Source organism: Pseudomonas sp. GW821-FHT01D09 (genome assembly GCF_059422465.1).
This window is the reverse complement of record NZ_JBWKWY010000003.1, coordinates 1-230,686: the sequence shown is the minus strand read 5'-3', so window position 1 is coordinate 230,686 and position 230,686 is coordinate 1. Positions and strand designations below refer to the sequence as shown.

201 protein-coding genes, 2 tRNA genes and 4 pseudogenes are annotated in these 230,686 nt (G+C 61.6%); 111 read left to right on the top strand and 96 right to left on the bottom strand.

The features are described from left to right. The first annotated feature begins 54 nt into the window (after positions 1–54). Positions 55–489 carry a thioredoxin TrxC gene (trxC, locus tag AC07W7_RS05470; protein ID WP_236309003.1) on the top strand — a complete coding sequence of 145 codons (435 nt, stop codon included), beginning with the start codon at positions 55–57 and terminating at the stop codon, positions 487–489. A 54-nt stretch (positions 490–543) separates the two neighbouring features. Here trxC and AC07W7_RS05465 read toward each other — a convergent pair whose 3' ends face one another. Beyond that, positions 544–1,314: a ParA family protein gene (locus AC07W7_RS05465; RefSeq protein WP_495038882.1), complete on the bottom strand. Its 771-nt coding sequence runs from the start codon at positions 1,312–1,314 to the stop codon at positions 544–546. Positions 1,315–1,663: 349 nt separating this feature from the next. On the opposite strand from AC07W7_RS05465, the gene AC07W7_RS05460 reads away from it, so the two are divergent. From AC07W7_RS05460 to AC07W7_RS05365, 20 genes are read left to right on the top strand one after another with little or no spacing between them, the layout of a single operon-like run. After that, complete coding sequence (locus tag AC07W7_RS05460; RefSeq protein WP_495038881.1) at positions 1,664–2,383, top strand: beta-ketoacyl synthase chain length factor; 720 nt, start codon at positions 1,664–1,666, stop codon at positions 2,381–2,383. After that, positions 2,359–3,171 carry a lysophospholipid acyltransferase family protein gene (locus AC07W7_RS05455; protein WP_076961750.1) on the top strand — a complete coding sequence of 271 codons (813 nt, stop codon included), beginning with the start codon at positions 2,359–2,361 and terminating at the stop codon, positions 3,169–3,171. The genes AC07W7_RS05460 and AC07W7_RS05455 overlap by 25 nt, the downstream gene beginning before the upstream one ends. Then, a complete protein-coding gene (locus AC07W7_RS05450; protein ID WP_029296129.1) occupies positions 3,149–3,418 on the top strand; it encodes a phosphopantetheine-binding protein in 270 nt (89 codons plus the stop codon). Before AC07W7_RS05455 ends, AC07W7_RS05450 begins: the two co-directional genes overlap by 23 nt. Before the next feature lie 9 nt (positions 3,419–3,427). Continuing rightward, a complete protein-coding gene (locus AC07W7_RS05445; RefSeq protein ID WP_076961749.1) occupies positions 3,428–3,682 on the top strand; it encodes an acyl carrier protein in 255 nt (84 codons plus the stop codon). Then, positions 3,679–4,224 carry a COG4648 family protein gene (locus AC07W7_RS05440; RefSeq protein ID WP_076961748.1) on the top strand — a complete coding sequence of 182 codons (546 nt, stop codon included), beginning with the start codon at positions 3,679–3,681 and terminating at the stop codon, positions 4,222–4,224. Before AC07W7_RS05445 ends, AC07W7_RS05440 begins: the two co-directional genes overlap by 4 nt. Further along, positions 4,221–5,891 carry an ApeI family dehydratase gene (locus tag AC07W7_RS05435; RefSeq protein ID WP_495038880.1) on the top strand — a complete coding sequence of 557 codons (1,671 nt, stop codon included), beginning with the start codon at positions 4,221–4,223 and terminating at the stop codon, positions 5,889–5,891. The genes AC07W7_RS05440 and AC07W7_RS05435 overlap by 4 nt, the downstream gene beginning before the upstream one ends. Before the next feature lie 52 nt (positions 5,892–5,943). Beyond that, on the top strand, positions 5,944–6,678 hold the full coding sequence (locus AC07W7_RS05430; RefSeq protein ID WP_495038907.1) for a glycosyltransferase family 2 protein: 735 nt from the start codon (positions 5,944–5,946) through the stop codon (positions 6,676–6,678). Then, on the top strand, positions 6,675–7,613 hold the full coding sequence (locus AC07W7_RS05425; RefSeq protein WP_099169205.1) for a lysophospholipid acyltransferase family protein: 939 nt from the start codon (positions 6,675–6,677) through the stop codon (positions 7,611–7,613). The genes AC07W7_RS05430 and AC07W7_RS05425 overlap by 4 nt, the downstream gene beginning before the upstream one ends. Beyond that, the gene (locus AC07W7_RS05420; RefSeq protein ID WP_076961744.1) at positions 7,594–9,138 is read left to right on the top strand and encodes an HAL/PAL/TAL family ammonia-lyase; all 1,545 of its coding nucleotides are present in this window, start codon (positions 7,594–7,596) and stop codon (positions 9,136–9,138) included. The genes AC07W7_RS05425 and AC07W7_RS05420 overlap by 20 nt, the downstream gene beginning before the upstream one ends. Continuing rightward, positions 9,131–9,559: an acyl-CoA thioesterase gene (locus tag AC07W7_RS05415; protein WP_099169206.1), complete on the top strand. Its 429-nt coding sequence runs from the start codon at positions 9,131–9,133 to the stop codon at positions 9,557–9,559. The genes AC07W7_RS05420 and AC07W7_RS05415 overlap by 8 nt, the downstream gene beginning before the upstream one ends. A gap of 11 nt (positions 9,560–9,570) precedes the next feature. Beyond that, complete coding sequence (locus AC07W7_RS05410; protein WP_413469155.1) at positions 9,571–10,221, top strand: outer membrane lipoprotein carrier protein LolA; 651 nt, start codon at positions 9,571–9,573, stop codon at positions 10,219–10,221. Next, positions 10,211–12,523 carry an MMPL family transporter gene (locus AC07W7_RS05405; protein WP_495038879.1) on the top strand — a complete coding sequence of 771 codons (2,313 nt, stop codon included), beginning with the start codon at positions 10,211–10,213 and terminating at the stop codon, positions 12,521–12,523. Before AC07W7_RS05410 ends, AC07W7_RS05405 begins: the two co-directional genes overlap by 11 nt. A 57-nt stretch (positions 12,524–12,580) precedes the next feature. Next, a complete protein-coding gene (locus AC07W7_RS05400) occupies positions 12,581–13,828 on the top strand; it encodes an NAD(P)/FAD-dependent oxidoreductase (RefSeq protein WP_495038878.1) in 1,248 nt (415 codons plus the stop codon). An 11-nt stretch (positions 13,829–13,839) separates the two neighbouring features. After that, the gene (locus tag AC07W7_RS05395; protein ID WP_495038906.1) at positions 13,840–14,574 is read left to right on the top strand and encodes a class I SAM-dependent methyltransferase; all 735 of its coding nucleotides are present in this window, start codon (positions 13,840–13,842) and stop codon (positions 14,572–14,574) included. Further along, positions 14,571–15,053, top strand: coding sequence for a DUF3261 domain-containing protein (locus tag AC07W7_RS05390; RefSeq protein ID WP_495038877.1), 483 nt, complete (start codon positions 14,571–14,573; stop codon positions 15,051–15,053). Before AC07W7_RS05395 ends, AC07W7_RS05390 begins: the two co-directional genes overlap by 4 nt. Then, positions 15,050–16,216 (top strand): beta-ketoacyl-[acyl-carrier-protein] synthase family protein, encoded by a 1,167-nt coding sequence (locus AC07W7_RS05385; RefSeq protein WP_495038876.1) that lies wholly within the window; start codon positions 15,050–15,052, stop codon positions 16,214–16,216. The genes AC07W7_RS05390 and AC07W7_RS05385 overlap by 4 nt, the downstream gene beginning before the upstream one ends. Beyond that, on the top strand, positions 16,213–16,677 hold the full coding sequence (locus tag AC07W7_RS05380) for a hotdog family protein (RefSeq protein ID WP_495038875.1): 465 nt from the start codon (positions 16,213–16,215) through the stop codon (positions 16,675–16,677). Before AC07W7_RS05385 ends, AC07W7_RS05380 begins: the two co-directional genes overlap by 4 nt. Beyond that, a complete protein-coding gene (gene fabG, locus AC07W7_RS05375; RefSeq protein ID WP_495038874.1) occupies positions 16,670–17,398 on the top strand; it encodes a 3-oxoacyl-ACP reductase FabG in 729 nt (242 codons plus the stop codon). The genes AC07W7_RS05380 and fabG overlap by 8 nt, the downstream gene beginning before the upstream one ends. Continuing rightward, positions 17,398–18,624 (top strand): beta-ketoacyl-ACP synthase, encoded by a 1,227-nt coding sequence (locus AC07W7_RS05370; protein WP_495038873.1) that lies wholly within the window; start codon positions 17,398–17,400, stop codon positions 18,622–18,624. Before fabG ends, AC07W7_RS05370 begins: the two co-directional genes overlap by 1 nt. Positions 18,625–18,651: 27 nt before the next feature. Beyond that, positions 18,652–19,101 carry a hypothetical protein gene (locus AC07W7_RS05365; RefSeq protein ID WP_076961733.1) on the top strand — a complete coding sequence of 150 codons (450 nt, stop codon included), beginning with the start codon at positions 18,652–18,654 and terminating at the stop codon, positions 19,099–19,101. 332 nt (positions 19,102–19,433) lie between these two features. Here the strand turns inward: AC07W7_RS05365 and AC07W7_RS05360 are convergent, their stop codons facing one another. Next, entirely contained in the window at positions 19,434–19,643 is a 210-nt protein-coding gene (locus tag AC07W7_RS05360; RefSeq protein WP_495038872.1) for a type II toxin-antitoxin system PemK/MazF family toxin, read from the bottom strand. A gap of 87 nt (positions 19,644–19,730) precedes the next feature. Next, positions 19,731–20,624: a LysR family transcriptional regulator gene (locus AC07W7_RS05355; protein ID WP_099169211.1), complete on the bottom strand. Its 894-nt coding sequence runs from the start codon at positions 20,622–20,624 to the stop codon at positions 19,731–19,733. Positions 20,625–20,796: 172 nt separating this feature from the next. On the opposite strand from AC07W7_RS05355, the gene AC07W7_RS05350 reads away from it, so the two are divergent. After that, the gene (locus tag AC07W7_RS05350) at positions 20,797–22,023 is read left to right on the top strand and encodes an MFS transporter (protein ID WP_495038905.1); all 1,227 of its coding nucleotides are present in this window, start codon (positions 20,797–20,799) and stop codon (positions 22,021–22,023) included. Between the two features lie 21 nt (positions 22,024–22,044). Here the strand turns inward: AC07W7_RS05350 and AC07W7_RS05345 are convergent, their stop codons facing one another. The 13 genes and pseudogenes from AC07W7_RS05345 to pilM form a co-directional block, all read right to left on the bottom strand. Beyond that, on the bottom strand, positions 22,045–23,316 hold the full coding sequence (locus tag AC07W7_RS05345; RefSeq protein WP_197881218.1) for a type II toxin-antitoxin system HipA family toxin: 1,272 nt from the start codon (positions 23,314–23,316) through the stop codon (positions 22,045–22,047). Beyond that, a complete protein-coding gene (locus AC07W7_RS05340; protein WP_076961789.1) occupies positions 23,309–23,560 on the bottom strand; it encodes a helix-turn-helix transcriptional regulator in 252 nt (83 codons plus the stop codon). Before AC07W7_RS05340 ends, AC07W7_RS05345 begins: the two co-directional genes overlap by 8 nt. Before the next feature lie 147 nt (positions 23,561–23,707). Further along, positions 23,708–24,775 carry a uroporphyrinogen decarboxylase gene (gene hemE / locus AC07W7_RS05335; protein WP_169900847.1) on the bottom strand — a complete coding sequence of 356 codons (1,068 nt, stop codon included), beginning with the start codon at positions 24,773–24,775 and terminating at the stop codon, positions 23,708–23,710. A 135-nt stretch (positions 24,776–24,910) separates the two neighbouring features. After that, entirely contained in the window at positions 24,911–26,329 is a 1,419-nt protein-coding gene (locus AC07W7_RS05330) for an FAD-dependent oxidoreductase (RefSeq protein WP_495038871.1), read from the bottom strand. Between the two features lie 32 nt (positions 26,330–26,361). Next, the gene (gene gltB / locus AC07W7_RS05325; protein WP_495038870.1) at positions 26,362–30,807 is read right to left on the bottom strand and encodes a glutamate synthase large subunit; all 4,446 of its coding nucleotides are present in this window, start codon (positions 30,805–30,807) and stop codon (positions 26,362–26,364) included. Positions 30,808–31,157: 350 nt separating this feature from the next. Further along, complete coding sequence (locus tag AC07W7_RS05320) at positions 31,158–32,732, bottom strand: SPOR domain-containing protein (RefSeq protein WP_076961725.1); 1,575 nt, start codon at positions 32,730–32,732, stop codon at positions 31,158–31,160. A gap of 10 nt (positions 32,733–32,742) precedes the next feature. Then, a complete protein-coding gene (gene aroB / locus AC07W7_RS05315; protein WP_076961724.1) occupies positions 32,743–33,843 on the bottom strand; it encodes a 3-dehydroquinate synthase in 1,101 nt (366 codons plus the stop codon). A 147-nt stretch (positions 33,844–33,990) separates the two neighbouring features. After that, entirely contained in the window at positions 33,991–34,509 is a 519-nt protein-coding gene (gene aroK, locus AC07W7_RS05310) for a shikimate kinase AroK (protein WP_076961723.1), read from the bottom strand. Between the two features lie 4 nt (positions 34,510–34,513). After that, positions 34,514–35,845: a type IV pilus secretin PilQ gene (locus AC07W7_RS05305; RefSeq protein ID WP_495038904.1), complete on the bottom strand. Its 1,332-nt coding sequence runs from the start codon at positions 35,843–35,845 to the stop codon at positions 34,514–34,516. Positions 35,846–35,914: 69 nt separating this feature from the next. Continuing rightward, positions 35,915–36,298, bottom strand: a pseudogene (locus AC07W7_RS05300) (pilus assembly protein PilP); the annotation flags it as partial. 128 nt (positions 36,299–36,426) lie between these two features. Continuing rightward, the gene (locus AC07W7_RS05295) at positions 36,427–37,047 is read right to left on the bottom strand and encodes a type IV pilus inner membrane component PilO (protein WP_495038869.1); all 621 of its coding nucleotides are present in this window, start codon (positions 37,045–37,047) and stop codon (positions 36,427–36,429) included. Next, complete coding sequence (locus tag AC07W7_RS05290; RefSeq protein ID WP_169897693.1) at positions 37,044–37,595, bottom strand: PilN domain-containing protein; 552 nt, start codon at positions 37,593–37,595, stop codon at positions 37,044–37,046. Before AC07W7_RS05290 ends, AC07W7_RS05295 begins: the two co-directional genes overlap by 4 nt. Next, on the bottom strand, positions 37,595–38,248 hold the full coding sequence (pilM, locus tag AC07W7_RS05285; RefSeq protein WP_495038868.1) for a type IV pilus biogenesis protein PilM: 654 nt from the start codon (positions 38,246–38,248) through the stop codon (positions 37,595–37,597). Before pilM ends, AC07W7_RS05290 begins: the two co-directional genes overlap by 1 nt. Positions 38,249–38,457: 209 nt before the next feature. Between pilM and AC07W7_RS05280 the strand changes: the two genes are divergently transcribed. Further along, a complete protein-coding gene (locus AC07W7_RS05280; protein WP_373562140.1) occupies positions 38,458–40,899 on the top strand; it encodes a penicillin-binding protein 1A in 2,442 nt (813 codons plus the stop codon). 198 nt (positions 40,900–41,097) lie between these two features. On the opposite strand, the gene AC07W7_RS05275 is transcribed toward AC07W7_RS05280, so the two are convergent. From AC07W7_RS05275 to rpmE, 3 genes are all read right to left on the bottom strand, one after another. Beyond that, entirely contained in the window at positions 41,098–42,366 is a 1,269-nt protein-coding gene (locus tag AC07W7_RS05275; protein ID WP_076961717.1) for a malic enzyme-like NAD(P)-binding protein, read from the bottom strand. Between the two features lie 183 nt (positions 42,367–42,549). Then, entirely contained in the window at positions 42,550–43,356 is an 807-nt protein-coding gene (locus AC07W7_RS05270; protein ID WP_169863907.1) for a thermonuclease family protein, read from the bottom strand. A 14-nt stretch (positions 43,357–43,370) separates the two neighbouring features. Continuing rightward, positions 43,371–43,601 carry a 50S ribosomal protein L31 gene (rpmE, locus tag AC07W7_RS05265; RefSeq protein ID WP_029296053.1) on the bottom strand — a complete coding sequence of 77 codons (231 nt, stop codon included), beginning with the start codon at positions 43,599–43,601 and terminating at the stop codon, positions 43,371–43,373. 202 nt (positions 43,602–43,803) lie between these two features. On the opposite strand from rpmE, the gene AC07W7_RS05260 reads away from it, so the two are divergent. The 10 genes from AC07W7_RS05260 to AC07W7_RS05215 all read left to right on the top strand — a co-directional run bounded on the left by AC07W7_RS05260 (position 43,804) and on the right by AC07W7_RS05215 (position 56,728). Next, the gene (locus AC07W7_RS05260; RefSeq protein WP_076961715.1) at positions 43,804–46,023 is read left to right on the top strand and encodes a primosomal protein N'; all 2,220 of its coding nucleotides are present in this window, start codon (positions 43,804–43,806) and stop codon (positions 46,021–46,023) included. A 204-nt stretch (positions 46,024–46,227) separates the two neighbouring features. Then, positions 46,228–47,964, top strand: a complete 1,737-nt coding sequence (argS, locus tag AC07W7_RS05255) for an arginine--tRNA ligase (RefSeq protein WP_099169355.1) — start codon at positions 46,228–46,230, stop codon at positions 47,962–47,964. A 1-nt stretch (position 47,965) separates the two neighbouring features. Beyond that, complete coding sequence (locus tag AC07W7_RS05250) at positions 47,966–48,667, top strand: SPOR domain-containing protein (protein ID WP_076961714.1); 702 nt, start codon at positions 47,966–47,968, stop codon at positions 48,665–48,667. 255 nt (positions 48,668–48,922) lie between these two features. Next, the gene (gene hslV, locus AC07W7_RS05245) at positions 48,923–49,453 is read left to right on the top strand and encodes an ATP-dependent protease subunit HslV (RefSeq protein WP_017738857.1); all 531 of its coding nucleotides are present in this window, start codon (positions 48,923–48,925) and stop codon (positions 49,451–49,453) included. A 38-nt stretch (positions 49,454–49,491) separates the two neighbouring features. After that, entirely contained in the window at positions 49,492–50,829 is a 1,338-nt protein-coding gene (hslU, locus tag AC07W7_RS05240; RefSeq protein WP_169897691.1) for an ATP-dependent protease ATPase subunit HslU, read from the top strand. 191 nt (positions 50,830–51,020) lie between these two features. Then, a complete protein-coding gene (locus AC07W7_RS05235) occupies positions 51,021–51,398 on the top strand; it encodes a gamma-butyrobetaine hydroxylase family protein (protein WP_076961712.1) in 378 nt (125 codons plus the stop codon). A 250-nt stretch (positions 51,399–51,648) separates the two neighbouring features. Continuing rightward, the gene (gene phaC, locus AC07W7_RS05230; protein WP_495038867.1) at positions 51,649–53,328 is read left to right on the top strand and encodes a class II poly(R)-hydroxyalkanoic acid synthase; all 1,680 of its coding nucleotides are present in this window, start codon (positions 51,649–51,651) and stop codon (positions 53,326–53,328) included. 108 nt (positions 53,329–53,436) lie between these two features. Then, positions 53,437–54,285 (top strand): poly(3-hydroxyalkanoate) depolymerase, encoded by an 849-nt coding sequence (gene phaZ / locus AC07W7_RS05225; protein ID WP_076961710.1) that lies wholly within the window; start codon positions 53,437–53,439, stop codon positions 54,283–54,285. Between the two features lie 112 nt (positions 54,286–54,397). Continuing rightward, on the top strand, positions 54,398–56,080 hold the full coding sequence (gene phaC, locus AC07W7_RS05220) for a class II poly(R)-hydroxyalkanoic acid synthase (protein ID WP_076961709.1): 1,683 nt from the start codon (positions 54,398–54,400) through the stop codon (positions 56,078–56,080). A gap of 27 nt (positions 56,081–56,107) precedes the next feature. Then, positions 56,108–56,728, top strand: coding sequence for a TetR/AcrR family transcriptional regulator (locus AC07W7_RS05215; RefSeq protein ID WP_099169221.1), 621 nt, complete (start codon positions 56,108–56,110; stop codon positions 56,726–56,728). A gap of 169 nt (positions 56,729–56,897) precedes the next feature. On the opposite strand, the gene AC07W7_RS05210 is transcribed toward AC07W7_RS05215, so the two are convergent. The 3 genes from AC07W7_RS05210 to AC07W7_RS05200 all read right to left on the bottom strand — a co-directional run bounded on the left by AC07W7_RS05210 (position 56,898) and on the right by AC07W7_RS05200 (position 58,684). Then, a complete protein-coding gene (locus AC07W7_RS05210) occupies positions 56,898–57,836 on the bottom strand; it encodes a phasin family protein (protein WP_495038866.1) in 939 nt (312 codons plus the stop codon). An 11-nt stretch (positions 57,837–57,847) separates the two neighbouring features. Further along, complete coding sequence (locus AC07W7_RS05205) at positions 57,848–58,270, bottom strand: phasin family protein (RefSeq protein WP_076961706.1); 423 nt, start codon at positions 58,268–58,270, stop codon at positions 57,848–57,850. A gap of 138 nt (positions 58,271–58,408) precedes the next feature. After that, positions 58,409–58,684: a polyhydroxyalkanoic acid system family protein gene (locus AC07W7_RS05200; RefSeq protein WP_038445377.1), complete on the bottom strand. Its 276-nt coding sequence runs from the start codon at positions 58,682–58,684 to the stop codon at positions 58,409–58,411. 155 nt (positions 58,685–58,839) lie between these two features. Here AC07W7_RS05200 and ubiE point away from each other — a divergent pair, with 155 nt between their 5' ends. The 12 genes and pseudogenes from ubiE to AC07W7_RS05140 all read left to right on the top strand — a co-directional run bounded on the left by ubiE (position 58,840) and on the right by AC07W7_RS05140 (position 68,967). Further along, positions 58,840–59,610: a bifunctional demethylmenaquinone methyltransferase/2-methoxy-6-polyprenyl-1,4-benzoquinol methylase UbiE gene (gene ubiE, locus AC07W7_RS05195; RefSeq protein WP_076961787.1), complete on the top strand. Its 771-nt coding sequence runs from the start codon at positions 58,840–58,842 to the stop codon at positions 59,608–59,610. Further along, positions 59,610–60,233 (top strand): ubiquinone biosynthesis accessory factor UbiJ, encoded by a 624-nt coding sequence (locus tag AC07W7_RS05190; protein ID WP_076961705.1) that lies wholly within the window; start codon positions 59,610–59,612, stop codon positions 60,231–60,233. The genes ubiE and AC07W7_RS05190 overlap by 1 nt, the downstream gene beginning before the upstream one ends. Then, on the top strand, positions 60,230–61,834 hold the full coding sequence (gene ubiB, locus AC07W7_RS05185; RefSeq protein ID WP_076961704.1) for a ubiquinone biosynthesis regulatory protein kinase UbiB: 1,605 nt from the start codon (positions 60,230–60,232) through the stop codon (positions 61,832–61,834). Before AC07W7_RS05190 ends, ubiB begins: the two co-directional genes overlap by 4 nt. 64 nt (positions 61,835–61,898) lie before the next feature. Beyond that, a complete protein-coding gene (gene hisI / locus AC07W7_RS05180; protein ID WP_099169223.1) occupies positions 61,899–62,291 on the top strand; it encodes a phosphoribosyl-AMP cyclohydrolase in 393 nt (130 codons plus the stop codon). A gap of 2 nt (positions 62,292–62,293) precedes the next feature. Next, complete coding sequence (locus tag AC07W7_RS05175) at positions 62,294–62,626, top strand: phosphoribosyl-ATP diphosphatase (RefSeq protein WP_003187881.1); 333 nt, start codon at positions 62,294–62,296, stop codon at positions 62,624–62,626. A gap of 28 nt (positions 62,627–62,654) precedes the next feature. Next, positions 62,655–62,933, top strand: coding sequence for a twin-arginine translocase TatA/TatE family subunit (locus tag AC07W7_RS05170; RefSeq protein WP_099169224.1), 279 nt, complete (start codon positions 62,655–62,657; stop codon positions 62,931–62,933). 10 nt (positions 62,934–62,943) lie between these two features. Continuing rightward, positions 62,944–63,351 carry a Sec-independent protein translocase protein TatB gene (gene tatB, locus AC07W7_RS05165; protein ID WP_495038865.1) on the top strand — a complete coding sequence of 136 codons (408 nt, stop codon included), beginning with the start codon at positions 62,944–62,946 and terminating at the stop codon, positions 63,349–63,351. Further along, complete coding sequence (gene tatC / locus AC07W7_RS05160; RefSeq protein WP_032862241.1) at positions 63,348–64,139, top strand: twin-arginine translocase subunit TatC; 792 nt, start codon at positions 63,348–63,350, stop codon at positions 64,137–64,139. Before tatB ends, tatC begins: the two co-directional genes overlap by 4 nt. Further along, positions 64,136–64,843 carry a 16S rRNA (uracil(1498)-N(3))-methyltransferase gene (locus AC07W7_RS05155; RefSeq protein WP_076961700.1) on the top strand — a complete coding sequence of 236 codons (708 nt, stop codon included), beginning with the start codon at positions 64,136–64,138 and terminating at the stop codon, positions 64,841–64,843. Before tatC ends, AC07W7_RS05155 begins: the two co-directional genes overlap by 4 nt. Before the next feature lie 112 nt (positions 64,844–64,955). After that, positions 64,956–65,969: pseudogene (locus AC07W7_RS05150) on the top strand (methyl-accepting chemotaxis protein); the annotation flags it as partial. 30 nt (positions 65,970–65,999) lie between these two features. Next, the gene (locus tag AC07W7_RS05145; RefSeq protein ID WP_415756548.1) at positions 66,000–66,872 is read left to right on the top strand and encodes a methyl-accepting chemotaxis protein; all 873 of its coding nucleotides are present in this window, start codon (positions 66,000–66,002) and stop codon (positions 66,870–66,872) included. 187 nt (positions 66,873–67,059) lie between these two features. Then, positions 67,060–68,967, top strand: coding sequence for a methyl-accepting chemotaxis protein (locus AC07W7_RS05140; RefSeq protein WP_495038864.1), 1,908 nt, complete (start codon positions 67,060–67,062; stop codon positions 68,965–68,967). A gap of 15 nt (positions 68,968–68,982) precedes the next feature. On the opposite strand, the gene AC07W7_RS05135 is transcribed toward AC07W7_RS05140, so the two are convergent. From AC07W7_RS05135 to hutC, 20 genes and pseudogenes are all read right to left on the bottom strand, one after another. Further along, complete coding sequence (locus AC07W7_RS05135) at positions 68,983–69,717, bottom strand: amino acid ABC transporter ATP-binding protein (RefSeq protein WP_038445359.1); 735 nt, start codon at positions 69,715–69,717, stop codon at positions 68,983–68,985. Beyond that, positions 69,710–70,669: an amino acid ABC transporter permease gene (locus AC07W7_RS05130; protein WP_076961697.1), complete on the bottom strand. Its 960-nt coding sequence runs from the start codon at positions 70,667–70,669 to the stop codon at positions 69,710–69,712. Before AC07W7_RS05130 ends, AC07W7_RS05135 begins: the two co-directional genes overlap by 8 nt. A gap of 123 nt (positions 70,670–70,792) precedes the next feature. Then, on the bottom strand, positions 70,793–71,590 hold the full coding sequence (locus AC07W7_RS05125; protein WP_169863918.1) for a transporter substrate-binding domain-containing protein: 798 nt from the start codon (positions 71,588–71,590) through the stop codon (positions 70,793–70,795). A gap of 222 nt (positions 71,591–71,812) precedes the next feature. Further along, a complete protein-coding gene (locus AC07W7_RS05120; protein ID WP_099169227.1) occupies positions 71,813–72,613 on the bottom strand; it encodes a transporter substrate-binding domain-containing protein in 801 nt (266 codons plus the stop codon). Positions 72,614–72,840: 227 nt separating this feature from the next. After that, a pseudogene (gene mdoH / locus AC07W7_RS05115) lies at positions 72,841–75,413 on the bottom strand (glucans biosynthesis glucosyltransferase MdoH); the annotation flags it as partial. Further along, positions 75,406–77,085: a glucan biosynthesis protein G gene (locus tag AC07W7_RS05110; protein ID WP_169864002.1), complete on the bottom strand. Its 1,680-nt coding sequence runs from the start codon at positions 77,083–77,085 to the stop codon at positions 75,406–75,408. The pseudogene mdoH and the gene AC07W7_RS05110, both read right to left, overlap by 8 nt. 324 nt (positions 77,086–77,409) lie before the next feature. Continuing rightward, the gene (gene dtd, locus AC07W7_RS05105) at positions 77,410–77,847 is read right to left on the bottom strand and encodes a D-aminoacyl-tRNA deacylase (protein WP_076961692.1); all 438 of its coding nucleotides are present in this window, start codon (positions 77,845–77,847) and stop codon (positions 77,410–77,412) included. After that, positions 77,844–78,815, bottom strand: a complete 972-nt coding sequence (gene pip, locus AC07W7_RS05100) for a prolyl aminopeptidase (protein WP_076961691.1) — start codon at positions 78,813–78,815, stop codon at positions 77,844–77,846. The genes dtd and pip overlap by 4 nt, the downstream gene beginning before the upstream one ends. 255 nt (positions 78,816–79,070) lie before the next feature. Beyond that, complete coding sequence (gene hutG, locus AC07W7_RS05095) at positions 79,071–79,871, bottom strand: N-formylglutamate deformylase (RefSeq protein ID WP_169863920.1); 801 nt, start codon at positions 79,869–79,871, stop codon at positions 79,071–79,073. 11 nt (positions 79,872–79,882) lie between these two features. Continuing rightward, entirely contained in the window at positions 79,883–81,088 is a 1,206-nt protein-coding gene (gene hutI, locus AC07W7_RS05090) for an imidazolonepropionase (RefSeq protein WP_169863922.1), read from the bottom strand. A gap of 15 nt (positions 81,089–81,103) precedes the next feature. Continuing rightward, the gene (locus AC07W7_RS05085) at positions 81,104–82,513 is read right to left on the bottom strand and encodes an amino acid permease (RefSeq protein WP_076961688.1); all 1,410 of its coding nucleotides are present in this window, start codon (positions 82,511–82,513) and stop codon (positions 81,104–81,106) included. Between the two features lie 110 nt (positions 82,514–82,623). Beyond that, positions 82,624–84,162 (bottom strand): histidine ammonia-lyase, encoded by a 1,539-nt coding sequence (gene hutH, locus AC07W7_RS05080; protein WP_090412821.1) that lies wholly within the window; start codon positions 84,160–84,162, stop codon positions 82,624–82,626. Between the two features lie 19 nt (positions 84,163–84,181). After that, on the bottom strand, positions 84,182–85,705 hold the full coding sequence (locus tag AC07W7_RS05075) for an HAL/PAL/TAL family ammonia-lyase (RefSeq protein WP_495038863.1): 1,524 nt from the start codon (positions 85,703–85,705) through the stop codon (positions 84,182–84,184). Positions 85,706–85,776: 71 nt separating this feature from the next. Further along, positions 85,777–86,601, bottom strand: a complete 825-nt coding sequence (locus tag AC07W7_RS05070) for a quaternary amine ABC transporter ATP-binding protein (RefSeq protein WP_076961687.1) — start codon at positions 86,599–86,601, stop codon at positions 85,777–85,779. Then, positions 86,598–87,449: an ABC transporter permease gene (locus tag AC07W7_RS05065; protein ID WP_076961686.1), complete on the bottom strand. Its 852-nt coding sequence runs from the start codon at positions 87,447–87,449 to the stop codon at positions 86,598–86,600. The genes AC07W7_RS05070 and AC07W7_RS05065 overlap by 4 nt, the downstream gene beginning before the upstream one ends. 72 nt (positions 87,450–87,521) lie before the next feature. Beyond that, positions 87,522–88,490 (bottom strand): ABC transporter substrate-binding protein, encoded by a 969-nt coding sequence (locus AC07W7_RS05060; protein WP_495038862.1) that lies wholly within the window; start codon positions 88,488–88,490, stop codon positions 87,522–87,524. A 68-nt stretch (positions 88,491–88,558) separates the two neighbouring features. Next, entirely contained in the window at positions 88,559–90,022 is a 1,464-nt protein-coding gene (locus tag AC07W7_RS05055; protein ID WP_099169233.1) for a purine-cytosine permease family protein, read from the bottom strand. Between the two features lie 175 nt (positions 90,023–90,197). Then, a complete protein-coding gene (gene hutU, locus AC07W7_RS05050; RefSeq protein ID WP_495038861.1) occupies positions 90,198–91,883 on the bottom strand; it encodes a urocanate hydratase in 1,686 nt (561 codons plus the stop codon). A 391-nt stretch (positions 91,884–92,274) separates the two neighbouring features. Beyond that, the gene (locus AC07W7_RS05045; protein WP_076961682.1) at positions 92,275–92,835 is read right to left on the bottom strand and encodes a HutD/Ves family protein; all 561 of its coding nucleotides are present in this window, start codon (positions 92,833–92,835) and stop codon (positions 92,275–92,277) included. Next, the gene (gene hutC / locus AC07W7_RS05040; RefSeq protein ID WP_154220425.1) at positions 92,832–93,611 is read right to left on the bottom strand and encodes a histidine utilization transcriptional repressor HutC; all 780 of its coding nucleotides are present in this window, start codon (positions 93,609–93,611) and stop codon (positions 92,832–92,834) included. The genes AC07W7_RS05045 and hutC overlap by 4 nt, the downstream gene beginning before the upstream one ends. 78 nt (positions 93,612–93,689) lie before the next feature. Here hutC and AC07W7_RS05035 point away from each other — a divergent pair, with 78 nt between their 5' ends. Beyond that, on the top strand, positions 93,690–95,054 hold the full coding sequence (locus AC07W7_RS05035; protein WP_495038860.1) for a formimidoylglutamate deiminase: 1,365 nt from the start codon (positions 93,690–93,692) through the stop codon (positions 95,052–95,054). A 118-nt stretch (positions 95,055–95,172) separates the two neighbouring features. Here AC07W7_RS05035 and AC07W7_RS05030 read toward each other — a convergent pair whose 3' ends face one another. From AC07W7_RS05030 to AC07W7_RS05005, 6 genes are all read right to left on the bottom strand, one after another. Further along, the gene (locus AC07W7_RS05030; RefSeq protein WP_076961679.1) at positions 95,173–95,742 is read right to left on the bottom strand and encodes a lipocalin family protein; all 570 of its coding nucleotides are present in this window, start codon (positions 95,740–95,742) and stop codon (positions 95,173–95,175) included. A gap of 30 nt (positions 95,743–95,772) precedes the next feature. Continuing rightward, positions 95,773–96,027 (bottom strand): lipoprotein, encoded by a 255-nt coding sequence (locus tag AC07W7_RS05025; RefSeq protein WP_038445326.1) that lies wholly within the window; start codon positions 96,025–96,027, stop codon positions 95,773–95,775. 254 nt (positions 96,028–96,281) lie between these two features. Next, positions 96,282–97,295: a class 1 fructose-bisphosphatase gene (locus tag AC07W7_RS05020; protein ID WP_032862268.1), complete on the bottom strand. Its 1,014-nt coding sequence runs from the start codon at positions 97,293–97,295 to the stop codon at positions 96,282–96,284. 113 nt (positions 97,296–97,408) lie between these two features. Next, entirely contained in the window at positions 97,409–98,749 is a 1,341-nt protein-coding gene (locus AC07W7_RS05015) for a DUF3999 domain-containing protein (RefSeq protein ID WP_495038859.1), read from the bottom strand. Continuing rightward, complete coding sequence (locus tag AC07W7_RS05010) at positions 98,746–101,802, bottom strand: DUF2339 domain-containing protein (RefSeq protein WP_495038858.1); 3,057 nt, start codon at positions 101,800–101,802, stop codon at positions 98,746–98,748. The genes AC07W7_RS05015 and AC07W7_RS05010 overlap by 4 nt, the downstream gene beginning before the upstream one ends. A 185-nt stretch (positions 101,803–101,987) precedes the next feature. Beyond that, entirely contained in the window at positions 101,988–104,438 is a 2,451-nt protein-coding gene (locus AC07W7_RS05005) for a glycogen/starch/alpha-glucan phosphorylase (RefSeq protein WP_076961676.1), read from the bottom strand. 240 nt (positions 104,439–104,678) lie between these two features. Between AC07W7_RS05005 and AC07W7_RS05000 the strand changes: the two genes are divergently transcribed. Then, the gene (locus AC07W7_RS05000; protein ID WP_032862271.1) at positions 104,679–105,113 is read left to right on the top strand and encodes a YkgJ family cysteine cluster protein; all 435 of its coding nucleotides are present in this window, start codon (positions 104,679–104,681) and stop codon (positions 105,111–105,113) included. A 173-nt stretch (positions 105,114–105,286) separates the two neighbouring features. On the opposite strand, the gene typA is transcribed toward AC07W7_RS05000, so the two are convergent. Continuing rightward, positions 105,287–107,107: a translational GTPase TypA gene (gene typA, locus AC07W7_RS04995; RefSeq protein WP_076961675.1), complete on the bottom strand. Its 1,821-nt coding sequence runs from the start codon at positions 107,105–107,107 to the stop codon at positions 105,287–105,289. Between the two features lie 139 nt (positions 107,108–107,246). Beyond that, positions 107,247–108,701 carry a tRNA uracil 4-sulfurtransferase ThiI gene (gene thiI, locus AC07W7_RS04990; RefSeq protein WP_099169240.1) on the bottom strand — a complete coding sequence of 485 codons (1,455 nt, stop codon included), beginning with the start codon at positions 108,699–108,701 and terminating at the stop codon, positions 107,247–107,249. Between the two features lie 333 nt (positions 108,702–109,034). On the opposite strand from thiI, the gene glnA reads away from it, so the two are divergent. Further along, entirely contained in the window at positions 109,035–110,441 is a 1,407-nt protein-coding gene (glnA, locus tag AC07W7_RS04985) for a glutamate--ammonia ligase (protein ID WP_029295916.1), read from the top strand. Positions 110,442–110,585: 144 nt separating this feature from the next. Here the strand turns inward: glnA and AC07W7_RS04980 are convergent, their stop codons facing one another. The 12 genes from AC07W7_RS04980 to AC07W7_RS04925 form a co-directional block, all read right to left on the bottom strand. Then, positions 110,586–111,659: a class I SAM-dependent methyltransferase gene (locus AC07W7_RS04980; protein WP_495038857.1), complete on the bottom strand. Its 1,074-nt coding sequence runs from the start codon at positions 111,657–111,659 to the stop codon at positions 110,586–110,588. A 46-nt stretch (positions 111,660–111,705) separates the two neighbouring features. Continuing rightward, positions 111,706–113,157 carry a class-II fumarase/aspartase family protein gene (locus tag AC07W7_RS04975; RefSeq protein ID WP_076961672.1) on the bottom strand — a complete coding sequence of 484 codons (1,452 nt, stop codon included), beginning with the start codon at positions 113,155–113,157 and terminating at the stop codon, positions 111,706–111,708. Continuing rightward, a complete protein-coding gene (gene purB, locus AC07W7_RS04970) occupies positions 113,157–114,590 on the bottom strand; it encodes an adenylosuccinate lyase (protein ID WP_099169241.1) in 1,434 nt (477 codons plus the stop codon). The genes AC07W7_RS04975 and purB overlap by 1 nt, the downstream gene beginning before the upstream one ends. A 30-nt stretch (positions 114,591–114,620) precedes the next feature. After that, a complete protein-coding gene (locus AC07W7_RS04965) occupies positions 114,621–115,598 on the bottom strand; it encodes an HOASN domain-containing protein (RefSeq protein WP_076961670.1) in 978 nt (325 codons plus the stop codon). Positions 115,599–115,639: 41 nt separating this feature from the next. Then, positions 115,640–116,608: an HOASN domain-containing protein gene (locus AC07W7_RS04960; protein WP_076961783.1), complete on the bottom strand. Its 969-nt coding sequence runs from the start codon at positions 116,606–116,608 to the stop codon at positions 115,640–115,642. A gap of 512 nt (positions 116,609–117,120) precedes the next feature. Next, positions 117,121–117,315 (bottom strand): heavy-metal-associated domain-containing protein, encoded by a 195-nt coding sequence (locus AC07W7_RS04955; protein WP_169897673.1) that lies wholly within the window; start codon positions 117,313–117,315, stop codon positions 117,121–117,123. Positions 117,316–117,404: 89 nt separating this feature from the next. Then, on the bottom strand, positions 117,405–117,653 hold the full coding sequence (locus AC07W7_RS04950) for a hypothetical protein (protein ID WP_076961668.1): 249 nt from the start codon (positions 117,651–117,653) through the stop codon (positions 117,405–117,407). Position 117,654: 1 nt separating this feature from the next. Beyond that, positions 117,655–118,674 (bottom strand): 2Fe-2S iron-sulfur cluster-binding protein, encoded by a 1,020-nt coding sequence (locus tag AC07W7_RS04945; RefSeq protein ID WP_495038856.1) that lies wholly within the window; start codon positions 118,672–118,674, stop codon positions 117,655–117,657. A 63-nt stretch (positions 118,675–118,737) separates the two neighbouring features. Next, positions 118,738–121,293, bottom strand: coding sequence for a heavy metal translocating P-type ATPase (locus AC07W7_RS04940; protein ID WP_495038855.1), 2,556 nt, complete (start codon positions 121,291–121,293; stop codon positions 118,738–118,740). A gap of 59 nt (positions 121,294–121,352) precedes the next feature. Then, on the bottom strand, positions 121,353–122,846 hold the full coding sequence (locus tag AC07W7_RS04935; protein ID WP_099169245.1) for an efflux transporter outer membrane subunit: 1,494 nt from the start codon (positions 122,844–122,846) through the stop codon (positions 121,353–121,355). Then, a complete protein-coding gene (locus tag AC07W7_RS04930) occupies positions 122,843–126,019 on the bottom strand; it encodes an efflux RND transporter permease subunit (RefSeq protein WP_076961664.1) in 3,177 nt (1,058 codons plus the stop codon). The genes AC07W7_RS04935 and AC07W7_RS04930 overlap by 4 nt, the downstream gene beginning before the upstream one ends. Further along, positions 126,016–127,182: an efflux RND transporter periplasmic adaptor subunit gene (locus AC07W7_RS04925; RefSeq protein ID WP_076961663.1), complete on the bottom strand. Its 1,167-nt coding sequence runs from the start codon at positions 127,180–127,182 to the stop codon at positions 126,016–126,018. Before AC07W7_RS04925 ends, AC07W7_RS04930 begins: the two co-directional genes overlap by 4 nt. A gap of 422 nt (positions 127,183–127,604) precedes the next feature. Between AC07W7_RS04925 and glnL the strand changes: the two genes are divergently transcribed. Both glnL and ntrC read left to right on the top strand, forming a co-directional pair. After that, the gene (gene glnL / locus AC07W7_RS04920) at positions 127,605–128,690 is read left to right on the top strand and encodes a nitrogen regulation protein NR(II) (RefSeq protein WP_076961662.1); all 1,086 of its coding nucleotides are present in this window, start codon (positions 127,605–127,607) and stop codon (positions 128,688–128,690) included. Continuing rightward, positions 128,687–130,123: a nitrogen regulation protein NR(I) gene (gene ntrC, locus AC07W7_RS04915; RefSeq protein ID WP_076961661.1), complete on the top strand. Its 1,437-nt coding sequence runs from the start codon at positions 128,687–128,689 to the stop codon at positions 130,121–130,123. The genes glnL and ntrC overlap by 4 nt, the downstream gene beginning before the upstream one ends. Positions 130,124–130,551: 428 nt before the next feature. Here the strand turns inward: ntrC and AC07W7_RS04910 are convergent, their stop codons facing one another. After that, positions 130,552–130,992 carry a hypothetical protein gene (locus AC07W7_RS04910; protein ID WP_495038854.1) on the bottom strand — a complete coding sequence of 147 codons (441 nt, stop codon included), beginning with the start codon at positions 130,990–130,992 and terminating at the stop codon, positions 130,552–130,554. On the opposite strand from AC07W7_RS04910, the gene AC07W7_RS04905 reads away from it, so the two are divergent. Continuing rightward, entirely contained in the window at positions 130,991–131,446 is a 456-nt protein-coding gene (locus AC07W7_RS04905; protein ID WP_057437141.1) for a tRNA (cytidine(34)-2'-O)-methyltransferase, read from the top strand. The two genes, AC07W7_RS04910 and AC07W7_RS04905, sit on opposite strands and share 2 nt — an antisense overlap. Before the next feature lie 152 nt (positions 131,447–131,598). Here the strand turns inward: AC07W7_RS04905 and secB are convergent, their stop codons facing one another. The 3 genes from secB to AC07W7_RS04890 are packed head-to-tail and all read right to left on the bottom strand — an operon-like array spanning position 131,599 to position 132,798. Further along, positions 131,599–132,084, bottom strand: coding sequence for a protein-export chaperone SecB (secB, locus tag AC07W7_RS04900; RefSeq protein ID WP_029295909.1), 486 nt, complete (start codon positions 132,082–132,084; stop codon positions 131,599–131,601). A 44-nt stretch (positions 132,085–132,128) separates the two neighbouring features. Next, the gene (gene grxC, locus AC07W7_RS04895) at positions 132,129–132,383 is read right to left on the bottom strand and encodes a glutaredoxin 3 (protein ID WP_076961659.1); all 255 of its coding nucleotides are present in this window, start codon (positions 132,381–132,383) and stop codon (positions 132,129–132,131) included. 1 nt (position 132,384) lies between these two features. Further along, positions 132,385–132,798: a rhodanese-like domain-containing protein gene (locus tag AC07W7_RS04890; protein ID WP_076961658.1), complete on the bottom strand. Its 414-nt coding sequence runs from the start codon at positions 132,796–132,798 to the stop codon at positions 132,385–132,387. A 151-nt stretch (positions 132,799–132,949) separates the two neighbouring features. Here AC07W7_RS04890 and gpmI point away from each other — a divergent pair, with 151 nt between their 5' ends. Further along, positions 132,950–134,476 carry a 2,3-bisphosphoglycerate-independent phosphoglycerate mutase gene (gpmI, locus tag AC07W7_RS04885; protein WP_495038853.1) on the top strand — a complete coding sequence of 509 codons (1,527 nt, stop codon included), beginning with the start codon at positions 132,950–132,952 and terminating at the stop codon, positions 134,474–134,476. Between the two features lie 178 nt (positions 134,477–134,654). Here the strand turns inward: gpmI and AC07W7_RS04880 are convergent, their stop codons facing one another. Next, the gene (locus tag AC07W7_RS04880) at positions 134,655–135,206 is read right to left on the bottom strand and encodes a PBECR2 nuclease fold domain-containing protein (protein ID WP_099169248.1); all 552 of its coding nucleotides are present in this window, start codon (positions 135,204–135,206) and stop codon (positions 134,655–134,657) included. A gap of 294 nt (positions 135,207–135,500) precedes the next feature. Here AC07W7_RS04880 and AC07W7_RS04875 point away from each other — a divergent pair, with 294 nt between their 5' ends. The 3 genes from AC07W7_RS04875 to AC07W7_RS04865 are packed head-to-tail and all read left to right on the top strand — an operon-like array spanning position 135,501 to position 138,899. After that, positions 135,501–136,787 (top strand): murein hydrolase activator EnvC family protein, encoded by a 1,287-nt coding sequence (locus AC07W7_RS04875; protein ID WP_076961656.1) that lies wholly within the window; start codon positions 135,501–135,503, stop codon positions 136,785–136,787. 29 nt (positions 136,788–136,816) lie between these two features. Continuing rightward, positions 136,817–138,124 carry a S41 family peptidase gene (locus AC07W7_RS04870; RefSeq protein ID WP_099169249.1) on the top strand — a complete coding sequence of 436 codons (1,308 nt, stop codon included), beginning with the start codon at positions 136,817–136,819 and terminating at the stop codon, positions 138,122–138,124. Between the two features lies 1 nt (position 138,125). After that, positions 138,126–138,899, top strand: a complete 774-nt coding sequence (locus tag AC07W7_RS04865) for a divergent polysaccharide deacetylase family protein (protein WP_169863942.1) — start codon at positions 138,126–138,128, stop codon at positions 138,897–138,899. A 3-nt stretch (positions 138,900–138,902) separates the two neighbouring features. Here the strand turns inward: AC07W7_RS04865 and AC07W7_RS04860 are convergent, their stop codons facing one another. From AC07W7_RS04860 to AC07W7_RS04830, 7 genes are all read right to left on the bottom strand, one after another. Further along, positions 138,903–139,658, bottom strand: coding sequence for a substrate-binding periplasmic protein (locus AC07W7_RS04860; RefSeq protein WP_495038852.1), 756 nt, complete (start codon positions 139,656–139,658; stop codon positions 138,903–138,905). 66 nt (positions 139,659–139,724) lie between these two features. Then, positions 139,725–140,495, bottom strand: coding sequence for an imidazole glycerol phosphate synthase subunit HisF (gene hisF, locus AC07W7_RS04855; protein ID WP_003171107.1), 771 nt, complete (start codon positions 140,493–140,495; stop codon positions 139,725–139,727). A 9-nt stretch (positions 140,496–140,504) separates the two neighbouring features. Further along, the gene (gene hisA, locus AC07W7_RS04850; protein WP_076961652.1) at positions 140,505–141,242 is read right to left on the bottom strand and encodes a 1-(5-phosphoribosyl)-5-[(5-phosphoribosylamino)methylideneamino]imidazole-4-carboxamide isomerase; all 738 of its coding nucleotides are present in this window, start codon (positions 141,240–141,242) and stop codon (positions 140,505–140,507) included. Positions 141,243–141,281: 39 nt separating this feature from the next. Continuing rightward, on the bottom strand, positions 141,282–141,539 hold the full coding sequence (locus tag AC07W7_RS04845) for a DUF2164 domain-containing protein (protein ID WP_076961651.1): 258 nt from the start codon (positions 141,537–141,539) through the stop codon (positions 141,282–141,284). Next, the gene (gene hisH, locus AC07W7_RS04840) at positions 141,539–142,177 is read right to left on the bottom strand and encodes an imidazole glycerol phosphate synthase subunit HisH (RefSeq protein ID WP_076961650.1); all 639 of its coding nucleotides are present in this window, start codon (positions 142,175–142,177) and stop codon (positions 141,539–141,541) included. The genes AC07W7_RS04845 and hisH overlap by 1 nt, the downstream gene beginning before the upstream one ends. Next, positions 142,177–142,770 carry an imidazoleglycerol-phosphate dehydratase HisB gene (hisB, locus tag AC07W7_RS04835; RefSeq protein WP_003218037.1) on the bottom strand — a complete coding sequence of 198 codons (594 nt, stop codon included), beginning with the start codon at positions 142,768–142,770 and terminating at the stop codon, positions 142,177–142,179. The genes hisH and hisB overlap by 1 nt, the downstream gene beginning before the upstream one ends. Before the next feature lie 283 nt (positions 142,771–143,053). Then, positions 143,054–144,715, bottom strand: a complete 1,662-nt coding sequence (locus AC07W7_RS04830) for an OFA family MFS transporter (RefSeq protein WP_495038851.1) — start codon at positions 144,713–144,715, stop codon at positions 143,054–143,056. 297 nt (positions 144,716–145,012) lie between these two features. Here AC07W7_RS04830 and AC07W7_RS04825 point away from each other — a divergent pair, with 297 nt between their 5' ends. The 6 genes from AC07W7_RS04825 (at position 145,013) to AC07W7_RS04800 (ending at position 151,894) form a co-directional block, all read left to right on the top strand. Beyond that, a complete protein-coding gene (locus AC07W7_RS04825) occupies positions 145,013–147,232 on the top strand; it encodes an AsmA family protein (RefSeq protein WP_495038850.1) in 2,220 nt (739 codons plus the stop codon). Continuing rightward, positions 147,229–148,296, top strand: a complete 1,068-nt coding sequence (gene mutY / locus AC07W7_RS04820; RefSeq protein WP_076961647.1) for an A/G-specific adenine glycosylase — start codon at positions 147,229–147,231, stop codon at positions 148,294–148,296. The genes AC07W7_RS04825 and mutY overlap by 4 nt, the downstream gene beginning before the upstream one ends. Continuing rightward, positions 148,293–148,565 carry an oxidative damage protection protein gene (locus AC07W7_RS04815; RefSeq protein WP_038445278.1) on the top strand — a complete coding sequence of 91 codons (273 nt, stop codon included), beginning with the start codon at positions 148,293–148,295 and terminating at the stop codon, positions 148,563–148,565. Before mutY ends, AC07W7_RS04815 begins: the two co-directional genes overlap by 4 nt. 103 nt (positions 148,566–148,668) lie before the next feature. Further along, positions 148,669–148,744 (top strand) — tRNA-Phe (locus AC07W7_RS04810). Between the two features lie 144 nt (positions 148,745–148,888). Beyond that, entirely contained in the window at positions 148,889–149,557 is a 669-nt protein-coding gene (locus tag AC07W7_RS04805) for a hypothetical protein (RefSeq protein WP_495038849.1), read from the top strand. A gap of 261 nt (positions 149,558–149,818) precedes the next feature. Further along, complete coding sequence (locus AC07W7_RS04800; RefSeq protein WP_076961782.1) at positions 149,819–151,894, top strand: TonB-dependent siderophore receptor; 2,076 nt, start codon at positions 149,819–149,821, stop codon at positions 151,892–151,894. A gap of 17 nt (positions 151,895–151,911) precedes the next feature. Here the strand turns inward: AC07W7_RS04800 and AC07W7_RS04795 are convergent, their stop codons facing one another. After that, the gene (locus tag AC07W7_RS04795) at positions 151,912–153,552 is read right to left on the bottom strand and encodes an ArnT family glycosyltransferase (protein WP_495038848.1); all 1,641 of its coding nucleotides are present in this window, start codon (positions 153,550–153,552) and stop codon (positions 151,912–151,914) included. Between the two features lie 322 nt (positions 153,553–153,874). Here AC07W7_RS04795 and AC07W7_RS04790 point away from each other — a divergent pair, with 322 nt between their 5' ends. Then, positions 153,875–154,783 (top strand): alpha/beta hydrolase family protein, encoded by a 909-nt coding sequence (locus tag AC07W7_RS04790; RefSeq protein WP_495038847.1) that lies wholly within the window; start codon positions 153,875–153,877, stop codon positions 154,781–154,783. Between the two features lie 70 nt (positions 154,784–154,853). Beyond that, positions 154,854–155,267 (top strand): hypothetical protein, encoded by a 414-nt coding sequence (locus AC07W7_RS04785; RefSeq protein WP_495038846.1) that lies wholly within the window; start codon positions 154,854–154,856, stop codon positions 155,265–155,267. 223 nt (positions 155,268–155,490) lie between these two features. On the opposite strand, the gene gabP is transcribed toward AC07W7_RS04785, so the two are convergent. Continuing rightward, on the bottom strand, positions 155,491–156,882 hold the full coding sequence (gene gabP, locus AC07W7_RS04780; RefSeq protein WP_099169259.1) for a GABA permease: 1,392 nt from the start codon (positions 156,880–156,882) through the stop codon (positions 155,491–155,493). 553 nt (positions 156,883–157,435) lie between these two features. Here gabP and AC07W7_RS04775 point away from each other — a divergent pair. From AC07W7_RS04775 to AC07W7_RS04755, 5 genes are all read left to right on the top strand, one after another. Then, complete coding sequence (locus tag AC07W7_RS04775; RefSeq protein WP_029295861.1) at positions 157,436–158,209, top strand: ABC transporter ATP-binding protein; 774 nt, start codon at positions 157,436–157,438, stop codon at positions 158,207–158,209. A 13-nt stretch (positions 158,210–158,222) separates the two neighbouring features. Next, positions 158,223–158,972 (top strand): ABC transporter substrate-binding protein, encoded by a 750-nt coding sequence (locus tag AC07W7_RS04770; RefSeq protein ID WP_197882914.1) that lies wholly within the window; start codon positions 158,223–158,225, stop codon positions 158,970–158,972. A gap of 75 nt (positions 158,973–159,047) precedes the next feature. Further along, positions 159,048–159,743 carry an ABC transporter permease gene (locus tag AC07W7_RS04765; RefSeq protein WP_076961640.1) on the top strand — a complete coding sequence of 232 codons (696 nt, stop codon included), beginning with the start codon at positions 159,048–159,050 and terminating at the stop codon, positions 159,741–159,743. A gap of 38 nt (positions 159,744–159,781) precedes the next feature. Continuing rightward, on the top strand, positions 159,782–160,471 hold the full coding sequence (locus tag AC07W7_RS04760; protein ID WP_076961781.1) for an ABC transporter permease: 690 nt from the start codon (positions 159,782–159,784) through the stop codon (positions 160,469–160,471). Continuing rightward, entirely contained in the window at positions 160,452–161,666 is a 1,215-nt protein-coding gene (locus AC07W7_RS04755; protein ID WP_169863974.1) for a methyltransferase, read from the top strand. Before AC07W7_RS04760 ends, AC07W7_RS04755 begins: the two co-directional genes overlap by 20 nt. 242 nt (positions 161,667–161,908) lie before the next feature. Here AC07W7_RS04755 and bcsQ read toward each other — a convergent pair whose 3' ends face one another. Then, positions 161,909–162,748 carry a cellulose biosynthesis protein BcsQ gene (bcsQ, locus tag AC07W7_RS04750; protein ID WP_495038845.1) on the bottom strand — a complete coding sequence of 280 codons (840 nt, stop codon included), beginning with the start codon at positions 162,746–162,748 and terminating at the stop codon, positions 161,909–161,911. A 502-nt stretch (positions 162,749–163,250) separates the two neighbouring features. On the opposite strand from bcsQ, the gene AC07W7_RS04745 reads away from it, so the two are divergent. From AC07W7_RS04745 to AC07W7_RS04725, 5 genes are all read left to right on the top strand, one after another. Further along, positions 163,251–163,326 (top strand) — tRNA-Thr (locus tag AC07W7_RS04745). A 164-nt stretch (positions 163,327–163,490) separates the two neighbouring features. Beyond that, positions 163,491–165,338 (top strand): NACHT domain-containing protein, encoded by a 1,848-nt coding sequence (locus tag AC07W7_RS04740; protein WP_495038844.1) that lies wholly within the window; start codon positions 163,491–163,493, stop codon positions 165,336–165,338. Positions 165,339–165,942: 604 nt separating this feature from the next. Continuing rightward, positions 165,943–166,182, top strand: coding sequence for a hypothetical protein (locus AC07W7_RS04735; protein WP_232243891.1), 240 nt, complete (start codon positions 165,943–165,945; stop codon positions 166,180–166,182). A gap of 492 nt (positions 166,183–166,674) precedes the next feature. After that, positions 166,675–166,965, top strand: coding sequence for a DUF3077 domain-containing protein (locus tag AC07W7_RS04730; protein WP_495038843.1), 291 nt, complete (start codon positions 166,675–166,677; stop codon positions 166,963–166,965). A gap of 190 nt (positions 166,966–167,155) precedes the next feature. Next, positions 167,156–167,323 carry a YhfG family protein gene (locus tag AC07W7_RS04725; RefSeq protein WP_495038842.1) on the top strand — a complete coding sequence of 56 codons (168 nt, stop codon included), beginning with the start codon at positions 167,156–167,158 and terminating at the stop codon, positions 167,321–167,323. 72 nt (positions 167,324–167,395) lie between these two features. Here AC07W7_RS04725 and AC07W7_RS04720 read toward each other — a convergent pair. Further along, positions 167,396–167,482, bottom strand: a pseudogene (locus tag AC07W7_RS04720) (AraC family transcriptional regulator); the annotation flags it as partial. A gap of 199 nt (positions 167,483–167,681) precedes the next feature. On the opposite strand from AC07W7_RS04720, the gene AC07W7_RS04715 reads away from it, so the two are divergent. From AC07W7_RS04715 to AC07W7_RS04705, 3 genes are read left to right on the top strand one after another with little or no spacing between them, the layout of a single operon-like run. Continuing rightward, positions 167,682–169,025 carry a CHASE2 domain-containing protein gene (locus tag AC07W7_RS04715; RefSeq protein ID WP_495038841.1) on the top strand — a complete coding sequence of 448 codons (1,344 nt, stop codon included), beginning with the start codon at positions 167,682–167,684 and terminating at the stop codon, positions 169,023–169,025. A 38-nt stretch (positions 169,026–169,063) separates the two neighbouring features. Further along, positions 169,064–169,429: a hypothetical protein gene (locus AC07W7_RS04710; protein ID WP_495038840.1), complete on the top strand. Its 366-nt coding sequence runs from the start codon at positions 169,064–169,066 to the stop codon at positions 169,427–169,429. 12 nt (positions 169,430–169,441) lie between these two features. Next, complete coding sequence (locus tag AC07W7_RS04705; RefSeq protein WP_169901066.1) at positions 169,442–171,007, top strand: M48 family metalloprotease; 1,566 nt, start codon at positions 169,442–169,444, stop codon at positions 171,005–171,007. Between the two features lie 79 nt (positions 171,008–171,086). On the opposite strand, the gene AC07W7_RS04700 is transcribed toward AC07W7_RS04705, so the two are convergent. Further along, complete coding sequence (locus tag AC07W7_RS04700; protein WP_169863984.1) at positions 171,087–172,382, bottom strand: OprD family porin; 1,296 nt, start codon at positions 172,380–172,382, stop codon at positions 171,087–171,089. 458 nt (positions 172,383–172,840) lie between these two features. Between AC07W7_RS04700 and AC07W7_RS04695 the strand changes: the two genes are divergently transcribed. After that, entirely contained in the window at positions 172,841–174,913 is a 2,073-nt protein-coding gene (locus tag AC07W7_RS04695) for a TonB-dependent receptor (RefSeq protein ID WP_495038839.1), read from the top strand. 122 nt (positions 174,914–175,035) lie between these two features. Here AC07W7_RS04695 and AC07W7_RS04690 read toward each other — a convergent pair whose 3' ends face one another. The 4 genes from AC07W7_RS04690 to AC07W7_RS04675 all read right to left on the bottom strand — a co-directional run bounded on the left by AC07W7_RS04690 (position 175,036) and on the right by AC07W7_RS04675 (position 180,567). Continuing rightward, entirely contained in the window at positions 175,036–175,248 is a 213-nt protein-coding gene (locus AC07W7_RS04690; RefSeq protein WP_099169312.1) for a hypothetical protein, read from the bottom strand. Between the two features lie 243 nt (positions 175,249–175,491). Next, the gene (gene aguA, locus AC07W7_RS04685; RefSeq protein ID WP_495038838.1) at positions 175,492–176,598 is read right to left on the bottom strand and encodes an agmatine deiminase; all 1,107 of its coding nucleotides are present in this window, start codon (positions 176,596–176,598) and stop codon (positions 175,492–175,494) included. Positions 176,599–176,603: 5 nt separating this feature from the next. Then, entirely contained in the window at positions 176,604–177,482 is an 879-nt protein-coding gene (aguB, locus tag AC07W7_RS04680; RefSeq protein ID WP_057437091.1) for an N-carbamoylputrescine amidase, read from the bottom strand. A gap of 175 nt (positions 177,483–177,657) precedes the next feature. Further along, the gene (locus AC07W7_RS04675; RefSeq protein ID WP_495038837.1) at positions 177,658–180,567 is read right to left on the bottom strand and encodes an aminotransferase; all 2,910 of its coding nucleotides are present in this window, start codon (positions 180,565–180,567) and stop codon (positions 177,658–177,660) included. A 177-nt stretch (positions 180,568–180,744) separates the two neighbouring features. On the opposite strand from AC07W7_RS04675, the gene rfbB reads away from it, so the two are divergent. Genes rfbB through AC07W7_RS04640 form a run of 7 tightly spaced genes read left to right on the top strand, consistent with a single transcriptional unit; the run spans position 180,745 to position 187,824 of the window. Further along, positions 180,745–181,827: a dTDP-glucose 4,6-dehydratase gene (gene rfbB / locus AC07W7_RS04670; RefSeq protein WP_076965067.1), complete on the top strand. Its 1,083-nt coding sequence runs from the start codon at positions 180,745–180,747 to the stop codon at positions 181,825–181,827. Continuing rightward, positions 181,824–182,699 (top strand): glucose-1-phosphate thymidylyltransferase RfbA, encoded by an 876-nt coding sequence (gene rfbA, locus AC07W7_RS04665; protein WP_169865826.1) that lies wholly within the window; start codon positions 181,824–181,826, stop codon positions 182,697–182,699. Before rfbB ends, rfbA begins: the two co-directional genes overlap by 4 nt. Further along, positions 182,696–183,241, top strand: coding sequence for a dTDP-4-dehydrorhamnose 3,5-epimerase (rfbC, locus tag AC07W7_RS04660; protein ID WP_076965065.1), 546 nt, complete (start codon positions 182,696–182,698; stop codon positions 183,239–183,241). Before rfbA ends, rfbC begins: the two co-directional genes overlap by 4 nt. Then, complete coding sequence (gene rfbD, locus AC07W7_RS04655; RefSeq protein ID WP_495038836.1) at positions 183,238–184,119, top strand: dTDP-4-dehydrorhamnose reductase; 882 nt, start codon at positions 183,238–183,240, stop codon at positions 184,117–184,119. The genes rfbC and rfbD overlap by 4 nt, the downstream gene beginning before the upstream one ends. A gap of 35 nt (positions 184,120–184,154) precedes the next feature. Further along, complete coding sequence (locus AC07W7_RS04650; RefSeq protein ID WP_099169359.1) at positions 184,155–185,963, top strand: sensor histidine kinase; 1,809 nt, start codon at positions 184,155–184,157, stop codon at positions 185,961–185,963. Further along, on the top strand, positions 185,960–187,342 hold the full coding sequence (locus AC07W7_RS04645) for a sigma-54-dependent transcriptional regulator (RefSeq protein WP_076965062.1): 1,383 nt from the start codon (positions 185,960–185,962) through the stop codon (positions 187,340–187,342). Before AC07W7_RS04650 ends, AC07W7_RS04645 begins: the two co-directional genes overlap by 4 nt. 26 nt (positions 187,343–187,368) lie before the next feature. Next, on the top strand, positions 187,369–187,824 hold the full coding sequence (locus tag AC07W7_RS04640) for a thioesterase domain-containing protein (protein WP_076965061.1): 456 nt from the start codon (positions 187,369–187,371) through the stop codon (positions 187,822–187,824). A gap of 131 nt (positions 187,825–187,955) precedes the next feature. Here AC07W7_RS04640 and cysQ read toward each other — a convergent pair whose 3' ends face one another. After that, positions 187,956–188,792, bottom strand: coding sequence for a 3'(2'),5'-bisphosphate nucleotidase CysQ (cysQ, locus tag AC07W7_RS04635; RefSeq protein WP_076965060.1), 837 nt, complete (start codon positions 188,790–188,792; stop codon positions 187,956–187,958). Beyond that, positions 188,789–189,355: an ADP compounds hydrolase NudE gene (nudE, locus tag AC07W7_RS04630; RefSeq protein WP_076965059.1), complete on the bottom strand. Its 567-nt coding sequence runs from the start codon at positions 189,353–189,355 to the stop codon at positions 188,789–188,791. Before nudE ends, cysQ begins: the two co-directional genes overlap by 4 nt. Before the next feature lie 91 nt (positions 189,356–189,446). On the opposite strand from nudE, the gene yrfG reads away from it, so the two are divergent. Next, the gene (gene yrfG, locus AC07W7_RS04625) at positions 189,447–190,109 is read left to right on the top strand and encodes a GMP/IMP nucleotidase (RefSeq protein WP_495038835.1); all 663 of its coding nucleotides are present in this window, start codon (positions 189,447–189,449) and stop codon (positions 190,107–190,109) included. 121 nt (positions 190,110–190,230) lie between these two features. Here the strand turns inward: yrfG and lysM are convergent, their stop codons facing one another. Further along, a complete protein-coding gene (lysM, locus tag AC07W7_RS04620) occupies positions 190,231–190,671 on the bottom strand; it encodes a peptidoglycan-binding protein LysM (RefSeq protein ID WP_076965057.1) in 441 nt (146 codons plus the stop codon). A gap of 134 nt (positions 190,672–190,805) precedes the next feature. On the opposite strand from lysM, the gene AC07W7_RS04615 reads away from it, so the two are divergent. From AC07W7_RS04615 to AC07W7_RS04600, 4 genes are all read left to right on the top strand, one after another. Beyond that, positions 190,806–191,675: a LysR family transcriptional regulator gene (locus tag AC07W7_RS04615; protein WP_076965056.1), complete on the top strand. Its 870-nt coding sequence runs from the start codon at positions 190,806–190,808 to the stop codon at positions 191,673–191,675. A 115-nt stretch (positions 191,676–191,790) separates the two neighbouring features. Beyond that, positions 191,791–192,630, top strand: a complete 840-nt coding sequence (gene fdhD, locus AC07W7_RS04610) for a formate dehydrogenase accessory sulfurtransferase FdhD (RefSeq protein WP_169865829.1) — start codon at positions 191,791–191,793, stop codon at positions 192,628–192,630. Beyond that, positions 192,627–194,975, top strand: a complete 2,349-nt coding sequence (locus tag AC07W7_RS04605; protein WP_076965054.1) for an FdhF/YdeP family oxidoreductase — start codon at positions 192,627–192,629, stop codon at positions 194,973–194,975. Before fdhD ends, AC07W7_RS04605 begins: the two co-directional genes overlap by 4 nt. Before the next feature lie 274 nt (positions 194,976–195,249). Beyond that, entirely contained in the window at positions 195,250–195,735 is a 486-nt protein-coding gene (locus AC07W7_RS04600; protein ID WP_076965053.1) for a glycine zipper domain-containing protein, read from the top strand. Between the two features lie 145 nt (positions 195,736–195,880). Here AC07W7_RS04600 and AC07W7_RS04595 read toward each other — a convergent pair whose 3' ends face one another. The 3 genes from AC07W7_RS04595 to AC07W7_RS04585 form a co-directional block, all read right to left on the bottom strand. Then, positions 195,881–196,312: an acyl-CoA thioesterase gene (locus AC07W7_RS04595; protein ID WP_099169319.1), complete on the bottom strand. Its 432-nt coding sequence runs from the start codon at positions 196,310–196,312 to the stop codon at positions 195,881–195,883. Between the two features lie 23 nt (positions 196,313–196,335). Beyond that, positions 196,336–198,273 carry a RecQ family ATP-dependent DNA helicase gene (locus tag AC07W7_RS04590; protein ID WP_495038834.1) on the bottom strand — a complete coding sequence of 646 codons (1,938 nt, stop codon included), beginning with the start codon at positions 198,271–198,273 and terminating at the stop codon, positions 196,336–196,338. A 262-nt stretch (positions 198,274–198,535) separates the two neighbouring features. Continuing rightward, a complete protein-coding gene (locus AC07W7_RS04585) occupies positions 198,536–199,711 on the bottom strand; it encodes a tetratricopeptide repeat protein (protein ID WP_076965050.1) in 1,176 nt (391 codons plus the stop codon). A gap of 291 nt (positions 199,712–200,002) precedes the next feature. On the opposite strand from AC07W7_RS04585, the gene AC07W7_RS04580 reads away from it, so the two are divergent. Both AC07W7_RS04580 and AC07W7_RS04575 read left to right on the top strand, forming a co-directional pair. Continuing rightward, entirely contained in the window at positions 200,003–200,485 is a 483-nt protein-coding gene (locus AC07W7_RS04580) for a hypothetical protein (protein WP_076965049.1), read from the top strand. Positions 200,486–200,759: 274 nt separating this feature from the next. Then, entirely contained in the window at positions 200,760–201,116 is a 357-nt protein-coding gene (locus tag AC07W7_RS04575) for a DUF1493 family protein (protein ID WP_076965048.1), read from the top strand. A 153-nt stretch (positions 201,117–201,269) separates the two neighbouring features. On the opposite strand, the gene AC07W7_RS04570 is transcribed toward AC07W7_RS04575, so the two are convergent. Then, positions 201,270–202,811, bottom strand: a complete 1,542-nt coding sequence (locus AC07W7_RS04570) for a phosphoenolpyruvate carboxykinase (RefSeq protein WP_076962078.1) — start codon at positions 202,809–202,811, stop codon at positions 201,270–201,272. 179 nt (positions 202,812–202,990) lie between these two features. Continuing rightward, positions 202,991–203,893 carry an Hsp33 family molecular chaperone HslO gene (gene hslO, locus AC07W7_RS04565; protein ID WP_057437064.1) on the bottom strand — a complete coding sequence of 301 codons (903 nt, stop codon included), beginning with the start codon at positions 203,891–203,893 and terminating at the stop codon, positions 202,991–202,993. Positions 203,894–204,018: 125 nt separating this feature from the next. Between hslO and AC07W7_RS04560 the strand changes: the two genes are divergently transcribed. After that, positions 204,019–204,819: a phosphatase PAP2 family protein gene (locus tag AC07W7_RS04560; RefSeq protein ID WP_169898827.1), complete on the top strand. Its 801-nt coding sequence runs from the start codon at positions 204,019–204,021 to the stop codon at positions 204,817–204,819. Positions 204,820–204,859: 40 nt separating this feature from the next. On the opposite strand, the gene AC07W7_RS04555 is transcribed toward AC07W7_RS04560, so the two are convergent. Then, positions 204,860–205,267 carry an RNA-binding S4 domain-containing protein gene (locus AC07W7_RS04555; protein ID WP_099169324.1) on the bottom strand — a complete coding sequence of 136 codons (408 nt, stop codon included), beginning with the start codon at positions 205,265–205,267 and terminating at the stop codon, positions 204,860–204,862. Positions 205,268–205,549: 282 nt separating this feature from the next. On the opposite strand from AC07W7_RS04555, the gene rimB reads away from it, so the two are divergent. Further along, on the top strand, positions 205,550–206,032 hold the full coding sequence (gene rimB / locus AC07W7_RS04550; RefSeq protein ID WP_029299782.1) for a retropepsin-like aspartic endopeptidase RimB: 483 nt from the start codon (positions 205,550–205,552) through the stop codon (positions 206,030–206,032). Then, on the top strand, positions 206,029–206,934 hold the full coding sequence (gene rimK, locus AC07W7_RS04545; RefSeq protein WP_010567113.1) for a 30S ribosomal protein S6--L-glutamate ligase: 906 nt from the start codon (positions 206,029–206,031) through the stop codon (positions 206,932–206,934). Before rimB ends, rimK begins: the two co-directional genes overlap by 4 nt. 129 nt (positions 206,935–207,063) lie before the next feature. On the opposite strand, the gene AC07W7_RS04540 is transcribed toward rimK, so the two are convergent. Further along, a complete protein-coding gene (locus tag AC07W7_RS04540) occupies positions 207,064–208,377 on the bottom strand; it encodes an ATP-binding protein (protein ID WP_076962076.1) in 1,314 nt (437 codons plus the stop codon). Positions 208,378–208,493: 116 nt separating this feature from the next. Continuing rightward, positions 208,494–209,234 (bottom strand): osmolarity response regulator transcription factor OmpR, encoded by a 741-nt coding sequence (gene ompR / locus AC07W7_RS04535; protein WP_032856582.1) that lies wholly within the window; start codon positions 209,232–209,234, stop codon positions 208,494–208,496. A gap of 335 nt (positions 209,235–209,569) precedes the next feature. Between ompR and AC07W7_RS04530 the strand changes: the two genes are divergently transcribed. From AC07W7_RS04530 to AC07W7_RS04490, 9 genes are all read left to right on the top strand, one after another. Then, positions 209,570–211,906 carry a Tex family protein gene (locus AC07W7_RS04530; RefSeq protein ID WP_076962075.1) on the top strand — a complete coding sequence of 779 codons (2,337 nt, stop codon included), beginning with the start codon at positions 209,570–209,572 and terminating at the stop codon, positions 211,904–211,906. Continuing rightward, positions 211,906–212,289 carry a PaaI family thioesterase gene (locus AC07W7_RS04525; RefSeq protein ID WP_169865839.1) on the top strand — a complete coding sequence of 128 codons (384 nt, stop codon included), beginning with the start codon at positions 211,906–211,908 and terminating at the stop codon, positions 212,287–212,289. Before AC07W7_RS04530 ends, AC07W7_RS04525 begins: the two co-directional genes overlap by 1 nt. Before the next feature lie 215 nt (positions 212,290–212,504). Continuing rightward, positions 212,505–214,088 carry a glutamate--cysteine ligase gene (gshA, locus tag AC07W7_RS04520; RefSeq protein ID WP_076962073.1) on the top strand — a complete coding sequence of 528 codons (1,584 nt, stop codon included), beginning with the start codon at positions 212,505–212,507 and terminating at the stop codon, positions 214,086–214,088. 229 nt (positions 214,089–214,317) lie between these two features. After that, a complete protein-coding gene (gene tauA / locus AC07W7_RS04515; RefSeq protein WP_076962072.1) occupies positions 214,318–215,295 on the top strand; it encodes a taurine ABC transporter substrate-binding protein in 978 nt (325 codons plus the stop codon). A gap of 16 nt (positions 215,296–215,311) precedes the next feature. Beyond that, positions 215,312–216,091: a taurine ABC transporter ATP-binding subunit gene (gene tauB / locus AC07W7_RS04510; RefSeq protein WP_495038833.1), complete on the top strand. Its 780-nt coding sequence runs from the start codon at positions 215,312–215,314 to the stop codon at positions 216,089–216,091. After that, the gene (tauC, locus tag AC07W7_RS04505) at positions 216,088–216,915 is read left to right on the top strand and encodes a taurine ABC transporter permease TauC (protein WP_495038832.1); all 828 of its coding nucleotides are present in this window, start codon (positions 216,088–216,090) and stop codon (positions 216,913–216,915) included. Before tauB ends, tauC begins: the two co-directional genes overlap by 4 nt. A gap of 12 nt (positions 216,916–216,927) precedes the next feature. Further along, the gene (tauD, locus tag AC07W7_RS04500; RefSeq protein ID WP_169901053.1) at positions 216,928–217,764 is read left to right on the top strand and encodes a taurine dioxygenase; all 837 of its coding nucleotides are present in this window, start codon (positions 216,928–216,930) and stop codon (positions 217,762–217,764) included. An 85-nt stretch (positions 217,765–217,849) separates the two neighbouring features. Then, complete coding sequence (locus AC07W7_RS04495; protein ID WP_076962068.1) at positions 217,850–218,095, top strand: FitA-like ribbon-helix-helix domain-containing protein; 246 nt, start codon at positions 217,850–217,852, stop codon at positions 218,093–218,095. Continuing rightward, positions 218,092–218,514, top strand: coding sequence for a type II toxin-antitoxin system VapC family toxin (locus AC07W7_RS04490; RefSeq protein ID WP_076962067.1), 423 nt, complete (start codon positions 218,092–218,094; stop codon positions 218,512–218,514). Before AC07W7_RS04495 ends, AC07W7_RS04490 begins: the two co-directional genes overlap by 4 nt. Before the next feature lie 13 nt (positions 218,515–218,527). Here the strand turns inward: AC07W7_RS04490 and betT are convergent, their stop codons facing one another. Both betT and epsC read right to left on the bottom strand, forming a co-directional pair. After that, positions 218,528–220,489, bottom strand: a complete 1,962-nt coding sequence (gene betT, locus AC07W7_RS04485; protein ID WP_169898714.1) for a choline transporter BetT — start codon at positions 220,487–220,489, stop codon at positions 218,528–218,530. A gap of 407 nt (positions 220,490–220,896) precedes the next feature. Continuing rightward, positions 220,897–221,823 (bottom strand): serine O-acetyltransferase EpsC, encoded by a 927-nt coding sequence (gene epsC / locus AC07W7_RS04480; RefSeq protein WP_076962065.1) that lies wholly within the window; start codon positions 221,821–221,823, stop codon positions 220,897–220,899. A 167-nt stretch (positions 221,824–221,990) separates the two neighbouring features. On the opposite strand from epsC, the gene AC07W7_RS04475 reads away from it, so the two are divergent. From AC07W7_RS04475 to AC07W7_RS04440, 8 genes are all read left to right on the top strand, one after another. After that, a complete protein-coding gene (locus tag AC07W7_RS04475) occupies positions 221,991–222,983 on the top strand; it encodes a D-cysteine desulfhydrase (protein WP_495038831.1) in 993 nt (330 codons plus the stop codon). Positions 222,984–223,260: 277 nt separating this feature from the next. Next, the gene (gene tcyJ / locus AC07W7_RS04470) at positions 223,261–224,055 is read left to right on the top strand and encodes a cystine ABC transporter substrate-binding protein (RefSeq protein WP_099169331.1); all 795 of its coding nucleotides are present in this window, start codon (positions 223,261–223,263) and stop codon (positions 224,053–224,055) included. Continuing rightward, on the top strand, positions 224,055–224,720 hold the full coding sequence (tcyL, locus tag AC07W7_RS04465; protein WP_029299561.1) for a cystine ABC transporter permease: 666 nt from the start codon (positions 224,055–224,057) through the stop codon (positions 224,718–224,720). The genes tcyJ and tcyL overlap by 1 nt, the downstream gene beginning before the upstream one ends. Positions 224,721–224,723: 3 nt before the next feature. Then, on the top strand, positions 224,724–225,470 hold the full coding sequence (gene tcyN / locus AC07W7_RS04460; protein ID WP_076962062.1) for an L-cystine ABC transporter ATP-binding protein TcyN: 747 nt from the start codon (positions 224,724–224,726) through the stop codon (positions 225,468–225,470). Between the two features lie 367 nt (positions 225,471–225,837). After that, positions 225,838–226,614, top strand: coding sequence for a hypothetical protein (locus AC07W7_RS04455; RefSeq protein WP_076962061.1), 777 nt, complete (start codon positions 225,838–225,840; stop codon positions 226,612–226,614). Positions 226,615–226,798: 184 nt separating this feature from the next. Continuing rightward, positions 226,799–228,040 carry an SfnB family sulfur acquisition oxidoreductase gene (locus tag AC07W7_RS04450; protein ID WP_495038830.1) on the top strand — a complete coding sequence of 414 codons (1,242 nt, stop codon included), beginning with the start codon at positions 226,799–226,801 and terminating at the stop codon, positions 228,038–228,040. Between the two features lie 23 nt (positions 228,041–228,063). After that, positions 228,064–229,257, top strand: coding sequence for an SfnB family sulfur acquisition oxidoreductase (locus AC07W7_RS04445; RefSeq protein WP_495038829.1), 1,194 nt, complete (start codon positions 228,064–228,066; stop codon positions 229,255–229,257). Further along, the gene (locus AC07W7_RS04440) at positions 229,257–230,609 is read left to right on the top strand and encodes an LLM class flavin-dependent oxidoreductase (protein ID WP_495038828.1); all 1,353 of its coding nucleotides are present in this window, start codon (positions 229,257–229,259) and stop codon (positions 230,607–230,609) included. The genes AC07W7_RS04445 and AC07W7_RS04440 overlap by 1 nt, the downstream gene beginning before the upstream one ends. Positions 230,610–230,686 lie beyond the last annotated feature (77 nt).

Below are 230,686 nucleotides of genomic sequence, written 5' to 3'. Positions count from 1 at the left end.
ATCTCGGCCTTGGCTCCAAATAGTGTTCATTGGCAACGTCAACGGAACCCCATCATGTCCGATTCTCTTGTAATCCCCTGCCCCCACTGCAACGGCCTCAACCGCATCCCCCACGAACGCCTGGGCGATACCCCAAAGTGCGGGCGCTGCAAGCAGCCGGTGTTGCTGGACAAACCGTTTGAATTGAAACAGGGCGACTATTCCAGCCAGATCAAGGGCGATTTGCCGCTACTGGTGGACGTCTGGGCCGAATGGTGCGGGCCGTGCAAGTCGTTTGCGCCGGTGTTTGAACAGGCGGCCGGGCAGTTGGCGGGCAAGTGCCGGCTGGCCAAGCTCGATAGCGAGGCCAACCAGCAGCTTTCGGCGCAATTGGGCATTCGTTCGATTCCCAGCCTGATCCTGTTCAAGAACGGCCGCGAAGTGGCGCGCCAGAGTGGGGCCTTTCCATTGCCGCAATTGATGAGCTGGTTGCGCAGCCAAGGGGTGTAAGCCTGCGGGAGCAGGCAAGCCAGCTCCCACATCGAGCATGTTCATCCTTGATGATCAGCTGTTTTCCAGCAGGTTATGCAGCGCCACAAACTGTTGGGTCAGTTTGTGGCGCGGGTCCAGGTGGATCAGCGGTTTGCTTTCCTGGTGGGACTCGCGCATGCGCACCGAGCTGGCCAGGTACACCGGCAGCACCGGCAGGCCTTCGGCGATCAACTCGTCGAGCATCTGCTGCGGCAGGCTCGCCCGGGCCTGGAACTGGTTGACCACAATGCCTTCCACTTCAAGGCCTTCGTTGTGGTCGTCCTTGAGCTCTTCGATTTCCGCCAGCAGCCCATACAGCGCCTGACGCGAGAAGCTGTCGCAATCGAACGGTATCAATACACGATCAGCCGCGATCAGCGCCGAAACCGCATAAAAATTCAAGGCCGGCGGGGTATCCAGGTATATCCGGTCGTAATCCTCGGCCAATTCATCGAGCAGCTTTCGCAGCTTGTTGATCTTGTGCTTGGCCTCAAGCTTGGGCTGCAGGTCCGCCAGTTCTGCAGTGGCGGTGATGACGTGCAGGTTGTCGAACGGGGTTTCGTAGATATCCACCTGGTTTTTCTTCGAGAACGGCCCGGAAGACAGGGTCTGCTTGAAGAAATCGGCAATCCCCATGGGGATATCGTCGCCCGTCAGCCCCGTGAGGTACTGGGTCGAGTTGGCCTGTGCATCGAGGTCCACCAACAGGGTTCGATAGCCTTCGCTGGCGCTGACCGCCGCCAGGTTGCAGGCGATGCTGGACTTGCCAACCCCACCTTTTTGATTGAACACCACACGCCGCATGGAAAAACCTCCGTGTATCAATGAATGCCCGAGTGTAGAGGGCAAAAGCGCCCGCTCGCTACCTTGATCATTCCTGTACTACAGCATTGAAGGCTTTATCTCGCATCGCAGCCTGTCGCTTCCTCCGACAAAACAGGAAATCCCCGACACCTGGCACACCCCCCCCATGGCGGACAATCAGCGATTCTTTTTCGGCGATTTTGTAATATTCCGTGAACAATTCTTTACCAAAGTTTGCTAGAACCCCACCGCACCGGGATAATGCGCGCCACTCGGCCATCGCGCCATGTCCCGGTTCTACGGGCCAATTGCAGCACAAGGAAGCCCGCAGGGGCGGGAATTCTTCTCAGTGATCAACTTCAACATCGCCCAATGGCGCGCCTGGGCCCCGGGGCTCGACAGCGTGGATGCCTGGCGCGCCTGGTGCCATGCCCCGGCGTTGCTGGCCCAAAGCGATGCTGCGCCCGATGTGTCGTTTCTGCCGGCCATGCAGCGTCGGCGCCTGGGCCGCCTGGCCCGGATGGCCTTCAGTGTCGGCTGGCCATTGGCCGAAGGCCTGCGGGACCTGCCGCTGGTATTTGTCTCCCGTCACGGCGAAACCCCGCGCACCCTGGAGATTCTCAGCGACCTGGCCACTGACCAGCCCCTGTCGCCCACCCAGTTCAGCCTGTCGGTACATAACGCGGTGATTGGCCTATGGTCGATCCTGCGCAATGAAACCAGTGAAATGACCGCCCTGGCAGCAGCGGGCGACGGCCTGGAGCACGGCATGCTCGAAGCCGCGGCCCTGCTCAACGAGGGCGCGCCAGCGGTGCTGCTGGTAATCACCGAAGAACAGCCCCCCGGCGCCTACGCGCACTGGATCGACGACGTGCCGTTCCCCTATGCCCTGGGCCTGCTGCTGACCCCTGGCGACGAATGGCAACTGGCGCTGCACACCGCGACTGTCCAACCCACCGAGACCCAGTGGCCCCACGCCCTGAACCTGCTGCGCACCCTGCTCACCGAGCAGGAGGCCTGCCAACATGCCTGGAAGAACCGAGTATGGAACTGGCAACGCAAACCCTGACCGAAAAGCCCCGGGACGCCTACTACTGGCGCCTGTTCGCCACGGCGGCCAGCTTTGTGCTGTTTGGCCTCGGCGGCCTGTGCCTGCGCCTGCTGGTATTTCCGCTGCTCAGTTGCCTGCCGGGGGACGCCCGGCAGCACCAGCGGCGGGCGCGCCTGACCATCGGCCGGTTGTTCTGGTTCTTTATCAACATGATGTACCGCGCCGGCATTCTCACCTATAGCGTCGAGGGCGCCGAAAAACTCGGGCGCCCCGGGCAGATGATCATCGCCAACCACCCGTCGCTGATCGACGTGGTGGTGCTGATCGGCCTAGTACGCCAGGCCAATTGCGTGGTCAAGCAAAGCCTGTGGCAGAACCCCTTCACCCGCGGCCCGGTGAACGATGCCGGCTACCTCAGCAATGACGGCAGCATCGACCTGCTCGATGCTGCTGCGGGCGCCCTGCGTGATGGCCAGACCCTGATTATTTTTCCCGAAGGCACCCGCACCGTGCCGGGCGCAGCGCCGGCCTTTCATCGCGGGGCCGCCGCCATTGCCCTGCGGGGTGCGACAATCATCACCCCCGTCGTGCTCAGGGTCAGCCCGACCACGCTGACCAAGGCCGAACCCTGGTATCGCATCCCCCACCGCCGTTTTCACTTCAGTTTGCAGGTGGGTGCCGATATAGACCCACAGGTGTTTGCCTCGCAAGGGCCGGCACCCCAGGCTTCACGCAAGCTCAACGATTATCTGCATCACTATTTCATTAAGGAGCTCGCCGAAGATGAGCAACCCCAACAGCCTTGAGCACGAGATAAAAACCCTGATCATCGAGGCCCTGGGCCTGGAAGACATCGACGCCAGCGACATCGGCAGCGAGCAAACCCTGTTCGGCGAAGGCCTGGGCCTGGATTCGGTAGACGCCCTGGAATTGGGCCTGGCGATCCAGAAAAAGTACGGCATCAAGATCGATGCCGACGCCAAGGACACCCGCAATCACTTTATCAACGTGGCCAGCCTCGCGGCGTTCGTCACGGCCAGACAGGCAGCTTGAGACCCGACCATGCAAACTCGTGACGATATCTTCAACACCCTGCGCGACGCCCTGGTGGAGTTGTTTGAACTGGAGCCGGCGCAGGTCACCCTCGACGCCAACCTGTACCAGGACCTGGAAATCGACAGCATCGACGCGGTGGACCTGATCGACCATATCAAGCGCCAGACCGGCAAGAAAATCGCCGCCGAAGAGTTCAAGGCCGTGCGTACGGTCAATGACGTGGTCGAGGCGGTCTACCGTCTGGTCCAACCGGCCGCATGAGCCGGCTGATCGGCCTTGGCCTGTTGCTGGTCGGGCTGCTGTACCCTTTCGCGGTGTATTACGGCACGGAGCATTTCGCCCCATGGCAATTCGGCCTGCTGCTGGCCAGCCTGTGGCTGCTGCGCGCGCTGACCGGCCCGCGACGCCCCGGCAGTGGCTGGATGGCCGTGGTAGCGATTGTGTTTTGCCTGCTGCTGGCCTGGTTCGACAACCCGCAACTGCTGCGCTGGTACCCGAGCCTGGTCAGCCTGTTCATGCTGGCGCTGTTCGGCCTGAGCCTGAAGTACGGCCCGCCGATGGTCGAACGCCTGGCGCGCCTGAGCGATCCGCAGTTGCCCGAGAAGGCCATTGCGTACACCCGCCAGGTCACCGTGGCATGGAGTGTGTTTTTCTTGTGTAACGGCCTGCTCGCCGCCGCGCTCACCCTGTGGGCACCGCTGAGCTGGTGGATGTTGTACAACGGCCTGATCGCCTATGGGTTGATGGGTTTGTTGTTTGCCGTGGAATGGCTGGTACGACAAAGGGTTCGAGGCCGCGTATGAATTGGGTCAATCTTGAGCACCTGTTGCTTGAGCCTGTGCAACTGCGTTCGGTCACCACTGAACCGGCGATGAACCACGCACAACTATGCGAACGGGCCCTGAGCCTGGCGGCCGGGCTGCAAGCCCGTGGCATCCAGCGCCTGGCGGTGCACCTGAACGACGCCGGCGAGCTGGCGATTGCCCTGCTGGGCGCCTGGCGCGCCGGGGTCAGCGTGTTGCTGCCCGCCGACCTGCAACCCCAGACCCGCCAACGCTGGGCCGCAGATGTTGACGCCTGGCTGACCGAAGCGGGCGACCTGGATGCGCTCTACCAGCCACCCCTTGCCGCCGCCGCCCTCGACCTGGATACCTGCCAACTGGGCCTGTGCACCTCCGGCTCCAGCGGCGAACCCAAGCGCATCGACAAGACCCTGCGCCAACTGGCCAATGAGGTGCAGGCCCTGGAAGCCTTATGGGGCGCCGACCTGGGCCAGGCCTGCATCATCGGCAGCGTCGCCACCCAGCATATCTACGGCCTGCTGTTCCGCGTGCTGTGGCCGCTGTGCGCCGGCCGCGCCTTTGTGCGCGAGCAACTGCCGTTCCCCGAAGACTTGCAGCGTATCAGCCGCCAGTACCCGCACTTTGCCTGGGTGGCCAGCCCGGCCCTGCTCAAGCGCATGGGCGATAACCTCGACTGGGCTGCCCTGAGTGCGGTCAAGCGGGTGTTCTCCTCCGGCGGTGCATTGCCCACTGACGCGGCCGACAGCCTGCACCAACGCCTGCAACAGTGGCCGACGGAGATCCTCGGCAGCTCGGAAACCGGCGGCATAGCCTGGCGCCAGGGCCACGCGCCGTGGCAACCGTTTGCCGATGTGCGCCTGACTCAGGATGCCGATGGCGCCTTGCGCATTGCCTCGCCGTACCTGCCGGCCGGGCATGTGGAGCAGACGGCCGACGCCGCGCAGATCCACGCCGATGGCCGCTTTGAGCTGCTCGGGCGCCTGGACCGGATCGTCAAGCTGGAAGAAAAACGCATCTCCCTGCCCATGCTCGAACAAGCCCTGGCCAGTCACGCCTGGGTCGCCGAAGCGCGCCTGGGCGTGGTCCAGGAAAACCGCGCCTCCCTCGGCGCCCTGGTGGTGCTCAGTGGCGACGGCCTGCACGCCCTGCGCAACCAAGGCCGGCGCAGCGTCACCCAAGCCCTGCGCCAGCACCTGGGCCAGCATTGCGAAGCCCTGGCCCTGCCCCGCCGCTGGCGCTTGTTGCGGCAGTTGCCGCTCAACCCCCAGGGCAAACTGCCCCAGGCCGAGGTCGAAGCCCTGCTGCTGGCGCCGCGCCCCAAGGCGCCGGAAGTCCTGGCGCAAGTCGAGACGGACGGCGAATGGACCCTGCAGTTGAGCATCCCGCCGGACCTGGCCTACTTCAGTGGCCATTTCCCCCACACCCCGGTGTTGCCGGGGGTGGTGCAGGTGGAGTGGGCGTTCAATCTGGGCCAGCAATTGCTCGACCTACCAGCGAGCTTTGCCGGCATGGAAGTGCTCAAGTTCCAGCAACTGGTGCGCCCAGGCGATGGGGTCGAGTTGCACCTGCGCTTTGATCGCGAGCGGGGCAAGTTGTATTTCGCCTATCGCAATGACAGTGCGGCGTGTTCCAGCGGGCGGATTTTGCTGGAGAGCTCCCATGCATAGGCTGGGTGAGCGCTGCGATGCAGGCAACTCGGTCCATCAGGTGTCCACCACCATGCATAACCCCTGCGCCCTGATCCCGGTCTACAACCATGAAGCCGCCGTGCCCGCCGTGGTCCGCAGCCTGTTGGACCACGGCCTGCCCTGCCTGCTGGTGGACGATGGCAGCAGCCCGGCCTGCGCCGCCGTGCTGGCGCAACTGGCAAGCCTGGATAACGTGTCGCTGCTGACCCTGCCCGTCAATCAAGGCAAGGGCGCGGCAGTGATGGCCGGCTTTCGCGAAGCCGCACGCCTGGGCTTCACCCACGCCCTGCAAGTGGACGCCGACGGCCAGCACGACCTGCGCGAAGTCGCGCTGTTTCTCGACGCCTCACGCACCCACCCCGACGCGGTGATCTGCGGCTACCCCGAATACGACGACAGCGTGCCCAAAGGCCGCCTCTATGCGCGTTACCTGACCCACGTCTGGGTGTGGATCAACAGCCTGTCGCTGCAGATCCGCGATTCGATGTGTGGCTTTCGCCTCTACCCCCTGGCACCGGTGCTGGCCTTGATGGGCTCGGCGCGGATCGGCAAGCGCATGGATTTCGACTCCGACATCATCGTGCGCCTGTCATGGCGCAACCAGCCGATGCGCTGGCTGCCGACCCAGGTGCATTACCCGGCCGACGGCCTGTCGCACTTTCGCCTGGTCCGCGACAACCTGCTGATTTCATCCATGCATACCCGGCTGTTCTTCGGCATGTTGCTGCGCGCGCCGCTGATCCTCTGGCGACGGTGGCAGGCATGAGCGAAAACACCCGGCATTGGGCCGACCGCCAGGAGCGCGGCAGTTTCTGGCTGATGAAACTCACCGCGTTCGCCGCCAAAGTCCTTGGGCGCCGGGTACTGAGCCCACTGCTGTATGGCATCGTCCTGTACTTTTTCCTGTTTGGCCGCGCCGCGCGCCGGAGCATCTGGCAATACCAGCAGCGCCTGGCCGACTGGAGCGGGCGCGACGACCTGCGCCCCAGCCACACCCGGGTCTTCGGCCAGTTCATGGCCTTCGCCGACGCCTTGCTGGACAAACTCGACGTGTGGAACGGCAAGCTGCGCCTGGAACAGATCGAAATCATCGACCCGGCCCAACTGCGCGGGCAACTGCGCGGCGAGCGCGGGCAGATGCTGGTGGGCGCGCACCTGGGCAACCTGGAAGTGTGCCGGGCCCTGGCGGAGCTAGGAGAGAAAGTCACCATGAATGTGCTGGTGCACACCAAGCATGCCGAACAGTTCAACCGCCTGCTGGGCGAAGCCGGGGCGAGCAACCTGCGGCTGATCCAGGTCAGCGAGCTGGACCCGGCGGTGATGCTGCTGCTCAGCCAGCGCCTGGACGACGGCGAATGGCTGGCGATTGCCGGCGACCGCATCCCCCTGCATGGCGGGCGCACGGTGCGCGTGGACTTTCTCGGCCACAGCGCGGCCTTCCCCCAGGGCCCCTGGCTGCTGGCCGGCCTGCTCAAATGCCCGGTCAACCTGCTGATGTGCCTCAAGCAGCAGGGCCGCTATCGGCTGATTATCGAGCCCTTCGCCCCGTTGATCGAATGGAAACGCAGCGACCGCCAGCAGGTGATCGCCCACTGGGCCGCGCGCTACGCCGCACGCCTGGGCCAGTTCTGCCTGCAAGCGCCCCAACAATGGTTCAACTTTTACCCTTTCTGGAAGACCGATGACGACGCATCTGCTTGAGCCGGTAACCTTCGGCGAACTCCCTTTGCGCATCGAAGACGTGCTGGCCCTGGCCAACCGTCAGGCGCCCACCCGCCTGCAAGACGACGCCGGGTACCGCCAGCGCATCGCCAAGGGCGCGCAGTTCCTCGATTCGCTGCTGGACAAGGAAGGCGTGATCTACGGCGTGACCACCGGCTACGGCGACTCGTGCGTGGTGGCGGTGCCGTTGCAGCATGTCGAGGCCTTGCCGCGTCACCTGTACACCTTCCACGGCTGCGGCCTGGGCAAGTTGCTCGACGCCCAGGCCACCCGTGCAGTGCTGGCGGCACGCTTGCAGTCGCTGTGCCATGGCGTGTCCGGGGTGCGGGTTGAACTGCTGGAGCGCCTGCATGCGTTCCTTGAACACGACATCCTGCCGCTGATCCCCGAAGAGGGCTCGGTGGGCGCCAGCGGCGATCTGACGCCGCTGTCGTACGTGGCCGCGACCTTGTCCGGCGAACGTGAAGTGCTGTTTCGTGGCGAGCGCCGCCAGGCCGCCGATGTCCATCGCGAACTGGGCTGGACGCCGCTGGTGCTGCGGCCCAAGGAAGCCCTGGCGCTGATGAACGGCACCGCGGTGATGACCGGCCTGGCCTGCCTGGCCTTCGCCCGCGCCGACTACCTGCTGCAACTGGCCACGCGCATCACCGCGTTGAACGTGGTGGCGCTGCAAGGCAACCCGGAGCATTTTGACGAACGCCTGTTCGCCGCCAAGCCGCACCCCGGGCAGATGCAGGTGGCGGCCTGGTTGCGCAAGGACCTGGCCATCGACGCCCCGACCGCGCCGCTGCACCGTTTGCAGGATCGCTACTCGCTGCGCTGCGCGCCCCACGTCCTCGGCGTGCTGGCCGACAGCCTGAACTGGCTGCGCTCGTTTATCGAGATCGAGCTCAACAGCGCCAACGACAACCCGATCATCGACGCCGAAGCCGAGCGCGTGCTGCACGGCGGGCACTTCTACGGCGGGCATATCGCCTTTGCCATGGACAGCCTGAAAAACCTGGTGGCCAACGTCGCCGACCTGCTCGACCGGCAACTGGCGCTGCTGGTGGACGAGCGCTACAACCATGGTTTGCCGAGCAACCTGTCGGGCGCCCCGGCGGACCGCGCAATGATCAACCACGGCTTCAAGGCGGTGCAGATCGGCACCAGCGCCTGGACCGCCGAAGCGTTGAAAAATACGATGCCGGCCAGCGTGTTTTCACGCTCCACCGAGTGCCACAACCAGGACAAGGTGAGCATGGGTACGATCGCCGCCCGCGATGCGATCCGCGTGCTGGAGCTGACCGAACAGGTGGCCGCCGCCACCTTGCTCGCGGCCAACCAGGGCGTGTGGTTGCGCGCCCAGGTCACGGATGCCAGGCCGTTGCCGCCGGCCCTGGCCGCGATGCACAGCGAGCTGGCCAAGGACTTCCCGCCGGTGATCGAAGACCGCGCCCTGGAGGGCGAACTGCGCCTGTGCCTGCAACGCATCGCCGCGCAACACTGGAGGCTGCATGCGTAGCCCCGGCGTGTTGCATTGCGACACTGAAATCCTCGTGCCCTTCTTCGACATCGACACGATGAACGTGGTCTGGCACGGCCACTACGTGAAATACCTGGAAATCGCCCGCTGCGCGTTGCTCGACAAGCTCGGCCACAACTACACGGCAATGCTCGAATCCGGCTATGCGTGGCCGGTGATCGACCTGCAACTGCGCTACGTGCGGGGCGCCACCTTTGGCCAGACCCTCAATGTGCGCGCCAGCCTGGTGGAGTGGGAGAACCGCTTGAAGGTCAACTACCTGATCACCGACCTGGCCAGCGGCGAACGCCTGACCCGCGCCAGCACTGTGCAAGTGGCGGTCGAGATTGCCAGCCGCGAGATGCAACTGGCCTCACCCGCCGTGTTCACCACCGCCGTCGAAAGGGCCCTGGAATGCTGAGCTTGCCCGCGATGGTCGCCAACAATAACGCGGGGTGCCTGACACTGCGCGGCGTCCTCGGGTTTTTCGCGAGCAAGCTCGCGCCTACAGGGGTTGGGTTGTTGCTGAGCGTTGGGGCTTATGCCTTTGACTTGCAACAACTGAGCGATCAGTTGGCCAAGCCCACGGTGATCCACGGCAGTTTTATCCAGGAAAAGCACCTGCGCGCCCTGCCCCAGCCGCTGACCAGCAAGGGCACCTTCGTATTGGCCCGGGACCACGGCCTGCTCTGGCTGCTGAAAACCCCGCTGCAGCAGGACTACCGCATCAACGCCCAGGGCATTGCCCGGCGTGATGCCAACGGTTGGCAACCGCTGCCGAACAAAAGCGCCGGCGCCGAGCAGAACCGTTTGTTCCTCGCCGTGCTGCAAGGCGACAGCAGCGGCTTGCAGCGCGACTTCGAGTTGCAGCTGCAAGGCGAGGCCAAGGCCTGGAAACTCACGCTGATCCCCCGCTCGCTGCTGCTCAAGCAAGTGTTCACCCAGATCAATATCGACGGCGGCGAGTTGGTGCACACCATCGAGCTGCTGGAAACCCAGGGCGACAGCACCCTGTTGCGCATGCAAGACAGCACCAGCACGCAACCCTTGAGCGACGCGGAGCAACACGACTTTGCCCAGTGAGCGTTGGTTGCCGCGCCTGTTCCTGATCCTGCTGGTGGCCGTGCTGGCCCTGGCCGGCTGGCAATGGCGCCATGGCGCACCGTTGTCGGCCAACCTGATGGACCTGGTGCCGGGCAACACCCCGGACGCCCTGGAACTGGCGGCCGAGCAACGCATGCAAGAACCGCTGAACCGCGAGATGCTGGTGCTGGTCGGGCAAGCCGACCGCCAGCAGGCACTGAGCATGGCCCAACAACTCGGCACGCAGTGGCAGGCCAGCGGCCTGTTTGAACAGGTCACCTGGACCCTGCAAGCCGACCTGCCAGCCCTGCGCCAGCAATTGCTGCAAGGGCGCCTGGCAATGCTGTCGGCCAAGGACCGCGAACAGTTGATCAGCGAGCCCGAGGCATTTATCGCGCAGCGGGTGCAGGCGCTGTTCGACCCCTTTACCGGCTTCAGCCTGGTGTCGAGCCAGGACGACTGGCTGGGCCTGACCGGGCGCATCCAGAACAGCCAGCCGCAACACGGTGCGGTGCAGCTGGATATCGGCAGCGGCGCGTTGATCGCCGATGCCGACGGCAAAAGCTGGGTGCTGCTGCGCGCGCGTACCCAGGGCAATGCCTTTGATATGAAACTGCCGCTGCAAGTCGCCGACCTGCTGCAAGCGAGCCGCGAACAGGCCAGCCAGCAGGGCGTGCAACTGCTTGCCGCCAGCGGCCTGCTGTACGCGGCCAACGGTCAACAACAGGCCAGCCGCGAGATGACCTGGGTCGGCGGCGGCGCAACGGTAGGGATTCTGTTGCTGTTGCTGCTGGCGTTCCGTCGTTGGCGCGTGTTGCTGGCCTTTGTCCCGGTGCTGGTGGGCATGCTGTTTGGCGCGGTGGCCTGCGTGGCGCTGTTTGGCCATATGCATGTGATGACCCTGGTACTGGGCGCGAGCCTGATCGGCGTGGCCGTCGACTACCCGCTGCATTACCTGTCCAAGAGCTGGAGCCTGCAACCCTGGCGCAGCTGGCCGGCCTTGCGCCTGACCCTGCCGGGCCTGAGCCTGAGCCTGGCCACCAGTTGCATCGGCTACCTGGCCCTGGCCTGGACGCCGTTCCCGGCGCTGACCCAGATCGCCGTGTTCTCCGCCGCTGGGCTGGTGGGCGCCTACCTGTCGGCGGTGTGCCTGTTGCCGGCGCTGCTCAACGGCCTGGACCTGCGCCCGGCGCAATGGCCGCTGCGGGTCGCCGAATTCCTGCTGGGGGTACGTGAATCCTTGCTCAAGCGCCTGCCGAGCCAGGCGCTGCTGGTGCTGGCCCTGCTGTTCTGCGCCGGTGGCCTGTGGCAGTTGAACAGCAAGAACGATATTCGCCAGTGGATCGGCGCACCGCCGCAGTTGCTGCAAGAAGCCCAGGCCATTGCACGGATTACCGGCTACCAGCCCACCAGCCAGTTCTTCCTGGTGCGGGCAGACAATCAACAACAGTTACTGGAGCGCCAGGCGGCGTTGAGCCAGCGCCTGGATCAACTGGTGCACCTGGACAAGCTGCAGGGCTACCTGGCGCTCAATCAACTGGTCAGCACGCCCGGCGAACAGCAACACGTGCGCGAGGCCCTGAAGCAACTGCCGGCGCTGTGGCAACCGCTGCTCGACCTCGGCATCCCCGCCAGTGCCTTGCAAGCGGAGGTGGCGCAGTTGCAGGCGCTGCCCACCGCCGACATCGACGCCGCCCTGGCCGGCCCATTGGCCGAACCGTGGCGCCTGTTGTGGCTGGGCAAGGTGGACGGCGGCGTGGCGGCGATGGTCAGCCTGCAAGGCCTGAACAACCCGGCGCTGCTGCGTATCCAGGTCTTGGACCTGCCGGGCGTGCAACTGGTGGATCGCCTTGGCGACTTGAACCAGGTATTTGCCGCGACCCAGGTCAGCGCCGCCGAATTGAAATTATTGTCCTGTGTACTGATTGTCTTGTTGCTGATCCTGCCCTTCGGCCTGGGCGGCGCGCTGCAGATTGTCGCCCTGCCGCTGCTGGCCGCCCTGTGCAGCCTGGCCAGCCTCGGTTGGCTGGGGCAGCCGTTGACCTTGTTCAGCCTGTTTGGCCTGCTGCTGGTGACGGCGATCAGCGTCGATTATGCGATCCTCATGCGCGAACAGATCGGCGGTGCCGCTGTCAGTCTTCTGGGGACCTTGCTGGCCGCCGTCACCACCTGGCTGTCCTTTGGCCTGCTGGCCGTTTCCAGTACGCCGGCAGTGAGTAACTTCGGCCTGTCGGTCAGCCTGGGCCTGGCCTTCAGCTTTATGCTGGCGCCGTGGGCCGGCCGCCAGGAGCACACGCAATGATGCCCACGAATTTTATTGAGTCGAACCTGATGATTGCCAACCCGGCAAGGAGCCACAGTGCCCACAGTTGAAATGGAACGTCGCCAGGTCGTGGTGATCGGTGCCGGCCCGTCCGGCGCCATTGCGGCCGCGTTGCTCAAGCGTAACGGGCATGATGTGTTGATCATCGAGCGCCAGCACTTCCCGCGCTTTTCCATCGGCGAGAGCCTGTTGTCCCACTGCATCGACTTTATCGAAGAAGCCGGCATGCTCGAGGCGGTCAACGCCGCCGGCTTCCAGCTGAAAACCGGCGCCGCGTTTGCCTGGGGCGAGCGCTACAGTGCCTTTGATTTCAGCGACACGTTCAGCGATGGCAAGCCCACCACCTTCCAGGTCCAGCGCGCCGATTTCGACAAGTTGCTGGCCGATCAGGCGGCGTTGCAAGGCGTGGAGATCCGGTATGGCCAGACCCTGGTCGGGGTGGATTTTGCCGCTGACCACCGCTACCTGCATGTACGCCGCGAAAATGGCCGCGAATACCATATCAAGGCCGGCTTCGTCCTCGACGCCAGCGGTTACGGCCGCGTGCTGCCACGCCTGCTGAACCTCGAAGCGCCGTCGAACTTCCCGTTGCGCCAGGCGGTATTCACCCACGTCGAGGACCGCATCGAACATCCGGGCTTCGACCGCAGCAAGATCCTCATCACCACCCACCCGACCCAGCGCGATATCTGGTTCTGGACCATCCCGTTCAGCAACGGCCGCTGCTCGGTAGGCGTGGTCGCGGCCAAGGAGCATTTCGACGGTTGCGATGCCGACCTCGATGCCTGCCTGCGCGGCTTCATCGAGCAAACCCCGAGCCTGTCCAAGGTGCTGGCGAACGCGGTCTGGGACACCCCGGCGCGGACCATCGGCGGCTACTCGGCCAACGTCACCACCCTGCATGGCCCGGGCTTTGCGCTGTTGGGCAATGCGGCGGAGTTCCTCGACCCGGTATTCTCCTCCGGCGTGACCATCGCCATGCGTTCGGCCAGCATGGCCGCAGGGCTGCTGCACCGCCAGCTCAAGGGCCAAAGGGTGGACTGGCAGACCGAGTTCGCCGAGCCGCTCAAGCGTGGGGTCGATACCTTCCGCTGCTACGTCGAAGGCTGGTACGCCGGCACGTTCCAGGATGTGATCTACCACCCGGGCAGCTCGCCGGAAATCCGCCGCATGATCAGCTCGATCCTCGCCGGTTATGCCTGGGACGAGCGCAACCCCTTTGTCAGCGAACCCAAGCGCCGCTTGCGGATGCTCTCGGAAATCTGTGCCGGGGAAAACCTATGAGCAGCCCACCTGTGTCAAAAGAGTACTTGAGCAAAAACTACGTCGAAGAAACCAAGTTCGGCTTCTGGTTCCTGCGCAGCCACACCTGGCAGCATCACGTACTGCGCGTGGCCATCAACGACCTGCGCAGCCTGTTCAACGCGCCGCTGCCCGAGGCCTCGGTGCTGCTGGATGCCGGTTGTGGCCAGGGCAAATCGTTCGGCTATTTGCAGCAGGTGTTCGCCCCCAAGCGCCTGATCGGCCTGGACGCCGACCCGCACAGCCTCGACCTGAGCCGTGCCGAAGCGGCGCGCCAGGGCATAGCGATCGAGCTGATCGGCAGCGATTGCGCGACCCTCAAGGTGGCCGATGAAAGTGTCGATATCCTGTTCTGCCACCAGACCTTCCACCACCTGGTGGAGCAACAGCGGGCACTGACCGAGTTCTATCGGGTGCTCAAGCCCGGCGGCTACCTGCTGTTTGCCGAGTCCACCGAAGCCTACATCGACACTTGGGTAATTCGCTGGCTGTTCCGCCACCCGATGCAGGTGCAGAAAAGTGCCGATGAGTACCTGGAGATGATCCGCGACCAGGGTTTCGAGTTTGGCCCGCAAAACGTGTCGTACCCGTACCTGTGGTGGAGCCGCTCGGCAGACTTCGGCCTGCTGGAGCGTTGGGGCCTGCGCCAGCCCAAGCCGTTTGGCCAACGTGAAGAGACCCTGGTGAATGTGGTTGCGCGCAAGCCCCTCGCAGGCCCGCCAGCATGATCCGCGCGCTGTTGATCGGCGGCCTGTTGCTGCTGGCCGCCTGCGCCAGCCAGCCGCCGCTGCCGGTGCATACGCCAAGCCTGGCCTTGCCCCTGCAACTGCATATCGAGCGCGAGCAGGATGGTCAGCGCCAGGACTGGTTGTTGGTGATCCAGCGCGAAGGCCAGGCCTTGCGCTGGTCGCTGCTGGACCCGCTGGGCATCCCCCTGGCCCGGCAAAAGCTGGTGGCCGGGGCTTGGCAGGCAGATGGCCTGCTGCCGCCCAACCCCCAGGCCCGCGAGTTGTTTGCCGCCTTGCTATTTGCTTTGACACCCGCCGCCGAGCTGCCCGGCAACTACCCCCAAGCCCGTGAAGACGATGGCGTGCGGGCCCTCAAGCCGCACTGGCAGGTGATCTACCGCGCACCCTTGATCTTCAGCGTGAACATGCCGGGCCAGCACCTGAACTACCGCGTCAGCGCGCTTGAGAGCAGCCCATGACCGCCTACCTCAATGCCCTGGGGATCATCTGCGCCCTGGGCCGTGGCCAGCAGCAAGTGCGGCGCAACCTGTTTGCCGGGGATAGCTCGGGCATGCGCGCCGAGAGCGGCTGGGTGCCCGAGCGGGTACTGCCGGTGGGCAGCGTGCCTGGCGAGCTGACACCGCTGCCGCCGCACCTGGCGCAACAGAGCAGTCGCAATAACCAGTTGCTGCTGGAGGCCGCCTTGCAGATCGAAGGCCCGATCCGGCAGGCGATCCACACCTTTGGCGCCGCGCGCATCGGGATTGTGCTGGGCACCAGCACCTCGGGCATCGATGAAGCCAGCCGCGGCATTGCCCACTATCTGCAAGAAGGGCACTTCCCTGACGATTATGACTACCGGCAACAGGAACTCGGCGCCCCGGCCAACTTCCTCGCCGACTGGCTGCAACTGAGCGGCCCGGCCTATGTGATTTCCACGGCCTGCACCTCCAGCGCCCGCGCCCTGATGAGCGCGCGCCGCCTGCTGGACCTGGGCCTGTGCGATGCGGTGCTGTGCGGCGGGGTCGACAGCCTGTGCAAGCTGACCCTCAATGGCTTTACCTCGCTGGAGGCGGTGTCCGCCGAGCGCTGCAACCCGTTTTCGCTGAACCGCAATGGCATCAATATCGGTGAGGCGGCGGTGCTGTTCCTGATGAGCAAGACCCCAGGGCCCATCGCCCTGCTGGGCAGCGGCGCCAGTTGCGACGCGCACCATATTTCCGCGCCGGAGCCCAGTGGCAAGGGCGCATTGCAGGCGATGAGCAAGGCCCTGGCCAACGCGAAGTTAGCACCGGCGCAGATCGGTTACCTGAACCTGCACGGCACCGCCACCCAGCATAACGACGCCATGGAAAGCCTGGCCGTGGCCAGCCTGTTTCCGGCGGGCGTGGCCTGCTCCTCGACCAAGCCACTGACCGGCCATACCCTCGGCGCCGCCGGGGCGCTGGAAGCGGCGTTTTGCTGGCTGAGCCTGCTCGAGGGCACGCTGGCGCCGCATCTCTGGGACGGCCACGCCGACCCGGCGCTGCCCGCCCTGCGCTGGGCCAAGGTCGGCGACCCCCTGGAAAAACGCTACCTGATGAGCAACTCGTTTGCCTTCGGTGGCAATAACGTCAGCCTGATTATCGGAGACGCCCCATGAGCCATTGGCCACTCGCCGAACTGCTGCCCCACGCCGGGGACATGATCCTGATCGACCAGGTGCTGGCCTTCGATGAAGAGCAGATCCGCACCCGCGCCACCGTCAAGCCCGGCGGCCTGTTCAACCGCCCTGACGGCAGCCTGCCGGCCTGGGTCGGCGTCGAGTTGATGGCGCAAAGCGTCGCGGCCTATGCCGGCTGCCGCGCACGCCAGAACGGTGAAGCCGTGGCGTTGGGCTTCCTGCTGGGCACCCGTAAATTCGAGTGCAATGTCGAGCACTTTCCCGCCGGCACCGAACTGACCATCCACGGCCTGCGCTCCCTGGAAGACGACAACGGCATGGGTGTGTTCGAGTGCCACCTGACCGGCGACGGGATCCAGGCCAGCGCGCGCCTGAACGTATTTCGACCGCCCCAGGCGGCCAACTATTTAGCTGAATCGAAGGACACCCGTCATGACTGAATCCGTACTGGTCACCGGCTCCAGCCGGGGTATCGGCCGTGCTATCGCCCTGCGCCTGGCCCAGGCCGGCCATGACATTGTGCTGCATTGCCGCAGTGGCCGCGCCGAGGCGGATGCCGTACAGGTCGAGGTCGAGGCCCTGGGCCGCAAGGCGCGGGTGCTGCAATTCGATGTGGCGGACCGTGCCACCTGCAAGCAGATCCTTGAAGCCGACGTAGAAGCCCACGGCGCCTATTACGGCGTGGTGTTGAACGCCGGCCTGACCCGCGATGGCGCGTTCCCGGCGCTGTCGGCAGACGACTGGGACGTGGTGATGCGCACCAATCTCGACGGTTTCTACAATGTGCTGCACCCGGTGATGATGCCGATGATCCGGCGTCGCGCGGCCGGGCGCATTGTGTGCATCACCTCGGTCTCGGGGCTGATCGGCAACCGTGGCCAGGTCAATTACAGCGCGTCCAAGGCCGGCCTGATCGGCGCCGCCAAGGCCCTGGCCATTGAGCTGGGCAAACGCAAGATCACCGTCAACTGCGTGGCTCCGGGCCTGATCGACACGGCGATGCTCGACGAGAACGTGCCGGTGGAAGAATTGATGAAGATGATCCCCGCGCAACGCATGGGCACCCCCGAAGAGGTCGCCAGTGCGGTGAACTTCCTGATGTCGGCCGAGGCCGGCTACATCACCCGCCAGGTCCTGGCCGTGAACGGGGGCCTGTGCTAATGAAACGTGTGGTAGTCACCGGCATGGCCGGCATGACCTCCCTGGGCTGCGACTGGGACACCATCGTCGCCAACTTCCGTGCCCAGCGCAGCGGTATCCGGCGCATGGACGAGTGGGATCGCTTCAGCGAACTGAACACCCGTTTGGCCGGGCCGATTGACGACTTTGTCGTGCCGGCCCACTGGACCCGCAAACAACTGCGCAGCATGGGCCGGGTCTCGCGCCTGGCGGTGTGGGCGGCCGAGCAGGCGTTGCACGACGCCGGCCTGCTGGGCGATGCGTCGATCAAGGATGGGCGCATGGGGGTAGCCTGCGGCTCATCCACCGGCAGTACCGATGAGATCAAGGCATTCGGCAATATGCTGCTCAACTCGGTGGCCGAAGGCCTGAACGCCAACTCCTATGTGCGCATGATGCCGCACACCACGGCGGCCAATATCAGCATTTTCTTTGGCCTCACCGGGCGCCTGATCCCCACCTCCAGCGCGTGCACCAGCGGCAGCCAGGGCATCGGCTATGCCTATGAAGCGATCAAGTTCGGCCGCCTGCCGCTGATGCTCGCCGGCGGCGCCGAAGAGCTGTGCCCCACCGAAGCCATGGTGTTTGACGCGCTCTACGCCACCAGCCTGAAAAACGACGCCCCGCAAACCAGCCCACGCCCCTACGACAGCGGCCGCGATGGCCTGGTGATCGGCGAGGGCGGCGGCATGCTGGTGCTTGAAGAGCTGGAACATGCCCTGGCCCGCGGTGCGCCTATCCATGCCGAGATCGTCGGTTTTGGCAGCAACGCCGACGGCCAGCACACCACCCGTCCCGAGCAGGTCACCATGCGCCGGGCGATGGAGCTGGCCCTCGAAGATGCCGGCCTGGCACCGGATGCCATCGGTTACGTGAACGGCCACGGCACCGCCACCGAACAAGGCGACATAGCCGAGACCCTGGCCACCAGCAGCCTGTTCGGCAGCCGCATGCCCATCAGCTCGCAGAAGAGCTTCCTGGGCCATACCCTGGGCGCCTGCGGGGCGCTGGAGTCGTGGTTCAGCATCGAGATGATGAACCGCGACCAGTACGTGCCGACCTTCAACCTCGATCAAGTCGACCCGCGCTGCGGCGAACTGGATTACCTGCGCGGCGAGTTCCGCCAGATGCACAACGACTACGTGATGAACAACAACTTTGCCTTTGGCGGCGTCAACACGTCGCTGATCTTTCGCCGCTGGCAGTAAGCCTTTTAATTGATTGGAGAGAACGCAATGTCTTCGTTGCTACGCGCCACCCTTATCGCCCTGACCCTGCTGACCGCTGCCGGCTGTACCAGCAAGCCGGTGCTCAACACCCAGCACGCACTCGCCGCCAACGAGCAGGTCAGTGAAGAGAAAATGAAACAGAGCATCCTCACTGCCCTGGACAAGCGCAACTGGACCGTACAGCGCGCCGACCCACGCCTGATCCAGGCCCAGATCAACGTGCGCAACCGCTACTCCGCCGAAATCGACATCCGCTACACCGGCACCAGCTACGCCATCACCTACCGCGACAGCCAGGAACTGGGCTACAAGGACGGCAAGATCCACCGCAACTACAACCGCTGGGTGAGCATGCTCGACCGCGACATCATGGCCGGGCTGCGCACAAGCGGCGCAGCGCAAGCAGGCACGGCGGCGCAGTTGTTCAAGGAGACGGGGACGTCGAAGCAGAACTGATCGGCGCCTGAAAAACCGGCATCTACCTAGCACCAGAAACGACAAAGGGCGCCTTTCGGCGCCCTCTTCACAAGCAGGCTGGCTTGTCATCGCCTTGTCCTGCCCGGCTCTGCGATGGCTGGATTTCCAGGATCCTCAGAGTCTCACAAGCCCCTTTCGGGAACTGGGTCAGTATGCCTGAAATACCGGGCAGGACAATCCGTGGCAAAACGCCTCCTGTCGGCTAACGCACTCGTCAAAGGCCAAGTGCACCGCGCACCGCCGCCTTGACAGCCAAAAACTGCTCACTGGAAAGTTCGGCGATTTTGTAAGTTCGTTTGCCATGCCGATCCTTATTGTAAATGGCTTTCAAGCTGCAAGTGGTGTGCGAGTACCGTCTGCGGCGCCGTGGTACTTAAAGGCACAACCGTTACCAACAGCTTATTGGTCCTGTGCCTGCGTATCACAATAACAGGTCTGATCTTGATGATTTCCGGCACCTCATAGCCTCGAAAATCACAAATCAACACGCTGCCTTCTTTGGGCTGATAGAGAAGTGTCATCCATGTCACTCAGTGAAAAAGAAACGATTCTGCGCAACTCCAAGGCAAATCACTAAATCGGTTCCGTTACCCGATATGTGACCGCCGCTACACCAACGCCTTACGCGTCAGCAGCTCGACAAACGCCTTGGCCATGGGTGACTGCTGGTCCTTGCGCTGTACCAGCCATACCGCCGTCACCGCCTCCGGGTCGAGCAAGGGGCGGTAGACCACGCCGTCGATGCGGATGCGCTGGTACGACGCCGGCAACACCGACACCCCCAACCCCGCCGCCACCAGGCCGATGATGGTCATGGCCTCGCCGGCCTCCTGGGCAAAATGCGGGCTAAAGCCTGCGTCGCGAGCCAGGCTGAGCAATTGGGCATACAGGCCGCTGCCATAGGCCCGTGGGAAAAATACAAAAGGTTCGTCAGCCAACTGCGTCAGGTGCAAGCCTCGTTCGCTGCCTTGCGCCAATGGATGGCCGGCACTGAGCACCGCCACCAGGGGCTCACGCATCAACTCCACGACACTCAGTGAGTCCGGCAAGGGCAACGGGCGCATCAAGCCGACCTGGATCGACTCATCCACCAGCGCATCCGCCACTTCGGTACTGCTCATTTCCTGCAGGTTCAGGTGCACCGCCGGGAAGGCCTGGCGAAAAGCAAAAATCGCTTGTGGGATGCTGGAGTTGAACGGCGCCGAAGAGGTGAAGCCAATCTTCAGTTCACCCAGTTCCCCCAACTGCGCACGGCGCGCCACATCCGCAGCCTTGTCGACCTGCGCCAGCACCAGGCGGGCTTCCACGAGGAACAGGCGCCCAGCCTCGCTCAGCTCGACCCGACGATTGGTGCGCTCGAACAGCCGCGCGCCGACCTGCTGTTCCAGCGCCTGGATCTGCTGGCTCAAGGGCGGCTGGGAGATACCCAGGACCTGGGCAGCCCTGCCGAAATGCAGCTCTTCAGCCACGGCGATGAAGTAGCGCAAGTGGCGCAATTCCATAAAAACCTCATTAGGTCGTAAAAGCTATCAAACAGGTCGAACAATATATTGGAAAGAATCATTAGCCAGCTATATTCTTTTTTGCATGGCCAGTCCTGGCTGCCTTTGCTTCCCGAGGTCCCGCGTGAAAGCTGCTGTCGCTCCACTTGCCCAAGAACGTCCGCCCACCGCCCTGGATGAGGTGGTGGCACAGCTCAACGACGCGTACATCGAAAAAGGTACGCCGATGTTTATGCGTACGGTGCTGGCGCTGTTTTCCGGCGGCTTTGCCACCTTTGCCCTGCTGTATTGCGTACAGCCGATGATGCCGGCGCTGTCCCACGAGTTTTCCATCAATGCCGCGCAGAGCAGCCTGATCCTTTCTGTCTCCACCGCGATGCTCGCCTTTGGCCTACTGATCACCGGGCCAGTTTCCGATCGCCTGGGGCGAAAGCCGGTGATGGTCACCTCGCTGTTCTGCGCTGCGGTGTGCACCATCGCCAGCGGCCTGATGCCGACCTGGGAAGGCATCCTGTGGATGCGCGCGTTGCTGGGCCTGTCCCTTAGTGGCTTGGCAGCCGTGGCCATGACCTACCTCAGCGAAGAGATCCACCCGCAGCACATCGGCTTGGCCATGGGCCTGTATATCGGCGGCAACGCGATTGGCGGCATGAGCGGGCGCCTGATCACTGGCGTGTTGATCGACTTTGTCAGCTGGCACACGGCAATGCTGATCATCGGCGCCCTGGCGCTGATTGCGGCGACAGTGTTCTGGAAGATCCTGCCACCCTCGCGCAACTTCCGCGCCAGCAGCCTCAAGCCGCGCAACCTGATCAATGGCTTTGTCATGCACTTCAAGGATGCCGGCCTGCCGTGGCTGTTTCTCGAAGCCTTCGTCCTGATGGGCGCCTTCGTCACGCTGTTCAACTACATCGGCTACCGCTTGCTGGCCGATCCCTACGACCTGAGCCAGGCGGTGGTGGGCTTGCTGTCGGTGGTGTACCTATCGGGCATCTACAGCTCGGCGAAGATTGGCTCGCTGGCCGACCGCCTGGGCCGCCGCCGCGTCCTGTGGGCCACGATTGTGCTGATGCTCGCCGGCATCACCCTGACCCTGTTCAGCCCGCTGGCGCTGATTATCATCGGCATGCTGATCTTCACCTTCGGCTTCTTCGGCGCCCACTCGGTAGCCAGCAGTTGGATTGGCCGCCGCGCCCTGAAAGCCAAGGGCCAGGCTTCGTCGCTGTACCTGTTCAGCTATTACGCGGGGTCGAGTATTGCCGGGACGGCCGGTGGGTTTTTCTGGCATTACGCCGGGTGGAACGGGATTGGCGGGTTTATCGTGGCGCTGCTGATCGTGGCGCTGCTGGTGGCGTTGAAGCTGGCGAAGTTGGCGCCGCTGAGACAAACAGTGGCTTGAAGTGCTCCTGGATAAAGCGCCTCACTGCGTTTTTCTCACCACAGGCTTGCGCTTCATTGCGGTAGTTATCGAGTCATAACACGCCGTGGCACGCCCCGCGTCCCACTCCGCCTGCATCGCCGAAAACAGCTCAACGTCGATTCGTGCTTGATGAGTAACGAGCGCCTCGGACATGGCCTCTGCGATTCGCTCGATGATCACCCCAGGCTTCTCCACAGCACAGTGTTTACGACCGAACTCCATCAGTTGCTGACGGTCCGGGTAGGTTTTCACCTTGTTCATTTTGATTGCCAACGTGCGATCAACCAATGAGCGGCCGGATTTTGGGTTGTAGTTCTCATACACCGTGGTAGTGGTCACATCGAACACGGGCGCCAGCCGCACCGTTTCACGAGCGCCCGGATGGGTGTAGATCACCCCGAAATTCTTCAAGTGCGCATCACCGTTATGCACCATCACCGACAAGCAGACCGAGAAAAAAAACCGCTCAAGATCACGTAACGGGTCGCCATGTGAGCAGACATGGTCAATGACTGCAGCAAGGGTTTCGTAGCTCTGGGAATACTTGTAATTGTCATGGGGGTCTTTGTTGAGCCCCAAGAGCACAGCCATGTCTTCAAAACCGAGCCGGCCAGATGGCGTCAAGTCAAAGCGCTCCATGACAAACAGATCGCCACCTTCAGACAGCCAGAATGGTGGTGTTTCCATCCCCGCTAAGCGCGCAGCTTCCATGCAGAGGAACTCGTTCTGGGCCAGGTGAGCGTACTCATCGGCACCAGACTTCACGATCAGGTCGGAACTGAGCATGGTTTTGCGGCTACCGGTCAGCTTATCCAGGTCAGGTACCAGCACTTTGGGCTGCACGCCGGAAATACCCGACTCGAAGTACGTTTGCACCAGAAACTCGAATATGCCCTGGGAGGTATCGGCCGAAAGTATTTGCTCAAGCCCAACCTGAGCACGCACGGCAACCGACGCTTCGACTGGGTTTTGATAGGTCAGACGTCCGATCTGGTTCCCGCCGATTACCGATAACAGGCGCATCTCATCTACCTGCATGTGCTTGGCCATCCGGCGTTTTATCTGATCGGCGAGAAAACCCTCCGGCACGTTCATATCAAAAATCGGATGCAACACATTGCTGACCGCAGGCGTAGGGTCATAAGGCATGACCAGCGACACCTCGCGCTCGGCATCGGCAGACGCGTAGGCAAACGAGAACTGGGAGCCCTTGGACAGCGCGCCTGAGTTCCCCTGTGGGGCTACGACATTGAGCAATTTGACTCTACTCATCGTGCTCCACCAGATCCGCCAGGGATTTGAGATCGATGCGTTTGTCGACGACTTCCAAGGCCATCCCGAGTGCCGAGATCACCCGGAATACCGTGTACATCGCGACGTTCTCACCCGCTTCAAGATCAATGATGGTCTTGCGATTGCACTTGGCACGGTCCGCCAGTTGCGCCTGGCTGTAACCTTTGGCGCGACGCAACTGGCGTATCCTTTCACCGAGGTCAGGTGGATTAGTCAGCAACATAATGTTACCCATATCGGACTTTATAGAGTAAATCATACATTTAGTCCTATATGACGGACTTTACAAGCCTCTTACGTCCGTTGCCCACTCATAAAACCGACCCAAAAAAACGCCCAGCCTAAGCCGGGCGTTTTTTATAGGCTGCAATCACTCGTGATACTGCGCCGACAACTCATGCACCGCCCGCAGGAACGCGCCCGCATGCTCCGGGTTCACTTCCGGGGTGATGCCATGGCCGAGGTTGAACACATGGCCACTGCCCTTGCCGTAGCTGGCGAGGATGCGCCCCACTTCGCTGCGGATCGCCTCTGGCTTGGCGTAGAGCACGGTCGGGTCCATGTTGCCTTGCAGGGCCACTTGGTTGCCGACGCGGCGACGGGCTTCGCCCAGGTCGCAGGTCCAGTCCAGGCCCAATGCATCGGCGCCCGCATCGGCGATGCTTTCCAGCCACAGGCCGCCGCCCTTGGTGAACAGGATCACCGGCACTTTGCGGCCTTCGTGTTCGCGGATCAGGCCGCTGACGATTTTGCGCATGTAGGCCAGGGAGAATTCCTGGTACGCCGCCGCCGACAGGTTGCCACCCCAGGTGTCGAAGATCTGCACCGCTTGCGCACCGGCCATGATCTGGCCGTTGAGGTAAGACACGACCGACTGCGCCAGCTTGTCCAGCAGCAGGTGCATGGCTTGCGGGTTGTCGTAGAGCATGGCCTTGGTCTTGCGGAAATCTTTCGACGAGCCGCCTTCGACCATATAGGTGGCCAGGGTCCACGGGCTGCCGGAGAAGCCGATCAGCGGTACGCGGCCGTTGAGTTCGCGGCGGATGGTGCTGACGGCGTCCATCACATAACCGAGGTCTTTGTGTGGATCAGGGATCGGCAGGGCTTCGATATCGGCCAGGGTGCTGATCACTTTCTTGAAGCGTGGACCTTCGCCGGTTTCAAAGTACAGGCCTTGGCCCATGGCATCGGGGATGGTCAGGATATCGGAGAAGAGGATGGCCGCATCCAACTGAGGATAGCGGTCCAGCGGCTGCATCGTGACCTCACAGGCAAACTCCGGGTTCATGCACAGGCTCATGAAATCGCCTGCGTTGGCGCGGCTGGCGCGGTATTCCGGCAGGTAGCGACCGGCTTGACGCATCATCCACACGGGGGTGACGTCTACGGGTTGCTTGAGCAGGGCACGAAGGAAACGGTCGTTCTTGAGGGCAGTCATGTCGGCATCCGCAAAAAAAGTGCGGGCATTTTCTCAGAGCCGGACGCAAAAGGCACGGTATGCACCGTGCCTTTTGTCTATAGGGTCAATTTGTCGCGGCCGATCGTTCCCACGCGGAGCGTGGGAACGATCAGATCAGACCTGCAAGTAGTCCAGGATGCCTTCGGCGGCATTGCGGCCTTCAAAGATCGCCGTCACCACCAGGTCAGAACCGCGCACCATATCGCCACCGGCGAAGATTTTCGGGTTGCTGGTCTGGTGCTTGTACTGGCCCTGCTCCGGGGCCACGACGCGGCCCTGGCTGTCGGTCTGGATCTGGAACTGCTCGAACCACGGCGCCGGGCTTGGGCGAAAGCCAAAAGCGATGACCACGGCATCGGCCGGGATGATCTCTTCGGAACCCGGGATCGGCTCGGGGCTGCGACGGCCACGGGCGTCCGGTTCGCCGAGACGGGTCTCGACCACCTTCACGCCTTCGACGCGACCTTCACCGACAATAGCGATCGGCTGGCGGTTGTAGAGGAACTTCACGCCTTCTTCCTTGGCGTTCTTCACCTCTTTGCGCGAGCCCGGCATGTTGGCTTCGTCACGGCGATAGGCACAGGTCACCGATTTGGCGCCCTGGCGGATCGACGTGCGGTTGCAGTCCATCGCGGTGTCGCCACCGCCCAGCACCACGACCTTCTTGCCTTTCATGTCGACGAAATCTTCCGGCGACTTTTCAAAGCCCAGGTTGCGGTTGACGTTGGCGATCAGGAAGTCGAGCGCGTCGTACACGCCCGGCAGGTCCTCACCGGCAAAGCCGCCCTTCATGTAGGTGTAGGTGCCCATGCCCATGAACACCGCATCGTATTCTTCGAGCAGTTGCTCCATGGTCACGTCTTTGCCGATCTCGGTGTTCAGGCGAAACTCGATGCCCATGCCGGTGAAGACTTCGCGGCGATTGCTCAACACAGTCTTTTCCAGCTTGAACTCGGGGATGCCGAAGGTCAGCAGGCCGCCGATTTCCGGGTTCTTGTCGAACACCACCGGGGTCACGCCGCCACGCACCAGCACGTCGGCACAACCCAGGCCCGCCGGGCCTGCGCCGATGATCGCCACGCGCTTGCCGGTCGGTTTGACCTTGGACATGTCCGGGCGCCAGCCCATGGCGAACGCGGTGTCGGTGATGTACTTCTCCACCGAACCGATGGTCACCGCGCCAAAACCGTCATTGAGGGTACACGCACCCTCGCACAGACGATCCTGGGGACACACCCGGCCGCAGACTTCCGGCAGGGTGTTGGTCTGGTGCGACAGTTCGGCGGCGGCGAGGATGTTGCCCTCGGCCACCAACTTGAGCCAGTTGGGAATGAAGTTGTGCACCGGGCACTTCCATTCGCAATACGGGTTACCGCACCCCAGGCAGCGGTGGGCCTGTTCGGCCGAGTGCTGGGGTTTGAAGGGCTCGTAGATTTCCACGAACTCTTTCTTGCGTTGACGCAACAGTTTCTTCTTCGGATCTTTGCGCCCGACATCGATGAACTGGAAGTCGTTATTCAGACGTTCAGCCATGTTAAAACCTCATCAAACTCTTCAGGCGCATATCACTGCGGGTTGGCACGGATGCTGGAAAGCAACGATTTCAGGTTGGCCGCCTTGGGCTTGACCAGCCAGAAACGACGCAGGTAATCATCGAGGTTCTCGGCGAGGTTACGACCCCATTCGCTGCCGGTTTCCTCGACGTACTCGTCCAGCACGTGCTGCAAGTGGTTCCGGTAGGACTCCATGGCTTCGCCGCTGATCCGCTGGATCTCGACCAACTCGTGGTTGACCTTGTCGACGAAGGTGTTGTCCTGATCCAGCACATAGGCGAAACCGCCGGTCATGCCCGAACCAAAGTTGTAACCGGTCTTGCCCAACACGCAGACAAAGCCACCGGTCATGTACTCGCAGCAGTGATCGCCCGTGCCTTCAACCACAGTGTGGGCACCGGAGTTACGCACGGCGAAACGCTCACCGGCGGTCCCTGCGGCAAACAGCTTGCCACCGGTGGCGCCGTACAAGCAGGTGTTGCCGATGATGGCACTGTCCTGGGTCTTGTAGATGCTACCCGCTGGCGGGACGATCACCAGCTTGCCGCCGGTCATGCCCTTGCCCACGTAGTCGTTGGCGTCGCCTTCGAGGTACATGTGCAGGCCGCCGGCGTTCCACACGCCAAAGCTCTGGCCGGCAGTGCCCTTGAAGCGGAAGGTGACCGGCGCCTTGGCCATGCCCTGGTTGCCATGCTTGCGCGCGATTTCGCCGGAGATGCGTGCGCCGATGGAGCGGTCGCAGTTGCAGATATCCAGGGCAAACTCGCCACCGCTGGCGTCATTGATCGAAGAGCCGGCCATGTCGACCATTTGCTCGGCCAACAGGCCTTTGTCGAACGGTGGGTTGCGCTCCACCTGGCAGAATTGTGGCTTGTCTGCCGGGATATGATCGCTGCCCAACAGCGGCGTCAGGTCCAGGTGCTGTTGCTTGGCGGTCTGGCCCTGAAGGATATCCAGCAGATCGGTACGCCCGATCAGTTCTTCCAGGGAGCGCACACCGAGCTTGGCCAGCCACTCACGGGTTTCTTCAGCGACGTAGGTGAAGAAATTCACCACCATGTCGACGGTGCCGATGTAGTGATCCTTGCGCAGCTTCTCGTTCTGCGTGGCCACGCCGGTGGCGCAGTTGTTCAGGTGGCAGATGCGCAGGTATTTGCAGCCCAGGGCAATCATCGGCGCGGTGCCGAAGCCGAAGCTTTCGGCGCCGAGGATCGCGGCCTTGATCACGTCGAGGCCGGTTTTCAGGCCGCCATCGGTCTGCACCCGGACTTTGCCACGCAGGTCGTTGCCGCGCAGGGTCTGGTGGGTCTCGGCCAGGCCCAGCTCCCACGGTGCGCCGGCGTACTTGATCGAGGTCAGCGGCGAAGCGCCGGTGCCGCCGTCGTAGCCGGAGATGGTGATCAGGTCGGCATAGGCCTTGGCCACGCCAGCGGCGATGGTGCCCACACCGGCTTCGGCGACCAGCTTCACCGAGACCAGGGCCTGCGGGTTGACTTGCTTGAGGTCGAAAATCAGCTGCGACAAGTCTTCAATCGAGTAGATGTCATGGTGCGGCGGTGGCGAGATCAGGGTCACGCCCGGCACGGCATAACGCAGCTTGGCGATCAGGCCATTGACCTTGCCGCCTGGCAACTGGCCGCCTTCACCGGGCTTGGCGCCCTGGGCGACTTTGATCTGCAGCACTTCGGCGTTGACCAGGTATTCCGGGGTTACGCCGAAACGGCCAGTGGCCACCTGCTTGATTTTCGAGCTCTTGATGGTGCCGTAGCGCGCCGGGTCTTCGCCGCCTTCGCCGGAGTTGGAACGCGCACCCAGGCGGTTCATGGCTTCAGCCAGGGCTTCATGGGCCTCGGGCGACAAGGCGCCCAGGGAAATACCGGCGGAGTCGAAGCGCTTGAGGATCGATTCCAGCGGCTCGACTTCGGCAATGTCCATTGGCGTGTCCAGGGTCTTCACCTGGAACAGGTCGCGGATCATCGACACCGGGCGGTTATCCACCAGTGCGGTGTATTCCTTGAACTTGGCGTAGTCGCCCTGCTGCACAGCGGCTTGCAGGGTGCTGACCACATCCGGGTTGTAGGCGTGGTATTCGCCACCGTGCACGAACTTGAGCAGGCCACCTTGCTGGATCGGCTTGCGCGCGCTCCAGGCCTCCAGGGCCAGGGCTTTCTGTTCGGCTTCGATATCAACGAAACGCGCGCCCTTGATGCGGCTTGGCACGCCACGGAAACTCAGTTCGCAGACTTCTTCCGACAGGCCGATGGCCTCGAACAACTGCGCGCCACGGTAAGAGGTGACGGTGGAGATGCCCATCTTCGACAGGATCTTCAGCAGGCCCTTGGTGATGCCTTTGCGGTAGTTCTTGAACACCTCGTACAAATCGCCCAGCACTTCGCCGGTGCGGATCAGGTCGCCCAGCACTTCATAGGCCAGGAACGGATACACCGCCGAGGCGCCAAAGCCAATCAGCACCGCAAAGTGGTGCGGGTCGCGGGCGGTGGCGGTTTCGACAAGGATGTTGGAGTCGCAGCGCAGGCCTTTTTCGGTCAGGCGGTGGTGCACCGCGCCGGTAGCCAGGGAGGCGTGGATCGGCAGCTTGCCCGGGGCGATATGGCGGTCGGTCAGCACGATCTGGGTGCGACCGGCACGCACGGCTTCTTCGGCCTGATCGGCGACGTTGCGCACCGCGGCTTCCAGGCCGAGGCTCTCGTCATAGTTCAGGTCGATGATCTGGCGGTCGAAGCCTGGACGCTCCAGGGTCATCAACGAACGCCACTTGGCCGGGGAAATCACCGGCGAGCTGAGGATCACCCGGGAGGCGTGCTCTGGCGATTCCTGGAAGATATTGCGCTCGGCACCGAGGCACACTTCCAAAGACATGACGATGGCTTCACGCAGCGGGTCGATCGGTGGGTTGGTGACCTGGGCGAACTGCTGGCGGAAATAGTCGTACGGCGTGCGCACGCGCTGGGACAGCACGGCCATCGGCGTGTCGTCGCCCATGGAGCCGACGGCCTCGTAGCCTTGCTCGCCCAGTGGGCGCAGCACCTGGTCGCGCTCCTCGAACGTGACCTGGTACATCTTCATGTACTGCTTGAGCTGGTCCACGTCATAGAACGCCGAGCCATGGTCGTTATCTTCCATGGTCGCCTGGATGCGCAGGGCGTTCTTGCGCAGCCATTGCTTGTACGGGTGGCGCGACTTCAGGCGGTTGTCGATGGCATCGGTGTCGAGGATCTGCCCGGTTTCGGTGTCCACGGCGAGGATCTGGCCAGGGCCGACGCGGCCTTTGGCAATCACGTCTTCAGGCTGGTAGTTCCACACGCCGACTTCCGACGCCAGGGTGATGAAGCCGTTGGTGGTGGTGACCCAGCGCGCCGGGCGCAGGCCGTTACGGTCGAGCAGGCACACCGCGTAGCGACCATCGGTCATGACCACGCCGGCCGGGCCGTCCCACGGTTCCATGTGCATCGAGTTGTACTCATAGAACGCCCGCAGATCGGGGTCCATGGTCTCGACGTTCTGCCACGCTGGCGGAATGATCATGCGCACGCCACGGAACAGGTCGATGCCGCCGGTGACCATCAGTTCCAGCATGTTGTCCATGCTCGAAGAGTCGGAACCCACGCGGTTGACCAGTGGGCCGAGCTCTTCGAGGTCCATCAGGTCGTTGGCGAACTTGGTGCGACGGGCCACGGCCCAGTTGCGGTTGCCGGTGATGGTGTTGATCTCGCCGTTGTGGGCGAGGAAGCGGAATGGCTGGGCCAGCGGCCATTTCGGCAGGGTGTTGGTGGAGAAGCGCTGGTGGAACACGCAGATCGCGGTTTGCAGGCGCTCATCGCTCAGGTCTGGATAGAAGGCGGTCAAGTCCGCCGGCATCATCAGGCCTTTATAAATGATGGTCTTGTGGGAAAAGCTGCAGATGTAGTGGTCGGTGTCCAGGGCGTTGGCCACGGACGAACGACGACGGGAGGTGAACAGCTTGATCGCCATGTCCTGGTCGCTCAGGCCGTCGCCTGCGATAAACACTTGTTCGATCTGCGGCAGGCGCTCATGGGCCAGGCGGCCGAGCACGCTGGTGTCGATTGGCACTTTGCGCCAGCCGACCAGTTGCAGGCCGGCGGCGAGGATCTCGCGGTTCATGTTCTCGCGAGCGGCCTCGGCTTTGACCGGGTCCTGATTGAAGAACACCATGCCCACCGCGTATTGCTTGGGCAAATCGGCGCCGAAGGTTTCCTTGGCGACAGCGCGCAGGAACAGGTCGGGCTTTTGAATCAGCAAGCCACAGCCGTCACCGGTCTTGCCGTCGGCGTTGATCCCACCGCGGTGGGTCATGCAGGTCAGGGCCTCGATGGCCGTTTGCAGAAGGGTATGACTGGGTTCGCCCTGCATATGGGCTATCAGGCCGAAACCACAGTTATCCTTGAATTCATCGGGTTGGTACAGACCTGCTTTCATAGACACTTTCTCACCAGGCTGCCTCTTATTTCGAGGCAAATTTCTTTTCAATTCAACCGGTTACCTTCCACGCCGAACGTACGCCGGCTTAGCGGGGGCAAAAGGGAGGTCATTGTACACACCGACACAGACGCCCACAAATTTGGCGACGAACTGTCGCAAATCTATGTCGCATTTATGAAAGGTTTAAAGCGATATGCTGTGCTAGTCAAAACTTTTTTAATTCTGACTGCTACTACTCAAAAGCTACTGTAACGCAGACACCACAAAGCGTGCGGCCTTCAGGGCAGCACGCTGTTGTCGTTTTTTTGAGGTGCTGAGAGGGCGACCTGGGTAAGGTCGCCGGATCTTCAGCGAGTTGTTGCGAGTTCTTGTTGAACGCTGGCAACAGTGCGAGGCCAAGGTTTACCAGCCTGAACCTTCGCTGGCAAGGCTTTGATCGCGGAATCGGCGGCCGCACGGCTCGGGAAACTGCCGTAGGTGATCACGTAGAGAGGCTTGCCGTTGAGCACTTTCTTGAAATAACGGTACTCGCCGCCCTGCTCTTTGACGAACGCCTGGGCATTGGCTTCAGAGCTGGTGCCGAGGATCTGCACCACGTAGTTCTTCGCCGGTTGGCTACCGTACCAGCCACTGCCGGCAGCGGCCTTGGCCACGGTCACCGGTTTTTCAGCAGGCTTGGCGGCTGGCACGGGCTTGGCCGCAGGGGCTGGCGCAGGCTTGACCACGGGCGCCGGAGCTGGCTTGGCGGTGGCAACCTGAGTCGGAGCAGGCGTTGGCGTGGCCGCAGGCACCGGTGCAGGGCTGGCTGTTGCGCCCGGTGGCGGAGCCACGGTGGTAACGGTCGGTGGCGTGGCGCTGGAGCCTTCTACCGGCACACCGTCGTCGCCTTCGGAAATGGCGCCGGCTTCTTCTGCCAGCGGGCCACGCATGACCGGCTGGCCGACCATCGGCAGGTTGGTAGGCTGGCCGGAACCGGCAAACTCAACGGCAGGCGCGCCGTTGGTGGTGGGCTTGCCCAGTGGCAGTTGTGCCTGCTCGGTCGGCGCACCTGGCGCGGTCGGGGCCTTGCTGCGGCCAGGAATCAGCCAGGCGGCGACAACGGCCACCACGACAACAGCAGAAATCGCCAGTACGTGTTTCTTCGGCATGGTGAACCCCATCTTTGGACGCTTAACCGCAGAGCGGCTGGCAATCATTGCTTCGATCATTGCATCCCGGGCCACCTGGTTGATGGTGCCAGGCCAGCCGTCGGAGCTTTCGTGAATATCAGAGATCTGCTGGGCAGAGAAAAGTTCGATGCCCTGGCCAGCACCTTCAAGGCGCTGGGCCAGGTACTCGCGGGTTTCTTCCTCTTCGTAGGGCTGCAATTCGATGACGTGGAACAGCTCTTGCTCGCCACTGAGCTGCTCCAGATCGGCAATCAGCGATGCCTCACCGAACAGGAACACATGGGGGCGACCTTCCGGCGTACCCGCCGCCAGGGCCAGCAACGCTTCCAGGGCGGACTCGTCGAGCTGCTCGGCGTCGTCCACCAGCAGGTAGACTTCCTGGCCGGTCAGACCCAGTTGCACCACTTGCTTGAGGATCGCGGTCGGCTCGGCATTGGCCACATCCAGCGCCTGGGCAACCTGGCGCAACACGCCGGCCGCATCGCCGGCGCCACGGGCGGAAACCACCACGCTCTGCACCGATTGCTTGTTGGTGCTGGCCACCAGGGCCTGGCGCAGCAGGGTCTTGCCGCTGCCCAGGGGGCCGGTGACCACCAGCAGCAACTGGCTGTAACGCGCCAGGTGGTGCAACTGCCCCAACACCGGCTTGCGTTGCGCAGGGAAAAACTTGAAACCGGGGACCCGTGGCGCAAAAGGGTCGTGGCTCAACTGGTAATGGCCGAGGAAAGCCTCGTCGGCATGCAAACTAGTCATCGGGATCTGGTTAACCTTTCAGCTGGGCCAGGGCGCGGTAATCCGCTCCCAGCGTGGCCTGTAGAATCTCTTTCGGATAATCGTCGGTCACTACCGCTTCGCCCATTCGGCGCAACAGCACCAGACGCAAACGACCATCGATCACTTTCTTGTCTATCGCCATATGTTCGAGGAAATCGGCCTCGGTCATTGCCTCAGGAGGAATGACCGGCAACCCGGCGCGCTGGAACAGGCGAATGCCGCGATCACGCTCTTGGACACTGATCCAGCCCAGGCGTTGCGACATCTCCAACGCCATCACTGTGCCAGCCGCCACGGCCTCTCCATGCAGCCAGACACCATAGCCCATGTGGGTTTCAATCGCATGGCCGAAGGTGTGGCCCAGGTTCAGGGTGGCACGCACGCCAGACTCACGTTCGTCGGCATTGACCACCAGCGCCTTGGCCGCACAGGAGCGGGAGATAGCCTCGGTCAGCGCCACCTGGTCCAGGTTGCGCAAGGCATCGACGTGCTCTTCAAGCCAGGTCAGGAACGGCTCATCGCAGATCAACCCGTACTTGATGACTTCCGCCAGGCCCGCCGACAGCTCGCGGGGCGGCAGGGTATTGAGGGTGGCGGTGTCGATCAGCACGGCATTGGGCTGGTAGAACGCGCCGACCATGTTCTTGCCCAGGGGATGGTTGATCCCGGTCTTGCCGCCCACCGACGAATCGACCTGGGACAGCAGAGTGGTCGGCACCTGGATAAAGTCCACGCCACGCTGGTAACAGGCCGCCGCAAAACCGGCCATGTCGCCGATAACGCCGCCGCCAAGGGCCACCACCGTGGTCCGCCGGTCGTGGCGTGCAGTGAGCAGGCCGTCAAAGATCAGTTGCAGGGTTTCCCAGTTCTTGAAGGCTTCGCCGTCGGGAAGAATCACCGAGATCACCGAATACGCCGCAAGGCTGCGACTCAGACGCTCAAGGTAGAGCGGCGCCACGGTCTGGTTGGAGATGATTGCCACTTGTCGCCCGGCAATATGCGGCGCGAGCAACTCGGGCTGGCCCAACAAACCTTCGCCAATATGGATCGGGTAGCTACGCTCGCCAAGATCGACCTTAAGTGTCTGCATGTGTCCCCGCGCTGAAGATGGAAGCAGGCGTCCTGCCCTGTATTAACGTTGTCGGCACCGTCGAGATCGGACGCTGCCTGATGGCTCTACGCCACACCTCGGACGGTTGCAACGCGTTGCCGAGGATAGCGCATTTCGGCCCTGGCTTTAACGGGGCGGCAGCTGCTGCAAGCGCTCGATAATGTCGATTACGACCATGCGCGGTGGCCGTTCATCGGTTTCTACCACCAGATCGGCGATTTCCCGATAAAGCGGATCGCGCAGTGTCAGCAAGTCCCGCAGGGTTTTTTCAGGGTTGGCGGTGCGCAGCAATGGTCGGTTGCGATCACGCGCGGTGCGCCCGACCTGCTGCTCGACCGAGGCATGCAAATACACCACCCGACCGCCGGCATGCAGCGCTCGCCGGTTTTCCTCGCGCATCACCGCGCCGCCGCCGGTGGCCAATACCACGCCATCGCAGCCGCACAGCTCGGCAATCATCGCCTGCTCGCGGTCACGAAAGCCCAGTTCGCCTTCCTTATCGAAGATCCACGGAATATTGGCACCCGTGCGCAATTCAATTTCCTTATCGGAGTCTTTGAATGGCAGGCGCAGCTCTTTGGCCAGCAAACGGCCGATGGTGCTTTTTCCAGCGCCCATCGGCCCTACAAGAATCAAATTTCGCACAGAATCAACGACTCACAGCAATCGCCTGGTTATTCATAATACGCGGAGTCAGGAATACCAGCAGCTCGGATTTTCTTTGGGCGACCACATCACGCCGGAAAAGGCGGCCAAGATACGGCACATCGCCCAAAAATGGCACTTTATCTACCACCTTGCTTTGGTTTTTCGAGAAAACCCCACCGAGGACGATGGTCTCGCCGTCCTTGACCAGCACCTTGGCGTTGACCTCGTTCTTCTTGATCGGCGGCACATCGTTGAGCTTGTTCAAGTAGTCCGGCTCGTCCTTGGTCACCCGGACCTCCATGATCACCTGGTCATCCGGGGTGATTTGCGGCGTCACCTCCAAAGAAAGCGAGGCTTCCTTGAACGAAACCGAGGTTGCCCCCTCGGACGTCGACTCCTGGTAAGGGATCTCGGTGCCCTTGAGAATCCGCGCAGTTTCCTTGTTGGACGTGACCACCTTGGGCTGGGAAATCACCTCGCCATTGCCGCCTTTTTCCATGGCGGTGAGTTCCAGGTCCAGCAGCACATTATCGGTGATAAACGCGATGCCCAGGCCGGAGCCTGGGTTAACCACGCCCAAGTCAACGAACGGCGAGCTATCGGGCGACTCGCCCTCACCTGACTGTTTTTTATCGACCCCACCACCACTCCAATTGCCTTTATTGCGCAGCAACCCACCCCAGCGCACACCGACGCTTTTGTCATAGTCGACATTAGCCTCGACTATCCGCGCCTCGATCATCACCTGGCGCACCGGAACATCCAGCTGATCGACGATACGCCGCAGCTCCTCCAGGCGCTCCCCCGTCTGGTAGGCGATGATGTTATTGGTGCGGTCATCTACCGTCACCGAACCGCGCTCATCGGTCGCCCCTTCAAGCCCGGCCACCGACTGGAACAACTTGGCCAGCTCAGACGCCTTGGCGTAATTGACCTGCAGCAGCTCCCGGCGCAGGGGCGCCAGTTCGGTCATCAACTTGCGCGACTCCAGGGCCAACAGCTCGCGCGCGGCCAACTCTTCGGCCGGCGCCACCAGCAGCACATTGGCCGTCACGCGCTTGTCGAGGCCCTTGGCTTGCAGCACCAGGTCCAGGGCCTGGTCCCACGGCACGTCCTTGAGACGCAGGGTAATCGAGCCCTGCACATCGTCGCCGGCCACCAGGTTGAGGCCGGCGACGTCGGCAATCTGCTGCAGTACGGCGCGCACCTCGATGTCCTGGAAGTTGAGGGACAGCTTGTCACCGGTAAACGGGCCACGCGCAGCATTCAGGGGCGAGCCGCCCGGTGGTGGCAAGTGAATCAGGTCGATCCGCTTGGGCACAGCCTCAGTCATCGGTGCCGTGAACGCTATCCATAGCGCCACACCGAAGGACGAAATAATCCTTTTCATTTTTTGCTTCCGTTATGAGTTCACGTTCAATACCAAGGTGCGCGGGCGCTCAAGCCAGGCGCCCTGACCATCGGGAAAAAGCTCGACCAGCTCCAACTGCCCCTCATGGATCGCCACGACGCGCCCATGATCGGCCCCCAGGTAATCCCCCACCGCCAGGCGATGAACACCTGCCGCGCCGCGCAGCAGGGCAAAGGTCTGCGCGCCCAGCGACAGGGTGCCGACCAACTGGAACTGATCGACGGCAAACCCTTCGAGAAACTGCCGGGGACGGTCGAGGTCCGGTGCGGGTCCAGGCTTGCCGGTGGGACGACTGGCGGGCTGGTCCGGTGGCTGGAAGGGATCACGCAGGGGTGGCGAGCTGGCGACAAACCGTGGCCCGGGCCTCGCTGCCGGCACGTCGTCGGCCAGCGGCAGCGCCTGCTGGCGGATCGCTTGCAACTCGTCATTCAGCGCCCGCAATTGCGGGTCACTGTCGCACCCCGCAAGCAATGCCAGGCTCAGGCCCACAACCTTGAGACGGCTCATGGCAAGGCTCCCTGGGCGCTGTACCTGTAGGTCTTGGCGAGCATCGTCAGGCTCAGCAAGGCGTCACCCTGGGAGCTGGCAGGGCGAATCACAAAGTCATGCAGGGTAACGATATGCGACAACCCGGCCACGCCACTGACGAAGGCCAGGAGGTCGTGATAGGTGCCGAGCAGTTTGAGCTGCATCGGCCGTTCGACGAACACGGGTTGCACCTGCTCGTCCAGCACACTGAGCTGCTCGACCTGCACGCCGCTGGCCTGCCCCAGCCGGGCGAAGTCTTCCAGCAGGCCGGGCATTTGCGTCAGCGTCGGCATTTGGCGCAACTGTTCGGTGAAGGCGGTGCGCAGGGTTTCAAGCTCGCGCACCACCCCTTCATGCTGGGCGGCTTGCCGGGCTTTGGCAGCAAACTGCTGGCGCAGCGTTATTTCTCCCGCCTCCTGACGCTGCAAGACCTCACGGGCGCTGCCCAGGTACACAGCATCCCCCGCCACCAGTACCAGCAAGGCGAGCACGACGCCCACCAGGAGCCGGCCAGCCAAAGGCCAGTGGGCGGTGTTGCGGTACAGCGTGGAGAGTCGCGGGAGTGCCAGCCCTGGCAGGCTGGACACAAGGCTCACCGCCCCGTCTCCTGAGGCTCCCCATGGTCCACCATCAACTGGAAGGCAGTGCCCGCACCGCCCTCCTCGGCCCGCACATGGCGCAGATTGGGCGCGTGCAGGGCGCTGGAGGCTTCCAGGCTGCGCATCAGCCAGGCAACATCATCACTGGACACCGCCGTGCCGAGGACCTCCACCGATGTGCCGCTGACGCTGACCTGGCTCAGTTGCACCCCATCCGGCACGGCACGAGCCAACTGGTCGAACAAGGCCTGGCCGGACGCACGATGGCTCTGCAGGTCTTCGACCACCTTCATCCGTTCCATCAGTTGCTGGCGCTGTTCGCGCAGCTCGTCGATGGTCTTGATGCGTGAGTCCAATATCGTGACCTGCTTGCTCAAGTGGTTGTTACGGGCCACTTGCCGATCAATCGCACGGTCGATGACGCGGTCGGCCAGCCATACCGCGGCCAATGCAATAAGGCTGATCACCAACAGGAAAATCAGGAAAAACCTGCGACGGCGCTCGGCGCGTTCTTCACGCCAGGGCAATAGGTTGATTCTTGTCATCAATCGAAACTCCTGAGGGCCAAACCGCAGGCGACCCGCAATCCCTGGGCATCGGCAGCCCATTGTGCACTATTGATCCCACGCCCCGGCGCTATCCGGGCGACCACCTGATCGGTCATCCGCGCCAGGGCAAATGCCTCTACATCCACGACTCGTGCAACCAGGCCGGCCAGGGCCAGCACCGCTTCGCGCGCTTCCACCTGCTCCTTGAGGCACGCCACAAGCAGCACATCAACATAACCGGGCTCACGACCCGAGGGGCCCTGGACCTGAAAATCAATCGCCACCTCATCCAGCGGATAAGGAATGTACTGCTCGGCTTCGCAGTGCAGGCGCCGCTCCATCTCGCCAGCCTCAAGCCCGGCCTCCAGCGCAACCACACGGCTGATCACCGAAGGCCCCGCCACGGCAACCGCCGCCTGCCTGACCTGGGTCTGCGCCCGGAACAATGCCTTGGAAAGGGCCTGCGCGACAACCTCCAGATCAACGATATTACTGTCGAGCACCGCGTGGCCCGGTAAAGGCTGGCTTGCATACGCGCGCACCGCATAGTCATCGCCGGCGCGGGCCAGCTCCAATATCTTCACGTCGCTGTCCTGGATGTCCACGCCCAGTACGGTATCGGCTTTTCGCCTGAAAAATCCCTTTTTCATAAAACTCCCTAAAGCTTTGCCTGTCTCAGGGCTGATCAATTTCGGGTTTGATGCATTCGGTCGGCTCGGTCCCGCAGCGCCCATGACGCCCCGAGGCGAAAAATGCTTTAATGCCCAGCGTTTTTTCCCGCTTTTTATCTGCAGGTCGGGTCGGCATGCCTACCCCCGACACCTAACTCATTCTTTTCTCTGGAAATCCAAAAGCCTTGATTCGTCTGCTGAAGTTTTTCGGGTACTCCTTCGTCGCTATCGTTTGCGGGCTGCTGCTCGTGTTCAGCGGCGCCTATCTCTACCTTAGCCCGGGATTGCCCTCGGTAGAGGCCCTGAGAAGTATCCAGTTGCAGATTCCTTTGCGGGTCTACAGCAGCGATGAAAAACTGATCGCGGAGTTCGGCGAAATGCGCCGCACCCCGATCCGTTTCGCCGACATTCCACCCAATTTCATCAATGCCCTGTTGTCGGCTGAAGACGATAATTTTGCCAACCACTATGGCGTGGACCCCAGCAGCCTGGTGCGCGCAGCCACGCAATTGGTAAAAAGCGGACACATTCAATCGGGCGGCAGCACCATCACCATGCAGGTGGCGAAGAACTTCTTCCTCACCAGCGAGCGCAGCTTTTCGCGCAAAGCCACCGAGATCCTCCTGGCGCTGCAGATCGAACGCCAACTGACCAAGGATGAAATCCTTGAGCTGTACGTCAACAAGATCTACCTGGGCAACCGCGCCTACGGGATCGAGGCCGCGTCCCAGGTGTACTACGGCAAGTCGATTCGCGATGCCAGCCTGGCACAAATGGCAATGATTGCCGGCCTGCCCAAGGCCCCGTCGCGCTTCAACCCGCTGGCCAACCCGGCCCGCAGCAAGGAACGCCGCGACTGGATCCTGGGGCGCATGTACAAGCTGGGCAAGATCGACCAGAGCGCCTATGAAAGCGCGGTGGCCGAGCCGTTGAACGCCAGCTACCACGTGCCGACGCCAGAAATCAGCGCCCCCTATATCGCCGAGATGGCCCGTGCCGAAATGGTCGGCCGCTACGGCAGCGACGCCTACACCGAAGGTTTCCGCGTTACCACGACCATTCCGAGCAACTTGCAGGAAATTGCCAACCACGCAGTACACGAAGGCCTGATCACCTACGACCAGCGCCATGGCTACCGTGGGCCGGAATCGCGCCTGCCGGGCAAGACCCTGAGCGCCTGGACCGTCGAGCTGGGCAAGCAGCGCTCCATCAGCGGCCTGGATCCGGCCATCGTCACCCAGGTGAAAAAAGATGGCGTGCAGGTCCTGACCCGCAGTGGCGAAGAACATGTGGCGTGGGACAGCATGAAGTGGGCCCGCCCCTTCCTGAACACCAACAGCATGGGGCCGATGCCCAAGCAACCGTCGGACGTGGCCCAGGTCGGCGACCTGATCCGCGTGCAGCGCCAGAAGGACGACAGCCTGAAATTCAGCCAGGTCCCGGTCGCCCAGGGCGCCCTGGTCTCCCTCGACCCGCAGAACGGCGCGATCCGCGCCCTGGTCGGTGGCTTCGCCTTCGAGCAGAGCAACTACAACCGCGCCACCCAGGCCAAGCGCCAGCCGGGCTCCAGCTTCAAGCCATTTGTCTACAGTGCCGCGCTGGATAACGGCTACACCGCCGCCAGCCTGGTCAACGACGCGCCGATCGTGTTTGTCGACGAGTACCTGGACAAGGTCTGGCGCCCGAAGAACGACACCAACACCTTCCTCGGCCCGATCCGCGTACGCGAGGCGCTGTACAAGTCGCGCAACCTGGTATCGATCCGCCTGCTGCAAGCGATGGGCGTGGGCAAGACCATCGACTACATGACCCGCTTCGGCTTCAACAAGCAGGACCTGCCACCCAACCTGTCCCTGGCCCTCGGCACCGCGACCCTTACGCCGATGGAGATCGCCACCGGCTGGAGCGTGTTCGCCAACGGCGGCTACAAGGTCACGCCGTACCTGATCGACAAGATCGAAAGCCGCAACGGCGACACGCTGTTTGTCGCCAACCCGCCGAGCGTGCCCAACGGCGTCGCCGCCAGTGATGGCCTGGCGGCACCGGCCAACGCTGGCATCACCATCGAGCCTGCGCCAGGCGCGGTGCCCACGGAAGCGGCACCGGCCCCACACACACCGGCCGTGGCCGAGCGTGTGGTTGACGGGCGTACCACCTACATTCTTACCAGCATGCTGCAGGATGTGATCAAGCGCGGTACCGGCCGCCGTGCCCTGGCCCTGGGCCGCACGGACCTGGCAGGCAAGACCGGTACCACCAACGAATCCAAGGATGCGTGGTTCTCCGGCTACAACGCCGACTACATCACCACCGTCTGGACCGGCTACGACCAGCCGGAAAGCCTCGGCCGCCGCGAGTACGGTGGCACCGTAGCGCTGCCGATCTGGATGAGCTACATGGGCGCCGCCCTCAAGGACAAGCCCGCCCACACCCAGGCCGAGCCGGAAGGCATCCTCAGCCTGCGCATCGACCCGATCAGCGGCCGCGCCGCCGTACCAGGCACGCCGAATGCGTACTTTGAACTGTTCAAGAGCGAAGATACGCCGCCGTCGATGAATGAACTGGGCAATGGCGTGGCACCGGGCAGCCCGCTGCCGGCGGATGAGTCGGCGCCGATAGATTTGTTCTAAACACAGGTCCCATTGTGGCAGCGGATTTGTGTGGGAGCGGGCTTGCTCACGATGGCGGTGGGCCAGTCAACACATTAGGTGTCTGATACACCGCCATCGCGAGCAAGCCCGCTCCCACATTTGAGCCTGCATTCTGCCCCCACAAAAAAGCCCCGACTCGCAAGAGCCGGGGCTTTTTTGTGGGGGCGCTACAACGGCTTAGCCGTTGAACACATCATCCACGCTTTGCAGCGGGTAGTTCTTCGGATACGGCAGGGTAGCCACACCTGTCTCGATGGCAGCCTTGGCCACGGCATCGGAGATCACGGTGATCAGGCGCTTATCCATTGGCTTGGGAATGATGTACTCACGGCCGAATTCCAGCTTGGCACCACCGTAGGCGTCGCACACGTCCTGAGGCACCGGCAACTTGGCCAGTTCACGCAGGGCGTTGGCGGCAGCCACTTTCATCTCTTCGTTGATGCGCTTGGCGCGAACGTCCAGGGCGCCACGGAAGATGAACGGGAAGCCCAATACGTTGTTGACCTGGTTCGGGAAGTCCGAACGACCAGTGGCCATGATCACGTCGTCACGGGTGGCGTGTGCCAGGGCCGGGGCGATTTCTGGATCAGGGTTGGAGCAAGCGAACACGATCGGGTTGGCCGCCATCAGCTTCAGGCCTTCGGCGCTCAGCAGGTTCGGGCCGGACAGGCCGACGAATACGTCAGCACCGTTCAAGGCGTCGTCCAGGGTGCGCTTGGAGGACGGGTGGGCAAACATCGCCTTGTACTGGTTCAGGTCGGTCCGCTCGGACTGGATCACGCCCTTGCTGTCGACCATGGAGATGTTTTCAAGGCGCGCGCCCATGCTGACGATCAGCTTCATGCACGAGATGGCCGCGGCACCGGCGCCCAGGCAGACGATCTTGGCCTCGGACAGGGTTTTGCCAGCGATTTCCAGGGCATTGATCATGCCGGCGGCGGTAACGATCGCGGTGCCGTGCTGGTCATCGTGGAATACCGGGATGTCGCACTGTTCGATCAGGGCCTTTTCGATCTCGAAACACTCAGGTGCCTTGATGTCTTCCAGGTTGATGCCACCGAAGGTGATGGAGATGCGCTTGACGGTGTCGATGAAGGCCTGCGGGCTTTCGGAGTCGACTTCGATGTCGAATACATCAATGCCGGCAAAGCGCTTGAACAGTACGCCCTTGCCTTCCATCACGGGCTTGGAGGCCAATGGGCCGAGGTTACCCAGGCCGAGAATCGCGGTGCCATCAGAAATCACTGCAACCAGATTGCCCTTGCCGGTGTATTTGTAGGCCAGTTCAGGATCGCGGGCGATTTCACGCACGGGCTCGGCTACACCGGGGCTGTACGCCAGCGACAGGTCGCGTGCGGTAGCAGTGGCTTTGGTGAGCTCGACACTCAGCTTTCCTGGACGAGGATGGGCATGATATTCGAGAGCGGCAGTTTTCAAATCAGACATATCGGCATTCCGCTTTTTACTGTTGGACGACGGACCGCCGAGGATACTCGCCTCGCAAAGTCCCTACAAGACTGGGCAGTCACCGGTGTCAAGGGCCCTGCCCTACGACTTTCGGCCAAGAGCCACGGGATACAAGGCCTACAACTGTTCACAATCGATAGAAAAAATGTCTACAATTTTTTCTTATTGTGCCAATTGCAGCATGCCGGGGTCGGTCAAGGGGAGCAGCCAGCGCGCCTGGCCACTTTTCAGGCCGCCCCGCCGCGAGCGGTCCAGCACCCAGCCGCGGGCCTCGATAGCCTGGCCTGGCAGGCGCTTGAGCAGGGCGTTATCGAATTGCCCGGCCAGATTGGGTGCAACCCGTAATACCAGGGAGTCCTGCAATTCGATCCAGATCCCGCCGCGATTGCGTTCGACCTTGCTCACGCGCCCGCTGACCACGGCGAAGCCCGACTGCTGGATGTGCCCGGCTTTCTGCACTGGCGACTGGCGCCACAGGCCCAGCCTTGCCACCCGCGCACTGCGCTCAGCCGCTTGCTGGCAGGCGACCAGATCGACATTGGGTGCCACCGCCACCAGGAACCCGAGCCCCTCGGCAAGCAGTTGGGCCTCCAGATTCGCGCCGTTGGCCCCATAAAGATGGGCCAGGGTCCGCCCGTAACGGTCCTTGGCCTCGCGCCCCGGCACCAAGCCGACCCGACCCCCACTGGCCTCCACCAACCCTTGCAGGCGTTGGCGCGCAGCCACGGCGAGTGGCTCGTCCGGGCGGCCTTTCTTAGCGGTCTCCGGTGCATTGACGCCGATCATCCGCACACTGCGCCCGTCCTTGAGGCGCACGGTGTCGCCATCCACCACGCGCTGCACCTCGAAGGTGCTGAGCGCAGCGGGCGCGGGGCAAAACACCTCGGCCTGGGCGGCCGACAGCCAAATCGCAGGCACAAAAAAGGCGCCCGCAAGGGACGCCTTTTTCATTAGCAAGTAAAAGCCCATCAGGCTCTTTAACCTTACTCTGCAGCAGCTGGAGCTTTCTTGCCGAAAGCACCGAAACGGTCAGCGAAGCGCTGTACACGGCCGCCAGTATCCAGAGTCTTCTGCTTACCGGTGTAGAACGGGTGGCACTCGTTGCATACGTCAGTACCCAGTGGCTTGCACAGGTTCGAGCGAGTTTCGAACTTGTTGCCGCAGCTGCAAGTAACTTGGATGGTTTCGTACGCTGGATGGATATCGGCTTTCATGGTGTCTTCCTCGGGCTAGCGTGCCGCCACTCGACACTATTGTCGAATACCGCACGTAATTGGGCTGCGGATTCTACCAGAGCTTTTTAAACGCGCAAGCGCCGCCATGCCCCCTTTCATCAGAAACTGTGGCAGGACACTCCCCTGCGGGTCTGCTAGGCTCGCGCCCTTCTTCACCGCCTGCCATATGAGAATCGCCCGCGTGCCCGACGCCATTTTGCGCCTCGCCCTGCCCTCGCCCCTGCGCCGTCTGTTCGATTATCGGGCGCCTGCGGGTGTCGTACGGTCGCAGTTGCAGCCGGGGATGCGCGTGCGCGTGCCGTTCGGTCGGCGGGAGATGATCGGGATCCTGATCGAAGTGGCGGACCACAGCGAAGTGCCGGCAGAAAAGCTCAAGCCGGCCCTGGCCATCCTGGATGCCACGCCACCGCTGCCGGCGTCGCTGTTCAAGCTGTGCCTGTGGACCTCCCAGTATTACCAGCACAGCCTGGGCGATACCTTGAGCTGGGCGTTGCCGGTGCTGTTGCGCCAGGGCGAGTTGGCCGAGGCCCGCCAGGAGCGTTTCTGGTCGATGGCCCCGGGCGCACGCCTGGACGACCCACGCATCGCCCGCGCCCCGCGTCAGCGTGAGGCTCTGGCCACCCTGGCGCAGCACCCCCACGGCGTTGCTCATCAGTTGCTGAGCAAACTGATGCTGAGCAAAGACAGCCTGGACCTGCTGCTGGCCAAGGACCTGGTGCAGGTGGAAATCCGCCGCCATGCCCCCGGCGAGCGCCATGAACACTGGCTGGCCCAACCGGAACTGCCGCTGAACCCGGAACAGCGCGCCGCCTTTGAAGCCATCAGCGCCGGCGCCGACAGCTTCCACGCCTTCCTGCTGGCCGGCGTTACCGGCAGCGGCAAGACCGAAGTCTATTTGCAACTGATCCGCGAAACCCTGGAAGCCGGCAAACAGGCACTGGTGCTGATCCCCGAGATCAACCTCGGCCCGCAGACCCTGGCGCGCTTCGAGCAACGCTTCAATGCGCGGATCGCCCTGGTGCACTCGGCCGTCAACGACCGCGAACGCCTGGAATCCTGGCTCGCCGCCCGGGACGGCGAGGCCGACATTATTATCGGCACCCGCTCGGCGCTGTTCACGCCGATGAAAAACCCCGGCCTGATCATCATCGACGAAGAACACGACGGTTCTTATAAACAGCAGGAAGGCCTGCGCTACCACGCCCGCGACCTGGCCCTGGTACGGGCACGCCAGGAAAACATCCCGATTGTGCTGGGCTCGGCCACCCCCTCCCTGGAAAGCCTGCACAACGCCTACACCGGGCGCTACGGCCTGCTGCGCCTCAACGAGCGCGCGGGCGGCGCCAAGCAACCGCGCTTCTTGCGCCTGGACGTGAAAAGCCGGCCACTGGACAGCGGAATTTCAGGGCCGATGCAACAAGCCATCGGCCAGACCCTGGCGGCCGGCCAGCAAGTGCTGGTGTTCCTCAATCGCCGGGGCTTTGCGCCGACTTTGCTATGCCACGACTGCGGCTGGATGTCCGAGTGCAACCGCTGCGATGCGCGGATGACGGTGCACCAGCGCTCGGGCGAATTGCGCTGCCACCATTGCGGCCATGTGGAACGGGTCCCGCGCCATTGCCCGCAATGCGGCAAAGTCGACCTGCGGCCGGTAGGCGCCGGCACCGAGCGCGCCGAGGAGCGCCTGGGGATTCTGTTCCCCGACTTCCCGGTACTGCGGGTGGACCGCGACAGTACGTCGCGCAAGGATGCGATGAACCAGTTGTTCGCCACCATCCAGAAAGGCCAGCCGTGCATCCTGGTCGGCACGCAGATGCTTGCTAAAGGCCATCACTTCCCGCGCGTGACCCTGGTCTCGATCCTGGATGCCGATGGCGGGCTATTCTCCGGGGACTTCCGCGCCAGTGAACGCATGGCGCAGCTGATCGTGCAGGTCGCAGGCCGCGCCGGGCGGGCCGAGGAGCCCGGCAAAGTGATCATCCAGACCCACCTGGCCGACCACCCCCTGTTGATTCAACTGACAGAACAAGGCTATTTCGCCTTCGCCGAGCAGGCGTTGAGCGAGCGCCGCTCCGCCGGCCTGCCGCCCTTTGCGCACCTCGCGCTGTTGCGCGCCGAGGCCCATAAACCGGGGCAGGCCGAAGGTTTCCTGGACGAAGCGTGCAGCGCGGCTGAACGTTTGCTCGGCGAGTTGGGTCTGAGCGGCATCGAGTTGCTGGGCCCAGTGCCAGCACCGATGGAGCGCCGCGCCGGACGTTATCGCGCACAACTCCTGTTGCAAGCCAGCGCCCGTGCGCCGCTGCATCGGCTATTAAGTAGCTGGTTACTTGCGCTGGAGCAAATGCCCAGCGGGCGACAGGTGCGATGGTCGTTGGATGTCGATCCGGTGGATTTGTACTGATAGGTAAATTGCTATCGCAGGCAAGCCAGCTCCCACATTTGACGGTATTCACACATCAAAATGTGGGAGCGGGCTTGCCCGCGATGAGGCCCGCAGGTCCAGTAACGGACCTTGAAGGTTGGCAAGCCCGCCCTGGCACCGGATAATGTCCAGTTTTTCCACCTGCGCATCGCGCGCCGCCGCTTGCGGTCGAAAGAGAACACCATGAAAGACACAATTCGCCAGTTGATCCAACAAGCCCTCACCCAACTCGTCAACGAAGGTGTGTTGCCTGAAGGGCTGACGCCGGCGATCCAGGTGGAAAACTCTCGAGACAAGACCCACGGCGACTTCGCCAGCAATATCGCGATGATGTTGGCCAAGCCTGCAGGCATGAAACCGCGTGACCTTGCGGAAAAAATCATTGCCGCGCTGCCGGCTGATCCACAGGTCAGCAAGGCCGAAATCGCCGGCCCCGGCTTTATCAATATCTTCCAGAATACCCAGGCCCTGGCGTCGCGCCTGGACGCCGCCCTGGCCGACGCCAAAATCGGCGTGCGCAAGGCCGGCCCTGTGCAGCGTGTGGCCATCGACCTGTCGGCCCCCAACCTGGCCAAGGAAATGCACGTCGGCCACCTGCGCTCGACCATCATTGGCGACGGCGTGGCGCGGGTCCTGGAGTTTCTCGGCGACACCGTGATCCGCCAGAACCACGTGGGCGACTGGGGCACCCAGTTCGGCATGCTGATGGCGTACCTGCAAGAAAACCCCATCACCAGCAACGAGCTGTCGGACCTGGAAAACTTCTACCGCGCCGCCAAGAAGCGCTTTGACGAATCCGAAGAGTTCGCCAACCGCGCCCGGGGCCTGGTGGTCAAGTTGCAGGCCGGCGACCCGGAATGCCTGGAGCTGTGGGCACGTTTCCGTGATATCTCGCTGTCGCACTGCCAGAAAATCTACGAGTTGCTGAACGTCAAGCTGACCATGGCCGACGTCATGGGCGAAAGTGCCTACAACGACGACCTGATCAACGTGGTCAACGACCTCAAGGCCAAGGGCCTGCTGGTTGAGAGCAACGGCGCCCAGTGCGTGTTCCTCGACGAATTCAAGACCGCCGACGGCGAGCCGCTGCCGGTGATCATCGTCAAGGCCGACGGTGGCTATCTGTACGCCACCACCGACCTGGCGGCCGTGCGCTACCGCAGCGGCGTGCTCAAGGCCGATCGCGCCTTGTACTTCGTCGACCAGCGCCAGGCCCTGCACTTCCAGCAAGTGTTTGAAGTGGCGCGCCGCGCCGGTTTCGTCACCCACCCGATGCACATGGAGCACATGGGCTTCGGCACCATGAACGGCGCCGATGGCCGCCCGTTCAAGACCCGCGACGGCGGCACCGTGAAGCTGATCGACCTGCTCAACGAAGCTCAGGAGCGTGCCTACAACCTGGTGAAGGAAAAGAACCCGGAGCTGGCCGAAGCCGACCTGCGCAACATCGCCAAGGTGGTGGGCATTGGCGCGGTGAAATACGCCGACCTGTCCAAGCACCGCACCAGCGACTACAGCTTCAACTTCGAGTTGATGCTCAACTTTGAAGGCAACACCGCGCCGTACCTGCTGTATGCCTACACCCGTGTGGCCGGCGTGTTCCGCAAGCTGGGCAAGGACTTCAGCGAAGTCGAAGGGCAGATCGTGCTGGACGCGCCCCACGAGCAGGAACTGGCGGCCAAGCTCGCGCAGTTCGGCGAAGTGCTCAACAGCGTCGGCGAGAAAGGCACGCCGCACATTCTGTGCACCTACCTGTATGAAGTCGCCGGGTTGTTCTCCAGTTTCTACGAGAACTGCCCGATCCTGAACGCCGACGACCAAACGCAGAAGCAAAGCCGCCTGCGCCTCGCCGCACTGGCTGGACGAACCCTCAAGCAAGGCCTGGAACTGTTGGGCCTGGAAACTCTGGAGCGTATGTAAGTTGGCAGCCAAGAAAAAACCTGCACCCAAGCGCGGCGCCAGCCGCTACCAGGCACCGGCAAAACAACCGATCCCGGGCTGGATGTGGCTGGCCATCGGCCTGTCGGTCGGTGCGTTTATCGTGTTCCTGATGAAGCTGGAGCCAGGCCAGGGCGAAGACGTCAAGCGGGTCAAGCAGGAGCAGCAGAAGGCTAGCAAGATCGCCGAGGCGAACAAGACACCTCCAAGCCCGACCGCACCGGTGAAGCCGAAATACGACTTCTACACGCTGCTGCCGGAATCGGAAGTGATCGTGCCGCAAGACGCCGTGCCGGAGAAAACCCTGCCGACGCCACAAATACCGACCACCCCGGTGACCCCGGCGGAGGCAGCGAAGATCGACACCGCGCGGGCCCAGGCGGCGCTGGCCGGGATTACCCCGCCGCCGGCACCACCGGTCGCCACCACCAAGGCGGCGCCGGTGACCAAGTTCTTCCTGCAGGCGGGCTCGTTCCCCAAGCAGGCGGATGCGGATCGGGTGCGCGCGCAGATTATCCTGCTGGGGCAGACGGTGACGGTGGAGTCCGGGACCGTAAAGGAAGCGACCTGGTATCGCGTGCTGGTGGGGCCGTTCAGCAACCGCGAACAACTGACCGTGGCGCAGAAACAACTGGCAGGCGCGGGCTTTAGCAACCTGTTGTTACAACAACGCCAGAGCCGTTGAGCCACAGGTAACACGGATCAGATGTGGGAGCTGGCTTGCCTGCGATGACGGTGTATCAGTCAATATTTTCAGTGACGGGTGCACCGCTATCGCAGGCAAGCCAGCTCCCACATTGGTTTTATAGTGCTCTTGAGCTTGTGCCAACCCGCTAGACACCACTCGTCCGCACACCCGCCCTACGGTTGAAATCTCCCCCACCACCCCCATATGAGTTCCATCAGGGCATTTTCGCCCCGCAGCGTGGAGACTCTCCCCTTGACCACCATCGTTTCAGTTCGTCGCCACGGCAAAGTCGTCATGGGCGGCGACGGCCAGGTTTCCCTTGGCAATACCGTGATGAAAGGCAACGCCAAAAAAGTGCGCCGCCTGTACCACGGCCAGGTCCTCGCCGGTTTTGCAGGGGCCACCGCTGACGCCTTTACCCTGTTTGAACGCTTTGAAGGCCAGCTGGAAAAACACCAGGGCCATCTGGTGCGCGCCGCTGTCGAACTGGCCAAGGAGTGGCGCACCGACCGCTCCCTCAGCCGCCTCGAAGCCATGCTTGCCGTCGCCAACAAAGACGCGTCCCTGATCATCACCGGCAACGGTGACGTGGTGGAGCCCGAGAACGGCCTGATCGCCATGGGTTCCGGCGGTGGCTATGCCCAGGCCGCCGCCAGTGCCTTGCTGAAGAAAACCGACCTGTCTGCCCGGGAAATCGTCGAGACCGCCCTCGGTATCGCTGGCGATATCTGCGTGTTTACCAACCACAACCTGACCATTGAGGAGCAGGACCTCGCGGAATAAGCCGTCGGCCTTTTCCTGCTTGAGGACCACACACCACTATGTCCATGACTCCCCGCGAAATCGTCCATGAACTCAATCGCCATATCATCGGCCAGGACGATGCCAAGCGCGCCGTTGCCATCGCCCTGCGTAACCGCTGGCGCCGGATGCAACTGCCCGAAGAATTGCGTGTTGAAGTAACCCCCAAGAACATCCTGATGATCGGCCCGACCGGTGTCGGCAAGACCGAGATCGCCCGGCGCCTGGCCAAGCTGGCCAATGCACCGTTCATCAAGGTCGAAGCGACCAAGTTCACCGAAGTCGGCTATGTGGGCCGCGACGTCGAGTCGATCATCCGTGATCTGGCCGACGCCGCCCTGAAACTGCTGCGCGAACAGGAAATGACCAAGGTCAGCCATCGCGCCGAAGACGCCGCCGAAGAGCGCATCCTCGATGCCCTGCTGCCGCCGGCGCGGGCCGGTTTCAATGAAGACGCCGCACCCGCGTCGGATTCCAACACGCGCCAGCTGTTCCGCAAGCGCCTGCGTGAAGGCCAGCTGGACGACAAGGAAATCGAGATCGACGTCGCCGAAAGCGCCGGCGTCGATATCTCCGCACCGCCTGGCATGGAAGAAATGACCAGCCAGTTGCAAAACCTGTTCGCCAACATGGGCAAGGGCAAGAAGAAAAGCCGCAAGCTCAAGGTCAAGGACGCGCTCAAGCTGGTGCGTGACGAAGAAGCCGGGCGCCTGGTCAATGAGGAAGAGCTCAAGGCCAAGGCCCTGGAAGCGGTCGAGCAGCACGGCATCGTGTTTATCGACGAGATCGACAAGGTGGCCAAGCGCGGCAATTCCGGCGGCGTCGATGTATCCCGCGAAGGCGTGCAGCGCGACCTGCTGCCGCTGATCGAAGGCTGCACGGTGAATACCAAGCTGGGCATGGTCAAGACCGACCATATCCTGTTTATCGCTTCCGGCGCGTTCCACCTGAGCAAGCCCAGCGACCTGGTGCCGGAGCTGCAAGGCCGCCTGCCGATTCGCGTGGAACTCAAGGCCCTGACCCCGGGCGACTTCGAGCGCATCCTCAGCGAACCGCATGCTTCGCTGACCGAGCAATACCGCGAGTTGCTGAAAACCGAAGGCCTGGGGATCGAGTTCCTGCCCGACGGTATCAAGCGCCTGGCGGAAATTGCCTGGCAGGTCAACGAGAAGACCGAGAACATCGGCGCCCGTCGCCTGCATACCTTGCTTGAGCGCCTGCTGGAGGAAGTGTCCTTCAGCGCCGGCGACATGGCGGGCGCGCAGAATGGCGTGGCGATCAGGATCGACGCCGACTACGTCAACAACCACCTGGGCGAATTGGCGCAGAACGAAGACCTGTCTCGTTATATCCTGTAAGCCTCACACAGGACCGCTTTGCTTTAATGTGGGAGCGGGCTTGTGTGGGAGCTGGCTTGCCCGCGATGGGATCGCCGCGTGGTGTCAGAAACACCGCAGTGATGCCATCGCAGGCAAGCCAGCTCCCACACAAGCCCGCTCCCACATTTTAAAGCCGGTTCCTTCAGGATCATCTCTGAGCGGTTCCCCAAATGACCAAACTGCCTACCGCCATCAATCTGCACAAAGCCTCCAAGACCCTGTCGCTGACCTACGGCCCCGACGAGGTCTATCACCTGAGCGCCGAACTGCTACGGGTGCACTCTCCCTCCGCCGAGGTCCAGGGCCACGGCAAGCCGATCCTGCAATTTGGCAAGCTGAATGTCGGCCTGACCAAGATCGAACCTGCCGGGCAGTACGCACTGAAATTGACCTTCGACGACGGTCATGACAGCGGACTGTTCACCTGGGACTATCTCTACCAACTCGCCGTACGTCAGGACGCGTTGTGGGCCGACTATCTTGCCGAGCTCAAGGCCGCCGGAAAAACCCGCGACCCGAGCCAGTCCGTCATCAAGCTGATGCTCTAGCTCAAGCCTGTTGCTCATTAGTGGGCATTTTCTAATTTCATCTGCTTGAATGCCCTGCGGTGTGACCAAAGATTGGTCCGCTTGCGAAAAAAATTAAACTCGGGTAACCAATGGATCTGGCAAGTTCCCTGCATTTGACGATGCAGTATTTACGGTCACCCGAGCAGCAGTACCAGGCTTGTGTTGTGCATCGATAGTTGGCTGCACAGCGGTACCCGGTACTCGTCTTTCGGACAATGGAGCGTCGTGGATGAGTAACAAGAATAACGATGACTTGAAACGCCAGGCCTCGGAAAACACCCTGGGGCTGAACCCGATCATCGCGTTGCGCAAAAAGGATTTACTGGCTTCGGCGCGGATGGTGCTGACCCAGGCCATCAAGCAACCGTTGCACAGCGTCAAGCACGTCGCCCACTTTGGCGTCGAGTTGAAGAACGTCGTATTCGGCAAATCCGAGCTTGCCCCTGAAAACGATGACCGTCGCTTCAACGACCCGGCCTGGAGCCAGAACCCCCTCTATAAACGCTACCTGCAAACCTACCTGGCATGGCGCAAGGAGCTGCACGACTGGATCGGTGACAGCAACCTGTCGGAACAGGACATCAGCCGCGGGCACTTTGTCATCAACCTGATGACCGAGGCCATGGCCCCCACCAACAGCGCCGCCAACCCGGCCGCCGTCAAGCGCTTCTTTGAAACCGGTGGCAAGAGCCTGCTGGACGGCCTCTCGCACCTGGCCAAGGACCTGGTGCACAACGGCGGCATGCCGAGCCAGGTGAACATGGGCGCCTTTGAAGTGGGCAAGAGCCTGGGCACCAGCGAAGGCGCGGTGGTGTTTCGCAACGACGTGCTGGAGCTGATCCAGTACAAGCCGATCACCGAACAGGTCCACGAGCGCCCGCTGCTGGTGGTGCCGCCGCAGATCAACAAGTTTTATGTATTCGACCTGAGCCCAGACAAGAGCCTGGCGCGCTTCTGCCTGCGCAATAACCAGCAGACCTTTATCGTCAGTTGGCGCAACCCCACCAAGGCCCAGCGCGAATGGGGCTTGTCGACCTATATCGAGGCGCTGAAAGAGGCGGTGGATGTGGTCACGGCCATTACCGGCAGCAAGGACGTCAACATGCTCGGCGCCTGCTCGGGCGGTATCACCTGCACCGCGCTACTGGGCCACTATGCGGCGCTGGGCGAAAAGAAGGTCAACGCCCTGACCTTACTGGTGAGCGTGCTGGACACCACCCTCGACACCCAGGTGGCCCTGTTCGTCGACGAGCAGACCCTGGAAGCGGCCAAGCGCCACTCGTATCAGGCCGGCGTGCTGGAAGGCCGGGACATGGCCAAGGTATTTGCCTGGATGCGCCCCAATGACCTGATCTGGAACTATTGGGTCAACAACTACCTGCTGGGCAATGAACCGCCGGTGTTTGACATCCTGTTCTGGAACAACGACACCACGCGCTTGCCGGCAGCCTTCCACAGCGACTTGATCGAACTGTTCAAAAACAACCCGCTGGTGCGGGCCAATGCCCTGGAAGTGTGCGGCACCCCGATCGACCTCAAGCAGGTGACGGCCGATATCTACTCGCTGGCGGGCACCAACGACCACATCACACCATGGCAGTCCTGCTACAAGTCGGCGCAGTTGTTTGGCGGCAAGGTCGAGTTCGTGCTGTCCAGCAGTGGGCATATCCAGAGCATCCTCAACCCCCCCGGCAACCCCAAGGCGCGTTACCAGACCAGCGAGAGCATGGGCGAGAAGGCATTGGACTGGCAGGAAAATGCCACCAAGCATACCGACTCGTGGTGGCTGCACTGGCAAGGCTGGCTGGGGGAGCGTTCGGGCAAGTTGAAGAAGTCACCTACGATTTTGGGTAACAAGGCCTACGCAGCGGCAGAGGCTGCACCCGGGACATACGTGCACGAGCGGTAAGGCAGACACCTTTGCGTAATTGAAATGGGATCAAATGTGGGAACTCGCTCCCACACAAACCACACACATTGGCCCCATTCCAGCAGTAACACTTCACAGGGCTTGAGCATGCCGCAACCGTTCATCTTCCGTACCATCGACCTGGATGGCCAGACCATCCGCACGGCGGTACGACCGGGCAAGTCTCACTTGACGCCGCTGCTGATTTTCAACGGCATCGGCGCCAACCTTGAGCTGGTGTTTCCGTTCGTCCAGGCCCTGGACCCGGACCTGGAAGTGATTGCCTTCGACGTACCCGGGGTGGGCGGCTCGTCGACACCCAGCCGGCCCTATCGCTTTCCCGGCCTGGCCAAACTCACCGCACGTATGCTCGATTACCTGGACTATGGCCAGGTCAATGCCGTCGGGGTGTCCTGGGGCGGTGCCCTGGCGCAGCAGTTTGCCTACGACTACCCGGAGCGCTGCAAAAAGCTGATCCTCGCCGCCACCGCCGCCGGCGCCTTTATGGTGCCCGGCAAGCCGAAGGTGCTGTGGCTGATGGCCAGCCCGCGGCGCTACATCCAACCGTCCCACGTGGTGCGTATCGCGCCGATGATCTATGGCGGCTCGTTTCGCCGGGACTCAAAGCTGGCCGCCGAACACGCGAGCAAAGTGCGCTCGGCCGGCAAGCTGGGCTACTACTGGCAACTGTTCGCGGGGTTTGGCTGGACCAGCATTCACTGGCTGCACAAGATCAAGCAACCCACCCTGGTGCTGGCCGGCGACGATGACCCGCTGATCCCGCTGGTCAACATGCGCATGCTGGCCTGGCGCATTCCCAATGCGCAGTTGCACATCATCGACGATGGCCACCTGTTCCTGATCACCCGGGCCGAAGCGGTGGCACCGATCATCATGAAATTTCTCCAGGAGGAACGCTTGCGCGCGGTAATCCACCCGCAACCGGCCCCCCTATAGCAGCACCTGAGCGATATCGGATCAGGATGATCCTTATGCGCAACTTGGCCAGAACCGACTATGGTTCTGCATTGGCGTGCTTGTTGATGAATTGACGAAGGAGTGTTGACTCATGCGTGACAGACCCCTGAAGACCCCGGCGCCCACACCCGCCGCGTTCATCAATGCACAAAGTGCAATCACCGGCCTGCGTGGCCGGGACCTGCTGTCGACCCTGCGTAGCGTCGCCGCCCATGGGTTGCGCAACCCGCTGCACAGCGCCCGGCATGCGTTGGCGTTGGGTGGGCAATTGGGCCGGGTGTTACTGGGTGAAACCGTGCACGAACCCAACCCCCACGACCGCCGTTTCGCCGACCCCACCTGGACCCTCAACCCCCTGTACCGGCGCAGCCTGCAGGCGTATTTGAGCTGGCAGAAACAAACCCGGCACTGGATTGACGACAGCCACCTGAGCGACGACGACCGCGCACGGGCGCACTTTGCCTTCTCGTTGCTCAACGATGCCCTGTCGCCGTCCAACACCCTGCTCAACCCGCTGGCGATCAAGGAGTTGCTCAACTCCGGCGGCAACAGCGTGGTGCGCGGCATGGGCAACCTGTTCGATGACCTGCTGCACAACAACGGCCTGCCGCGCCAGGTCACCAAGCAGGCCTTCGAGGTCGGCAAGACGGTAGCCACCACGCCCGGCTCGGTGGTGTTTCGCAATGAACTGCTGGAGCTGATCCAGTACAAGCCCATGAGCGAAAAACAGTACGCCAGGCCACTGCTGGTGGTGCCGCCGCAGATCAACAAGTACTACATTTTCGATTTGAGCCCGGCCAACAGTTTCGTGCAGTACGCCCTGAAAAACGGCCTGCAGGTGTTTATGGTCAGTTGGCGCAACCCGGATGTGCGCCATCGCGAGTGGGGCCTGTCGACCTATGTGGCAGCGCTGGAGGAAGCGCTGAATATCTGCCGGGCAATCAGCGGCGCCCGCGAAGTGAACCTGATGGGCGCCTGCGCCGGTGGCCTGACCATCGCCGCCCTGCAAGGCCACCTGCAAGCCAAGCGCCAACAACGGCGGGTCGCCAGCGCCACGTACCTGGTGAGCCTGCTGGACAGCCAGCTCGACAGCCCCGCCACGCTGTTTGCCGACGAACAGACCCTGGAAGCGGCCAAGCGTCGCTCCTACCAGGAAGGGGTGCTCGATGGCCGGGACATGGCCAAGGTCTTCGCCTGGATGCGCCCCAACGACCTGATCTGGAACTACTGGATCAACAACTACTTGCTGGGCAAGGAACCGCCCGCGTTCGACATCCTGTACTGGAACAACGACAACACCCGCTTGCCGGCGGCCTTGCATGGCGATCTGCTGGATTTCTTCAAGCACAACCCGTTGAGCCACCCTGGCGGCCTGGAAGTCTGCGGCACACCCATCGACTTGCATAAAGTCACCGTCGACAGCTTCAGCGTGGCCGGCATCAACGATCACATCACGCCGTGGGACGCGGTCTACCGCTCGACCTTGCTGCTGGGCGGCGACAAACGCTTTGTGCTCTCCAACAGCGGGCATATCCAGAGCATCCTCAACCCGCCGGGCAACCCCAAGGCCAACTTCGTCGAAAACCTCAAGCTGAGCAGCGACCCGCGCGCCTGGTACTACGACGCCAGCCACGTCGAGGGCAGTTGGTGGCCGCAGTGGCTTGAGTGGATCCAGCAACGCTCCGGGGTGCAGCGCGAGACCCTGACAGCCCTGGGCAACCAGAACTACCCACCGATGGAAGCAGCGCCGGGCACCTATGTGCGGGTGCGCTGAGCTCAACGATCAGATTAAGAAGACTGGATGAAAACCCGCGACCGTATCCTGGAATGCGCCCTGCAGTTGTTCAACCGCAAGGGCGAGCCGAATGTTTCAACCATGGAGGTGGCCAATGAAATGGGGATCAGCCCCGGCAACCTCTACTACCACTTCCATGGCAAGGAGCCCCTGGTGCTGGGGTTGTTCGAGCGCTTCCAGGGGGAATTGGCGCCACTGCTCGACCCGCCGGCGGATGTGCAGTTGGCGCCGGAGGATTACTGGCTGTTCCTGCACCTGATCGTCGAGCGCATGGCGCACTATCGGTTCCTGTTCCAGGACCTGTCGAACCTGGCCGGGCGCTTGCCGAAGCTGGCCAAGGGCATTCGCAACCTGCTGACCGCACTCAAGCGCACCCTGGCTTCGCTGCTGGCCCGGCTCAAGACCGAGGGGCAGCTGGTCAGCGATACCCAGGCCCTGGGGCAACTGGTGGAGCAGATCACCATGACCCTGCTGTTTTCCCTGGATTACCAGCGGATCCTCGATCGCGAGGCCGAGGTGCGGGTGGCGGTGTATCAAGTGATGATGCTGGTGGCGCCGCACCTGTTGATGCCGGCACGGTTGGCTACCGAGCGTTTTGCTCTGCGCTACCTGGACGACACGGACTGAAATGTGGGAGCGATTGCGGTGGGTCAGCCAACAAATCTGGCACTGATACACCGCTATCGCGGGCAAGCCCGCTCCCACACAAGCCCACACACATTAGGAATGTGTTGTTACAAGCACCCAGTAAAACGCCCGACCTTTGCAGGCCGGGCGTTTTTATACGTCCCGTGAATCAGGACTGACTGGATGGCGTCGGGGTTGCCGGCGTTACAGTCGGGGTTGCAGCGGCGGGTGTTGGCGCGGTGGCCGAGTTGGTCGCGGGGGCCGGGGTTGCAGGCTTGGCCGCTACCGCTGGTTTTGGCGCTGCTGGCTTCTTGGCTACGGCGGGTTTCTTCGCCGCTGGCTTTGCAGCCGGCTTGGCAGCCGCAGGTTTGGCTGCTGGCTTGGCGGCGGCCGGTTTGGCAGCTGGTTTGGCTGCAACTGGCTTGGCAGCCGGTTTGGCGGCAGCCGTTTTGGCCGCTGGCTTGGCGGCCGGTTTCGCTGCCGGCTTGGCCGCTACAGGCTTCTTGGCAGCAGGCTTGGCTGCTGGTTTGGCTGCTGCGGTTTTCGCCGCAGGCTTGGCAACTGCCTTGGCCGCAGGTTTAGCTGCAGATTTGGCAGCGGCCTTGACCAGAGGCTTGGCCACGGTTTTTGCCGCAGGTTTGGCCGCAGCCGTCTTCGCCGCCGGCTTGGCAGCCGGTTTTGCAGCTGCTTTCACTGGGGCAACTTTAGCGCCGGTGAGTTTTTCGATTTGCTTGGTCAGGGTATCGACCTTGCTGTGCAGCGCCTTCACTTCAGTACGGCTAGGCACGCCCAATCGCGAAATGGCATTGTTGAGGCGCTTGTCGAGTGCGCCTTCAAGCTCACCCCAAGTTCCCAACACCTGTTTCTTCGCATCACTGATGCGCGAACCGGCAGTTGCCTTGGCCGCAGTAACTTGTTTACCGACTGTGCTCTTGGTCAACTTCTCGGCTTTCTCGCCGTCTTTAACCAAAGTCTCGAAGAGTTTGCTGCCGTCACTGTCGATCTTCGAGTACACGCCTAAACCAGCCAGCCAGATCTTGCGGGAGTATTCTTCAACTTTCCCGACCCAAGAGCTGCCTTCTTTCTGAGTAGTCTTTTTAACAGCCATCCGATGTCTCCTTAGTGTTTACGCGCGACACGTTCGAGCAATGCCGTTAGCTCATCGAGCTTAGCAGAGAGTGTCTCCACGTCATGTTTAGACGCAATGCCGATTCGATTCAAGGCACTTGCAACACGCGCATCAAAAGCCTTCTCGACTTTATCCAGTTGCACTTCGACGCGACCTTTGACGCTGGAGACATTGCTCTTAACGTAATCAATCTGACTGTTGGCGGCATCAAGTTGTTCATTCACAACTTTTTTACCTTTACTTTCAACATGTTGACCAGTCTTGACGAGTTCCTTGAAGTACTCGCTGCCTTCGCTGCCGACCTTCGCATAAGCCCCCAAACCCGCCAACCAGATCTTGCGAGCATAGGTTTTAACGTCGCTCAGGGCGCTGATTTGGGTGTCGATTTTTTTCTTCAAAATAACTTTGGCCATGGTGCACCTCACGCATAAAAGGGTGGAGGAACTGCCCACAGGAGTTGAGGGCTGAATACAAAGTAGGGAGAAAAATTAGAATCGGCACCCTAAGAACAGCGCAATGGGCCGCCAGCCAATGCGGCGCGCGGTCGCAGCTCAGGCCAGGGCCTTATCCAGGGCCTTCTCGATTTCGGACTTGATGGTGCCACTCATGGCCGACATCAACAGGCCCAGTTCCACATCGATCCTTAACGAATCCTCAGCTACTTTCAGTGTGCCTTTGACGCCGGAACGCTTGAGGTTCAACGTGTCGCCAGACCACGAAGGCTCCAGGCCATATTGCTCCTTGAGTTTATGCGCCAACTTCTCGGCTTTCGCCCTGGCGGCTTCCTTACCCAGTGCGTGGGCACGTTCAATCTGTATGCGGGCCATTTGAATGACTCCTCGTTATAAAGACATATTGAGCACCCGGCTCACCCGCCATGCGGCAAAAGGTCTCGGTGGCCACCTATCTTACCTTCAGCCTTGCCAAGACAAAGCATGCCTTGGGGATTAGAATGCCCCCATTCTCTTTTGGTGACAGCGATATGACTGATCAGCGCAAAGGCAGCGATGCCGAACCCACCACTCACTTCGGCTTCAAGAACGTCCCGGAAAGCCAGAAAGCGGAAAAAGTCGCTGAGGTGTTCCACTCCGTGGCCGCCAAGTACGACCTGATGAACGACGTGCTGTCGGGCGGCATGCACCGCCTGTGGAAACGTTTCACCATCGAATTGTCCGGCGTGCGCGCCGGCAACCGCGTGCTGGACATCGCCGGCGGCACGGGCGACCTGGCCGCCAAGTTCTCCAAGCTGGTTGGCCCCACCGGCCAGGTGGTATTGGCCGACATCAACGGCTCGATGCTCAAGGTCGGTCGCGACCGCCTGCTGGACAAGGGCGTGGCGGGCAATATCGAGTTCGTCCAGGCCGACGCTGAAAAGCTGCCGTTCCCCGACAACCATTTCGACTGCGTGACCATCGCCTTCGGCCTGCGCAACGTGACCCACAAGGAAGACGCCCTGCGCTCGATGCTGCGGGTGCTCAAGCCGGGCGGGCGCCTGCTGGTGCTGGAGTTCTCCAAGCCGACCAACGCGCTGATGTCCAAGGTCTACGACACTTACTCGTTCGCCTTCATGCCGTTGATGGGCAAGCTGATCACCAATGACGCCGAGAGCTATCGCTACCTGGCCGAATCGATCCGCATGCACCCCAACCAGGAAACCCTGAAGTCGATGATGGTCGAGGCCGGTTTCGACCGCGTGACCTACCACAACATGACCTCGGGCATCGTTGCCCTGCATCGCGGCATCAAGCCCTGATGTTGTTCACCGGCCTTCTCGCCAGCGTCGAACACGGCCTCAACCGTGTCCTGCGCCTGGACAGCACCGCCCTGGCGCGGCTGGCGCACCTGAACGGCAAGATCATTGCCGTCGATTGCAGCAGCCCGGCCTTGCAGCTGTTTATCCTGCCCAGCGATGAAGGCCTGTTGCTCGCCGCGCACTGGGCCGCCGACGCCGACTGCACCCTGCGTGCGCCGGCGGCGAGCCTGCTGCGCCTGGCCCTGAGCCGCGACAAGACCGCGGTCCTGCACGGCCCGGACGTGACCCTTGAAGGCGACAGCGCGGTGCTGATGGACCTGGCCGCCGTGCTGCAAGACCTGGAGCTGGACTGGGAATACGAGCTGTCGCGCTGGCTCGGCCCGGTGGCCACCCAGTTGATCAGCGGGCACCTGCGCAGCCGCTCGCGCTGGTACCAGCAGGGTTTCGCCAGCCTCAACCAGAACCTCGCCGAATACCTGAGCGAAGAATCGCGCACCCTCGTCGGACAACGGGAAGCCGAAGCGCGCTTTCGTGAACTCGACCAGGCCAAACTCGACCTGGAACGGCTTGAGGCGCGCTTCGAGCGCCTGAGCCGCTCCCTTGATCCAAGCGATAACGCATGAAGCTGCTCGCCGTCCGCCGTCTGTTCCGCATCCAACGCGTCGTCATTCGCTACCGCCTCGATGACCTGCTGTTCGCCCTGCCGCTGCCGTGGTTGTTGCTGGCAGTGCGCTATGTGCTGCCGTGGCGCTGGTTCCCGCGCAAGACCCTGGACCTGAGCCGTGGCGCGCGCCTGCGCCTGGCTTTGCAGGACCTGGGGCCGATCTTCATCAAGTTCGGGCAGATCCTGTCGACCCGCCGCGACCTGCTGCCTGAAGACATCGCCGACGAGCTGATGCTGTTGCAGGACCGCGTGCCACCGTTCGATTCCCAGCAGTCGATGAAGCTGATCGAAGAACAGCTGGGCAAGAAAATCAGCGACGTGTTCAGCCGTTTCGACGTCGAGCCCCTGGCCTCGGCCTCGGTCGCCCAGGTGCACGCCGCGCAGCTGAAAACCGGCGAAGAGGTAGTGGTCAAGGTGATCCGCCCCGGCCTCAAGCCGATCATCGGCCAGGACCTGGCGTGGCTGTTCATCCTGGCCCGTGCCGCCGAGCGTTTCTCGGCCGATGCGCGCCTGCTGCACCCGGTGGACGTGGTCGCCGACTACGAAAAAACCATCTACGACGAACTCGACCTATTGCGTGAAGCGGCCAACGCCAGCCAGCTCAAGCGCAACTTCGAGGGCTCGCCGCTGCTGTACGTGCCGCAGGTGTATTGGGACTGGTGCCGGCCCAAAGTGCTGGTGATGGAGCGCATCTACGGCGTACAGGTCACCGACCTCGCGACCCTGGCCGACCAGCGCACCGATATGAAGATGCTGGCCGAGCGCGGGGTGGAGATTTTCTTCACCCAGGTGTTCCGCGACAGCTTCTTCCACGCCGACATGCACCCCGGCAATATCTTCGTCAGCACGGTGAACCCGTGGAGCCCGCAGTACATTGCGATCGACTGTGGCATCGTCGGCAGCCTCACGCCCGAGGACCAGGACTACCTGGCGCGTAACCTGTTCGCCTTCTTCAAGCGTGACTACCGCCGCGTGGCGCAGTTGCACATCGACTCGGGCTGGGTGCCGGCCGAAACCAAGCTCAATGAATTCGAGGCGGCGATCCGCACCGTGTGCGAGCCGATCTTTGAAAAACCGTTAAAAGATATTTCATTCGGCCAGGTGCTGATGCGCCTGTTCCAGACCGCGCGGCGCTTCAATATGGAAGTGCAACCGCAACTGGTGCTGCTGCAAAAGACCCTGCTCAATATCGAAGGCCTGGGCCGCCAGCTGTACCCGGACCTGGACCTGTGGAACACCGCGCAACCGTTCCTCGAACGCTGGATGCGCGAACGCGTCAGCCCGAAAACCTTGCTGGGCAACCTGCACAGCCAGGTCGAGCAACTGCCGCACCTGGCCAACATGACCCGCGACCTGCTGGAGCGCATGTCCCAGCCCCACGCCAAGGACCCGGCGCCGCCGTGGCATCAACGCAAGGACGACTGGTTCCTGCGCCTGCTGGGCGCGGCGCACCTGGGCGGTGGCGCGGTGCTCGCGGCCGGTGGGCCCTTGAACGCACTGGGTTACTGGCCTGCGGGCATCATGGTCGCCGTGGGCCTTTATCTGGTCGTGCGTCGATAGCCCGAGCGGTTATACACTGTTGCACATCGCCGGAGCGGCTAGCGCACGGTTGTTGGAGTTAAAAATGAAAGACTGGCTGGACGAGATCAAATGGGACAGTGATGGCCTGGTGCCGGCCATTGCCCAGGACCACAAGACCGGACGCATCCTGATGATGGCCTGGATGAACCGCGAGGCCCTGGGCCTGACTGCCGCCGAGCAGCGTGCCATCTACTGGTCACGTTCCCGTGGCAAACTGTGGCGCAAGGGCGAGGAGTCCGGGCATGTGCAAAAACTGCATGAAATGCGCCTGGACTGCGACGCCGACGTGATCGTGCTGATGGTCGAGCAGATCGGCGACATCGCCTGCCATACCGGCCGCCACAGCTGCTTCTACCGGGTGTTCGAGAACGGCGCATGGAAAACCGTCGAGCCGGTGCTCAAAGACCCGCACGCCATTTACTCGGCAGGACATTGAACATGAGCGATACCCTCAACCGTGTGGCCCAGGTGCTGGAGGACCGCAAAGGTGCGGACGCCGACAGCTCCTATGTCGCCAGCCTGTACCACAAGGGCCTGAACAAGATATTGGAAAAACTCGGCGAGGAATCCGTCGAGACCATCATCGCGGCCAAGGATGCACAAATCAGCGGCGATTACAGCGATGTAATCTATGAGACTGCCGACTTGTGGTTCCATAGCCTGGTCATGCTCGCCCAACTGGGGCAGCACCCACAGGCCGTGCTGGATGAACTGGACCGTCGCTTCGGCTTGTCCGGGCATGCCGAAAAGGCCTCGCGCCCGTCCGCCTGAATAACTTTCTGACTTAAGGAATTGCAGCATGGGCATTTTTGACTGGAAACACTGGGTGGTTATTCTCGTGGTGGTTGTCCTGGTGTTCGGTACCAAAAAACTGAAGAACCTGGGCACCGACGTCGGCGAATCCATCAAGGGCTTTCGCAAGGCCATGAACGACGACGAAAAGCCAGCCGACACCGGCGCCAACCCGGTGCCGCCGGCGCAGCCTGTGCACCCGCAGGCCGCACAGCCGATCACTGAACGCCGCACCTTCGACGTGCAGGCCGAAAAAGTCGAAGAGCCGTCCCGCAAAGACTCGTGAGCACTGACTAATGTTTGGTATCAGCTTCTCTGAACTGCTGCTCGTCGGCCTCGTCGCCCTGCTGGTGCTGGGGCCTGAACGCCTGCCTGGCGCGGCGCGCACGGCTGGCCTGTGGGTCGGGCGCCTGAAACGCAGTTTCAACGCCATCAAGCAGGAAGTTGAACGGGAAATCGGCGCCGACGAGATTCGTCGTCAGCTGCACAACGAACATATTCTGTCCCTGGAGCAGGAGGCGCGCAAAATCCTCGCGCCCCAGCAACAGGCGCCGACACCGGTTGAGCCGGTGGCCGAGCAGAGCATTGCACCCGTGGTCCAAACCACTGCCTGCGCAACGCCCGCGTCCCCAGCAGAGCCCGCGCCGACGCCCACCGCGTCGCCCGCGCCCCACGACCCTACATTGCCGCCGCGAGCCCCATGAGCGCTGATAAACCGGAAAACGACCAGCATATGCCGCTGGTCTCGCACCTCACCGAGTTGCGCACCCGCCTGCTGCGCTGCGTCGCGGCGATTTTCGTGATCTTTGCCGGGCTGTTTGCCTTTACCCAGCAGATCTACACCTTCGTCTCGACGCCGCTGCGCGAGTACCTGCCGGTGGGCGCGACGATGATCGCCACCGACGTGTCCTCGCCGTTCCTCACGCCGCTCAAGCTGACGATGATGGTGTCGCTGTTTTTGGCGATCCCGGTGATCCTGCACCAGATCTGGGGCTTTATCGCCCCCGGCCTGTACAAGCATGAAAAACGCATCGCGGTGCCACTGCTGGTGTCGAGCATCATGCTGTTCTACACCGGCATGGCGTTCGCCTACTTCCTGGTGTTCCCGTTGATCTTCAAGTTCTTCGCCGCCGCCACCCCGGCCGGCGTGGAAATGATGACCGACATCACCAGCTACCTCGACTTCGTGATGACGCTGTTCTTCGCCTTTGGCGTGGCCTTCGAGATCCCGGTGGCGGTGGTGTTGCTGGTGTGGATCGGCGTGGTCGACGTCAAGTACCTGCGCAAGATCCGCCCGTACGTGATCATCGGCTGCTTTGTGGTCGGCATGATCCTCACCCCGCCGGATATCTTCTCGCAGACCTTGCTGGCCGTGCCGATGTGGATGCTGTTTGAAGTGGGCATCCTGTTTGGCAGCCTGGTGAGCAAGCGCGGCGAACACCCGGACGACCAACCTGCCGATGACGACCAGCCGCCAGCGACCCAACCGTGAACCTGCTGTTGCTGGAAGAGGCCGACTTTATCGCGGCCGACCGGGTGGTTTTGCGTGACCGGCGCCTGGTGCATATGCAGGAGGTGCATCGCGTGGCGGTTGGCGACAGCCTGCGTGTGGGGCGCATTGGCGGCTTGATGGGCAATGCCCAGGTGCTGCGCCTGGAAGCCGGCGAAGCCGAGCTGCAAATCAGCCTCGACCAGCCGCCACCGGCCAAACTACCGCTGACGTTACTGCTGGCCCTGCCGCGCCCGAAAATGCTGCGCCGGGTATTGCAGACCGTGGCGTCCATGGGGGTGCCACGGGTGGTGCTGGTCAACAGCTATCGGGTCGAGAAAAGCTTCTGGCAGACCCCCTTCCTGGAGCCCGAAGCGGTTCGCGAGCAACTGATCCTCGGCCTGGAACAAGCACGGGATACGGTATTGCCCGAGATCATCATCGAAAAGCGCTTCAAGCCCTTTGTCGAAGACCGCCTGCCGGCCCTGGCCCAGGGCACCCTGGGCCTGGTCGGGCATCCCGGCGATTACCCGCCGTGCCCACGCGGCCTGGATGAACCGGTGACCCTGGCCATCGGCCCGGAAGGTGGCTGGATCCCCTATGAGGTGGATTTGCTGGCCAAGGCCGGGTTGCAGCCGGTGCAACTGGGCGCGCGGATCCTGCGCGTGGAAACGGCCGTGACCGCCCTGCTCGCCCGCCTCTTCTAACCCCACCCTCCAAACACCACAGCTCCCACAAGTCTTTATGCCGCTACAGAATCGCGCTTGCATGCCGATAGCCTCAAGATAAGTCCAAGCCTTGTTCAGGGGAGTTCACCGCATGCACCGTTGGCTAGCTGAAAAACTGGGGAATGTAAGCGTCAATCGCAAGCTGAGCGTGGGCTTTGGCCTGGTCTTGGTCCTTACGCTCCTGATCACCTTCACCGGCTGGACGGGCCTGGGTGGCGTGATCAGCCGTGGCGACAAACTGGGCTTTATTGCCAGCCTCAATGAATTGACCAAAGACCTGCGCCAGGCCCGCCTGGACTATGAAATGCGCCGTGGCGAACAAGGCCCGGGGCTGGTCAACGAGCTGATGGACAAACTCGACAGCGGCCTGAAAACCGCGCGCAGCCAGCTCGAGCAACCGGCCGATATCGCCATCATCGATGAGCAGTTGGCCGCCGTTGCCAAGTATCGACAGGCCTTCAGCGCCATGGTCCAGGCCGGTGCCCACCGCGAAGATGCCCGCAGCAAACTGGGCGCTACCGCCGACAGTGCCGTCGTGCGTGTCTCGGAAATCGAAAAAACCCTGCTGCAAGGCGACAGCGTCACCCAGTTCAACAGCGTGGTCGAGCTGAGCAAGCTGATTCAGCAGGCACGCTTCCAGGTGCGCGGCTACACCTACAGTGCCAAAGCCGAGGCCGAGCAGCCGGCCCTGGACGCCATCAGCAATGCCCTGAAAAACCTCGACAGCCTACGCAGTCAACTACCGGAACAGTACGGCGCCAACCTGCTGGAAGCCAACGACGCCCTCAAGGCCTACCTCGCCGCCGTCAGTCAATTCCGCGACTCCCAAGTGGCCAGTGCGGCAGCCCTCAAGGCCATGACCGAGCAAGGCGACCTGCTGTTTGACCGCAGCAAGAAACTCACCGCGTCGCAAACCGTGGTCCGCGACAACGATGCCACACAGGCCAAGCAACTGCTGATGCTGGCGACGGCTCTGGCCCTGGCTTTCGGCTTGTTCGCCGCCTGGGCGATTACCCGGCAGATCGTGATCCCCTTGAGCCAGACCCTCAAGGTCGCCGAACGTGTCGCCGCCGGTGACCTGAGCCACAACCTGGTCTCGCAACGCCAGGACGAACTGGGTCAACTGCAACGCGCCATGCAAAGCATGACCATGGGCCTGCGCGACCTGATTGGCGGGATCAGCGACGGCGTAACGCAAATCGCCAGTGCCGCCGAACAATTGTCGGCGGTTACCGAGCAGACCAGCGCCGGGGTCAACAACCAGAAGGTCGAGACTGATCAGGTCGCCACCGCGATGAACGAAATGGCGGCCACCGTGCAGGAAGTGGCGCGCAATGCCGAAGAAGCCTCGGAAGCCGCCGTCGCCGCCGACCAACAGGCCCGCGAAGGTGACCGGGTGGTTGGCGAAGCCATCGCCCAGATCGAGCGCCTGGCGGGCGAAGTCGGCAACTCCACCGAGGCCATGGGCCATCTCAAGCGCGAAAGCGACAAGATCGGCAGTGTGCTGGACGTGATCAAGTCTGTGGCCCAGCAAACCAACCTGCTGGCCCTTAACGCGGCCATTGAAGCGGCACGCGCCGGAGAAGCCGGCCGTGGCTTCGCGGTGGTGGCCGATGAGGTGCGCAGCCTGGCGCAACGCACGCAAAAATCCACCGAGGAAATCGAAGAGCTGATCGTCGGCCTGCAAAGTGGCACCCAGCAGGTGGCGACCATCATGGACAACAGCCGCAGCCTTACCGACAGCAGCGTCGAGCTGACCCGACGGGCCGGCAATGCCCTGGAAAACATCACCCGCACGGTCTCGGCCATCCAGGCCATGAACCAACAGATCGCCACCGCCGCCGAACAACAGAGCGCCGTGGCCGAAGAGATCAACCGCAGCGTGCTGAATGTGCGCGATGTGTCCGAGCAGACCGCAGCGGCCAGCGAAGAAACCGCCGCTTCCAGTACCGAACTGGCGCGCCTGGGCACCCATCTGCAGGCCTTGGTGGGCCGCTTCCGGGTCTGAGGCCTGCCCTTCGCGGCGATCCGTCCGGGTCGCCGCTTGCAGCTTGTGAAATTTCCTACACGTTTTTCAGGCCTCCATCGCCACGCCCCGCGCCCAAGGGAACTAGCGTTCAAGAGGGTTCAATGTGCCCGCGCCCTTCGGCGCCCCGACACGTCGAACACCTTTGTTCACTTGCCGGAGGTTGGCCATGCTTCGTCGAATGACTCAACTGCTGGGTAACGCCAGCGTCACCCTCAAACTGGTCCTGGGTTTTGCCTTGGTGCTGGCCCTGAGCCTTGTGATTGCCCTGACCGGCTGGCAGGCCCTCGCCGCCTCCCTCTACCGCTCACAAACCCTGACCGTTCTCGCGCAACTGGCGGTTACCGGCGAAGAACTACGGGCCGACCGCATCGTTTATCGCACCCTGGACGATGAGGCCAGCCTCAACAAACTGAGCCTGTCCATCAAGAAGACCGATGGGTATCTGGCCGAGCTTTCAAACCGCCTCAAAGTGCCAAAGTCCCAGGAGTACTTGCGCAACATGACGGGCTTTTCCGAGCGTTTCAAAACCACGCTCAAGGATGTGCCTGCACTGGTCAAACAACGGGAAACCGCCCGTGAGCAGTTGAAACAAAGCTCGGTGCGCACCAGCGACGTCCTGGCACAAGTGGCCAGCGACCTGCCGGACCAGGAAGACGAAAAAGCCCTCGATACCGTCGAAGGGCTGCGCCTGGCGATCGAACAGGCCGAAGACCGCGCCCTAAGCCCGGCCTGGGCGGCCAGTAGCCTGGATGCCTATGCCCAGGCCGTCAGCGACGCCGAGCGCAGCCTCGAACTGGCCCAGGCGGCCGTGGAGAAGCTGCCCGTGGACAGCAGCGCCTTGAAAAATGCCGTACTCAGCATCCGCACTCACCTGACACGCCTGCGGGACACCCAGCTGACGACCGAGGCCGCGCAAAACCAGCTGGAGCAACTGTTGGACCAACTGCTGGCACAAAGTGACTTGCTCAGCCAGGACCAGACCCAGCGCCGCGACCGGGAAGCCGAACAGGCTCGCACCCAGACCCTGGCCATTACCGGAGCCGCCTTGCTCTTCGGCGCCCTGGCCGCCTGGATCATCGCTGGGCAGATCGTCAAGCCACTGCGCAGGGCCCTGGCCGTGGCCAATCGCATTGCCGAGGGCGACCTGAGCCACGATATACAGACCCGTCGCAAGGATGAACTGGGCCAGTTGCAATGCAGCATGGCGCAAATGACCCTCAACCTGCGGGGGCTGATTGGCAGCATCAGCGACAATGCCCGGCAGATCGCCAGCGCCGCCGAGGAACTGTCGGCCGTCACCGAGCAAACCCGGGCGGGCGTCAACAATCAGCGCGACGAAACCGAGCAGGTGGCAACCGCCATGAACCAGATGCTCGCCACCGCCCAGGAAGTCGCCCGGCATGCCGAACAGGCCTCGATTGCCGCCAACCAGGCCAATCAACAGACCGAACTGGGCGACCAGGTGGTGACGGACGCGGTGGCGCACATTGAACACCTGGCCCACGAGATGGCGCGCTCAAGCCAGGCGATGCTGGCCCTGCAACGGGAAAGCCAGAAGATCGGCAGCGTGCTGGAGGTGATCAAGTCGGTGTCCCAGCAGACCAACCTGCTGGCGCTCAATGCGGCAATCGAAGCCGCACGCGCCGGGGAGGCCGGCCAAGGGTTTGCAGTGGTGGCCGACGAAGTGCGCAGCCTGGCCCAGCGCACCCAGCAGTCCGCCGAGGAAATCGAAGAGTTGATTGGCGGTTTGCATCACGGCACGCAACAGGTCGCCGACGTCATGGACAACAGCCGCACCCTGACTGATCGCAGCGTGGGCCTGACCCGCAACGCTGGCGACGCGTTGACGGAAATCGCACGCACCGTGCTGGTCATCCAGGAAATGAACCCACAGATCGCCGCTGCCGCCGAAGAGCAAAGCGCGGTGGCCGAGGAAATCAATCGCAGCGTGTTGAAAGTCAGGGATGTGTCGGAACAAACCGCCGCCGCCAGCGAACAGACGGCAGCGGCCAGCATTGAATTGGCACGACTGGGGAGCAATCTTCAGAAGTACGTGGGCAAGTTCAAGGTATGAACCTGCCCCCGTGCCTTACAGAACCTGGCGCAGGAACGCCTGTGCCCGTGGGTCCTTCGGCGCATCGAAGAACTGCGCGGGCGCAGCGTCTTCCAGCAGCTTGCCGTGATCGAAGAACAACACGCGGTCCGCCACTTCCCGGGCAAAGCCCATTTCGTGGGTCACACAGACCATGGTCATGCCTTCCAGGGCCAGGGTCTTCATCACGTCCAGCACTTCACCGACCATTTCCGGGTCCAGCGCCGAGGTGGGCTCGTCAAACAGCATGACCTTGGGCTCCATGGCCAAGGCCCGGGCAATCGCCACGCGCTGTTGCTGGCCGCCGGAAAGCCGCGAGGGGAACTCGTTGGCTTTCTGTGCAATGCCGACCTTTTCCAGCAAGGCCAGGGCCTTGGCCTCGCGCTCCTTCTTGCCGCGCTTGCGCACGACCTTCTGCGCCAGGCACAGGTTTTCCAGCACGGTCATGTGCGGGAACAGGTTGAAGTGCTGGAACACCATGCCGACTTCCCGGCGATAGGCGTTCACATCGGTCTTGGGGTCGGCCAGTTGCAGGCCGTCGATGCTCACCGAGCCCGAATCGAACGCTTCCAGGCCATTGAGGCAGCGCAGGAATGTCGATTTGCCGGAACCGGACGGGCCGATTACCACCAGCACTTCGCCCTTGGCCACCTGGGTGGTGACGTGATCCACCGCGCGTACCACATGCCCACGGGTGTCGAAGACTTTTACCAGATCGCGCACTTCAATCACTTTGGGCGAGCCTCCGCTCAAGCCGGCTGGCCATTTTCGACAGCGGCAGGTTGATCAGCAGGTACAGGCCTGCAACACAGAACAGGATTTCAAACGGCGAGAACGAGGTGGTGATGACCTCGCGACCGCTCTTGAGCAGTTCGGTAATGGCGATCACCGAGACCAGCGAGGTGTCCTTGACCAGGCTGATAAATTGCCCGGCCAACGGCGGCAGCACGCGCTTGAACGCCTGCGGCAGTACCACGTGGCGCATCGACTGGCTGGCGCTCAGGCCCAGGGAACGGGCCGCTTCGCCCTGGCCACGGGCAATCGACTGCACGCCAGCGCGGACAATTTCTGCCACATAAGCACCGGTAAACAGCGACAGCGCGGCGATGCCGGCAAACTCCCGCGACAGGTTCAGTACCGTGCCGATAAAGAAGTAGAAAATGAAGATCTGTACCAATAACGGCGTGCCGCGCACCAGTTCGACGTAGATCGTCGATAGATCGCGCAAGGTCGGGTTATTCGACAAACGACACAGGCCGGTCGCCAGGCCGATAAACAGGCCCAATACCCCCGAGACCAGCGACAGCCACAGGGTGGTCCACAACCCCCACATCAACGGGCCCAGCGCCCAGTGCCGGGTCACCCCGATCACATCGCCCTCGGCCACATCGTCGCCACGGGCCACTTGCAGGCTGTTGTCGGCAACGCTCAGGTGCTGCTCGACACCGGCATCGTTACGCAGGGTGACTTGCGCCACATCGCCCTGGCGCACCAATTCGACCACCGTGGAAATATCCGCCGCTCGCTTGGATTCCTCAGCCTGGTAGGCGAAGTATTGCGGCACGCGGTTCCAGCGCCATTCGTAGGACATCAGCGAGGTGGCGTAGTACAACGCGCCGGCCATGCCGACCAGCACCAGCACGGTCAGCAGGTGCCAGGGCCATTGGGCTTTTTTCTGTTTCATTGCGGGTTCCGGGATGTGTATCGGCTGTCAGGCCGCCATCGCGGGCAAGCCCGCTCCCACACTGGAATGCATTCCAAATGTGGGAGCGGGCTTGCCCGCGATGGGCGCGACGCGGTTTCTAGCTTATTCCATGTCCTTGAGCCACTCGGAGCTCTTGAACCACTTGTCATGGATGCGATCGTAGGTGCCGTCGTTGCGAATCTGGTGCAAGAAGTTGTTGATGAAGTTGATGCTGTCGTAGTCGCCCTTCTTCAGACCGAATGCCAGAGGCTCGTAGGTGAAGGGTTCTTCGAGGTACACCAGCTTGCCATTGCCGACTTTTTTCTCGGCCACCACGTTGTACGGCGCGTCGTAGACAAAGGCGTCGGCCTTGCCGTTGACCACGTCGAGCACACCTTCCTGCTCGTTGTCGTAGCCGTGGTACTTGGCCTTGGAGATCAGCTTCTTGGCCACCATCTCGCCAGTGGTGCCGAGCTTGGAGGTCAGGCGGTACTTCTCGTCATTCAGGTCTTTGTAGGACTTGATGGTGCCTTCCAGTTCCTTGCGGATCAGCAGGGTCTGGCCCACCACGATGAAGGGTTCGCTGAAGTTCAGGCGCAGGTTGCGCTCCTGGGTCAGGGTCATGCCGCTGCCGATCATGTCGAACTTGCCGGTGAGGAAGGCCGGGATGATGCCGTCGTAACCGGTGGAGATCAGCTCCAGCTTGACCCCCATGGACTTGGCCAGCGCCTTGAGCAGGTCGACTTCAAAACCAATGATTTCGCCGCGCTTGTTGGTCATCTCGAACGGCATGTAGGTCGGATCCATGCCGACTTTCAAGGTGCCGCGCTTGACCGCTTCGTCAATCGCCCCGGCCTGGGCCGTATTGACTGCCAACAGGGCCGTCACGCCGAGCATCAGCATCGATAGATACTTTTTCATCACCAAGTCCCCTGACTCATTTTATTTTGATGCAGACCTTCGCAGGGCTGCACTGTTTCTTCGGGGAGCGATGCTAACCCACTCGCCCACCGGCACAAAGGTCCAGCCGGGATTTGTTGGTGGATATGACAGAAAAACCCCACAAAAACCCAGAGAAAAGCACGATTAGACGGTTCGCCGCGCAAGCGCCTGCCCAGTGAGTTATGTAAGCAGGTGTGACCATCATTCGATCTCTGATAGCCAGTCGGTATCCCGGAACCACTTGTCATGCAGCCGATCGTAGGTGCCATCCTGGGCAACCTGACTAAGGAAGTGATTGATCCAGTTCAGGCTGTCGTAATCGCCCTTCGGCACGCCAAACGCCAGGGGTTCATAGGTGAAGGGTTGCTCCAGGGCCAGCAGCTCGCGGTTTTGCGGCTTGGCCAGGGCAATCAGGTTATAGGGCGCGTCATGAATAAAGGCATCCACCTCGCCACTGACCACCCGGCGCACCCCTTCCTCGGCCGTGGCAAAGCTATACAGCTGTGCAGCTCCCAGGAAGCGCCGCGCCGCCGCTTCGCCCGTGGTGCCGTGTGCAGCGGCTATCCGATAGCCGGCTTCGTTCAAGTCTTCAATGCTGCCGACCTTGCCGGCCAGGCGCGGGTGCAGCAGGACGGTCTGGCCGACAATGATGAATGAATCGCTGAAATTGAGCTTGAGGTTGCGCTCCTGGGTCACGGTCATGCCACTGCCGATCATGTCGAAGCGGCCGGCCAACAGGCCCGGGATCAGCTCGGTATAGGCCACCGGGACCCATTCCAGGGTCACCCCCAGGGCATTGCTCATTTCTTCGAGCAGGTCGGCTTCAAAGCCGATGACACGCCCCTGTTTGTCGGTCATTTCAAAGGGCACGTAGTTGGGGTCGGTCCCCACTTTCAAGACCCCGCGCCGCACAGCTTCATCGATGGCACCTGCATGCGCCAGCTGGATGTGAAGCAGCGCGGCGATGCCCAGCAACAGTACCGGCCAGTTACCCTTGATCATGAAAATCCCCTTTTTCATTAAGCAGCCGCGTACCGGGCGTTGCGGGTTCAGCGCAAACCAGAGGCGGTCGAGTCAGATTTTGGGGGCGATCCTAACCCACTGGCAGGCACGGCAATACGCCTTGAACCGGGGTCTTTTGTATCGAAGTTAGAAGGACGGGGCACAAGCGCCAAGCGCTGTAGGACGGGCGTATCAAGCGCCCCCGAGAAAAATCCCGGGGGCGTCTGAATCAGGCTGGCTGAGCCTGGGATGACAGCGGTTTGAGCGGCAGCAACGGCGCATGCGGGTCGGCCTTGACCGACTCGCGCCAGGCACCCAGCCATTCGGCATGCCCTTCGCTCCAGACTTGCTCATGCAGGCGGCCCAGGGCCACCGGGTCGCTGAGCAAGGCCACACGCTCGTTGTTGTTCAGGCCAGCAGGGCCGACCTTCAACGCATGCCGCACACGCTCGGTACGCAGCCACTCGATCGGCTCCGCCTGGCCATGGCGGGAGGTTGCCAGGGCGCAGGCCAGGGCGTTCTGCTGCGGATCGACCACTGCCCGCACAAAACCATCATGCAGTGCATGCCAGCGGTTTTCGTGGGTGTAGAGGTCGGTCGACAGCAGCGCCTGCGGCGGGTTGTATTCCTCGGGGATCAGGAACAGGCTCTCGTCACGGGACTTGAGGCCCAGCTTGACCCGGCTGGAGATCACCGAGACCGGGATCGACAGCATCAGCGAACCGACAATCGGCACCAGCCACCACAGGAAGCTTGGGTTCAACCACACCACCAGCAGGGCCCAGAAGAAGCCCAGCAAGGTCTGCGGGCCGTGGCGCTTGACCGCCTCGCTCCAGGGCGTGGAGTCATCGTCACGTTGCGGCGAGTTCCAGGTCGCAGCCCAGCCGAGGAACGCAGCGAGCACGAAGCGGGTGTGGAAAATCATCCGCACCGGCGCCAGCAGCACGGAGAACAGCATCTCCAGGAGCATCGACAAGGTCACCTTGAACTTGCCGCCGAACTCTTTCGCGCCCTTGGCCCAGATCAGGATGATGCTCAGCAGCTTGGGCAGGAACAGCAGCACGATGGTGGTGGAGAACAGGGCCACCGCCTTGTCCGGGTGCCATTGCGGCCACAGCGGGTACAACTGGCGCGGCGCCATGAAGTACTGCGGCTCCATCAGGGTGTTGACCGCCAACAGGGCCGTGGACAGCACCAGGAACAGGAACCACAACGGCGCCGACAGGTACGACATCACGCCGGTGAGGAACACCGCACGGTGCACCGGGTGCATGCCCTTGACCAGGAACAGGCGGAAGTTCATCAGGTTACCGTGGCACCAGCGACGGTCACGCTTGAGCTCGTCGAGCAGGTTGGGCGGCAGTTCTTCATAGCTGCCGGGCAAGTCGTAGGCAATCCACACGCCCCAGCCGGCACGGCGCATCAGCGCGGCTTCAACAAAGTCGTGGGACAGGATGGAGCCGGCGAACGCACCTTTACCCGGCAATGGCGCCAGGGCGCAGTGCTCGATAAACGGCTTCATGCGGATGATCGCGTTGTGACCCCAGTAGTGGGATTCGCCCAACTGCCAGAAGTGCAGGCCGGCGGTGAACAGCGGGCCGTAGACGCGGGTAGCGAACTGCTGCATGCGTGCATACAGGGTATCCATGCCCGAGGCCCGTGGCGCGGTCTGGATGATCCCGGCGTCCGGCGTGGCTTCCATCAGGCGTACCAGGCTGGTCAGGCATTCGCCGCTCATCACGCTGTCGGCGTCCAGGACCACCATGTACTTGTAGTCACCGCCCCAGCGCCGGCAGAAGTCGTCGAGGTTGCCGCTCTTGCGTTTGACGCGACGGCGACGGCGGCGATAGAAGATCTTGCCAAAGCCACCGGCCTCGCGGCACACGTCGAGCCAGGCTTGCTGTTCGGCGATGCAGATATCGGCGTCGTTGCTGTCGCTGAGCACGAAGAAGTCGAAACGATCCAGGTCGCCGGTGGCGGCCACCGACTCAAAGGTCGCACGCAGGCCGGCAAATACCCGGGGCACGTCTTCGTTGCAGATCGGCATCACCAGCGCGGTACGGGCTTCTTTTGGGATGGGCTCGTCGCCGGCGCTTTTCCCGGAGATCCGGTACTTGTCGTGACCGGTGAGCAGTTCGAGGAAGCCCATCAGCGCCGTCCAGAACCCTGCCGACACCCAGCAGAACAGAATCCCGAACATGATCAGGATGCTGGTTTGCAGGGCGTATGGCAGTACCTGGGTAGCGGTTTGCAGCAGGGTCTGGTTGCGGATTTCGTCAAAGTCGACGAGGGACCAGCCCTGGTAAGGCATGATGCCTTTCATGTACCAGCCGGCCACAATCGTCTGGCCGAGCATCAGCACCAGCAGGATATAGCGGCGGATCGAACCGACGGTGCGCCAGCGCGCAGCCGGCAGCACGCGCTCGTCTTTGGGCGGTGCCGGCGGGTTGCTGCGGCCGGTGAGCCGGCGCCAGCCACGCACCAGGATATTGGTGCGCCAAGGCTCGGGCACCACCTTGGTACGCCGGATCGGCGGCGTGGCCTTGAGGCACACCCGGCCGCTGGCGTCGAGCACCAGCATCTCGGCGCCTTCTAGCTCCTCGGCTGTGTTGAGGGTCAGCCGGCGGCCAACCGACGCCTGCGCGGCGTCCACCGGCGCGTCAAAGGTCGACGACGACAGGCGCTCATGCAGTTCAGAGAAGGACTTGCAGCCCGCCAGTTCGGCGCGCTGCTCATCGGTCATCGGAAGGTGCGCCAGGTACTCGGCAAGCGTCTCTGGCTGGACTTGGGAGTTACTCATCGGCAGGCAACTGATTGCTCCAGGTTTCAGTCAGGACTTGTTCTGTCTTGACCGGCTCCGGGGTGGCTGGGGCAGCTTCTGGCTGCTGGGTTTCCTTGTCCTTGGCGTCTTTCTTGGCGTGTTTCTCGTGTTGCTTGGCCAGGACTTTGTCAGCCTTCAGGACTTGGGTGGAAACCTGCTCTGGCTCAGGCTTGACGATATCCTGGACCAGGGCCGCACGCATTTCGGTCGGTTTGCCTGCATCCTTGATCTTCAGGCGCAGGGTCAGGCGCCAGCCTTTGGTGTGCGGGTTGTAGCGCACGCTGTTTTCCACGACTTCGCCGTTATCGCCGACGCTGACCTGGCTGCGCACGGCCGCATCGGGCTTCAGGGCCTTGAGGGACGGGCCCTCGAAGTCCACCAGGTAAGCCACACTGCCGTCTGGCTGGCGGATCAGGTTGGACTGTTTCACATCACCGGTAGAACGCAGGGTCTGCTTGACCCAGGCACTGTCCGGCGAGTGGAACGGTGCGTCATTGAGAGTCCAGTGCAGGCGGTAGGCGATATCCAGCGGCTCGCCGGGCTTGGGCAGTTCGGCCGGGCTCCAGAAGGCAACGATGTTATCGTTGGTTTCATCGGCGGTCGGAATCTCTACCAGGTCGACCGAACCCTTGCCCCAGTCGCCTTCAGGCTCGATCCAGGCGCTTGGGCGCTTGTCGTAGTTGTCGTCGAGGTCTTCGTACTGGCTGAAGTTGCGACCACGCTGCAACAGGCCGAAACCACGCGGGTTTTCTACCGAGAAGTTGCTGACCGACAGGTGTTTTGGGTTGTTCAGCGGGCGCCAGATCCACTCGCCGTTACCGGCATGGATCGACAGGCCGCTGGAATCGTGCAGTTCACGCCGGTAGTTGAGGACCTTGGACGGCTGGTTGGCGCCGAACAGGAACATGCTGGTCAGCGGGGCAACGCCCAACTTGCTGACCTTGTCGCGCAGGAACATCTGCGACTTGACGTCGACAATGGTGTCGGTGCCCGGGCGCAGGATCAGGCGATAGGCGCCAGTGGCCCGTGGCGAATCCAGCAGGGCAAAGATCACCAGGTGCTTGTCGCCCGGCTTTGGACGCTCGATCCAGAACTCGGTGAAACGCGGGAACTCTTCGCCGGACGGCAGCGCGGTATCGATCGCCATGCCACGGGCGGACAGGCCATAGACCTGGTCCTTGCCCACGACGCGGAAATAGCTGGCGCCGAGCATGGTCATGATTTCGTCTTGCTTGTCGTCCTTGTTGATCGGGTACAGCACGCGAAAGCCGGCATAACCCAGCTGTTCGGTGGCTTTGGGATCAAACTTGACGTCGCCGAAATCGAAGCGCGTCGGGTCGTACTTGATCTCCTGGACGTCGGTGGCGGTGACTTCGTTGATTTTCACCGGCGTGTCGAAGTGCATGCCCTGGTGATAGAAGGACAACTTGAACGGGGTTTTCTGCTCGGCCCACTCGGCTTTTTCATTGCGGAAACGAATTTTCTGGTAGTCAGCGAACTTCATTTCGCGGAATTCGTTCGGCAGATTGCTGCGCGGGGCTTCGTATTTCTGCCCGGCCAGCTCTTTTGCCTTGGCCGACACATCATCCAGACTGAATGCCCACAGTTGACCCGCGCCGAACAGGCAAAACAGGGCAGAGCCCGTTACCAGTGCGTTTCGTAACCGTTTGGCAGACAATTTTGGTGCATTACAGGGACTAACAATCACGAGCAACCCTCGCCGAAAACAGATCAAAAAACCAACGGCCAGCTATCTATATGCCAGGTTGGCGAGCATTGTTCCGACTCCGATGGGGCTAAATGATTCCCCATGAGCGAGCGGACAAGTCTCTACCTAAGTCAAAAATGGATCAATTTACGCTGATCCCCGTAGCGCGCGATTATCTAGTAGCCGGTGAGATAACGCAGCAGGGGCAGCAAAGTATTTGTAGCGAAAACTTGCGTTTTTGCGCATTAAAAGTCGTTTTTCATACAATCAGGTCTGTAAAAGGAAGGTGACCGGCCCATCGTTGACCAGATGCACCTGCATATCCGCGCCAAAACGCCCCGATGCCACCGTGCCATGCAATTGTTGCGCTTTTGACAACAAGTGCTCGAAAAGCGCCTCGCCCAACGCCGGAGGCGCCGCTGTGGAGAAGCTGGGGCGCAGGCCACTCTTGGTATCGGCCGCCAGGGTGAACTGGGACACCAGCAGCAAACCACCGCCAATGTCTTTCAGCGACAGGTTCATCTTGCCCTCATCGTCACTGAACACCCGATAGTTAAGCAGCTTATGCAACAACTTGTCGGCACTGGCCGCTGTATCTGAAGGCTCGACGGCCACCAGTACCAGCAAACCCTGGTCTATCGCGCCCACCACATGCCCCGCCACCTCGACCCGGGCGCCACGCACCCGCTGTAAAAGGCCCTTCATGCTTCTTCAGGCGGCAAATCAAGCAGGCGTCGTGCCATCTGGCCCGCCGCCCGCACCAGCGCATCGGTGATGCCCGGCTCGGAAGCCGCGTGGCCCGCCTCGCGGATCACCTGCAGCTCACTGTTCGGCCAGGCCTGGTGCAGCTCCCAGGCATTGTCCAGGGGGCAGATCATATCGTAGCGGCCATGCACGATGATGCCAGGCAGATGGGCGATCTTGTGCATGTCGCGAATCAGTTGGTTGGGCTCCAGGAACGAGTTGTTGGTGAAGTAGTGGCACTCGATGCGCGCAATCGACAAGGCGCGCTGTGGCTCGGAGAAGCGCTCGATCAACTGCGGGCTGGGGCACAGGCCGAGCATGCGCCCTTCCCAGGTGGACCAGGCCTTGGCGGCATGCATCTGGGCTATCTGGTCGTTGCCGGTCAGGCGCTTGTGGTAGGCGCTGATCATGTCGTGGCGCTCATCCTGGGGGATCGGCGCGATGTAATCCTGCCAGTAGTCGGGGAACAGGCGGCTGGCGCCGGCCTGGTAGAACCACTGGATATCCTGGGGGCGGGCCAGGAAGATCCCGCGTACGATCAGGCCATGCACACGGTCGGGGTGGGTTTGCGCATAGGCCAGGGCCAGGGTCGAGCCCCAGGAACCGCCGAACAGCACCCATTTGTCGATACCCAGGTGCTCGCGGATCCGCTCAAGGTCGGCCACCAGGTCCCAGGTGGTGTTGTTTTCCAGGCTGGCCCGCGGGGTGGAACGCCCGCAGCCGCGCTGGTCAAAGGTGACAATGCGGTACAGGTTCGGATCGAAATAGCAGCGACTGTTGGCATCACATCCGGCGCCGGGGCCACCATGGATGAAGACCACGGGCAAACCTTGCGGGGAACCACTTTCGTCGACATACAGCGTGTGGGTTTCATCGACGGCCAGATCGTGCCGGGCGTAGGGTTTGATCTGCGGGAACAAAGTCTGCATTGCGCGCTCCGTAAGGGGTCGGTTCCATCCCCGGGGGGACGTCTATTATTTTGCCGTCTGGCATCATAAACCCGAATTGTGCAATGAGCATGTCCTTGAGGTCTTAGACCTGTGTCAGCGATCAGCCAGGAAGGTTCACGCAACCCAGTGTGGGAGCGGGCTTGCTCACGATAGCGGTGTGTCAGTCAATATATTCGGCGACTGAAGCACCGCTATCGCGGGCAAGCCCGCTCCCACAGTTTGAGCTTCGTTGACTCAGGTGTAGTGCTTCTGGCCCCACGCCAGGAACCCTTCCAACAACTGCCTCAACACCACCCGCGTCGGCTCGGCCAGATCCTGCCGATACCTGAACGGCGCAAACTCTTCCATATATGTGCACTGCCCCAACTCCAGCTGCACCGCATGAATATCCTGCGCCGGGTTGCCGTAGTGCCGGGTGATGTGCCCGCCCTTGAAGCGCCCGTTCAGCACATGGCTGTACTGCGGGTGCGCTGCGCAGATGGCCTCCAACTGGCTGGCCAACTCGGGGTCGCAGGCGGCGCCATTGAAGGTGCCGAGGTTGAAGTCCGGCAGCTTGCCGTCGAACAGGTGCGGGATCACCGAGCGGATCGAGTGGGCGTCGAACAGCAGCGCATAGCCGAACTCGGCCTTGAGCCGCGCCAGTTCGTTTTGCAGGGTCTGGTGATAGGGCGTCCAGATCTGCTCCAGATAGCTCGCCCGCTCCTCTTTCGACGGCTCCTTGCCTTCGATAAACAACGGCACCCCATCAAACAGCGTCGCGGGAAACAGGCCGGTGGTCGCGCCGACATACAGCGGCTTATCGTCAGCTGGCCGGTTCAGGTCGATCACAAACCGCGAATACTCGGCCGCCAGGGTGCTGGCCCCCAGCTCTGCCGCAAAATCGTACAACGTGGGGATATGCCAGTCGGTATCCGGCAGGCTTTGTGCCTCGGGGATCAGGCCCGCCGCCACCGCAGGCGTCAGGCGCAGGCCAGCGTGGGGCATGCTGATCAGCAGCGGCGTGCTGCCTTGCTTGAAGTTCAGAACCTTGTCCACAACGGTACTCCTTACACAGTGACGTCGACGCCATGGCGCACGACGCGTTTATCCAACTCGCCACCCAGCCAGTAGGCCAGGTCGGCGGGGCGATCGATCTGCCAGGCGACAAAGTCCGCCACCTTGCCCACCTCCAGCGAACCGTGGGTGTCACCCATGCCCAGGGCCGTGGCGGCATGCCGGGTGGCACCGGCCAGGGCTTCTTCCGGGGTCATGCGGAACAGGGTGCAGGCCATGTTCAGCATCAGGCGCAGTGACAAGGCTGGGGATGTGCCGGGGTTGAGGTCGCTGGCGATGGCGATCTGCACCCCGTGCTTGCGCAAGGCGTCCATCGGTGGCAACTGGGTTTCGCGCAAAAAGTAGAACGCCCCCGGCAGCAACACGGCGACGGTGCCGGCGGCGGCCATGGCGATGGCGTCTTCTTCGGTCATGAACTCCAGGTGATCCGCCGACAGCGCCTGATACCGCGCCGCCAGGCTCGAGCCGTGCAGCGACGACAGTTGCTCGGCATGCAGTTTTACCGGCAAGCCCAAACGCTGGGCGACTTTAAACACACGCTCGACCTGCTCGGTGGAAAACGCCAGGTATTCGCAGAACGCATCCACCGCATCCACCAACCCTTCTGCGGCCAGGGCTGGCAGCATCTCGTTGCAGATGTGTTCGATATAGTCGTCGGCGCGATCCTTGTATTCCGGCGGTAAGGCATGGGCTGCCAGGCATGTAGCGCGCACGCTGACCGGCAGTTCCTGACCCAGGCGCCGGGCCACCCGCAGCATCTTGCGCTCGTTGGCCAGATCCAGGCCGTAGCCGGACTTGATCTCCACCGTGGTCACGCCATCGCGCAGCAAACTGCGCAGGCGCTGGCGGCTGCTGTCGAACAGCTCGTCCTCGCTCGCCGTACGGGTGGCGCGCACGGTGCTGGCAATGCCGCCACCGGCTGCGGCGATCTCGGCGTAGCTCACGCCCTGCAGGCGCTGCTCGAATTCGCCGCTGCGGTTGCCGCCAAATACCGCGTGGGTATGGCAGTCAATCAGCCCCGGCGTGACCCACGCCCCTTGCAAGTCATGGGTCTGCGCGTAGTCGCCAGGCGGCAGCTCGGCCCGGGGGCCGATCCACTCGATCAGCGTACCGGCCGTGACCATGGCGCCATCCTCGATGATCGAGTACTCGCCCCGGGCCATGGTTGCGATGTGGCAGTGTTGCCAAAGCGTTTTCATCAACGCCTCCCTAAGTTATCGGTGAGACAAAGCCGGGTCGTAATCGACCTTGGCCGCTTGCCCGGCCGCAGGCTTGACCCACAGCAGGTAGGCCACGACCAGCAGCACAATCCACGCGGCGCCCACCAGCAGCGCGGCCTGGGTGTCCGGGAAGTAGCCCAGTACGCCAAAAATAAACAGCATGAATACAATGGCCGCCGCCGGCGCATAGGGCCAGAACGGTACAGGGAATTTCAGTTCGGCGATCTGTTCCTTGCTCATCGAGCGGCGCATTGCCACCTGCGTGACCAGGATCATCAACCACACCCACACGGTGGCGAACGTGGCAATCGAGGCAATCACCAGGAACACGTTTTCCGGGATCAGGTAGTTCAACACCACACCGCCCAGCAGCGCCGCGCCCATCACCACCACGGTCATCCATGGCACACCGTGGCGCGACAGTTGCGCAAAGCCCTTGGGCGCCTGCCCTTGCTGGGCCAGGCCGTACATCATGCGGCCGGCGCCGAAGATGTCACTGTTGATGGCCGAGACCGCCGCCGAGATCACCACGATATTGAGGATGGTCGCCGCCGAGCCAATCCCCAGGTTGCTGAAGATCTGCACGAATGGGCTGCCCTGGCTGCCGATCTGCGGCCATGGGTAGATGGCCATCAGCACAAACAGGGTCAGCACGTAGAACAGCAGGATGCGCAGCGGCACCGCGTTGATCGCCTTGGGGATTACCCGCTGCGGGTCCTTGGCTTCGCCGGCGGTGATGCCGATGATTTCGATGCCGCCAAAGGCAAACATCACCACCGCAAACGAGGCGATCAAGCCGCCCACACCATTGGGCATAAAGCCGCCATGGGCCCACAGGTTGCTCAAGCCGCTGGCCGGGGCGTCGCCCGCCGAATGCACGCCGAACAGCATGATGCCGAACCCGCCGAGGATCATTGCGACAATCGCGCCGACCTTGAGCAGTGACAGCCAGAACTCCATTTCGCCAAACACTTTGACGTTGCACAGGTTCAGCCCGCCGATCAGCAGGACAATGCCGAGCACCCAGACCCAGCGGGCGACTTCGGGAAACCAGAAGCCCATATAGATGCCGAAGGCGGTGACGTCCGCCAGGCAGACGATGATCATTTCAAAGGCGTAGGTCCAGCCGAGGATAAAACCGGCCATCGGCCCCAGGTAGGTGCTGGCGTACTGGCCAAACGAGCCGGACACCGGATTGTGCACGGCCATTTCGCCGAGGGCGCGCATCACCATGAACACCGCGGCGCCGCCGATCAGGTAGGCCAGCAACACCGCCGGGCCGGCCATTTGGATAGCCGAGGCGGAGCCGTAGAACAGCCCGGTGCCGATCGCCGACCCCAGTGCCATGAAGCGAATATGACGGGCGGTCAGCCCGCGTTTGAGACCTTGTGCTTGCTGGTGCATTTCTCGTCCCTAATTATTGTTATCCAGAGAGAATCCGAACCTATGGGCGATCACCTGTGGGAGCTGTCGAGCCTTGGCGAGACAGCTCCCACACGGGATCGGGGTGCTGCTTAGAGACTTGGCAGCAGCTTGGCCGGCACCAACTCATTCAGGCAGCGGCTGGCCAGCAGCTCGCTGGCGGCGTTGATGTCCGGGGCGAAGAAGCGGTCCTTGTCATAGAACCCCACTTTGGCGCGCAGGATGCCACGGGCCTTTTCCAGCTTCGGCGAGGTTTTCAGGCCATCGCGCAGGTCCAGGCCCTGGCAGGCGGCCAGCCATTCCACCGCGAGAATCCCCCGGGTGTTTTCAGCCATTTCCCACAGGCGCTTGCCAGCAGCCGGCGCCATCGACACGTGGTCTTCCTGGTTGGCGGAGGTGGGCAGGCTGTCGACACTATGGGGATGGGACAACGCCTTGTTCTCGCTGGCCAACGCCGCAGCGGTCACCTGGGCGATCATGAAGCCGGAGTTGACCCCGCCATTGCCCACCAGGAACGGCGGCAGTTGCGACATGTGCTTGTCCATCATCAACGAAATACGGCGCTCGCTCAGGGAGCCGATTTCGGCGATGGCCAGGGCCATGTTGTCGGCGGCCATCGCCACCGGTTCGGCGTGGAAGTTACCGCCGGAGATCACATCGCCTTCAGCGGCGAATACCAGCGGGTTATCCGAGACTGCGTTGGCTTCAACCACCAACACGTCGGCCGCCTGGCGGAACTGGGTCAGGCAGGCGCCCATGACTTGCGGCTGGCAACGCAGGGAGTACGGGTCTTGCACCTTGTCGCAGTTCTGGTGGGACTGGGACACCTGGCTGCTGTCGCCGAGCAGGTCGCGATACGCGGCCGCCGAATCAATCTGCCCACGTTGGCCACGGGCTGCATGGATGCGCGGGTCGAACGGTGAACGCGAACCCAGTACCGCTTCCACAGTCAGGCCGCCACAGGCGATAGCGGCGGCGAACAGGTCTTCGCCTTCAAACAGACCGCGCAGGGCGTAGGCGGTGGAGACCTGGGTGCCGTTGAGCAGCGCCAGGCCTTCCTTGGCAGCCAGGGTCAGGGGCGTGAGGCCGGCGACTTTCAGCGCTTCGGTCGCCTCCAGCCACTCACCTTTATAGCGGGCCTTGCCTTCGCCCAGCAGCACCAGGGACATATGGGCCAACGGCGCCAAGTCACCGGACGCGCCCACCGAGCCCTTGAGCGGGATATGCGGGTAGACCTCGGCGTTGATCAGGGCGATCAGCGCGTCGATCACCTGGCGGCGAATCCCGGAGAAACCCCGGCTCAGGCTGTTGACCTTGAGCACCATCACCAAACGCACCAGTGCATCGCTGATCGGCTCGCCGACGCCCGCCGCGTGGGACAACACCAGGGAGCGCTGGAGGTTTTCCAGGTCTTCGCTGGCGATACGGGTCGAGGCCAGCAGGCCGAAACCGGTGTTGATGCCATAGGCGGTGCGGTTCTCGGCGAGAATCTGCTCGACACAGGCCACACTGGCTTCGATCTGCGCCGAGGCGCTGTCATCCAGGCTGAGGGTTACCGGCTGCTGGTAGATGGCCCGCAGTTGGGCAAGGCTCAGTTGGCCTGGAATCAGATTTAGCGCAGTCACATTCATGCTCCTTTTGAAATAGGGTTCAGTGCACATTCGGTAAAGTGTGGTTCAGCAAATCGGTGTTCTTGAGCAGGGCCGCCGTGGTCGCAATATCCGGCGCCAGCCAGCGGTCCTGTTCATAAGCCGGGACGTGCTCGCGCAGCAGGCGCCAGGCCGCGTGGGTGCCGGTGCCGAAGCCTTGTTCCTTGAGGAACTCAAAGGCCTGGGCCGCCAGCAGGTATTCGATGGCGAGGATCTGGGTGACATTTGCCAACACCGCGTGCAGCTTGAGCGCGGCGTTGGTGCCCATGCTCAGGTGGTCTTCCTGCAGGCCCGAGGTGACGAAGTTATCGAGCACTGCCGGCTGCGCCAGTTGGCGATTCTGCCCACAGAGGGAAGCGGCGACGTACTGCACGATCATCATCCCCGAGTTGACCCCGGGGTTGCTCACCAGGAAGGCCGGCAGGCCGCTGACGTGGGGGTTGATCAGGCGGTCCAGGCGGCGCTCGGCGATGGCGCCGATCTCGGCCATGGCGATGGCCAGCATATCCGCCGCCAGCGCCACGGACTGGCCGTGGGGGTTGGCCTGGGACACCACGCGGTAGTTGTCTGGCGTGCCGAGCAGCAACGGGTTGTCGGTGGCGCCATTGAGTTCGGTTTCAATCTGCCGGGTGGCATGCTCCAGCTGATCACGGGCAGCGCCGTGGACCTGGGGGATCGAACGGATGCTCAGCGCGTCCTGGGTACGAATGCCACGACTGGCGGCAATCACCTCGCTGCCCTCGAGCAAGGCCCGCAGGTTGTTGCCGACCTGCTGCATGCCCGGGTGTGGCTTGAGGGCAATGATCTGCTCGTCGAACGCATCGATCTGCCCGCGCTGTGCTTCAAAGCTCATGGCGCCGATCACATCGGCCCATTGCAGCAAATGGTGGGCATCGGCCAGGGCCAGGCAGCTCAGGCCGCTCATGCACGGCGTGCCGTTGACCAGGCACAGGCCGTCCTTGGCGCCGAGCACCACCGGCTGCAGGCCTTCGGCGGCCAACGCCGCCTGGGCCGTAACAATCTGGCCGCGATAGCTGACATTTCCCACACCCAGCAGGGCAATGCCGATATGGGCCATATGGGTCAGGTAGCCCACCGAACCCTGGGACGGCACCTGCGGGGTAATGCCATGGTTGAGCAGCGCCAGCAGCGAATGCACCACCTGCGGATGCAGGCCGGACTTGCCCTGGCTGTAATTGAGGATGGCCGCGCAGATGATGGCGCGGGTCTGTTCATCGCTCAGCGGCGCACCGACACCACAGGCGTGGCTGAGCAGGGTATTGCGCGACAGTTGGCTCAGTTGCTCGCCCTTGAGCGACACATTGCACAAGGCGCCCAGGCCGGTGTTGACGCCATAGGCGCGCTCGCCGCTAGTGACAATGCGCTGCACGATGGCCTGGGCATTGTCGATGCGCGCCCAGGCCTGGCCCGACAACGCAAGCTCGGCGCCGAAGCGGGCGACAGCGACCACGTCCCGCCAGTGCAGGGGGGTGTCGGCGATGATGATTTTTTTTGCCTGGGACATCTTCATACCTTCTTGGATTTTTTTGCAGCCTTGCCCGCGATGAGGCCCGCCAATTCACCACAAGGCTCGGTTCAGACCACCGCCGCCCGCCGCTGAACAAACCGATCCACATACTCATCCGCCGGCGAATGCAAAATCTCCCGCGGCGTGCCGACCTGGATCAGCTGGCCGTCCTTGAGGATGGCGATGCGATTGCCGATGCGCACGGCCTCATCCAGGTCGTGGGTGATAAACACGATGGTCTTGTGCAGGGTCTTTTGCAGCTCCAGCAACTGGTCCTGCATCTCGGCGCGGATCAGCGGGTCGAGGGCACTGAACGCTTCGTCCATCAGGATGATGTCGGTGTCAGCCGCCAGGGCCCGGGCCAGGCCCACCCGTTGGCGCATGCCGCCCGACAACTGGTGCGGGTATTTGCTTTCGTAGCCCTTCAGGCCCACGGTTGCGATCCAGTGCAAGGCACGCTCGGTGCACACTTGCTTGGTTTCACCGCGCACTTTCAAGCCATAGGCCACATTGTCCAGCACGCTCTTGTGGGGCAGCAGGCCGAAGCTCTGGAACACCATGCTGATCTTGTGCCGGCGGAACTGGCGCAGGGCGTCCATGTCCAGTTGCAGGATGTCTTCGCCGTCCACCAGGATCGCGCCACTGGTGGGGTCGATCAGGCGGTTGAAGTGGCGCACCAGGGTGGACTTGCCGGAACCCGACAGGCCCATGATCACAAAGATCTCGCCGGTGCCGATGCTCAGGGACAGGTCATTTACGCCCACCACACAACCGGTCTGTGCCAGCACCTGGTCCTTGGTCTGGCCCTGGCCAATAAGGGCCAGGGCTTCTTTGTCACGGGCGCCGAAAATCTTGAACACGTTTTTCACTTCGATCTTGCTGACAGTAGTCATTTGCTCGCCTCATGCCGTGGACGACCATAGGCCTGGGTAATGCGGTCGATGACCACTGCGAGAATCACAATCGCCAGGCCAGCCTCCAGGCCGCGCCCGACGTTAAGGGTCTGGATGCCCACCAGTACGTCTTCACCCAAACCACGGGCGCCGATCATCGAGGCGATCACCACCATCGACAGGGCCATCATGGTGGTCTGGTTGATCCCGGCCATGATGCTCGGCAGGGCCAGCGGCAGTTGCACGCCAAACAGTTGCTGCCAGCGGTTGGCGCCAAAGGCATTGATGGCTTCCATCACTTCCCGATCCACCTGGCGAATGCCCAGGTCGGTCAGGCGAATCAATGGCGGCGCGGCGTAGATCACCGTGGCGAAAATCGCCGGCACCTTGCCCAGGCCAAACAGCATCAGCACCGGGATCAGGTACACGAAGCTGGGCATGGTCTGCATGATGTCCAGCAGCGGCATCAGCACCGAGCGCAGGCGATTGCTGCGCGCCGAGAGGATGCCCAGGGGAATGCCGATCAGCACCGAGATCACCGTGGCCACCATCATCAGCGCCAGGGTCTGCATCAATTTGTCCCACAGGCCGACTGCGCCCACCAGGAACAACAGGCCGACGATCACCGCCGTGGTCAGCACCTTGCGGGTGGCGTGCCAGGCAACGCCGCCGACAATCGCCAGCATCAGCCACCAGGGCGCCGCGCGCAGCAGGCCTTCCAGGTTGACGATGGCCCACAGCAAGGTGTCGGAAATCTGCCGGAACACATCACCGTAGTTGGTCACCAGCCCATCGACCCAACCGTTGACCCAGTCGGCGATGGAAAACGTAAAACTCTCAGGAAACATAGCGTGCTCTCGATCCAATGGAGTGTGGCCGGGTGGCCGGCTGCCTGTTCAGGGTAGCCGGGAGCCCTGTGCCTACAAGGCCGCGTCGATTTTCTTGGCCGCGTCTTCACTGACCCAGGCGTGCCAGACCTCTGGATGTTCCTTGAGGAAAATCTTCGCCAGCTTCGCCGAATCAATGCGCTCTTTGCTCATGCGCGCCAGGTTCTGGTTGAGCAGGTCGATCGGCAGGTTGACCTTCTCCAGCACCGCCACCAGTTCCGGGGCCTGCTCGTGGAACGTCTTGGACAGGCCGACCTTGATGGTCACGCTTTTATCCACGCCGGGTTTTTCGTCGAGCTTGACCAGGTCCACCTGGCCCATCAGCGGTGTCGGCGACCAGTAGTAGAACAGGATCGGTTCGCCACGCTTGTAGCTCGACAGCACCGCTGCATCCAGCGCCGGGCCGGTGCCTGGGCGGAAGTTGGTGTAGGAGCTTTCCAGGCCATAGCTCTTGAGCATTTCGCTGTTGTCCAGCTCGCAGGTCCAGCCGGCCGGGCAGTTGTAGAAGCGGCCTTTGGCAGGCTCTTCCTGGTCCTTGAATACCGCGGAATACTTGGCCAGGTCGGCGATGTTTTTCAGGTCCGGGGCCTTGGCTTCGAGCTTGCGCTTGGCGTCACCTTCGATCACGTAGCGCGGCACGTACCAGCCTTCCACAGCGCCGACCACGGGGGCGCCGACACCCACGACCTTGCCGGCCTTCTCGGCCTTTTTCCACACTTCACTGCGGCCAATCCACTCTTCGGCGAAGATCTGGATATCGTTGCTGCTCAGGGCGTTTTCCATGGTGATGGAGTTGCCCGGCAGGCTATCGGTTTTGCAGTCGTAGCCTTTTTCCAGCACCACTTGCAGCACGTCGGTCAGCAACATGCCGCTTTCCCAGTTCAGGCCGGCGAATTTCACCGGTTTGCCCGACTCGCACCAGCCGGCCGCCTGGGTGGCGCCAGCGCTGGCCAGCAGGCCGGCGGCGAGCAATGGGGTCAGCAGGGTCTTATACATTCTCATTATGTGACGCTCCCAATCATGAAATGGATTACGGCAGTCAAAAGGCATCCTGCCTTGTCCACGTCCCATCAGGCCTGTGCAATCAGCCCGTTGTTTTTAGCGCTGGGTGTAGCGCCCTGCTCTACCGGCAGGATCAGTCGTTCAGGTATTGCGCCGTGCCATTTTTTCGCACACACGTAATACAGGGCAGCGGGCAGTACCAGGCCGATGATCCAGGAAATATCCACACCCCCCAGGCTGGCCACCAGGGGCCCCGTGTAGAACTTGGTGGCGATGAACGGCAATTGCACCAGCACCCCGAACACATAGACGCTGATACCCAGCGGGTTCCAGCGGCCGTAGCGACCATTCGGATCGGCCAGCGCCGGCACGTCATAGCGATCGCGGGTGATGCAGTAGTAGTCCACCAGGTTGATCGCGCTCCAGGGCGTAAAGAACGCCAGCAAAAACAGGATGAAGGACTTGAACGCACTGAGGAACGAGTGCTGGCCGAGTAACGCAATCAGGGTCGCCGCGCCGACGATCAGCAGCACGAAGACCAGGCGCTGCAAACGCGTGACCTCCATGCGTCCACGAAAGCCGCTGATGATGGTGGCAATGCACATGAAGCTGCCGTAGGAGTTCAATGTGGAAATGGTGACCTTGCCAAACGCAATGCTGAAGTACAGCAATGCCGCCGTAGCCCCCGTGCCGCCCAGGCCCACGATGTAGGCCACTTCGTTACCGGCAAACTGCCCGTTGGACATGGCGGCGGCAAACACGCCGAGGATCATCGCCACCTGTGCGCCAATGACCGAACCTGCGCCTGCGGCCAGAAAGGTTTTCAGCGAAGACGTGTGGCGCGGCAGGTAGCGGGAGTAGTCCGCCACGTAAGGCCCGAAGGCGATCTGCCAGGAGGCCGCAAGCGACACCGCGAGCAAGAAGCTGCTCCAGCTGAAATGACGGATTTGCAGGAGCGCCCCCACATCGGTCTGGCTCATCAGGCGGCTGAACAGGTAGACAAAGGCAACCACCCCAATGACGCTGGCGACACGCCCAATGAAATGGATCACCCGATACCCGAGCACCGTGACCAGCACGATGACACTGGCAAAGATCAGAATGCCAACGCTGTCGCTGACCCCAAACAACTGGCCCAACGCCTGGCCGGACAGCACGGTGCCGGTGGCGGTGAAACCCAGGTACATCAAACACACCAGCACAATCGGGATGGCCGCGCCATACACACCGAACTGCACCCGGCTGGAAATCATCTGCGGCAGGCCCAGCCTGGGCCCTTGCGCCGCATGCAACGCCATCACCCCGCCGCCCAGCAGTTGACCGATCAACAGACCGATCAACGACCAGAACACATCACCGCCCAGCACCACGGCCAGGGCCCCGGTGACAATCGCGGTGATTTGCAGGTTGGCGCCCATCCACAGGGTGAACTGGCTCAAGAGACGACCGTGTCTTTCCGCTTCCGGGATGTAGTCGATCGAACGCCTTTCGATCAACGGGGTGGCGCTTGCACGTGCGTCTTTTGCAGCCATGGGGGTTCAACCTCTAATGGATTGTTTTCGGTGGTGCGGATCAAACATGTTTCAAATACACAGCAAGTCAAATGTGGGAGCTGGCTTGCCTGCGATTGCATCACTGTGATCTGCCTGACAGACCCAGTCGCCCGCATCGCAGGCAAGCCAGCTCCCACAGGAACCGAGCCAGGCGTTACTTGATCATTGGCAGGTTCAGGCCCTGCTCCTTGGCGCAATCAATGGCGATCTGATAGCCCGCATCGGCGTGACGCATCACCCCGGTGGCCGGGTCGTTGTGCAGCACGCGGGCAATGCGCTCGGCGGCTTCGTCGGTGCCGTCGCAGACAATCACCATCCCCGAGTGCTGGGAGAAGCCCATGCCCACCCCACCGCCGTGGTGCAGCGAAACCCAGGTCGCGCCGCTGGCGGTGTTGAGCAAGGCGTTGAGCAACGGCCAGTCGGACACGGCATCGGAACCGTCCTGCATGGATTCGGTTTCGCGGTTGGGGCTGGCCACCGAGCCGGAGTCCAGATGGTCACGGCCGATCACCACCGGTGCCGACAGCTCACCGCTGCGTACCATTTCGTTGAACGCCAGGCCGAGCTTGGCGCGCTGGCCCAGGCCGACCCAGCAGATGCGCGCCGGCAGGCCCTGGAAGCTGATGCGCTCGCGGGCCATGTCCAGCCAGTTGTGCAGGTGGGCGTCGTCGGGGATCAGCGCCTTGACCTTGGCGTCGGTCTTGTAGATGTCTTGCGGGTCACCCGAGAGGGCCGCCCAACGGAACGGGCCGATGCCACGGCAGAACAGCGGGCGGATGTAGGCCGGGACAAAGCCCGGGAAGTCGAAGGCATTTTCCACGCCTTCTTCCTGCGCCATCTGCCGGATGTTGTTGCCGTAGTCGAAGGTCGGAACCCCCATTTTCTGGAAGGCCAGCATCGCCTGCACGTGCACGGCCATCGATTGCTTGGCGGCCTTGATCACGGCGGCGGGCTCGGTCTTGGCGCGGGCGCGGTATTGCTCCCAGGTCCAGCCGGCGGGCAGGTAGCCATTGAGCGGGTCGTGGGCGCTGGTCTGGTCGGTGACCATGTCCGGGCGTACGCCGCGCTTGACCAGTTCCGGGAGGATTTCGGCAGCGTTGCCCAGCAGGGCGATGGAGATAGCCTTGCCTTCCTGGGTGTACTTGGCGATGCGCGCCAGGGCGTCGTCGAGGTCGCTGGCTTGTTCGTCGACATAACGGCTGTTCAAGCGGAAATCGATGCTGACCTGCTGGCACTCAATGTTCAGCGAGCACGCGCCGGCCAGGGTCGCGGCCAGAGGCTGGGCGCCGCCCATGCCGCCGAGGCCGGCGGTGAGCACCCAACGGCCCTTGAGGTTGGAATCGTAATGCTGGCGACCGGCCTCGACGAAGGTTTCGTAGGTGCCCTGGACGATGCCCTGGCTGCCGATGTAGATCCAGCTGCCGGCGGTCATCTGGCCGTACATGGCCAGGCCCTTGGCATCCAGTTCGTTGAAGTGCTCCCAACTGGCCCAGTGCGGCACCAGGTTGGAGTTGGCAATCAGCACGCGCGGGGCATTGCTGTGGGTCTTGAACACACCGACCGGCTTGCCGGATTGCACCAGCAGGGTTTCGTCGTCGTTCAGGTGGGTCAGGCTGTCGACGATCTGGTCGTAGCACTCCCAGTTACGCGCCGCACGGCCGATACCGCCGTACACCACCAGCTCCTTGGGGTTCTCGGCCACTTGCGGGTCGAGGTTGTTCATCAGCATGCGCAGCGGCGCTTCAGTCAGCCAGCTTTTGGCGGTGAGCGTGTTGCCACGGGCGGCGCGGATTTCAACGTCGCGGTACTTGGTAGGCTTGTTCTGGGAAAAGTCAGTCACAAAAAACTCCTCAGCAATCGATGCGCGAACACGATGGTGCGAAGAGGATGTTTAGCGACTCTTATGCACACACCTTTACTTGTACATACAAGCATATGCAATCAAGCGGCCAACTTGATGAATGGGTGGCTAAGATTTTTTTTCATGGACGCGTAAGCCTCTGAAATCAAGGCTTCCAGGCTTGGTGAAATTTCCTACAGCGATGGTTTAAAAATCCGAGGAGTCGCTACAAAGGCAGGACATTGCGCCCTGCTGGGGCATTCGGTAACAACTTGGTGCGGGACTGGAAACAGATTGTGCAGCCTATGCATAACCCATGTGGGAGCTGGCTTGCCTGCGATAGCCACTTGTCTGACACACCGCAATCGCAGGCAAGCCAGCTCCCACAGGTTTAATCGCGCGGGGTCAGTTCGATCAGGCAGCAGCGGCCAGTCACGCTGATATCCAGCAACCCGACGTTACCGTCCACCTGCAAACAATCATGCTGCCCCAGCACTTCGCCCAGCACCTTTACCTCATCGGCCACGCTGAACACCAGCACGGTGTGCGCGGTGCTGAAAAACTGCTGCACCCCATCCACCCACTGCAAGCGCGCATGGTAACGCTGGGGCGAATAGATCAGGTTGAAGTCGCGAATCGGCCCGGTGATCAGGCGGCATGTCACCTGGCTTTCGCCGCTGAAGGCAAAGGGCTGCAGCGGTAACAACCCACGCTGTTCCTCGCCGTCCACGGTCAACACCATGCCCGCGCCCTGGATCACGGTAATCACCCGCTGGTACCCGGCAAACGTGGAAAAGCCGCCCGATTCGCCGATATCGGCAATCGACAGGCGCCAGCCAAAACCGTCCAGGCCCTGGCCGGCATCGCGGGTGATTTCTTCGGTGCTGCCGCCGCCGTTCTTCCACGGCATGCGTACGTAATCGGCAGCGCGCCAGACCTTGACTGCACTCATTTGCTGAAACGTCCTTCAAGGCTATGCCGGGAACCGGGGTGGATCAGACGTGCGGCGGTCACCGGCTGGCGCCCGGACCAGGTGCGCCGGCGAATCAGCAGGCACGGCTCGCCGGCCTCGATCTGCAAGAGCTTGCATTCCTGCGGGTCGGCCAGGATCGCTTCCACCACATGTTCGCCCTCGGTCAGCGGCGCCACCTGGTTGAGATAGGCATAGGGGGTTTGCTGGGTGAAATCCTGTTGCAGGTATTCGGGGGCGACCAGGGCGTTGACGAAACGGTCCTCGATTTGCACCGGGATATCGTTTTCGTAGTGCACGATCAGCGAGTGGAATACCCGTCCGCCTTCACGCATTTCCAGGGCCACGGCGCGCTCGGAACCCGCGGCTTCTTCGCCCAGGGTAATGACCTGGCAGGTGTGGCGATGGCCACGGGAGGCGATCTCGTCGGCGATGTTATGCACCTCGAACAGCGCCGACTGGCTCTTGGGCTCGGCGACGAAGGTGCCAACACCTTGCATGCGCACCAGCAGCCCTTCGGCGGTCAGTTCGCGCAGGGCCCGGTTGATGGTCATGCGGCTGAAGCCCAGTTGGTTGACCAACTCGCTTTCCGACGGCACGCGATAGTGCGGCGGCCAGTTGCCGTTGAGAATCTGCTGGCTGATCATCTGCTTGACGCGGGCATACAAGGGCGCCGGACTTTCGTCCATGTGGGCAGCCAGCGGGGACTTGGCGGGCGGAGTCGGCACGGGGAATCCTTGCAGAGGGAAAAGATGCATAGATTGCCGGAGTTTACCGAGCAGGCAAACGTCTGTATATGTATATACAAATAAACACACGACCGGGGTGCCTTGATCATGTCCGCTTTCTTTGCCGAACGCGCGCTGCTGCCTAATGGATGGGCCACTGATGTACGCCTTGAAGTCAGCGCCGATGGCCTGCTGACCAACGTTGCGGCCAATGCCAGCGCAGACGGCGCCGAACGGCTGAGAGGCCCGTTGTTGCCGGGCATGCCGAACCTGCATTCCCATGCGTTTCAACGGGCCATGGCGGGGCTGGCGGAGGTCGCCGGCAACCCCAATGACAGTTTCTGGACCTGGCGCGACCTGATGTACCGCATGGTCGGCCAGATCAGCCCCGAGCAATTACAGGTCATCGCCCGCCAGCTGTATATCGAGATGCTCAAGGCCGGCTACACCTCGGTCGCCGAGTTCCACTATGTACACCACGATATCAGCGGCCAGCCTTACAGCGACCCCACCGAACTGTCGCGCCAGATCAGCCTGGCGGCGGCCAGCAGCGGGATCGGCCTGACCTTGCTGCCGGTGCTGTACAGCCACTCGGGCTTTGGCGGCCAGGCGCCGAACGACGGCCAGCGCCGTTTTATCAACAGCACCGATAACTACCTGGACCTGCAGGCACGCCTGCAACCGATCCTGGCGGCACAACCGGCACAGCAACTGGGCCTATGCTTCCACTCATTGCGCGCGGTAACGCCGCAACAGATCAGCACAGTGCTGGCCGCCAGCGATAAGGCCTGCCCGGTGCATATCCATATCGCCGAGCAGCAAAAGGAAGTCGACGATTGCCTGGCCTGGAGCGGCAAGCGCCCGCTGCAATGGCTGTATGACAACGTGCATGTCGACCAGCGCTGGTGCCTGGTGCACGCCACCCACGCCAACCCCGACGAAGTGACATTGATGGCCAACAGCCGGGCGATCGCCGGGCTGTGCCTGACCACTGAGGCCAACCTGGGCGACGGGATTTTCCCGGCAGTGGACTTCCTGGCCCAGGGCGGGCGCATGGGGATTGGTTCGGACAGCCATGTGTCCTTGAGCGTGGTCGAAGAACTGCGCTGGCTGGAATACGGCCAGCGCCTGCGCGACCAGCGGCGCAACCGGCTGTATCGCAGCGATCAACCGATGGTCGGCCGCACCCTGTATGACGCGGCGCTGGACGGCGGCGCCCAGGCGCTGGGGCAAACCATTGGCCGCCTGGAAGTGGGCAAGCGTGCGGACTGGCTGGTGCTCGATGGCAATGATCCATACCTGGCCACGGCCCATGAGGATGGCATTCTTAATCGCTGGCTGTTTGCCGGCGGGGATCGGCAGGTGCGGGATGTGCTGGTCAATGGCCAGTGGGTAGTGCGCGATGGGCGGCATGCTGGCGAGGAAGAGAGCAGCCGGGCCTTCACGCAAGTCCTCAGAGACCTACTGGCTTAAGAACAACACATAACCCCTATGGGTATGTTTGGTGCCCTTCTGGCGTTGCAAAGAACCAGCAAAAAAAAGAGCGGGCTTTATGGCAAGCCCGCCCTTCTTTACTCGACCTTGTTTCGGGTTACTGCGAGGTCTTGGCCATCTGCTTGTCCGACGTACGCCAGATCAACCGTGTGGTGTCGTAACCCTGCTGGCGTGCCCTGCTCAGCAGGTCTTCGCGGGTGTCGGCACTGACAGTCGGCGTGCGTGACAACAGCCACATATAGCGCCGGCTCGGGCTGCCGACGATGGCAGTCTTGTAGTCATCGCTGACATACAACACCCAGTAATCGCCCTTGGTCACGCCCGGCAGCAGGGCGGTGAACCAGTTATTGAATTCGACCCACAGCTTGTCGGTCTTGCCCGGGACCTGCGGCGTAGCCGTGCCCTTGGCTTCTTCCCACTTCCACTCGGTGGTCAGGCAGCGGTTGAACACTGACATGTCGCCATCGGGCAGCAGGGAATAACGGGCCTCGGATTGCGCGCAGTTGCGCTGGAAGTACATGGGCAGACGGGCCAGCTCGTACCAGGTGCCCTGGTAACGCTTGAGGTTGACGCTGCCAACAGTCTTGGGTTGCAGATCATCGCCAGAATGGCTGGCGCAGCCTGCCAAAAACAGGCTGGCGCAAAGGTACAAAACAAAACGCATCATTCTTCTTCTCCCGCAGGCTTGCGCCCCGGTTTACTTCAGGCCTTGCCCGGAAAACATCAGAACTTTGTCACCGGCGTACTGCACGCTGATAAAGCTGTTTTTATCGCCCCAGGTGCAACTGGACATGCCCAGCGCGCCGGAACAATCAGTGGGCTTGCCCAACAGCGACTCCACCTCGGCCTTGGCCATGCCAGCCGAGAGCTTCTGGTAGTTTTCCTGGGTGACCTTGCTGCAAGCGGCCAACAGCACGCAAAAGCACAAGAGGGCGAGACGGCGTAACGACATGGTAGAGCTCCTGGAGGGACACGCAGCAGTGGGGGTCTGCCAGAAGCTTAGAAGGGAAAAGGGGGGTCTGGTTCCCGGAAGGCAAAAACAAAAAAAGCCCCGCAACGCTGAAACGTTTCGGGGCTTGATCTGACGCGCAAGGTTCACTGTAGGAGCGAGCTTGCTCGCGAAAAACTTCCAGGCAACTTGGGTATCCAGATAGCCCGCGTTATCGTTAACGTCCTTCGCGAGCAAGCTCGCTCCTACAAAAGGCGTTACGCCTTCTTGTGGTAACCGGTCACACGCGCCACTTCTTCCTTGGACCCCAGGAACACCGCCACACGCTGGTGCAGGCCTTCAGGCTGGATGTCGAGGATGCGCTGGTGGCCGTCAGTCGACGCACCGCCCGCCTGCTCAACCAGGAACGACATCGGGTTGGCTTCGTACATCAGGCGCAGTTTGCCCGGCTTGGACGGCTCGCGGCTGTCGCGTGGGTACATGAACAGGCCACCACGGGTCAGGATGCGGTGCACGTCGGCAACCATCGCGGCCACCCAGCGCATGTTGAAGTTTTTCTTCAGCGGGCCTTCTTCGCCTTCCATCAGCTCGTTGACGTAGCGCTTGACCGGTTCTTCCCAGTGGCGCTGGTTGGACATGTTGATCGCGAATTCCTGGGTCGAGGCAGGAATGGAGATGTCTTCGTGGGTCAGCACGAAGCTGCCCATTTCACGGTCCAGGGTAAAGCCCTTGACGCCATCGCCCAGGGTCAGCACCAGCATGGTCTGCGGGCCGTAGATCGCATAGCCGGCAGCGACCTGCTCGGTGCCTGGCTGCAGGAAGGCCTTTTCGTTCAGGGCTTCGTTCTGGCTCAGGTATTCGTTAGGGCAACGCAGCACCGAGAAGATGGTACCGACTGGCGCGTTGATGTCGATGTTCGACGAGCCGTCCAGCGGATCGAATACCAGCAGGTACGCGCCTTTGGGGTATTTGCCCGGGATCTGGTAGGCATTGTCCATTTCTTCAGACGCCATGCCGGCCAGGTGACCGCCCCATTCGTTGGCTTCGAGCAGGATTTCGTTGGAAATCACGTCGAGTTTCTTCTGCACTTCGCCTTGCACGTTTTCAGTGCCCATGCTGCCCAGGACACCGCCCAGCGCGCCCTTGGACACGGCGTGGCTGATTTCCTTGCAAGCACGCGCCACCACTTCGATCAGGAAGCGCAGATCGGCAGGGGTGTTGTTGCTGCGGGTCTGCTCAATCAAATAGCGACTCAGGGTAACGCGGGACATGGACGGCTCCGGAGAATGGGGGGGGCTAAAAACCCGCGCAGTTTAGCGCGAGTCGGGGCGCATTTCCTCCTATCAGACGAGATAAGCCTGACAGAGTTCATGTAGGCCCCGGCTCAGGGCTTGGCCGGCGGCTTGCGCAATAGGCTGTAGGCCATGCCCCCGAGTGCCGCTACGCCCAGCAGCAATACGGCCCACAGGCCGATTGCCTGCCAGTTGATACCTGCGACAGTGGGTGCGACCGGCACATTGGCGTGCCACTGGCCATCGACCCTGGCCTGGCCCAACGCCGCGAAGCGCTGCGGTGAGTAGTCGGGGATCAGCGTCGCCAACGACAGGTTCGCCGCCTTGACCGACGGGTTGCCCACCGCCAGGGTGAACGGCGGCTCGCCCCGCGCCAGGAACACCAGTTGCGTGGCCCGCACGGCAAAGCGCAACGCCGGGGCTTCGGCCCCCAGGCCGCCACCGCGCTCATCGACCTCCAGCTTGAGTTGCTCGACCGGGTAACCCGGCAGCTGCAATTGATCCTGGGTGACGTCTTGCCCGCCCTGCGTCAACCGGTAGAGCAAACCACGGCTCAACGGCTGCCACGCCTGCTGGCTGCCCTGGCGCCCCAGCAGGCCAACCGGCGCCAGGCTATTGGATTGGCGCAACTCGATGCGCACCCGTTCGATATTCAGCGCCGTGGGCAACTGCCAGCTGTATTGCCCGGGCTGGATGACGCTACCGGCCATCGGCTGCGACCATACCAGCGCCAATGGCAGGCTGCTGGTGCTCTGCACTTGGATGGACGTCAACTCAGACGCGGCCTGGCCTTGCCATAACAGGCGCAAGTAGCGGGCCGACTGCCCTGGCAAAGCGACTTCACGCTGCTCTACCCGTTCATCGGCAAACGCCAGGCGCGCCACCTGCCCTTCGCCCCACGCCCGCCACTGCTGCAAGTCATCGCTGGCTTCAATGCTGAAACGCTGGAAACCGTCGCGCTCGCTACTCCAGTCGAGGATCAGTTTGTGCAACGGTGCCTCGACCGCACTGGCATCAAGCAACCAGCCGCGCCGCACCTGCGTGCCGGTCGGCGCTTCACTGGCAGGTTGCACCTGGACCAAGGTGCCGGTGGCGCTGGATTGCACGCGCACGCCCGGTGCGGTGTCGCCACTGTCGGCGGTGGCGTACAACGGGAAGCCCTTGAGGCGGGTCAGGTTTTCTGTGCCTTGGGCCGACTGCCGCACCAGCGCATATGCCAGGGGCTCACCGGCCGCATTGAAGACCCGCACATCACGTAGATCCGCCTGACGGGCGCTCAATTGCACGGCCAGCGGCAGTTCCAGGCGGTACCAAGGGCCTTCGCCGCTGATCAGCAGTGGCGCCTGGCGGGTGAAGTCGCCGGGGGCTTCCCGGGCCCCTGCCGATAAGGCGGCACACAGGCCCAATAGCGCGATGCTCAGTTTGCCGATCAAGAGGATGCTCCTTGCAGTTCACGTTTAGGCGGCAGCGGGGCGAAATAACCCACCACCAGCAACAACCCGCCCACGCCGATAAACGACACAATCCGCTCCAGCCCGCCACGGTTGCTCAGCTCGACGAGGAACAGTTTGGCGACCACCACCCCAATCAGCACCGCGCCGACCAGCCACACCTCCCGACGATTGCGCAGATGGCCGCCGATCATCAGGCCCAGGGCAATCAGGGTCCAGACAATCGACAGCCCGGCCTGGACCAGCATCGAATCGAGCAACGCATCCAGCTCAAACGGCACGCCGCCCCAATGGTGCGCCGCGCGCATCACCAAGGCGGTGAAGAAGGCAAACAGCGAGACCCCGGCAACGCCCTGGGCCACCCACGGGGTGCGGCCGCCCAGTTGCGGCGCCGCGCTGCGCGCCCACAAGTACACACCCAGCAGCGCGAACAGCAGGCCAAGATCCAAGGGGTTGAGCAACGGCACATATGGCAATGGCCTGGCCGTACCGTCGCTGAAGATATTGGCCAGCCAGAACCACACCAGCATCAGCGCCGCCAACGGCAGCGCGGCCAGCAAGCGGTATTCACGCGCATAAGCGGATACCGGCCACGGCCACTGGCGCGGCGCAGCAACCGCTATCAGGTACAGGCTGGGGAAAATCGCCCAGCCCAGCCAGCGCCAGGCGTTGTATTGCACCGAGAGCACCAACAGGCCGTAGCGTAACTCCAGGGCCAGCATGCCGATCAGCATCCAGCAGCCCAGCACATGGGCCACGCTCAGGGCCTTGGCCGCCGCCAGGTCGGCCAAATAACGCAGCGCGATAAAATGCACGGCGAACACCGCGAGCCAGGCCAGCCAGCCCCATTCGGCTGCCGGATGGTAATAGCGATGCAACGACACCAGCAGCACCAGCGCCGCCGCCGGCATCAGCAACAGGCAGAGGGTGGACAGGGAGGCCCAGCGCAGGCGCAACGCCAGCAGCGTCCACAGTGCCGCGCTGGCCGCTGCCGCCGCCAATAGGAAGGTGGCTTGCAACTCCGGCGGGGTGAAACGCAGCACTTCGTGGTTCAGCGCCAACACCCACCACGCCGCGCCCCAGGCCAGCAGGCCGTTGGCTAGCAGCGGCAAGTTGAGCCGTTGACCGCCGCCCTGCAAACGCCAGGCCCCGACAAAGGCGGGCAGCCCGACCAGCATGGGCGCCCAGAAACCGATATGGCGAAACACCGGCAATTCCTCGGTGCCCCATGACGTCAGCGTGAGCAACGTCCCCGCCAACACTTGCACGCCGAGCGCGCAGAACAGGACGGTCCGCGAAGCGATATGCACGCCGACAAACACGCAGGCCAACCCGGCCAGCGCCCAACTGATCGCGGTGCCCTGCTCGGCCAACAGCAACGGCGCCAGCAGGTACACAAAGCCCAGGCCAAGGCCGGCCAGGACCGGCAAGCCCTGGCGCTCCCACGGCGTGGTCTGCTCCTGCGCAGCCGTGCGCAGTTGCTGATAGCTGAACAGCAACGCCACGCCGAGCAACAAGGCGCCCAGCGCCGCGCCGTCCAGCAGCGTGTGTTCGCCCACCTCCAGCTCACTGAGAAAGGCCAGCGCCGAACCCAGTTGCAACAACAGGCCGAACCCACGCGCCAACGTGCGCTGCTGACGCAGGCCAAGCCAGAGGATCCCCGCGCCCTCCACCGCCCAAGCTGCGGCGGTCCAGCGCGCATCCAGGCCCAGGGGGATCGCCAGGCTGGCGAAGATCACGCCCAGGGCCAGGCAGGTTTCTGCCAGCAACACCGTGCGCCCGCCCCTGAGCACCCGCGCCAGGGCCATATAGATGATGCCCAATGCCAGCGCACTGAAAGCCGGAGCAAAGGCCAGGTGTTGCACCAGGGTGAACTGCAAACCAAACGCCACCAGCGGCGGGCCGAACAACAGGCCGCCATCGACATAATCGCCCTTGGCCGCCGACCAGCGCAGCAGCGCGCCACGGCTGGCATCGGCCGGAGCGTCGGGGGTTTCCAGGAGTTTGCGCCGCGCAAACAACAGGCCGATGGCCAGGTACATCAGGAAGAACAGGATCAGGAATGGCTCGCTACTCCACAGCAGTTCCGGGGTGTAGGAACGAATCCCCCAGGCGAAGCCAATGCCGAAGGTGCCGGCAAAGCCAATCACATTGAGCAAGCGCCAGGCCTTGAACCAGGCGATGGCGAGAATGCCGGCGTTGAGCAGGGCGAAGTAGCTGAACAGCGCCACATGGCTGCCTTCGCCGGTGGACGCCAGGATCGGCGCGGCAAACCCGCCGAGGGCAGCGGCGCAGGCCAGGCCGATGGCGTCCTGGGTAATCGCCAGGATCGCCGAAAACAGCGTCACCGCCACCAACAGGCCGAGCGTCGCGCCGGGGTCGAGCAAGGGATGCAGGCGCATGGCGGCGAACACCGTCAGGTACAACACCGCAATACCGGTGCCTTGCAGGATCAGCGCGTAACTGCCCCGGCGCAGGCGCAGCCACCAACCCAGGCCCAGCAAGCCCAGGGCGCAGGCGGCGACTCCGGCGTAGCGCAGCTCAATGGGCACATCCACACCTTCGGTGGCATAGCGCAGCAAAAACGCCAGGCCCAAAAACAGCAGGACGACACCGACCCGCAGCACGGTATTGCCGCCCAACAGCCAGTTGCGCGCGGCGCCGATGGCCCGTTCGATCAGGTTGGGGCTACGGGGCGTTTCGGGTTCAGCTTCGCGGGCAACGGCGGCCGGTTTCCACAGGTCGTCCGGCAGCGGCGGGCTCGGCTCGGGAGCAGAGATGGGTTGCAGTTCGGCGGGCAACTCCCAGACCAGCTCTGGGGCAGGCGCGGGTTCGGCCATGGATGGTTCGACCTGAGGCGGCTTTTCCAGCAGTGCGAGGCGTTGCTCCAGCGCCTTCAGGGCACTGCCGAGGTGCGACAGGCGAATGGCCTGGCCAATCCCCAAACCCAGCAGTGCACCGAAGCCTGCATCACTGAACGATTCATCCAGCGCCCAGCCGAGCACCAGGCCAATCAGCATGAACATCCATTGCATGGTCCAAATCCCTAAGCAAACCGAGGCCTAGTATATAGACGCATAACCAATGTGGGAGCGGGCTTGTGTAGGAGCTGGCTTGCCTGCGATGCAGACGCCTCGGTGTATCAGTAACACCGAGGGGATGCTATCGCAGGCAAGCCAGCTCCTACACAAGCCCATTCCTACAGGGGGTTGCGTGGCGTCTAGTCCAAGGCTTTCCAGATCTCGGTCGCATATTCCCGGATGGTTCGGTCGGACGAGAACCAGCCCGTGCGCGCCGTGTTGAGCACCGCCGAACGCCACCATTCCTTGGAGTCATGCCAATGGGCTTCGACCCGCGCCTGGGCGGCCCAGTAGGCATCGAAGTCGGCACACACCAGGAAGCGGTCGTAGTCGATCAACGAATCAATCAGCCCCACATAGCGCCCCGGATCGTCCGGCGAGAACACCCCGCCGCGGATCGCTTGCAGCACGTCGTTCAAGCGGTGGGACGCCGCAATATCGGGAGCGGCATTGAATTCTCCGGCCTGTTTGCGTGCATCCACCTGCTCGGCGCTCAGGCCGAAGATAAACATGTGCTCGCAGCTGATGCGCTCGTGCATCTCGACGTTGGCGCCGTCCATGGTGCCGATGGTCAGTGCGCCGTTGAGGCCGAATTTCATGTTGCTGGTGCCCGACGCCTCGAACCCGGCGGTGGAGATCTGTTCCGACAGGTCGGCCGCCGGGATGATGTTTTCTGCCAGGCTGACGTTGTAGTTGGGCAGGAACACCACCTTGAGCAGGCCGCGCACGGTCGGGTCGTTGTTCACGGTACGGGCGATGTCGTTGGTCAGCTTGATGATCAGCTTGGCCTGGTGATAGCTGGCCGCCGCCTTACCGGCAAAGATTTTCACCCGCGGCACCCAATTCACCTCGGGCTCGGCACGAATCGCCTGGTACAGGGCAACGGTGTGCAACAGGTTCAACAACTGGCGCTTGTACTCGTGGATCCGCTTGACCTGCACATCGAACATCGCCGCCGGGTTGACCGAAATCCCCAGGCGCTCATGGATGATATCGGCCAGCACGCGCTTGCTGTGCAGACGCTGCTCGGCGAAAGCCTTGCGGAACGCCTCCTTCTCGGCAAAGGTCTCCAGCTCTACCAGGCGCTCCTCCATATTGTCGAGGATGTCCGGGCCCAGGGCGTCCACCAGCATGGCCGTAAGCTTGGGGTTGGCCTGGAACAGCCAGCGACGGAAGGTAATACCGTTGGTCTTGTTGTTGATTCGGTCGGGGTAGAGCTTGTGCAGTTCGGAAAACACCGTGCTGCGCATCAACTGCGTGTGCAGCCCCGAGACGCCGTTGACACTGTGGGAACCAAGAAACGCCAGGTTACCCATGCGCACGCGCCGGCCGTTGTCTTCTTCGATCAGCGAGACCGCACGCAGCACGTCGAAATCGTGGATGCCCTTGGCCCGCAGCGAGTCGATGTGCTGGGCGTTAATCAGATAGATGATCTGCATGTGCCGCGGCAGCATGCGTTCCATCAGGCCCACCGGCCAGGTTTCCAGGGCTTCGGGGAGCAGGGTGTGGTTGGTGTAGGACAGCGTCTCCACCGTGACCTGCCAGGCCGCATCCCAGGCGATATCGTGCAAGTCGACCAATTGGCGCATCAACTCGGCCACGGCGATGGACGGGTGGGTGTCGTTGAGCTGGATGGCTGCATGTTCGCCCAGGCTCAATACCGAGCCGTGCATGTTTTTGTGGCGGCGCAGCAGGTCTTGCAGGGAGGCCGAGACGAAGAAGTATTCCTGGCGCAGGCGCAATTCCTGCCCCGCTTCGGTGCTGTCGGCCGGGTAAAGCACCCTGGAGATGCTTTCGGCACGGGCCACTTCGGCAACGGCGCCCAGATGGTCGCCGGCGTTGAAGCGCTCCAGGTGCAGGTCTTCCACGGCGCGGGCACGCCACAGGCGCAAGGTGTTCACACTGGCCCCACGCCAGCCGACCACCGGGGTGTCATAGGCCACCGCGCGCACGGTTTCATTGGGCGACCAGACCTGGACCGACTTGCCGGACTCATCCAGCACGGTCTCGACGCTGCCGCCAAAGCCGATCGGGTAGATCACCTCGGCGCGCTCGAACTCCCAGGGGTTGCCGAAATCCAGCCAGCGCTCGGTCTGTTCCTGCTGCCAGCCATCGACAATCGCCTGGCGAAACAGCCCGTGCTCGTAGCGAATGCCATAGCCATGGCCGGCAATGCCCAAGGTCGACATGCTTTCCATAAAGCACGCGGCCAGGCGCCCCAGGCCACCGTTGCCCAGGGCCGCATCGGGCTCCAGCAGGCGAATGCGCTCCAGGTCCACACCCAACTCGCCGAGGGCTTCGCGCGCCACCTCCAGCAGGCCGAGGTTGCTCAGGCTGTCAAACAGCAAGCGGCCTATCAGGAACTCCAGGGACAGGTAATACACCCGCTTCTGCCCGCGCCGGTAGATACGCCGCGTGTGGTCCATCCAGTGCTCGACCATATGGTCGCGCGCCGCCAGGGCAATGGCTTCAAACCAGTCGTGGTCAAAGGCGTGATCGGGATCCTTGCCCACCGCATAAGTGAGCTTGGTCAAGACAGCCTCGCGAAACGCGGCTACCTCTGCTTCTCGTACAAGCGGTTCCTCAGACATCGGTGCGACCTCGGGCGAGATAGAAGAAGGGAAGTCTTAGAGCCTAGACGGTCTGACAAACCCCGTGGCTGACGGTTCGGCAGTTTTTTCACTCATTCATCCATAGAGCAATTAGATGCAGGGGCCGTGCCTGTTTACGTGCCAAAGCCGCCTTTGAGCCGAAACCCGTAAAATACTGTTCAAAAAATCACCAATCCCGGTATGATCGCGCGCCCGGACAAAGCCCCTCTTGGAAACCTGATGAAGCCTCAACTGATCGCCGCCGCGGAACTCGACCGTCTCGAAACGTGGCAGAAATACTCCAGCCACATGTGCGGCGGCTGCACGTCCAACTGCTGCACCCTGCCGGTTGAGGTGAAGATCAAGGATTTGATCCGCATTGGCATCGTCGATGAATTCGAGCGCGGCGACCCGCCGAAGAACATCGCCAAGCGCTTGCAGAAGGAAGGCATTGTCGAACGGTTCAACTCCAAGTCCGAGATCTTTACCCTGCAGCGCATGAGCAACAACGACTGCCTGTACCTGGATCGTAAGACGCGCTTCTGCACTATTTATGACAAACGCCCGGATACCTGCCGCAATCATCCGAAGATCGGGCCACGGCCGGGGTATTGCGCGTACAAGCCCAAGGAAGTGGTGCGCGAGACCAAGCTGCGCACGCTCGACAAGTTCTAACCCGGATGGATCGTTCCCACGCTCCGCGTGGGAATGCAGCCGCTTGCCCTTGGCAGCGGGGCGCAGAGCGCCCCAGGAGGCATTCCCACGCGGAGCGTGGGAACGATCACAAGGCATAAAAAAACGCCCCCGGCCTTTCGACCGGGGGCGTTTTTTTCAGCTGGAACTAAGGATCAGTTCTTGGCCTTTTTGGCAGCGCGGGTACGCTCGCCTTCGTCCAGGATCTTCTTACGAAGACGGATGGACTTAGGCGTCACTTCGCACAGCTCGTCGTCCTGGATGAATTCCAGAGCCTGTTCCAGGGTGAAGCGAACAGGTGGAACCAGGGCGATGGTTTCGTCTTTACCCGAAGCACGCATGTTATCGAGCTTCTTGCCTTTGGTTGGGTTGACGCCCATGTCGTTGTCACGGCTGTTCAGACCAACGATCTGGCCGTTGTAGATCTCTTGACCGTGTTCAACGAACAGCTTGCCACGCGCCTGGAGGGTTTCCAGGGAGTAGGTCAGCGCCTTGCCGGTTTCTACCGATACCAGAACACCGTTCTGACGGCCGGACATGTCGCCGGACTTCATGGTGTCGTAGCGATCGAAGATCGAGGTCAGGATGCCAGCACCGTTGGTCAGGGTCAGGAACTGGTTACGGAAACCGATCAGACCACGAGCAGGGATGTTGTATTCCAGACGCACACGGCCTTTGCCATCCGGCACCATGTTGGTCAGGTCGCCCTTACGCAGGCCCATCTCTTCCATGACCTTGCCCTGGGATTCTTCCGGGGTGTCGATGGTGACGTTTTCAAACGGTTCCTGCTTCACGCCGTCAACAGTACGGATGATCACTTCAGGACGACCCACGCCCATTTCAAAGCCTTCGCGACGCATGGTTTCGATCAGTACCGAGAGGTGCAGCTCACCACGGCCGGAAACCTTGAACTTGTCAGCCGAGTCGCCTTCTTCAACGCGCAGTGCAACGTTGTACAGCAGCTCTTTGTCCAGACGTTCCTTGATGTTACGGGAAGTCACGAACTTGCCTTCTTTACCGCAGAAAGGCGAGTCGTTTACCTGGAAGGTCATGGAAACGGTTGGCTCGTCAACGGTCAACGGCACCATTGCTTCAACCATGTCCGGGTGGCACAGGGTGTCGGAGATGAACAGCGAGTCCATACCGCTGATGCACACGATGTCGCCAGCCGCCGCTTCTTCAACGTCAATACGGTGCAGACCGTGGTGACCCATCAGCTTCAGGATACGACCGTTACGCTTCTTGCCGGTGGCGTCGATAGCCACGACCGGAGTGTTCGGCTTGACGCGACCACGGGCGATACGGCCAACGCCGATAACACCGAGGAAGCTGTTGTAGTCCAGTGCCGAGATTTGCATCTGGAACGGACCGTCACGGTCGACTTTCGGCGCAGGTACGTTGTCGACGATCGACTGGTACAGCGGGGTCATGTCTTCAGCCATGGCGGTGTGTTCCAGACCGGCAATGCCGTTCAGGGCCGAGGCGTAGACGACTTTGAAGTCCAGTTGTTCTTCGGTGGCGCCCAGGTTGTCGAACAGGTCGAAGATCTGGTCCAGAACCCAGTCCGGGCGCGCGCCTGGACGGTCAACCTTGTTGATCACCACGATTGGACGCAGGCCGGCTTCAAAAGCCTTCTTGGTCACGAAACGAGTTTGCGGCATAGGGCCGTCTTGGGCATCAACCAGCAGCAGAACGGAGTCGACCATCGACATTACACGTTCAACTTCGCCGCCGAAGTCGGCGTGGCCCGGGGTGTCCACGATGTTGATGTGGTAGCCGTTCCAGTTGATGGCGGTGTTTTTCGCCAGGATGGTAATACCGCGCTCTTTTTCCTGGTCGTTGGAGTCCATCACGCGCTCGTCGTTGAGCTCGTTGCGCTCCAGGGTGCCGGATTGACGCAGGAGTTTGTCTACCAGGGTGGTTTTACCATGGTCAACGTGGGCAATGATGGCGATGTTACGTAGATTTTCGATCACTTGTGTATCTCGATCAGAGGATTCGGTGTGCTGACAGGTCGTGGCAGCGATTAACAGTAGAGTCAGGCCTTGCCGTTACAGCTTGACGGCAGAGTCGGGGGGCCGGTGACGCAGGCCACAGGCAAACAGCCCCGGGCTCTTAGCTCGGTCGATAAACGCGCACATTGGCATGCCCCTCACTGAGCAAATGGTGGGCATGCAGGCGACTCATCACGCCTTTGTCGCAATACAGCAGGTACTGACGGCTGTTATCCAGTTCCTTGAAACGCGCGTTCAGTGCATAGAACGGCAGCGCTTGCACGTCGATGCCAGCGATTTCCAGCGGCTCGTCGCAAGCGGCATCCGGGTGACGGATGTCGATGACGATCTGGCCGGCCAGGGCTTCGCTGACTTCTTCGATCTGCACATCCTGGCCCAACTCGTCGATGACCCGATCGATCGGCACCAGTTTGGCGTTCTCGAGCGCTCGCTCCAGAATCGCCATGTCGAATTCTTTCTCTTCATGCTCCACGCGGTGGCGCTTGGCATGGGTCTTGGGGTTCACCGAGATGACCCCGCAGTACTCTGGCATGTGCTTGGCGAAATCAGCGGTGCCGATTTCGTTGGCCAGGTCGATGATGTCCTGCTTGTGGCTGGCGATCAGCGGGCGCAATACCAGCTTGTCGGTCACGCAGTCGATCACGGACAGGTTCGGCAGGGTCTGGCTGGAGACCTGGGAAATCGCCTCGCCGGTCACCAGCGCTTCGATTTGCAGGCGGTCGGCGATTTTCGACGCTGCACGCAACATCATACGCTTCAATACGACGCCCATATGACCGTTATCGACTTTTCCGAGAATTTCTCCCAGGACTTCCTCGAACGGTACGCTGACAAACAGCACGCGCTGGGAACTGCCGTACTTCTTCCAGATATAGTGCGCGACTTCCATCACGCCCAATTCGTGTGCACGCCCGCCCAGGTTAAAGAAGCAGAAGTGACTCATCAGGCCACGGCGCATGATCTGGTAGGCCGCCACGGTGGAGTCGAAACCGCCGGACATCAGCACCAGGGTCTGCTCCAGCGCCCCCAGCGGGTAGCCGCCGATGCTGTTGTGCTGACTGTGGATCACAAACAACCGTTGGTCGCGAATTTCGATGCGCACTTCAATTTGCGGCTCTTTCAGCGAAATTCCAGCGGCGCCGCACTCGCGACGCAGCTTGCTGCCGACGTATTTCTCGACGTCCATGGAGCTGAACGGGTGCTTGCCGGCACGCTTGCAACGCACCGAAAAAATCTTGCCTTCAAGGCTGCTGCCAAAGTGCAGTTTGCATTTTTGCGTGATGTCGTCGAAGTCGCCCAGGGGGTACTCGTCCACCTGCAGGAAATGCGCGATGCCCGGCATGCAGCTCAGGCGCTCGGTCATATCTTTCAAGGCCTTAGGGTCGGTAACGCGGGTTTCCAGCTCGAGATTGTCCCACACACCATTCACCACCACGGCCGGGTCCAGGTCACGGAGCACGGCGCGGATATTCTTGGCCAACTGACGGATGAAACGCATCCGTACCGGTCGGCTCTTGATGGTGATCTCGGGAAAGACTTTAACGATTAATTTCATGGAAACAGCGCGCACAGGGCCAGCCGAAAAAGGGGGGCGCGGATTATAGCGGAAATCGCTCAAGGTTTAACCAGTTAATATACAAACGGCGTATAGCGCACCAAATAGGTGCATTAATAAAGAGCTACGCTACATTGCAGTGCGTATTTTTTGCCGCTTTAACGATTTGCACCGTTATAGGGGCCATTTTGAGGCAAAAAACCCATGTCGGGGCACTGGCATGTAATTTGCTCTCTTGTGAGGCAGGTTGCCATGGCGGACTATCCGCGCCGGCATCACCCACATTCTAAGGGCTACTCCACTACCCCAGCCCGAAGCCACCCGGAGGACACTATGTCGAAGTCGGTTCAACTCATCAAAGATCATGACGTTAAATGGATTGATCTGCGCTTCACGGACACCAAAGGCACTCAGCACCACGTGACCATGCCGGCTCGCGACGCGCTGGATGACGCCTTCTTTGAAGAAGGCAAAATGTTCGACGGTTCCTCCATTGCCGGCTGGAAAGGCATCGAAGCCTCCGACATGATCCTGATGCCGGACGACTCCACCGCCGTACTCGACCCGTTCACCGAAGAGCCGACCCTGATCATCGTCTGCGACGTGATCGAGCCTTCGACCATGCAAGGCTACGACCGCGACCCACGTGCGATCGCCAAGCGTGCCGAGGAATACCTGAAGTCCACCGGTATCGGTGACACCGTATTCGTGGGTCCTGAGCCTGAGTTCTTCATCTTTGACCAAGTGAAGTTCAAGTCCGACATCTCCGGCTCCATGTTCAAGATCTTCTCCGACCAGGGTTCGTGGATGTCCGACCAGGACGTGGAAGGCGGCAACCATGGCCACCGTCCAGGCGTCAAAGGCGGCTACTTCCCGGTGCCACCGTTCGACCACGACCACGAAATCCGTACCTCCATGTGCAACGCCATGGAAGACATGGGCCTGGTCATCGAAGTTCACCACCACGAAGTGGCGACTGCCGGCCAGAACGAAATCGGTGTGAAGTTCAACACCCTGGTGGCCAAGGCTGACGAAGTACAGACCCTCAAGTACTGCGTACACAACGTGGCCGTAGCCTACGGCCGTACCGCGACCTTTATGCCCAAGCCTCTGTACGGCGATAACGGTTCGGGGATGCACGTTCACTTGTCCATCGCCAAAGATGGCAAGAACACCTTCGCCGGCGAAGGTTATGCCGGCCTGTCCGACACCGCCCTGTACTTCATCGGCGGTATCATCAAGCACGGTAAGGCCCTGAACGGTTTCACCAACCCGTCGACCAACTCCTACAAGCGTCTGGTGCCAGGTTTTGAAGCGCCGGTCATGCTGGCCTACTCGGCACGCAACCGTTCCGCGTCGATCCGTATTCCTTACGTGTCCAGCCCTCGCGCTCGCCGTATCGAAGCACGTTTCCCGGACCCAGCCGCCAACCCGTACCTGGGCTTTGCTGCACTGCTGATGGCTGGCCTGGACGGCATCCAGAACAAGATCCACCCAGGCGACGCCGCCGACAAGAACTTGTACGACCTGCCGCCTGAAGAGGCCAAAGAGATCCCACAAGTGTGCGGCAGCCTGAAAGAAGCCCTGGAAGAGCTGGACAAGGGCCGTGCGTTCCTGACCAAAGGCGGTGTGTTCAGCGACGACTTTATCGATGCCTACATCGCCCTGAAAAGCGAAGAAGAAATCAAGGTCCGCACCTTCGTACACCCACTGGAATACGAGCTGTACTACAGCTGCTGATCCGGTAGCGCTGCTTGACGTGGCGTGACACCAAGCCCCACTAAAATAGCCCTCGTTTCGAGGGCTATTTTTTTGTTCAAAATACCTGTGGGCGATCCTTGGTGTGAGTGAGCAGGTCTCGCTCACACCAGGATTGGGCTGGCGTTAAGGCTTGAGCTCGAACAACGCGGGCAGCGCAGGTCGGGCCGAGGGGACTTTGCGGAATCGGCTGAACCCCGCCTTCTCGGCCATCTGCCGCGCACGGTCCTCGCCCATGAAGGCACCCAGCCCTTCACCGCCATGGGACAGCGAGCACGTCATGCAGTAAAGCGTGCTCTGCGGATACATCACCCGACCGAACAGGTTCATGTTTTCGTGCAGCTCATCGGAGAGGTTGAGCTCGACCATAAGGAAGGTGCCGTCATCAGCGGTCGATTCGCGCAGGTCCTTGATCATTTGCTGTGGATCGGTGGCATCGTGGATCACCACGAAGGTGGTGACGAAGTCGAATTTCTTACCGACCAACGCATCGGAATCACTGACTTCAAAATGCACCCGGTCAGCCACCCCGGCAGCCTTGGCGTTGGCCCGCGCACGTTCGATGGACGGCCCATGGAAGTCACAGCCATAGACCTGAGCCTCAGGATAGGCCTTGGCCATGGTGATCGCGGCCAGGCCGCTGCCGCAGCCAAAATCAAGCACGCTGCCACCGGTGCGCAGCTTTTCTTCGACGCCGTCCAGCGACGGGATCCAGTGCTGGACAAGGTAGTGCTTGTACCAGGGCATGGTCATGCGCTCCATCCCCTCCCAGGTCTCAAGCGGGAACGCTTCTTCTGCGCAGCCACCCCCATTGCGGAAGGCCTCGATAACTTTCGGCGCCATGCTCACAAAAGGAACGCTCAGTTGGATGATGCCACCGGCGAAATACGGTGACTCTTCGTCCGCCAGCACGGGCACAAATTCGGGCGGCATGCGGTAGCGCCTGGTTTGCGGATCGTAGGTGACGTAGTTGCCGGTCGCCATGCTGCCCAGCCACTCGCGCAGGTAACGCGCGTTGTAGCCGCTCTTTTGCGCCAACTCCTCCAAGGTCACCCACTCACTGTCCGCAAGGGTCTTGAACAAGCCCAACTGATCGCCGATGTAGAGCATGGCCCCACGCAGGGTGTTGCCATAATCTTCCATGATCCTCGCAGAAAACTGCTCGACCTTCGCGTTATCCACTTCCATAGCCTTTGACATTTCTCTCTCCTGGATTTTTTCTGCGCCCGCATAAGCGGTGGGTGACTCAGTAATGCCCGGCAGCCTTGCCCAGCACGTTGTCGACGATTTTTTCAGCCATGCCCAGATGACTTCTAGGCTCAAACAGCTTTGCCAGGGTTTCCTCCCCCATGACCGCACTGACCCGCGGATCGGACTCAATGGCCTCACGCATCGACACCCGGTTGCGCTGGCTCGCCTGGGTGATCTCAAAGATGATTGCGTAGGCGCTGCTCTTGCCCAGTTTTTTCGCCATTTCAAACACGAATGCCTCGGTGCAAATGGCCTCACTGAAGGCGTTTGCCGTGCGTTCCATGGTTTTGTCGTTGACGGTCAGGCCAATGATCGTGTCGGTCAGCAGCGAGATCGCCATCAGCGCATAGTGGGAGACATCCGCAACCGCGCACCACTCAAGGCGCGTGCCGCGATAGTCGCGCTCGTGCTCCAAAATCATTGCATCCAGGGCGAGCATGACCTGGACCTTGGCCAAACGCGCGAGCACGACCACCTGTTCGCAGCCTTCAGGGTTACGCTTGTGCGGCATGGTACTGCTGCCGATCTGCTGCGCGCTCCAGCCCACCTCAAGCTCGCCGATCTCCCAGCGGTTCAGGGTGCGGATCTCATCTGCAATCCGCGCCAGCGACGCGGTGACCATCGCCAGGGTGCTGACGAATTCCGCCACGCGGTCACGGGACACATGCCAACCGGCCAGGGGTGCATCCAACGACAGCCGCTGCGCAAAGCGCTCAAGCATGGGCATGGCCTCAGTGCCAAACGCCGCCATCGTGCCGACGCCACCAAACAGCTGCACCACCAGAACCCGCTTGCGGGCTTCCCCCAGGCGCTCGCGATGGCGCATGAGTTCGTCGATCCAGCCCGCCACTTTCAGCCCGAACGTGGTGGGCAAGGCCGGAATCGAGTGGGTTCTGGCGACCATAAGGGCGTTGCGCTGCTCGTTCGCCAACGTGGTCAGCTTGAGCAACAGCCCTTCGAGCGAACCTTCCATGGCGTCCAGCACATCACGCATTTCCAGGGACTGGGCGGTGTCCTGGATGTCCTGGGTGGTGGCGCCGAAGTGCACGTATTCACGGGCACTCGGGCTACAGTTTTGCTGCAAGGCACTGAGCAGCGGCATCAGCGAGTGGCCCGTACTGGCCACGCCCTCGGCGATCTGAAGCAAGTTGACGGTCGAGAGCCGTGCCGCCTTCTCAATCTCGAGCGCGGCCTGTTGCGGGATGATGCCGACATCCGCCTGCGCCATCGCCAGCGCGGCTTCCACGTCGAGCCAGCGTTGCAGGCGGCAGTGGCTGCAAAAAATTCTCCGGCTGACGGGGCCGGCATACCCTCCTCCATGGGTTTGCGAATCGAGAATGTGGCTATGCTCGTGCCGGCACGCCGATTCGGCCTGATCGGTGCCGAGGTTGTCCGAATGTACGGTGCACGACGAACGCCCGACCATTTCCAGCGTTTGTGAATCCATCACATATCCTCCATCACGTACTGAGACTGACTGAGAGTTCCTTGAGTTGAGATCGCCCCTTCACCAGCTCCATGTAAAGGGGTGGACAGCGGCTTGCGAGCGACCTGCTCGACCATGTCCGCCGCCAGCCCGGTATAGGTGGCGGGGTTGAGTAGATCTTCGAGCGCCTGTGGGGTGAAACAGCCCTGCAAACGTTTGTGCTTGAGCAAGGCGTCGCGAAACGAAATCCCGCTTCGCCGTGACGCCAGGGACACCTCATGCACCAGCTCATGGGCCGTCTGTTTGCCAAACTGCGCCGCCAGGGCGAGCATCACCCGCTCCGACAGAATCAGGCCGCCCAGCAGGTCAAGGTTTGAACGCATGCGCTCCTCCCGGACATCGAGCCCTGCCGCCAGCACGCCATCCATGCGGGTGAGCAGGGCACCGGCATAAATGAACAGTTCGGGCAACGCCGCCCACTCGATGCGCCAGGTCGTGCCATCCCGTTCGTGCAACTGAAACGCGGCGTCGGTCAGCGCCACCATCTGCGCCCGGACCAGCCGCGACAGGGCGCTGATCAGATCGACCGTGGACGGGTTTTGCTTGTGCGGCATGGTGCTGCTGCCCACCTGCCCCGCTCGGCTGTGCTCGCGCACTTCGTCTATCTCGGTGCGTTGCAGGTGGTAGATTTCATTCGCCACCCTGCCCAGGGTCATCGAGGTCTGGACCAGGAGCCATGCAGCCTCTAGCACCCGGTCCCGTGCGCTGTGCCAACTGGTCAGCGGTGCCGCCAACCCGAGCCTGGCCAACGTGCGCCGCTGAATCTCAAAGCCCTGCGCACCAAACGCGGCCATGGTGCCCACCGCCCCGGTCAGGTTGCCCACCAGCACCCGCGCCTGGGCCTCGTCAAAACGCTCCAGGTGACGGTCGATTTCATCAAGCCAAACCGCCACCTTGTAGCCGAACGTCGTGGGCAGCGCCTGCTGGCCATGGGTTCGCGCAACCATCGGCGTGTGCTGGTAACGCAACGCCAGGACGCGCAGATGCTCACGGATCGAATGCAGCCGGCTCAGGGTGTGCCCCCAGGCGTCCTTGATCTGCAGGATGAGCCCTGTATCAAGGATGTCCTGGGTGGTCACGCCGTAGTGCACGTATTCCCCCCAGTGGGCGCTACAGGCCTTGGCCAGTGCCCGGATGGTAGGCACCAGGATATGTCCTGTCTCCATGCTTTCCTGGCCCAGGGCCTGCAGATCGAACAGTTCCACCTTGGCCACGCGGGCGATCTCCCGCGCGGCCTCATGGGGAATGATGCCCATCTCGGCCTGGGTTGCCGCCAAGGCTTGCTCGACATCAAGCCACGTCTGCACCTGATTGCTATCAGAGAAGATCGCGGCAAATTCCGGGGACGAGTAAGCGCCCCCGTGGATACGGGATTCTGTTATGTGACTCGGCATGTCTGCTTGCTCGCTAGGTCCCGGGGACGGTCACTGAAGGCTTTGCAGTTGCTTCCAGACCGCGTCGTAATACGCCCGTTCCACACGGAAGTGCTGCGACAATGAGGTCAGGAAGGCATTCTGGAACGCCACGTCGGGGATGCGTCGCGCGATCAGTTGCCATTCACGCTTGGCACGAGGCGGGACGAGGCTGATGTGAATCTTGTAGTACTCAGCCGCCTCTTCACTGAGCCCGGCCTGGAGCAGCGCGTGATAGAGCTTCTCGTGGTTGCCGGGGACGACCAGCTCAGTGATGTAGAACACCGCCAGGCCCCAGCCAGCATCTGGATTACGGAAGCTGCGGGCACGGTTATTGAGGTAGGCGATTTCTTCGGGCATTGTCGAGATCGCCTCGAAGTCAGCTTCCAGGCCAATGGCGTTGAGCAGCCTGGCCAGCAAGCGCGGGTGTGACGCCCGCTCGTCTTCTTCGCCCAACTCTCCGTACAAGTAGCGGGCGAGCGCTGCCGCCTCGTCGACATCGGTCAGGTTCACCAGCAGGTCTGCCGCATCCCGGTACAGGCGGAATGTGCGAAACCACTGGTGGCGCAAGAAGACCTGCAGTTGTGCGCGGGAGGCAGAGCCTGCGAACACATACTGGGACATTGGGTGGTTTTCCCGCGATTGCGCGGCAATCTCTTGCTTGAGCCGTTGCTCGAACGCCTCCTCGGACAGCGGCGACGTCAGATCGGTAGAAGGCATGAAGCGCTCTTCTACGCGGTAGACCGCATTGGCCAGCCAGCGCCGGGTCAGCGCGGTTGCCACGTCATCGCTCAGCGAGAGGATATAAAGCAGTTGCTGATACTCGGCCTGGGCCGAAGCATTGCCCTTAAGGGCGGTCTCGGTCAAAACGGTAAGCATGCTGGCCGCGGTTTCGATTTGGCCAGGCGTTGCATCGGGGCCGAGCGCGTCGACGACAATACGTGCTTCGCGGGTATCAAGTTGCTGAAGTTGCTGCAAAGAAAAATTCATCCTGTGTGCTCCTTATCTCGTTCTACGTGCACCGCATTGGCTCAGGCTTTGTGGCTCGATTGCGCCTGCATTTGCTGCCACAGCATGTCGAAGTACGCCTTGTTGATTTCAAAGTGGCGTGCCAGTGCCTGCATGAACGAGTGCTGGAACGCGGGGCTCGGCGCGAACTTGGCAATCAGTGCCCACATCTCTTCGGTATCGATCTCATCCTGAGTACCGTGAAGGCGATGAAACTCGCTGGGCTCTTCTGGAACACCCAGGCGCTGCAACATCTCGTAGATACGCCGATGGTTGACGCAACTGACCGACTCGACCGCGTAGAGCAAGGCCAGGCCCCAGGCCACGTCGGTGTGGCGCACACAACGAATGCGGTTGTTGAGGTAAGCCTTTTCCAAGGGGTGCAGCGCAGGAAAATCGATGCGCAGAGGAATGTTGAAATGCGTCATAAGATGGGAGAGCAATGCCGGATGCGAACGATCCGGGGTTTCTGCACCCGCTTCGCCATACAGGTTGCGGTAGAACACAGAGGCATCTTCAATCGCTTCAAAGCGGAACGCGAGCTCGGCCAGGAGGCTGTAGAAGTTGTAGGAACGGGTCCAGTGGTGCTCAAGGAAGAAGCGCACGTCTTCATGCGGCGGCGTGCCCTGGAACAGGTGAACCGACATCGGGTGGTTCACACGGCTGCGTGCTTCGATTTCGGCATCGATCTTTTTACGGAATTCGTCCACCGAGACCACTTCAAAGTCGGGTAACGGGGGGGCAAATTCGTCTTCGATCAGGTACACCTGGCTCGCCATCCAGCGACGGGTTGGCTCGGTGCTAGCCTCACCCGGAACGTGCAGTTCGAGCAGCAATGCCTGGTATTGCGCGTAGGCAGTTGCGTCTCCGGCCAATCCATTGGCAGTCAGTTCAAGAAGGGCTTCAAGTGCCTGTGCAACCCGCGAGTAGCTGGCGCCTGGCTTCAAGGCTTCGGCCAACAGCGCCGGCACATCCGGCACAGCGGTGTGCATTTTGCCCAAGGTATTTTCTGAGACAACGGTATTGCGATTTTCGCTTAACTTATCCATGTAGAGCTCCATTAGCGACACACACATTCCCTTTCACCATGACTTCATATTCAAGGCTACGGCTATATCCCTGATCATGAGCATGATGCCTGCCTACGCGAACGCCACTCTGGCGAGCGAAGCAGTGAGTTGAACCGTGGTTATATGAACGTTAGTGCACACTAATAAGTGTGGCGTAAGTTCAATATAGGGGACGCAGATACACCTTTATTCGGTCGATCCGAGTGGATAAACAGAACAGCGGAATAGGGGGCGGAGTTACAGCGATTTTGTAAAGTAACGGAACGCATCGGACTATCCTCTTATTGTTGTTAGGATGAGCCTAAAGCTTCCCACGGTGGAAAGGTCAAGCAATTAATACAATTTTTTTCGCGCTCAGCCGCAATCAGGAAAAACACGCACACATGCGGTGGATCCGGGCCCGGACGCGCTTGCAGTGGCGTTAATGTTGGGGGTTACTGTTTTTCGGGATAGCCGGCCTCGCTGAGCACTTGCACAAAAACACTCCTGTCCCGCGAGCTTTCGATCTGGACTTCGCGGGTGGGCGGGTCGGTTTTTATCTGGGCATCTGGATCAACACTTTTCAGGGCATTGGTGACTGCCTTGGCGCAGCCGCCGCATGTCATGTTGGGAACATTAAAACTATACATCTGGACCTCCTGATTATTGACGACATCAAAAATATAGTCCTTCCCTGTGTGGCAAGGTCAAATACTTTCAAATGAAACAAACCACTCTGTTATTCATCTTGCTTGGAGCCGTCACTGGTAGGGGGGACGTTCTGACGCGACTCCTGGGCGTTGCTACGCTCGATTGCGTATTCAGGGTTCTTGACCAACTTCCCATTACGCCAGACCAGCATTGGCGTAGTGTCTTTATTCATCAATTCATAATGACCATTGTTATACGGGTTGCCTCCTGTTGCCATGACTGCCGTGGAACCCAGTGCAATATTGGCAACTATCAAAGCAGCAACTAACTTGTTCACCTCATGTCTCCTCAAGTTTTTCTGTCGGCGTAAAGAACACATCGGCATGCAGGTCCTCGGCACGCAGCTCGCGGGCCCGGGTGATCTGCATAGCCGCCTCGACCATCAAGGGCGGCCCTGCCACATAGGCTTTCCAGCCATCGAGATATGTTAGGTCGTGGGCAATCGCATCGGTGACGTAACCGGTACGCCAGTGCCCCGTGACCGAGGCCTGCGAGAGCACCGGAATAAACCTCAGGTTTGCGTACCGTTGCGTCAGCCCCTGGAAATGCTCGACCAGATAGAGGTCACGCTCGCTGCGCGCCCCAAAATAAACGTGGATCGGTTGCTTCATTCCCTGGGCAACGGCCGTCTCGACGATCGCCTTGATAGGCGCAAGGCCCGAGCCACCGGCGATGCACAAGATCGGCCCGGCGTGCTGCTCGCGCAGACAGGCAGAACCGAACGGCCCTTCGAGCACGACCGGGTCGCCGGGCCTCAACCGCTGATGAACGTGCTCGGTGGTGGCACCGTCCGGCACCCGTCGAATGTGAAACTCCAGCACTCGCTCACCAGGCCCGTTCGCCATCGAGTAATCGCGAGCAGGTGCACCCGGAAACGTCAGCCGCGCATATTGGCCGGCAGTAAATACCAGCGGCTCGGCCTCACCGATATCGAGCTGGAGCCGCTTGATATCGTGGGTCGCATTGTCGATGGCTTTAACCCGGCAATCGAGCTGGCGACGGGGGTGGGCCGGGAGCTGTTCGTCGCCACCCACCCAGGCCAGGATCGCATCGGTGCGCGGGAGGGCGCAGCAGGCAAGGATCAGCCCCTGGCTTTTCTCCTCGTCCGAGAGCGCGAAGCCGCTGTGTTTCAGCAGCTCCACTTCGCCACTGATCAGCCGTGACTTGCATGAGCCACAGCGCCCGGACCGGCAGCCATGGGGGTAAGCGATACTGTTGGCGAGGGCCGCTTGCAGTATCGTCATGCCTTCTGGCACAGCGATGGTCCGTGCGGCCTGGCGTATTTCGATCTGTTTCATCAGGACGCTCTTCTCAGGGGGGCGGGATCAACCGGCCCGCAGGCCGGGGTCAATGATCAAGGATTAATTCGCCGGTACGGCCACAGGGCTGCTGACGGCGGCCTCAGGGCGCGAGTCAACCGACAGCGGAACCTGCAGGCGTTTGAGACGCAATGCGTTGCCAAGCACGAAGACACTGGAAAGCGCCATCGCCGCTGCGGCGAAAATCGGCGACAGCAAGCTGCCGTTCACCGGGTACAGCACCCCGGCCGCGACCGGGATCAACAGCGCGTTGTAGGCAAAGGCCCAGAACAGGTTCTGCTTGATGTTACGAATGGTCGCCTGGCTCAGGGCGATGGCATTCGGCACGCCGCGCAGGTCGCCCGACATCAGCACCACGTCGGCCGCTTCAATTGCCACATCAGTCCCCGTACCGATGGCCAGCCCAACGTCGGCTTCGGCCAGGGCCGGGGCGTCGTTGATGCCGTCACCGACGAACGCGACCCGGGCGCCCTCACTGCGGAATTTCTTCAGGGCCGCCACCTTGCCGTCGGGCAGGACTTCAGCAGCCACTTCATCGATGCCCAGCTGTTTGGCAATCGCGGCGGCGGTGGCCGCGTTGTCGCCGGTAATCATCGCCACCTTGAGTCCCAGCGCGTGCAGCGCCTTGATGGCTTCGGGCGTCGATTCCTTGATCGGGTCGGCGACCGCAATCACCGCAGCCAGCCGGCCGTCGATCGCTGCATAGAGCGGACTCTTGCCCTGCTCACCGAGGCGCTTGGCCGTGGGCAGGAAACTCGACACATCAAGACCGAGCTGGGTCATGAAGCGATCCGCGCCAACCGCGACGGTACGGCCCGCCACAGTGGCAGAGACACCGAAGCCGGGTGTGGCGTCGAAGCGCTCAACCGGGGCGACCTTAAGGTCGCGCTGCTCTGCCGCCGCCACAATAGCTTCGGCAATCGGGTGTTCAGAGCGGGTCTCGACCGCAGCAACCAGGGCCAGCACTTCGTCGTATTCAAAACCCTCGGCGGTGATCAGGTCGGTCAGTTCCGGGCGGCCTTTGGTCAGGGTGCCGGTCTTGTCGACCGCAACCACGGTCACATCGCGCAGCGCTTGCAAGGCTTCGCCCTTGCGAAACAGTACGCCGAGCTCGGCGGCCCGTCCGGTGCCGACCATGATCGAGGTCGGCGTGGCCAGGCCCATGGCGCAGGGGCAAGCAATAATCAGCACCGCCACGGCGTTGACCAGGGCAAAAGTCAGCGCCGGCTCCGGGCCGAATACCAGCCAGGCCAAAAAGGTCAGCGTGGCCGCGACCATCACCGCCGGCACGAACCACATGGTCACCTTGTCGACCAGTGCCTGGATCGGCAGCTTGGAGCCTTGTGCCTCCTCCACCAGGCGGATGATCTGGGCCAGCACGGTATTGGCGCCGATCTTGGTGACGCGGAAGCTGAATGCGCCGGTCTTGTTGATCGTACCGCCGACCACTTCGCTGCCGACCCCTTTGGACACGGGCACCGGTTCGCCACTGATCATGCTCTCGTCAACGTAGGAAGAGCCCTCGATGACTTCGCCATCGACCGGCACCTTCTCGCCCGGACGCACAAATACGATATCGCCAGTGGTGACCTCATCGAGGGCAACTTCGAGGGTCTTGCCATCGCGTTCAACGCGCGCAGTCTTGGCTTGCAGCCCGACCAGACGCTTGATGGCTTGCGAGGTCTTGCCCTTGGCCCGGGCCTCCAGGGTACGCCCCAGCAGGATCAGGGTCACGATGACCACCGCCGCCTCGAAATACACGTTGGCGGTGCCTGGCGGCAGCACTTTGGGGACGAAGGTGGCGACCACCGAATAGCCATAGGCGGCCGCCGTGCCGACCGAGACCAGCGAGTTCATGTCGGGAGCGCCACGCAACAACGCGGGCACGCCCTTATGGAAGAAACGCAGCCCCGGGCCGAACAGAACCAGGGTGGCGAGCCCAAACTGGATGTACCAGTTGGTCTGCTGGCCAATGTTTTCCATCACCCAATGGTGCATGCCGGGAATCAGGTGCGAGCCCATCTCCAGGATAAACACCGGCAAGGTGAGGAGCGCCGCAATCAGCAAGGACCAGCGCAATCCACGGGCTTCGCGTTCACGGCGGTCACTGTCTGGATCGTCTGCACCCGGTGTTTCAGAAGACAAACGGCGGGCGCTGTAGCCAGCCTGTTTGACCGCCGCTTCCAGGTCGGCGGCCGCGACCATTCCAGCCAGGTAGCGCACGCGAGCGCGCTCGGTGGCCAGGTTGACGTTGGCTTCGAGCACCCCCGCAACTTTTTTCAGCGCCTTCTCGACACGGCCAACGCACGAGGCGCAGGTCATGCCCTCGATTGCCAGTTCAAGGGTCTCCTCGCGAACCGCATACCCCGCGCGCTCAATGGCACTGACCGCCGCCTGCGGATCCGCCTGGCCGCTGAAGGTGATATCGGCGCGCTCGGTGGCAAGGTTGACCGCAGCGGAGTCGATGCCGGGCACTGCTTTCAAGGCACGCTCGACCCGACCGACGCAGGAGGCGCAGGTCATGCCCTCGACCGGCAGACTCAGGCGACTGGAGGCCATGGGTGATTTGGAACCTGGTTGAACCGCAACAGAAGCCATTGGATTACTCCTCTAATGTGCTATTGACGAAGAGCTTGAAGCTTCCCAAGAGGGGAAGGTCAAGGCCTGGTGCTGATTTTCTCCACAAAAGACAGGTTTTCACTGCCTCCCGCGCCGCTACAGTCCTGATCCCCACCCGCACAAACCTCCCAACCGCCCCCCAGTGCCTTGTAGATGCTGACAACCGCCAGGCGCTGATTGGTGCGGGCGACCACCAGTGCACGCCGGCTGGTGAAGTCGGACCGTTCGGCCTCCAGCACATCCAGGTAAAAGCCCTCGCCTTCCGAAAAACGCTCCCGCGCAAGACGCGCGGCCTCGCGATTAGCCGCTGACTCAAGCAGCCGCAGCTCCAGGGTTTTGCCCGCAGCGCCATAGCCTTTGAAGGCATCGTCGGTTTCTTGCAGGGCGCGCAACAGCGTCTGGTCGTAGAGCAGCAGCGCTTGCTGGCTGCGGGCCTCGCTGGCGGCAATCCGCGCACGCACCCGCCCGCGATCGAGCAGCGACCAGCGAATCACCGGGCTAATAAAGTTCGAGGGCGCGCCAGAGTCGTTCAACCCATCAAGGCTGCCGGCCACCAGCCCGAGCGAACCGCGTACATGAACCTCGGGATACAGACCGGCGGTCTCCACGCCGATCTGGGCCGTCGCTGCCGCGAGGTTGCGTTCGGCTGCGGCAATATCGGCGCGTCGCGAAAGGAGCCCGGCGGGGTCCCCGACCCCGATGGTGCGAATGACCAGGGTTTGCGCCTCTGGCGGGGCAGCCGGCAAGCGGAATGTCTGCGGCGACTCGCCGAGCAATACCGCCAAGGCGTTGTTGGCGGCGGCGCGACGGCGCTCCAGGTCCGGCGCGGTGGCCTCGACATTGCGCAATAACGCCTCGGCACGCAGCCGGTTGAACTCGTGGGCGGAGCCTGCGCTGACAAGGCGCTCGACCATATGCAGGCTTTCGCGCTGGTTTTGACTGATGTCGTCAACCACTGCCAGCTCGACTTCAAGACCGCGCAGCTCGAACCAGGTCTGTGCCACCGCCGCCGCGACACTGGCCTGCACTTCACGCAGCAACGCCTCGCGCGACCCCGCTTGTGCCTGCGCCGCTTCCACGGAGCGCCGCACACGGCCGAACAGGTCGATTTCCCATGCGGCATCGACTGACGCGCGATAGGTTTCGATATGCCGATCCTGCCCAGCGGGGGTTTCAGCGTCGCTCCGCTTGAAGCTCTCATAACCCATGGCTGGCCCGCCGCTCGGCAGGAAGCTTTGGCGGTTCTCGCGCAAAATGGCCTTGGCTTCTTCGAGGCGCATGGCGGCGATGGCAATGTCATGGTTGGCGGCGAGTGCGCGCTGAATCAAGGTCACCAGCGCCGGCTCATCAAAGGCGCGCCACCACTGCACCTCCACATTCCCCGGGCCGAGCCCCGCGGAGGTCTCGCCGAAACTGACGGGATAGTGCGCCGTCGCCGAAGGCGCAGAATAGTCGGGCCCTACCGCCGCGCAACCGCCCAGCAGCAAGGCCGCGCCGAGCGGCATCAGCAGGTTCTGAAAGGGGCTTCTCATGACGTACTCTCCTCCAGGCGCGGCTGCGATTTGGCTCTGTACTGCTCGAAACGAACCGTCAGGCCGCGGATCACCACATAGAAAACCGGTGTCAGGAGCAAACCGAACACGGTCACCCCGAGCATCCCGGCAAACACCGCGACGCCCATGGCCTGGCGCATTTCGGCCCCGGCGCCGCTGGCCAGCACCAACGGCACGACCCCGGCGATAAAGGCCAGCGAGGTCATCAGGATTGGCCGCAACCGCAACCGGCAAGCCTCGACCACCGCTTCCAGCGTGCTGGATCCCTGGGCCTCCAGCGTTCGGGCAAACTCGACAATAAGAATGGCGTTCTTCGCCGCCAGGCCGACCAGCACAACCAGGCCAATCTGGACGAAGACGTTGTTGTCGCCATCCACCAGCCACACACCGATGATTGCGCTCAACAGACACATCGGCACGATCAGCAGCACCGCCAGCGGCAGCAGCCAGCTGTTGTACTGCGCCGCGAGGATCAGGTAGGCGAGCAGCACACACAGCGGGAAAATAAACAGCGCGCTGTCACCGGCCAGTTTTTGCTGGTAGGTCAGGTCGGTCCATTCAACGCTCATCCCTTCTGGCAGCACCTCCTTGGCCAGACGCTCCATGACCGCAACCGCTTGCCCCGAACTGACGCCGGGCATCGCGCCGCCGGTGATGTCGGCCGAGGGGTAGCCGTTGTAGCGGATCACCCGGTCCGGGCCGGAACTCGGCGAGACCGTGACAAACGAAGACAGCGGCAACATCGCCCCCGCCTCGTTGCGAACCTGCAAGCGGCCGATGGCCTCGGCCTGCATGCGATGGTCGGCATCGGCTTGTGCGGTCACCTTGTAGGTGCGGCCAAAGCGGTTGAAGTCGTTGATGTAGAGCGAGCCCAGGTAGACCTGCAGCGACTCGAACACATCCGCCAGCTTCACCCCCTGGCTTTTGGCCTGGGTCCGGTCAATGACCACATCGAGCTGCGGCGCATTGATGTCGAAGCTGGTCATCAGCCCCGCCAGCTGGCCGGTCTCGGTGGCTTTCATCATCAGGATCTGGGTCTGCTGGACCAGAGCTTCAAGCCCGGCGCCACCACGGTCTTCGACCTGCATTTTGAAACCACCGGTAGCCCCCAGGCCAGGCACCGGCGGTGGCGGGAACACGCCGAGAAAGCCGTCGGGGATTGTGGCAAATTGCGCCTGCAGGCGCCCGGCAATGGCGGTCGCCCCGAGGTCAGGCGTCGCACGGTCCTTGAACGGGTCGAGCATGACGAAAATGACCGCCGCGTTCGGCACGTTGACAAAGCCATTGATCGACAGCCCGGGGAAGGCAACGACGCTTTCAACGCCAGGTTCCGCCAGCGCGATCCTGGACATTTGCTTGACCACGTCCTCGGTGCGATCCAGCGATGCCCCGTTCGGCAACTGGGCGATGCCGACCAGATAATACTTGTCCTGCATCGGCACAAAGCCCGGCGGAACCGCCTGGAAACCGAAGAACGTCAGCCCCAGCAGCCCCACGTACGCCAGCAGTGCCACCCCACGGACCCGCACGACCTTGCGCACGATGTCGCCATAAGCCCCCGGGACACCCTGGAAGGGCCGCCCCAGTACTTGCAACACACGCACCGCGCGCCCTGCAAGGCTATGCGGGTCGCGGGCGACCTGGGCCTGACGTGGACGCAACAGCATGCCGGCGAGTGCCGGGCTCAGGGTCAACGAGTTGACCGCCGAGAGAATGGTCGAAATGGCGATGGTCAGCGCGAACTGGCGATAAAACTCGCCCTGCAAGCCACTCAGGAATGCGGTCGGGATAAACACCGCCGCGAGCACTGAGGTAATCGCAACGATCGGCCCGGTCACCTCATCCATGGCACGCCTGGCGGCCTGGGTGGGAGGCTCGCCATTTTCGATATGGCGCTCGACGTTCTCGACCACCACAATCGCATCGTCGACGACAATACCGATGGACAGTACCAGGCCAAACAATGACAAGGTGTTGAGGGAAAACCCCATCAGGTGCATGACGGCAAAAGTACCGACCAGTGATACCGGCACGGCCATCAACGGGATCAGCGAAGCCCGCCAGTTGCGCAGGAACACCACGACCACGATGACCACCAGCAGGATCGCTTCCAGCAACGTGGTCGCCACCGTCTCCAGCGAGGCGCGGACAAACACCGTCGGGTCATAGGCAATGCGCGAGGTGAGCCCTGCCGGGAAGTTGCCTTCAAGCCGCTGTATGGTTTCGCGCACCGCCTGGGAAACATCGAGCGCATTCGCCCCCGGGCTCTGAATGATCTGCAGTGCCACCGCCGGTTCGCCATCGAGCAAACTGCGCAGTGCGTAGGCATCGCCGCCCATCTCGATGCGTGCCACATCGCGCAGGCGTGTCACCTGGCCGTTTTGACCGGTGCGGATGATGATGTCACCGAACTGCTCTTCGTCGCTCAAGCGCCCAAGGGTGTTCACGGTGATCTGGAATGCCGCAGTGGAATCAGGCGCCTGGCCAACCGAGCCGGCCGCCACCTGTACGTTCTGTTCGCGTACGGCGGCAATCACATCGCCAGCGGTCAGCCCGCGTGCGGCAATCAGGTTCGGGTCGAGCCACAGGCGCATGCTGTACTCGCCGGCGCCCCACACCAGCACATCGCTGACCCCCTGGATACGGGACAGTTCGTCGCGGACCTGGAGGTAGGCATAGTTCGAGATGTACAGGGGGTCGTAGCGTTTGTCGGGCGACAGCAGATGAACCACCATCAAGATGTCCGGCGAGGTCTTCTGCGTCACCACGCCCTGGCGCTGCACCTCTTCGGGCAACCGCGACAGCACCCGCGAGACCCGGTTCTGCACCTGAACCTGGGCCATGTCGGCGTTGACCCCCTGGGCAAAGGTGACGGTGAGGATCATCCGGCCATCGGTTGCCGATTGCGACGACATGTACAGCATGCCCTCCACCCCGGTGATCGCCTGCTCAAGGGGCGCCGCGACTGTTTCCGCGATGACCTTGGGGTTCGCGCCCGGATAGGCGGCGGTCACTTGCACCGTGGGGGGCGTCACGGCCGGGTATTCACTCAGTGGCAAGTGGAAGAAGGCCACTGCGCCCGCGATCATCATCAATACCGAGAGGACGATGGCAAAGATCGGGCGATCAATGAAGAAACGTGGAAAAGTCATGGCGTGACTCCCACGGTTTGCGACAGATCGATCGGCGTGCCATCAATTTCGGCCAGCTTCGGCGTGATCTGCATATCCGGGCGGACCAGCCCCTTGACGACAATGCGCTCCCCGGCTTGCAGGCCTTGCTTGATAACACGCAAGCCATCGACCATCGGCCCCAGTTCCACGGGCCGGTATTGGGTCTTGTCGCCGTCACCGACCACCAGTACATAGCGGCTGCCCTGGTCGGTGCCAATTGACTGATCGGACACCAGCACCTGATTCTGCGCGGCGCCGGTGTCCAGCTTGACCTTGGCAAAAAGCCCCGGCGTCAGTTGGCCATCCGGGTTGTCGACAATCGCGCGGACCCGCACCGTGCCTGTCCCGCGATCGGCCGTGTTGGACAGGAAGTCGAGGCGACTGGCACGTGAATAGGTCTTGTCGCTCAGTAGCGCCACCATGACCTTCGGCGCCTGCGAGGCCTTGGCCGTTGCCTTGGCTCGCCCGGGGGCAAGGGCGCTCAGGTAGGTGCGTTCGTCGACATCGAAATACACATGCAGCGGGTCGACCGAGACGATCGTAGTCAGGGGCGTCACGCCACTGGTGACATAGTTGCCCTCAGTGACTTGCGCATGCCCAACACGGCCACTGATCGGTGCGGTGACGCGGGTGAAGCTCAGGTCCAGTTGCGCCGCCTCCAGCGCCGCCTTGGCGGCGTCCACTTGGGCCTTGCCTGCATTACGCGAGGCAATCGCCGTGTCCAGGCGATCGCGGGCGACGACTTTTTTGACGAACAACTGTTCAGCCCGGACATGTTCCGCCTGGGCCAGCAATGAGGCGGCCTCAGCTTCCCGCAGCCGCGCCGTGGCCACATTCACCGCCGCCTGGAATACCCGCGGGTCAATGAGAAACAGCCGGCTGCCTTTCTCCACCAGGCGCCCTTCCGGCACGCTGACGTCCTGAATATAGCCGGCGACGCGCGGACGTAGTTCGACCCGCTCGATGGCGGTGAGTGAACCGGTGAACTCGACAAATGGCGTCACCGGGCGAACGATCACCTGTGCAACCGGGACACTGGGGGGTTGTGGCGGCCCGGCGGAGGGCACTGTCTCCTTGCAGCCAGCCAGCGTGAGCGCGACACCTATCGCCGCAGAGATCAGGGTTATGTGAGTGAGCTTCATCGTGTGCCTTCCTGGGCTGGATTCGACTTGGGTTCGCTGAGATGAAACAGCTTTCGCAGCGGTTATCGGGCTTGACACGTCAGGAAGGTCAACCTTTTTTTTCGCGCTTCACGGATGGCCGAGGCCCTATCGCAGGCACAGGCCAGCCCCCTGTTTGAACCGCCGGCCTGCCGCCAATGCAGGGAGGCTGAACAAAGTGCTGGATTCGCACTATATTGGTGCAATAGGTTGCACAAACGCCCCGTTACCAACCCATTTTGGGTCGAAATCTCCCGTGCAGGCTGGCAGAGCGCCATAATTTCGCGCCTAAAGCCCCCATTTCAGGGCTTTTACGCTTCTTTTCGGAGCCTTGGTTTGTTTTTTGCATTTTCCTGGTATCAGCGTGAGCCTCAAGCCCGCGCCTTGCTCCAAAAGAGGTCCTAATGACCATCAGCGACGCACTGCACCGCTTGCTACTCGACAACCTGACCACCGCGACCATCCTGCTCAACGGCGAACTGCGCCTTGAGTACATGAACCCCGCGGCGGAAATGCTCCTGGCCATCAGCGGCCAGCGCAGCCATGGGCAATTTATCAGCGAGCTGTTCACCGAGTCCGCCGAGGCCTTGAGTTCCTTGCGCCAGGCCGTGGAGCAGGCCCACCCGTTCACCAAGCGCGAAGCAATGCTCACCGCCCTTACCGGCCAGACGCTGACTGTCGACTACGCGGTCACCCCGATCCTGAGCCACGGCACCACGTTGCTGTTGCTGGAGGTGCACCCCCGCGACCGCCTGCTGCGCATCACCAAGGAAGAGGCGCAGCTGTCCAAGCAGGAAACCAGCAAGATGCTGGTGCGCGGCCTGGCCCATGAGATCAAGAACCCGTTGGGCGGGATTCGCGGCGCCGCGCAGTTGCTGGCCCGCGAGCTGCCGGATGAGCACCTCAAGGACTACACCAACGTCATCATCGAAGAAGCCGACCGCCTGCGGAACCTGGTGGACCGCATGCTGGGCTCCAACAAGCTGCCATCGCTGGCGCTGACCAACGTGCACGAGGTGCTGGAGCGTGTCTGCCAGTTGGTGGAGGCCGAAAGCCAGGGCTGCATCACCCTGGTGCGCGACTATGACCCGAGCATTCCCGACGTGTTGATCGACCGTGAGCAGATGATCCAGGCGGTGCTCAATATCGTGCGCAACGCCATGCAGGCCATCAGCAGCCAGAACGAGCTGCGCCTGGGCCGCATCAGCCTGCGCACCCGCGCCTTGCGCCAGTTCACTATCGGCCATGTGCGCCATCGCCTGGTGACCAAGGTCGAGATCATCGACAACGGCCCGGGCATCCCGGCCGAACTGCAAGAAACCATTTTCTTCCCGATGGTCAGTGGCCGCCCGGACGGTACCGGGCTGGGCCTGGCCATTACCCAGAACATCATCAGCCAGCACCAGGGCCTGATCGAATGTGACAGCCATCCCGGCCACACGACCTTTTCGATCTTTCTGCCACTGGAACAAGGAGCCCCATCGACATGAGCCGTAGTGAAACTGTGTGGATCGTCGATGACGACCGTTCCATCCGCTGGGTCCTGGAGAAAGCCTTGCAACAGGAGGGCATGACCACCCAGAGCTTCGACAGCGCCGACGGGGTGATGAGCCGCCTGGCGCGCCAGCAGCCCGACGTGATCATCTCCGATATCCGCATGCCCGGCGCCAGTGGCCTGGATTTGCTGGCGCGGATCCGCGAGCAGCACCCGCGCTTGCCGGTGATCATCATGACCGCGCACTCGGACCTGGACAGTGCTGTCGCGTCCTACCAGGGCGGCGCCTTTGAATACCTGCCCAAGCCGTTCGACGTCGATGAGGCGGTGGCGCTGGTCAAGCGCGCCAACCAGCACGCCCAGGAACAGCAAGGCCAGGCCGTGGCGCCGACCCTGACCCGCACCCCGGAGATCATCGGTGAAGCACCGGCGATGCAGGAAGTGTTTCGTGCCATCGGGCGCCTGAGCCACTCCAACATCACCGTGCTGATCAACGGTGAGTCCGGGACCGGCAAAGAGCTGGTGGCCCATGCCCTGCACCGCCACAGCCCACGGGCCGCCTCGCCGTTCATCGCGTTGAACATGGCGGCGATTCCCAAGGACTTGATGGAATCCGAGCTGTTCGGCCATGAAAAAGGCGCGTTTACCGGCGCGGCCAACCTGCGCCGCGGCCGGTTTGAACAGGCCGATGGCGGCACGCTGTTTCTCGATGAAATCGGCGACATGCCGGCCGACACCCAGACCCGGCTGTTGCGGGTGCTGGCCGACGGTGAGTTCTATCGTGTCGGCGGCCATACGCCGGTCAAGGTCGATGTACGCATCATTGCCGCGACCCACCAGAACCTGGAAACCCTGGTGCACGCCGGCAAGTTTCGCGAGGACTTGTTCCACCGCCTGAATGTGATCCGTATCCATATCCCGCGCATGTCGGACCGGCGCGAAGATATCCCGACCCTGGCCCGCCACTTCCTCAGCCGCGCCGCCCAGGAGCTGGCGGTGGAACCCAAGCTGCTGAAGACCGAGACCGAGGAATACCTGAAGAACCTGCCGTGGCCGGGCAACGTGCGCCAGCTGGAGAACACCTGCCGCTGGATCACGGTGATGGCGTCCGGGCGCGAAGTGCATATCAGCGACTTGCCGCCGGAGCTGTTGAACCTGCCGCAGGATTCGGCGCCGGTGACCAACTGGGAACAGGCCTTGCGCCAATGGGCCGACCAGGCCCTGGCCCGTGGCCAGTCCAACCTCTTGGACAGCGCCGTGCCGACCTTTGAGCGGATCATGATCGAAACCGCCCTCAAACACACCGCTGGCCGGCGGCGCGACGCCGCCGTGCTGCTGGGCTGGGGCCGCAATACCTTGACCCGCAAGATCAAGGAGTTGGGGATGAAGGTCGATGGTGGGGATGATGACGAGGGTGAAGAGGGCTGAACACAGCCCTCCAGGCCAGTAAAGATCCCCTGTGGGAGCTGGCTTGTGTGGGAGCTGGCTTGCCTGCGATGGCGCTGGGTCAGCCAGCAAATATGGCACTGATACACCGCTATCGCAGGCAAGCCAGCTCCCACAGTTGTTTCGTGTGCACCGCTTCAACGCACCATGAACCGGCATCGCGCACACATTCAACGCCCGGATGAAATACCCACTGAACCCCGAAAACACCAAAGCCCCGTAATCCGGGGCTTTGCGCTTTCTGAATAAGATTTTTGGGCCACCACCCAACTCTGGCACGCCCCCTGCAATAACCCTGGTACTACCCAGTTTCGGGGACCTTGGTACAGGCAGGCCGAGAATCCCCTCTTTAATTCGAGTTTCAAACCGTTTTGGGAGCCCTGGTACAGGCAGGCCGGGAACTCCCTCTTTTATTGCTCCAGGAGATGGATCTCCAGTCGCCAGCGGTCATCGACCGCCTGGCCCGACCACTCCCCGCGCAGCGGCCGCGCCGCCACCAGGTTCAGCAGCAAGCCGGCATCGGTCTTGCGCACGCGCCAGTTCACATCCTTGTCATTGACCTTCAATTGCCCCGCCTGCGCAGGGCCCTGGGCGTCGAACAGCAGCGCCACGGTGCCGTCGATATGCTCGCCATGCAGCTTTGGCTCGTGGTTGAACCACACCACCAGGCCGTCGGTGGCGGGCTCGACCTGCATCAAGGCGGTCGGGTCTGGGGTGGTCAGGCGACCGATCATCAAGCCCACCATCAGGCCGACAATCGCCAGCGAGCCCAGGACCCTGGGCAATAGCTTCGGCCTGGGGTCGTCTTCAGGGGTAGAATGCGCTGCATCTTTATCTTCGGAGCCGTGCATGTTTCACGTCATCCTTTTCCAACCAGAAATTCCGCCGAATACCGGCAACGTTATCAGGCTGTGCGCCAACAGTGGCTGCCACCTGCATTTGATCGAGCCGCTGGGCTTCGAGATGGACGACAAGCGCCTGCGCCGCGCGGGCCTGGACTATCACGAGTACGCCACCCTGCAGCGCCACGCCGACCTCGCCAGTTGCCTGGAGAGCCTGGGCCAGCCGCGCCTGTTTGCGTTCACCACCAAGGGCTCGCGGCCGTTTCATGATGCCAGCTTTGCCGAGGGGGACGCCTTTCTGTTCGGCCCTGAGAGCCGTGGCCTGCCGGCAGACGTGCTCGACGCCCTGCCCGACGGCCAGCGCCTGCGTTTGCCGATGCGTGAGGGCTGCCGCAGCCTGAACCTGTCCAACACCGTGGCCGTCGCGGTCTACGAGGGCTGGCGCCAGCTCGGGTTCAAATAACCCCCCAAAACCAAATGTGGGAGCGGGCTTGTGTAGGAGCCGGGCTTGCCCGCGATGCAGGCACCTCGGTGTGTCAGTCACACAGAGGTGATGCTATCGCAGGCAAGCCAGCTCCCACACAAGCCCGCTCCCACATGGGATCGACGTGCCGCTTACTGAACCGTCGGTGCGCCTTCCTGTTGCATGCGCTGCAGCTCTTGCGCATACAGGGCATCGAAGTTCACCGGGGCCAGCATCAAGGCCGGGAACGAGCCACGGGTGACCAGGCTGTCCAGGGTCTCACGGGCATACGGGAACAGGATGTTCGGGCAGAACGCGCCCAGGGTGTGGCTCATGGACGCATCGTCCAGGCCCTGGATCAGGAAGATACCGGCCTGCTGCACTTCAGCGATGAAGGCCACTTCTTCGCCGTTCTTGACGGTGACCGACAGGGTCAGCACGACTTCGTGGAAGTCACCTTCCAGCTGCTTCTGACGGGTGTTCAGGTCCAGGCCGACGCTTGGGGTCCACTCCTGGCGGAAGATCGCCGGGCTTTTCGGCGCTTCAAACGACAGGTCACGCACGTAGATACGCTGCAGGGAAAATTGTGGGCCTTGAGCCTCTTCTGCTGCCGCTTCGGTGTTCGGTTGGTCAGTCATCGCGCAGATCCTTCTTGATCTTGGGGTCTTTTAGGGTATTGGAGTCAGACGTGAAGCAGCGCGTCCAATTTACCGGCGCGCTCCAGGGCGAACAGGTCGTCGCATCCACCGATGTGCCTGGAACCGATCCAGATCTGCGGAACGGATGAACGCCCAGCCTTCTGGGTCATCTCGGCACGCACCGCCGGCTTGCCATCGACCTTGATCTCATCGAAGGCAACCTGTTTGCTCTGGAGCAACTGCTTGGCTCGCATGCAATAGGGGCAATAATCGCTGGAATAAATGACAACCTGGCTCATATCACTTCACCAACGGCAGGTTATCGGCGCGCCAGCTGGAGATACCACCCGACAGCTTGGCGGCGGTGAAACCGCTCTTGAGCATTTCGCGGGCATGGCCACCGGAATGCTGGCCCTGGGCGTCGACCAGGATAATGGTCTTGGCCTTGTGCTTTTCCAGCTCGGCGATGCGGGCAATCAGCTTATCCTGGGGAATATTCAGCGCGCCGACGATATGACCGGCGGCAAAGTCCTTGACTGGGCGGATATCGACGACAACGGCCTGGTCCTTGTTGACCAGCGCAGTCAGCTCGGCGGTGCTGAGGCTACGGCCGCCACGGCTCACTTCATGAGCAATCAGCAGCGCCAGCAGTACGACGAAGGCACCGACCAGCAGATAGTGAGAGGTAGCAAATGCAATCAGGTGATCAACCATCAAGGAGGTTCCAGGGCGTTAAAATGGCGGTAAGTATACACAGCCGCCATGGGGGGCCAACCCCCGTAAAGCGGTGACGGCATCGGAACTTCGCTTTAAACTGCCACTCCCTTTTCAATCGCCTTCCTTTAATACCGCCGCGAGAGGATCTATGACTACCACGCCTAAACCTTTGGTCCTGATAATTCTCGATGGCTTCGGTCACAGTGAAAACCACCACGACAACGCCGTATTCGCGGCGAACAAGCCCGTGCTGGACCGCTTGTGCGCCAGTGTCCCCAATGGCCTGATCTCCGGCTCGGGCATGGACGTCGGCCTGCCGGACGGCCAGATGGGCAACTCTGAAGTCGGCCATATGAACCTGGGCGCCGGACGAGTGGTCTATCAGGACTTCACCCGCGTGACCAAAGCCATCCGCGATGGCGAGTTCTTCGAGAACCCGACCCTCTGCGCCGCAGTAGATAAAGCCGTCGCCGCCGGCAAGGCCGTGCATTTGATGGGCCTGTTGTCGGACGGTGGCGTGCACAGCCACCAGGACCACCTGGTGGCCATGGCCGAACTGGCCTGCAAGCGCGGTGCCGAGAAGATCTACCTGCACGCCTTCCTCGATGGCCGCGATACCCCGCCCAAAAGCGCGCAATCGTCCATCGAGCTGCTGGACGCCACCTTCGCCGCCCTCGGCAAGGGCCGCATCGCCAGCCTGGTCGGCCGCTACTTCGCCATGGACCGCGACAACCGTTGGGACCGCGTGTCCCAGGCCTACAACCTGATCGTCGACGGCAACGCCGAATTCAACGCGGCCACTGCCCAGCAAGGCCTGGCAGCCGCCTACGCCCGTGGCGAGAGCGACGAGTTCGTCAAGGCCACCACCCTCGGCGAGCCGGTGAAAGTCGAAGATGGCGACGCCGTGGTGTTCATGAACTTTCGCGCCGACCGTGCCCGCGAACTGAGCCATGTGTTTGTCGATGACAATTTCAAAGACTTCGCGCGCGCGCGCCAGCCAAAAGTCGAGTTCGTGATGCTCACCCAATACGCCGCCAACATCCCGGCCCCGTCGGCCTTCGCCCCGGGCAGCCTGGAAAACGTGCTGGGCGATTACCTCGCCAAAAACGGCAAGACCCAGCTGCGCATTGCCGAAACCGAGAAATACGCCCACGTCACGTTCTTCTTCTCCGGCGGGCGTGAAGAACCGTTCCCGGGCGAAGAGCGCATCCTGATCCCATCGCCGAAAGTCGCCACCTACGACCTGCAGCCGGAAATGAGCGCACCGGAGGTGACCGACAAGATCGTCGACGCCATCGAACACCAGCGTTATGACGTGATCGTGGTCAACTACGCCAACGGCGACATGGTGGGCCATAGCGGTAACCTGCAAGCGGCGGTCAAGGCCGTGGAATGCCTGGACTTGTGCGTAGGCCGGATCGTCGAGGCCCTGGAAAAGGTCGGCGGCGAAGCACTGATCACTGCCGACCACGGCAACTGCGAGCAGATGTCCGACGAATCCACCGGCCAGGCCCACACCGCCCACACCACTGAGCCGGTGCCGTTCATTTATGTCGGCAAGCGCGACCTCAAGGTGCGCGAAGGCGGCGTGCTGGCAGACGTGGCGCCGACCATGCTCATGCTGATGGGGCTCGAGAAGCCTGCCGAGATGACCGGCACCTCGATTCTGGTCTGAAATAGTTGGGGGGGTTGCTCAAAGCGAGGAGCCCGTCAATAATAGGTCCGGGCGCGAAACCGGTTGCCTCCAGCGGCGATAACCGGCGTAGGAACCCCGTTGATGGTTGGACATCAGCGTAGGGTGAGACCTCCACACCCCTGCTTGAGGGTGTGTATATGAATATCAAGCGCGTCATTTAGGGCAGTTCGAGAGAACTGCCCTTTTTCTTTGCCAGCGACAAAAGTTGGTAGCGCTTGTAAAGCAGCTCGCCATGGCGATGTTTATTCAGTGCCTTGGCGTCGGTGTGCATGAAGTTCCATAGCACATTGCCGGCCTGTATATTTACGACAACCAGCATTTGCCGCTTGGTTTCATAGGCGCCAATGAACGCCAGACGAGCAGAACCATCGCTGTAAGCAACACGCCAGATCTCCAAAGGCCCTGTCAGTGTATCCAGCGCGAACTTTACATATCGCTCTCTGGCGTCCTGGCGCTTTTCAACGATATGCCGCAAAGATGCGCGCTGAATCAACACGCCCCCTAATGGAGAACCTATACGCACCTGGGAAGCGAGCGAATCGATGAACCCCAGGTGTGAAGCGATGATTGCAAGCGCTTCGGTAATGCTCTCGCCCGCTGGCACCTCCTCAAGCGCGCAGGAGCGCAGAGCCCGGTCAAGGCTACGCAGGTCGGGCAAACCATAATCGAGCCATGTCTGCTGGCCTTTTAATTCTTGAACACAGGGCATTACCGATAGCGCCGACTACCTGACTCGTGGGCCCGCGAGTCTATTATCAGAGGAAAAAATCAGCGCAGCCGGTGCATTGCAAAGAATTTCCTGCGGCGTGGATACCGAGCATCTGCCTGAAGCAGAGTACTGATGACCACTCGTCGGCCAAGACGCCCCGCATGCTCGACCCGATTCAAACGCCTATCGCAGCCATCGGGCACCTAACTTGCCCGCCAGCCCGAATTGGGCGTTTTTTTTGCAGCGTGGGGCGGGCATACTAGGCCGTCCCTTTCCCTGGTGTCGCCCGCCTCTATGCTTCGCGCCTTGATTACCCTTGCTCTTGTCTGCGTGCTCCAACCGGCCCTGGCCGACGAGCGTGCGCAAACCCAACAACAGTTGGACGCTACGCGTCAGGACATTACCGAGCTGAAGAAACTGCTCGGCAAGCTCCAGGAAGAAAAATCCGGGGTGCAGAAAGACCTGCGCGGCACGGAAACCGAAATGGGCAAGCTGGAGAAGCAGGTCCAGGAGCTGCAAAAAGAACTAAAGAAGAGCGAGTCGGAACTGGAGCGACTCGACGGTGAGAAAAAAAAACTCCAGAGCGCGCGCGTTGAACAGCAACGCCTGATCGCGATCCAGGCCCGTGCCGCCTACCAGAACGGCCGCCAGGAATACCTCAAGCTGCTGCTCAACCAGCAGAACCCGGAAAAATTCGCCCGCACCCTGACCTACTACGACTACCTGAGCACCGCGCGGCTGGAGCAGCTCAAGAGTTTCAACGAGACCCTGCGCCAGTTGGCCAACGTCGAGCAGGAAATCGCCGACCAGCAAAGCCAACTGCTGGCCCAAAAAAGCAGCCTGGACACCCAGCGCGACGAACTGGACAAGGTACGCAAGGAGCGTCAGCAGGCCCTGGCCAAGCTCAACAGCGACGTAAAAGCCCGTGATGCCAAGTTGCAGGCGCGGCAACAGGACCAGGCCGATCTGGCCAAAGTGTTGAAAACCATCGAGGAAACCCTGGCGCGCCAGGCCCGCGAGGCGGAGCAGGCGCGGCAAAAAGCGCTGATCGCCCAGCAGGAAGCAGAAAAAAAGCGCCAGCGTGAAGCCGAGGCGCTCGCCAGCGACGCCCCGCGTAAACCGGCGCGTGCAGCACCTGGCCCCCTGGTTTCCAGCGCCGGCGAGTCGTTTGGCGGGCCTTTTGCTACTGCCCGCGGCAAACTTCCATGGCCAGTTAATGGTCGACTACTGGCACGCTTTGGTGAAACCCGTGGTGATGACACCCGTACCAAGTGGGACGGCGTGATGATCAGCGCCTCTGCGGGCAGCCAGGTGCATGCCGTGCACGGCGGGCGCGTGGTGTTTGCCGATTGGCTGCGCGGCGCCGGTTTATTGGTGATTCTTGACCACGGTAATGGCTATTTGAGCCTTTACGGCCACAATCAAACGTTGCTCAAGGCCGCAGGTGATGTTGTAAAAGCCGGTGAATCCATCTCCACTGTCGGTAACAGTGGTGGCCAGGACACCCCGGCGCTGTACTTCGCTATTCGTCAGCAGGGCCGCCCGAGCGACCCTGCACAATGGTGTCGCGCCCAAGGATAGGCCGCACCTACATTAGGAGTTCGTTCGACATGCTGCATTTGTCCCGCCTCACTTCGCTGGCCCTGACGATCGCCCTGGTGATCGGCGCGCCTTTGGCATTCGCCGACCAGACCGCGCCATCAGCCACGGCCGCGACCACCAAGGCACCGCTGCCCCTGGACGAATTGCGCACCTTCGCCGAGGTCATGGACCGGATCAAGGCAGCCTATGTCGAACCTGTGGACGACAAGACCCTGCTGGAAAACGCCATCAAAGGCATGCTCAGCAACCTCGACCCGCACTCTGCCTACCTGGGCCCGGAAGATTTCGCCGAGTTGCAGGAAAGCACCAGCGGCGAATTCGGCGGCCTGGGCATTGAGGTCGGTGCCGAGGACGGCATCATCAAGGTGGTGTCGCCAATCGACGACACCCCGGCGTCCAAGGCCGGCATCCAGGCCGGCGACCTGATCGTCAAGATCAACGGCCAGCCGACCCGTGGCCAGACCATGACCGAAGCCGTCGACAAGATGCGCGGCAAGGTCGGCCAGAAAATCACCCTGACCCTGGTGCGCGACGGCGGCAGCCCGTTTGACGTGACCCTGACCCGCGCCACCATCGTGGTCAAGAGTGTGAAGAGCCAGTTGCTGGAGTCGGGCTACGGCTATATCCGCATCACCCAGTTCCAGGTCAAGACCGGCGACGAAGTGGCCAAGGCCCTGGCCAAGCTGCGCAAGGACAACGGCAAGAAGCTCAACGGCATCGTCCTGGACCTGCGCAACAACCCCGGCGGCGTGCTGCAATCGGCGGTGGAAGTGGTCGACCACTTCATCACCAAGGGCTTGATTGTCTACACCAAGGGCCGCATCGCCAACTCCGAACTGCGCTTCTCGGCCACCGGCCACGACCTCAGCGAAAACGTGCCGCTGGCCGTGCTGATCAACGGCGGCAGCGCCTCGGCCTCGGAAATCGTCGCCGGCGCCCTGCAAGACCAGAAACGCGGGGTACTGATGGGCACCACCAGCTTCGGCAAAGGCTCGGTGCAAACCGTGCTGCCGCTGAACAACGAGCGCGCGCTGAAGATCACCACGGCGCTGTACTACACGCCTAATGGTCGTTCGATCCAGGCCCAGGGCATCGTGCCGGATATCGAGGTACGCCGGGCCAAGATCACCAACGAGAGCGACAACGAGTACTTCAAGGAAGCCGACCTGCAAGGTCACCTGGGCAATGGCAACGGCGGCGCCGACCAGCCGACCGGCAGCGGCCCGAAAGCCAAGCCGATGCCGCAGGACGACGATTACCAGCTGGCCCAGGCGTTGAGCCTGCTCAAGGGCTTGAGCATTACGCGCAATCGTTGATATGCGTTTTGCCCTGATCATCGCGGTGCTGTGCAGCCTGGCAGGGGTCGCCCAAGCGACCCCTGCCGATAAGCCTCACAAAGCCTACCTGACCCTGATCATCGACGACCTTGGGCAAAACCTGCCCCGGGATCGTCGTGTGCTGGCCCTGCCCGGCCCAGTGACAGCAGCGATCATGCCCGACACGCCCCACGCCGCCGAATTCGCCCGCGAGGCCCACCGCGCCGGCAAGATCGTGATCCTGCACATGCCTATGGATCCGGCCACCGGCCCATTCGCCTGGCACCCCGAGCTGCCTGTCGAAGAACTGGGCAAGCGCCTGGATGCGGCGTTCAAGGCCGTGCCCTACACCGCCGGGGTCAACAACCATATGGGCAGCCGCATGACCGCCGAGCCTGGCGCCATGGCGTGGTTGATGGGCGAGTTGCAGCGTCGGCACAAATTCTTCGTCGACAGCCGCACCAGCGCCAAGACCGTGGCCGCCGCCGAGGCACAGAAAATCAACCTGGCCCATGTCTCACGGGATGTGTTCCTCGATGATGAACGTACCGAAGCAGCCATCACCACGCAGCTGCAGACCGCGATAAAGCTGGCGCACAAACAGGGTTCGGCGGTGATGATCGGCCACCCTTACCCACAGACCCTGGCGGTGTTGGAGCGCGAGCTGCCCAAGCTCAAGGCCCAGGGCGTCGAGTGGATTGATCTCAAGCTGATGATCAGTGTGCGCAGCAACCGGGCCATGGCTGGGCACGGCAAGGATGGGGTTTACCGCTGAAACCTACAGGTAGCGCGCCATGATCTGGTCCACAACGCCGTCCTGGCGTAGCTGATCAAGCGCAGCCTGCAACTTGGCCACGACCTCATCCGACACCTCCGTGTTCAGCGCCAGATACAACTGCGCGCTGTTGAAACGCAGCACCGTCTTGAGCCCGGAAACCCCCACCTGGCGCGCCAGATAGCGCCCGGCAGGGTCGCCAGTGGCCCAGAGGTCGATCTGCCCGTCCATGAGCTTTTGCGCATTGTCCTGGTCACGCAGCACGATGGTCGGCTTGAGACCGCGTTTTTCCAGGGTCTGGGCAATGGCATCGCCTTTATAGGCACCGATCTTGTAGCTACGGGCTTGCTCAAGGTCAGTCAGTTGGATCTTGCTGTCGGCCTTGGCCAGTAGCACCCAGTCATCCGGGCCGATGGGGCCGACCCATTTGAACAGGGCTTCGCGCTCCGGCAGCCGCGCCATGACGAACACACCATAGCCTGGCTTTTCCAGGGCGAGTTTATAGATCCGCTCCCAGGGGAAGCGCAGCGTGAGGTTGTAGGAAATGCCGGCCTGCTTGAAGGTCTCGCGCACGATGTCCACGGCGATGCCTTCGATGTTCTCGTCCCTGGCGAAGTTCTTGCCGTTTTTCGCCATGTTGTAGGGCGGAAAGTTTTCCGTCAGCAGCACCAGGGAGGTGCCGGAAGGCTCGGCGGCGTTGGCCGAGCCCGCCAACAGAATGGAAGAACTGGCGAGGGCAAGCAGCAGGTCTTTGAGCATGTAGGGTTACCGGAATCCATGGCAGGCCCAAGAGTGCCGCGAGCCTGCCATGGTGTCCAGTGGCGTTTAGCGTACGACGATGCCGCGTGCAGCCATGTAGGCCTTGGCCTCGGGAACGGTGTATTCGCCAAAGTGGAAAATACTCGCGGCCAACACCGCGCTGGCGTGGCCTTCGATAACGCCGTCGGCCAGGTGTTGCAGGTTGCCCACGCCACCGGACGCAATCACCGGAATACCCAACGCATCGCTGATAGCGCGGGTCACCCCCAGGTCGAAGCCGTTTTTCATGCCGTCCTGGTCCATGCTGGTCAGCAGGATCTCACCGGCGCCCAGGCCTTCCATCTTCATCGCCCACTCCACCGCATCCAGGCCGGTAGGCTTGCGCCCGCCATGGGTGAAGATCTCCCAGCGCGGGGTTTCCCCGGGCCCTGAGACTTTCTTGGCGTCGATGGCCACCACGATGCATTGCGAACCGAAGTGCTGCGCCGCTTCGCCGACAAACTCCGGGTTGAACACCGCCGCGGTGTTGATCGAGACCTTGTCTGCACCGGCATTGAGCAGGTTGCGGATGTCTTGCACGGTGCGCACGCCACCGCCCACGGTCAGCGGGATAAACACCTGGCTGGCCATGCGCTCCACGGTATGCAGCGTGGTATCGCGGCCGTCGACGCTGGCGGTGATGTCGAGAAAGGTAATCTCGTCGGCACCCTGCTCGTCGTAGCGACGGGCAATTTCTACCGGGTCGCCGGCATCACGGATGTTCTCGAACTTGACGCCCTTGACCACCCGACCGTTGTCGACGTCCAGGCAAGGGATGATGCGTTTGGCCAGCGCCATGGTCAGTCCTCAGCCGTTGTAGGCATCGCAGTAAGCCTGGGCTTGCGCAACGTCCAGGGTGCCTTCGTAGATCGCGCGGCCGGTAATGGCGCCGATGATCCCCGGCGCCTTGGCGTCCAGCAGCGATTTGATATCGCCCAGGTTGTGGATACCGCCGGAAGCGATCACCGGGATTTTGGTGGCGGCCGCCAGCGCAGCGGTGAAGGGTACGTTGCAGCCCTGCATCATGCCGTCTTTGGCGATATCGGTATAAACGATGGCGGACACGCCGTCGGCCTCGAACTGCTTGGCCAGGTCGATCACCTGCACGGTGCTGATTTGCGCCCAGCCATCGGTGGCGACAAAACCATCCTTGGCGTCCAGGCCCACGATGACCTTGCCCGGGAACGCGCGGCAGGCCTCGGCGACAAAAGCCGGGTCTTTCACGGCCTTGGTGCCGATGATCACGTAGCTCACGCCCGCCTTGACGTAGTGCTCGATGGTTTCCAGGGAACGGATACCGCCGCCGATCTGGATCGGCAGGTTCGGGTAGCGCTTGGCGATGGCGGTGACCACTTCGCCATTGACCGGCTGGCCTTCAAAGGCGCCGTTCAAGTCCACCAGATGCAGGCGACGGCAGCCGCCCTCCACCCACTTGGCAGCCATGCTCACCGGGTCATCGGAAAACACTGTGGAATCTTCCATGCGGCCCTGGCGCAGACGTACGCAAGCGCCGTCCTTGAGATCGATAGCGGGGATAATCAGCATCTGGCAAACCTTATTCGATATTCAGCATTGCTCGGAAAATCAGGGTTTTTCGAGCGCCCACAAGTCGCTTTCGATGCTCTCGAACCTTTCTTTAAGGTGCGTCTGCACATCGAAAATCGCCCTGTTGTAATAGTGCGGAGCAATTTCAGTGGTGAACAGTTCGAGGATCTCAGCCACCTCGAACGACCCGAGCTTGAGCTCGAAGCGGTCTTCCATGAAGCGCTTGACCTTGTCGGTCGCCTCACTCTCCTGCTGGGGAGTGAGATTGAGGATCGGCGGCTTGATCTTCTTGGCCATTACCAGCGCCCGTCCCAACTGGCGAAGTTCTGCAGCAACTGCAAGCCATGGGTATGGCTCTTCTCCGGGTGGAACTGCACGGCAAAGCGCGAACCTTCGGCCAGCGCTGCGGCAAAGTCGACGCCATAGTGCCCGCCACCCACCACCTGGCGCGGGTTACCGGCGGCAATGTAGTAGCTGTGCACGAAGTAGAAACGCGCCATGTCCGGGATGTCGTGCCACAGCGGGTGGTCGACGGTGCGGCGCACTTCGTTCCAGCCCATGTGCGGGACTTTCAGGTGTGCGCCGTCTTCGTGCAGGTCCTTGCCGAAGAACTTCACCTCCCCCGGGAACAGGCCGATGCAGTCGACGCCGCCGTTTTCTTCACTGCGGTCGAGCAAGGCTTGCATGCCCACGCAGATTCCGAGGAACGGCCGGTCCTGGCTGACTTCGCGCACCAGGCTGTCAAAGCCCAGGCAGCGGATTTCAGCCATGCAGTCGCGAATCGCGCCCACACCGGGAAACACCACCCGGTCGGCTTCGCGGATCACCTGTGCGTCGCTGGTGATCAGCACCTTGCCGGCGCCTACGTGTTCGAGGGCCTTGGCCACCGAATGCAGGTTGCCCATGCCGTAATCGATAACCGCGACCGTCTGCATTACAGAACGCCCTTGGTCGAAGGCATTTGCCCGGCCATGCGGTCATCCAGTTCCACGGCCATGCGCAGGGCGCGGCCGAAAGCCTTGAACACGGTTTCGATCTGGTGGTGGGTGTTGGTGCCACGCAGGTTGTCGATGTGCAGGCTGACCAGGGCGTGGTTGACGAAGCCCTGGAAGAATTCCTGGAACAGGTCCACGTCAAAGCCGCCCACGGTGGCACGAGTGTACGGCACATGCATCTGCAGGCCTGGGCGGCCGGAGAAGTCGATGACTACACGCGATAGCGCCTCGTCCAGCGGGACATAGGCATGGCCATAACGGCGGATGCCTTTTTTGTCGCCGATGGCCTTGGCAAACGCCTGGCCGAGGGTGATACCGACATCCTCCACGGTATGGTGGTCGTCGATATGCAGGTCACCCTTGCTGACGATATCCAGGTCGATCAGCCCATGACGGGCGATTTGATCCAGCATGTGCTCAAGAAAAGGAACACCGATATCAAATCGGGCCTTTCCGGTGCCATCCAGGTTGATCGAGGCTTTGATCTGGGTTTCCAGAGTGTCGCGCTCGACGGACGCCTTACGTTCGGCCATCACCAGCTCCGCAAAATCATTGGGCGAAAAAGGTGGCCATTATAGGGGCTGCGGGCGCTAAACAGAAACATCGAAGGGGATAAGACTGACGGCCTGTCGGGCATAGACATGTCCATACAACCGCAAAGATCGTTCCCACGCAGAGCGTGGGAACGATCAATTCAAGTGTGGGAGCTGGCTTGCCTGCGATGCAGACGCCGAAGTACTACAGACACACCGAGGTGATTCTATCGCGGGCAAGCCCGGCTCCCACAGGAACCGGGCCCACATGGGTCATGCGGTGTTAGTGGAACAACACTGCCGTCTTCTGCAACGTCACCCACACACCCCACGCCAGCGGAATCCCCACCACCAGCCAGGCGGCAATGGCCAATGGCACGGTGCCGGACGCGGCTTTCCACTCCAGGGAAGTGCTGGCATCGGCGCCCTTGTCATGGCCCAGGGCCTGTTCGGCCGCCAGTTCCGCGTCGGTCATGAAGTACTTATCGGCCACCGGGCGCACCAGCAGGTTGCAGATAAAGCCCAGCACCAGCAGGCCGGCGAGGATATACAAGGTGATGTCATAGGCCGCGGCGCGGTCGACGCCGATGCTCAACTGATACTCGCGCAGGTAGTTCACCAGCACCGGGCCCAGTACGCCGGCTGCCGCCCATGCGGTGAGCAGGCGACCGTGGATCGCGCCGACCATTTGCGTACCGAACAGGTCCGCCAGGTAGGCCGGCACAGTCGCGAAGCCACCGCCGTACATCGACAGGATGATGCAGAACGCCGCCACGAACAGCGAGACGTTGCCCAGGTGGCCGAGGTTCGGGATCAGCGCATACAGGGCAAAACCCAGGGCGAAGAACACGAAATAGGTGTTCTTGCGGCCCAGGTAGTCGGAAAACGAGGCCCAGAAGAACCGCCCACCAATGTTGAACAGGCTCAACAACCCGGTGAAACCCGCCGCAATGGCCGCGATGGAGGCCAGTTGCCCGGCATCCAGTTGGCCAAATGGCACATCCACGCCCAGCAATTTGCCGCCAAACACTTCCTGCAACAATGGCGACGCCATGCCCAGGATGCCGATACCGGCCGACACGTTCAGACACAGCACCAGCCACACCAGGCGAAATTGCGGGGTTTTCCAGGCCACGTTCACGTGGACGTGACGGTGGGTGATCATCGCGTTGCTGGCTTTTTTCGCCGGTGCGGTCCAGCCCTCAGGCTTCCAGCCGGTCGGCGGCACGCGGTAGGACAAGGCACCGCCGATCATGAACACGAAGTAGATCGCGGCCATCACCAAAAAGCTCTGCCACACCCCCACGCCGGCCGGCGAGGCAAAGTGGCCCATCAGCGCCGCCGCCAGGGGCGCGCCGACCATCGCACCACCGCCAAAGCCCATGATCGCCATGCCGGTGGCCATGCCGCGCTTGTCCGGGAACCATTTGATCAGGGTCGAGACCGGCGAAATATAACCCAGGCCCAGGCCGATACCGCCGATGACCCCGGAGCCGAGCCACATCAGCCAGATCTGGTGGGTATAAATCCCCAACGCCGAAATCAGCAGGCCACCACACCAGCACAGGGCCGAGACCACACCGGCCTTGCGCGGCCCGGCATGTTCCAGCCAGCCGCCCCAGATCGCCGCCGAGCAGCCCAGGAAGATGAAGAACAGGGTGTAGATCCAGCCCAGCATGGAGATCGGCCAGTCGCAGGACGACGAGAAGACCTGGGCGATAAAGCTCATGTCCGGTGCACAGGCCACCGGCGCGGTGACACCCAGCGCCTTGGACAGTGGCAGCCAGAACACCGAAAAGCCGTAGGCCATGCCGATGCACAAGTGGATGGCCAAGGCGGCCGGCGGAACCAGCCAGCGGTTGAACCCGGGCTTGGCGATGATGCGCTCCTTGGACAGGAACGCAGGCTGCGCAGCAGAGATGCCCGCCGCAGTGCTAGTGTTCATTGGTGTTTCCCCCAGTTATTAGTCTGTGTTCGCCAGGCGCTCTCCTCCTCGGCCTTTGCACGCAATGCGTGGCCGTTTTGTTGAGTTAAAGCTCCCTGTAGGCGCGACGTTTCGTCGCAGAAGGCGGGCGAACGCGCAAAGATTAGCACTTGGCGCGGCGAGAAAAACCAAACTGACACTACCTTTTTCGGCTCATCTGTTTTGTTTGACACTATGTAACGATGCGTAAACAGCCATGGGCCTGGCGGCGTTATACTCTGCGGCTAAATTTTAAAATCGACATACAAGGACTCGCCCATGAAAGCGTTCGGCAAAATCCTGGGTCTGGTACTCCTCGGGCTGTTGCTGATCATTGTGGCTCTGGGCTTTGCCCTGACCCACCTCTTCGATCCCAACGACTACAAAGAAGAGATTCGCCAGATTGCCCGCGACAAGGCCCACATCGAGCTGACGCTCAATGGCGATATCGGCTGGAGCCTGTTCCCCTGGCTGGGCCTGGAGCTGCATGAAGCCAGCGTGGCCACCCTGAGCAACCCTGCCCAACCGTTTGCCGACCTGCAGATGCTCGGCCTGTCGGTGCGCGTGCTGCCGCTGCTGCGCCGCGAGGTGCAGATGAGCGATGTACGCGTCGAAGGCCTGAACCTGCGCCTGAGCCGTGACAAGCAAGGCCACGGCAACTGGGAAGATATCGGCAAGGCACCGCCCGTTGCGGCCACCGGCACCCCCGAGGCACCCGCGACGAGCGCGCCAACCACGGCGCCAGCGCCAGAGAAGCCGGCCCAGCCGATCCGCCTGGATATCGACAGCCTGACGGTCAACAACGCCCGTATCGAGTACAACGACGAGCAGACCGGCAAGCAATTCAGCGCCGAAAGCATCCAACTGAGCACCGGCGCCGTGCATGAAGGCGCGAGCATTCCGGTCAAGCTCACCGCATTTTTCGGCAGCAACCAGCCGGTGATGCGGGTCAAGAGCGAGCTCAACGGCGAGCTGCGTTTTGACCGCGCCCTCAAGCGCTACCAGTTTGAAGACATGAAATTCTCCGGCGAAGCCACTGGCGAGCCACTGCAAGGCAAGACCGTGACCTTTGCCACCCAGGGCCAGTTGCTGGTGGACCTGTCGGCGAACATTGCCGAGTGGACCGGCCTCAAGCTCTCGCTCAACCAACTGCGGGCATTGGGCGAACTGAAGGTCAACGACCTGGATAAAACCCCGCAGATCAGCGGCGCCCTGTCGATTGCCCAGTTCGACCTGGCCAAGTTCCTCGACAGCGTCGGCCAGCCCCTGCCGGCCATGGCCCCAGGGAGCCTGGGCAAGGTCGAACTGGTCAGCCGTCTGCAAGGCACGCCGTCGAGCCTGGCCCTGGAAGACCTCAACCTGAAACTCGATGGCAGCACCTTTACCGGGCGCCTGGCGGTGGAAGACTTTGCCAAGCAAGCCCTGCGCGTGCAGTTGAAGGCCGACACGTTCAATGCCGACCACTACCTGCCCGCCAAGTCCGAGGCCGCCAACAGCGCCGCCGTCGCGCGCCAGGCCCAAGTGCAGAGCAGCGAAGCCGGGGCCATGGCCGCCGGTGGCACCACGCCGTTGCCGGATGCGCCGACCCAAGGCGCCTGGAGCACCGACAAACTGCTGCCCCTGGCGCGCCTGCGCAGCCTGGACGTGATTGCCGACCTGTCCTTCGGCCAACTGACCCTGAGCCAGTTGCCTATCGAGAATGCAGCCCTCAAGGCCTCCGGCCAGGGTGGCCAGCTCAAGCTCGACACCTTGAGCGGCGGCCTCTACAACGGCACGTTCCAGGCCAGCGGCAGCCTCGACGCCCGCGAAGATGTGCCGGTGCTGGCGTTGCAGACCAAAATCAAGCAAGTGCCGGTCGAACGCATCCTGCAGGCCCAGGGGCAGACCCCGCCGGTCAAGGGCCAAATCACCCTCGACAGCAACCTGACCGGGCGCGGCAACAGCCAGAAAGCCCTGGTCGACAGCCTCAACGGCACCGCCAGCTTCGTCATCAACAATGGCGTGCTGCTCAATGCCAACCTTGAGCAACAGCTGTGCACCGGCATTGCCCTGCTCAACCGCAAGACGCTCGCCACCACGCCACGCAGCAAGGACACACCGTTCCAGGAACTCAAGGGCAACCTGACCTTGCGCAACGGCGTGGCCAGCAACCCGGACCTGAAAGTGCGCATCCCCGGCCTGACCGTCAACGGCAATGGCGACGTGGACCTGCGCGTGCTGGGCATGGACTACCGCGTGGGCATCATCGTCGAAGGCGACAAGCGCGACATGCCGGACCCGGCCTGCCAGGTCGGCTCGAACTTCCAGGGCATCGAAGTGCCGCTGCGCTGCCGTGGCCCGCTGGAACTGGGCGCCAAGGCCTGCCGCCTGGACAAGGACGGCCTGGGCCAGGTGGCCGCCAAGATGGCGGGCAACAAGCTCAGCGAGAAAATTGAAGAGAAGCTCGACAAGGTCAACCCCAAGCTCAAAGACGCCCTCAAAGGTTTGTTCAACCGATGAAAAACGAACAATTTTCAGCGGCCGTATTGGACTGGTACGACCGCCACGGTCGCCATGACCTGCCCTGGCAACAGGGCATCACCCCGTATCGGGTGTGGGTCTCGGAAATCATGCTGCAACAGACCCAGGTCAGCACCGTGCTCAACTACTTCGACCGCTTCATGGCCTCGCTGCCAACGGTCGAGGCCCTGGCGGCCGCGCCGGAAGATGAAGTGCTGCACTTGTGGACCGGGCTGGGCTACTACACCCGGGCGCGCAACCTGCAGAAGACCGCCAAGATCGTGGTTGCCCAATACGGTGGCGAATTCCCGCGCGACGTCGAGAAACTCACCGAACTGCCGGGCATCGGCCTGTCCACCGCCGGCGCCATCGCCAGCCTGAGCATGGGCCTGCGCGCGCCGATCCTCGACGGTAACGTCAAGCGCGTGCTGGCACGCTTCACCGCCCAGGAAGGCTATCCGGGCGAGCCCAAGGTGGCCAAGCAGCTGTGGGCCACCGCCGAGCGCTTTACCCCGCAGACCCGCGTCAATGCCTACACCCAGGCCATGATGGACATGGGCGCCACCCTCTGCACCCGCAGCAAGCCCAGTTGCCTGCTGTGCCCCCTGGAGAAGGGCTGCGAGGCGCACATGCTGGGCCTGGAAACCCGCTACCCGATCCCCAAACCACGCAAGTCCATCCCGCAAAAGCGCACGCTGATGCCCTTGCTGGCCAACCAGGAGGGCGCGATCCTGCTTTACCGGCGCCCCTCCACGGGCCTGTGGGGCGGGCTGTGGAGCCTGCCGGAGCTGGACGACCTGGACGACCTGGAACACCTGGCCAACCAGCACTCGCTGGCGCTGGGCAAACACCAGGAACTGCCGGGGCTGGTGCACACCTTCAGCCACTTCCAGCTGGCGATCGAACCCTGGCTGGTGCAGGTCGAGGAATCGGCCCATCACGTGGCCGAGGCCGACTGGCTCTGGTATAACCTCGCCACCCCGCCGCGCCTGGGCCTTGCCGCCCCGGTGAAAAAACTGTTGAAGCGCGCGGCCGACGTATTGAACGCAGGAGTTTCGTCATGACCCGCACCATCATCTGCCGCAAGTACCACGAAGAACTGCCCGCCCTGGAACGCGCCCCATTCCCGGGCGCCAAGGGCCAGGACATTTTCGACCACGTTTCCGCCAAGGCCTGGGCCGACTGGCAGAAGCACCAGACCCTGCTGATCAACGAAAAACGCCTGAACATGATGAACGCCGAAGACCGCAAATATCTGCAGGGCGAGATGGACAAGTACTTTTCCGGCGAGGATTACGCCAAGGCCGACGGCTACGTGCCGCCTGCTCAATAATTGAGCAAAAACCGGGGTTGGCACGTAAGCGACGGTAATAATTAAATATTTTTTGAAAACTTGCTTGACGACCCCCTGAAAAACCCGTTTAATGCGCCCCGTTGCCCAGATAGCTCAGTCGGTAGAGCAGGGGATTGAAAATCCCCGTGTCGGCGGTTCGATTCCGTCTCTGGGCACCACTAATACCGAAAAACCCCAAGTGAAGATGATTCCTTGGGGTTTTTTATTGCCTGCGATTTAATGGCTACAGGCTTGAGGGTTGTTTATCACGAGGCTCCCTCGTTTAGCCTTTACTCAATTTTCAGTTGCAAGGTAATGACCTCATGACCCGGTACTTGTTCTGCGTACTCTGCCTGCTGACCACGCTGCTCAGCGGATGCGCCACGCAAATGGACGTGGCGATCAATGCCACACCTGACCCGGACTATCGCTTTGACCGCCAGGCAACGGTGCTGGTGACGTCGGTCGGTGGCAATGACGAGCGTGCGCTCAATGCCCGCTACTACCTGCGCGATATGGTCAGCGCCATGAAAGACCAGGGCTTTCGCGAGGTCTATACCGACGTGACCCTCCCCAAGAATCGACCACCGAAAATGACCGTCACCCTCGATATCGACAGCCGTCGGGAGACTTACCGCTACACCGCCACCGACTATGGACAGGTGCCAACCAGCACTTCCACGGTGTGCAAGAACAACAAGAAAAAAAGCGACCAGATGATCTGCACCAGCACGCCCAACACCACCTATGGCCCGGTGGGCAGCTCGGAGCGTACCGGCTACACCACCCTCACCACCTTCACCGCCACCGCCCGGGATGAAGCGAGTAAACGTGCGGTGTACCTGCTGCGTGTCACGTCCTATAACGATGACTGCCAGGCCGCCAAGGTCGAAGCCTTTGTGGTGCAGCAGGGCCTGCAAAACCTGAACTTCCAGGACCGTGTGCAGCGCAACTACAGCGTCACGATGCCCGAGGGTTACCGCTGCAAATAGTTCGTCAACCCACGACAGCCAGCCTTGGTTGCCCCCTCCCCGCACAAGGCGATCCCATCAGGTCGCCCGCATCAAATCCTCCCGCAAAAGCCAGGCTCGACTGACACCTACAGTTGCTAATAACAATTATTATCATTTAAGCTTGCGCGCAAAATCCTCCCCTGCCCCACTAAAAATAATCAAGGAGCTGCGATGCCCTCTGCACGCGAGCCAGGTTCATGGTTGAAGGCATTCGGCCTGGCCCCCTTCGGATTCGCTTCGATGCTTGCCCCCGTCGCCGTCGCGGCCGAGGAAAAAGGCCAGCTCGAACTGCCCAGCCAAAGCATTACGGCAACAGCCTCAGAAGAAACGGCCGATGGCCCGATCACCGGCTATGTTGCCAAGCGCAGCACAACAGGGGCCAAGACCGACACACCCATCACTGAGATCCCTCAGTCGATTTCCGTTATCAGCGCTGACCGTATGCGCGATCAGGGCGCACTGACCGTGCAAGACGCATTGCGTTATGTTTCTGGGGTGCGGGCCGAGACCTTCGGGCTGGATAGCCGGGGAGACTGGTCGAAAGTGCGAGGCAGCTCGCCGGCCCTGTTCCTTGATGGTTTACAGCAGAGCTTCGGCACTTACACCAACGTACGCACCGATCCCTTCACCCTGGAACGCCTTGAAGTGCTCAAGGGCCCTGCGTCGATGCTGTATGGGCAAAGCCCGGTGGGGGGCCTGATCAACCAGGTCAGCAAACGCCCCAAAACCGAACAGCACACCGAACTGCAACTGCAATACGGCAATTACAACCGCAAGCAGGTCGCCGTGGACACCACCGGCCCCCTGAACCCACAAGGCACGCTGTTGTACCGGCTGGTGGCGATCCAGCGCGACAGTGATACTCAGGTTGATCATGTCAAAGATAACCGGCAGGTCCTGATGCCATCGCTGACCTGGCGCCCCAACGACGATATCGACTGGACCATCCTGGCCAACATCCAGCGTGATGACAGCGGCTCCACCACACAGTTCTTCCCACACACAGGCACCGTCTGGAATGCGCCCTATGGCCGGATCCACAGCAACCGTTTCGCCAGCGAGCCCGGCTTTGACGAATACGACAGTGACCAGACAGCCCTGACGTCGCAATTCTCGTGGCACCTGAACGATACGTGGACGCTGCGCCAAAACCTGCGCTGGCAGAAAAGCAAAGTCAGCTACCAATCGATTTACTCGGCATTCGCCAAAAAACCACTGTTCAAGCCCGATAACCAGACCCTCGACCGCGTCTATTACGTTTCCAAACCTGAGGTCAAAGTGTGGGTCGCCGACCAGAACGCCGAGGCCCGGTTTGACACTGGCCCGCTCCAACACACCCTGCTGCTGGGGGGCGACTACCAACATGCTGTCATCAACCAGGACAGTGCCAGCGGCCCGGCAACACCACTGAACGTGTACGACCCGGTGTATGGCACCTTTGATCCCTCGGTCATTCGCCTCACCGCCAGCCCGGAACAACGGGTTATGCAACAAGGGCTGTATGCCCAGGACCAGATCAAATACGAACAGTGGTTGCTGACCCTGGGCCTGCGCAAGGATTGGGCCGCCAGCCAGGCCCAGGGCAGTGCCCGGCAAAAGGACGACAAAGTGACCGGCCGCGCGGGCCTGACCTACTTGTTCGACAACGGCATAGCACCCTACTTGAGCTACAGCGAATCATTCCAGCCGCAAGTCGGCCTCAACCGACGAACACTGGAACCCTACGTGCCGCTCAAGGGCAAACAGTGGGAGCTGGGCGTGAAATACCAGCCCGTTGGCAGCAACAGTCTCTACACCGCAGCGGTATATGACATACGCGAGCAGAACCGCCGCATGCCCGACCCCCTGGATGCAATGAACACCCTGCAAAGTGGTGAAACCCGCGCCCGTGGCCTGGAGCTCGAAGCCCTGGTAGCGGTCACGCCCGACTGGGACCTGATTGGCACCTACAGCTACACCGACACCACCGTCATCAAGGGCTCACCCGCCGAACAAGGCAAACGCCTGGCCAGCGTTCCCGAGAACATGGCCTCGGTATGGAGCCAACACCGGTTCAGCATCGGCGATATATCCGGGTTCAGTGTCGGTGCAGGCGTTCGCTATGTAGGAACAAGCTGGGATGGCGCCGACCGCCTGAAAACCCCATCTACTACCCTGGTGGATGCCATGCTCGGCTACCGTTACCAAAACTGGAACCTGACCCTCAACGCGACCAATCTTGAAGACAAGACCTACTACACGACATGCCTGGCGCGAGGCGACTGCTTCATCGGCAACCGCCGTACGCTTGTCGGTACCCTGGCCTACAACTTTTGACCGAGTGGTAAAACGGATCACGGCACCCGGAACACCAGCAATGGGTTGTCATTGAGACGCCCATTGAACACGGGCGTCAGATGCTCCAGCGGTGTTCCCCGCAGTAATTCGGTTTCTTTGCGCGCCACAATGACCCAGGACGAACGCGGCAGTGCGTTCAGGCGCGCAAGGTCGTCACGCCCGACAAACAGCGGCTGCTCGTCATGATCCAGGTTCATGATGTAGCGGATGGCCCAGGTGTCCTTGCCGAGGTTGAGAAACACCAGCGGCCCGGAGCGCTCGGCGCGCAGGGCTTCCACCGCGCCAACAAAGTTTTTGGTGTCAAATTGCAGATCCTTGGCCGGCTCCACGACTGTCACCAGCACCAGCCATTGGGTGGCCAACGCGATCAGGCTAAGCACCACCAATCGCGGCCCAACACGGCCGCGCATACGACGCCATGCAGCCACCGCCGCCAGTTGCAGGACGATCAGCAGCGCAATCAATCCCGGCACTGAAACATCAGGCCAGTAACCGTGCTTGCTCCACAGCTGCCGGCAGACCAAGACCACGACAACCCCCAGCAGCGGCAGGATCGCCACCAGCCACTCATACCCCCGCCGCACGCCAAGCAACCAGCCGCGGGCCTGCAGCAGCCCATAGGCCGCCACAGCGGCAAACATCGGGACCATGGGCACGATGTAGTAGGCACGCTTGAAGTTCGGCACCGACAGCCCCAGCAGGATCATCAAGCCACAACCGCCCAGGCGCAGCATCAACTGCACATCGGCATCCTCATTGCGCGCCGACCAGGTGTGGCGCAGGGCAATCAACGTCGCCAGCGCCAGCGGGATCACCGGGAAATAACGGTACAAGCTCAGCTTGAAGTAAAAGTAGAACGGCTCGCCGCTTTCATCGAGGCGGCCGGCCACCTGCATCTTCATCACCTCGTCGGCAAACCCATCGCCACCGCTGATCCGCGCCAGCTTCAACAGCACCCACCAACAGGCAAGGAGCAGGACCAGGCCGATCACACCGTGGGCCATCACCTTTTTCAGCAGGCCAATCTTCTCTTCCCGCGAGCGGGCAGGCCCCAGCGCCCAGTACACACAGGCAACCCCACAGACTTCGATCAACCCCAAAGGGCCACGAATGGCAAACGCCGCCACGAACAAGGGAAAGATTGCGTACTGGCGCAGCCGCGAGCCCAAACGCTCGCCGGTGTGCAGCAGGTAGAAACAGCCCAGGCACAGCAGGGAGACCATCTGGTCCAGGCAGACCGAGCGCGACTTTTCCAGCAATTGCGCCGTCAAGGCCGTGAGCAATACCGTCAGCAACGCCCATGTCCGCCCCGAGGGCACCAGCAAACGGTAGACCAGGGCCATGACCCCGGCCGACGCCAGGGCGGTGGGCATGACATTGGCCAGGTCGTTGGGCGCACCGAACAATCGGGCAAAGAGCAGGCTCAAATAGGTGGCGGTGCCCGGATAGTCCGGGTAAGGCTCACCGTAGGTGGTGGGGAAGAGGCTCGCGCCGTGGCGGAACATCTCCTGCATGAACACCGCCCAGCGTCCGTCAAAGCCTTGCGGCTGTTGATCCCAGATGCCCAGCGTAAATAACAACAAGGCCACCAGGAAAACACCCAGGGCCTCCAGACGAAAACGGTTGCGGTGTTCCATGGTTTAACCTGCCAGGGCGAGGGAGATGCTGGCGTATATTGCCGGCAGCCCGGCTGAATCACGCCTGAACCGAATGCAACATTTACCTGTACACACCTGTGGCGAGCGGGCTTGCCCGCGCTGGACTGCATAGCTGTCCCATTTTTTAGGGCCGTTGCGCGACCCAACACGGGCAAGCCCGCTCGCCACAACAGACTTTTTTACGGGATTGGCTGGCAGGTATCGCGCGCCTTTGGCTGGCGATTTTGTTAGTGTCAGCCTCCAATAAAAACTGCGCACGGGTCTTCACCCCCCACCGAAAGCGCATGGATCGAGGCCAGTGATGAACCTGCCCAGCCGCCCGCACCCCGAGACATTCCACGAGCCCGCCGCCGACAACTACCCCATCGGCGGCTTCACCTGGCGCCATATCCGCACCGATATCGAGCGCCCGGTAGTCATCATCAACGCCGCCACCTCGGTGCGCTGCCGCCACTATTCGCGCTTTGCCGACTATCTGTTTGCCAATGGTCTGGACGTCATCACCTACGACTATCGCGGTATCGGCGAGTCGCGTAGTGGCTCGTTGCGTGGGTTCAGGGCCTCCTGGTCGGACTGGGGCCGGCTGGATTTCGAGGCCATCGTGCAGCGCGCGCAGCGCGAGTTTGCCGGGCAGCCCATTGATGTGGTCGGCCACAGCTTTGGCGGCTGTGCGGCCGGTCTCGGGGCGTCGGGGGCGGCCATCAGGCGCCTGGTTACCGTGGGCGCACAGTTTGCCTACTGGCGGGACTATCAAGCGAACGGGCGCTGGCGGATGCTTGCCAAGTGGCACCTAGTGATGCCACTGGTGACCGCCCTCTGCGGGTACTTCCCGGGCAAGCGCCTGGGCTGGCTGGAAGACACGCCCGCCGGGGTGGTGCGCGACTGGAGCACACCCACGCCCACCTATGAGACACGGCCCAGCGGGCGCGTCCTGGGCGAACTGCCCTTTGCCCGGGTACAGGCGCAGATCCTGGCCATCAGCCTCAGCGACGACCCGTTTGGCACGGTGACCGCCATTGAGCGCCTGCTGAATTACTTCCAGGCCAGCGAACGCACGCACTTGCGCATCGCCCCCATGGATATTGGCGAAGAAGCCGTCGGGCATTTCGCGTTTTTCCGTAGTGAATATCAGGATCGGTTGTGGCCGATTGCACTGGCGTGGCTGCAGCATGGCCAACTGGCGACCGACACACCGGGTACGCAGCTGTAGAAACCCTTGGGATTTCGCCAGACCTGCGCTTCAATACGCCACCCAGATCCTGAACCAAGGACGTGAGCCCATGGCTTCGCCAGACAAGCAGCAAAAACGTGCCCAACGGGCCAAAGCCAAGGCCAAGCAGAACCGCACCCAGCGTGCCAATGCGCCCAAGCAGGATGCGTTTGCCGGTGACGACGAGCGCATTGACCTTGAGTCGGTGGACTTGACCGAACTGTTCGTGGAAATGCGCGCGGCCGGCGAAACCAGCCAGCAGGCGCTGTGTGCGGCATTCCTGGCGCACCCGCTGCTGGCGCTGGTGCTGGAGCAGGAAGGCGAAGAAAACGCCACGGACTTTATCCTGGCGGCGCTGATCGAGTATCGGCAGTGGTCCACCGACAGCGACGATGAAGCGGCGGCGTTGGCGTGGATTGAATCGCCGCAGTTCCAGGCGGACTACGTGGCGGCATCCCAGACGCTGACCAGCGCGCAGGATTGATACAACACCAATGTGGGAGCCGGGCTTGCCCTAATGCCGATCAGTTAAGCGAGCGCAATGCTCAAAGCAGTGAAGATCAAATGTGGGAGCGGGCTTGCCCGCGATGGCGGTGGGCCAGTCAATATCGTAGTCGACTGAACCACCGCCATCGCGGGCAAGTCGAATCGTCGAACCGCCGCTCCCACAGTGCTTTTTGGCGCTAGGCAACACGCATTTCGACTCGTCAGTTGAGCACCGCAGCCCCCAACTTCTGGGCCCGGCGCCGGCTTGCCACCAGCAACCCCGCCGCAACCACCAGCAGGCTCAACACACCGGTCGCAATAATCTCCACCCGGTGCGCCTCCTGGAACAGCATGATGGTCAACGCGCCGACGATAAACACGATCACCGCATAGGTCAGGCCCGGAAACAGCCACATCTTGAAGGCAATTTTCTCGCCCGCCGCGGTACGTTTCTGACGCATGCGCAGTTGCGACACGGCAATCACCAGGTACACCAGCAACGCAATCGCGCCAGAGCTGGCCAGCAGGAATTCAAACACCGCCGCCGGGGCCACATAGTTGGCGAATACCGCAAGGAACGCCGCGCCCGTGGACAGCATTACCGCCCAATAAGGCGTGCCGCTCTTGTTGGTGCGCTTGGCGACCGCCGGGGCATCGCCACGACGCCCCAGGGAGAACAGCATGCGCGACGCGGTGTACAGCGCCGAGTTCAGGCAACTGGTCACGGCGACCAATACCACCAGATCAACGATCAACTTGGCATTCGGGATGCCCATGCGCTCCAGCACAGTCTGGTAGGAACCGACGGCCGCCAGGGTCGGATCGTTCCATGGCACCAGGGCCACGACGATGAAGATCGACACCAGGTAGAACAAGCCGATCCGCCAGATCACCGAGTTGGTGGCCTTGGTGATCTGCTGGCCCGGGTTCTTCGATTCTGCGGCCGCGATGGTCACGATCTCGGTGCCCATGAACGAGAACATGGTGGTCAAAATCGCCGCCAGCACCGCGCCCATGCCGTTGGGCAAAAAGCCCTGGGTGTCGAACAGGTGCGAGACGCCGCTGACCTGGCTGCCCGGCAGCCAGCCGAAGATCGCCAGCACGCCGAGGATCACAAAACCAATGATCGCGACAACCTTGATCAAGGCAAACCAGAACTCGAACTCACCGTAGTTCTTCACGCTGAACAGGTTGGTGGCCGTCAGCAACAAGGTAATGACCAGGGTAAAGGCCCAGATCGCCACATCAGGGAACCAGGCATGCAGGATGGTCGCGGCGGCGTTGGCTTCCAGGGGAATGACCAATACCCAGAACCACCAGTACAGCCAGCCGATGGTAAAGCCGGCCCAATGGCCGATAGCCCGGTCGGCGTAGGTAGAAAATGAACCGGTGTCGGGTGAGGCGACGGCCATCTCGGCCAGCATGCGCATCACCAGCACCACCAACGTACCGGCTGCGGCATAGGCCAGCAGCACGGCGGGCCCGGCTGCCGCAATCGCATGGCCGGAGCCGACAAACAGACCGGCGCCGATCACACCGGCAATTGACAACATGGTGACATGCCGCGGTTTGAGCCCCTGTTCGAGGTCATTGGAGCTTTGCGTACGACTCATTGACACACCTTTGCGAGGAATTGCGAATACGGTCCGCCCGGCCTGCTGCGCTTTCGTGAAAAGAAACAAACAGGGCGTTCTTTATTCTTTACGCAAGATTTGCGCCAAAATGTTACAAAACCAAGGTTGACGCGGGCTGTAGGAAAATCCTTCAGCGCTCGCAAGCCATTGAGATTACTGGCAATCCGCCACAACGTTACCGGCCGACTCACATCCAGAACCAATGGGCCCACCAAAAAACCACACAGAAAGTATGTGACACCCAATTAAAGGGCCCATAGGCACCGTTTACCCGTTTAACCCTTCCAACACCCGGCCAAAGCTGGCAACATCGCGCCCTTTTTTACGCGACTGCCATGGGTTTATCGGTTAAAACGACTGTTCGGTTGTTGATGGCGCGACACGCTGCTGTGCCGATGCGACAACCTGTCACACACTGTCTGTTTAACGCCCGTGGCGCTGTTGGCTGTCATCCGAACGCTATGCTAGCTTGGCGCCACGCCAGGAAGGCGACCCAACAGCAGGAACGCAATGCACACAATGAGGACCGCTCATGGCTTTGGCCGCGCCCGCGCTTGAAATCCGCAACTTGCATAAACGCTATGGTGAGCTGGAGGTGCTCAAAGGCATCTCGCTGACCGCTCGCGACGGCGATGTGATCTCGATCCTGGGCTCCTCCGGTTCCGGCAAATCCACGTTCCTGCGCTGCATCAACCTGCTGGAAAACCCGCACCAGGGCCAGATCCTGGTGGCCGGCGAAGAACTCAAGCTCAAAGCCGCGAAAAACGGCGAGCTGATGGCCGCCGACGGCAAGCAGATCAACCGCCTGCGCAGCGAAATCGGCTTTGTGTTCCAGAACTTCAACCTCTGGCCACATATGAGCATCCTCGACAACATCATCGAGGCCCCACGCCGCGTGCTCGGCCAGAGCAAGGCCGAAGCCATCGAAGTGGCCGAGGCCCTGCTGGCCAAGGTCGGTATTGGCGACAAGCGCCACGCCTACCCGGCGCAATTGTCCGGCGGCCAGCAACAACGCGCCGCCATCGCCCGCACCCTGGCGATGCAACCCAAAGTCATTCTGTTCGATGAGCCCACTTCGGCACTTGACCCGGAAATGGTTCAGGAAGTACTTAATGTGATCCGCGCGCTGGCCGAAGAAGGCCGCACCATGCTGCTGGTCACCCACGAAATGGGCTTTGCCCGCCAAGTGTCCAGCGAAGTGGTGTTCCTCCACCAGGGGCTGGTCGAAGAGCAAGGATCGCCACAGCAGGTGTTTGAGAACCCGCTTTCGGCGCGCTGCAAACAATTCATGTCCAGCAACCGCTAACGGAGCAACATGCATGCAGAACTATAAAAAATTCCTCCTGGCCGCCGCCGTTTCCATGGCGTTCAGCGCCACGGCCATGGCCGAGACTTTGAAAATGGGGATCGAGGCGGCCTATCCGCCCTTCAACAATAAAGACGCCAGTGGCAACGTGGTCGGCTTCGACAAAGACATCGGCGACGCCCTGTGCGCCAAGATGAAAGTCGAATGCAGCGTAGTCACTTCCGACTGGGATGGCATCATCCCGGCCCTGAACGCCAAGAAGTTCGACTTCCTGGTGTCGTCGCTGTCGATCACCGACGAGCGCAAGCAGGCCGTTGACTTCACCGACCCGTACTACTCCAACAAGCTGCAGTTCATCGCGGCCAAGTCCATCAAGGACTTCAAGACCGACGCCGACTACCTCAAAGGCAAGATCATCGGGGCGCAGCGCGCGACACTGGCCGGGACCTACCTGGAAGACAAACTGCCAGACACCACCGCCAAGCTCTATGACACCCAGGAAAACGCCTACCTCGACCTGACGTCCGGCCGCCTGGACGGGATGCTCGCCGACAAGTACGTGCAATACGAGTGGCTCAAGAGCAAAGACGGTTCGGCCTACGAGTTCAAGGGCGAGCCGGTTGTAGAAAGCGACAAGATCGGCATCGCCGTGCGCAAAGGCGACCCACTGCGCGAGCGCCTGAACAAGGCCCTGGCGGAAATCAAGGCCGACGGCACCTACAAGAAGATCAACGACAAGTACTTCCCTTTCAGCATCGAATGATCCTGACTGGCCAGACCGGCGCGCTCGCTTGAGCGCGCCGGCTTTTCGCAATGCCTTGCGCGATATGAAAAAACCATGAATTTCGATCTCTACGGATTCGGCCCCGCACTCGCTGCCGGCGCGCTGATGACCGTCAAACTGGCACTCACGGCGTTATGCCTGGGGCTGGTGCTCGGCCTGGCCGGCGCCTTGGCCAAGACTTCCCCGTACAAGTTCCTGCAATGGCTTGGCGGCGCTTACTCGACCATTGTCCGCGGCATTCCCGAACTGCTGTGGGTGCTGCTGATCTATTTCGGCACGGTCAATATGATGCGGGCCCTGGGGGAGTTTTTCGGTAACCCCGACCTGTCGCTCAGCGCCTTCGCCGCCGGGGTGATTGCCCTGGGCCTGTGCTTTGGCGCCTACGCCACCGAGGTGTTCCGTGGCGCGATCCTGGCGATCCCCAAGGGCCACCGTGAAGCGGGCATTGCCCTGGGCCTGTCTAAGCTGCGCATCTTCACCCGGTTGATCATGCCGCAGATGTGGCGCATCGCCCTGCCGGGCCTGGGCAACCTGTTCATGATCCTGATGAAGGACACCGCGTTGGTCTCGGTGATCGGCCTGGAAGAAATCATGCGCCACGCGCAAATCGGCGTGACCGTTACCAAGCAGCCCTTCACCTTCTTCATGGTCGCGGCCTTTATGTACCTGGGCCTCACCGTCCTGGCCATGGCCGGCATGTACTTCCTGGAAAAACGCGCCGCTCGCGGCTTTGCGAGGAGCACGCAATGAACGGCGACTACAGCTGGCTGGCGCATTTCGACCTGGGCCTGAACTGGGCCGTGATCATCAAGTGGCTGCCAAGACTGGCCCAGGGCGCAACCCTGACCCTGGAGCTGGTGGCCATCGCGGTGATCGCCGGCCTGCTGCTGGCGATCCCCCTGGGCATCGCCCGTTCTTCGCGCCGGTGGTACGTGCGCACCCTGCCTTACTGCTACATTTTCTTCTTCCGTGGCACACCGTTGCTGGTGCAGCTGTTTTTGGTCTACTACGGCCTGGCGCAGTTCGACGCCGTGCGCGAGAGCGCCCTGTGGCCCTACCTGCGGGACCCGTTCTGGTGCGCCACCGTCACCATGACCCTGCACACCGCCGCCTACATCGCCGAGATCCTGCGCGGCGCGATCCAGGCCATCCCGCCCGGTGAGATCGAAGCGGCGCGGGCGCTGGGCATGTCCAAGCCCAAGGCGCTGTTCTACATCATCCTGCCGCGTGCCGCGCGCATCGGCCTGCCGGCCTACAGCAACGAAGTGATCCTGATGCTCAAGGCCAGCGCCCTGGCCAGTACCGTGACCCTGCTGGAATTGACCGGCATGGCCCGCACCATCATTGCCCGCACCTACCTGCCGGTAGAGATCTTCTTTGCCGCCGGCATGTTCTACCTGCTGATGGCCTATGTGCTGGTGCGCGGCTTCAAGCTGCTGGAACGCTGGTTGCGGGTCGATGCCTGCCAGGGACGCTGACAGCGGGTTAACGGGCGAGCGGCTGCTGGCCCGTTTCCTCGCGCTGGATGCCTTCCTCACCGAGCATCAAGGGCTGTGGCGACCACGGCCCTTCACCCACCTGCAATTACCCTGGGAAGCCCAGCATCCCACGCTGGCCCAATGGCTGCGCCGGCGCTCGCTGGCACAGGCCGAAAGCAGCCATAACCTGCCCACTGCCCTACAGGCGCCGGCGCCGTTTCCGCAATGGGCGGAGCTGGCCGCGCGCCTGAGTGCTGTGGATAAGTTACCGTCGGGCGTGCTGCATGCGCCGTCGTCGCGCCTGAATGTGGATGTACCGGGCCGCAAATGGCAGCAAATCGAGGCGTTTGGCAGCGCACTGCAGTTTGCCGAGCGCCCGACCCATTGGCTCGACTGGTGCGCCGGTAAAGGCCACCTCGGCCGTCGGCTGCTGCAACCGGGGCAACACCTGACCTGTCTGGAGTACGACCCGGCACTGATCGCTGCTGGTCAGGCCTTGAGCGCGCACCACCACTTGCCCGCCACCCACCGCTGGCAAGACGTGATGGCGGATGTAGCGATCAACCCCGAACACACGCCTGTGGCCCTGCACGCCTGTGGCGACCTGCACGTACGCCTGCTGCAACTGGCCAGCGCCGCCGGCTGCAAACACCTGGCCGTGGCGCCCTGCTGCTACAACCGCATCGCCAGCGAGCAATACCAGGCGCTGTCGGCCGCGGCCCGCGCTTCGGCGCTGCGCTTGTCACGGGAGGACCTTGGCTTGCCCCTGAGCGAAACTGTCACCGCTGGCGCCCGGGTGCGCCTGCAACGCGACACCTCCATGGCCCGGCGCCTGGGCTTCGATCAGTTACAACGGCAATTGCGTGGGCGTGATGAGTACCTGCCCACGCCTTCGCTGCCCAGCGAATGGCTGCACCGCTCCTTCGCAGACTACTGCCAGCACCTGGCGACGCTCAAAGGGTTATCCACAGGTGCGCAGGATTGGGCAGCCCTGGAACAGCATGGCTGGCAACGTCTGGCCCATGTACGAAACCTGGAACTGGTGCGTGGCTTGTTTCGTCGCCCGCTGGAAGTGTGGCTGGTCCTGGATCGGGCATTGTTCCTGCAAGAAAACGGTTACAAGGCTCAAGTGGGCCGCTTCTGCGAAACAGCCCTGACCCCGCGCAACCTGATGGTGCTGGCCGAGCGCGATTAAAGGGCAAGGCGCCCTGTGGATAACTCTGTTGATGAATTTCTGTAGGACGCCGTAGAGGCGGGCGCTACAGAGGAAAATGCTGACTGATCATTTTTTGTTCACAAAATAAAACGCACGCAAAACAGGCAGTTGCAGCGTAATGAGAACGGCTCCACAAAATGACGGTTTCAGCACCTGCCCGAGCAACAGATTGTGCATAAGCATCTGCAGACAACCGTATAAGGCGTCGCACAAGTCGCGATTCAAGTGCCATCCAGTCGCCGACACAGCCCGTGGATATCCTCACAGGCCATGCTCACGGCCCCACAGTCCAGCGGGTCATCGGAAAAAGCCAGCGCCTCACTGATCAACGGGTCGCGATGGATCACATCCATGCCATCTTCCCCAAGGCGCCGCTTGAATGCGTCCAACATATCCAGGCTGAAGGCACTGCCCTCATCCAGTTGGTTGACGAGTACGTGACAGCGCAGTACCGATGGCCGCGCAAGGTACGGCGCCAGCAACCGCTGCATCGGCTCCAGGGCACTCAGCGATGAGGCGTCCGCCAGGGCAACGATGACGACGGTATTGGCGGCCTTCAACGCCTGGTGCAGGTACACGTTATTACCGGCCGGGGTGTCGATAATGACGCTGTGCTGCTCACTCAAGCCCAGGTGCGACAAATGCTGCGCCAGCCAATCCGGGTCCTGTTTGAGCCAGCGCTGCAAGTCTTCCTGCTGTTGCCTGTCGGTCTCGCCAAAGACCAGCACCCGACAGCCGCAGAAACCGGGCTGGGCGAGATGATCCCACGCTTGATTGCCCAGGCTGGCGCGACCGATCCCCAAGGCGTCGTGGGGCAGGCCAAAGTGTAGGTGCAGGGCATTTTGCGGGTCCAGCTCCAGGACCGTCACCGGGCGCCCCAGGCGTTGCAAGCCACTGCCCAAGGCCGTCGCCAGGGTACTGCGACCCACTCCGCCATTGACCGACGCCAACACCACCACCTGCGCTCGGCAGGCCGGCATAACGGTAGGCTGGGGTTGTTCAGCGGGGGAAGAGGCAGCGTCGATGGGGGTATCTTCAAAAAACTGCAGTGTCGACGTCATCGGGCGATCATGACTGGCCGTCTTTTTTGCAAAAACCTCGTCGTCCTGGCTCACAGCCCATCCTCCCTTGTCACGGCACCTCTTGCAGAGCATGGGTGCACTTGTTGTTCAAACAGTGTGTGACAGGATGTGGAGAGTGTCATTATTTTGCTGTTTTTTATCTCACTCAATTCGACGAGCGGACAATCGTCAAATTAATGGCCTTCCTTTTATACGCGCCCACTGTTCGGCAGCCTGCTCGGCACGGGACGCACTGACCCGCGCCAGGTCGACGGGATACTCCACCCCCGGTGCGACCCATTCCGGCTTGAGATTGTCCGGCTCACTGTCAAGGCCCCTGATGACCAACCACGCTCAAACCCTGGCCTCAAGGCGGCACTCATCATCCGTTGCGAAACCGCTGAAGCCCGCGACCGGCCGTGGAAAAATCGCGCGCTGAAAAATAGTCAGAATTCAGGGGTTTACAGAACCTTTCCAATCGCTATAATCGTCGCCCTAACACGCCGGTATAGCTCAGTTGGTAGAGCAACTGACTTGTAATCAGTAGGTCCCGGGTTCGACTCCTGGTGCCGGCACCATTTAAAAACAAGGGCTTGCAGCGATGCAGGCCCTTTTTTTTGCTCCTTACGTAACAACGTACGTAACAAAGCTCTCACCATCGACCACGATAGGGTTAAAGGTTGCGGGTGACCACACCGGAAACCTAGCAATATCTATCGATATGACGCTATAGGGAAATAGTATGTCTGCCACAGCTCTGACAGTCTCGATGCTCTCTCGGCTTTTGACCCCTCTCTTCAAAGACCTCTATGCAGGAGCTAAAGGAGGAGTTAAGGAAACGCTCGCGAAGCTCTCTACCGACTCTGGTGTAAAAAAGCTTGCGAACACGTTGATAAAGTTTGACAAAGTAAAAACAATTTGGTCCCCAGAAGACGAAGTCTCACTGAGTAAATTCTATTACCCCTCCCAGATTTCCATTGGTGATGAAGAGAAAGTAATCAATTCCGAGCAAGACCTTCCATCGGGAAATATAGTGATCGAGGGTATAGTAGGGCAGGGTAAATCCATCTTCATGAGATACCTTGCATGCTCACTATTACCTACATCAGGTGTAAAGCAAATCCCTTTGCTCCTAGAGCTTAGGAATATCTCTCTAAAAAGAACGCTTCAAGACAGCATTTATAGCTTCCTAAAAACTGTAGGTCTAAAAGGCGACGAAGAAACTTTCAACTACCTCGCTTCCTCGGGTAAAGTTGTATTGCTACTGGACGGCTTCGATGAAGTTCCGAGAGAGTGCGTCACAGATATAATTATAGAGATCGATACTCTCCAAACTTTGCACCCAGAGCTAAAAATAATAATTTCAAGCCGACCTCAAAGCGATATACAAAGCCTCGTTGGTTTTCAGATATATAGATTAGTGCCACTAAAACCGGAAAACTACGAGCCCTTTGTCAAAAAACTTATACCATCCGCTATAAAACGCACAGAAGTAGTGGACGCCCTGAGGGCGTGCCCTGAAAACATTCAGGGAATCATATCCACGCCTCTAATGCTGACACTGGTAATAGTCGTTTATCAAACCGAGAAAGAAATCCCTCTCAGCCTTTCGGATTTTTTCGACAAGTTGTTTGGTGTAGTATTTACCAAACACGACAAAATTAAAGCAGGTTTCAACAGGCAGCATCATAGCGGCTTAGCGGAGCGACGTCTGAGACAGCTATTCGACGCATTCTGTTTTATGGTAGTGCAAAACGGCGGGGGGCGATCATTAAAGCCAAGCCAGTTTAATAGAGCTTTCGACGGCGCATTAAAGCTCAGCAGAGATTGCCAATGTGAAGTCGAAAATTTCAGAAAGGACATCGTTAAAGTAGCCTGTCTTCTTATAGAAGAAGGGTTAGATCTGACTACATTTCTGCACAAGAGCATTTTGGACTATCACGCTGCTGCGTTCATCAAAGAACTTCCCGACACACAGGCTCAGGCTTTTTACCACGCAGCCGCGAAGGACTACAAAAAGTGGCAGGCGGCACTCAGCTTCCTTAAATCAATTGATCAAGTAAGATACGCGAAAGACTACTACATTCATTCTACCAAAGAACCTTACGATCAACTTTTACAAATAGTCGAAAACCCAGACGATAAAGAGCTTTTTAAATATCTTGTTAACTTAGGCCCCGACATCGGGGGAACTTTGTACAACAAGAACTTGGTATCGTGGGGCCCTCACCGAGACGACATTAACGAACTGGAAGAGGCAATAAACTCTTGCGTGCTACGACGCGTGGTCACACTATTTGCCGATGCGCAAGATATTCAAATTACTCGAATATTAGAAAAATCCGTACCAGAAGAGACAATGAAACTAACAGCTCATAAAGTTTCAATACAGTGCCTGATAGACGAATTTGGTATTGATACATTCAGGAGTGCGTTGAGAGCCTTCCTGAATAAGACTCTAACCACAATTAAAGAATACAGAGTGATAGTGGATAGTGAAGTACGGCAAGAGAGCATTCTAGAGGGTATTCTTGGAGGCGCAGTAGATCCAACCCGCCCTATTAAATCTTCAGGCAAGCAAAAACGATAACTCATATCGGTCGGGAAATTTCAGATTTGCATAGAAGTTTCCCGAGCCGACAACGAGGGATCCGTTCTCTTCTCCTCCTGCAGAATCTTAGAAGCTCCAGAGGTGTCATTTGGAGTCTGAGCGGGCCATTGCAGGTGCGAGGCCCGCTTAGTTGAACGACACCCAGTGTGTCCACGCATCAAGCGTCCCCCCCTACGACACTCTGGAATTTTTTCCCGGTGCACCCATCAAAAGTGTGTAAGAAGTGTAAGTGAGATTTGTTGTCTATCTCTATCCCTTATATTTCAATAGCTTAGAACCATTTCTAAACCGTAAGTAGACTGTCGGATCAGTGTCGGCGCCGAACAGTTCGTGACTGTAAGTGAGATAACTCACAACCCACTGTTTTCAAATGTTTTTTTAATCCATTTTCCTGACTTACACTTTTTGACGACGCGACTGTAAGTGACACCCCCCAATGAATCCGGGGCTTTTCAGGCGTTTCTCGACCCGCTGACGCCACTTACGTGTCAGGAGGGGGTGTACCTGGAAAAAGTTTTCAGCAGCCGTTCAGGCACGCCCCACCAGACTGCTCTCGCCTCGTGACGTTAATCCGGAGAACACCATGACAAAGCCCTGCTCCGTCGCCCCCATTCCAAAAATTGAAGTCATCAAGAAAGGCGCCCTATGGGACGTCCATTGGGACTACCAGGAAGGACCGGCCAGCCTGATTCTGTTCAACCGCGCTGATTACCTGCGGGACTATATAGATGATGCGCTGGACATCCTTGGGATTGATCCCGATTGCGTGTGCTGCGCCAGCGGCGTGACCGGCACGGTAAAACGACTGACTTGTAATCAGTAGGTCCCGGGTTCGACTCCCTGGTGCCGGCACCATACAAAACGAAGCCTTCACAGAAATGTGGGGGCTTTGTTGTTTCTGAGGATTGGGCTTCAGAACCGCCGATATTCCGGAGAACTGCTCCACCAGAAAAATCCCACACCCTGCAAGTTGCAGCCCATAAGCCATCGCGCTAACCTCCCCAACGTCGCTGCTCATCAGTGACCGGGCGTGGAATCCCGAGTAAGAAGACGCTACAGCGTCGTCAAGCAATCAGCGGGCGCTTTTTTTGTGTCTGTTTTTTGTGCTTTTTGGCGGCTGTACGTGGGAGGCCCCGTGCCTGCCGAGTCGCTTCTTCTCGGATTCCAACCTGCGTACAGCTGCCACCCTCACGCTTGGAATCGTGACTGGCAGCTCTTTTTGGTTGTACCAAAGGAGCAAGCTTATGCCGTACGAAAAGACCTCAAGACACACTGCACTCCCCGCTTATGGCCTTCCGTATTCCGGAGGCCAGCAATGAACACCTCAACCCCAGCAACCACCCTCGGTGCCGTAACCTTCGCAGACTGTGGCGAAAGCAAACACGATATGAAGGTCTTCCGCGTCAATGCCGGCATTCCCTTCCAGGAAGCCCTTGAACACGCCTCCCACCTGCTCTACTACGCCAATGTTCTCTCGCTCGATGCCGCCATGGATGTAGACGGGGAAAAGTATGCGTTTTCTTCGCACTACCTGGGCGAGATGGGTAAAGCGATCCTCGACGATGTGCTCCTGGCCATGCAGCCCGAGGGGCCTGAGCCGCAGTAAGCCGTTCGCGCCCGATGCTGTGCGTCGGGCGCCTGACCCCCTCAGGGAATCGGGAGGAAACCACTTTCTTCTGCTGTCAGCACGGCTTTCGAAGTGAGCGCCCCCAAGGCGGCGAGCACCGCTGATGCAGGGGCCAAACAGGTAGTTGAATACGCTATATTCTCGGCCAACACATATGTGGAGAGCTGACGTGAAAAAGCTGAGTTTTCAAGCCAAAAAAGCTTACTTCGCCAAACACCGTAAATCCAACTTCGCTGCAAGCTTGCGGCTTGAGGGTTTTACAATCTCCCAAAATGACGATCACAAGCTACCGACTCGTGAAGCTGCACTTGTGGCCGTTCGGCAAGTCAAAGCTTGAGCAGCGATAAATACGGGGGTGAGCAGGATCACGGCTATACCCCAAATCAATCGCCCCCCCGTGTCACCGACTCCCCAACCTGACCACCGCTGCCAACAGGTACGCCTGCTGGCGCCACGCCACAAAACTGATACCCGCCTGCTGACGAAGGAACCTGCTGCTGCGCGAGTACGGTGAAATCTCGCCCAGCGAGGACGTTATCTCCCGCTTGATGCCAAGGGCGGCGAGCATAAGATGGCACTTAGCCATATTTCTAATTGACACCCCCCGCCCCGTCCTTTAAAACCCATGCATTCGCTGTGCTCCCGCGGGAAACCCTGCCCCCCAACAGCACCCGCCGTTTTTTATCGAGACATGGATGTCGAAGAACCCGCCGCTGTTTAATCGCCGCCGTTATTTGCTCGCGTTTTTTATCGTCTTGCTGGCAGTGCTCGACCCCTTCGGCCTGGCCAGCTCCAGTGACAAGGCATCCGCCCAGTGGCTCAACCGGATGTTCTCCAGCAAGTACCCCAGCACCGGTCAGCAACACATTGCCGTGGTGTTGGTCGATGACGCCTACCTGATGCGCAATAACACCTCGTGGCCAATGCCATATAGCGAGCAGAGCAAGTTGTTCAAGCGCTTGCTGGCCTACAAGCCCAAGTCGGTGTTTGTGGATTTGTTGTACAGCCACGATCACTCCCAGGGCGACCCGACGCGGGGCAGTCAGGTGTTGGCGAATGTGTTCGAGCGCTATCAACGCCGGGGTATTCCCTTACTGTTGGCCAATACCGGGGTGACGCGGGGCGAGAATGGGCAGGCCAATACCCTCGAGCAATTTGCCGCGTTCAGCCAGCCGGGGCTGGTGATGTGGTCGGGGGTGGATGACAAGTACCCCCTGGCGATGCCGACCGCGTTGGGGCTGATGGAGACCCCGGCCCTGGCGCTGTACCGCCAGTTCTGCAAGGACCGGCCGTGTGCAGACCTGCCCCGGGATGCCGAAGCGGCTGCGCAGTTGCAGCCGATCGCCGTGCAGTGGGGCCTGAAGCTGGCACCCGGGCAGGCGCAGATTGCGGATATCCGGCATTGCGCACCCCCGCGCAATTTTGTGCTGGATTGGGTGGCGCAGTTTTTCCAGGCGGTGTTCTGGAAACTCGACGACTCCGCCCAGGCCCGTTGCCCGTATAGCCTGACCCTGTCGGCCAGCGACCTGGAGGTCAGCGCGCCGGAGGATCAAGCGCTGGTGGCCGGTTTGTTGCGCGACCGGCTGGTGATGGTCGGGGCCAGTATCACCTCCACCGGCGACCTGGTGCAGTCGCCCGTGCATGGGCTGATCCCCGGGGTTTACCTGCATGCCATGGCCCTGGACAACCTGATCAACAAGGGTATGGATTACGACCGCGAGCCGGCCAATTTCCCCGGATGGAACCTGCATTGGGTGGACGTGCTGGAGCTTGGGCTGCTGGCGCTGATTATCGTGCTCAAGGCCCTGCATGCCCGGCGCCTGGCGGGCTTGCCTGCCTGGACACGCTGGCGGCAGCAGGAGGTCCGCTTCTTCACTTCGCCCTACCCGTCGTGGGGGTTGGTCATGCTGATGCTGCTGACGGTGTGTGGGGTGCTGTATCTGAACCACATCACCCTGGTCAACGTGCTGGGTATTGTTTTGCTGTCATTGGCGCTGTTCAGCGAACGGATCGAAGCCTTCTTCGACCGTGGCCGCTAAAGGGTGCCGCCATGTCGTCTCACTCAAGGAAACCAAGGATGACCAGAATTTTCATCGTGTTGCTCGTCGCGCTCTACAGCCAGGTGGTACTGGCCGAAACCCACGTCATCAAGGCGTTCCTGGCCGACCCCGTGGAGGTGGTGGACGAGCAAGGCAAGCTGCAGCGGGAAATAGCCCGCAAGGACACACCCAAGCAGCCCATTGCGGTGTTGCAGCTCAACAAGGCGTTGGATCTGGTGCAGGTGGAACTGGCCGGCCAGAAAATCTGGCTGGATGTTGGAGACCTGCGCATCGAGCCGCCACTCAACGTCATGGAGCTACCGTGCCAGCAAATGCCCCAGAGCCTGGCCAGCGACACGCACAACAAATCCACGCTCGGCTACGGCGCCGGCTGCAGCCAATAAAGGAGTATCGCGGTGAAGGGATATCTATTGCTGGCCAGTGCATTGCTCAGTGGTTGCGCCACCCTGAAAGGTGCAGACCAGGCGTTTCTGAACCTGGTGGGGCCATCAACCCAGTCGCAGGTCCAGGGCCACTATGTAAATGACGCCGACGTGCGCCAGTACTACAAGCTCGACCCGCAGCGCGCAGGCCAGCAGCGCCTGAGTTACGACGGCCGCACCGTGCCTGCCGCCGAGGCACGCCAGCAGAACCTGGTGGATATCCCGATGCTGCAGGTGTACTTGCAGGGCATCGTCACGCGCCTGTCCAAGGGCTGGCCGGGGCAGTTGCCGCTGTTGCAGGTGAAGATCACCGACAGCTACAGCTTCGGGCCATCGGCGGACCCGTACGGCAATATCTTCGTGCCCCTGGGCATGCTGGAAAACGTCGGTAGCGAAGACGAAATCGCCGCCATGCTCGGCCATGAAATGAGCCATGTGCTGCTGCATCACCATGATCGCGCCGCCGCTTTCCAGCAGCAGAAGGAAATGTTTACCACGGTGGCCTCTACCGTGGCCCTGGCAACCGTGGCGGCCAACACCGGGGTGGACCGCAGTTCGGGCACCATGAAACTGTTCAGCAAAGACCCGGCCGGCACGCAAAAAACCATCGGAAATACTGTGCTGTATACCTCGCTGGCCAACAGTTTTTCCGACAACGTCTGGAGCACTGCGTGGGGCCGCAGCCAGGAAGATCAGGCAGATCTACTCGGCACCGACCTGATGATCCGGGCCGGCTACGCTCCCCGTGCGGCCACCCATAGCCTGGAACGGCTGAATGATTTCCAGGGCAAGCAAAAGCCGCTGCTGACGGGCTTTCTCACCGCACGCAAGAACGCGATGCAAGACTCGTTGCAGCAGTTCAACCTCGACCGCTTTACCAAGGAGCTGGACGTGCTGGTCAAGGACGGCCTGACCAATACCATCACCGCCACCACCGATTACTTCAACCGCTCCCACATGTCCGCCCTTGACCGTGACACCGAGCTGCGCCAATACCTGCAACGCGAGTACCGCAAGGAGCGCCGCGCCCGGGTCAACACCACGAGTTGGCCAAAGGTGCGTGACGCCGCGCCAGTGGCCAAGGCCATGCAGGGTTACAAGGACGCCTATGCCGCCACTGCGGCCCTGGCCAAAAACAAGGTGCCCGAGGCCGATGCGTTTATCCGGCGGGCCTTGCGCTCACCGGTCAAGGACCAGCCGAACATCCGCCGCACCGCCTACGCCGTGCGCCTGGCCCAGGGCAAGAACGCCGAGGCGCTCAAGGAGTTGCAGGCGATCAAGGACTGGTCCCTGGCCGGGCCTTCGACCTATGACTTGATGATCAGCTACTACCTCAAGCGCGGCGACGGCAAGGCTGCGCTGGCGATGATCGACACAGCCGAGCGCCACCTGGGTTCGGAAGAGTTGTTTATCACCGAGAAGCTGCTGGCCAACCAGCAATTGCAGAATGCCCAGCAGGTGCAAAGCGTGCTGCGCAAGTGTGGGCAGTACCCGGCGCGCAAGGCCAACTGCCAGAAGTTGGCGCAGGTCAAAGCCTAGGCTTGACGTTTCGCCGCTATAAAAAAACCCCGACAAGTCGGGGTTTTTTATGGCCTGGTATCAGGCACGACGTACGATCTTAGAACACGTTGATCGGGTAGTCGGCGAACAGACGGATTTCGTTACCACCAACGTTGTAGTTGTTGGCGTTAGTCGAAACACGCAACCAGGAGGCACGGGCACGCAGGCTCAGGTCTTTAGCCGGACCACTCTGTACCACGTACTTGAACTGGTTGAAGATTTCACGCTCGGTGCCATCGCCACGGTTGCTACCGTCGTCGATGTTGGTGCCGCGCACGTAAGCGATGTTGTAGGTCAGACCCGGTACGCCAAAGGTGCTGAAGTCAATGCCGTAGCCGACCTGCCAGGAGCGCTCATCTTTGCCGTTGAAGTCAGACCAGTAGGAGTTGGCCAGCAGGATGGTGTTACCACCGTCGCCGATACCACTACCCTTGGTGTTGTTACGGTAGCCGCCGTACATGTAGCCCGTGTCACCGGTGCTGCGCTGGTGAGCCAAGGTCAGGCTGTGCGGACCGAAAGCCCAAGTGGCGCCCAGGCTCCAGATTTTGTTGTCGCGAGCGTCGGCATCACCTTGAGTCAGCTGGGCGAAGCTCTTGTCCAGCTTGGTCTTGTAGCCGTTGAAGTCAAAAGTCAGCGACTGCTCTTGTGGCAGGGCCAGCACGTAGTTGACGTTGACGTATTGCTTCTTCAGCACGTCTTCCATATCGGATGCGTACAGCGCGGCCGACAGGCTTTCGGTGAACTTGTAGCTACCGCCCAGGTAGGCAATGTTTTTCAGGTTGCCACTGTCGGTGCCTTCGGCGCCTTTTTGGGCTTCCTTGGTGAAGTAACCACCTTGCAGCTCCAGACCCTTGATCTCTTTGGAAACGATCGAGGTGCCGGTGTAGGTTTCCGACAACAGACGGGAGTTGTCGTACTGCAGGACCGGCACGGCTGGCATCTGGTCACCGTACTTCAGCACAGTGTTGGAGATGCGTGCCTTGACGGCTGCGCCGCCCTTGGCCAGGTCGTGGGGTGCTGCGCCGCTGTCGCCTTGCTTGAAGAAGTTGATGCCGCCAGCGCCGCTGCGACCTTTACCACCGTCCAGGCGGATAGCGTATTGGCCAATCACGTCCACACCCACACCCACGGTGCCTTGGGTGAAGCCGGACTCGAACTTACCGATGAAGCCCTGACCCCACTCGGCTTTATCTTTACCGCCGTCTTTGTAATCGCGGCTGATATACGCGTTACGCGCCGCGATGTTCAAGTGGCTATCTTCCACGAAGCCTTTGGATTGCTCCTGGTCGTTTGCCATTGCCTGAGTAGCGCTCAAAATCCCCAGAGCAATCAGACCCATCCGTTTATTCAACATTTTCTTATTCCTTATTACTGGTTGAGTACGCGCTGTGACACCTGACTCCATTTGGCTTTTTTTGTATCGACTTTCCCTGGATAAAAAAAGGCCCGCGGACGAACGAATGTGCCGCGGGCCTTTTTATAGGGAAGTCATGGCGGTTAGCCACAGGCGTTGGGCGAATCCTATCCGTGCCCTGAACCGCATGTCAATTTCGTGAATCGTCTGTATTTAGGCAAAAAAAGTCTAAGCGATATTATTTAGCCATTATTTACGCAAACTATACGCTCGCCCAATTCATCCCGTGAATAAGCCGCTGGTGGGTAACGCATTTTCCAGTGTGGCGTAAAATTCCACAAAAAACACATTTTGAAACATTTATCCGCCCCAAGAGCACAAGAATGAATCATGCGCGCAAATAGCAAGCATTATCATTAGCGCGTTATTTTTCTCCCTCTTACGGATGCCCTCCCTTAATGCCTGCCCTTCGCCTGACGCCCATGACCCTTGGGCTTTCTGCATTGCTGTGCGCCGGATTTGCCAGTGCCGCGACGACCCTGCCCGCCACCTCCATCAGCGCCGAAGCCGACGAGGACGACCCGCGCATCAAAGACACCCACACCGCCACGCGCACCGCCACACCGGTGCGCTATGTGCCCCAGGCGATCGATTCGGTAAAGACCGAGAGCCTGCGCGCCTACGGCACCAACGATCTGGGCCAGGCCTTGAGCGGCATCCCCAACGTCAGCAGCGGCGCCGATACACGCTTTGACAGTTTGCGTATCCGCGGCTTTGAAGCCAGCAGCGACTTCTATCTCGACGGCATCCGTGACGACAGCCAATACGTACGCGACTTGCACAACATCGAGCGCATCGACGTACTCAAGGGCCCCGCCGCCGTGTTGTACGGCCGTGGTGGCCAGGGCGGGATCGTCAACCGTGTCAGCAAACTGCCCCAGGCCGGGCGCGCTTCCAGTATCGAAGCCCAGGGCGGTACGAACGGGCTGCGCAGCCTGTACACCGACTTGAGCGCTGACCCCAGCGAGAACATCAGCCTGCGCCTGAACATGGGTAACGAAGACACTGACAGTTTTCGCGACAACGTCAGCGGCAACCGCAAACTGTTCGCGCCGTCGATCAGCTGGCAACTGACCCCGCAACTGAACTGGCTGGTGCAATACGAATACAGCCGCTATGACCGTACCCCGGACCGTGGCATTCCTGGCGTGCGCGGGCGCCCGGCCGATGTGAGCCGCGATACCACCTACGGCGACCCTCGCGACTACATCGACGACACCACCCAATCGCTGCGCTCCAAGCTCGCCTATGAACTCAACGACAGCTGGCAACTGCGCCATACCCTGGGCGTGTTCAAGCTCGACAGTGACTTCGACAATACCTACCAGACCAGCTACGACCCGGTGACCAACAAGGTCGGGCGCCAGCGCTGGCAGCAAGACCTGACGACCCGCAATGTCTTCAATAACGTCGAGCTCGAAGGTGGCTTCAGCACCTTTGGCCTGGAACACCGCCTGCTGACCGGCGTGGAGCTGGGCAGCCAGCGCCGTGACCCAAAGCTGTACAGCGCGGTAACGGCAACAGTGCCCGGCCTCGATCTGAACCACCCCAACCGGCACCTGAGCCATACCGGGCCGATGAGGATCTCCAGCAACAACCACACCGAAGTCGAAAGCCAGGGCCTGTATGTACAGGACCAACTGCGCCTGAACGATCAGTGGCAAGTACTCGCCGGTTTGCGCTACGACCGTTTTGAAGTGGACACCACCAATAAGATCATCAATACCCGGCAAAACGTCGACAGCCACAACACCAGCCCACGGCTCGGCGTGGTGTGGACGCCGGTGGAGAACCATTCGTTCTACGCGTCCTGGAGCAAGACGTTCTCCCCCACCGGTGGCGGCCTGATCGGCATCACCCCGAATGCTCCCGGCAATGCCAACGACCTGAGCCCCGAGCTGACCAAGCAAAAGGAAATCGGGGTCAAGAGCGACTGGCTCGACGACCGCCTGAGCACCACCCTTGCCGTGTATGAGCTGGAGCTCTACAACCGCCGCACCCGTGACCCGGAAAAACCGCTGATCACCCTGCTCAGCGGTCTCCAGCGTTCCCGGGGTATCGAGCTGACGGCCACCGGCAAAATCGTCGGCAACTGGTATGTACGCGGCGGCATCGGCGTGCAGGATGCCAAGGTGGTAAAAGACAACAATGGCTTTGAAGGCAAACGCATCAGCGACGTGGCCAAGCGCAACGCCAGCCTGTTCGTCACCTGGAAACCGGAAATGGGCTGGTATGCCGAAACCGGCTTGACCCTGGTGGGCGACCGTTATGCCGATAATGCCAATACCGTGGTGTTGCCGGGCTATGGCCGCTGGGACGCCCTGGCCGGGTTCCGGCACAAGGAATGGGATGTAAAGGCGGCGCTGAACAACATCAGCGACAAGACGTACTACGCCTCGGCAACCAGTGCCAACCAGATCCAGTTTGGTGACCCGCGTAGCCTGGTGGTAACGGGGACGTACAACTTCTAACCCACATGCGGTTCATGTGGGAGCGGGCTTGCCCGCGATGGCGGTGTGTCAGTTGATGCATATGTGACTGATACACCACAATCGCGAGCAAGCCCGCTCCCACATTTGGATATCAGTGCCCATCAGTCCTGGATCAACTCGCACAGCGCCTGCACTTCATCCTCACTGAACAACCCTGCCGGGTAACGCTCCCTTATCACACGTCGCGGGTCAGTCTGCCGGATCCGTCGCGAGCCGTTTGCCTTCAACCAGAGTGCCAGCGTGTGAATCGCGTCACCGCGCACGACCAAAGGATGGCGCGTGCATTTATAGACCAGGTTGATATCGGCATTCATTTCAGCGCTCTCTCCTACTGCTTGAGCGGCTAACTTACTCAAGGTTTATGACAGAACTGCGCAGTCACAAACCCCGCTCACGGTCCCAACGCCGATACAAGAGCTGTGCCAATGCCCCCGGTTTACAGGCTTGCAGACACAAAAAAGCCCACGACCCCGACGGGCCATGGGCTTGCTGCTCTTACCCGGAGCAGTTGCCAGCGATCAGTCGCTGTGCAACGAAATCGCCTGTTACAAGTGCACTCAGTTTTTGTGCGGCGCGGGCTGTTGTTGGGTCAGGCAGTGGATATTGCCGCCACCCAGTAACAGTTCACGGCCCGGCACCATCACCACTTCATGCTGCGGGAACAGGCCCTGGAGAATTTCCTGGGCGCGGCTGTCCAGCGGGTCATCAAAACTCGGCGCGATAATGCCGCCGTTGACGATCAGAAAGTTGACGTAGGAGGCGGCCAAGCGCACGGTCGGATTACGCTCCTGGGAACCGTCCACCGGGTCGACCCCGGCACATTCTTGCTCAGTGGCGTACAACGGCCCCGGGATCGGCATTTTATGCACGGTAAACGCGCGGCCCTTGGCGTCCGTGCTGTTTTGCAACACGTCCATGGCTGCGTGGCAGCGTGCATAGTTAGGATCTTGCGGGTCGTCAGTCCAGGCCAGCAACACTTCGCCCGGGCGCACGTAGCAGCAGAAGTTATCCACATGGCCGTCGGTTTCGTCGTTGAACAGGCCGTCGGGCAACCAGATGATCTTATCCACAGCCAGGTTGGCGCTGAGTACCGCTTCGATTTGCCCACGATCCAGATGCGGGTTGCGATTGCGGTTGAGCAGGCATTCCTCGGTGGTGATCAGGGTGCCTTCACCATCGACGTGAATCGAACCGCCTTCAAGCACAAAACCCTCGGTGCGATAACGCGGGCTGCGCTCGATCTCGAGGATTTTGCCGCCCACTTGGGCGTCGCGGTTCCACGGTGCATACAGGCCACCGTCAAACCCGCCCCAGGCATTGAAGTCCCAATTCACGCCACGCACTTCGCCTTGGTCATTGATCACGAAGGTCGGCCCGCTGTCGCGTACCCACGCATCGTCGCTGGACATCTCCACCACACGAATATTGGGCAGGTCCAGGCGCGCCCGGGCGTTTTCGTACTGGCCGGCGGAAACCGCAACCGTCACCGGTTCAAAACGCGCAATGGCCTTGGCCACCGCCACATGGGCCGCCTGCGCCGGCTTGCCGCCCAGGCGCCAGTTGTCCGGGCGCTCGGGCCAGATCATCCAGGCCTGGGTCTGGGGGGCCCACTCGGCGGGCATATAGAAGCCATCAGCGCGAGGCGTGCTGTGCAAAGTGGTCATGGCGATCAGGACTCCAGGGAACCGTCGAGGGTCTTGAGCGCGCCGTACAGGTTCGGCCGACGATCACGGAACGAGCCCCATGCGCTGCGGATGTGCTCCAACTCATCGAGGTCGAAGCTGTGCACCAGGATGCCTTCTGCGGTTTCGTTGAGTTCTTCGACTTTCTCGCCGAACTGGTTGGCAATGAACGACGAGCCGTAGAAGGTAATGTCGTAGCCGTCCTGCTCTTCGTTGCCGATACGGTTGCTGGCGATCAGCGGCATCAGGTTGGCGCCGGCATGGCCTTGTTGCACACGCTGCCAGTGGTCGCGGGAGGAGATGGTCTTGTCGTGTGGCTCGCTGCCGATGGCGGTCGGGTAGAACAGGATCTCCGCGCCTTGCAACGCCATGCTGCGGGCGCATTCCGGGAACCACTGGTCCCAGCAGATGCCCACGCCGATTTTTGCGTAGCGGGTGTTCCACACCTTGAAGCCGGTATCGCCCGGGTTGAAGTAGTACTTTTCGTGGTAGCCAGGGCCGTCCGGGATGTGGCTTTTACGATAAATCCCGAGGTTGGAGCCGTCGGCATCGATAATCGCGATGCTGTTGAAACGCGCACGGCCGGCCAGTTCAAAGAAGCTGATCGGCAGCACCACTTGCAGTTCCTTGGCGATTTTCTGGAAGTGCTTGATGGCCACGTTATCGTCAACCGAGGTGGCCAGTTGCAGATAGTCCGGGTTCGGCTTCTGGCAGAAATACGGGCTTTCAAACAACTCCTGGATCAGGATGATCTGCGCGCCTTTGGCGGCGGCCTCACGGACCAGCTTTTCAGCGGTCTCGATATTGGCTTCGAGGTCCCAGGAACAAGCCATCTGGGTAGCGGCGACGGTAACGATACGGCTCATGAATCATCTCCTGGGCGGTGGCCAGCGGCCAGGATAAACCGGGGCCGATGACAGAAAGGCGAATGTTGGAGGACTTTATAGCGGATAAAAATCGGCTTTTAAAGCATGCAAGCATCCAACCGTCTAAAAAATGCAAAATTATCCCGATAACAATCGAGTTCAAATATCGAAGGGGTTACAGCCCTTCATCCAACACCTTCGACAGCATGTCGACAAAGAAATCCACACTGCGTTTAGACGTGACCATCGGCGGCTTGATCTTGAGGATGTTCAGATAGTCCCCGGTCGGCTGCATGAAAATCCCCAACTCCCGCAGGCGCTCACACAGCCTCGCGGTCTCTTGCGTGGCCGGCTCCAGGGTCTGCCGATCCCGCACCAGCTCCAACCCCAGGTAGAAGCCCGAGCCATGCACCGCCCCCACCAGCGGATGGCGCTCGATCAACGCTTGCAGCCGCGCCTTGAAATGCCCGCCGACCACCTGGGCGTTTTCCCAGAGTTTTTCTTCCTCCATCACGTCCAGCACCGCCATGCCAATCCGGCAACTGACCGGGCTGCCGCCCGAGGATGAGAAGAAATACCCTTCGGCCTCCAGCGCTTCGGCGATTTCCCGGCGGGTAATCACTGCGCCCAGGGGCTGGCCGTTACCCATGCCCTTGGCCATGGTGATGATGTCCGGCACCACTCCCTGCTCTTCAAAGCCCCAGAAGAAATGGCCCATGCGTCCGTAGCCAACCTGCACTTCATCGGCGATACACACCCCGCCCTGGGCGCGCACCAGGGCATACACCTGCTGCAAATAGCCCGGCGGCAGGGAGATACCGCCGGCATTGCCATACACCGGCTCACAGATAAAACCCGCCAACTGGCGCTGGCTGGCGGCGATTTTCGCCAGGTTGTGCTCGACGCTGCGCACGTAGTCTGGCGCACTGTCCGGGCCACGGAATTCACCGCGATAGGTATTGGGCGCGGTCACGGGGTGCACCCAGTCCGGCCGGCTGCTCAAGGCCTGGGGGTTGTCGGCGATCGAGGTGGACACCGCATCGGCCGCCACCGACCAGCCGTGATAGGCCTCCAGCACACTGAGCATGTCGCGCCCGCCACTGTAGGCCCAGGCCAGGCGGATCGCCAGGTCGTTGGCCTCGGTGCCACTGTTGACCAGGAACACGCGGTCCATGGAATCCGGCGCCAGGGCCAGCAGACGCTCGGAAAACTCGGCAATCGCAGCGTAATGAAAACGCGAGTTGGTGTTGAGCAGCGACCACTGCCGCGCCGCCACCTGGGCCATGCGCGGATGGCCGTGGCCCAGCACCGCGACATTGTTGAGCATGTCCAGGTAGGAACGGCCCTGCATATCGATCAGATGGTTGCGCCAGCCACGCTCGATGCGCGGCGGGTCAACGTAATAGTACTTCTGGGAACGGGCGAAGCTGGCATCGCGCCGGGCCAGCAAGGTGTCTGGATCCAGCTCCGGCTCGGCATCACAGGCAAGGCCCAGCAGCGTCGCCGGTGACGGGCACAACGCCTGCCAGGCCGCCGCGCGGGACGGTGTGCAGAACAGCGGCGGCTCAAGATCGGCCCGGCACAACTGCACCGTCAATAGGCCACCAGCCTCACCCAGGACCTGGCCCTTAAGCACCATTGCGCCGGGCGGTAACGCGGTTTCCAGCCCCCACAGCCGTACATGCAGTTGCCCACTGTGCACACATAATCCGCCATCGGCAGTGCTGCGCAGGGTACCGGCGAACGGCGCTTGTACAACCGTGCCCCGGGGCGCCTGCAATTCGACGTGCAGCGCCAGGGTATCAGGCTCGGCCGCGCAGTCGGGGCGCGTGCGGGACAGGCGATATTGGCCATAACGACTGGCCGCCAGGCCATGCACCGCGGCCGCTTGCTGCAAGAGCTGTTGGTCGATGCCGGGGGCTTCCCAGTTACCGACCTCGAAATGCGGGCTGAGTACGCCCAGGTCGATCAGCGCGAACTCACGCCCCACCAACCCCGGCAGCAGCGGGGCAAAGCCTTCGCTGGCCAGCGGCGCCAGGCTGGCACCGACGCACGCCAGGATCGCCGCCTCCATCAACTCAAACGGCACCGAGAGGGCAACCTGGAAAATTTCCCACTCATGCTCGGCATTCTTCAACAGGTAGGTGTTATCCGGGTCCAGGCGCTGCTGCTGCTCACTGCTCAGCACCAATACTGCCGCACGGGCCACGATCAGCGGCCACAGCGCCTGCAACTCCTGTGGCTGCAAAGGGGTCAGGGCGTGACAGGCCTGGATCGCCGGCAGGATCGCAAACGGGTCGCCCTCGACGTGGTGCAATAACGCCGCACAGGTCACCGACAAGTCCGCAACCCGCCAGGTGTGCACCAGATCACCGAAATCGATCACCCCCTGCACCTGCCAGTGCTGCTCGGCGTCGCGCTGCCACACCACGTTGTCGTCGGTGATATCCAGATGCACGGCCTGCCAGGGCAACTGATCGACCAAGGGCCGCAGGCGCTGCTCGACCTGTACCGCGACCCGCTCCAGGGCCGCGCGCTGCGCCAGGGTGTCGAGTGTCGACAGTAAATGGCCGATCAGGTCCAAGGCATGGCGCGGGTCCCATTGCAGGGTGCGCTCCAGGCCCCCATGCGCAAAACCGGCCAAGGCCTGGCTCATCTGCCCGCACAGGTGGCCAAAACCAGCGATCACGTCACGGCCCAGGTGCGGCAGGTGGGTCAGCGGCCGGCCGTCGATATAGTCCAGCAACCGCAGGTGCACGGCCTGCCCAGCCACCGTCACGCTCAGCAGTTGCTCGCCGTTGAGGGTGCTGATGACCCTGGGCACCCGGACCGCAGCGTGGGCCTGCAAGTGCCCAAGGGCCGCGTGCTGGGCCTGCAGCTCAACGGCGGCGTACTCGCCACGGCAGATTTTCAGGACGAAGCGGCCACGGTCGCTGTCGACCCGGTAATTGAGGTCTTGCTGACTGCCCAAGGACTGTAGCGTGCCACTGAGGCCGTAATGCTGCTCAAGCAACTGCAAGGCATGTTCCGGGCCGACCTGCGGGCACGGCAGACTGGCGCGGTGGATCAATGTATCGAGCAACATGTGACGGCCCCTGGTTTTTTTGTCCGGTGCTTATATCGCCATTGTTGACGGGTGTTACGCAACCCCTGGACGACAGCCACACCGGCAATCTGACCACGCGCCCTTGCACCGGCCCGCTCCACAACACAAGCTATGCGTCATTCGCTTTATGTCTGTCTAAGGAAAAGGGCTTTTGACATGCGCATTCTCATTACCGGCGGTGCAGGGTTTATTGGTTCGGCCCTGGTCCGGCACTTGATTCAACACACCGGGCATGAAGTGCTCAACCTCGACAAACTGACCTACGCCGGCAATCTTGAGTCGCTGACCAGCATCGCGACCAACACCCGCTACGAGTTCGTCCAGGCCGATATCATCGACCAGACCACCGTCAGCGCAGTGCTGGCGCGCTTCCAGCCCCAGGCCATCATGCACCTGGCGGCCGAGTCCCATGTCGACCGCTCCATCGACGGTCCGTCGGACTTTATCCAGACCAACATCGTCGGCACCTACAGCCTGCTTGAAGCCACTCGCGCCTATTGGCAACAGTTGGCAGAACCGGCCAAGAGCGCCTTCCGCTTCCATCACATCTCCACCGACGAAGTGTATGGCGACCTGCATGGTGTGGATGACCTGTTCACCGAAACCACGCCTTACGCGCCAAGCTCGCCTTACTCTGCGAGCAAGGCCGCGTCCGACCACCTGGTTCGCGCCTGGCAGCGTACCTATGGTTTGCCGGTGCTGCTGACCAACTGCTCGAACAACTACGGGCCGTTCCACTTTCCCGAGAAGTTGATCCCGCTGGTGATCCTCAACGCCTTGGCGGGCAAGGCCCTGCCGGTGTACGGCGATGGCCTGCAAGTGCGCGACTGGTTGTTTGTCGAAGACCACGCCCGGGCGCTGCTCAAAGTGGTCACCGAAGGTGTGGTAGGCGAAACCTACAACATCGGCGGGCACAACGAGCAGAAGAACATCGACGTAGTGCGTGGCATCTGCGCACTGCTCGAAGAGCTGGCGCCACAGCGTCCGGCCGGGGTTGCCCAGTTCACCGACCTGATCACCTTCGTCAAGGACCGTCCAGGCCACGATCAGCGCTACGCCATCGACGCCGGCAAGATCGAGCGCGAACTCGGTTGGGTTCCTGAAGAAACCTTCAAAACCGGCCTGCGCAAGACCGTTCAGTGGTATCTGGATAACCTGGAGTGGTGCCGCCGGGTCCAGGACGGCAGCTATCAAGGACAACGACTGGGTAACACCGACCTAAAGGATCTGATCGCATGATGAAGGGAATTGTATTGGCCGGCGGCTCCGGCACCCGCCTGCACCCCATTACCCTGGGCGTGTCCAAGCAATTGTTACCGGTCTATGACAAACCGATGATCTACTACCCGATCTCGGTACTGATGTTGGCTGGAATCAAGGAAATCCTGGTGATTTCGACCCCGGCGGACCTGCCGCAATACCGCAACCTGCTGGGGGACGGTAGCCAGTTCGGGGTTACCTTCAGTTATGCCGAACAGCCCAGCCCGGACGGCCTGGCCCAGGCGTTCCTGATTGGCGAAACGTTTATTGGTAAGGATCCGGTGTGCCTGATTCTGGGCGACAACATCTTCCATGGTCAGAGCTTCAGCCAGCAACTGCACAGCGCCGTCAAACGCGACAAGGGCGCCACGGTGTTCGGCTACTGGGTCAAAGACCCGGAGCGCTTTGGCGTGATCGATTTCGATAGCGAAGGCCGCGCGCTGTCCATCGAAGAAAAGCCCCTCAAGCCCAAATCCAGCTATGCCGTTACGGGCCTGTATTTCTACGATAACGACGTGATCCAGATTGCCAAGTCGATCAAACCGTCGCCACGCGGCGAACTGGAGATCACCGACATCAACAATGCCTACCTGCAACGGGGCGACCTGCAGGTTGAGCGCTTCGGTCGTGGGTTTGCCTGGCTCGACACCGGCACCCACGACAGCCTGCTGGAAGCCTCGCAGTATGTACAAACCATCGAGCACCGCCAGGGCCTGAAGGTCGCTTGCCTGGAAGAAATCGCCTATCAGAGCGGCTGGATCGACCGTGAGCACCTGCTCGAACACGCGAAGTACTTTGGCAAGACCGGCTACGGGCAGTACCTGTTCGCCCTGGCAGGAGAACCCCGGTGAATATCGTTGAAACCTCCCTGCCCGGTGTGCTGCTCATCGAGCCCAAAGTGTTCGGTGACGAACGCGGTTTTTTCTACGAAAGTTTCAACGCCCGCGCCTTTGCAGAGGGCACCGGCCTTACACGCAACTTTGTCCAAGACAACCATTCACGCTCGCAGAAAGGCGTATTGCGCGGCCTGCATTACCAGCTGGAGCACACCCAGGGCAAACTGGTGCGCGTCAGCGCCGGCGAGGTCCTGGACGTGGCGGTCGACATCCGCCGCAGTTCGCCGAACTTCGGCCAATGGGTGGGGGTGCGCCTGTCTGCGCAGAATCATCGTCAACTGTGGGTACCGGAAGGGTTTGCCCACGGCTTTGTGGTGCTGAGCGACTACGCCGAGTTCCTCTACAAAACCACCGACTACTACCAGCCAAGTGCCGAGCGCTGCATTCTGTGGAATGACCCGACGCTGGCCATCGACTGGCAACTGAGCGAGCCCCCACAACTATCCGCCAAGGATCAGCACGGCAAGCCCCTGCTGGAAGCCGACCTGTTCCCATGAGCACAGCCTTGAAAATCCTCATCACCGGCCAACACGGCCAGGTTTCCCGCGAGCTGCAACAGCGGCTCCAGGGCCTGGGTGAGTTGATTGTGCTCGGTCGCGACCAGCTCGACCTGGCCAACCCCGGGCAGATCCGCCAACAGGTACGCAGCCATCGCCCGGGGCTGATCATCAATGCGGCGGCCCATACTGCTGTCGACCAGGCCGAGAACGAGCCCGATGTGGCCTTCGCGATCAATGCCACGGCGCCCGGTATCCTGGCCGAGGAAGCCAAGACCCTGGGCATCCCGTTGATCCACTACTCCACCGACTACGTGTTCGACGGCAGCAAGCCTGCGCCCTACACCGAAGACGATGAGCCCAACCCGTTGGGGGTCTACGGCCAGAGCAAACTGGCGGGCGAACAGGCCATTGCGGCGGTGGGTGGTCAGTACCTGATCCTGCGGACCAGTTGGGTGTATTCGGGCCACGGCAAGAATTTCCTGCTGACCATGCAGCGCCTGCTCCAGGAAAAACCGCAGATGCGCATCGTCGCCGACCAGATCGGCGCACCGACCTGGGCCGGGACTATCGCCAACAGCACCCGCGCCCTGATCGAACGCTGGCAGGCTGGGCAGGCCGGGGACTGGGGCGTGTATCACCTGACGGCTCAGGGCGAGACTTCATGGTTCGGCTTTGCCCAGGCCATTGGCGAGCAGCTGCTGGCCGAAGGCAAGGCCTGCGCCACACTGGAAGGGATCCCCGCCAGCGACTACCCGACGCCCGCCCAGCGCCCGTTGAACTCGCGCCTGGATTGCAGCCGCCTGCAACAACAATGGCAAGTCGGCCAACCGCAGTGGCGTGAAGCATTGCGCGAGTGTCTTGCACAGCAGCACTAGGCATAATGCGCCTGTACCCTCAGGCGCAGACCTACATGACTCCACCCCTTCCGCGAAGACCCCGCTGGCGCAGCCTGGCCTTGCTGGCGTTGTGCCTGGCACCGCTGCTGTGGCCGCTGGAGCATCTGGCCGAGCGCTACTATCGCAGCGAACTGGCCGGGCAGAACCGCCAAACCCTCGACCTGTACGTCGCCAACCTGCTGGGCACCCTGCACCGCTACGAAGTGCTGCCGCAGATCCTCGGCGACCTGCCGGCCTTGCGCACGGCCCTGGCAGCGCCTCACGTCAGCACCAACCTGGTCGCCGCCAACCAGTTGCTCAAGCAGGTGGCAGCCCAGGCAGGCGTGGAAGTGATGTACCTGATGGACACCCGCGGCAAGACCCTGGCCGCCTCGAACTGGGACAAACAGGACAGTTTCGTCGGCCGCAATTTTTCCTTTCGGCCTTATTTCAGTGAAGCGATGGCCGGGCGCCTGGGGCGCTTCTTCGGCCTGGGCACCACCTCGGCCAAGCGCGGGTACTTCTTCGCCGCTGCGGTGCGCGAAGATGAGCATGTGATTGGCGTGCTGGTGGTCAAGGTCGACCTGGACCACACCGAAAGTCTGTGGGGCCAGACCCCCGAGCAACTGCTGGTCACCGACCACAACGGCGTGGTGATCCTGACCTCACGCCCCCAATGGCGTTTTCGCGCGACCCGGCCCCTGACCGAGGCCGAGCGCCAGGCGATTATCGCGATCCAGCCCTACCCGACCCGCGATCCGCAGCCCCTGAACTTCAACCCCAACGCCTGGCTGCGCCAATCCACCGAAATCGCTGAAACCGGCTGGAATGTAGAAATCCTTGCCCCGCGCACTCTGATCGACCGCCCCGTGCGTACGGTGGTCGCGGTCGGCGGTGCCACCTTGCTGGTGCTGATGCTGCTGCTCGGCCTGATGATGCAGCGCCGTCGCCACTACCTGGAACGCATCGCCTTTGAAGCCAAGGCCCGGCGCGAGCTGGAAATGCGCGTGGCCGAACGGACCAGCGACCTCGAAGGCCTCAACCGCCGCCTGCGCCAGGAAGTGCTGGAGCGCGAAAATGCCCAGCAAGAACTGGTGCGCGCCCAGGACGACCTGGTGCAGGCCGGCAAGCTGTCGGCGCTGGGCACCATGTCGGCCAGCATCAGCCATGAGCTCAACCAGCCCCTGGCGGCCATTCGCAGTTACGCAGAAAACGCCGGGATTCTCCTCGACCACCAGCGCACCGACGACGCCCGCGGCAACCTCAAGCTGATCAGCGAACTGACCGGGCGCATGGCCTCGATCATCGCCCACTTGCGCGCCTTTGCCCGTCGCGACCGGCATGCCCCGGAAAGCGTGGCCCTGCAACCGGCCCTGGACGACGCGCTGGCATTGCTGGCCAAGCGCCGGCGGGCCATGGAAGTAGAACTGATCCGCGACTTGCCAGAAGCCTCCCTGTGGGTGGAGGCCGGCGAAACCCGCCTGCGCCAGGTGCTGGGCAACCTGTTGGCCAATGCCCTGGACGCCCTGACCGAAAAAGGCCCGCCGCGCAAACTGTGGCTGAGTGCCGAATCCACCGAGCAGGGCGTCAATCTGTACATTCGCGACAATGGGCCGGGGTTCTGCATGGAAGCCCTGGGTCGCGCCGGCGAGCCCTTCTACACCACCAAGACCCGCACCCAGGGCCTGGGGTTGGGCCTGGCCATCTGTGACACCCTGATGCGTGCCTTTGGTGGCGAGCTGTTGTTTGCCAACCACAAGGAAGGCGGCGCACTGATAACCTTGAAACTGCGCGCCGGAGCACCCGGCGTCAGTCTGCAACCGTCCGAGGACCGCAGTGTATGAGTATCGATAACCAGATTCAGGTGGTGTTGATCGACGATGATCCACACCTGCGTCAGGCCCTGTGCCAGACCCTGGACCTGGCCGGGCTGAAAGTCCTGCCCCTTGGCGAGGCCACCGGCCTCACGGCGCGCCTGTCGCGGGACTGGCCAGGAGTGGTGGTCAGCGACATCCGCATGCCCGGCATGGACGGCCTGGAGCTGCTCACCGAACTCCACGGCCAGGACCCGGAGCTGCCGGTGCTGCTGATCACCGGCCACGGAGATGTACCCCTGGCGGTGCAGGCGATGCGCGCCGGCGCCTATGACTTCCTCGAAAAACCCTTCGCCAGCGACGCCCTGCTCGACAGCGTACGCCGCGCCCTGGACCTGCGCCGGCTGGTGCTGGACAACCGTAGCCTGCGCCTGGCCCTGAGTGATCGCCAGCAACTGAGCACGCGCCTGGTGGGCCAGTCGGCGCCGATGCTGCGCCTGCGCGAGCAGATTGGCGCGCTGGCGGCGACCCGCGCCGACGTGCTGATCCTCGGCGAAACCGGCGCCGGCAAGGAAGTGGTGGCGCGTGCCCTGCACGACCTGTCGAACCGCCGCACCGGGCCGTTTGTCGCCATCAACGCGGGCGCCCTGGCCGAGTCCGTGGTCGAAAGCGAGCTGTTCGGCCATGAGCCGGGAGCGTTTACCGGTGCGCAGAAGCGGCGGATTGGCAAGTTTGAATTTGCCAACGGCGGCACGTTGTTCCTCGATGAAATCGAGAGCATGAGCCTGGATGTGCAGGTCAAGTTGCTGCGCCTGTTGCAGGAGCGGGTGGTCGAGCGCCTAGGCGGTAATCAGCAGATCCCCCTGGATATCCGCATCATCGCCGCAACCAAGGAAGACCTGCGCCAGTCCGCCGACCAGGGGCGCTTTCGGGCTGACTTGTACTACCGCCTGAACGTCGCGCCGCTGCGCATTCCGCCCCTGCGCGAGCGTGGCGAAGATGCCTTGATGCTGTTCCAGCACTTCGCCGACGAGGCCAGCAGCCGCCACGGCCTGCCGCTGCATGAACTGCAGCCCGGCCAACGGGCAATGCTGTTGCGCCATAATTGGCCAGGCAACGTACGGGAGCTGCAAAACGTCGCCGAACGCTTCGCCCTCGGCCTGGAGCTGGCCCTGGACAGCACACCCGACGGCCCAGCGCCCGGCGTACCGATGTCCACCGGGGGCTTGAGCGAGCAAGTCGAACACTTTGAAAAAGCCTTGATCGCCGCCGAACTCGGCCGCCCCCACAGCTCGGTGCGCAGCCTGGCCGAGGCCCTGGGGGTGCCGCGTAAAACCCTGCATGACAAGCTGCGCAAACATGGGCTGAATTTTGCCGACAGCGGCAACGCCCACACCGATGACGAATGACCTTTCACGCCCGCCAAGAGACCGCCATGAGCCGCGATAGCCGTTACCTGGAATCCATTCTGCACCATGACATCCCCCTGACCCGGGAGATGGGCCTCAAGGTGCTCGACTGGCAGGACCGGCAACTGCGCCTGCACTTACCGTTGCAAGCCAATATCAACCACAAGAGCACCATGTTCGGCGGCAGCCTGTATTGCGGCGCGGTCTTGGCCGGCTGGGGCTGGCTGCACCTACAGCTGCGCGAGGAAGGGATTGAAGACGGGCATATCGTGATTCAGGAAGGGCAGATCAGCTATCCGCTGCCTGTCACCCAGGACGCCACGGCGATTTGCCAGGCGCCGGAAGACAAGGTGTGGAAGCGATTCTTGGCGACCTACCAGCGCCATGGCCGGGCACGGCTAGCCCTGCAGACGTGGATTGTGAATGAGGGCAGTGAAGAGCAGGCGGTAGCGTTTACCGGGCAGTACGTGTTGCACCGCTAGGCAACCAATGTGGGTTGCGGGCTTGTGTGGGAGCGGGCTTGCCCGCGATGGCGGTGGGTCAGTCAACTATATCTAACCTGACACCGCGCCATCGCAGGCAAGCCCGCTCCCACATTTGATCTGCATTGCCTTCAAGAACGGGCCAGAGTCAGCAAGCGCTCGCGCCAGGCGGCCTTGGCCGGCAAGGCCAGGAAAAACGGGTTCAACAGTGACTCACGCGCCGGGTAGCTGAACGGCTGGCCATTCAACTCCAGCACTTCGCCGCCAGCACCCTCCAGCACGCCCTGGGCGGCGGCGGTGTCCCACTGCGACGTCGGCGCCAGGCGCGGATAGCAATCGGCGCTGCCTTCGGCCAACAGGCAGAACTTCAAGGAACTGCCGATATTGGCCAGCTTCAACGCCCCCAGCCCTTGGCTCAAGCCATCGAGCAAGCGCTCCTGTTCGGGGCTGGTATGGCGGCGGCTGGCAACCACGGTGAACGCCTCGCCCACCGCCGGCTTCTGGCGCACCTGGATCGGTCGGGGCGTGGCATTCACGTCGGAACGCCACGCCCCAAGGCCGGCGCCGCCGAAGTAGCAGCGGCCACTGGTGGGCATCGACACCACGCCAAACACCACCCGCCCCTGTTCGATCAAGGCGATGTTGACGGTAAATTCTTCACTGCCGCTGATAAATTCCTTGGTGCCGTCCAGCGGGTCCACCAGCCACCAGCGTTGCCAACCGGCACGCACGCTCTGGTCGATATCGGCATCTTCTTCCGACAGCACCGGGATGCTGGGGTCCAGCGCAGTGAGGCCGGCGAGAATCAGGTGATGGGCGGCCAGGTCGGCGGCGGTGACCGGCGAATCATCCGCCTTGGCCGTCACGGCCACATCGGCGCGCCAGTACGGCAGGATGACCTCGCCGGCCTGGCGGGCCAGTTCAATCACCGGGGCAATATAGGCATGGCCGAGGAACAATTCGCTCATGGCAGGTAGGCTCCGCGCTGGGTCAGCAGGTCCCGCACCAGGTACAGCGCGGCGAGGGCACGGCCTTCACTGAACTGCGGGTTCTGCGCCAGTTGCGCCAGCTCGCGCAGGTTGACCCGGTCCACGCGCATCGGCTCGGGCTCGTCGCCTTCCAGGCGTTCTTCGTACAGTTCGGTGGCCAGCACCACCTGGATTTTCTGGCTCATATAGCCGGGGGACAAGGACAGTTCGGTCAGGTGCTCCAACTGCCGTGCGCCATAGCCCGCCTCTTCCTTGAGTTCACGGTCTGCCGCTGCCAGCACGTCTTCACCCGGCTCGATCAGGCCCTTGGGCAACGACAGTTCATACTCATCCGTGCCACCGCAGTATTCTTCCACCAGCAACGCGTGGTCAGCGTCGATCATCGCCACAATCATCACCGCGCCATACCCTGCACCCCGGCCCACCAGGCGCTCGTAGGTCCGCTCAACGCCATTGGAAAAGCGCAATTGCACTTCCTCCACGCGGAACAAACGGCTACTGGCGACAATTTCGCGGGCGAGGACGGTGGGTTTCTGGCGCATAAAGGGCTCCTTGGCGTGATCGGGTTACTATACCGTGGCTTTTCCGATTGTCTGTGTCGGATATATTTACTTACCTGCTTGAGAACCCATCATGCCGCCACTGCCCTGGTCCACTATCGATACCGTCCTGCTGGACATGGACGGCACCTTGCTCGACCTGCATTTCGACAACCACTTCTGGATGGAACACCTGCCGCGGCGCTATGCCGAACTGCACGGGGTGAGCCAGGCCATGGCCGAGATGGAGTTGCAGCCGCTGTTCGAGCGTAATGCCGGCCAGTTGCAATGGTATTGCCTGGATTTCTGGAGCGCCGAACTGAAGATCCCGGTGCGCGAACTCAAGCTGGAAACCGCCCACCTGATCGCCCTGCGCCCGGACGCCGATACCTTCCTGGCAGCCATCAAACAGGCCGGCAAGCGCGTGATCCTGATCACCAACGCCCACCGCGACTCGCTGTCGCTGAAGCTGGAGCGCATCGAGTTGGCGCCGTATTTCGAGCGGCTGATCAGCTCCCACGACTATGGTTTTGCCAAGGAAAACCCGCAGTTCTGGGATGCGTTGCAGGCGGATATCGATTTTGACCCGGCGCGCAGCCTGTTTATCGACGATACGCTGCCGATTCTGCGCAGTGCACGGGATTTTGGCGTGGGGCATTTGCTGGCGGTCAAACAGCCGGACAGCCGCAAGGGGCCGAAGGATACGGCGGAGTTCGATGCGGTCGGGGATTACCGGGAATTGATCAGCGGGCTCTAAAACTATATGCAACACCCCTGTGGGAGCGGGCTTGCCCGCGATAGCGGTGGGTCAGAGCTAGATTTGCTGACTGACGCACCGCAATCGCGGGCAAGCCCGCTCCCACATTTAGGCCGGGGTATTACTCTGGAATACGTAGAGTCTGCCCTGGGTAGATTTTGTTCACATCCTTGAGCATTGGTTTGTTGGCCTCAAAGATTTTGTTGTACTGATTGGCATCGCCATAGACCGCCAAAGAGATCGCGCTCAGGGTGTCGCCCTTTTTCACCACGACAAAGCGGGCAGCTGCAACAGCAGGGCCCGACACAGTGATCTGGTCATCCACAGTCGCCACGCCGGCAATATTGCCCAGCGCCAACAGAATCTTCTCTTTCTCTTCCTGGCTGGCGACTTCACCGGTCACCGTCACCTTGTCGCCATCCACGGTGGTCTGCACATTCGGATTACCCAGGCCGACCTTGGCAACGTGATCCTTCAACTGCTCGCTCGCGTTTGCATTACCCGGCGTCAACAGATCAACGATTTTCTCGCCGGCTTCTTTGATAAAGCTAAAAAGACTCATAGTGCGCTCTCCTTGGGATTGGGTTTCCAGATGCCAAAGACTAGACCAGTCTTACAGGCCTTGGTTCCAGTCCGACCAATGACGCAAACGCGCTAGAATCCCTGCGCCATTGGAATAAGAGCCCCGGAGCGAAGATGGACATCAAACAGCTGAAATTCCTCATCGCCCTCGACGAAACCCGTCACTTCGGCCAGGCGGCCGCGCGCTGCCACATTACCCAGCCGACCCTGTCGATGCGCCTGCGCAGCCTGGAAGAAGAGCTGGAGCTGCCGCTGGTCAATCGCGGCCAGCGTTTCGAGGGCTTTACCGCCCCCGGCGAGCGGGTGCTGGCCTGGGCGCGTACGGTACTGGCAGCCTACGACGGCCTGCAGGCCGAAGCGGCGGCCTGCAGGGGCAACCTGGTGGGGACGTTGCGCCTGGGCGTGGTGCCGCTGTCGAGCTTTGACCCGCTGGCCTTGATGCAACAACTGCACAAGCAACACCCCAGCCTGCGCTTTGAGCTATCGGCCCTGAGCTCCGAGCAGATTCTCGAACAACTGGCAAGCAATCGCCTGGACCTGGGCGTGTCCTACCTTGAGCGCCTGGACGCCGAGCGCTTTGACTCCCTGGCCCTGGACGAAACCCGCATGGGCCTGCTGTACGACCAGCGGTTCTTCAGCTTCGGCGAAAAACCCCTGAGCTGGGAGGCGCTGATAGAACTGCCCCTGGGCATGCTCACCAGTGGCATGCACTTTCGCCAGTCCATCGACCATAACTTCCACAGCCGGGGCCTGACGCCGCAACCCCTGCTGCAAACCGATGCCGTCCATCAGTTGCTGCAAGCGGTGCACGGCGGCCTGTGTTGTGCGGTGATGCCCCTGGACGGCGGCCTCGATGCCCTGACCGAACACCTGCGCCTGCAGCCTATCGAAAACGCGCAAACCCTGGCCAAGCTGGGGCTGATCATGCGCCGCAGCGCGCCGCGCTCGGCGTTGGCCGAGGCGTGTTTCGCGCTTTATCAGTAATCGCTGGTAAAGCCTTGATCGACGTTATCTATCGGTAGATCAGTACTGACGATTAGACGCGACCCTTTGTCGCGCCTAGTCTTCACTCTGAACACTTCGCCGGTGACTAGACTTGATGAACGCCCAGCGCCCAGCATGCGCGGCGCCCGCCCTGACAACGCCCGCGCCTGCCGCCAGCCAGAGTTATCAATACTGCAACCTCGACCATACGGAATTGGCCAGCACCGCGCTGGCCGAGGAAGTCGCGTTGGCGATTGCCTATAACGACATCAACCAGGCCGTCATGCTGGTAACGCCCACCGATCTTGAAGACTTTATTGTCGGTTTCAGCCTGGGCAGCGGCATCATCAGCGACATCAGCGACCTCTATGACCTGCAACTGAGCGGCGCAGGCGCGGCCCAGTACGCCCAGGTGCAGATCTCCAGCCGCGCCTTCTGGAACCTCAAGCAGCAGCGCCGGCAACTGGCCGGCACCAGCGGCTGCGGCCTGTGTGGCGTGCAAGCCCTGGAGCAGGCGCTGCCGGACCTTCAGGTGCTGCCGGGCGCACCGCTGCCGCCTGCTGCCTGGTTGGAGGGCTTGCGCCAGCGCATCAGCGCCTTTCAGCCTCTGGGCCAATACAGCGGCGCAGTGCATGCGGCGGTGTTCATGGATAACCAGGGCGAACTGCTGCTGGGCCGCGAAGATATCGGCCGGCATAACGCCCTGGACAAACTGATCGGTGCCCTGGTCCGCCAGCGCATCCCGACCGCCGGCGGCGTGGCAATTGTCACCAGCCGTTGCAGCCTGGAATTGATCCAGAAAGTCCTGCGCGCGGGCATCCAGACCCTGGTCAGCCTGTCGTCACCCACCGGCCTGGCCCTGCAATGGGCGCGCCGGCACAACCTCAATCTCATCCACCTGCCGCAAAAAAGCGCGCCGCGGGTCTACAGCCCTGCGATGGAGTACCAGCCATGAGCAATCATCACCAAGCCGACCAAACCCCCACCCCGCGCTACAAGCCCTATAAAGGCCCGGCAGGTGGCTGGGGTGCGCTGATCAGCGTGGCGCAGGCATGGCTGACCAGCGACAACGCGCTGAAAAACCTGCGCATGATGCTCAAGACCAACCAGAACGGCGGCTTCGACTGCCCGGGTTGCGCCTGGGGCGACTCGCCGGAAAGCGGCATGGTCAAGTTCTGCGAGAACGGCGCCAAGGCGGTCAACTGGGAAGCCACCAAGCGCCGGGTAGATGCGGCGTTCTTCGCCAAACACAGCGTCAGCGCGCTGCTGGAGCAAAGCGACTACTGGCTGGAATACCAGGGCCGCCTGACCGAGCCCATGAGCTATGACGCCCAGACCGACCGCTACAAGCCCATCAGTTGGGAATCGGCCTTCGACCTGATCGGCAAACACCTGCAAGCCCTGCCGAGCCCGGACATGGCCGAGTTCTACACCTCGGGCCGCGCCAGCAATGAGGCCGCGTACCTGTATCAACTGTTCGTGCGCGCCTACGGCACCAACAACTTCCCGGACTGCTCGAACATGTGCCACGAAGCCAGCGGCGTGGCCCTGGCGCAAAGCGTGGGGGTCGGCAAGGGCACCGTGACCTTTGATGACTTTGAGCATGCCGATGCGATTTTCGTCCTGGGCCAGAACCCCGGCACCAACCACCCGCGCATGCTCGAACCACTGCGCGAAGCGGTGAAACGCGGGGCTCAGGTGGTGTGTATCAACCCGCTCAAAGAGCGTGGCCTGGAGCGCTTCCAACACCCGCAGCACCCGCTGGAAATGCTCACCAACGGCGACAAGCCGACCAACACCGCGTATTTCCGCCCGGCGCTGGGGGGCGACATGGCCATCCTGCGCGGCATGGCCAAGTTCCTGCTGCTGTGGGAGCGCGAGGCCCAGGCCGAAGGCAAGGAGGCCGTGTTCGACCACGAGTTCCTCAATGAACACACGATCAATGTGCTCGATTACCTGGCCAGGATCGACGACACCTCCTGGGATGAAATCGTCGAGCAGTCCGGCCTGAGCCTGGTGGAGATCGAGCAAGCGGCGCGCATGTACGCCAAAGGCAAGAACGTGATCATGTGCTGGGCGATGGGTATCACCCAGCATCGGCATTCGGTGCCGACCATCCAGGAAATCGCCAACCTGATGCTGCTGCGCGGCAACATCGGCCGCCCCGGTGCCGGCCTGTGCCCGGTGCGGGGCCACAGCAACGTGCAGGGCGACCGCACCATGGGCATCAACGAACGGCCGCCCGCGGCCTTCCTCGATGCCCTGGAGCGCCGCTTCCAGTTCAAGGTGCCCCGTGACAACGGGCATAACGTGGTCGAGGCGATCCACGCCATGCTCGAAGGCCGCGCCAAGGTGTTTATCGGCCTGGGGGGCAACTTTGCCCAAGCCACGCCCGACAGCCCTCGCACCTTCCAGGCCTTGAGCAATTGCGACCTGACGGTGCAGATCAGCACCAAGCTCAATCGCAGCCATCTGGCCCACGGCAAACAGGCCTTGATCCTGCCGTGCCTGGGCCGTACCGACATCGATATCCAGGCCGATGGCCCGCAAGCGGTGACGGTGGAAGATTCGTTCAGCATGGTGCACGGCTCCAACGGCCAGTTGCAGCCGCTGTCGACGCTGATGAAGTCGGAACCGGCGATTCTCGCCGGCATCGCCGCTGCCACTCTGGGCAGCAAGCCGGTGGACTGGAACTGGCTGGTAGCCGACTACCGTCGCATCCGCGACTTGATCGCCGACACCATTCCCGGTTTCAAGGATTTCAATGAGCGTGTGCAGCACCCAGGCGGTTTCTACCTGGGCAATAGCGCCGGCGCCCGCCGCTGGAATACCCCGTCAGGCCGCGCCAACTTCCGCGCCAACATCCTGCCCAAGGACCTGGTGCATGAACGCACCCGCGCCACTGGCCAGTTGCCCGACCTGATCATGCAATCCATGCGTTCCCACGATCAGTACAACACCACTATCTACGGCCTGGATGATCGTTATCGTGGGGTCAAGGGCCAGCGCGACGTGCTGTTCGTCAACGAAGCCGACATCATCCGCCTGGGCTTCAAGCCGGGGCAGAAGGCCGATATCGTATCGATCTGGGATGATGGCCGCGAACGGCGGGTCAAGGGTTTTACCTTGCTGGCGTTCGATATTCCGGCGGGGCAGGCGGCGGCGTACTACCCGGAGGTCAATCCGCTGGTGCCATTGGAAAGCACTGGGGAGGGTAGCCATACGCCGACTTCCAAGTTCGTGGCGATTCGCCTGGAAGCGGCCAGTGAGAATGGCTTGATCATGGCCCGAACTGCCTGATCGTTCCCACACTCTGCGACTGATCGTTCCCACGCTCTGCGTGGGAATGCCGCCCCGGACGCTCTGCGTCTGCTTTTGATGACGCGGAGCGTCACTGGATGCGTTAGATCGCGGCCGTTGCGAAGTAGCTAAAGACCGGCAAAAACGACTTAAGTTCCCTAACAAAAACAGTAACTTAGCTAATTGTATACAACCCACACCACTGGTCGGAATTCGATTGTAAGAATATCACTACAACCTCAGGATCGCGCCGTCATCCTCTTGAGGTTCCCCTATGAAGTTTTCCTCGATTCTCTTGTTGTCCCTTGGCCTGGTCAGTGGCGCAGCCATGGCCGGTGGCACCACCGAAGCCGGTGTAGGCGGCGCATTGGGCGGGGTTCTAGGTTCGGTCGTCGGCCAGCAGATCGGCGGCAATACCGGCTCGGCCATTGGTGCAGCCCTGGGCGGCGCCGGCGGTAGCGCAGTCGGCGCAGACAAACGCAGCCGTGGCGAAGCGGCCATTGGCGGCGCACTGGGCGCGGCGGGCGGCAACGTGGTTGGGCGCAGTGTCGGCGGTAGCACCGGCAGCTTGATCGGCGCAGCAGCAGGCGGTGGCGCAGGCGGCGCACTGGGTAACTATATGGGCAACAAGAGCGATGACGACGACCGTCGCTATCGTGGGCGCGATCGTGATGATCGTCGGTACTACCGTGATGACCACCCTGGTCGCGGCCATGCCTATGGTCATCGCAAGAACAAACATCACAACCGTCACCGGTAAGATTTAGAGAACTCTGCAGAACCCATGTGGGAGCGGGCTTGCTCGCGATGACAGTGTGCCAGTCGCCCAATGTATTGACTGACCGGCCACCATCGCAAGCAAGCCCGCTCCCACATTTGCTTGGGTGGCGTTTGCGAGTTCGGGGTCAGATCACCAACCGCTGCAACGCCTCGCGCAACATTCCCGGAATCGTCACCGGCTGGTTCGTCGCCCGGTCCACAAATACATGCACAAACCGCCCCGCCGCACAGGCCTCATCTTCGCCGGCCTTGAACACCGCCAACTCGTACTGCACTGAACTGTTGCCCAACTTGCCCACCCGCAGGCCGATATCGATATGGTCAGGAAAGGCAATCGAGGCGAAATAGTCGCACGCCGAACTCACCACAAACCCCACCACTTCGCCCTCATGGATATCCAGCCCGCCCTGCTCAATCAGGTAGGTGTTCACCGCCGTGTCGAAGAAGCTGTAATAGGTGACGTTATTCACATGCCCATACACGTCATTGTCGTGCCAGCGCGTAATGATCGGCTGGAAGTGGCGGTAATCGGCACGCTGCGGCATTGAATCGGGCATGGACAAGTCTCGTTGAAATGGATTTACAGGTCGTTCAGATGGGCCTGCGCCCAATCCCGCACCTCGGCATACGGATACTCTTCCAGCACGGCAAACCCTGGAATCCCCCGCGCCTTGAGCTTGGTAAACAACGGCACGCTGATCCCGCATAAAAACCGCGTCAGGCGTTCAGCCCCAGGCAAGCTGCCAGTGTACTGATGATGCCTGTGGATAAAATCCGCGCACAATCCCTGGAAGTTTTTATCCACAAGTGGCGCCAGGCCAGGAGGCGACGGCAGATGGGCGACCTGGCCATGGCACACCGAGCAATGCCCGCACTGACGGGGCGCCTCTGCGTCGCCAAAATACTCGGCCAACCGAAACCCCAGGCAGCGCTCGCTGGCGAACAACGCCAGCATCCCATGGATGCGCGCCACTTCCGTGGCTTCGTGCTGCTTGAAGCCTGTGTATAACTCGGCGCTCAAGGCCTGGGGCTCAAACCCGGTATCGAGCAGGCTGTAGACCTCGGTCATCTGCTTGCTCTCCAGTTCAATCAGCCCCGACTCCTGGAAATAGTCCAGCGCCTTGACCACCCGGCCACGCTCGGCCTGGTGCTGTTGATAAAGCGCGTCGAAATCCACGGTAGCCCAACTCCTGGCCCGCTTACACACCTGGATGATTGCGGCGACAAACTGCTGTCGCTCACCGGAAAAACGCGCCAGCAACACCTCCGGCTCCACCAGGTACTTGAAGCGATACTCGGCATAAAACGCATAGCGCGGTGCAATCACCCCCTTGAGTTCCAGTTGCACCAGCAAGGTCTTGAGCGGCAGCTCGCGGATATTGCTCAGCTCCGCCAAGGAGCGCAGCAGAAACTCCCATTGCCCGTCCTCCCGGGCCGCCAGCAGTTCCTCCAGCACCCGCCGGATGCCTTCCTGCTCCGGCGTATCGCCGTACACAAAGTTCTCCAGCACATTAAGGCTGTCGCGGTTGGCCAGCACCAGACACTCGGAAGGCTGACCATCGCGACCGGCCCGCCCGATTTCCTGGCTGTAGTTCTCGATGGATTTGGGCAGGTCGAAATGCACGACGTTGCGGATATCACTCTTGTCGATGCCCATGCCGAAGGCAATGGTCGCGACGATACACGTAGACTGGCCGCCCATGAACCGGCGCTGGATGCCCTCACGCAGATCATGGGGCAAACCTGCATGATAGGCCTCGGCCGGGATGCCATGGCGATTCAGGTGCTCGGCGATCTGCTCGGCGGTCTTCTGCAAGGTGACATAGACGATGCTCGGCTGGTTGGCCCGCTCGCCCATCCACTCCACCAGGCGCCGGCGCTTGTCTGCGCCGCTGACGGGCTCCACCAGCAGGTTGAGGTTGGGCCGATAGAAGCCAGTGGTGATCACGTCTGTGGCGGCAATGGCGAACTTAGCCTGCATGTCTGCAATCACCTTGGGCGTCGCGGTGGCAGTCAACAGCAACACCTGGGGGATCTTGAACTGGCGCTGGTAGTCGGGGAGCTTGAGGTAGTCCGGGCGGAAATTATGGCCCCATTCGGAAATACAGTGCGCCTCGTCCACCACCAATAATGAAATCGAAACGCTGTGCAGAAAGTTGCGAAAGCGCTCGTTCTTCAGGCGCTCTACGGAAATCATCAGGATCTTCAGCTCGCCGGAGCGAGCGCGGGCCATTACGTCATTGGCCTGCTCACGACTTTGCGTCGAATCGATGCTGCCGGCCGAAATACCATGGCGCTGCAAAAAGCCCAGTTGGTCCTGCATCAACGCCAACAGCGGCGATACCACCAGTGTCAGGTGCGGCAGCAACACGGCGCAGAGCTGGTAACAGAGGGATTTACCGGAGCCAGTGGGAAAGATCGCCGCCGCCGAACGACCGGCCAGCACGGCGCTGACAGCCGCTTCCTGGCCAGGGCGAAACTGTGGATAACCAAAGACCTGCTGGAGGGTGTCGTGCATAAGCTGTCACTCCATTGACCGCTGAACAGGCCTAAAACATAGCCCGGTATTTTCAGCGGATCGAGAAAGGTCGCGAGGAAAAGAGAGACAGGATGATACACAGGCTGCGAGGTTGAACCGACAATCTACAGAACACCCCAAAACAAATGTGGGAGCGGGCTTGCCCGCGATGGCGGTGCCCCAGTCGATACCTCTGTTGACTGTTACACCGCTATCGCGGGCAAGCCCGCTCCCACATTTTCAGACCTTTTCTACCGCTCGATCAGCGGTTTTGCACACGCTCAATGGCTTTGTCATACACCGGGTTGGCCTTCTGTTCCTTGGCCAACTGGTAGTGACGCAGCGCATCGGCAAACTGCCCGGCTGCTTCGTAGATCCGCGCGATGTTGTAGTAGGAACCGGCGCGCACGGTGGCGGCTGTCGGGCCGCTGGCCAGGGCAATCGCCTTGCGGTTGGCCCAGATCGACTCGGCGGTGTTGCCGGCTTTCTGATAGGCCAGGCCGAGGTTGCCGTAGGCTTTGCCGAAGGCATTATCCAGCTCGATCGCCTGACGGAAGTAGTCGATCGCCTGGTCCAGGTTACCGGCCTGGTAGGCTGCTTCGCCTTTGAGGTTCAGCTTTTTCGCATCACCCTGGACTGCAGAACTGACCACCACAGCATCCACGGCAACGCTGTCGTTGAGCAGGGGTTTGACTTCGTTGAGCACATCCTTGGCCTCGACCAGCACGCCGGTGAAGGTATTGATGTCCTGGAAGTCGCCGCTGCCGGTCATGCGGAACACGGTCCACAGGTTACCGGTGCGGTTGGCCGGCACGTAGTAGGTGCGGACCAGGGACTGGCCCATGTACACAAACACCTTGGCCTGGCTCTCGGACAGTGCTGTGGAGCCCGTATTGGTGCGGTTGGAGAAGTCATGCACGGCGTACACGTAGCTTTCGCCGTAGTGTTTTTTCTGCAGGGTGATGGTTTCCGGGCCGTAGCTGTCGGTGTCATCCACATCCAGCTCGGCATCGGTGCCGGTCTTGCTGTTGAAGTAGATGTTGTTGCCGGGGAAGATCATGTGGGAGTCGAGATCCGAAGGCGATTGCCCCCAGGTCAGCACCACACGCAGGCCGTCGAGGTTTTCCATCACCGGGCTGATGGCGTAGGTCATGCCTTTGCACGGGCACTTGACCACCAGGTTGGAGTAGCCGGGCTTCTTGATGATCAGCAGGTTGTCAGCGCCATCGGCAACTTCGCTGGTGAGGGTGACCTGGCCCTGGGCATTGGTGCGCCCCACCACATTCTGTGCGCCGTTGCGTTGCAGCAAGACTTCAGCGTCAGCGATTTTCTGGTCCTTGACCACCGCACTGAGTACTTCAATTGGCAACTGCTCGGCCTGGACAGAAAACGCCACTGCACACAATGACATCGCCGAAGCGACACGAAGCAAACCCATGCTTAACTCCCTTTAAGTAGTGGACGGAATCGCCCTACAAGATTTTGCGGTGAAACATACGCTGAATTCAGGTGCTTTGCCGGAATTTTATACAAAATGTGACATGGTTTTGCCCCACCGCTGCGTGGGGGCCTCACAGTCAAACCTCAAGCATCGGAAGCCTCCGTAGGAAATCGCCAAGCCGAGCACCGTACGCTTCCCAAATTGCCTCCAGTGCCCATCCAGCCCTCTACAGAATCAGCCAAGCCTGGCCGAAACTAGCGTTCTCGCAACCTTCTCGGCAAAAACACCGTGAACCTGGAAAGGACTCAGTACATCGGCCATTACGGCGTCACGTTCAGCGTGATTCGTTTCACTGTACGGCCCGATAACAAGCAAGCACTTGCCAGCCTTTGCTTGCTAGAGGCAAAGGCCTCTGCGCCAGAGGTTCGCCTGCGCCTACAAAGTCTGTACGAGCGAATGCTCGCCCAAGCTCTTCCGTGCCTCATGACAGTGGTCATTTCAAAACCATTGACCAGAAAACAGGCAGAGAACCTGAACCGCCGCAATAACGTCATCAAAGAAGCTATTTCAGGTGCTGTTGCAGCCCCAATTGGGATCATTTCCAGCAAGGCAGAATCACTGATCGAAAATGCCACCAGCGATTTGATATCCCGCCAGCTCCGCAACTTCCAGCGTGCAGACATCATCATCGGCCTAGAGGCTCGGGTCAGCGGGGGAATCGGCCCCCAGCGCTCAAGCCTCTCATTGCATGTGTACTCAGATGAGCCATAGTCAAATACTCTATCTACAGACGGCGATCTTCTTCGCCTTTTATCTATTACTGCATTACAAAATCACCGACTGCACACTCAGGAAGCGTTTTGCTGTCACGTTTATCGTAAGCGGCTTGATCCTGACATTCTGGCTACCTTACGTGGCCATCATTCTCAGCATTCAACTCCTCCCCCTCTCCCTCTTCTTGATAGGCTTGGCACTGTTTCTCACCCGCAACAAATACCGCCATCACCACGACCATCCCCCTCACCCACTCCTGCGTGCCCCCACCATGAACCTGGCCCCCCACTTCCCCGAAGACCCCGTGATGCAGCAGCTCCTGCAATTGCTGCACGAAGAAATCGGCCTGCCCAAGCACAAAACCGTCCGCCTTAAAACCTCGCTCAACTTCGACCTCGGCTGCGACGGCGCGGAAGCCAGGCAATTTATGGAGGCCCTGGAGCAGGCATTTGATCTCGACCTGGGTGACTATGATGCCTATCGCTACTTCAACCCGCCGGTGTTCGATGTGTTCCTCAAGCACCGCGCCAAAGGCCGGGGAGAAAAGATGCCGCTCACTATCGGCATGCTCTACCTGGCCATCAAGACTCATAGCTGGGATACGCAGACACTGGAAAACCTGAGCTGAAGAACACTGAATCATTAATGTGGGCTTGCTCGCTCCCACATGCCGACCTGCGCCAATCCGGGCCTTTTTGCCGCCCTGCTCTACGCTCATCGAGATTTCCCCGCGCACAAAAAAGCCGCCCACGAGGGGCGGCTTTTTAATAGCTAGCGAATCTTACAACTTCGGCCCCGCTGCCTTGATCGCATCGCTGACTTCAAACTTCTTGAAGTTCTCGACGAACAGGCCGGCCAGGGCCTTGGCTGCTTCGTCGTAGGCCGCCGGGTCAGCCCAGGTGTTGCGTGGGTTCAACAGGCCGGTCTCAACGCCCGGTACGGCCAATGGCACGTCGAGGTTGATGGTGTCCAGGTGCTCGGTTTGCGCACCGATCAACGCGCCGCTCTGGATCGCTGCGATCACCGCGCGGGTGGTCGGGATGTTGAAGCGCTTGCCGACACCGTAGCCACCGCCGGTCCAGCCGGTGTTGACCAGGTAGACCTTGGAGCCGAAGCCGCGGATGCGCTTGATCAGCAGCTCGGCGTATTCGCCAGCCGGGCGCGGGAAGAACGGCGCGCCGAAGCAAGTGGAGAAGGTCGACTTGATGCCGCTGCCCGAACCCATTTCAGTCGAGCCCACCAGTGCGGTGTAGCCGGACAGGAAGTGGTAGGCCGCCTGTTCTTCGTTGAGGATCGACACCGGTGGCAGCACGCCAGTCAGGTCGCAGGTCAGGAAGATCACGGCGTTTGGCTCGCCGCCCAGGTTCTTCTCGGAACGCTTGGCAACGTGCTCCAGTGGATACGCGGCGCGGCTGTTCTGGGTCAGGCTGACATTGGTGTAGTCGGCGTGCTTGGCATCGTCGATCACCACGTTTTCCAGGACGGCGCCGTGCTTGATGGCTTTCCAGATGACCGGCTCGTTCTTCTCGGACAGGTCGATGCACTTGGCATAGCAACCGCCTTCGATGTTGAACACCACGCCTTCGCCCCAACCGTGTTCGTCGTCGCCGATCAGGTAGCGGCTTTCGTCAGCGGACAGGGTGGTCTTGCCCGTGCCGGACAGACCGAAGAACAGGGTCACGTCGCCTTCTTCACCGATGTTGGCTGCGCAGTGCATTGGCAGCACGTCCGCGGCCGGCAGCAGGAAGTTCTGCACCGAGAACATGGCTTTTTTCATCTCGCCGGCGTAACGCATGCCAGCGATCAGGACTTTTTTCTGGGCGAAGTTGAGGATCACGCAACCATCGGAATTGGTGCCGTCACGCTCAGGCACACATTCAAAGTTGGCCACGTTGAGCACTTGCCACTCTTCACGCCCGGCCGGGTTGTATTGGGCCGGGTTGATGAACAGGCAACGACCGAACAGGTTCTGCCAGGCAGTCTGGGTGGTCATTTTCACGGCCAGGTAATGTTCTTCGGCAGAACCTACATGCACGTGGGAAACGAAATGCTCTTGCGCGTTGTTGAAAGCCTCGACGCGAGCCCACAGGGCATCGAACTTGTCGGCCGGGAACTTGCGGTTGATCGGGCCCCAGGCAATGGCGGCCTGGGTAGACGGCTCTTCAACGATGAAACGGTCGACCGGCGAACGACCGGTACGGTGACCGGTTTCAACAACCAGCGCGCCAGTATCGGCAAGCACGCCTTCACCACGTTGCAGGGCTTCTTTGACCAGATCGTCAACACTCAGATCGGTGTATACGGCGTTATTGGCTTGCGTCATGAGGTTCCCCGTCGGCCTATGGCCGAGTGCTCCAAACGTTTTGTAGTAGAAAGTTGCGCACTACTACCGCGAAAAAAGTGGGCCGGATTATGCCAGAAAAGCCCAAAAAAAGTAGGGCCCTCCCGTCAGAACACCTCTAATCCGGCGTTTGTCAGGTGATTTACCTGTGCTTAAACGTTTTAGTGATGGGTGCCCGAAGGGGTGTCAACGCCAGCGCCAGCGAACAATTGGGCGATATCGGCAGCGTCAAACAGGTAGCGCTGGTTGCAGAACTGGCAGTCGATCTCGATTCTGCCACCGTGCTCCACCGCCAGATTCTGCGCATCTTCCAGGCCCAGGCTCACCAGGGCATTGCCCGAACGCTCGCGCGAGCAACTGCAATGGAAACGCAGCGATTGCGCATCGAACAGGCGCACTTCTTCTTCGTGGTAAAGGCGGTGCAGGATGGTTTCGTTGTCCAGGCCCAGCAGCTCTTCAGCGGTCAGGGTACCGGCCAGGGCCGTGAGGCCGCGCCAGCTTTCTTCGCGCTCATCCTCGTCCTTGATCCGGTCCGCCGGCAGCTGTTGCAACAGCAGGCCACGGGCGCGCTTGCCGTCCGCGTTGAGCCAGAAGCGGGTGCCCACTTGCTGGGACATGACGAAATAGTTGGTGAAGCAGTCAGACAGGGTTTCACCGTCCAGATCGACAATGCCCTGGTAACGCTGGCCAACGGTCGGGTCGATGGTCAACGCCAGCACGCCGTTGGGCATCAGGTCGGCCAGGGTTGCGTCCGCCGGGATCTGGTCTGCGTCATAACGGGCCAGGCCACGGATTTCGCGCTCGCTGGAGCACTCGATCATCAGCATGGGCACCGGGCCTTCGGAGCGGGCCTGGAGAATCAGCAAGCCATCGAACTTCATAGTGCCCACCAGCAACGACGCGGCGGCCATCAGTTCGCCAAGCAACTGCGCGACAGGCTCTGGATAGGGGTGTTTGGCAAGGACCTCGGCATAGCTGCGCTCAAGGGCAACCAGTTCGCCACGGGCGTCGTTGTCGTCAAAGAGGAAACGTTGGGTGAAGTCGGTATCCGGTAGATCAGTCATAGGTCTGGGTATCTGAATTGATGACAAAATGATGACAATGTTTCTAAAATTATGCGCTTTAGCACCAATTTGGTGCGCTTTTATGCCGACAGGTGAAGAGTTTCAGAGCGAAGAGGAAACAGTTTATGAACAATCCGGGTTTGTTCCAAGCCAAGTGGAACCTCGGGCGATTGGCCCTGTGCAATTTACTCGCTCTGGGGCTGCTGTGTTTTTGGCTATGGCCCGCAGGCCAGATGCTTTGCGTGATATTCGACGAATGGCTGTTCCATCTACTCAACGACCCGTTGGCCAGCAACCCGGCCTGGCTGCATGTGTGGGCGGTAGCCAGCCTGCGCCCCTTTGATGCCGTGGTCGGGGTGATCCTGCTGACGCTGCTGATCCGCGGCGAATGGGTGTTCAAGGCGTTTGAAGTGCGCCAGGCGTTTTTCGGTTTTCTCGCGATTCTGCTGTTACTGCTGTTTATCCGCATGCTGTTTTCCAAGCTCGCGGCGCAGATGGGCTGGCAACACAATAGCCCGTCGATGGTGATCAGCGGGGCGATCCATATGAGCGACTACTTCCCTGACCTGGAAAGAACCTGGGAATTGAAGGACCGCTCCAGCCAGAGCTTCCCCGGTGATCACGCCTCAGTGCTGTTGATCTGGGGGATGTTCATGAGCGTGTTTGCCAAGCGGATCGGCCAGGTTGTGCTGATCTGGGGCCTGGCGCTGCTGTTCATGATGCCGCGCCTGGTGGCGGGTGCGCACTGGGGGCAGGACGACTATATCGGTGGCGTACTGCTGGCGCTGTTGGCGCTGGGGTGGGGTTACTGCACGCCGTTTGCGGCGAAGGTTGCGGGTTGGCTGCTACGCATGACCCAACCGGTATTTACAGTGTTGCAACGGGTACCGGTGATCAATCGCCTAAGCGTGATCCGCAACGCCTGAGCCCAGGTGCAGGAGCCTGGCCGGCTCCTGCTGCCCCTTCTCAATCATCATTGCCGCTACCGCGAAACTTGAACAGGTCGCGGCGCTGCTTCTTGCTCGGCTTGCCATCGGTGCTCATGCCCAATGCGCCGGCCTTGCGCATGGCCGCGGCATTTTCGCGCTTGGCGATACTGGCCGGGGTCTCGCTGTACAGTGCCTGCGCTTCGGGAGCGCCGCGACGAACGATGGAAAGCGCCTCCACTACCACCGTTTTCTCATCAAACCCGACACGAATCTGCAACTCGTCGCCAATGCGCGGCTCCTTGCCTGGCTTGCAGCGCTCGCCTCGGCAATGCACCTTGCCACTCTCGATGGCGGCCTTGGCCAAGGCCCGGGTTTTGTAGAAACGTGCGGCCCACAGCCACTTGTCCAACCGGACTTTTTCGTCCTCTTCCTGCTTTTGAGCCACTGGAATTCCTCGCTCTGAAAAATGTCGCAACTTAACAGTCGCCCCCCTACGACGCACAAACGCCAAGGCTCACCTAAGATACGCCAGGTGTCAGGCAGTTTCCCTTCAACCGTGGTTTTTTATGGCGTGAAGATATCTGTCGCCATTTGGTGAATATTCTGCGTGAATACCGCGAATTCGGCGCCAAGCGCTTGTCAACGTTCCTGGGTTGTCACAATCCATGAGCAGTAGGACGCTAGTGTCGTCTGACGTCGAAATATTTCTGATTGCCGGTTGTTCACATTGAAGACATTTGACCATTTGACCGTTGTCGGTCTGCGTGAGTGGGTGGCACTGCCTGATTTAGGCGTGGCGGGCCTGCGCGCGAAGATCGACACCGGGGCCAGTACCTCCAGCCTGCATGCCACCGAGATCGAGCCTTTTGAGCGTGACGGTGAAAAATGGGTGCGCTTCACAGCGCACCTGGGCAGCGTGGTGCAACTGCGTCACCGGCGCTGCGAAGCGCCGCTGGTGGCGATGAAAACCATTAAAAGCTCCAACGGCCAGGCGCAGGTGCGCTACGTCATCAGCACCACCCTGGCCCTGGGTGATCGGGTATGGCGGGTGGAGTTCACCCTGGCTTGCCGCAAAACCATGCGTTACCGCCTGTTGCTAGGTTCCAAAGCCCTGATCGACGGCCAATTGGTGGTCAACCCGGGGCTCAAGTACGTTCAAGACAAGCCGGTGTTCCCGGTCTCTACTATTGCTGCCACAGGTGTTGCATGAAGATCGCTGTGCTGTCGCGTAACCCGCGTCTGTATTCCACCCGTCGTCTGGTCGAGGCCGGCACCGAACGGGGCCATGAGATGGTGGTGATCGATACGTTGCGCGCCTATATGAACATTGCCAGTCATAAGCCGCAGATCCACTACCGGGGCAAACCACTGGAAGGCTTCGACGCGGTGATCCCGCGCATCGGTGCCTCGGTGACGTTCTACGGCTGCGCGGTACTGCGTCAGTTTGAAATGATGGGAGTGTTTCCGCTCAACGAGTCGGTGGCCATTGCCCGCTCCCGGGACAAGCTGCGCTCCCTGCAATTGCTGTCGCGCCGGGGGATCGGCTTGCCGGTGACCGGCTTTGCCCATTCCCCCGATGACATTCCCGACCTGATCGAAATGGTCAACGGCGCCCCGCTGGTCATCAAGGTGCTGGAAGGTACCCAGGGCATTGGCGTAGTGATGTGTGAAACCGCCACGGCGGCGGAGTCGGTGATCGAGGCGTTCATGGGCCTCAAGCAGAACATCATGGTCCAGGAGTACATCAAGGAAGCCGGCGGTGCCGATATCCGTTGCTTCGTGGTGGGGGACAAGGTGATTGCGGCGATGAAACGCCAGGCCAAGCCAGGGGAGTTTCGCTCCAACCTGCACCGTGGTGGCAGCGCCAGCCTGATCAAGATCACCCCGGAAGAGCGCATGACCGCCCTGCGTGCAGCCAAGGTCATGGGCTTGAGTGTGGCGGGCGTGGATATCCTGCGCTCGAACCACGGGCCACTGGTGATGGAAGTGAACTCGTCACCGGGCCTGGAAGGGATTGAGACCACCACCGGCAAGGACGTGGCCGGGATCATCATTCAGCATCTGGAGAAGAACAGCGGGCCAAACATGACCCGCACCAAGGGCAAGGGCTGAAATACTCTCTTTAAGGCAGCACAAACCCAAGTGGGAGCTGGCTTGCCTGCGATGACTGACTAACATTCAACATCACTGTCAGATTTTTTCGCAGGCAAGCCAACTCCCACATTTGAGTTTTGCAGTGGTTTACACCGCATCCCTTGGCAACATCAGCCCCAACGGCAAGCGCACCCGCGCTTCCAGCCCGCCATCGGCACGGTTGCGCAGTTCGACATTGCCGCCATGCATCGAAGCAATCCGCCGCACAATCGCCAGCCCCAGGCCGGTGCCTTTGCCACCACGGGCACGGTCGCCACGGGTGAACGGGTTGAAAATGCCTTCCAGTTCCGCCGGATCGATCCCGGCGCCACGGTCCATGACACTCAGCACCACGTAAGGCGCATTGGTGTCACCGGACACATAGGCGGCGACTTCCACCTCGGTGCCCGCGTGATGCAAGGCGTTGCCGATCAGGTTGTTCAGCAGGCGCTTCATCGAGACCCGGCGCAATGCAAAGGGCTGGATCGGCTCCAGGCGCATGCGCACCTGCTCGCCATTCTGGTTATAGGGCGCCACGACCTCGCGCACCAGGTCGGTCAGGTCCACCTCTTCCACCACCTCATCGCGACCATCGCGGATAAACGCCAGGAACTGGTCGAGAATCGCATCCATGTCCTCGATATCACGGACCATGTCATCGGTCAGGTCGGTGTGGTTACCCATCAGTTCCAGGGACAGGCGCAAGCGTGTCAGCGGCGTGCGCAGGTCGTGGGAGACCCCGGCCAGCATCAGCTCGCGTTCACGACCGGCCTGTTCGACATCCTCGGCCATCTGGTTGAACGCGCTGTAGACCTCGGTCATCTCGCTGGGCGTATCGCTGATCGGCAGGCGCACGCTGCGCCCCTGCCCCAGTTGCCTGGCGGCGAACACCAGGCGCTTGAGCGGCTGGTTGAGCTGGCGCACGAAGATCCAGGCCGAGGCGGTGGAAAGCAGGCCGATGGCCAGGAACCAACCGAGTACGTTCCAGATCTTCTGCCCCCGCAACGGGTGCGGATACAACGGAACCTTGATCCAGGCATCGCCCAGGCTCGGCGCGCGCACCCAGAGGGCTGGTGAGACATGCATGCGCAAGCGCACCTCGGTGTCCTCACCCAGTTCAGCCTGCATCTGACGCTGGTAGATCTCACTGTAAGGCCAATGCTGCTCGCCTTCCGGCACGCCAGCCCCATCGACGCGGGTCAACGTCGACGCCTTGGCGACTTTTTCGCGGTTCTCGGGATCCACAGCCCAGTAGCCACGCAATGTCAGCGCAACACCATGGCTGTACTGCCGATCCACCAGCACGTCTTCGTTCATCAACAGGTAAACGAGGGTCAGCGCCTTGGAAAACAGAACGACGATCAGCACCAGCCACAGGGTGCGGGAGAAGAAACTTTGGGGGAACCACAGCGGGGTTTTCATAGAAGACAGCTAGACACCTGGCAAGAGCGAGCCACGCTCGCAGAATTGCAGACGCCGGGCATCCGGCCGACCCCTTGGGGTCAAACGCCAGAATACCCGCATGTGCAAATCATCGGTTACTTGGTTGCCGTACCATCCGGCACAAACACGTAACCCACGCCCCACACTGTCTGGATATAACGCGGTTTGGACGGGTCCGGCTCGATCATCCGGCGCAGACGGGAGATCTGCACATCGATGGAGCGCTCCAGGGCGTCCCATTCGCGACCACGGGCCAGGTTCATCAGCTTGTCACGGGTCAGCGGTTGACGAGCGTTCATCACCAGCGCCTTGAGCACCGCGAACTCACCTGTGGTGAGCATGTGCACTTCTTCGCCACGCTTGAGCTCACGGGTGGCCAGCGACAGTTCGTAGTCACCAAATGTCACGCTTTCGTCTTCGCTGCCTGGCGCGCCCGGTACGGGAGCCGCCTGGCGACGCAATACAGCCTTGACCCGGGCCATCAGCTCGTCGGGGTTGAACGGCTTGGCCAGGTAATCGTCGGCGCCCAGTTCCAGGCCCTTGATCCGGCTCAGCTCATCGCCCTTGGCGGTCAGCATGATGATAGGGATCTGGTTGTTGGTGCTGCGCAGACGCTTGCAGGCCGTAAGGCCGTCTTCACCCGGCAACATCAGGTCGAGTACGACCAGGTTGAAGACCTCGCGCCCCAGCAGGCGGTCCATCTGCTCGGTGTTCGGCACCGCGCGGGCACGGTAGCCCTTGGAGGTAAAGAACCGCTCCAACAGGCTGCTCAGCCCCGGATCGTCATCAACGATGAGAATTTTTTCGCCTTCAGCAGTTTGTGCAGTGCTGCTCATTGGATGCTCCTCTTATCTGGCGCGCATTATGGCTTAGCTGCCGTTATACGCACGGTACGCATTGTTAGCAGATTTTTCTCCAACCACCAGTGCGCCTGCTCCCGGCGCAATCCCCCCAAGGACGGAACGCTGGTTATAATGCCGCGCCTCAGTGCCGGACCATGCCATGGCCGGCCGGGTGTTTTTTTCATCTGCTTGTCGTGATTATTTCGATTTCGAGGGTCAATAGGCTGCCTCTTGACCCAGGCAGCGGCGCCAGTCGGGCCGCTCAACCAGCTGCGCAGGGCCTTGTTTTGCGGGCCTGCGCACTGCTTTCAAGAATTTCAGGTGGTTTTATGGACAGCATCAACAGCCGCATCGCCGAGGAACTCGGTGTACGCCCACAACAGGTCGAAGCGGCCGTCGCTCTACTGGATGAGGGCTCCACGGTGCCCTTCATCGCCCGTTACCGTAAAGAAGTGACCGGCAGCCTCGATGATATCCAGCTGCGGCATCTGGAAGAGCGCCTGCGCTACCTGCGAGAACTCGACGAACGGCGCATCAGCATCCTCGCCAGCATCCAGGAGCAGGGCAAGCTGACCCCGCAACTCGAACGCGATATCAAGCTCGCCGACACCAAGACCCGCCTCGAAGACCTGTACCTGCCGTACAAGCAGAAACGCCGCACCAAGGGCCAGATCGCCCTGGAAGCCGGCCTCGGCGAGCTGGCCGACGGCCTGTTCAACGACCCATCCCTGGCCCCGGAAACCGAAGCAGCGCGCTTTGTCGATGGCGAAAAAGGCGTGGCCGACGTCAAGGCTGCCCTCGAAGGCGCCAAATACATCCTCATGGAGCGCTTCGCCGAAGACGCCAACCTGCTGGAAAAATTGCGTAACTACCTGAAACAGGAAGCCACCCTCAGCGCCCGCGTGATCGCCGGCAAAGAGGAGGAAGGCGCCAAGTTCCGCGATTACTTCGAGCACGACGAACCGCTCAAGAGCATGCCGTCCCACCGCGCCCTCGCCATTTTCCGCGGGCGCAACGAAGGCATTCTCAGCTCCGCCCTGAAAGTCGGCGACGAACTGCCGGGCACCATGCACCCGTGCGAAGGCATGATCGGTCAACAATTCGGCATCCAAAATCAGAATCGTCCTGCGGATAAATGGCTCGGTGAAGTCGTGCGCTGGACCTGGAAGGTCAAGCTCTACACCCACCTGGAAACCGACCTGCTGGGCGAGTTGCGCGACGGCGCCGAGACCGAGGCGATCAACGTGTTCGCCCACAACCTGCACGACCTGCTGCTGGCCGCACCGGCCGGCCCGCGTGCAACCCTGGGCCTGGACCCGGGCCTGCGCACCGGCTGCAAGGTCGCCGTGGTCGACGCCACCGGCAAGCTGCTGGACCACGCCACCGTGTATCCGCACGTGCCCCACAACAAGTGGGACCAGACCATCGCCATCCTCGCCGCCCTGTGCGCCAAGCACGCGGTCGACCTGATCGCCATCGGCAACGGCACCGCCAGCCGCGAGACCGACAAGCTGGCTCTGGAACTGATCAAAAAATACCCAGGCATGAAAATGACCAAGGTCATGGTTTCCGAGGCGGGCGCTTCGGTGTACTCGGCATCGGAGCTGGCCTCCAAGGAGTTCCCGGACCTCGATGTATCGATCCGTGGTGCCGTCTCCATCGCCCGCCGCCTGCAGGACCCACTGGCCGAGCTGGTGAAGATCGACCCTAAATCCATCGGCGTCGGCCAGTACCAGCACGATGTGTCGCAGCTGAAACTGGCGCGCGGCCTGGATGCGGTGGTGGAAGACTGTGTGAACAAGGTCGGCGTCGACGTCAACACCGCCTCGGTCGCTTTGCTCGCACGGATTTCCGGCCTCAACGCCACCCTGGCGCAGAATATCGTCACCCATCGCGATGAAAACGGTGCGTTCAAGACCCGTGCGGCGCTGAAAAAAGTCGCACGCCTTGGCGAAAAAACCTTCGAGCAGGCCGCCGGTTTCTTGCGTGTAATGAACGGTGACAACCCGCTGGACGCCTCGGCGGTCCACCCGGAAGCCTACCCACTGGTGCAACGCATTGCCGCCGAAACCGACCGCGATATCCGCTCGCTGATCGGCGATGCCGGGTTCCTCAAGCGCCTGGACCCGAAGAAGTACACCGACGAAACCTTCGGCGTACCAACCATCACCGACATCCTGCAAGAGCTTGAAAAACCCGGCCGCGACCCACGTCCCGAGTTCAAGACCGCCGAGTTCCAGGAAGGCGTCGAAGACCTCAAGGACCTGCAACTGGGCATGATCCTCGAAGGCGTGGTGACCAACGTGACCAACTTCGGCGCTTTTGTGGATATCGGCGTGCATCAGGACGGTTTGGTGCATATTTCCGCGCTTTCGGAGAAGTTCATCAAAGATCCCCGTGAAGCGGTGAAGGCCGGTGACGTGGTCAAGGTCAAGATCATGGAAGTCGATATCCCGCGCAAACGCGTGGGCCTGTCGATGCGCATGAGCGATACCCCCGGCGAGAAAATCGACGGGGCCCGTGGCGCACGCCCGGGTTCAGCCCCGCGCCAGTCGCAAAACCGTTCGGAAAACACTGCACCGCGCAAGGAAACCGCCACCGCAGCCCCGGCCAATAACGCCATGGCTTCGCTGTTCGCCAACGCCAAGCAACTGAAAAAGCGCTGATGGAGCTGCCAGCCGGCTTGACCCACAGCGCTTTCAGCGAACTGCTCGGCTGCCGCCTGCAACGCCTGGACCAGGGCGTTGCCGAGGTGGCCCTGAGCCTTGAGCCACACTTGCGCAACCGCGCGGGCAAGCTCCATGGCGGGGCGATTTTCAGCCTGGTGGACATTGCCATGGGGCTGGCCTGTTCCAGCGCCCACGGTTTCGACCAGCAAAGTGCGACCATCGAGTGCAAAATCAATTACATCCGTGCGGTGTCCGACGGTGATGTGCTGTGCACCGCCCGGGTCATCCACCCCGGCCGGCGCACGCTGGTGGTCGAGGCCGAGGTGTATCAGGGCGAAAGACTCGTCGCAAAAGCACAAGGCACCTTCGCTGTCCTATAGCTCCCAGTCATCAATTTGGGTTAATTTCGGCGCTGCAAAAACAGCGTCGGAATTTTCTTCCTGCGCAATAGCCAAATTCAGGGAATGAAGTAGGCACTTTCAGAGCAGGTTATTCCGGCTCGAAAACCAGGCGATAACGCCAGTTTTAACTTCACCCTTGTAGACCGTCTTGCCCACCCCCATATTGGGGCGACTGACGCGTGAAGGAATCCAACTTGAGCGAACTTCTCAACCGCCGCCTGGCACTGCTCGGCAAGCGCGAACACCTCTCTTTGCTTGAGCATTGCCTGCACGGCATCGAGCGTGAATGCCTGCGTGTCACCGGCGAAGGCCGCCTGGCTCAAACGCCGCATCCAGAGGCCCTGGGCGCTGCATTGACCCATGAATCGATCACCACCGACTATTCCGAGTCGCTGCTGGAGTTCATCACGCCGGCCTTGCCCAACCCGGCAGATACCCTGCGCAGCCTCGACAAGATCCACCGTTTTGCCTACAGCAAGCTCGGCAACGAGTACCTGTGGAGTCCATCGATGCCGTGCCCGTTGCCGGCCGAGGAAGATATTCCGATTGCCTACTACGGCACCTCCAACATCGGACAGCTCAAGTACGTGTATCGCAAGGGCCTGGCCCTGCGCTACGGCAAGACCATGCAGTGCATCGCCGGCATCCACTACAACTTTTCCCTGCCGGAAGAACTGTGGCCGTTGCTCAAGGCAACCGAAGGCTTCGTGGGCACCGACCGTGACTACCAGTCCACGGCCTATATCGCGCTGATCCGCAACTTCCGCCGCTACAGCTGGCTGCTGATGTACCTGTTCGGTGCCTCGCCGGCCCTGGATGCAGGTTTCCTGCGCGGGCGTTCCCATCAACTGGAACAGTTCGATGCCGACACCCTGTACCTGCCGTATGCCACCAGCCTGCGCATGAGCGACCTGGGTTACCAGAGCAACGCCCAGGCCGGCCTGACCCCTTGCTACAACGACCTGCTCAGCTACACCGACAGCCTGCGCGAAGCGGTGGCAACGCCCTACGCGCCTTATGTCGAAATCGGCACCCACAAGGACGGTGAGTGGGTCCAGCTCAACACCAACATCCTGCAGATCGAAAACGAGTACTACTCCAATATCCGCCCCAAACGTGTGACCTACACCGGCGAACGGCCGATCCAGGCACTGATGGCCCGTGGTATCCAGTACATCGAAGTACGCTGCCTGGATATCAACCCGTTCCTGCCGATGGGCATCGACTTGCCGGAGTCGCGCTTCCTCGACGCCTTCCTGCTGTACTGCGCGCTGAACGACAGCCCGTTGTTTGAAAACAACGAGTGCGGCAATGCCACGTCGAACTTCCTCAGCGTGGTCAAGGAAGGCCGGCGTCCGGGCCTGCAATTGCAGCGCTGTGGCCAGGCCGTGGAAATGAAGGCATGGGCCACCGAACTGCTGGAAAAAATCGCCCCGCTGGCCGCACTGCTGGACCAGAGCCAGGGCCTCAATGAACACAGCCAGGCGCTGGATGCCCAGTTGGCAAAGGTCCAGGATGCGTCCCTGACCCCGTCGGCCCAGGTGCTGGCGGCGATGCGCGAACACAAGCAGAGCTTTGCCCAGTTCTCCCTGCGTCAGAGCGAAGTGCATGCCGAGCACTTCCGTAGCGAGCCGTTGCCGGCAGACGAGCAGGCGCGCTTTGAGGAACTGGCCCGCAGTTCGCTGGCCCAGCAGGCAGAGCTGGAGCAGAACGAAGTGGGTGACTTTGATGTGTTTGTCGGGTCGTACCAGGCGAGCATCCTGGCGATCAGTAACTAACCCCCCTGTGGGAGCTTGCCTGCGATAAGGCCGTCACATCCAAATACGATGTCGGCTGCCAAACCGCTATCGCAGGCAAGCCAGCTCCCACATTAATTTCATTGCCTTGCAGGGCTGCTTCCACTTTTCTCCTCATAAGCTAATTCTAAAATGTTATTTATTTTAGGATTCTTAGATCATTTAGTCTCATCACACGCCGACCCTCGGCCGCCTGATGAGGAGCTTTTCCATGCGACGCCCTTCCCCTTTACGCCTCCTGGCGGCCCTGTCCCTGGCCGGCGCCAGCCTGTTTGCCCAGGCGGCCGACGTGACCATCGCCTACCAGACCACCGTTGACCCGGCCAAAGTCGCCCAGGCCGACGGCGCTTATGAAAAAGCCACAAACGCCACTATCGACTGGCGCAAATTCGACAATGGCGCCGATATCATCGCCGCCATCGCCTCCGGCGACGTGCAGATCGGCTACCTCGGTTCCAGCCCGCTGACGGCGGCCATCACCCGTAAAGTGCCGGTGCAGACCTTCCTCGTCGCCACCCAGATCGGCGGTGCCGAAGCCCTGGTGGCGCGCAACGGTTCCGGGATCAATAGCCCGCAGGACCTGGTCGGCAAGAAAATCGCCGTACCGTTCGTGTCCACCGGTCACTACAGCCTGTTGGCCGCGCTCAAGCACTGGAACATTGATCCATCGAAAGTCACCGTGCTCAACCTCGCCCCGCCGGCCATCATTGCCGCCTGGAAACGTGGCGATATCGATGCCACTTATGTCTGGGACCCGGCCCTGGGCGTGGCCAAGGAAAACGGCAAAGTGCTGATCACCTCCGGCGAGTTGGCCAAATTCGGCGCGCCAACCTTCGATGCCTGGATCGTGCGTAAGGACTTTGCCGAGAAGCACCCGGAAATTGTCAGTGCCTTTGCCAAAGTCACCCTCGATGCCTACGCCCAATACCGTAAAGACCCACAAGCCTGGCTGGCCGACAAAGGCAATGTCGACAAACTGGTGAAGCTCTCTGGCGCCAAGGCCAGCGATATTCCGCTGCTGCTGCAAGGCAATGTCTACCCGCTGGCCGCCGACCAGGTGACCCTGCTGGGCGCCCCGACCACCAAGGCCGTGACCGACACCGCCGCATTCCTCAAGGAACAAGGCAAGGTCGAGGCGGTGCTGCCGGACTACGGCCCTTACGTCAGCGCCCAGTTCATCACCCACTGATCAGGAGTTCACCGCGATGGCCTTGCTACAGCTGGAGCGCATCAGCGCACAGTACCCAGGCGCAACCACGTCCGTGCTGGCGGATATTTCCTTGAACCTTGGGCCCCAGCAATTGCTGGTGGCCCTCGGCCCTTCCGGCAGTGGCAAGACTTCGCTGTTGAACCTGATTGCCGGCTTTGTCGAACCCAGCGCCGGGCGCATCACCCTCGATGGCGTGCCCGTCCAGGGCCCGAGTGCCGAGCGTGGCGTGGTGTTCCAGGACGATGCCTTGCTGCCCTGGCAAGACGTACTGGCCAATGTCAGCTTCGGCCTGGAACTGGCCGGCGTGCCCAAGGCCCAGCGGCACGTCCGCGCCCGGGAAATGCTCGCCCTGGTGGACCTGGCCGGCTTTGACAGCCGGCGCATCTGGCAGCTGTCTGGCGGGCAGAAACAACGCGTGGGCCTGGCCCGCGCCCTGGCGGCCGACCCACGGGTGTTGCTGATGGACGAACCCTTCGGCGCCCTCGATGCCTTCACCCGCGAACAGATGCAGGAGCTGCTGCTGCAAGTCTGGCGGCGCACGGCCAAGCCAGTGTTCCTGATCACCCATGACATCGAAGAAGCGGTCTTCCTCGCCACCGACCTGATGCTGCTGGCGCCCAACCCCGGGCACATCGTCGAGCGCCTGAGCCTGGATTTCGGCCAGCGTTACGCCGCTGGCGAGTCGGCCCGCGCGATCAAGTCCGACCCACGCTTTATCGAAACCCGCGAACACGTGCTGGGCAAAGTGTTCTCGCAACGGCAGGTGTCCGCATGAGCAGTTATGAAATCCCGGCCACAGCCATCAGCCCGGCCCCCCCAGCGCTGCGGCGCAGCCTGGGCACACGCTGGATCAGCCTGCTGACCCTGGTTGCGCTGCTCGTACTGTGGTGGGCCGTGACCGCCAGCGGGCTGATCGAGCCGCTGTTCCTGCCGCCGCCGTCTGCCGTACTGCAAAAAGGCTGGCGGCTGGCGACCAGCGGCTATATGGACGCCACCCTCTGGCAGCACCTGGGCGCCAGCCTTGGGCGTATCGGTCTGGGCTTGGGCTTTGCAGTGCTGACCGCCGTACCGGTCGGCATTGCCATCGGCGCCAACCGTCTTGCCCGGGGCATTCTCGACCCATTGATCGAGTTCTACCGGCCGATCCCGCCACTGGCTTACCTGCCCCTGATCGTGATCTGGTGCGGCATCGGCGAGTTGTCCAAGGTGTTGCTGATTTACCTGGCGATCTTCGCCCCGATAGCGATCGCCACGGCTACCGGGGTGCGCACGGTCGACCCGGCCAAATTGCGCGCAGCCCAGTCCCTGGGCGCCACGCGGGCGCAGTTGATCCGCCATGTGATCCTGCCCAGCGCCCTGCCCGATATCCTCACCGGCGTGCGCATCGGCCTGGGTGTCGGTTGGTCGACCCTGGTGGCCGCCGAACTGATCGCCGCCACCAGCGGCCTGGGGTTCATGGTGCAGTCGGCGGCGCAATTTCTGGTCACCGATGTGGTGATCCTGGGCATCCTGGTGATCGCGCTGATCGCCTTCGCCATGGAAATGGGCCTGCGCGCCCTGCAGCGTAAATTAGTGCCGTGGCATGGCCAGGCACACTAAGAAGAGAACACCATGAGCCGCCTGACCGTTACCCCCTTAAGCACCGCCCTGGGCGCCCAGATCAGTGGCGTCGATATCACCCAGGCGCTGAACCTCGAACAGCGCGACGCCATCGAGCAGGCGTTGCTCCAGCATTCGGTGCTGTTCTTTCGCGACCAGCCGATCACCCCGCAGCAGCAAGCGCGTTTCGCGGCGAATTTCGGTGACCTGCATATTCACCCGATCTACCCCAACGTGCCCGAGCAACCTGAAGTGCTGGTACTCGACACCGCCGTCACCGACGTGCGCGACAACGCCATCTGGCACACCGACGTGACCTTCCTGCCCACTCCAGCCATGGGCGCCGTGCTCAGCGCCAAGCTGCTGCCGGCCTTTGGCGGTGACACCTTGTGGGCCAGCGGCATTGCGGCCTTTGAGGCGTTATCGGAACCGATGAAGAGCTTTTTGACCGGCCTGACGGCGACCCACGACTTCACCCGCTCGTTCCCTGTGGAACGTTACGGCAACAGCGCCCAAGACCTGGCCCGCTGGGAAGAAGCCCGCAGAAAGAACCCGCCGCTGTCGCACCCGGTGATCCGCACGCACCCGGTCAGCGGGCGCAAATCGCTGTTTGTCAGTGACGGCTTCACCAGCAAGATCAACGAGCTGGAACCGGCCGAAAGCGAGGTCATCCTCAAACTGCTGTTCGCCCACGCCACGCGCCCGGAATTCACTCTCCGCTGGCGCTGGCAAGCCAACGACGTGGCCTTCTGGGACAACCGCGTGACCCAGCACTACGCCGTGGACGACTATCGGCCACAGCGGCGGGTGATGCATCGGGCGACGATTTTGGGTGATGTGCCGTTCTAAACAGCTGATGAACGGACTAACCCCAGCTTAACTGGAGGGGCTATGCTCTCAATGATTTCATTGATTGCATAAGGAGTTATGCCTAATGGCCAGCCTGACCATCCGTAATCTGGATGACTCCATCAAAGAACTACTACGCATTGAAGCTGCGCATAACGGCCACTCCATGGAAGAGGAGGCTCGACTGATCCTGCGCAAATCGCTGGTGAAAATCAGTAGCGGTCGTGGCCTGGGACGCCGAATCCAGGAGCGTTTCGCACCAGCGGGCGGAGTGGAGTTGGACCTACCAACGCGCGACGCATCGGTGAGGACGGTGGAGTTCGATAAATGATCGTGCTCGACACCAATGTATTGTCTGAATTGATGCGACCCGCACCGGCAGGCGCAGTTCTTCGCTGGATCGAACAACAGGCCGATGAAGACCTGTTTATCAGCGCCATTACCATGGCAGAAATCCTGCACGGTATTGCGCGTCTGCCCGAAGGAAAGCGCAAACAACACTTGACCGTTCAAGCACTGGAAATGTTTGAAGAGGACTTTGCCGACCACATACTGCCATTTGATGCGGATGCAGCGGCTGCATATGCGCAATTAGTGACCGCCAGAGAGCAGTCAGGCAAGCCTGTAGCCCTGGCCGATGCGCAGATCGCAGCTATTTGCCGCTCGCAGCAGGCCGGCCTTGCCACAAGAAACATCAAGGATTTCGCAGAGACAGGGGTTGAAATCATCAACCCCTGGGATGAGGGCTAGCAAGCCCTGCGCCTCAGCGCACCAGATGCAAGAACTGCAAATGCCGCTCGTACTGGTCAAGGATGTCGTTGATGATCTGCTCCTTGGTGTAGCCCACCAGGTCGTAGTCCTGGCTGCCCTCGCTCAAGTGCACTTCGGCGCGGTAGTAGCGACGGTTGTTCATCTCTTTGGAGCCCATGCCGCCTCGGGCAAAGGATGGCGTGAAGTAACCGCGCATCTGCACCTGGTAGACAAACGGATGCTCTTCGCCGTGGCCGATTTGCAGGCTGACGCTGTCGTTGGACGGGTCGGGCTGGGTGACCACGTTCAGGCCCTTCTCGACAAACACGGCGGTCACTTCTTCAATGGCCGGGCGTACCGTGGTTTCGAGGAAGCGGTAGACCTCGTCCCGCGAAGGGAAATGCACCGCCTGGCTCAAGCGCTGGCGCCAGCCGCCACGGCCCCTGCGGGATGCCGACACCGGGGCCAGGGAGTGCAGTTGGGCGATCTGCTTCTGGGATTCGAGGTAGAACGCCTTGTGCAGCCCCCACATCATCAACAACAGGATCAACGAGAACGGCAGCGAGGTCAGCACCACCGCCGACTTGAGCGAGTCGATGCTGCCGGCGAACAGCAAGGCGCTGGTCACCAGCGCGGTCATGGCGCCCCAGAACACCCGCAGCCACTTCGGCCCGTCTTCATCGGCATTGCCGCCCTTGGACGACAGGGTCGACAGCACCACGGTGCCGGAGTCGGCCGAGGTGACAAAGAACACAAAGCTGATAAATACCGTGACCGCGATCACGGTCTTGCTCCACGGGTAGGTTTCCAGCAGCAGGTACAGGCTCATCGACGGGTCGTCGATGGCCGACTGGCCCAGGGCGACCATGCCGTGGTTGAGCACCTGGTCAATCGCACTGTTGCCGAAGATCGACATCCACGCCAGGGTGAAGCCCAAGGGAATCAGCAGCACGCCGAAGACGAATTCGCGGATGGTGCGGCCACGGGAGATCCGGGCGATGAACAGGCCCACGAACGGCGACCATGCGATCCACCAGGCCCAGTAGAACACCGTCCAACCGCCGAGCCAGTCGCTGGGCTTATCGTAGGCGTACACATCAAAACTCTTGCTCGGCAACGCGCCGAGGTAGTCACCGATGTTCTGGATCAGGGTGTTGAGCAAATGCTGGGTGGGCCCGGCGAACAATACAAACAGCAGCAGCGCACAGGCCAGCAGCATGTTGATGTCGGACATGACCCGCACGCCCTTGTCGACGCCGGCCACCGCGACCAGGATCGCCGCGCCCATCATCAGGGTGATCAGGCCGACCTGGATCCATTGGGTGTGGGCGATGCCGAACAGGTAGTCCAGGCCCGAGTTGAGGTGCAGCACCCCAAAGCCCATGTCGGCCCCCAGGCCGAACACCGTGGCGATGATGCCAAAGCCATCCACCGCATAGCCGATGGGGCCGTTGATACGCTTGCCGATCAACGGGTACAGCGCCGAGCGCAAGGCCAGCGGCAGGTTATGCCGGTAGGCGAAGTACGCCAGGGCCATGCCGACAAACGCAAACACCCCCCAGCCATGCAGGCCCCAGTGCAGGAACAGCACCTGCATGGCCTGGCGCGCCGCGTCGGCGTTCAAGGCCTCGCCCTGGGGCGGTTGCACCAGGTGGGTCAAGGGTTCCGAGACGCAGAAGAAAAACAGCGTGATGCTGATCCCGGCGGCAAACAGCATGCCGGCCCAGGACAGATAACTGAATTCGGGCTCGTCGTGGTCGGCACCGAGTTTGATCTTGCCGTAGCCAGACAACGCGGTGACCACCACGAAGACCAGATACAGGGTCATCGCCAGCATGTAGTACCAGCCGACCGTATTGGCCGCCCAGTTTTGCGCGGCCAGCAACCAGGCGCCGGCCTGTTCAGGGACCGCAATGACGGTGAGGCCAAACAGCAGGATAAAACTGGCGGCGAAGTAAAACACCGGCGCATTCATGCGCACCAGGCCGCTTGAAGGGGTAGATGATGCACTCATGAACGGTGCACCTCGAAGGTGTTGGATATGGCTGTGTAAAACGGACTCAGCAAAGGTAAGCCTCCTGTTGTGAGCGGGCAGCGAACCACCGGTTTAACTTGAACGAACGTTCAAGTTAAACATGGATAGGCGGTCTGGGACTAATCGCAGGGCTGAGTGGTAGGTAATTCCTACACTAGCTCAAGGAAGGGTATGACGGGCGGGAAAGGCAAAACGTTCAGCGATTGCGGGTTGAATCTGGAATACAGGCAAAATGTGGGAGCGGGCTTGCCCGCGATGGCGGTGGGTCAGCCAAATATCTCTAACCTGGCACTCCGCTATCGCGGGCAAGCCCGCTCCCACACAAGCCCGCACACATTAGATCGTCGCTATTTCTGCGTCCCATCATCATGCTGCAAATTCGCCTGCGTGATATTCGCCCCCGCCGGCACGCTGCGCGTCAGCCACACGTTGCCGCCAATGGTCGAGCCCTTACCGATGGTGATCCGCCCCAGGATCGTCGCCCCGGCGTAAATCACCACATCGTCCTCGACAATCGGGTGGCGTGGATGGCCCTTTTGCAACTGCCCATCTTCATCCGCCGGAAAACGCTTGGCGCCCAGGGTCACCGCCTGGTAGATGCGTACCCGCTCGCCAATGATCGCCGTTTCGCCAATCACCACACCCGTGCCGTGGTCGATAAAGAAGCTCGGGCCGATCTGCGCGCCTGGGTGAATGTCGATACCGGTGGCCGAATGGGCGATTTCCGCGCTGATCCGCGCGAGCAGAGGCAGCCCGGCGCGATACAAATGGTGGGCCAGGCGATGGTGGATCACCGCAAGGATCCCCGGATAGCACAGCAGCACCTCATCCACACTGCGTGCGGCCGGATCGCCGTGATAGGCCGCCAGCACATCGGTGTCCAACAGGCTGCGCAGCGCCGGCAAGGCCAGGGCAAAGTCCTGGATCAGGCGAATGGCCAATGCATTGACTTCATTGTCGGCCCGGCCGCCCTGGCGTGCGGCATAGCGCAACTCCAGGCGGGCCTGGGCGAGCAGGGCGTTGAGCGCCACATCCAGGGTATGGCCGACGTAGAAGTCCTCACTTTCCTCGCGCAGATCCACCGGCCCCAGGCGCATGGGGAACAGCGCGCCGCACAGCGCTTCAAGAATCTGCGCCATCGCATCACGCGAAGGTAGCTCGCGCCCGCCCTGCTCGCCGCTGACCCGGCCGTTGCGGGTACGCCACTGATCCCGGGCGCCACGCAACTGGCTGACGATGGTCTGTAATTGCCAATGACTGGAACGATCACTCACGGTATTCCCTCCTGAGGTAATGGCCATCACTTTACGGTATGCAACCGGGCGGCCCTTAAGAACCAATGGTGCGATGCTAATAACACTTTGGCATAAGCATCTGGCGGTTGCCCCGGCAAAAAGCCCTGCCTATAGTCCTTCCCATCTCTTATTACCTGTGCGTAACCATGATCAAACAACAGCTCGAGCGTTTTAATCGTCTGGACCTGCTAGGTGGCGCCACCGCCCTGGAAAAACTCGAACGACTATCGACCTGGCTGGGCCGTGATATCTACATCAAGCGCGACGACACCACGCCGCTGGCCATGGGCGGCAACAAACTGCGCAAACTCGAATACCTCGCCGCCGATGCCCTGGCCCAGGGCGCCGACACGCTGATCACCGCCGGTGCGATCCAGTCCAACCATGTGCGCCAGACCGCAGCCCTGGCGGCCAGGCTGGGCCTGGGATGTGTCGCCCTGCTGGAAAACCCCACAGGGACCAACGACCCCAACTACCTGGGCAATGGCAATCGCCTGCTGGTGGAGCTGTTCGACGCCAAGGTCGAACAGGTCGAAAACCTGGATAACGCCGACGAGCAACTCCACGCCCTGGCCGAACGCCTGCGCAACAACGGCAAAAAGCCGTACCTGGTGCCTATTGGCGGTTCCAACGCCCTCGGCGCCCTGGGTTACGTGCGCGCCGGCCTGGAATTGGCCGGGCAGATCGAAGACAGCGGCCTGCAGTTCGCGGCGGTGGTCCTGGCCTCCGGCAGCGCCGGCACCCACAGCGGCCTGGCCCTGGCGTTGAGCGAAGTGCTGCCGGACTTGCCGGTGATTGGCGTCACCGTGTCACGCACCGACGAAGCGCAACGGCCCAAGGTCCAAGGCCTGGCCGAGCGTACCGCACAGCTGCTGGGGGTGGCGCTACCCGACGCGTTCAAGGTGGTGTTGTGGGACGAATACTTCGCCCCGCGCTATGGCGAACCCAACGCCGGCACCCTGGCGGCAATCAAGCTGCTGGCGAGCCAGGAAGGCCTGTTGCTGGACCCGGTCTACACCGGCAAGGCCATGGCCGGCTTGCTCGATGGTATCGGGCGTGGGGCGTTCGAGGACGGCCCGATCATCTTCCTGCACACCGGCGGGGCGCCGGCGTTGTTTGCCTATGACTCAGCATTCTGACTGAAGGCATGCGGATTAAATGTGGGAGCGGGCTTGCCCGCGATTGCGGTGGTTCTGTGATGAATCGGGCGCCTGACACACGGCTATCGCGGGCAAGCCCACTCCCCTATTGAATCTCTACTTAATATTCAAAAATGGAATATAAAAATTAATTTATATTATTTTTAACGCTTTAAAACTCGCCCTATAGTCGCGCTCCCACACACCGCGTTTTTAGGGCAGGATACGACCACTGCGTCACCTGCTTCGCACACCATAAAAAACACAGGGGCTTGTCATGACTATTTCTGTACTGCGTCGTACGTTGCTGGTTGGCACATTGGGCCTGGCCCTTGGCGCCGGGTTGCTGGGCCAGGCAGTTGCCGGCGAGCAACTGGGCAATATCAAGAAGGCCGGCGAGATCAAGATCGGCCTGGAAGGCACCTACCCACCGTTCAGCTTCGTCGATGAAAGCGGCAAGCTCAGCGGCTTTGAAGTCGAGCTGGCCGAAGCCCTGGCCAAGGAGCTGGGGGTCAAGGTCAAGCTGCAGGCCACCCCGTGGGACGGCATCCTCGCCGCCCTGGAGTCCAAGCGCCTCGACGCGGTGGTCAACCAGGTGACGATCTCCGAAGAGCGCCAGAAAAAATACGACTTCTCCAAGCCCTACACCGTCTCCGGGATCCAGGCGCTGACCCTGGCGAAAAACGTCGACACCATCAAGACCGCCGACGACCTGGCCGGCAAGAAAGTCGGGGTGGGCCTGGGCACCAACTACGAGCAATGGCTCAAGGACAACCAACCCAAAGCCATTATCAAGACCTATAACGACGACCCCACCAAATTCCAGGACCTGCGCATCGGCCGCATCGACGCGATTCTGATCGACCGCCTGGCCGCCCTGGAATACGCGAAAAAAGCCAAGGACACCGCCGCTGCCGGTGCAGCCTTCTCACGCCAGGAAGCCGGGATTGCCCTGCGCAAAGGCGAGCCTGAGCTGCTTGAGGCGGTGAACCAGGCTCTGGACAAACTGCGCGCCGACGGCACCTTGAAGAAGCTGTCCGAGAAATACTTCAACGCTGACGTCACTCAATAATGGAAGCAGGTTTCCAACTCGCGCTCGACTCCGCGCCCTTTCTGCTCAAGGGCGCGTACTACACGGTGATCCTCAGCCTCGGCGGGATGTTTTTCGGCTTGCTGCTGGGCTTTGGCCTGGCCTTGATGCGCCTGTCGCGCTTCAAGCTTTTGAGCTGGACGGCCCGGGTCTATGTCTCGTTCTTTCGTGGCACGCCGTTGCTGGTGCAGCTGTTTTTGATCTACTACGGCTTGCCGCAGGTAGGCATCGAGCTGGATCCGATCCCGGCGGCGATGATCGGCTTCTCGCTGAACATGGCCGCCTATGCCTGTGAAATCCTGCGTGCGGCCATCGGCTCCATCGAGCGCGGCCAGTGGGAAGCGGCCGCCAGTATCGGCATGACCCGCGCGCAGACCCTGCGTCGGGCCATCCTGCCGCAGGCCATGCGCACGGCCCTGCCGCCGTTGGGCAATAGCTTTATTTCCCTGGTAAAAGACACGGCGCTGGCCGCCACCATCCAGGTGCCCGAACTGTTCCGCCAGGCCCAACTGGTGTCGGCGCGCACCTTTGAAATTTTCACCATGTACCTGTCTGCGGCCCTGATCTACTGGGTCCTGGCGAGCATCCTGGCGCATTTTCAAAATCGCCTGGAAGACCGGGTCAACCGGCATGACCTGGAGTCTTGAAGCATGATCGTGGTTGAAAAACTGACCAAACAATTCAAGGGCCAGGTGGTACTCAACGGGATCGACCTGGAGGTCAAGGAAGGCGAAGTCGTCGCCATCATCGGCCCCAGCGGTTCCGGCAAGACCACCTTCCTGCGCTGCCTGAACTTCCTCGAAGAGCCCACCAGTGGCCGGATCAAGGTCGGTGAGATCGAGATCGACGGCAGCCGTCCGCTCAACCAGCAACAGGGCCTGGTGCGGCGCCTGCGCCAGCATGTGGGCTTTGTGTTCCAGAACTTCAACCTGTTCCCCCATCGCACCGCGCTGGAAAACGTCATCGAAGGCCCACTGGTGGTCAAAAAGATGCCGCACGACGCCGCCGACCGCCTCGGCCGTGCCCTGCTGGCCAAGGTCGGCCTGGCAGGCAAGGAAGACGCCTACCCCCGGCGCCTGTCCGGTGGCCAGCAGCAACGGGTGGCCATTGCCCGGGCCTTGGCGATGGAGCCGGAAGTGATCCTGTTCGATGAGCCGACCTCGGCCCTCGACCCGGAGCTGGTGGGCGAAGTACTGGCAACCATCCGCAGCCTGGCCGAAGAAAACCGCACCATGGTCATCGTCACCCACGAAATGAGCTTTGCCCGGGATGTGGCCAACCGGGTGATCTTTTTCGACAAGGGCGTGATCGTCGAGCAAGGCGAAGCCAAGGCGTTGTTTGCCAACCCCAGGGAAGAACGCACCCGGCAGTTCCTCAGCAAATTCCTCACCCACTAAAACAACCCTGACCTACTGTAGGAGCGAGCTTGCTCGCGAAAAACGTCAACGATAACGCGCAGAATCAGATTAACCGTGTCGTCTGGGCGTTCTTCGCGAGCAAGCTCGCTCCTACAGGGATCGGCGCGACTCACCTCGAAAAACACACTACCCAAACCCGCCTTTAACCCCCCTTCCAGTCAGACCCTTCTGAATAATCCCAAACCCGCCGTTTAGCCTTTTGCCGCCATTGACGCCCCCTGGCCAACCCTCTTATCTAAGGCCCAGAGGATTGGATCCTATCCTGGCTTTTCAAGAAATCGTTCCTTTTTGAACCCCACGCCGAGGTTCGGAACGATCGCTGCTGGCTGCATCAAGGAGATTATTTATGACGCACATTACCCCCCTGGCCATGCTCGCCGCGCCGACAGTGCCCCAGGCCCTCAAACAAGGAATCAATGCGCAGGCCGCCACCCATCTACAGGTCGAGATCGCCCCCTACCCAGACATGGGCAAGGGCGACTTGATCGAGCTGTTCTGGAACAACTGCTTTGCCGCCTCCAAGCGCGTGAGCGCCGCCGATATCGGCCAGCCCAGCAGCCTGCGGGTGCCAGAAAGCTTTGTGCAGAATGGCGCCGCACGCATTCATTACCGGGTCATGCAAGTGGGGCGCGGCCCGGCGCGCTCCATGATTACCCGGGTGCAGGTCAAGACCGCCTGCCCGGGCGGCCAGCCATCGGTGCTGTGTGGCGAAGAAAACCAGAACCTGGCCCCCGTCGGCCTGCCTGAAACCATCCGCCGCCATGGCGTCAACCCCAGCCAGATCCGCCGGGGCGTGCCGTTGACCATCGAGCCTTACCTGAACATGGCCACGGGTGATGCAATCACCCTGCGCTGGGGCGATGCGCGCCTGGACCTGCCCCCCATCCAGGCCACCGAGGTGGGACGCCCCGTGCAAGTCTGGGTGCCGTCGACGCTGATCCTCGAAGCGGGGGACGACGCGCGCCAGGAGGTCACCTACTGCGTGATCGACCGCGTGGGCAACAACTCGCGCTGGGCGCCCGGACGTATCGTGAGCATCGCCCAGGCCAAAGCCCCAGGCGCGGCCGACGCCTTGTCGGTGTACCAGCCACGCCGCCCTGGCTCGCCCTGCGAGCCGGGGTGACAGGCCTTCTATGCATATTCCTAAAAGTTAGTTTATTTAAAAAATAAACACGCTTAGGGTATATGCACCGGACCACCGGACATTCCTGATTTTTAAGCTTTCCACGGATGTGAGGTAGGTATGGTCAACATTACCCCGGTGTACAACGCCAGGGCATTACGCGTCGCCACGCAGGGGCGCACCGATGTCTAACTTGGCGCAATCGCCCCTCCAGAGCGATCTGGATATCGCCCCGCTGCTGTTGCCCACCCAGGTGCTGCGCAACGACAGCCAAGCCCTCGCCGCCGCCCACGCGCTTGCCCAGGCCGCCCGCCTGCAAGCCGGGCTGCGTGACCGCCAGCGCAAATTGCCCTGGGCCGAAGTCGAACAGTTCACCCGCAGCGGCCTGGGTAGCATTTGCATCCCCCGTGAGTACGGTGGCCCGCAGGTGTCGTTCGTGACCCTGGCCGAAGTGTTCGCGATTATCAGCGCTGCCGACCCCGCCCTGGGGCAGATCCCGCAGAACCACTTCGGCATCCTGCATGCACTGCAAGGCGCCGCCAGCGAGGCACAGAAAAAACAGCTGTTCCAAAGCATCCTGGATGGCTGGCGCATCGGCAATGGCGGCCCGGAGCGTGGCACCAAAAACACCCTGGACCTGAAGGCCCGGATCAGCGCCAAGGGTGACGGCTTTGTCATCAACGGCCAGAAGTTCTACTCCACCGGCGCGCTGTTTGCCCATTGGGTCGCGGTCAAGGCCCTGGACGACGAAGGCCGCCAGGTCATGGCGTTTGTGCGCCGTGGCACGCCGGGATTGCGCATCGTCGATGACTGGTCGGGCTTTGGCCAACGCACCACCGCCAGCGGCACCGTGCTGCTGAACAACGTGCCGGTGGACGCCGAGCTGGTGGTGCCCACCTGGCGCCTGGGGCAAACCCCGGGCATCCAGGGCGCGGTCTCGCAATTGATCCAGGCGGCCATCGACGCCGGCATCGCCCGTGGCGCCCTCGACGACACCATCAGCTTTGTCCGTGAACGCTCGCGGCCGTGGATCGATGCCAAGGTCGAGCGGGCCAGCGACGACCTCTATGTGATCGCCGACATCGGCAAGCTGAAAATCGAACTGCATGCCGCCGAAGCCCTGCTGCGCAAGGCTGGCCAAGTGCTGGACCAGGTCAGCGCCGCGCCCATCACCGAACACTCCGCCGCCCGGGCCTCGATCGCCGTGGCGCAAGCCAAGGTGCTGACCACCGAAGTCTCGCTGCTGGTCAGCGAGAAGCTGTTCGAGCTGGCCGGCAGCCGCGCCACCCTCGCCGAATTCAACCTCGACCGCCACTGGCGCAATGCCCGGGTGCACACCCTGCACGACCCGGTGCGCTGGAAATATCACGCGGTGGGCGCCTGGCACCTCAATGGAACCTTGCCGGCCCGGCATTCCTGGATCTGACGACCAGACCTCTGGAGAAAAACATGACGCTTTCCCATCCCGTCGCGGTCATCACCAGCGACGAGCAAGCCCTGATTGTCGCCAGTGACCTGGCCGAAGACTTTCGCCGCGACAGCGCCCTGCGCGACCGCGAACGCCGCCTGCCGCTCGCCGAGCTGGAAGCCTTTTCCCGCTCCGGCCTGTGGGGCATCAGCGTGCCCAAGGCCTACGGCGGCGCTGGCGTATCCAACGTCACCCTGGCCAAGGTCATCGCCCTGATCGCCCAGGCCGATGCCTCCCTGGGGCAGATCCCGCAGAACCATTTCTATGCCCTGCAAGTGCTGCGCGTCAATGGCAGCCCGGCGCAGCAACAACGTCTGTACGCCGAGGTGCTGGCCGGCCAGCGCTTTGGCAATGCCCTGGCGGAACTGGGCACCAAGACCGCCCATGACCGGGTGACAAAACTTGTGCGCGATGGTGACGGATTTCGCATCAGCGGCCGCAAGTTCTACGCCACCGGCGCGATCTACGCCCAGCGCATTCCCACCTCGGTGGTGGATGAACACGGTGTACAGCAACTGGCCTTTGTCCCGCGTGACAGCCAGGGCCTGACGGTGATCGACGACTGGAGCGGCTTTGGCCAGCGCACCACCGGCAGCGGCTCGGTGGTGTTCGACCATGTGTGGGTCGGTGCCGAAGACGTGATCCCGTTCCAGAGCGCCTTCGAGCGCCCGACCACCGTGGGCCCGCTGGCGCAGATCCTGCACGCGGCCATCGACACCGGCATCGCCCGCGCCGCCTTTGAAGATGCCCTGCATTTTGTGCGCACCAAGACCCGGCCGTGGATCGACTCGGGCAATGACAAGGCCAGCGAAGACCCGCTGACCCTGAAAAGCTTCGGCCACCTGAGCATCCGCCTGCATGCCAGCGAAGCCCTGCTGGAGCGCGCCGGCGAATACCTCGACCGCGCCCAGGCCGACAGCACCGCACACACCGTCGCCGCGGCGTCGATTGCCGTGGCCGAAGTACGCGCCCTGAGCACCGAGATTTCCCTGGCCGCCGGCAGCACCCTGTTTGAACTGGCCGGCAGCCAGGCGACCCTCGCCGAACATGGCCTGGACCGCCACTGGCGCAACGCCCGGGTACACACCCTGCACGACCCGGTGCGCTGGAAGTACCACGCGGTAGGCAACTACTACCTCAACGATGAAAACCCGCCGCTGCGGGGGACCATTTGATGGCGAAGAAAAAGATCCTGCTCAATGCCTTCAACATGAACTGCATCGGGCATATCAACCATGGCCTGTGGACCCATCCACGGGATACCTCGACCCAGTACAAGACCGTCGAATACTGGACCGAGCTGGCGCAACTGCTGGAGCGCGGGCTGTTCGACGGCTTGTTTATCGCCGATATCGTTGGCGTGTACGACGTCTATCAAGGCTCGGTCGAGGTGCCGCTCAAGGAGTCGATCCAACTGCCGGTCAACGACCCGCTGCTGCTGGTCTCGGCCATGGCCGCCGTAACGAAAAACCTCGGCTTCGGCCTGACCGCCAACCTCACCTACGAGCCGCCGTATCTGTTCGCCCGGCGCATGTCCACCCTCGATCACCTGAGCCGTGGCCGGGTGGGCTGGAACATCGTCACCGGCTATCTGGACAGCGCCGCCAAGGCCATGGGCCTCACCGAGCAGGTCGAACATGACCGGCGCTACGACCAGGCCGACGAGTACCTGCAGGTGCTGTACAAACTGTGGGAAGGCAGCTGGGAAGACGACGCGGTGCTCAACGACCCGCAACAGCGGATCTATGCCCAGCCGGGCAAGGTGCACAAGGTCGAGCACCATGGCGAGTTCTACCAGGTGGAGGGTTATCACCTGTGCGAGCCCTCGCCGCAGCGCACGCCGGTGTTGTTCCAGGCCGGCAGTTCCGAGCGCGGCCTGCTGTTCGCCGGGCGCCATGCCGAGTGCGTGTTTATCAGCGGGCAGAACAAAGCCGCGACCAGGGTGCAAGTGCACAAGGTGCGCGCCAGCGCGGTCGAGGCCGGGCGCAACCCGGACGATATCAAGGTGTTCATGGGCCTCAACGTGATTGTCGGCGCCACCGAGGCACTGGCCTGGGCCAAGCATGCCGAGTACCTGAGCTATGCCAGTGCCGAGGCCGGCGTGGCACATTTCAGCGCCTCCACCGCCCTCGACTTCTCGCAATACGAGCTGGATGAACCCATCCAGTACGTGAAGAGCAACGCCATCCAGTCGGCCACCAAAGCCTTGCAGAACAACGACTGGACCCGGCGCAAGTTGTTGGAGCTGCACGCGTTGGGCGGGCGCTATATCACCCTGGTGGGCTCACCCGCGCAGGTGGCCGATGAGCTGGAATCCTGGATCAGCGAGACCGGGCTGGATGGCTTCAACCTGACGCGCATTGTTACGCCGGAGAGCTATGTGGACTTCATCGAGTTGGTGATTCCTGAGTTGCAAAAACGGGGGTCGTACAAGACCGCTTATGAGGCCGGAACCTTGCGAGAAAAGGTCTTCCACCGCGAAGCGCATTTACCCGAACAACACACCGGTTCCACCTACCGCCACTGAACCAAAAATGTGGGAGCTGGCTTGCCTGCGATAGCGGTGTGTCAGTTGATGCAGTTGCCACTGACACACCGCTATCG

What these genes read in the sequence shown, in the direction of transcription:
- AC07W7_RS05190 (WP_076961705.1), top strand. Translation starts at nt 59,610, where the DNA reads ATGTTGTTCACCGGCCTTCTCGCCAGCGTCGAACACGGCCTCAACCGT.
- aroB (WP_076961724.1), bottom strand. Translation starts at nt 33,843, where the DNA reads ATGCAGACACTTAAGGTCGATCTTGGCGAGCGTAGCTACCCGATCCAT.
- AC07W7_RS04495 (WP_076962068.1), top strand. Translation starts at nt 217,850, where the DNA reads ATGGCCAGCCTGACCATCCGTAATCTGGATGACTCCATCAAAGAACTA.
- AC07W7_RS04845 (WP_076961651.1), bottom strand. Translation starts at nt 141,539, where the DNA reads ATGGCCAAGAAGATCAAGCCGCCGATCCTCAATCTCACTCCCCAGCAG.
- AC07W7_RS05425 (WP_099169205.1), top strand. Translation starts at nt 6,675, where the DNA reads ATGAGCGAAAACACCCGGCATTGGGCCGACCGCCAGGAGCGCGGCAGT.
- AC07W7_RS04755 (WP_169863974.1), top strand. Translation starts at nt 160,452, where the DNA reads ATGCCTGCCAGGGACGCTGACAGCGGGTTAACGGGCGAGCGGCTGCTG.
- gabP (WP_099169259.1), bottom strand. Translation starts at nt 156,882, where the DNA reads ATGAGTCGTACGCAAAGCTCCAATGACCTCGAACAGGGGCTCAAACCG.
- AC07W7_RS05085 (WP_076961688.1), bottom strand. Translation starts at nt 82,513, where the DNA reads ATGCACCAGCAAGCACAAGGTCTCAAACGCGGGCTGACCGCCCGTCAT.
- AC07W7_RS05420 (WP_076961744.1), top strand. Translation starts at nt 7,594, where the DNA reads ATGACGACGCATCTGCTTGAGCCGGTAACCTTCGGCGAACTCCCTTTG.
- AC07W7_RS05340 (WP_076961789.1), bottom strand. Translation starts at nt 23,560, where the DNA reads ATGTTGCTGACTAATCCACCTGACCTCGGTGAAAGGATACGCCAGTTG.
- AC07W7_RS04560 (WP_169898827.1), top strand. Translation starts at nt 204,019, where the DNA reads ATGAACAATCCGGGTTTGTTCCAAGCCAAGTGGAACCTCGGGCGATTG.
- AC07W7_RS04910 (WP_495038854.1), bottom strand. Translation starts at nt 130,992, where the DNA reads ATGCACGGCTCCGAAGATAAAGATGCAGCGCATTCTACCCCTGAAGAC.
- AC07W7_RS04965 (WP_076961670.1), bottom strand. Translation starts at nt 115,598, where the DNA reads ATGAATTTTTCTTTGCAGCAACTTCAGCAACTTGATACCCGCGAAGCA.
- AC07W7_RS04945 (WP_495038856.1), bottom strand. Translation starts at nt 118,674, where the DNA reads ATGAAACAGATCGAAATACGCCAGGCCGCACGGACCATCGCTGTGCCA.
- rfbB (WP_076965067.1), top strand. Translation starts at nt 180,745, where the DNA reads ATGCGCATTCTCATTACCGGCGGTGCAGGGTTTATTGGTTCGGCCCTG.
- AC07W7_RS04600 (WP_076965053.1), top strand. Translation starts at nt 195,250, where the DNA reads ATGAAGTTTTCCTCGATTCTCTTGTTGTCCCTTGGCCTGGTCAGTGGC.
- hutC (WP_154220425.1), bottom strand. Translation starts at nt 93,611, where the DNA reads ATGCATCTTTTCCCTCTGCAAGGATTCCCCGTGCCGACTCCGCCCGCC.
- rfbD (WP_495038836.1), top strand. Translation starts at nt 183,238, where the DNA reads ATGAGCACAGCCTTGAAAATCCTCATCACCGGCCAACACGGCCAGGTT.
- AC07W7_RS04525 (WP_169865839.1), top strand. Translation starts at nt 211,906, where the DNA reads ATGGAGCTGCCAGCCGGCTTGACCCACAGCGCTTTCAGCGAACTGCTC.
- AC07W7_RS04585 (WP_076965050.1), bottom strand. Translation starts at nt 199,711, where the DNA reads ATGGGTTTGCTTCGTGTCGCTTCGGCGATGTCATTGTGTGCAGTGGCG.
- AC07W7_RS05455 (WP_076961750.1), top strand. Translation starts at nt 2,359, where the DNA reads ATGGAACTGGCAACGCAAACCCTGACCGAAAAGCCCCGGGACGCCTAC.
- aguA (WP_495038838.1), bottom strand. Translation starts at nt 176,598, where the DNA reads ATGACCACTTTGCACAGCACGCCTCGCGCTGATGGCTTCTATATGCCC.
- hisI (WP_099169223.1), top strand. Translation starts at nt 61,899, where the DNA reads ATGAAAGACTGGCTGGACGAGATCAAATGGGACAGTGATGGCCTGGTG.
- ubiB (WP_076961704.1), top strand. Translation starts at nt 60,230, where the DNA reads ATGAAGCTGCTCGCCGTCCGCCGTCTGTTCCGCATCCAACGCGTCGTC.
- AC07W7_RS05145 (WP_415756548.1), top strand. Translation starts at nt 66,000, where the DNA reads ATGCAAAGCATGACCATGGGCCTGCGCGACCTGATTGGCGGGATCAGC.
- AC07W7_RS04770 (WP_197882914.1), top strand. Translation starts at nt 158,223, where the DNA reads ATGCAGAACTATAAAAAATTCCTCCTGGCCGCCGCCGTTTCCATGGCG.
- AC07W7_RS05270 (WP_169863907.1), bottom strand. Translation starts at nt 43,356, where the DNA reads ATGGGCTTTTACTTGCTAATGAAAAAGGCGTCCCTTGCGGGCGCCTTT.
- AC07W7_RS05385 (WP_495038876.1), top strand. Translation starts at nt 15,050, where the DNA reads ATGACCGCCTACCTCAATGCCCTGGGGATCATCTGCGCCCTGGGCCGT.
- nudE (WP_076965059.1), bottom strand. Translation starts at nt 189,355, where the DNA reads ATGCGCCAGAAACCCACCGTCCTCGCCCGCGAAATTGTCGCCAGTAGC.
- AC07W7_RS04645 (WP_076965062.1), top strand. Translation starts at nt 185,960, where the DNA reads ATGAGTATCGATAACCAGATTCAGGTGGTGTTGATCGACGATGATCCA.
- pilM (WP_495038868.1), bottom strand. Translation starts at nt 38,248, where the DNA reads ATGAAAAAGGGATTTTTCAGGCGAAAAGCCGATACCGTACTGGGCGTG.
- AC07W7_RS05345 (WP_197881218.1), bottom strand. Translation starts at nt 23,316, where the DNA reads ATGAGTAGAGTCAAATTGCTCAATGTCGTAGCCCCACAGGGGAACTCA.
- AC07W7_RS05000 (WP_032862271.1), top strand. Translation starts at nt 104,679, where the DNA reads ATGAAGCCTCAACTGATCGCCGCCGCGGAACTCGACCGTCTCGAAACG.
- yrfG (WP_495038835.1), top strand. Translation starts at nt 189,447, where the DNA reads ATGCCGCCACTGCCCTGGTCCACTATCGATACCGTCCTGCTGGACATG.
- tcyN (WP_076962062.1), top strand. Translation starts at nt 224,724, where the DNA reads ATGATCGTGGTTGAAAAACTGACCAAACAATTCAAGGGCCAGGTGGTA.
- hemE (WP_169900847.1), bottom strand. Translation starts at nt 24,775, where the DNA reads ATGACTGCCCTCAAGAACGACCGTTTCCTTCGTGCCCTGCTCAAGCAA.
- AC07W7_RS04975 (WP_076961672.1), bottom strand. Translation starts at nt 113,157, where the DNA reads ATGGATTCACAAACGCTGGAAATGGTCGGGCGTTCGTCGTGCACCGTA.
- AC07W7_RS05020 (WP_032862268.1), bottom strand. Translation starts at nt 97,295, where the DNA reads ATGTCCCGCGTTACCCTGAGTCGCTATTTGATTGAGCAGACCCGCAGC.
- phaC (WP_495038867.1), top strand. Translation starts at nt 51,649, where the DNA reads ATGAGTAACAAGAATAACGATGACTTGAAACGCCAGGCCTCGGAAAAC.
- AC07W7_RS04875 (WP_076961656.1), top strand. Translation starts at nt 135,501, where the DNA reads ATGCTTCGCGCCTTGATTACCCTTGCTCTTGTCTGCGTGCTCCAACCG.
- ntrC (WP_076961661.1), top strand. Translation starts at nt 128,687, where the DNA reads ATGAGCCGTAGTGAAACTGTGTGGATCGTCGATGACGACCGTTCCATC.
- AC07W7_RS04890 (WP_076961658.1), bottom strand. Translation starts at nt 132,798, where the DNA reads ATGGTTGATCACCTGATTGCATTTGCTACCTCTCACTATCTGCTGGTC.
- mutY (WP_076961647.1), top strand. Translation starts at nt 147,229, where the DNA reads ATGAAAAACGAACAATTTTCAGCGGCCGTATTGGACTGGTACGACCGC.
- AC07W7_RS05005 (WP_076961676.1), bottom strand. Translation starts at nt 104,438, where the DNA reads ATGTCTGAGGAACCGCTTGTACGAGAAGCAGAGGTAGCCGCGTTTCGC.
- AC07W7_RS04795 (WP_495038848.1), bottom strand. Translation starts at nt 153,552, where the DNA reads ATGGAACACCGCAACCGTTTTCGTCTGGAGGCCCTGGGTGTTTTCCTG.
- AC07W7_RS04870 (WP_099169249.1), top strand. Translation starts at nt 136,817, where the DNA reads ATGCTGCATTTGTCCCGCCTCACTTCGCTGGCCCTGACGATCGCCCTG.
- dtd (WP_076961692.1), bottom strand. Translation starts at nt 77,847, where the DNA reads ATGAAGGGCCTTTTACAGCGGGTGCGTGGCGCCCGGGTCGAGGTGGCG.
- AC07W7_RS05200 (WP_038445377.1), bottom strand. Translation starts at nt 58,684, where the DNA reads ATGGCCCGCATACAGATTGAACGTGCCCACGCACTGGGTAAGGAAGCC.
- bcsQ (WP_495038845.1), bottom strand. Translation starts at nt 162,748, where the DNA reads ATGACGTCGACACTGCAGTTTTTTGAAGATACCCCCATCGACGCTGCC.
- secB (WP_029295909.1), bottom strand. Translation starts at nt 132,084, where the DNA reads ATGACTGACCAACCGAACACCGAAGCGGCAGCAGAAGAGGCTCAAGGC.
- AC07W7_RS05215 (WP_099169221.1), top strand. Translation starts at nt 56,108, where the DNA reads ATGAAAACCCGCGACCGTATCCTGGAATGCGCCCTGCAGTTGTTCAAC.
- AC07W7_RS04595 (WP_099169319.1), bottom strand. Translation starts at nt 196,312, where the DNA reads ATGCCCGATTCAATGCCGCAGCGTGCCGATTACCGCCACTTCCAGCCG.
- hutI (WP_169863922.1), bottom strand. Translation starts at nt 81,088, where the DNA reads ATGAAAACGCTTTGGCAACACTGCCACATCGCAACCATGGCCCGGGGC.
- AC07W7_RS05140 (WP_495038864.1), top strand. Translation starts at nt 67,060, where the DNA reads ATGCTTCGTCGAATGACTCAACTGCTGGGTAACGCCAGCGTCACCCTC.
- thiI (WP_099169240.1), bottom strand. Translation starts at nt 108,701, where the DNA reads ATGAAATTAATCGTTAAAGTCTTTCCCGAGATCACCATCAAGAGCCGA.
- AC07W7_RS05365 (WP_076961733.1), top strand. Translation starts at nt 18,652, where the DNA reads ATGTCTTCGTTGCTACGCGCCACCCTTATCGCCCTGACCCTGCTGACC.
- AC07W7_RS05170 (WP_099169224.1), top strand. Translation starts at nt 62,655, where the DNA reads ATGGGCATTTTTGACTGGAAACACTGGGTGGTTATTCTCGTGGTGGTT.
- AC07W7_RS05445 (WP_076961749.1), top strand. Translation starts at nt 3,428, where the DNA reads ATGCAAACTCGTGACGATATCTTCAACACCCTGCGCGACGCCCTGGTG.
- AC07W7_RS05025 (WP_038445326.1), bottom strand. Translation starts at nt 96,027, where the DNA reads ATGTCGTTACGCCGTCTCGCCCTCTTGTGCTTTTGCGTGCTGTTGGCC.
- AC07W7_RS05370 (WP_495038873.1), top strand. Translation starts at nt 17,398, where the DNA reads ATGAAACGTGTGGTAGTCACCGGCATGGCCGGCATGACCTCCCTGGGC.
- AC07W7_RS05075 (WP_495038863.1), bottom strand. Translation starts at nt 85,705, where the DNA reads ATGTCCCAGGCAAAAAAAATCATCATCGCCGACACCCCCCTGCACTGG.
- AC07W7_RS04575 (WP_076965048.1), top strand. Translation starts at nt 200,760, where the DNA reads ATGAACCTGGCCCCCCACTTCCCCGAAGACCCCGTGATGCAGCAGCTC.
- tatC (WP_032862241.1), top strand. Translation starts at nt 63,348, where the DNA reads ATGAGCGCTGATAAACCGGAAAACGACCAGCATATGCCGCTGGTCTCG.
- AC07W7_RS04930 (WP_076961664.1), bottom strand. Translation starts at nt 126,019, where the DNA reads ATGACTTTTCCACGTTTCTTCATTGATCGCCCGATCTTTGCCATCGTC.
- trxC (WP_236309003.1), top strand. Translation starts at nt 55, where the DNA reads ATGTCCGATTCTCTTGTAATCCCCTGCCCCCACTGCAACGGCCTCAAC.
- phaZ (WP_076961710.1), top strand. Translation starts at nt 53,437, where the DNA reads ATGCCGCAACCGTTCATCTTCCGTACCATCGACCTGGATGGCCAGACC.
- gpmI (WP_495038853.1), top strand. Translation starts at nt 132,950, where the DNA reads ATGACTACCACGCCTAAACCTTTGGTCCTGATAATTCTCGATGGCTTC.
- AC07W7_RS04730 (WP_495038843.1), top strand. Translation starts at nt 166,675, where the DNA reads ATGAACACCTCAACCCCAGCAACCACCCTCGGTGCCGTAACCTTCGCA.
- AC07W7_RS05360 (WP_495038872.1), bottom strand. Translation starts at nt 19,643, where the DNA reads ATGACACTTCTCTATCAGCCCAAAGAAGGCAGCGTGTTGATTTGTGAT.
- aguB (WP_057437091.1), bottom strand. Translation starts at nt 177,482, where the DNA reads ATGAGCCGTATCGTTACCGTCGCCGCTACCCAGATGGCTTGTTCCTGG.
- tcyJ (WP_099169331.1), top strand. Translation starts at nt 223,261, where the DNA reads ATGACTATTTCTGTACTGCGTCGTACGTTGCTGGTTGGCACATTGGGC.
- AC07W7_RS04715 (WP_495038841.1), top strand. Translation starts at nt 167,682, where the DNA reads ATGTCGAAGAACCCGCCGCTGTTTAATCGCCGCCGTTATTTGCTCGCG.
- AC07W7_RS04815 (WP_038445278.1), top strand. Translation starts at nt 148,293, where the DNA reads ATGACCCGCACCATCATCTGCCGCAAGTACCACGAAGAACTGCCCGCC.
- AC07W7_RS04590 (WP_495038834.1), bottom strand. Translation starts at nt 198,273, where the DNA reads ATGCACGACACCCTCCAGCAGGTCTTTGGTTATCCACAGTTTCGCCCT.
- ompR (WP_032856582.1), bottom strand. Translation starts at nt 209,234, where the DNA reads ATGAGCAGCACTGCACAAACTGCTGAAGGCGAAAAAATTCTCATCGTT.
- AC07W7_RS04735 (WP_232243891.1), top strand. Translation starts at nt 165,943, where the DNA reads ATGACAAAGCCCTGCTCCGTCGCCCCCATTCCAAAAATTGAAGTCATC.
- AC07W7_RS05410 (WP_413469155.1), top strand. Translation starts at nt 9,571, where the DNA reads ATGGTCGCCAACAATAACGCGGGGTGCCTGACACTGCGCGGCGTCCTC.
- AC07W7_RS04785 (WP_495038846.1), top strand. Translation starts at nt 154,854, where the DNA reads ATGGCTTCGCCAGACAAGCAGCAAAAACGTGCCCAACGGGCCAAAGCC.
- AC07W7_RS04445 (WP_495038829.1), top strand. Translation starts at nt 228,064, where the DNA reads ATGACGCTTTCCCATCCCGTCGCGGTCATCACCAGCGACGAGCAAGCC.
- fabG (WP_495038874.1), top strand. Translation starts at nt 16,670, where the DNA reads ATGACTGAATCCGTACTGGTCACCGGCTCCAGCCGGGGTATCGGCCGT.
- AC07W7_RS05210 (WP_495038866.1), bottom strand. Translation starts at nt 57,836, where the DNA reads ATGGCTGTTAAAAAGACTACTCAGAAAGAAGGCAGCTCTTGGGTCGGG.
- AC07W7_RS04455 (WP_076962061.1), top strand. Translation starts at nt 225,838, where the DNA reads ATGACGCACATTACCCCCCTGGCCATGCTCGCCGCGCCGACAGTGCCC.
- tauD (WP_169901053.1), top strand. Translation starts at nt 216,928, where the DNA reads ATGAGCCGCCTGACCGTTACCCCCTTAAGCACCGCCCTGGGCGCCCAG.
- AC07W7_RS04695 (WP_495038839.1), top strand. Translation starts at nt 172,841, where the DNA reads ATGCCTGCCCTTCGCCTGACGCCCATGACCCTTGGGCTTTCTGCATTG.
- AC07W7_RS05030 (WP_076961679.1), bottom strand. Translation starts at nt 95,742, where the DNA reads ATGATGCGTTTTGTTTTGTACCTTTGCGCCAGCCTGTTTTTGGCAGGC.
- AC07W7_RS05330 (WP_495038871.1), bottom strand. Translation starts at nt 26,329, where the DNA reads ATGGCTGAACGTCTGAATAACGACTTCCAGTTCATCGATGTCGGGCGC.
- AC07W7_RS05065 (WP_076961686.1), bottom strand. Translation starts at nt 87,449, where the DNA reads ATGTTTCCTGAGAGTTTTACGTTTTCCATCGCCGACTGGGTCAACGGT.
- AC07W7_RS04940 (WP_495038855.1), bottom strand. Translation starts at nt 121,293, where the DNA reads ATGGCTTCTGTTGCGGTTCAACCAGGTTCCAAATCACCCATGGCCTCC.
- AC07W7_RS04640 (WP_076965061.1), top strand. Translation starts at nt 187,369, where the DNA reads ATGAGCCGCGATAGCCGTTACCTGGAATCCATTCTGCACCATGACATC.
- AC07W7_RS05435 (WP_495038880.1), top strand. Translation starts at nt 4,221, where the DNA reads ATGAATTGGGTCAATCTTGAGCACCTGTTGCTTGAGCCTGTGCAACTG.
- AC07W7_RS05440 (WP_076961748.1), top strand. Translation starts at nt 3,679, where the DNA reads ATGAGCCGGCTGATCGGCCTTGGCCTGTTGCTGGTCGGGCTGCTGTAC.
- AC07W7_RS04925 (WP_076961663.1), bottom strand. Translation starts at nt 127,182, where the DNA reads ATGAAGCTCACTCACATAACCCTGATCTCTGCGGCGATAGGTGTCGCG.
- cysQ (WP_076965060.1), bottom strand. Translation starts at nt 188,792, where the DNA reads ATGAGCGAATTGTTCCTCGGCCATGCCTATATTGCCCCGGTGATTGAA.
- AC07W7_RS05055 (WP_099169233.1), bottom strand. Translation starts at nt 90,022, where the DNA reads ATGGCTGCAAAAGACGCACGTGCAAGCGCCACCCCGTTGATCGAAAGG.
- hutH (WP_090412821.1), bottom strand. Translation starts at nt 84,162, where the DNA reads ATGAATGTGACTGCGCTAAATCTGATTCCAGGCCAACTGAGCCTTGCC.
- hisB (WP_003218037.1), bottom strand. Translation starts at nt 142,770, where the DNA reads ATGGCCGAACGTAAGGCGTCCGTCGAGCGCGACACTCTGGAAACCCAG.
- AC07W7_RS04710 (WP_495038840.1), top strand. Translation starts at nt 169,064, where the DNA reads ATGACCAGAATTTTCATCGTGTTGCTCGTCGCGCTCTACAGCCAGGTG.
- AC07W7_RS05010 (WP_495038858.1), bottom strand. Translation starts at nt 101,802, where the DNA reads ATGCAATGGATGTTCATGCTGATTGGCCTGGTGCTCGGCTGGGCGCTG.
- AC07W7_RS04650 (WP_099169359.1), top strand. Translation starts at nt 184,155, where the DNA reads ATGACTCCACCCCTTCCGCGAAGACCCCGCTGGCGCAGCCTGGCCTTG.
- AC07W7_RS05175 (WP_003187881.1), top strand. Translation starts at nt 62,294, where the DNA reads ATGAGCGATACCCTCAACCGTGTGGCCCAGGTGCTGGAGGACCGCAAA.
- hisA (WP_076961652.1), bottom strand. Translation starts at nt 141,242, where the DNA reads ATGCTGATTATCCCCGCTATCGATCTCAAGGACGGCGCTTGCGTACGT.
- rimK (WP_010567113.1), top strand. Translation starts at nt 206,029, where the DNA reads ATGAAGATCGCTGTGCTGTCGCGTAACCCGCGTCTGTATTCCACCCGT.
- AC07W7_RS04880 (WP_099169248.1), bottom strand. Translation starts at nt 135,206, where the DNA reads ATGCCCTGTGTTCAAGAATTAAAAGGCCAGCAGACATGGCTCGATTAT.
- rfbA (WP_169865826.1), top strand. Translation starts at nt 181,824, where the DNA reads ATGATGAAGGGAATTGTATTGGCCGGCGGCTCCGGCACCCGCCTGCAC.
- gltB (WP_495038870.1), bottom strand. Translation starts at nt 30,807, where the DNA reads ATGAAAGCAGGTCTGTACCAACCCGATGAATTCAAGGATAACTGTGGT.
- AC07W7_RS05430 (WP_495038907.1), top strand. Translation starts at nt 5,944, where the DNA reads ATGCATAACCCCTGCGCCCTGATCCCGGTCTACAACCATGAAGCCGCC.
- tauA (WP_076962072.1), top strand. Translation starts at nt 214,318, where the DNA reads ATGCGACGCCCTTCCCCTTTACGCCTCCTGGCGGCCCTGTCCCTGGCC.
- AC07W7_RS04740 (WP_495038844.1), top strand. Translation starts at nt 163,491, where the DNA reads ATGTCTGCCACAGCTCTGACAGTCTCGATGCTCTCTCGGCTTTTGACC.
- AC07W7_RS05290 (WP_169897693.1), bottom strand. Translation starts at nt 37,595, where the DNA reads ATGACAAGAATCAACCTATTGCCCTGGCGTGAAGAACGCGCCGAGCGC.
- ubiE (WP_076961787.1), top strand. Translation starts at nt 58,840, where the DNA reads ATGACTGATCAGCGCAAAGGCAGCGATGCCGAACCCACCACTCACTTC.
- AC07W7_RS04865 (WP_169863942.1), top strand. Translation starts at nt 138,126, where the DNA reads ATGCGTTTTGCCCTGATCATCGCGGTGCTGTGCAGCCTGGCAGGGGTC.
- AC07W7_RS05125 (WP_169863918.1), bottom strand. Translation starts at nt 71,590, where the DNA reads ATGAAAAAGTATCTATCGATGCTGATGCTCGGCGTGACGGCCCTGTTG.
- AC07W7_RS04980 (WP_495038857.1), bottom strand. Translation starts at nt 111,659, where the DNA reads ATGTCAAAGGCTATGGAAGTGGATAACGCGAAGGTCGAGCAGTTTTCT.
- AC07W7_RS04490 (WP_076962067.1), top strand. Translation starts at nt 218,092, where the DNA reads ATGATCGTGCTCGACACCAATGTATTGTCTGAATTGATGCGACCCGCA.
- AC07W7_RS05235 (WP_076961712.1), top strand. Translation starts at nt 51,021, where the DNA reads ATGACCAAACTGCCTACCGCCATCAATCTGCACAAAGCCTCCAAGACC.
- AC07W7_RS05305 (WP_495038904.1), bottom strand. Translation starts at nt 35,845, where the DNA reads ATGACTGAGGCTGTGCCCAAGCGGATCGACCTGATTCACTTGCCACCA.
- AC07W7_RS05120 (WP_099169227.1), bottom strand. Translation starts at nt 72,613, where the DNA reads ATGATCAAGGGTAACTGGCCGGTACTGTTGCTGGGCATCGCCGCGCTG.
- AC07W7_RS04830 (WP_495038851.1), bottom strand. Translation starts at nt 144,715, where the DNA reads ATGAACACTAGCACTGCGGCGGGCATCTCTGCTGCGCAGCCTGCGTTC.
- AC07W7_RS05070 (WP_076961687.1), bottom strand. Translation starts at nt 86,601, where the DNA reads ATGACTACTGTCAGCAAGATCGAAGTGAAAAACGTGTTCAAGATTTTC.
- hisH (WP_076961650.1), bottom strand. Translation starts at nt 142,177, where the DNA reads ATGCAGACGGTCGCGGTTATCGATTACGGCATGGGCAACCTGCATTCG.
- hisF (WP_003171107.1), bottom strand. Translation starts at nt 140,495, where the DNA reads ATGGCGCTGGCCAAACGCATCATCCCTTGCCTGGACGTCGACAACGGT.
- fdhD (WP_169865829.1), top strand. Translation starts at nt 191,791, where the DNA reads ATGAACGCCCAGCGCCCAGCATGCGCGGCGCCCGCCCTGACAACGCCC.
- tcyL (WP_029299561.1), top strand. Translation starts at nt 224,055, where the DNA reads ATGGAAGCAGGTTTCCAACTCGCGCTCGACTCCGCGCCCTTTCTGCTC.
- AC07W7_RS04790 (WP_495038847.1), top strand. Translation starts at nt 153,875, where the DNA reads ATGAACCTGCCCAGCCGCCCGCACCCCGAGACATTCCACGAGCCCGCC.
- AC07W7_RS05275 (WP_076961717.1), bottom strand. Translation starts at nt 42,366, where the DNA reads ATGTCTGATTTGAAAACTGCCGCTCTCGAATATCATGCCCATCCTCGT.
- hslU (WP_169897691.1), top strand. Translation starts at nt 49,492, where the DNA reads ATGTCCATGACTCCCCGCGAAATCGTCCATGAACTCAATCGCCATATC.
- AC07W7_RS04955 (WP_169897673.1), bottom strand. Translation starts at nt 117,315, where the DNA reads ATGTATAGTTTTAATGTTCCCAACATGACATGCGGCGGCTGCGCCAAG.
- AC07W7_RS05390 (WP_495038877.1), top strand. Translation starts at nt 14,571, where the DNA reads ATGATCCGCGCGCTGTTGATCGGCGGCCTGTTGCTGCTGGCCGCCTGC.
- AC07W7_RS04860 (WP_495038852.1), bottom strand. Translation starts at nt 139,658, where the DNA reads ATGCTCAAAGACCTGCTGCTTGCCCTCGCCAGTTCTTCCATTCTGTTG.
- AC07W7_RS04530 (WP_076962075.1), top strand. Translation starts at nt 209,570, where the DNA reads ATGGACAGCATCAACAGCCGCATCGCCGAGGAACTCGGTGTACGCCCA.
- AC07W7_RS04570 (WP_076962078.1), bottom strand. Translation starts at nt 202,811, where the DNA reads ATGACGCAAGCCAATAACGCCGTATACACCGATCTGAGTGTTGACGAT.
- AC07W7_RS04700 (WP_169863984.1), bottom strand. Translation starts at nt 172,382, where the DNA reads ATGTTGAATAAACGGATGGGTCTGATTGCTCTGGGGATTTTGAGCGCT.
- AC07W7_RS04765 (WP_076961640.1), top strand. Translation starts at nt 159,048, where the DNA reads ATGAATTTCGATCTCTACGGATTCGGCCCCGCACTCGCTGCCGGCGCG.
- betT (WP_169898714.1), bottom strand. Translation starts at nt 220,489, where the DNA reads ATGAATGCGCCGGTGTTTTACTTCGCCGCCAGTTTTATCCTGCTGTTT.
- argS (WP_099169355.1), top strand. Translation starts at nt 46,228, where the DNA reads ATGAAAGACACAATTCGCCAGTTGATCCAACAAGCCCTCACCCAACTC.
- AC07W7_RS04605 (WP_076965054.1), top strand. Translation starts at nt 192,627, where the DNA reads ATGAGCAATCATCACCAAGCCGACCAAACCCCCACCCCGCGCTACAAG.
- AC07W7_RS04440 (WP_495038828.1), top strand. Translation starts at nt 229,257, where the DNA reads ATGGCGAAGAAAAAGATCCTGCTCAATGCCTTCAACATGAACTGCATC.
- AC07W7_RS04800 (WP_076961782.1), top strand. Translation starts at nt 149,819, where the DNA reads ATGCTTGCCCCCGTCGCCGTCGCGGCCGAGGAAAAAGGCCAGCTCGAA.
- lysM (WP_076965057.1), bottom strand. Translation starts at nt 190,671, where the DNA reads ATGAGTCTTTTTAGCTTTATCAAAGAAGCCGGCGAGAAAATCGTTGAT.
- AC07W7_RS04905 (WP_057437141.1), top strand. Translation starts at nt 130,991, where the DNA reads ATGTTTCACGTCATCCTTTTCCAACCAGAAATTCCGCCGAATACCGGC.
- hslO (WP_057437064.1), bottom strand. Translation starts at nt 203,893, where the DNA reads ATGACTGATCTACCGGATACCGACTTCACCCAACGTTTCCTCTTTGAC.
- phaC (WP_076961709.1), top strand. Translation starts at nt 54,398, where the DNA reads ATGCGTGACAGACCCCTGAAGACCCCGGCGCCCACACCCGCCGCGTTC.
- AC07W7_RS04960 (WP_076961783.1), bottom strand. Translation starts at nt 116,608, where the DNA reads ATGCACACCGCTGTGCCGGATGTGCCGGCGCTGTTGGCCGAAGCCTTG.
- AC07W7_RS05045 (WP_076961682.1), bottom strand. Translation starts at nt 92,835, where the DNA reads ATGAGTGCAGTCAAGGTCTGGCGCGCTGCCGATTACGTACGCATGCCG.
- AC07W7_RS05035 (WP_495038860.1), top strand. Translation starts at nt 93,690, where the DNA reads ATGTCCGCTTTCTTTGCCGAACGCGCGCTGCTGCCTAATGGATGGGCC.
- rpmE (WP_029296053.1), bottom strand. Translation starts at nt 43,601, where the DNA reads ATGAAAGCCGATATCCATCCAGCGTACGAAACCATCCAAGTTACTTGC.
- AC07W7_RS05465 (WP_495038882.1), bottom strand. Translation starts at nt 1,314, where the DNA reads ATGCGGCGTGTGGTGTTCAATCAAAAAGGTGGGGTTGGCAAGTCCAGC.
- AC07W7_RS04935 (WP_099169245.1), bottom strand. Translation starts at nt 122,846, where the DNA reads ATGAGAAGCCCCTTTCAGAACCTGCTGATGCCGCTCGGCGCGGCCTTG.
- AC07W7_RS05205 (WP_076961706.1), bottom strand. Translation starts at nt 58,270, where the DNA reads ATGGCCAAAGTTATTTTGAAGAAAAAAATCGACACCCAAATCAGCGCC.
- glnA (WP_029295916.1), top strand. Translation starts at nt 109,035, where the DNA reads ATGTCGAAGTCGGTTCAACTCATCAAAGATCATGACGTTAAATGGATT.
- AC07W7_RS05060 (WP_495038862.1), bottom strand. Translation starts at nt 88,490, where the DNA reads ATGAGAATGTATAAGACCCTGCTGACCCCATTGCTCGCCGCCGGCCTG.
- AC07W7_RS05355 (WP_099169211.1), bottom strand. Translation starts at nt 20,624, where the DNA reads ATGGAATTGCGCCACTTGCGCTACTTCATCGCCGTGGCTGAAGAGCTG.
- purB (WP_099169241.1), bottom strand. Translation starts at nt 114,590, where the DNA reads ATGCCGAGTCACATAACAGAATCCCGTATCCACGGGGGCGCTTACTCG.
- AC07W7_RS04690 (WP_099169312.1), bottom strand. Translation starts at nt 175,248, where the DNA reads ATGAATGCCGATATCAACCTGGTCTATAAATGCACGCGCCATCCTTTG.
- glnL (WP_076961662.1), top strand. Translation starts at nt 127,605, where the DNA reads ATGACCATCAGCGACGCACTGCACCGCTTGCTACTCGACAACCTGACC.
- AC07W7_RS05450 (WP_029296129.1), top strand. Translation starts at nt 3,149, where the DNA reads ATGAGCAACCCCAACAGCCTTGAGCACGAGATAAAAACCCTGATCATC.
- tatB (WP_495038865.1), top strand. Translation starts at nt 62,944, where the DNA reads ATGTTTGGTATCAGCTTCTCTGAACTGCTGCTCGTCGGCCTCGTCGCC.
- AC07W7_RS04675 (WP_495038837.1), bottom strand. Translation starts at nt 180,567, where the DNA reads ATGTTGCTCGATACATTGATCCACCGCGCCAGTCTGCCGTGCCCGCAG.
- AC07W7_RS04775 (WP_029295861.1), top strand. Translation starts at nt 157,436, where the DNA reads ATGGCTTTGGCCGCGCCCGCGCTTGAAATCCGCAACTTGCATAAACGC.
- AC07W7_RS04825 (WP_495038850.1), top strand. Translation starts at nt 145,013, where the DNA reads ATGAAAGCGTTCGGCAAAATCCTGGGTCTGGTACTCCTCGGGCTGTTG.
- AC07W7_RS04450 (WP_495038830.1), top strand. Translation starts at nt 226,799, where the DNA reads ATGTCTAACTTGGCGCAATCGCCCCTCCAGAGCGATCTGGATATCGCC.
- AC07W7_RS04540 (WP_076962076.1), bottom strand. Translation starts at nt 208,377, where the DNA reads ATGAAAACCCCGCTGTGGTTCCCCCAAAGTTTCTTCTCCCGCACCCTG.
- AC07W7_RS05320 (WP_076961725.1), bottom strand. Translation starts at nt 32,732, where the DNA reads ATGACTAGTTTGCATGCCGACGAGGCTTTCCTCGGCCATTACCAGTTG.
- pip (WP_076961691.1), bottom strand. Translation starts at nt 78,815, where the DNA reads ATGCAGACTTTGTTCCCGCAGATCAAACCCTACGCCCGGCACGATCTG.
- grxC (WP_076961659.1), bottom strand. Translation starts at nt 132,383, where the DNA reads ATGAGCCAGGTTGTCATTTATTCCAGCGATTATTGCCCCTATTGCATG.
- tauC (WP_495038832.1), top strand. Translation starts at nt 216,088, where the DNA reads ATGAGCAGTTATGAAATCCCGGCCACAGCCATCAGCCCGGCCCCCCCA.
- AC07W7_RS04475 (WP_495038831.1), top strand. Translation starts at nt 221,991, where the DNA reads ATGATCAAACAACAGCTCGAGCGTTTTAATCGTCTGGACCTGCTAGGT.
- AC07W7_RS05380 (WP_495038875.1), top strand. Translation starts at nt 16,213, where the DNA reads ATGAGCCATTGGCCACTCGCCGAACTGCTGCCCCACGCCGGGGACATG.
- AC07W7_RS04615 (WP_076965056.1), top strand. Translation starts at nt 190,806, where the DNA reads ATGGACATCAAACAGCTGAAATTCCTCATCGCCCTCGACGAAACCCGT.
- tauB (WP_495038833.1), top strand. Translation starts at nt 215,312, where the DNA reads ATGGCCTTGCTACAGCTGGAGCGCATCAGCGCACAGTACCCAGGCGCA.
- AC07W7_RS04805 (WP_495038849.1), top strand. Translation starts at nt 148,889, where the DNA reads ATGACCCGGTACTTGTTCTGCGTACTCTGCCTGCTGACCACGCTGCTC.
- AC07W7_RS05415 (WP_099169206.1), top strand. Translation starts at nt 9,131, where the DNA reads ATGCGTAGCCCCGGCGTGTTGCATTGCGACACTGAAATCCTCGTGCCC.
- AC07W7_RS05130 (WP_076961697.1), bottom strand. Translation starts at nt 70,669, where the DNA reads ATGAAACAGAAAAAAGCCCAATGGCCCTGGCACCTGCTGACCGTGCTG.